Consider the following 230,686-nt stretch of genomic DNA (forward strand, 5'->3'; position numbering starts at 1 on the left):
AAGCCTGGTATGCTCGCACAAGCTCGCATGGAATTTCCACCAATTGAAGCGCCAATTATCCCTGTTCAAGCATTGGAATATTCAGGCACCAAGCGCTACGTGTATGTCGTCGACGACAACAATAAAGCCCATCGTACAGAAGTCTTCCTTGGTGCTCGTGTAGGTAACCAAGTTGTGATTGAGAAGGGAATTGAGATTGGTCAGCGCATCGTGGTGCAAGGCATTGTTAACATGCGCGATGGTGTATCAGTCTCTGAAGTCAATGCAAATGGAGAGCCAAGTGCTGCTCGCATGCAAGGCGACAAAAAGCCAACGGATAAGGAAGCCAGCTAATGTTGTTATCTGATGTTTCCGTTAAACGTCCGGTAGCGGCTATCGTTCTGAGCTTGCTGCTCTGTGTATTCGGTATCGTGTCGTTCAGTAAACTCGCGGTGCGCGAGATGCCGGATATCGAGAACCCTGTTGTCTCTATCTCTACTCGCTATGAAGGGGCATCGGCCACTATTATCGAGAGTCAGATAACGTCGGTTATCGAAGACCAGTTATCAGGCATAAGCGGTATCGACGAAATTGAATCGACAACGCGCAACAGCATGTCTCGCATTACGGTGACGTTTGAGCTTGGCTATGACTTAAATACCGGTGTCAGTGATGTTCGTGATGCGGTAGCAAGAGCTCAGCGCTCACTGCCAGATGAAGCTGATGATCCACTGGTGTTTAAGAACAACGGTAGTGGTGAGGCATCGCTTTACATCAACCTCAGCTCTTCTGAAATGGACCGCACCCAGTTAACCGATTACGTCAATCGTGTGCTGGTGGACCGCTTTAGTTTAATATCCGGAGTGAGTTCGGTTGATATCTCCGGCGGCCTGTATCAGGTGATGTACGTCAAACTCAAACCAGCCTTCATGGCGGGTCGTGGGGTGACAACGTCTGATATCACTGCTGCATTGAGAAGCGAGAATATCGAGAGCCCGGGTGGTGAAGTTCGTAACGATGCTACTGTTATGTCGGTACGTACAGCGCGTGCCTATAGCACTCCTGTTGACTTTGAGTATCTCGTGGTTAAGCGAGCAAGCGATAACACACCTATCTACCTTAAAGATGTAGCTGACGTCTATGTGGGTGCCGAAAACGAAAACTCAACGTTCAAAAGCGATGGTGTCGTTAACGTGAGTATGGGTATCGTGCCACAATCTGATGCCAACCCATTGGAAGTCGCAGATCTAGTTCACAGAGAAGTTGAACGCATGCAGCAGTTCCTTCCCGAAGGGACTCGCTTGGCGATCGACTACGATTCTACCGTTTTCATCGATCGCTCTATTTCTGAGGTATACAACACCCTATTTATTACAGGTGGGTTGGTTATCTTGGTGCTTTACATCTTTATTGGTCAAGCGCGAGCAACACTTATCCCCGCTGTTACAGTACCTGTGTCTCTGATTTCATCTTTTATTGCAGCGTATTTCTTTGGCTTCTCCATTAACCTCATCACGTTAATGGCACTTATCTTGTCAATTGGCTTGGTGGTTGATGACGCCATTGTGGTTGTGGAGAACATCTTCCACCACATCGAGCGTGGCGAGTCACCGCTATTAGCTGCTTATAAAGGGACTCGAGAAGTCGGTTTCGCCGTTATCGCAACCACGCTAGTACTCGTCATGGTGTTCCTGCCGATCTCCTTTATGGACGGTATGATTGGACTACTGTTCACCGAGTTCTCAGTCCTGCTTGCTATGTCGGTCATCTTCTCTTCCTTGATAGCGCTGACCCTAACGCCAGTACTTGGCAGTACTATCTTGAGAGCGAATGTAAAACCAAACCGCTTTACTCAAGCGATAGACCGCGGTTTTAGAAAGCTAGAGCGTGGCTATAAAGCGGCGCTTGCTAAAGCCCTCAAGCTGAGATGGGTTGCGCCGATTGTTATTATCGCTTGTGTCGGCGGCAGCTTTCAGTTGATGCAACATGTGCCAGCACAGCTCACTCCATCAGAAGACCGGGGTGTTATCTTTGCCTTCGTTCGTGGTGCGGACGCGACCAGTTACAACCGCATGGCAGCCAACATGGACATCGTCGAAGATCGTCTGATGCCCCTGCTTGGTCAAGGCTTCTTGAAGTCATTCAGTATTCAGTCTCCGGCATTTGGCGGTAACGCGGGTGACCAAACGGGCTTTGTCATCATGATTTTGGAAGACTGGAACGATCGTGACGTTACCGCGTCGGAAGCATTGGGAGAAGCGCGTAAAGCGCTGGCGGGTATTGCCGATGTTCGAGTGTACCCGTTTATGCCAGGTTTCAGAGGGGGCTCCAGTGAACCAGTTCAGTTTGTTATCGGTGGCTCAGACTACTCAGAACTTCAAACGTGGGCAGATAAGCTAGAGCAAGCCGCAGAGGAATCGCCGTTTATGGAAGGGGCGAGTACTAACTATTCAGAGAAAACGCCGGAACTCGTAGTCACTATCGATCGCGAACGAGCTGCCGAACTGGGTATTAGTGTCGCTGATATCTCAGATACTCTTGAAATTATGCTAGGCGGTAAGAGTGAGACAACCTACGTTGAGCGCGGTGAAGAGTACGATGTGTATATTCGTGGCGACGAGAATAGCTTTAACAATGCAGCTGACCTTAGTCAGATCTATATGAGAACTCAATCGGGTGAGCTGGTGACTTTGGATGCGGTGACCTCAATTGAGGAAGTGGCTTCGTCTATTCGTCTGTCTCACTACAACAAGCAAAAGGCTATCACTATTAAGGCGAACTTATCTGATGGTTATACCTTGGGTGAGGCGTTAGATTTCCTCGACCAACAAGCGATAGAAATGCTACCCGGTGATATTTCGGTAAGCTATGCCGGCGAGTCGAAAGACTTTAAAGAGAACCAATCAAGTATCTTAGTGGTGTTTGGTTTGGCTCTGCTGGTGGCTTATCTAGTACTGGCAGCTCAGTTCGAAAGCTTTGTAAACCCATTGGTGGTGATGTTTACGGTACCTATGGGGGTATTTGGTGGCTTCCTTGGCTTGGTGATCATGCAGCAAGGCCTGAACATCTATAGCCAAATAGGTATGATCATGTTGATCGGTATGGTAACCAAAAACGGTATATTGATCGTCGAGTTCGCCAACCAACTCCGTGATAAGGGCATTGAATTTGAGAAAGCCATCATTGATGCTTCAGCTCGACGTCTTCGTCCGATTATGATGACCGCATTTACCACACTTGCCGGTGCGATTCCGTTGATTCTGTCGACAGGGGCTGGCTATGAAAGCCGCGTCGCGGTGGGTACAGTCATCTTCTTCGGAATGGCGTTTGCTACTCTGGTTACGCTGTTTGTGATTCCAGCGATGTATCGTCTGATCTCTGCGAGAACGCAATCGCCGGGGCATGTCGAGGCAGAGCTCAACAGAGCACTCAGTCATGATGTGAAAGCACGCAGCAGTCATGGCGAGTTAAGCGATGTCTAGCTAAACAAAACATAGATAACATATGCCCAGTTTCGACTGGGCATTTTTTTGTTTGTTGGTTAGGATGGACGTAGAAAAACCAACAATAAAGGAAAGTAGAGTGGCTGATTTCAAATACAAAGATCTCCCGCAAGACCAACAAGATAAGCTCGACGCAGCTGTATTTCGCCGCCTTCTAGCGCACTTAGATAGTAATAAGGACGTTCAAAACATCGACCTTATGATTCTGGCTGGCTTTTGTCGTAACTGCTTTAGTAAATGGTACAAAGCAGAAGCGGAAACCCAAGGTCTAGATTTAGATATCGATGACGCTCGTGAACGTGTCTATGGTATGACCTACGATGAGTGGAAAACGAACCACCAACCAAAGGCAACACCTGAACAGCTTGCCGCGTTCGAAGCGAGGCAAGCGAAGAAGTAAGCGCTTGTTATCAGATACGAAAAAGGCTTGGTCAGTGACCAAGCCTTTTTACTTTCTACGTATTTTAGCACGAGACAACAAGTCTTCGAACGACTACAGCACCATCGCTGCAATCCAACCAAACACGATGAGTGGGATGTTGTAGTGGATAAAGGTAGGAACCACTGTCTCCCAAATGTGCTCGTGCTGACCGTCTGCGTTCAGACCTGAAGTTGGACCCAATGTTGAGTCAGAGGCTGGCGAACCCGCATCACCCAGCGCAGCAGCAGTACCGACAAGTGCAACGGTTGCCATTGGTGAGAAGCCGAAAGCGATAGCAAGCGGTACATAGATAGTTGCAATGATTGGAATCGTAGAGAAAGAAGAACCGATACCCATAGTGACCAATAGACCAACGACTAGCATCAGTAGTGCCGCTAGTGGTTTGTTGTCACCAATGCTGGTAGATAGAGCTTCTACAAGAGATTCAACGCCACCAGTTTGCTTCATTACCGCAGCAAAGCCCGCTGCAGAAATCATAATAAAGCCGATCATCGCCATCATGTGAACACCTTTAGTGAACACATCTTGTGTCTCTTTCCATGCAATCACGCCGCCAAAGGTAAAGACCATGAAGCCAGCAAGTGCACCGATAATCATTGAACCTGAAGTCAACTGAACGGCTAGCGCCGCTACGATACCAGCGATAGCAATGAAGATGTTCTTCTTGTTGATGTGAGAAGGCTCTTCATCGATTAGTGTCATCTCTGTTGCAGCGTACTCACGCGGTTTACGGTAGCTAAAGAAGATAGCGAGAAGTAGACCAGTGATCATGCCTAGCGCAGGAAGTAGCATCGCCATAGGGACTTGAGATGCAGTTACCGACTCTAAACCGTTGTCATGTAGGTTTTTAAGTAAGATGTTGTTTAGGAAGATGCCACCAAAACCGACCGGCAGAACCATGTATGGCGTAACAAGACCAAAGGTCAACACACAAGCAACCAAACGACGATCAAGCTTGAGTTTCGCAAATACGCCTAGCAAAGGTGGAATCAAAATTGGGATAAAGGCGATATGCACAGGGATTACGTTCTGAGACGACATAGTCACAAGAATCAGCGCGACAAGAACCGCATACTTAAGACCTGTTGAGCCCGCTGAGCTCTCTTTGCCATGAATTCGCTTAATCACGCTTTGAGCAAGTAGGTCAGTAATACCAGACTTGGAAATGGCAACCGCGAAGGTACCTAGCATCGCATAGCTCAATGCGATAGTAGCACCGCCACCAAGACCGCCTTCAAAGGCACTAACAGCATCGGTCAGTGACATACCAGAGACAACGCCACCAACGATGGCACTAAATGTTAACGCAACGACAACGTTAACGCGCATCAATGCCAGAACCAGCATGATGCAAACGGAAATAACGACAGGATTCATATTAATCTCTAAAAGTTGTGTTTGTTTATTCTTGGTTCTCGTCGACAACAGGCCAGCCACCAAGTGCTTTCCATTTGTTGACGATTCGGCAAAATAGCTCAGCCGTCTTTTGGGTGTCGTAAAGAGCCGAGTGGGCTTCCTTGTTATCGAACTCCATGCCTGCGACTTTACAAGCTTTTGCCAATACCGTTTGACCAAAGGCAAGACCACTTAATGTCGCGGTATCGAAGGTAGCAAACGGGTGGAAAGGTACGCGCTTAAGTTTGGCACGCTCATTCGCCGCACTAACAAAGCTATGATCAAAATTCGCATTATGTGCCACCATGATTGCGCGATTACAATCGTGTTGCTTTTGCTCCTTTCGAATCACTTTGTAGATCTCTTTCAGTGCCTCTTGTTCAGAAACCGCTCCACGCAGTGGGCTAAACGGGTCTCGAATACCGTTAAACTCTAACGCTTCCTTTTCTAGGTTAGCGCCTTCGAACGGTTCGATGTGATAGTGCATCACAGTGGCAGGTTGTAGGTTACCTTCTTCGTCCATCTTTAAAGTGATGGCACAGATTTCCAGTAACGCGTCAGTGCTAGCATTAAAACCTGCCGTTTCCACGTCGACAACAACGGGAAAATAACCACGGAATCGCTTTTTTAGCGTAAGAGCTTCGTTTTCTACAGACATGTTAGAGTTTTTTAATGTGACGAAGCGGGCATTATTGCAGATTCTTTCAGCATAAAAAAACCAAACAACGCATTTAATTTCGGGCTTAATACCTCAACCATAGATACAGGTAATCGTTTGTATCTCATTCTTCATGACAAGTTAGTCAAAATTAGACGTTGATGTTGGCGGGATATTTGCAATGTACAAGATGGAGTTCCATCTAAATGCATTAGCGGCAAGGATATGCCGCCGATGTTATTGCTGTCGAGTTATCTATCTATATGAAATTAAATACTTTACTTGCCACATTCTTGTTACCTGCGTTAATCGCTCCCGTTGCCAATGCGGCAATCGAGAAGCGCTACGTGGCAACACCAACCCAGTCTCAATGGGAGATGGTAAGTAATACACCATTGGAGTGCCGTCTTGTTCATCCGATCCCAAACTTTGGGGATGCGGAGTTTATTGCACGTGCGAGCAAAAAGATTAACCTCGACTTTGAACTGAAAATGCGCCGCGCCATGGGCGAAACACGCAATGTCAGCTTAGTTTCTATGCCACCACCTTGGCGTCCAGGCGATAGTGCAGATCGCATCAGTAACCTACAGTTTTTCAAACAGTTTAATGGTTATGTTGGCGGACAAGCGGCATGGAGTATCTTGAGTGAGCTAGAAAAGGGCCGTTATCCGACCTTTAGCTATCAAGACTGGCAGAGCCGTGATGAGCGTATCGAGGTGTCACTCTCGTCGGTATTGTTCCAAGGTAAATACAATGTATTTAGTGATTGTGTGGCTAACCTTCTGCCATACAGCTTTGAAGACATCTCGTTCACCATTCTTCACTATGACCGCAATAGCGAGCAGTTGAATAAAACGTCTCAGCATCGACTACAACAGATCGCTGAGTACGTAAGATACAATCAGGATATCGACCTGGTGTTGGTGTCCACTTACACAGATTCGGGTGAGACAAGAAGTGAGAGCCAGCAGCTTTCAGAAAAGCGCGCTGTGATTCTACAAGACTATTTCCACTCACTAGGATTACCAAAAGATCGAATTCAGGTGCAGGGCTACGGTAAACGCAGACCGATTGCGAGTAATGAATCACCAATTGGCAAAGCGAAGAACCAGAGGGTGGTGATCTCGTTTGGGCGGACTGAAGTTTAGGGTTCGTTTGGCGTTGGAGTTTTGGAAACCAGTAGTTGTGAGGCTGCTGGTTTTTTTCTTTTTTTTAGTGGTTTAAAGCGGTGATTGGCTCGGCGGATTCGTTAATGCAGGTTTCAAATTAGTCGTCATTCCGCACTTGATGCGGAATCTACTTAACGCGCGTGCTGAAAGTCAAAAGGTGCGTTGCTACTAACTCTAATGTTAATCAACTTAGACAAGGTTACCTTGCTTCAAACGTGAACTACAAGACGAAACTATGCCGATAATCCAAGTTTATTGGTTATCGGAAGCATATTTAACTCGTCGCTCTTCCATCTCTTGGGAGTAGGTATTAGCCTTCACACCATAAATAATTTGTACATGATGTTCATCAAGAATCACAACGCCATGTGCTCCGTGATTCTTGAGTGCTTTTTGGTCGATTATCGACGTGTTTTTTAGAGTTAACCGAAGTCTAGTAGCACATGCCCCTGTTTCTTTGAGATTGTGCAATCCACCAATGGCCTCAATGACTGTGTCTACATCTTGGTCAAGGTTGGGGTTAACTTGTGTTAGCGCTTTTATTAATCGTTTGATGGCTTTAAGCATGGTTCAAAGTTCAAATAGTACCTGTCATCCAATTATACTCCTCTTCCGAATATTGTCGTGGCGTTTTGGCAGTCACATCGATGTCAAAGCCACCAACCGGCCTAAACTCGCTTTTGGACAACTGTTTCTTGTTGATTTCAACCCCTCCGCTCACCAGATATTCGTCATCCTCACGAAAGTGAGGATCTCCTACCACGTGTAGGTGACTGAAAATATTCGACTAAGTCACGTAATTCAACTTTTCAACGCGCTGAATGAGATCCCCTTTTTCAAGGGGATGACGGTGATTTTTAGTATGGTTTGAAGCATCGAATTGGGTAAAAATAAGTTAGAGCGACGCAGCCTTTTGGGTCTGAAGGTGCAAATAAGCATAGACGATCAATACCCCCTCTAACTCCTGTCTTTCATACACAAATAGCGCAAGTTAATCCTTGCGCTATTTTATTAAACTTATTGATTTAACTGCGATCTAAACGATATCTAAAACAACACGGATATCGACATGTTCATCACAGATACTGCAAAATGGGCCAAAGCCACTTTTAATGATGCTCAGCTTGGTGACCCACGACGTACCCGTCGACTTGTTTCTCTTGCGAGCTCAATAGCCAGCCATATAGGTAAATCTGTGTTGCAATCTCTCTCCAATCCAGCCGATATTGAAGCCGCTTATCGGTTCATTCGAAACGAAGATATCAAAGCAGACGACATTGCAGAAGCGGGGTTCTCTACAACTGCTGAGTCTGCGAAAGGCTTAGGGACATTGCTTGCCCTTGAAGACACAACCTCGTTAAGCTTTACCCACAAAACTGTATCCAAAGAGCTAGGGCACACGACTCGTTACGAGAAATCGAAAGGTTTTCAAGCTCACTCAGTGTTGCTTTTTTCTCCTAAGCAACACCATGTTGTGGGTTTGATTGAACAGTACCGCTGGACCCGAAATATAGCTGAGAAAGGAAAAAGTGAAACGCAGCCCAAGCGTCCATATAAAGAGAAAGAAAGCTATAAATGGGAACAAGCCTCTCGCAAAGTAGCAGAACGACTGGGCGATACAATGGAGCACGTCATTTCTGTCTGTGATAGAGAAGCAGATCTGTATGAGTACCTGACGTATAAAACAGAAAATAATCAAAGATTTATTGTTCGTTCCATGCAAACTCGTTGTATAGAGGAGTCAGACGATAAACTCTACTCTTTCGGTTCTTCGCTTAAAAGTGCAGGAGAGCGAACGGTTCCAGTGATGCAGAGAGGTGGGCGAAAAGCACGAGAAGCGATATGTGATATTCGCTATGCATCTGTGACGCTCAAAGTTCCATCGGCCAAGAAGGGAGAGCCGGTTCAACTTAATTACGTGAGTTGTGTTGAGCAAGGTAATAGCAAAGGGTTGTGCTGGCATATTCTGACTTCTGAGCCAGTGAAAACCAAAAAACAAGCCATCACCATCCTAGAATATTACGAGCGACGCTGGTTAATTGAAGACTTCCATAAGTCGTGGAAGACAGGGGGAACTCAAGTTGAAAACCTACGTATGCAAAGCAGAGCCAATCTAGAGAAAATGATTGTTTTACTTAGCTTTATAGCATGCCGAATTCAGCAACTTCGATACTTGGGTTTAGATAAAGATAGAGCTAAGAAAGTGAGTTGCGAACAGATACTAAGCCCCAAGGCTTGGAAATTACTTTGGTTAAAAAGAGAGAAGAAACATCTCCCAAAGAAGCCACCACACTTACACTGGGCATACCTAAATCTAGGGAAACTGGCCAACTGGCATGACACCAAGCGAACTGGCCGAGTTGGATGGGAACGACTCTGGGAAGGTTGGTTTAGACTGCAAGATATTGTTGAGGGGTATGATCTAGCAAAGTCTCTTGATCCAGACTTGTGATCAAGAGACAGCTCTAACTCCCCCCATGTTGAGTTTATCAGCAAAGCAATGGGCTATGCTGTTCAGGGGGAGAACGTTTTTTGGTGCTGGAAGTATTTGCGGCGGTTTAAGGTCAGAGCGTTTGGATAGCAGGCATACAAAAGCCAGTGGTTAATGCCACTGGCTTTGTCGTTTTAGCTTAATAAAATCAGTACTTAACCTTCAAGACCAGCACTGGCTTCTTTGTTTTGAATTAGCTCAATCATGTAACCGTCTGGGTCTTTGACGAAGGCGATTTGAGTGGTGCCACCTTTGACTGGACCAGGCTCGCGAGTGACGTTGCCGCCAGCCGCTTTAATTGCATCACATGTGGTGTAGATGTCGTCTACGCCAATAGCGATATGACCATAAGCACTGCCCAAGTCATACTCAGTAACGCCCCAGTTGTAGGTTAGCTCAATGACTGCACCTTCAGACTCGTCACCAAAGCCTAGGAAAGCTAGGGTGTATTTGTATTCGGTATTTTCATTTTTACGCAGCAATTTCATACCAATGACGTCGGTATAAAACGAGATAGACTTATCTAAATCACCTACGCGTAGCATAGTGTGAAGGATACGACCGTTAGACATAACATTGCTCCCTTAATATTAATTGTCTGGATAGACTTTATCTTTGAACTCACATAAATCTTCAATAATGCAGCTGCCGCAGCGCGGTTTGCGAGCGACACAGGTATAGCGTCCGTGAAGGATCAACCAATGGTGCACATCAAGTTTAAATTCTTTTGGAACGACTTTGAGTAGCTTTTCTTCCACATCGTCGACGGTTTTACCCATCGCGAACTTAGTGCGGTTTGAGACGCGGTAGATGTGGGTGTCTACCGCGATTGTTGGCCAGCCAAAGGCGGTGTTGAGTACTACGTTTGCGGTTTTGCGTCCTACGCCGGGTAGGGCTTCTAATGCTTCGCGGTTTTCTGGAACTTCACTGCCGTGTTTTTCAATAAGGATCTTGCAGGTCTTGATGACGTTTTCGGCTTTTGAATTAAACAGGCCAATAGTCTTGATGTACTCTTTGACGCCATCTACGCCCAGCGCCAGCATGGCTTCTGGTGTATTCGCGACCGGATAGAGTTTATCTGTAGCTTTGTTCACACTGACGTCGGTTGCCTGCGCAGAGAGGAGAACGGCGATGAGCAGTTCAAATGGTGAGCTCCAGTTAAGCTCTGTCTCTGGATTGGGATTGTTCTCGCGAAGCCGCTCTAGAATCTCTTTTCTTTTGGTGTTGTTCATTTGCTGACTAATTCTTCCGCTGATTGCTTGTACTCAGTGTCTGAGTATCCAGTATGTTTTTATTATAAAAATGCCCGAAAACATCGGGCATGAAAAGCTTTAGTTGGTGACGCGTACGCGTTCAATCTCTGGTTTTTCTTGTTTTGGTTGGCGCTGCTCGATTTGCTTATCGATAACGTTCTTAAGGGCAATCAAGAAGCCGACGCCGATAAACGCGCCTGGTGGCAATAGTGCCAACAAGAACTGGCTATCAAATTGGAATACTTCAATGCGAAGCGCTGCTGCCCAATCACCAAGCAAGAGGTCGGCACCATCAAATAACGTCCCGTTACCAATCAGCTCACGCATTGCGCCAAGGACGACCAGAGCAGAGGTCATGCCCATACCCATCCAGAAACCATCCAGTGCCGCTGGACCAACCGCGTTCTTGGAAGCAAAGGCTTCTGCACGACCAATAATGATACAGTTGGTTACGATTAGGGGAATGAAGATACCCAGCGACAAGTAGAGGCCGTAAGCGTAAGCATTCATTAGTAGCTGAACGCAGGTTACCAGCGCTGCAATAATCATCACAAAGACTGGAATACGGACTTCTTTTGGCACATAGTCTCGCACCAACGAAACAGTAACGTTTGAACCAACCAGTACCAAAAGCGTCGCCAAGCCCAAACCAAGCGCGTTGGTCACGGTTGATGATACGGCTAGCAGTGGGCACAGACCCAGCAGCTGGACGAGGGCAGGGTTGTTATCCCACATTCCGTTTTTTAGCAGTTCTTTAGACGTTGCCATTATTCACCTCCACAATTAAGCGGTTGGCTTAGAATGGAATCGCGATTGGTGTTCACGTATTCCACGGTGTTTTTTACGGCTTTAACCACCGCACGCGGCGTGATGGTTGCACCGGTAAAGGAATCAAACTGTCCGCCATCTTTGCGAACTGCCCAATCCCCTTGATTGTCTTCAGTGACTTGCTTACCCGCAAAACCAAGAATCCAATCGGTAATTCTAAGGTCGATTTTATCACCCAGCCCCGGCGTTTCTTGATGCGCTAATACTCGTGTACCAAGAATAGTACCAGTAGTGTCTAGGCCGATAATCAGCTTTATTGCACCGTTGTAGCCGTCTGGTGCAATAGTCTCGATGGCCAGTGCCGTCGGTTCATTGTTGACAGTTGCAATGTAGACAGGTTGTGCCTGATTGGTACCCAGTGCTGGGTCACTTACTAAGGTACAAGCAGCATACAGTTCATTATCGTGCAGTTCATGAGGGATCACCTCATTGAGCGTGGCTTGAAGCTGAGCTCGCTCTTGGTGAACGATTTGGTCTTTGGTTAAGTATTGGGTAACCGCGACTAAACCTGTTGAAGCACAGGCAAAGATAGCAAGCGTTAAGCCATTTTTTCTAATTGCGTTCAACATGGTATCAATGTCCGTAGGTTCTTGGTTTAGTGTAGTAATCGATCAGTGGCACACACATGTTGGCAAGAAGAACGCCAAACGCCACACCATCAGGGAAGCCACCCCAAGTTCGGATCACAAAGACCATCAAACCGACAAAGGCACCAAAGATAAGTCGACCTTTCACTGTCGTTGACGCGGAAACAGGGTCAGTTGCAATGAAAAATGCTCCCAACATAGTCGCACCGGAAAGTAGGTGCAGTAGTGGCGAACCTGTCTCGCCTGGAAGAACCAAAGCAAAGAAACCGCTGACGACAGTCAAAGATGCAAGCATCGCGACAGGGATGTGCCATTGGATGATGCGCAGTTTTAGTAAAACCAATCCACCAAGAAGGTAGGCAAGGTTTACCCACTCCCAACCAACGCCGGCTAGGCTGCCGAAAATAGGTTGCTCGAAGACTTCGGCTGACGTGTTGCCGTTGCTAATACCAGTTTTAAACGCATCAAGCGGCGTTGCCATCGTGATGCCATCAATGCCGGTTCTGATCTGCTGAAGCGAGTAGCCATCCGCATCAAAGCCACCAAAGATCAATGAAAATGCATCTGCAAAACTCACTGGCTCACTAGAGATAGCGTTTGGTGCAATCCAGCTTGTCATTTCCACAGGGAAAGAGATAAGCAAGACTACATACGCCACCATAGCCGGATTGAACGGATTTTGTCCTAAGCCACCATAAAGGTGCTTAGCGATAACAATCGCGAAGACGAGACCAATGGCCACAATCCACCATGGTGACAGTGGAGGGATGGCAATCGCCAACAGCCACGCAGTGACTAGTGCACTGTAGTCACGAAGCGCTAGCGATGGCGAGCGCTTACGAAGAAGCATAATTGCCGCTTCTAAACCAAGTCCAACAACAATAGCGAATGCAAGTTGAATTAGCGTTCCCCAACCGAAGAAGTAGGTTTGAGCAACCAAACCAGGCAAAGCGCACAGCGCCACACCTTTCATTAAGTCTGGTGTACGCTTGCGGCTATGTGCATGTGGAGAGCTAGCTATAAAGAACGACACTAGTTGTTCTCCTTATTTTTTTCTTGTTCGAGTTTTCGTGCTTTAGCTCGCGCAATCGCAGCGGCGACCGCGACTTTCTTTGGATCTTCCGTCTCAGGAGCATTCGAATCAGAAGCTGTAGTTTGACTGTCTACCTCTGGCGCTTCAGCTTGTGCTGCTTGCTTGCGAGCCTTGGCTCGAGCAATCGCAGCTGCCACGGCCACTTTCTTCGGGTCATCCGATTCAGGCGCAGCTGTTTCACTGTCTACTTCTGGTGTTTCAGCTTGCGCTGCTTGTTTGCGAGCTTTCGCTCGGGCAACTGCAGCAGCCACAGCCGCTTTCTTCGGATCTTCTGATTCAGGTGCAGCTGTTTTACTTTCTGCTTCCGGTGTGTCAGCTTGCGCTGCTTGTTTGCGAGCTTTTGCACGGGCAATTGCAGCAGCAACGGCCGCTTTCTTCGGATCTTCTGATTCAGGTGCAGCTGTTTTACTTTCTGATTCCGGTGTGTCGGCTTGTGCTGCTTGTTTGCGGGCTTTAGCACGAGCAACTGCAGCAGCAACGGCGGCTTTTTTCGGGTCATCCGATGCAGGAGCAGAGGCTTCACCGTCTGCTTCCGGTGTGTCAGCTTGTGCTGCTTGTTTGCGAGCTTTTGCACGGGCAATTGCAGCAGCCACGGCCGCTTTCTTTGGATCGTCCGATTCAGGCGTAGCTGTTTCACTTTCTGCTTCAGGCTCTTCAGCTTGTGTCGCTTGCTTACGAGCTTTAGCACGCGCAATTGCCGCGGCAACGGCCGCTTTCTTTGCATCGCCCGTTTCGGCTGCAGGTGATTCACTCTCTGAGCTTGAGGTTTCAGCTTGAGACGCTTCTTTTCGTGCTTTCGCCCCCGCTATCGCAGCGGCGACTGCATCTTTTTTCGCACTTTGCTCATTTGACTCAACATCGCCTGCTGATTCCGCAGTTTGCTGCTGAGCCGCTTTTTTCGCTTTGGCTCTTGCCAGTGCAGCGGCTATTGCGGCTTTCTTAGGATCTTGTTCAGTAGTGCCAGCGTCATTCTCAACAGCGTTTGAGTCCGTGGCTTTTTGCGCTTTGCGCTCTCGTGCTTGACGTTTGCGCTCTTCGCGCAGTTTTGCCATTTCGGAGTTATCAGGCTCAGCCTGACCTTGTTTCGCCGCTTCTGCTTGTTTTGCTTTCGCACGAGCAATAGCTGCAGCAACAGCCGGTTTGACTTCGCTAGTTGTATCAGCGCCTGCTTTCTGTGCTTTAACTCGCTCTATTGCTGCGGCAATAGCGTCGTCACCACCGCTAGATTTCATTTGCTTACGGCGATCGTCTGCGGCTTTCTTGAAGCGGTTCTCGCGCTCGGCTTTATCACGCTCTAAACGTGCTTTTTTCTCTTCAAAACGAACCTTGGCACGCTCTGCTGCTTCTGACTCTGCTTTACGTGTGCGGATCTCTGCTTTTGCTTGACGATAGTACTGAACTAGTGGAATTTCGCTTGGGCAGACAAATGCGCACGCACCACACTCAATACAGTCTTTTAGGTTGAGCTCTTCACATTTATCGTATTCTTGCGATTTGGCATACCATTGCAGTTGCTGTGGCAACAAAGATGCAGGGCAGGCTTCTGCACACTGACTACAGCGGATACAGGCTATCTCATGAGAGCGAGGGTCTATTTCTCTAAACGTCGGCGCCAAAATGCAGTTAGCTGTTTTGGTGATAGGCACATTCGCATGCGGCAAGGTGAAGCCCATCATAGGGCCACCCATGATTAGGCGCTGAGATTTCTTATCTGCTTTGTAGCCAAATTCATCGAGCAGGGCTTGCACTGGTGTGCCAATCAAAGCCCAAACATTGCGTGGTTTCTTGAAGGTTTTGCCTGTAAGAGTCACCACACGTTCAACAAGTGGCTCGCCGTTGCAAACAGCACGTTTAATCGCGTAAGCCGAACCAATATTTTGCACCATCAAGCCAATATCAGCCGGAATGCCACCGACAGGTACTTCCAGGTTGGTTAAGATCTTAATGAGTTGCTTTTCACCACCAGAAGGATACTTCGTTGGAATGACCCGAATGACGATATCTTCGTCAGCTGCTGCCATTTCCAGCGCTTTGATCGCTTCTGGTTTATTGTCTTCGATACCGATGATAGTGAGCTTTGGTTTTAGGACATGCTTAAGGATATTGATCCCTTCAATCACCTCTTGTGCAAAGTCTTGCATTAAACGATCGTCAGCCGTGATATACGGTTCACACTCGGCGGCATTGAGGATCAGGATCTCGGTACGCTGCAAGCCAGACTGGATCTTTTTGGCCGTCGGGAAACCCGCTCCACCCATGCCAGAGATACCCGCCAAGCGAATCTTCTCGATAATCGCGTCGGGTTCGAGTTCGGTAAAATCGGCAACTGGATCGAGCTCAATCCATTGGTCTTGTTGGTCTGATTCAATAACTATGCATAGATCGCTAAGACCAGACGGGTGCGCAATAGTGCGAGGCTCAATTGCTGTGATAGTCCCCGAGGTTGGTGCATGAACAGGCAACATAAATGCCGCATTCACTTGGCTAAGCGGTTGTCCCTTAAGCACTCGGTCGCCAACATTGACCAAGATGTCGCCTGGTTTACCAATATGCTGTTTAAGGGGAATGACTAATTCGTTTGGAACTGACGCTTTAACAATCTCGCTCTGATTCGATTGCGTCTTGTTTTCTTGTGGGTGCACGCCACCTGGGAAGTCCCAAAGAGAGCCAGTTTTAATCTGTTCGATGAGTGATAACATAGTGCTCCCTATTTACCGTTTCGTTCTGTAGTTGGTTCGGTAATATTGACGACAGGGATAGCATCCATTTGCCATTTCCATGTATCAGCTGTGGTTTCAACGGGGATCATTTCAATACAATCAGTTGGACAAGGTGCAACACAAAGATCGCAACCCGTACACTCATCCTTGATAACGGTATGCAGGGCTTTCGTGCCCCCCACAATGGCATCTACAGGGCAGGCTTGAATGCATTTAGTGCACCCAATACACATATCCTCATGAATAAACGCCACTTTTTTAATCGATTTTTCAGCATCGTGGGCAGAGTCCTCGACTTCAACGCCCATTAAGTCTGCCAGCTTTTCGATAGTAGGCTGACCGCCCGGAGGACACTTGTTAATAGCATCACCGTTGGCGATAGCTTCAGCGTAAGGGCGACAACCTGGGTATCCACATTGACCACATTGGGTTTGCGGAAGAATACTGTCGATTTGGTCTACGATAGGGTCGGCTTCTACCTTAAATTTGATAGAGGCGAAACCCAGCACAGCACCAAAGAGGCCTGCGAGAATGACGACGGCAATGATAGCGATAAGGATGGTAGTCATTACAATTTCACCAACCCTGTAAAGCCCATGAACGCCAGTGACATGAGACCTGCGGTAATCATGGCAATCGATGCACCTTTAAACGGTGCAGGGACGTCGGCCGCTGCAATACGCTCGCGCATAGAAGCGAACAGAATGAGCACCAAAGAAAAACCAACAGCCGCGCCGAATCCATAGATGATAGATTCAATAAAGTTGTGGTTTTCATTGATGTTCAGGAGTGCAACACCGAGAACCGCACAGTTGGTCGTGATCAACGGCAGGAAAATACCGAGTAGACGATAGAGTGTAGGACTTGTCTTGTGCACGACCATTTCTGTGAACTGAACCACGACGGCAATCACCAGGATAAAACTCATGGTTCTGAGATATTGAATGCCGAGCGGAACCAGAACATAGGTTTCCACCAAATAGGCGCACACAGAGGCTAGCGTCAGTACGAATGTCGTCGCTAGGCCCATGCCAATTGCTGTCTCGAGTTTTTTCGACACGCCCATAAACGGGCACAACCCAAGGAATTTTACCAGTACGAAATTGTTGACGAGTACCGTACCCACCAACAACAAGAGATATTCGGTCATAATAATAAGTGTAAAGAGCTCCGATCCCAATATTATCCTGTTTTGAGCGGTGAATAACAACCTGCGAAATCTATGGTTTTGCTTGTTTGTACGAAAAGTATAAGCGTTCGGGCTAAAAACGAAAAAAGCCGCGTCTTACGACACGGCTTTTCCTGAATTTGGCTCCCCCTGCGGGACTCGTACGCGGGCGGCGAGCTCTGAGGCATAAAATCCTGTAAGGATTTCTGTCGCTTAGATGCGAAAAAGCCGCGTCTTGCGACACGGCTTATTCTGAATTTGGCTCCCCCTGCGGGACTCGAACCTGCGACATACGGATTAACAGTCCGCCGTTCTACCAACTGAACTAAGGGGGAATTGCTTAAAGCGGGGCGAATCTTAGCTATCCTAGATGTTTGAGTCAACGGTTTTTTTGAAAAATCACTAGAAAAAAAGATCCAAAAATTTCTTTACTTTTCTGCGAGCCTTGCGGGTGTTGAGCTTGTTTTACTTATCCACCAAATTTGTGGATAAATGTGTTAATTGTACGGGGTCAATTCAGAATTTGAGTAATTACTCACTTGTCAGCTTGTGAATAACTGATTTTTAAGTCAATTAAGTTGATAATAAACAGTTATTTACGAATGCTCTTGAGAAAAGTATCAAAAGTGAGAATAAGGATGTTCACAGAGTATAATTGATTGATTGGGGAAAAACCGTGGATGAATTTGCGATTAACGTTTGGAGCTAGAGCTTGGCGGGGCGATTACGATAGCAAATATGGTTGATAAAAGCGAGCATTTTAGTTGCAAAATTAGGTGACTAGCGTTGAAATACTAGGGTTGCAGATAAGGGATAGAAACACATGGCAAAACACTTTGATTTGGTTTCCGATTACCAACCATCTGGCGATCAGCCTACCGCTATCGCTCAACTCGTAGATGGGCTTGATTCAGGTTTGGCACACCAGACTTTGCTCGGAGTGACAGGGTCAGGTAAAACCTTCACGCTTGCTAATGTGATTGCACAGGCGCAGCGCCCTGCTATTTTGCTAGCGCCTAACAAGACACTCGCGGCACAGTTGTATGGTGAGATGAAGGCTTTCTTTCCGAATAATGCAGTTGAGTATTTCGTCTCATACTACGACTACTACCAACCAGAAGCGTACGTTCCGACCACCGATACTTTCATCGAAAAAGACGCATCGGTAAACGCTCATATTGAGCAAATGCGATTATCAGCAACCAAAGCGCTGCTTGAGCGTAAAGACGCCATCATCGTCGCATCTGTATCCGCGATCTATGGTCTGGGTGATCCAGACTCCTATTTGAAGATGATGCTTCACGTGACGCGTGGCGCGGTCATCGACCAGCGAGACATTTTACTTCGCTTAGCAGAGCTTCAATATTCACGAAACGATGTCGCGTTTGAACGCGGACAGTTCAGGGTTCGCGGTGAAGTCATTGACATATTCCCGGCTGAATCGGATCAAGAGGCGGTACGTCTGGAGATGTTTGACGATGAGATCGACTGCATCAGCCTGTTTGATCCTCTTACTGGTGTGATTACCCAAAGAGATATTGCGCGTTACACCATCTATCCGAAGACACACTACGTAACACCAAGAGAGCGCATTCTTGATGCTATTGAAGAGATCAAGAAAGAACTCGTTATCCGACAAGATTACTTAAAAGAGAACAATAAACTGCTCGAAGAGCAACGGATTTCGCAGCGTACCCAGTTCGATATAGAGATGATGAACGAGCTTGGTTTCTGCTCTGGCATCGAAAACTACTCTCGTTACTTAAGTGGTCGTAAAGAGGGTGAGCCGCCTCCGACGCTATTTGATTACTTACCAAAAGACGGTTTGCTGATCATCGACGAATCCCACGTGACGGTTCCGCAGATCGGGGCCATGTACAAGGGTGACCGATCTCGAAAAGAGACGCTGGTGGAGTTTGGTTTCCGTTTACCTTCAGCATTGGATAACCGTCCAATGAAGTTCGAAGAGTTTGAGATGATTGCGCCGCAAACCATCTTTGTTTCGGCAACCCCAAGTGCTTACGAGCTTGAAAAATCCAACGGCGATGTAGCGGACCAAGTAGTGCGACCTACAGGTCTGTTAGACCCCGAAATTGAAGTGCGCCCGGTGGCGACTCAGGTTGATGATTTGCTGTCAGAAGCAAAAGCGCGAGCTGCGATTGATGAGCGTGTTTTGGTCACAACGCTGACTAAACGCATGGCGGAAGATCTGACGGAATATCTCAATGAGCATGGCGTGAAAGTTCGCTATCTGCACTCAGATATCGATACCGTGGAGCGAACCGAAATCATTCGTGATTTGAGGTTGGGTGAGTTTGATGTCTTGGTAGGGATCAACTTACTTCGAGAGGGTCTCGATATGCCAGAGGTTTCTCTGGTGGCTATTCTCGATGCCGATAAAGAAGGCTTTCTGCGCTCAGAGCGCTCTTTGATCCAGACTATCGGTCGTGCGGCCCGTAACCTCAAAGGCAAGGCAATTCTTTATGGTGACACCATCACCAAATCAATGAAGAAAGCCATTGATGAAACCAATCGTCGCCGCGAAAAGCAGCATGCTTACAATGAAGAGCACGGTAAAGTGCCGACTGCGCTAAAACGTAATATCAAAGATATTATGGAGATAGGCGGCGCAGTGAAAAGTGGTAAGCCTAAAAAAGGCAAACAGGTACCACTGTCGAAGGTGGCCGAGCCGTCGCAGGCTTATGTGGCGCTATCTTCTCAAGATCTTGAGAAGCAAATACTCAAGCTCGAAGGCGAGATGTACCAACATGCTCAGAACCTTGAGTTTGAATTGGCAGCCGAAAAACGTGATGAAATAGAGAAACTTAGACAGCACTTTATTGCAAACAGTTAACAAGCCGAGAGCAGTCTGCTAGGCTGCTCAGGTTTTAAACTGCAAAATAAAAATGGTTTTTACCAACCAATAATTGCAAAATGCGAATATGCTTATAAAGCAAACATAACAAAACAACAGTTAGCTAGGATTTATGCAACCTTTAATCGACGAGCCGAAGTCTCGCTACCTATTGATGGTAGAAGATACTGCCTCCGTTGCTGCGTTGTATCGCTCGTACCTTTCTCCTCTGGGGATCGATATTAATATCGTTGGCAATGGCCGTGACGCGATTCAAAGCTTAGAGCATCGGACGCCTGATCTAATACTTCTCGACCTGCGTCTTCCCGACATGACAGGTATGGATGTGTTGGACGCAGTAAAAAAATTCAATCCCGATGTGCCGATCATCTTTATGACGGCGCACGGTTCTATCGACATTGCGGTAGATGCGATGCAACACGGGGCGCAAGACTTCTTGATCAAACCCTGTGAGGCAGACCGCCTGCGCGTCACGGTCACCAACGCCATCCGCAAAGCCTCTAAGCTGCGTGATGAAATCAATGATACCGGCAGCCCGAGTTATCAAGGTTTCATCGGCAGTAGTCAGCCAATGCAAGCTGTTTACCGTACCATTGACTCCGCTGCATCCAGTAAAGCCAGTATTTTTATCACAGGCGAAAGTGGTACCGGTAAAGAGGTGTGCGCAGAAGCCATTCACGCGGCGAGTAAGCGTGGTGATAAGCCGTTCATTGCCATTAACTGTGCTGCAATTCCTAAAGACTTGATTGAGAGTGAACTGTTTGGTCACGTGAAAGGTGCTTTTACCGGCGCGGCGGTGGACAGACAAGGTGCGGCAGAGCTCGCCGATGGAGGAACGCTATTCCTCGATGAGCTGTGTGAGATGGATCTTGACCTACAAACCAAGTTATTGCGATTTATCCAAACAGGTACGTTCCAGAAGGTTGGTTCTTCTCGAATGAAGAAAGTGGATGTGCGCTTCGTGTGTGCAACCAACCGAGACCCATGGAAAGAAGTACAAGAAGGGCGCTTTAGGGAAGATTTGTACTATCGCTTGTACGTTATCCCACTGCACTTACCACCACTTCGCGACCGTGAAGAGGATGTCATTGAGATTGCGTATTCACTGTTGGGCTTTATGTCCCATGAAGAAGGTAAAAGTTTTGTGCGTTTTTCGCAGGACGTGATAGAGCGATTTATTCAATATGAATGGCCGGGTAACGTACGTCAGTTGCAGAATGTGCTTCGAAATGTGGTCGTGCTGAACCATGGCAAGGAAATTACCTTGGACATGTTACCTCCACCATTGAATATACCTGTCGTCGTAAGTAAGCCCGCAGCTACTATTACGTCGTCGTTTGGTCCTCAGGATATACAGCCGTTGTGGCAAACTGAGCGCCGTACCATCGAGCAGGCGATTGAAGCGTGTGATGGAAATATACCTCAAGCTGCTAAGTACTTAGATGTTAGTCCATCGACTATCTATAGAAAAATCCAAGCATGGAATGCGAGTGAGAACAAAGTATGACACTTATGAATCGAGAGCGAGTCGATCAGCTTACTAAAGAAATTGGATCTGACAATATTCCAATTCTTTTGGGAATTTTTACTGGCGAGTTAGTGACATATCAAGAGCAGCTTTCTTCAGGTGCGCTTGAAGATAAGCTGACCCAGTTGGCGGAAATATGTCATGCGCTTAAAAGCAGCGCGGCAAGTTTTGGAGCGGAGCCGCTATGTCAGCTAGCTATCGAGATCGACACTTTGTCTAAGCAGAATACTCTGCCTCATGACCAAGCATTAATCGACAAAGTACTGGCCTTGCTCGACAAGACGCACTCTACTTATGTGTCGTTTTTAGCTGAGCTGGAATCATAACAAAGGGCTGTGTTTACACAGCCCTTCAGACTGCTGACAAAGGTCTAGCCATCAGGCTAGACCTTTGATCTAATAGAGGTATCGAAATATGGATATCTCAATATGCTTCAAGAGCCTTCACCTCAACAATATGAACTCGAAATGGTCACCATGGAGCAGCTCGTTCCTCAGAATCATTTAGTTCGTAAAATAGATAGGGCCATCGACTTCGAATTTATCCGTGATGAAGTCGCTCACCTCTACTGTAAAGATAATGGTCGCCCACCTGTTGACCCTGTACGCCTGTTTAAAATCATCCTGCTTGGCTATCTCTTCGGAATAAAAAGCGAGCGACAACTCGTGAAAGAAATTGAAGTCAATGTCGCGTATCGATGGTTCTTGCGTATGTCACTTACAGAGAAAGTTATCCATGCATCGACACTCAGCCAAAACCGTATTCGCCGCTTTAATGGTACCGATGTGTTTGAGTGTATCTTTATCAATATCGTAGAGCAGGCAATGGCGAAAGGCTTGGTTGCTGGCCAAGAGCTATTTACTGACAGTACGCACCTAAAAGCCAATGCTAATAAGAATAAGCACACGAACAAAGTGACTAAGGTTCGCGCCAGCGCCTATCTTGATATGCTCGATGAAGATGTCGCGCTAGACCGAGAAAAAGAGGGTAAGAAACCTCTAAAAGCACGTGCCTCTGAGCCTAAAACTAAGAATACAAAAACAAGCACGAGCGACCCGGAAAGTGGCTTCATGACTCGAGATAATAAGCCTCAAGGCTTCTTCTATCTCGACCACCGTACAGTGGATGGACAGCATGGCATTATCTTAGATACCCATGTCACTGCAGGTAATATCAATGACTCTCAACCTTATGTGAAGCGCCTGGACTATACCCTAGAGCAATTTCACCTTAATCCAATCGCCGTTGGACTCGACGCGGGCTACTTCACTGCGCCAGTCGCTGAGTCATTAGAGCGTCGAAATATCTTGGGCGTGTTCGGTTATCGCAGGCCGTCCAGCACAAAGAATGCGTTCAAGAAAAAGCACTTTATCTACAATAAAGAGCGAGACAGTTACCGCTGTCCTAACGGTCAAGAGCTCATCTATAAAACAACATCTAGAGATGCGTATCGTGAGTATCACTCCGACCCGAAAGAGTGTGCACTCTGCCCAATGCGAAATGACTGTACGCAAAGTAAAACCATGAAGAAAGTCATTACAAGACACATCTATACGGACGCAGTGGATAGAGCAAATCAAATGCGGCTCTCCCCTTATGGAAAAAAGACATATCGGCGAAGAAGTGAGACGGTAGAGCGGAGCTTCGCCGATGCTAAGCAGCACCATGGTCACCGTTATGCTCGCTTCCGTGGATTATCCAAAGTGCAGATGCAATGTTGGCTGGCTGCTACCGCTCAAAACATCAAGAAGATAGCGTTGGTGGTGAGCTATCTACGAAAAATAGGGCTAAATATGTCCCAAATACGTCAAATTATGGCGTCTAGATACCAAATTAAGCATTGTGCTCTTCTAAACTTGGCATGATCAAAAATATCGCGATCGCGGCCTACGGCCGCTCATAAAAGAGAACCCCACTTCGAAAAGTGGGGTTCGTCAGCAATCTGAAGGGCTGTGTTTACACAGCCCTTTTTCGAAGCTCATTTCGATCATTGCAACAGTGATTCTATGGCGGATTTGAGTTTTGAACGGTCGTGACGCCAATCTCGGTTTGGTGATGCAAGCGGCAGGGTGACGCAATTCCATTCTGAACAAATATCAGGATGCGCTTCTTCTCCCAAGATAACGTCAAGCTTTCTACCTTGTAGGGCACGCTCACACCATTTCAGCTTTTGTTCAAGCGTCATGCGACCTGCCGGTCCATACTCCGGAGATAAGTTCTCCACAAATACCACCTTTGCGTTGGTGTTTTTTGCTATGGCTTGGCTTAAGTCCGCTAAAAGTAGTGGAGGCATGATACTGGTCAGGAAGCTACCGGGGCCGAGAACAATGCAATCGGCTTGTGCAACTGCGTCTACTGCTTCCTTTGTTGCGGGGACGAAAGGCTCAAGGTCAAGGCGTTGTAAGTCTTGTTCCATCTCATCAACTGACGTTTCGCCCGTCACCCACTTACCATCCACCGACAGTGCTTTTAAGTCTGAAGGATGCTCCGACATGGGGATTATATTGACGTCCACTTTCAAAAGGTCACGGATAAGCTCAATGGCTTCTAGAGGTCGAACGGATAAATTATCTAGCGCCGTCAGCATAAGGTTGCCAAGATTGTGACCGTTTAGATCTCCAGTTCCTTTAAAGCGGTACTCAAACATCATTGAACCAATGGATGGGTCGGTAATGAGCTGGTTGATACAGTTGCGCGTGTCTCCCCATGCAATGCCACCTTGGCACTCACGAATGCGACCAGTCGAACCGCCATTGTCTGTAGTGGCCACAATGCCGGTAGCATTGGAGCCAAAATCTTTGAGTGCAGCCAACATTCTGCCAAGTCCGTGGCCCCCGCCAATCGCCACGACTTTATTTGATGAATATATGCTCATCTTATTCTTCTTTTATGTTATCGAGTTGTCGTAACATAGGGTAAATTGTTCATTTACGATACTCAACTATAATAAAAATGACGAATAAGTAAGGTTTTTTGATTAGAGAACTGGAAAACCCCGTCGTTATTAAGTATTTTAATCGCACGCTGTTAATGCTCCAAGAGCGTTAATTGCCATAACTCCGAGCTCACGACGCTAAGTCTTATGATGAAACCATTCAAGATAAGCGTGTTGAGCCAGTGACAGATTGGTCACAAGGGCTTGATTGGAAATGATCACGCCTCCCGTGTTTGGAAAGGTGTTCCGTGGCGCAACAATTCGAAGATAAATTCCATCGCAAGTTTTATTACTTGCGCTTGTCGGTTACAGATGTCTGTAATTTCCGATGTACATACTGCCTCCCTGATGGCTACAAACCACCCGGTCAAAAAAGACCGGCATTTTTGACGCTACCTGAAATTAAGCGTGTCGTAACTGCGTTTGCAGATTGTGGTACGTCGAAGGTGCGTATTACTGGTGGTGAGCCGAGCCTCAGGAAGGATTTTCCTCAGATCATTGAAACGGTCGCTAATACTCCGGGTATCACTAAAGTCGCGACGACGACGAATGGCTATCGCATGGCGAAGCAAGTGGATACTTGGCAGCAAGCGGGTTTGACACACATTAACGTCAGTGTCGACAGCTTAGATCCACGCATGTTCCATCAGATCACTGGTGAAAACAAGTTTACCGAGGTGATGAATGGTATCGACCGTGCGTTTGAGATTGGGTACGAGCAGGTCAAGGTGAACGTTGTATTGATGAAAGATCTCAATGCAAAAGAGCTGCCTTCGTTCCTCAACTGGATCAAAGACCGTCCTATTCAACTTCGGTTTATCGAGCTAATGCAGACGGGTGAAATGGACGAATTGTTCCAAAACCACCATGTTTCGGGTGTCGATATCCGCAACCAACTTATCGCTAACGGCTGGATACTCAAGGCGCGTCAGAAAAACGACGGTCCTGCACAGGTATTTGTTCATGCCGATTACAAAGGCGAGATTGGGTTGATCATGCCGTATGAGAAGAACTTCTGTGAAAGTTGTAATCGCTTACGTGTTTCCGCCATGGGCAAGCTGCATCTTTGCTTGTTTGGCGAACATGGTGTTGAGCTACGCGACTTGCTACAAGAAGACGCTCAAGAGCAAGCGCTGATCGAGCGCATCCAAGCACAATTACAGACCAAGTCGGTCAGTCATTTCCTACATGATGGCAATTCAGGAATGACGCCTCACTTGGCATCTATCGGCGGCTAGTTCTAGCCGTTGACGTTACGTTTACAGTTTTTATAGGGTGAAAAATCATGGGTCACGCAGAGAGCAAATTTGTGCCTGCGAATATCGCAGTGCTAACCGTTTCAGACACACGTACTGAAGAGAACGATACGTCGGGTCGCTACCTCGTTGAGAATTTACAGGAAGCGGGCCACACGCTTGCGGACAAGAAAATCGTTATTGATGACATCTACCAAATTCGCGCCGTGGTCTCACAGTGGATTGCGGATGAAAGCGTTCAAGCGGTGATGATTACTGGCGGTACTGGCTTTACCTCTCGCGATAGCACACCAGAAGCGCTGGTTCCTCTGTTCGATAAGCAAGTAGAAGGCTTTGGTGAGCTATTCCGTGCGGTATCGTATGAAGAGATCGGCACCTCTACGATTCAGTCGCGCGCGATTGCGGGCTTTGCGAATCACACGGTAATTTTCGCTATGCCAGGCTCAACAGGTGCGTGTCGTACTGGTTGGACGAAGATCATCAAGCAGCAGCTAGATGCGAGCCACCGTCCATGTAACTTTATGCCTCACCTAACTAAGTAATTGTTGAGGTAAACCATGTCGGAATTTACTCATATTAATGCATCGGGCGAGGCCAACATGGTCGACGTCTCGGCAAAAGCAGAGACGGTTCGCGAAGCGCGAGCGGAAGCTTTCGTCCATATGGCGCCAGAAACGCTGAAAATGATTACCTCGGGCAACCATCACAAGGGTGATGTGTTCGCGACAGCGCGTATTGCTGGTATTCAAGCGGCAAAGAAAACTTGGGATTTGATCCCACTGTGTCACCCGTTGTTGCTGTCTAAAGTCGAAGTGCAGCTTGAAGCGCTTGAAGATGAGAATAAAGTACGCATCGAGTCAGTCTGTAAACTAGCAGGTAAGACAGGTGTTGAGATGGAAGCACTAACCGCAGCATCTGTTGCCGCTTTGACGATTTATGACATGTGCAAGGCGGTACAAAAAGACATGGTCATCGACAGCGTTCGATTGTTGGAAAAAACTGGTGGTAAGTCAGGACACTTTAAGGTCGAATCATGATTAAAGTACTCTTTTTTGCACAAACTCGAGAGCTGGTGGGCGTAGACAGTGTCGACCTAGACATGGATTTTGCTACAGTTGAAGACATTCGTGCTCACTTAGCGACACAAGAAGGTAAGTGGGATCTGGCACTTGAACCAGGCAAGCTGCTTGCTGCCGTCAACCAAGATATCATGCCTCTCGATTCTGCTGTGAAAGACGGCGATGAAGTCGCTTTCTTCCCTCCCGTCACTGGGGGTTAATATGACTATTCGAGTATCTGTTCAACGTGAAGATTTCTCTGTCGGTGACGAGTATGAAGCATTGGCGCAGGGTTCAGCCTCAGGCGCCATTGTGACTTTCACGGGCAAAGTGCGCGACATGAACTTGGGTGATAACGTGGTCGGCATGTCACTTGAACACTATCCAGGAATGACAGAGCGTTCTTTGGAAAAGATCTGCGATGAAGCGGAATCACGTTGGATGCTAAATGGAATTCGCGTTATCCACCGCGTTGGTGACCTTGATGCTGGCGACCAGATTGTATTTGTTGGTGTCTCCAGTGCGCACCGTGGCAGCGCTTTTGAGGCGTGTGAGTTCATTATGGACTACCTGAAAACCAAAGCACCATTCTGGAAGAAAGAGCGTACGACAGAGTCAACTCGTTGGGTGGAGTCTCGGGACTCTGATGCACAGGCTGCTGAGCGCTGGCAGAAGTAGCAAAACGAGACTTATCGGTAAACGGAAAAGGGAGTAAGTGTAAACTTACTCCCTTTCTCTTATCGGCTTATATCTTCAATATAAACCGACTAAAATTCTATTTAGCAGTCAAAGCAACGCCATCAAAGCGAATACCAGCCCAGCCGTGTTTGATAAAGTTACGGATGTTTGCGTGGTCGTTGCCATTAGGGTTTTTAAGTACATCATCACGGTAGTACTGACCAAAACACGCTAGCGTGGATTGCTCATCCAGTTCCTTAATTTTCGCAAAAGCAAAAATCTTACAAGAGCCATTGTTTTGGCCCGCTTGGTTCTGGGTTTCGCCGTTAGTAAAGCTGACTGGGCTGAACTCAAAATGCTCGTCAATAACCTGCATCGTCTGTTCAAACATGACGTCATTCGCTTGTGTTGCCAGCAACTCTAGAAACTTTTCCATTTTTCTTTTCCTTCGATATTGTTCCGAGTCGGTACTATATCATCAGACAATTGAAAATTGGGCAGGAAGCGAGAAAAACTGAAAGGGAAGGGGAAAGGCTCGTTTTAGCTTTGATTAAAAAGGGGCTCGCGCTAATCTCGAACCCCTGTTAATTGTTCAGTTGGCGACTTAGATAACCTTACTGCTGGTTATCTAAAAAGTCGTATACCGCGCTAATTACGCCAAACTCAGTGTTACTTGGTGCTGAAAAGCGCGCAATTTCTTTGACACCAGGGTGTGCATTTTCCATTGCGTACGAGTAATAGCTCTCTTTAAGCATTTCTGCGTCATTAAAGTAATCACCAAAACTCATGGTTTGTTCATAAGTGAACCCCATCGTCTGCTGCAGGTGACGTATCGCCGCACCCTTTGAGGCGACTTTGTTCATAACATCAAGCCAAATTTTCGCACTCACCACAACCTGGAAGTCGTCACCGAATGTAGGTCGGATTATTGGCTCAATCTGTTCCGCTGAGCCGTTGAAATTAAGCACTGCGATCTTGATGAACTCGTCTTCAACGGTAAGCAGATCCTCAACATACTCGCAGCGGTGGTAATACTTGCTGATTTCTTCGAGTGCGGTTGGATCCTGTGTCTCAATATAAGCCCCTCTCTTGCCGCATAAAACGATGAATGCATCATTAATGCTTCGAGCTTTGTTGATGATCGATGGTACTGAATCTCTATCGAGTGTGCAGCTATAAAGTTCTTTGCCTTGGTGCATCACCAGCGTGCCGTTTTCCGCGATGAACAGCATCTCGTCTTGATAGCCTTCAAAGGTGTCGTAAAGGCTGTAGTACTGACGACCAGAGGCTGCGGCGAATAGAATGTTTTCATTCTTGAGTCGTTGGAAAAACTCTGGAAATGTAGGTGGCAAATTGCTGTTTTCGTCAAGCAATGTGCCATCCATGTCGGTGGCAATGAACTTAATAGTTTCAGTCATAGGTCGCTAGGTATTCTGAGTGAATGAACAGGAACAAGAGTATACTCAAAATAAAAGTAGCAGGCAGTAATTTACGGGAGACTTATTCTCACTTGTTGCATCTTGACCGAGTGTATTTGAAGTTTCTAAAGTGAGCAGAATGTTCGAGCCCAGTGGTTTCATCGTAAGTGCCTGCCCAGTTGGAAATTTGTGGATTGGTCGCCCAAACATTCATCATGATTCTAAGCCTGCTATCTGATTTCATCGGGATGGGTTGGTCGTCGGTATTCCTAACGCGATAAACGAGCTCACCATCAATAAACCACTTGATGGTGTTTTTATTCCATTCGATAGCGTAAGTATGAAAGTCTTCTGAAGCATCAAAGTCCAGATAATGGATGTACTCGTTGTGCTGTTCGTAGTTGTCATCGTTGGTCCAAAAGTTCAGTTGAACCAAGTTGGTGTTCATACCCAAAAACTCGATGTCTATCTCATTATGAATTCCGTTTCCACCTTCAGGTTGGTCGTAGGGGCCTGCAAACAGAAAGAAAGCGCTCACGACACCATCGGCTTTAACCGGTTTCATTTCGACTTCGAAACAGCCGTTGCCATAATAGCCATAACTTCTTATTTCTCCTGAAACGACATCCTTGTAGCCGTGGTTATCGATGGTGTTTTTCAGCGTTAGGGTCAAGCCTTCGTTGGTGAATAGCGCTTGCTCTTTAGTCCAGCGGTTCAAGAACGGAAAGCCATTCTCCCAGCCATCGGCGAGAAACCAAGTTTGATTGTCGAGTTCGGTGAGAGGGTCACTAAAACTGGCTCCCATTGCAATGGCTGGCGTCATCAAACCAGCTGCCAAATAAGTAAATGGCTTAACCATGTCTCAATTCCTTTTGACGAGTAACCTAGACAGTTTAGGTGTGTAAACGGAAAGCTCAATGTAACGGGTGTCTAGTATGTGAGAATTTGCACAATAGCATGCACCACTTTGGTGCTTTAGAAAGCGCGATAACAGTGAGGTAGAGAATGCGTCGCTCATTAAGTTATTGAAAAATATAACTTCTATTTGTTGGACTCAAATTTGCATTGACTTGTTTAACAAAAGCTCAGCGGATAACTCAATGGTTATCACCGTACTGAAGTGAACAAAAATCTAACTCGTCAATGGCAAAGGCGCCTCTTCTTGTAACAAGGAGAGGCGCCTTTTTGTTGATATAGCCTGGCTAAAGGAGACGTTATGAAGCCGAGAAGTGTCAATACAACATGTCCATATTGTGGTGTCGGTTGCGGCCTCGTCGCAAAATGTGTCAGTAATCCAAAAGATGCTTCGACTAAAGGGGATCTTAACCATCCAGCGAATATGGGAGCCTTGTGTGTAAAAGGCTCATCGCTCGATGACAGCCACACCGGACCCGCTAGGCTTCTTTATCCAAAGATCAATGGCAAACAAGCATCGTGGCAAGAAGCAATCGACACGATCGCGACACGATTTCACGATATTAGGCAGCAGCATGGAGCCGATGCCTTGTCCATGTACGTCTCAGGTCAGTTACTGACGGAGGATTACTATGTCGCGAACAAACTCATGAAGGGCTATGTTGGTACGGCGAACATTGATACCAATTCCAGGTTATGTATGTCTTCTGCCGTTGCTTCCCATGTGCGTGCCTTTGGTGAGGATGTCGTTCCCGTTAATTATGCTGATCTCGAACTTGCCGAGATGATTGTTTTGGTGGGTTCAAATGCGGCGTGGACACACCCGATTGTATTTCGTCGTATCCAGCAGGCGCGTGAGTCGAATCCAAACCTTAAGCTGGTGGTGATCGATCCGCGAAAAACCATGAGTGCTGAGCAGGCAGACCTTCATCTTCCTTTGGAGTCTGACAGTGATGTTGACCTATTTATGGGGCTTGCAAGGTATTGTTTGGATACTGGCACTTTGGATAACGACTATATCGCTGAGCATACCCAAGGTAGTGAAGCCTTGCTTGACGCTGCTAAACAAGCGACATGCTCGCTGGAATCAGTCGCGGAAACAACTCAAGTAGATAGAACACGCCTTAAGCAGTTTTATCATTGGTTCGCCACGAAAAAGAGAGTCATCACCCTCTATTGTCAGGGCGTTAACCAAGCCGAGAACGGGACAGATAAGGGCAACGTTATCATTAATGCCCATCTGCTGACTGGAAAAATTGGCAGAGAAGGTTGTGGCCCGTTTTCTATTACCGGGCAGCCGAACGCCATGGGAGGGCGTGAAGTTGGTGGCTTAGCGAACCAACTCGCGGTTCACCGAGGATTTGACCCAGCGTCCATCGATGCAGTAAAAGCCATTTGGCGTGCGCCTAATATGGCGACTAAACCTGGCCTCAAGGCGGTCGACTTGTTTGATGCCATCGAAAAAGGCGAGGTGAAAGCGGTTTGGATCATGGCAACCAATCCTGTGGTGTCACTCCCACAAAGCCACAAAATTAAGCGCGCTCTTAAGAAATGTGAGCTTGTGATTGTCTCCGATATCTGTGTGGATTCCGATATTGCTCAGTACGCAGATATCATCTTGCCCGCAGCAGGCTGGGGTGAGAAACAAGGCATGGTTACCAACTCTGAACGCATGATGTCGAGACAGCGAGCGTTCTTGCCACTGCGTGGTGAAAGCAAGCCCGATTGGTGGGCGGTGTCTAAAGTGGGTCAAGCGCTGTGTGAGCTAATGAAGGTGGAAGATGGATTTGACTACGAGAGTGAGTATGACATTTTCAAAGAGCATGTTGAGCTCTCCTCTATCAATAGTGACAGTCCACAACTGTTTGATCTAAGTGAACTAAGTGCATTGTCGGCAGTCGATTATGCCCAATGGCAGCCTAAGCAATGGCCGCTCGATGGTAAGCGTCCGTTCTCAGATGGGCAATTCGCAACACCAAATGGCCGCGCGAATCTTATTGTTCCAGCAGACTCATTGAGCCAAGCCCCGAGAGGGCAGCATCAGTTTGTGCTCAACACCGGTCGTGATAGAGATCAGTGGCATACCATGACACGCACCGGTTTCGTGCCGGCTTTGACACAAAAAGAAACAGAACCAACGGTATATCTAAACCCGCTTTCGATAGAACGTGCAGCGCTTAAAGCGGGGCAATTGGCTCGACTTGTCGCTCCAGAAAGCCGTGCAGAGATTGTGGCTCGTGTTAAAGAAGACGATGGCTTAGGATTGCATAGCGTTTACCTCTCTATGCACTGGGCAGGAGAGTTTGGTGCAGACAGCGGCGTTAATCATGTCACTGAGTCTGTGGTCGACCCATTCTCAGGTCAACCGGCGTTCAAATCCTCGTTCGTTGAGATCGAACCCTTTGCCATCGGTAGCTACTTCGTCGCGATTGGCGAGAACGCTGACAAGCTGGGTGATATCGCAGACTTTTCTTCGATGCAGATTACTGAAGGCGAGGGTCAAAGCCGTAAACTTTGGCGCTACGCTTCTAAATCAGTATTGAGCAAACAAACGTGGACCCAGGCGACGGACGCTGCGTTAAATGGCAAGCTGCTTGTGATGGATACGGAGCATGGCTGGGTAACGCTAAGCTGTGCCAATGACGCGGCTCTCACGGTGAAGAGCTTTGTTCAAGTCGAAAATAAGGCGTTTGACGCTGATGTAGCGCAAATTACACAACTTATTGGTCAGCCGTTTTCGCTTTCTAAAACTCTGAAAGGGATTCAGACCGAAGCGGCGAGTAAGCTCGTTTGCAGCTGTTTTAGAGTCACAGAAAAGCAGATTGTCGATGCGATGCAAACGCAAAACCACACCACTGTAGCCCAGTTACAAGGGCAGCTTAAATGCGGAAGTAACTGTGGTTCGTGCCTACCAGAAGTAGAGAAGTTGGTGAATCAGCATCACCAACAGTCAGAACAAATTGATGTCGTTGTGAAGTAAGGAGACGTAGGATGAACACTCAAAGGAATGAGCAAGCATACCGTCCTCATCAACAGCAAGATGTAGGGTTTATTGATGAACTGCCACGCAAGGGTGGCAAAGGGTTTGTATCGATTGTTGGTGCAGGGCCAGGTGACCCTGACTTATTGACCATGGCCGCGCATAAGCGAATTCAAAACGCGGATATCGTGGTTTATGACCGCTTAGTCAGTCAGTCGATATTGGATCTTATTCCAGCATCGACACTGCGTTTCTATGTGGGTAAACGTTGTGGGATGCCAAGCCTTAATCAAGAGTCAATCAATGAGATCCTCAAAGACTGCGGTCAAAAAGGCTATCGTGCCGTGAGACTGAAAGGGGGCGACCCGTTTGTGTTCGGTCGTGGTGGCGAAGAAGCACTAGCGCTGAAGTCGGCCAACATCCCGTTTGAAGTCATTCCTGGCATTACCGCAGCGCTTGGCTGCTCTTCTAGTGCTTTGATACCGCTCACCCACCGTAAGGTGGCACGAAGCGTCACCTTAGTCACGGGGAATGTCGTCTCTGGTGCGCTCCCTGCTTGGTCGTCGTTAATTACTCAAGGCCAGACCTTAGTGTGCTATATGGGGCTCGAAAAAAGCCGAGAGATACAAACAGGACTGCTAGACTCAGGGTTAAGCCCAAATACGCCAGTAGCGATTATTGGTAAAGGTTGTAGCCCAGAGCAGGAAGTATATACTTTCGAATTATCACAGTTAAATCAGATAGCTGACCAGCTTCGCGGCTTGAGCCCTGCTTTGATGATCATCGGTGAAGTGGTATCGATTCGTCAGGAGCTTCTCGATGTGGCGCAGGAGTATGCCGTTGCTTAGCCTTGTTATTATAAGCGGAGCATAGTCATTATAAGCAGAGCATAGTCGTTACAATTAGCGCATAGTCGCGGTCAGACACAAGAAGTAGGAGAGGATGTGTCGTTAATTCAAGAATGTATACGTACCGTGGGTCGCGGTTCTCGAGGACGAGGTCCACTCACACAAACTCAAGCCAGAGAAGTAATGCAAGCCTATCTGGCTGGTGAGGTTGGCGATGATCAAATGGCCATGCTGATGATGCTCATCCGCGTTCGCGATGAGACGCCAGAAGAGATCGCGGGTTTCGTGCAAGCTCTTAAGAGTACCCAACAGCAGTTTGCCGACCTTGATTGGCCGCTTTATGCGGGCAAACGCACAGGACAAACTTCAGGCTTACCGTGGCATCTAGTCGCAGCCAAAATTCTGGCAGACAATGGGGTGAAGATTTTGCTGCATGGTGACTTAGACAAGATGCACAATCGTCTGCATGCCCGTGATTTTCTTGGTCATCTCAATATCAACACCGCAGCTAGCCTAGATGAGGCGAAAACCCTGCTAGAGCAATTCAACATCGCGTATCTACCCTTAGATAACTTCCTGCCTCAGGTAAAAGTGATGCTCGATTGGAAGCATCGCTACGGTCTTAGAACGCCGATCAATACCGTTGCAAGGGCGCTCAACCCAGCAAATGCACCGTTTGCACTGCGAGGTAGCTTCCACCCAGGGTTTCAAGAGCTGCATGCCAAGGTTGAATCGTTAGTTCACTTACAGTCGGAGCAGACTCAGCGAACGGTATCGTTTAAAGGTCAATCTGGTGAGACGGAATACAACCCTAAGGTCAGCCAAACCATCTGGTGGGCGGAAGATGGTAAAGTGAACTCTCATTACGTAGAAGAGACAATGACCACCGAGCCCGTGATTCCTTGTCCACTGGGAACCGGTGAAGATGAGCAAGACATGATGGCGAACACCATCATCAGTACGCTGACGATCGCTCTGTTTACACTTTCTGGTGACTGGGACAGCGCCGAATCAAAAGCAAAAACACTTTGGCACACATATTGCGATGGTCTAACGAGTGAAGGAACACTATGTTAGGAAAATCGTATGCCAAAAACACCCGTCTTAGTTTGCTGCGACTCTATCGCAGAACAGGCGCATATTAGCGCAAGGCTTGCCAAAGACTTCGACAAAATCATGGGCTGTCAGCTATCTCAGTTGGAGTCCATGCTTGAAAAAGAACCCACTGCTACGCTCGTTATTTCGTGGCAGCAACCTTGTGCTGAACTCTCGCTTATCATGGATGCCGCTAAGCAGAAACAGCGCCCCCTTCTTGTTATTCTAAAACAACTAAATGAGAATGATATCAATCGCTTACCTGTTGGTAATGATTACGTATTGCTGCCTCATGATTCACAGTTTGAACTTAGCGCATGGGTGGTTCATGCCAGACAAGTGCGTGAGAAATCGATTCAAGACGACCAGAAACTTGAAGCGCTTAACCTAAAGCTAGAAGAGCGTAAGCTCATTGAAAAAGCCAAAGGTTTGCTGATGAAGCATCATCATCTCGATGAGCAGACCGCCTTCGCGGCTCTTCGAAAATCGTCGATGCAGTCGAGCTTATCGCTTGCTCAAGTCTCTAAGAATCTCATCCACACCCTAGAGTCTATCAGCTTTTAGCTACTACTTTGGGGTTAGTGATAATTCATTCAATTGGTGCACGGTGCACACTGGCGAAGCAAATTTTAACCAATAAAGTAACTAAATTTAACTAAAGTGCTGATAAATATAAATAAATACATTTTGGCACGCATATTGAAAGACTAATATCAAACACAATACCCCCGCCCCTTAGTGGGCAGCTCCTGAAATCATCAACGGCGGTGAAGTGAAGGTTGGCGACGGCGTTACTGCTTATACATAGGCTCTATTGCTTATTGATAGCAGTAGCGCCTTTTTTTGGAAAAATTTTTAAGCATCACACGGAGAGAGTGTTATGAAGAAATGGACTCAATTAGGAACTCAGATCGGTAAGACGTTTCATCGCGTCAGCACCGCAACAATCGCGACAGCAACGCTACTTGTTGGCACATCAGCATGGGCTGAATTGGGCGAGCCAGAAATCGAAGAGCTGAAGTTTGGCTTCATCAAGCTGACCGATATGGCGCCGCTTGCCGTCGCATACGAGAAAGGCTTCTTTGAGGACGAAGGTCTTTACGTGACGCTAGAAGCGCAAGCGAACTGGAAGGTACTGCTAGACCGTGTGATTGACGGTGAACTTGATGGCGCACACATGCTGGCTGGTCAGCCGTTAGGTGCAACCATAGGTATTGGTACCAAAGCAGAAGTCATCACGGCATTTAGCATGGACTTAAACGGTAATGCGATTACGGTTTCTAACAAAACTTGGTCGGCGATGAAGCCACACCTTGAGATGCAAGCGGATGGCAAACCGGTTCACCCAATCAAAGCCGATGCGCTAAAGCCTGTGGTTGAGGGTTACCTAGATGAAGGTAAACCGTTCAATATGGGTATGGTGTTCCCTGTATCCACACATAACTATGAACTGCGCTACTGGCTCGCAGCTGGTGGTATTCACCCTGGTTACTATGCACCAAAATCCGGTGATAACAGCGGTCAAGTGAATGCCGATGTTCTGCTTAGCGTGACGCCACCACCGCAAATGCCAGCGACCATGGAAGCGGGCACGATTGAAGGCTACTGCGTAGGCGAACCGTGGAACCAACAAGCGGTATTTAAGGGTATTGGTGTACCAGTCGTGACCGACTACGAGATCTGGAAAAACAACCCAGAGAAGGTATTTGGTGTATCGAAGTCATGGGCTGAAGAAAACCCAAATACTCATATCCGTGTTGTAAAAGCGCTTATCCGTGCTGCGCATTGGTTGGATGAGAATAACAACGCAAACCGTGAAGAGGCCGTGAAGATCCTTGCGAAGAGTGCTTATGTAGGTGCGGATGCTGAAGTTATCGCTAACAGCATGACAGGTACGTTCGAATACGAGAAAGGCGATAAGCGTGATGTACCTGACTTTAACGTGTTCTTCCGCCACAACGCGACATACCCATACTACAGTGACGCGATTTGGTACCTAACACAGATGCGTCGTTGGGGTCAGATTGCTGATTCACAGGATGATGAGTGGTACATGAACATCGCGAAGGAAGTATACCGTCCTGACATCTATCAACAAGCGGCTGAAGCCTTGGTAGAAGATGGCGTACTAACGTCGAAAGACTTCCCTGATTTTAAATCTGAAGATGGCTTCCGTGCCCCTCAGAAACACTTTATCGACAACATCGTCTACGACGGCACTAAACCTAACGCTTACCTTGAGAAATTCTCAATCGGTCTGAAAGGCAAAGACAAGGTTTAAGCATTAGGTCAACGGAATGATTGCAGTAATAGCTAAGGAGTAAAGGCGATGGCAACGAACGTAATATCACTGAAGCCAAGCCGTGAAATGGTGGTGAACCGCAGCCGAGTGCTGCTGTTCCCCCTCATCGGGATTCTTTGTTTCCTAATGATGTGGCATTTGGCAGCGAGACAGGTTGAAACGTCACTGGGTACCCTTCCAGGTCCCGTTCAAACGTTTGAACAATTTAAAAACCTAGCTGCGGAGCATGTAGAGGAGCGTGAGAAAGCGGAAGCTTTCGTTGAGCGTCAGGAAAAACGCAACGCAGCAAAACTGGCGAAAAACCCAGACGCGGAAGTGAAGATCCGCCCATACACGGGTAAACCGACTTTCTTTGACCAGATTGGAACGTCATTGATTACGGTGGCAGGTGGTTTCATCCTCGCTTCGGTCATCGCGATTCCACTCGGTATCGTCCTTGGCTTAAATCAAGGGGTTTATCAGGCATTTAACCCAATCATTCAACTACTTAAGCCAGTTTCACCGTTGGCATGGCTACCGATTGTGACCATGGTCGTGAGTGCGACTTATGTCAGTGACGATCCACTGTTTGCTAAGTCATTCGTCAACTCACTGATTACCGTTGCGCTATGTAGCTTGTGGCCAACTTTGATTAATACCGCGGTGGGTGTAACGAGCGTAGACAAGGATCTTCTTAACGTAAGCAAGGTGCTTAAGCTCTCGTGGTGGCAACACATTCGCACTATCGTTCTACCGTCTGCGATTCCAATGATCTTTACCGGTCTTCGCTTGTCACTCGGTATCGCATGGATGGTACTGATTGCGGCAGAAATGCTGGCGCAGAACCCAGGTCTTGGCAAGTTTGTTTGGGATGAATTCCAGAACGGCAGCTCAGCATCACTAGGCCGAATCATGGTCGCGGTATTTGCTATCGGCTTTATCGGACTGTTACTAGACCGTGGCATGTTGCTACTACAAAAACACTTTTCTTGGAATAAACAACAATCGCTCCGCTAACTAGGTAGCCACCACACTAACGAGTGATACCTAGACGAATGGAATAAGGAAGTTACTGATGTCGAAACCTTTACTTGACCTGACCCAGCTTGGAATGCGGTTCCCTACGCCACAAGGGGAGTTTGTGGCACTGAAAAACGTTAATTTACAGATACAAAAAGGCGAGTTTATCTCTCTGATTGGTCACTCTGGCTGTGGTAAGTCTACCGTGCTGAACTTGGTCGCTGGGCTTCACTTCCCAACCGATGGTGGTGTTATCGTTGATGGACGAGAAGTGGATGGCCCTGGGCCTGAGCGTGCTGTGGTGTTCCAAAACCACTCGCTTCTGCCATGGCTAACAGTATACGAGAACATTGAGCTTGCCGTTAAGCAGGTAGCGAAGGGCAAAGACAAAGCATGGGTGAAAGAGCAGGTACACCATTATCTTGAACTCGTGGAAATGGATCATGCAGCAGATAAGAAGCCGGATGAAATCTCCGGTGGTATGAAGCAGCGTGTGGGCATTGCTCGCGCCCTAGCACTTAAGCCAAAAGTACTGTTAATGGACGAACCGTTTGGTGCTTTGGATGCATTGACGCGTGCCAAGCTTCAAGATGCCCTAATGGCGATTCAAACTGAGCTCAACAACACCGTGATTATGATTACCCACGATGTGGATGAAGCGGTCTTGCTTTCTGACAAGATTGTCATGATGACCAATGGACCAGCAGCGACCATCGGCGAGGTGTTGGATATTAACCTAGAACGCCCACGTAACCGCGTGGCAATGGCAGACAACCCGCAGTATCAAAAATACCGCCAAGCCGTATTGACCTTCCTATATGAGAAACAGGCGAAAAACGAGCTGTCAGGATCGGTCGAAATCAGCAAACAGAAAGACGCGAAGAAAAGCGCATAGGGAGCAGCAGATATGGAGCATCTAGTCGTAGTTGGAAACGGCATGGTTGGGCATCACTTTATTGCTCACCTTATTAGCCAACAAGGACATTTAAATTATCGAATCACGGTGATTGGTGAAGAGCGCTACGCTGCCTATGACCGTGTACAACTTTCATCACTGTTCTCTGGCAATTCACATGATTCACTGATGTTAGGCGATGAAGAATGGTACAAAAAGTATGGCGTTGAGCTTGTACTTGGCAGTCGAGTGACAGACATCGACAAGCAAGCGAAACGCATCACACTCGACGGTGAAGACATTCTCGGTTATGACCATTTGGTATTAGCCACGGGCTCGTATCCATTTGTGCCACCCATTGAAGGTAAAGACCGAGACAATGTATTCGTTTATCGCACATTGGACGACCTCTCCGCGATTCGCAAAGCGTGTGAAGGTGCGAAAACAGGGGCGGTCATTGGTGGTGGTCTATTAGGTCTTGAGGCGGCTAACGCACTTAAGCTTCTAGGTCTCGAAACCCATGTTATCGAGTTTGCACCCCGCCTTATGCCGGTGCAGCTTGATGATGGCGCTGGTGGTCTTTTGAAAGATAAGATCGAAGATCTCGGACTCACAGTTCACACCTCTACCGGTACTGACAAAATCTGCGACGGCGAAACAGCCTATCACCGCATGGTGTTCAAAGATGCTGACCCGTTAGATGTTGATGTGGTCGTGTTCTCTGCAGGCATTCGTCCACAGGATGCGCTAGCAAGAGCTGCTGGTCTAGAGATTGGCGAGCGTGGTGGTATCGTGATTAATGATAACTGCCAAACCAGCGACGATGCTATTTACGCTATTGGTGAGTGTGCGCTTTGGCAAAATCGAATATTTGGACTGGTTGCTCCCGGTTACGCAATGGCGAGAGCCGTTGCAGACCAGCTTATGGGTAAGGTGGCGACGTTTGAAGGCGCAGACATGAGTACCAAGCTTAAGCTGCTCGGTGTTGATGTGGCTTCTATCGGTGATGCGCAGATGCAGACTCCGGGTGCCAAAGAGATGGTGCTGCAAGATATGGCGCAAGGTACTTACAAAAAACTGATTGTCGACGAAACCAGCAGCAAACTTATCGGTGCAATCCTTGTCGGTGATACCTCTGATTACGATTTGTTGTTGCAAGCTTATCTGAATGAAAAAGCCTTGCCAGAACATCCGGCTGAACTGCTGTTTGACACTAGCTCACTCTCTGGTGGTGCGAGCGCATCGACCATGATCTGTTCTTGTCACAACGTGACACGTGGTGATCTGGTTGAAGCGATTCATGCGGGGGCACACGATCTTGCGACTTTGAAAGATGAAACCAAGGCCGGAACTGGTTGTGGTGGCTGTGCCAATATGGTCAAGAGCGTCCTAGATGAAGAGCTCGTCGCCATGGGGCAAGAGGTCAACAACCACCTTTGTGAGCACTTTGAGTTTTCACGACAAGAGCTGTTCCATATCTGCCAAGTAGAGTCGATAAAAAGCTTTGACGAGCTCATTGAGAAGCATGGTAAAGGCAAGGGCTGCGACATCTGTAAGCCTACTGCCGCATCGGTGTTTGCTTCACTTTGGAATGAGCACGTACTAGAGGGTTCGCATCGTGGTCTGCAAGACTCCAATGACCTTTTCCTTGCTAACCTTCAAAAAGATGGCTCTTATTCTGTTGTACCTCGCGTACCAGGCGGTGAAATTACGCCAGAGAAGTTGATTGTACTCGGTGAAGTAGCGAAGAAATTCGATCTCTACACCAAGATCACCGGTGGTCAGCGTGTCGACTTATTCGGTGCTCAAGTGGAGCAGCTTCCAGAGATCTGGGATACATTGATTTCAGCGGGTTTTGAGACCGGACACGCTTACGGTAAGTCACTGCGCACCGTGAAATCGTGTGTCGGTTCGACTTGGTGTCGCTATGGTGTCGATGATTCTGTTGGTCTCGCCATCGATCTAGAGAACCGCTACAAAGGGTTGCGCGCTCCGCACAAAATTAAGTTTGCGGTTTCTGGGTGTACACGAGAGTGTGCCGAGGCACAAAGTAAAGATATTGGTGTGATCGCCACCGAAAATGGCTGGAACTTGTACGTATGTGGTAATGGCGGTATGCGCCCACGCCACGCCGATCTATTAGCTTCTGACCTAACGACAGACGAGCTAGTGGCCTTGATTGACCGAGTGCTGATGTTCTATGTGAAAACCGGTGAGCGATTGCAGCGAACCTCGGTTTGGATGGAAAACCTAGAAGGCGGTTTAGAATACCTTAAGCAAGTGGTCATTGAAGACTCACTTGGTATCAATGCGCAGCTTGAAAAACAGATGCAGCACATTGTCGACACCTACCAATGTGAATGGAAAACCGCGGTTGAATCGGAAGAAAAACGCGCCAAGTTTATGCCGTTTATTAACAGTGACCAACAAAGTACCGACCTTGGCTATCAGCGCGTTCGAGGTCAGAGAATTCCTGTCACCATCGTTGACCCGCAGTTGGAGGATTAATCATGTGGAGTAAGATTTGTGATGTTGCCGATTTGACGCCATATCAAGGACGCGGTGCATTGGTGGGAGAGGCTCAGCTTGCGCTGTTCTATCTACCAGAGACCGAACAAGCCGTGTACGCCATTGATAACTGGGACCCAATCGGTGAAGCATTCGTGTTAAGTCGTGGAATCGTTGGCGATATTGGTGGACGCGATTGTGTCGCCTCTCCGCTGTACAAACAACACTTCGACCTAACCTCAGGTGAGTGTATCGAAGACCCTGACGTCTCGGTGAAAACATGGCTTGTTGAAATACGCGGCGAAGAAGTTTGGGTGATGTCAGCCTAAAACCTTAATCCAATAGCGTCATCATTAGTGGCGCTATTTAACTCTCATGAGTTGGTGAGTCGCGCCGCCTAGTTCCACTACTACTATTTGGGACGGCTTCATCAACTCAACTTTCTCCAACATACTCTCATCGTAACCTTTGTTTTTCATCCACGAAAGTGGGCTCGAAAACTGGTCCTCATTGACGACGAAAGACTGATCTTTCAAGAACGATTCAGACACATGCACAACCCAAATTCGCGAGCGAAATTCGATAGCGTCTGACAAGGTGTTGAGAAGTTTTTTAAACATGGTGAAGAAAGTACTGGTGACATTTTGTGACTGAGTGAAGACCTGATTGTTACAAAAATCTTATCCATAAGATAGGCAAAACAGAAAAAACCGTCTTACTCTTAGAAATATCAAGCAGTAAAACACTGCGATAGGAATTCACTATCGACAGTATCGGTAATTCCCACTTAGACCTTTTGGCAGTTTCGCCAACAATGGACGTAGAAGGTTATTAGCAAGGGACGAAAAGGAGAGTGCTATGGAGTCGCTAAAAGTAAAAGATTATATGACGCAAAGAACAGTCACGTTTACCGAAGACATGTCGCTTAGCGCTGCACTAGACAAAGTTATGCAGTCGACTCACTTAGGCGGACCTGTGATTGACGATAAAGAGCAGGTCATCGGCTTTATTTCGGAGCAGGATTTGCTTGAGAAGCTGGTAAAGGTGAGTTATCACTGTCAAGACACTCACACCGTCGGTGACTGTATGTACCGAGAAGTTTTGTCTGTATCGCCGCACACATCGATTATTGAGCTTGCCGATATGATGAAAGTGGGCAAACCTAAGATGTACCCAGTTATCGATAATGGACGTTTAGTCGGTATCATTACTCGACGCGATGTACTTCGAGCGATTGGTAAAACGATTGAAGCGTGCTTCAAACATCCAGTATAACGGTTATGATGATCTAAATGGGCGCTGCGGCGCCCTTTGTTGTATGTAGAGATAAGTTGTTTGTAGAAAGAAAGGGAATTCAATGGCTGAACAGTCTGCCAAGTTTGTTGAAGGATCAACGATGCGCCACATTTTGGTGATGTCGGGTACGTCTACCGTGGGTATTATGGCGATCTTTATTGTCGATCTGCTCGATATGCTTTTTATCAGTATGTTGGGGCAAGCTGAGCTTGCTGCGGCGGTTGGCTTTGCCGGAACTTTGACGTTCTTTGCCACTTCAGTGAGTATCGGTACCTCTATTGCGATGGGGGCATTAATGTCTAAAGCGATAGGTGCCAAGGATATTAGCTATGCCCGCGAAATTGGTAGCAGCGTTTTAGTTATTTCATTCCTTATCAGCGCCATCGTGACTGCCGTGATGTGCGCGTATATACCCGAACTTCTCACCGCGATTGGCGCTGAAGGCAAAGCGCATGAGCGCGCCGAAGCCTATTTGTGGATCTTACTGCCGAGCACGCCACTCATTGCGCTTGGGATGGCGAGTGGTGCAGGCCTTCGAGCTGCGGGTGATGCCAAACGCTCAATGTGGGCGACGTTAGCTGGTGGTATCGTTAACGCCATACTCGACCCTTTGTTTATTTTTGGCTTTAACTGGAACGTCGAAGGGGCGGCAGCGGCATCTGTTGTGGCGAGATTTGCTGTATTCTATTTCTCATTCGTTCCTTTGGTTAAAGTGCATCAACTGCTTTCAAGGCCCAGTTTTGATAGCGTTCGTCGCGATACTAAAGTTATGTTAGCCATTGCGATTCCCGCCATTATTACCAATACCGCAACGCCGATTGGCAATGCCATTGTGACGACAGCGATAGCGCAATACGGCGAAGATTTTGTGGCTGGCTTTGCGGTCATTGGCCGAATTACCCCAGTTTGTTTTGCGTTTATTTTTGCGCTCTCTGGCGCGGTGGGACCAATAATTGGACAGAACTTTGGTGCGGCAAAAATAGATAGGGTGGAGGAGACACTTAAAAACTCGCTAATCGTAACAACGCTCTACACAGTGGTGGTGTGTCTTTTACTCTATTTGGTCCAAGATCAGCTTATTGCGGTATTTTCTTTAACTGGTGACGCCTCGCTTATTGTCGCCGCGTTTGCAACCTATGTGGCAATCACCTTTGTCTTCAATGGCGTCTTGTTCGTTGCCAATACCTCGTTTAATAATCTCGGCAAGCCTTTGTACTCAACAGCTCTGAACCTTGGTAAGGCAACAGCAGGGACACTTCCTTTCGTTTATTTTGGGTCACTTTGGTTTGGTGCACTAGGGGTGTTATATGGTCAAGCGGTCGGGAACATCGTGTTTGGCGTTCTAGGTTACATTGTGTTGCGTTTTCACATTGCTGATTTGCACAAAACAGGGGAATGTACTCAAGCAGAAGACCCAAGCATTGTTAGCGTAAACTCACAGCCGTTTTGTACTCATGACCCTGTAATGATTGAAGAGGTGTCGAAGATAGATAAACAGTTGGAGTCTCCGACACTTTCTGGCTAACTTTTTCTTGACCTTGGAGGTAACTCCAAGGTTTACACTTGGGGCGTAGGATATGAAAAGGAGAGTCCCATGTGTACTAAGCATACAGGTTGCAGCTCGCAAAAAATCAATGTCATCCGCCCTGTGGGGGAAGCATGCGATGTACCGAAAATTGCACAAATTACAACGGTTTCGTCACAAGCAGCCTCTGAGGGATGTTCTTCAGGCAGCGAATGCTGTAGTGCTGAACCTGAAGAACCCTCGGCTTCCAGTGGGCAAGAACAAGAGGCCTCGACTGCAAACTCTGATGGTTTATTGAAATCTTGGAAAGTCGTCGGTATGGATTGCCCATCCTGTGCACGTAAGGTGGAGACAGCGACCAATAGAATTAGCGGTGTGGTGAGCTCGAAAGTGATGTTCGCGACGGAGAAACTCGTCGTGCGAGTTGATGAGCCCGCGTTGTTTTCACAAGTCGAAGCGGCGGTTATCGATGCAGGCTTTACCGTCCATGCCCTCGATGGCAGCTCGAATAATACTAACGAACAAGCTCAGTCATCCGGCTGGCAAAAGACCTTTAAAGACAACTTTCATATCCTAGCGATATCCACTGGTATGGCTATCGCCGCTGCTTTTAAAGGCGCTTACCCTGCGATGAGTGAATGGCTATTCACCCTGACCTGTGTTCTCGGTCTTATCCCTATTGGTACCAAAGCTATTAAGTTAGCCAAATCGGGTACTCCATTTGCGATTGAAACACTGATGAGTGTTGCCGCTATTGGTGCACTGTATCTCGGTGAAACCGTCGAAGCCGCAATGGTGTTGTTGCTGTTCTTGATTGGTGAGCGTTTAGAAGCCTTTGCTGCCTCTCGAGCAAGAAGTGGGGTACAGGCATTAATGTCTTTGGTACCTGAAGAAGCCACGGTGATTGTTAACAATGAACGCCAATCCAAAAGTGCATCGGCACTGGTACCAGGTGACATCATCGAAGTCGCACCAGGTGATCGAATGCCTGCAGATGGTGAGTTAGTCAGCTCGAATGCCAGTTTTGATGAAAGTGCTTTAACAGGTGAGTCCGTCCCAGTTGAACGTCTGGTAGGCGATACGGTTATGGCAGGTGCGGTATTGGCGGATAAAGTGGTGCGCTTAAAAGTCACGTCGAAGCAAGGTGAGAACGCGATTGATCGAATTTTGCATCTGATCGAAGAAGCCGAATCTCGCAAAGCGCCAATTGAACGTTTTCTTGATAAGTTCAGCCGCTGGTACACGCCACTAATGATGGTGGTATCGCTGTTGGTGATTATCACACCGCCACTGCTGTTTGCGCAGCCATGGGAAACCTGGGTCTATCGCGGACTTGCGCTGTTGTTGATTGCCTGCCCTTGCGCTTTGGTTATTTCCACTCCTGCTGCGATTACATCGGGACTCGCGGCGGCAACCCGACGCGGTGCGCTGATTAAGGGTGGTGCTGCACTAGAGCAACTTGGCAATATAGAGTCAGTGGCCTTTGATAAAACAGGGACGCTCACATTAGGTAAGCCTCAGGTTACCGACGTGATTGTATCTGGTGCTTTAACGGAGCAAGAGCTGTTAGCTGCTACCGCCTCTATTGAACAAGGCTCTAACCATCCATTGGCGACCTCTCTAGTGCGTCATGTTGAACGCTTAGGGTTAACGATTCCAAGTGCTGACGAACAGAGGGCACTTGTGGGCGTTGGTGTTGAAGGGCTAATTGGTGGCGTAAAATGGGTACTGTCAGCACCGTCTAAGTTAGACATGCCAATCCCAGCTGAAGTAAATAAGCAGATTGAGTTACTCGAGGGCCAAGGCAAAACGGTCGTCGTTGCATTGCGCGCGTCGAATGATGGTCTAGAGCTGCAAGGCTTGATTGCATGGCAAGATGAAATGCGTCCCGACACTGCTGAAGCGGTTGCTAAGCTATCTAAACTCGGCGTTCGCACCATCATGCTAACGGGGGATAATGAGCGCAGCGCGGCTTCCATCGCAGCACCGTTGGGTATGGACTACAAAGCACGCTTACTGCCAGCCGACAAGGTAACCTTTATCAATGCATTGGCGAGTCAGCACCGAGTGGCAATGGTTGGAGATGGCATCAATGATGCGCCTGCTATGAAAGCGGCGAACATTGGTGTTGCGATGGGGGGAGGCACGGATGTGGCGTTGGAAACAGCGGATGCCGCGCTAACGCACAATCGCCTAACCGAGTTGCCAGCGATGATAGAGCTGTCACGCGCGACGCTTAATAATATTAAGCAAAACGTCGCCCTTGCGCTTGGATTGAAAGGGGTATTCTTGGTGACAAGTTTACTGGGTATCACGGGGCTATGGGTTGCAGTGCTCGCTGACAGTGGCGCAACCGCGATAGTAACCTTGAATGCACTTAGATTATTACGCCACAAATCCTCACTAGATTAAACAAGCATTGATGTGAACAAAGCCGCTCTTGTGCACAAACTGCGAGGGCGGCTTTTTTGTGAGCGTAAAAACTAAATCTGTGCAAAAACACCGCTAATTCGACAGTAAAGTGTGATGCAAACCTTTTTTATTTGTAAATTATGTTTTGTTGCATTAATAAAGTGTGATCTGAGTACGTTTATTGCTCGCGCTATCTTATAAGCTTAAACCCATACCCAAGAGACAAAAGGAGTCCCCCATGTCCCAAGCTGTTTTCCATCTCGGAGTAAATAAAGAAGATCTACAAGGCGCGACAATTGCCATTATTCCAGGTGACCCAGCTCGAGTTCAGAAGATCGCTGAGTTGATGGATGAGCCAGAGTTTTTGGCAAGCCAACGTGAGTACACTGTGTACCGTGCAAAACTAGACGGCAAGCCAGTGGTGGTTTGTTCGACTGGTATCGGTGGTCCATCAACGTCTATCGCGGTAGAAGAGCTGGCACAACTTGGTGTGCGCACCTTCTTGCGCGTTGGTACGACAGGTGCGATTCAATCACATGTGAATGTGGGCGATATGATTGTGACCACAGGCTCGGTTCGCCTTGATGGTGCAAGCCTACACTTTGCGCCGATGGAGTTCCCAGCGGTTGCAGACTTCGATGTAGCAACGGCAATGAAAGAAGCGGCGATTGATGCAGGTTCAACTGTACATACTGGCGTGACCGCATCGAGCGATACTTTCTACCCAGGCCAAGAGCGCTACGATACGTTCTCGGGTCGTGTGGTACGTCGTTTCCAAGGTTCTATGGAAGAGTGGCAACAAATGGGTGTGCTTAACTTTGAAATGGAATCTGCCACGCTACTAACCATGTGCGCGAGTTCAGGTCTACGTGCTGGCTGTGTTGCGGGCGTTATCATCAACCGTACTCAAAAAGAGACACCGGATCACGATACGCTGAAACAAGCAGAGACTCGTTCTATTCGCATTGTTGTGGAAGCGGCGCGCAAGCTACTTGATTAACAGTAGCCATTGTTAGAAAGCGAGATTATTGAAAAGCGGAGCAGGAAACTGTTCCGCTTTTTTGTTACTTATCTATCGGTGTGATTATCTAGGTGACAGATACGAAAAAACCTCTCAATAGAGAGGCTTTTGTCCGTCCAGAAGACTTAAGAATTACGCTTTACGCTGCTTCTCAAGTTCTGCTTTTGCTTTTTTGAAACGCTCTGGAAGGATTTGCGTAGCAAATACGTCTTCAACCGTTTCAGCGCGCTTGATTAGCTCAGCTTCACCGTCTTTAACTAGTACAGTTGCAGGGCGAGGTAGTGAGTTGAACTGGCTCGCTTGAGATTCTGCGTAGTGACCTACATCCATGATAGCTAGAACGTCTTTTGGCTCTAGAGCTGGCATGCGTGCGCCGCTTTCCCAGATTGATGGGATACAGATTGGACCCGCTACTTCAGTTGTCTTCTCTTGAAGAGGTTGAGTCATCTTGTTCGCTGGTAGAACTGGGTTCTTAGACTCTTGAGACTCAACTAGCGTTGCTAGGTAAGTAGACGCATCAACCATTGTGTAGGTGTAGTCCATCTCTTGGTCATCTTTCACTACGTATACAGACGTTAGTAGCGTACCGATGTTACCCGCGATGTAACGACCTGGTTCTAGCCATAGTTGTGGGATCTCGAAGCCTTCTTTGTTGAATTCTTCTAGCATGCCTTTACAAACGATAGACGCGTAGTCTTCGATTGTGTTCGGGTTCATCATGTTCTCAACGCTACGACACTCAGGCTCACGCTCACGTGGCCAACCGCCGCCTAGGTCGATTTGGAATGGTTGAACGCCACACTCACGAGAGATCTCGATAACGTTGCGTGCGTACTCACGGTATAGCGCATCCCAACCTTCTGGTTGCTTAGAGAAGCGACCTAGGTGAGTGTGGAAACCGTAGAATTCGAATGCATCGATTTCTTTAACGCGGTTAACGATTTTCTTCGCTTCTTCTTTTAGTAGACCGAACTTGATCCACTTCATCGCGCCGATGAAGTTAGGGAACGGGTATGCATCTGGTTCGAAGTCGTTGAAGAAATCTTCTGGGATAACTTTTAGACGTACCGCGATACGTACTTTTTCTTTTGGCTTAACTTCAGCTGCGATGCGCTCAACGATTTCGATTTCTTCGTATGAGTCTAGGTGGATTGCGTAACCGTACTCAATGGCTTTACGGATAGCTAGCTCAGGCTTCACTGTACCGTTAAGTGCGATAGTCTTTGGATCCGCACCTGCGATGTAAGTTGCTTCAACTTCACCAGGGCCGAAACAGTCACCACCCACGCCTTCTTCGTTACAGATAGCACGAACCGCGTAGTTAGTATTTGATTTGATTGCGAACATTACGTTCACTGGCTTTGGCCAGTTTGAGCCGAACGCGTTTTTAACACGGCGTAGGTTACCACGTAGTGTGTCTTCGCTTAGTACGAATAGCGGGCTACCGTACTGTTCAATGAGATCAGTCGCTTTGCAGCCACCGATGTATAGGTCATCACCTTTAGTGCTTAGTTCATCTGTTGGAGTAAGCAGGTTTTGTAGGCGCTCAGCGTAGTTTTGGTTCGCTTTGTGCTCAGCAAGAAGCTGCTTTTGCTCTTCTAATACAGTGTTTAGGTTTTTAACACTTTCTTCTAGGCGATTTTGGATTGTCATCGTCGACCCTTACTTATGGTAGTCAATGTAATATCTATTTTGTGATTCATAAACTTAAGCGTTCCGAATCACTGTTATTTGCTGAGGTCGAGTATAGGGGAAGGTCTTTGAGTGAGGCACTTCACTCAGCGTCAAAAAAACTTACTCTAGTGTCGTTGTTGTACTTTACAAATTGAAAAGCATCATTCATGGCCTGAATGATTGGTTTCGGTATCAGACTTTTTTCGTTCTTTTATTGGAAAAGGTAAATAGATAATCGCGGTGAATTTGCGTTATTACGATGCCATGTTACCTAACAAATACTAGGTAACATACCTGATATAACTGGTGTGTTACCTAGTTCTCTCAGGGCTTTGCTTTGTCATGTAGTGGTCAAATTCCCTCTCAAAACACCCCAATTATGTGATCACGATCTTCTCTTATTGCTCAGAGTGATGTGAGGGACGTTAATCCATTCATGGTCAAATAGTTGTTACCGTAAATCGGTCAAAAAAACTGACACTGAGTGACGTTAATTCCGACAATACCTACGATAAATTCAACTCAACCTTTCACGAGGGTCCAAAAAATAATCCGCTTCAATTGCTCCACAGTGACGGATTGTTTTTAGAGATAAGTGTTTATCGATAATAGAAAGAGGGCGAGTGGCTCTCTTCTTAAATATAAGGTATCGCCCCTATGTACAATAAAGACTTCTTTATTCAGCAAGCTAAAAAGTTCGGTAAGAAGCAACGCATGGTTGTTGCAGCAGCGCATGATGATGCAACGCTAGACGCAGCAAACAACGCATTCCAAGAAGGCATGGCAGACGTGATTCTTGTTGGTGAGCGCGCGCTAATCAATGAAGCAGCAGCAAAAGCAAACGTTGATCTAGCGAACTTCGACATTATCGAAGCTGATGGTCTAGAAGCAATCGCAACTGCAGCGGTATCTGCAATTGCTGAAGGTAAAGGCGACCTACTAATGAAGGGTCTAATCGACACTTCAGTTCTACTAAAAGAAGTGCTTAAGAAAGAGCACGGTCTACGTACTGGTAACGTTCTTAGCCACGCAGGCGTTCTATTTAAAGAAGGCGGCGACAGTTTCCACGTATTCACTGACGCAGCGATGAACATCATGCCAACGCTTGAGCAAAAAGCAGGCATCATCAAGAACGCAGTGAGCCTAGCGCACTCTGTAGGCATCGAAGAGCCTAAAGTGGCTAACCTATGTGCGAAAGAGAAGCCATACGACAAGATGCCAGCGACGATGGACGCGGCAGAACTTCAAAAAATGAACCAAAACGGTGAAATCGAAGGTTGTATCGTTTCTGGTCCTATCTCTCTAGATATCGCGGTATCTCAGTACGCTGCAAACCTAAAAGGCTACGAGTCTCCAGTAGCGGGCAACGCAGATATCCTAATGGTTCCAAACATCGAAGTAGGCAACGTATTTGCTAAAGCACTTCAGTACATGGCTGGTTTCAGCATGGCGGGTGTTCTACTTGGTGCACGTATTCCTGTTGTTCTAGTTTCTCGCGCTGACGGCGAAGCTGAGAAGACAGTATCTATCGCGCTTGCATGTTCTGTAGCGGCTATGAGCCAGCAGAAAGAAGCAGCAGACGCGTCTGCTTAATTATAACTAGCAATAACTTAAATTAGGTTTATAAGTGATGAAAATTCTAGCTATCAACCCAGGCTCTACGTCTACAAAAATCGGTCTTTTCGAAGGTACAACTGAACTGTTCGAGAAAACTCTACGTCACAGCGCTGAAGAGCTAGCGCCATTCGGTGCAGTTGTTGCAAACCAAAAAGCATTCCGTAAAGAAGCAATCCTAGCGGCTCTAGAAGAAGCGGGCGTTAAAGCTTCTGAGCTAAACGCTGTTGCTTGTCGCGGTGGTGTTCTTAAGCCAATCGCTGGTGGCACTTACAAGGTTGACGATGCAGTAATCGCAGACCTTCTAGAAGCGCAAATCCAGCACCCAGCAAGCCTTGCAGGCATCATCGGTAAAGAAATTGCTGATGAAAACGGCATCGAAGCATTCTTCACTGACGCTCCTGTAACTTACGAGCTATCTGAGCTAGCGGCTTTCTCTGGTCACAAAGCTATCAAGCGTAAGGGTCGTTTCCACGCTCTTAACCAAAAAGCTATCGCGCGCAAATTCGCTGAAGAGCAAGGTAAGAAGTACGAAGACGTGAACGTTATCGTTTGTCACATGGGTGGTGGTATCACTGTAGGCGCTCACATGGGCGGCCAAACTGTTGACGTAAACGACGCAGTTTCTGAAGGTCCATTCACTCCGGAGCGTTCTGGTGACCTACCAACTCGCGAGCTAATCGACATCTGCTTTAGCGGTGAGTACACGCACGCTGAGATGAAAGCATTCATCCAAGGTAAAGGCGGCGCATTCAGCTACACAGGTAGCATCGACATGCGTGAAATCGAAGAGAAAGCGGAAGCTGGCGACGCTGAGTTCAAACTAGTAACAGACGCGATGGCTTACCAAGTTTCTAAGCAGATCGCTGCTATGGGCGCGGTATTCGGCGGTGAAAAAGTTGACGGTATCCTGCTAACGGGTGGTATCGCTTACAGCAAGTACATCACAGCTGAAATCACTAAGCGCGTTGAGTTCATCGCTCCGGTAACTAAGTTCCCAGGTGAAGTTGAGCTAGAAGCACTAGTACTAGGCACGCTACGCGTAGTGAACGGCGAAGAAGCGGCTCAAGTTTACGCTTAATTCGTAGCCTCGCTTAATTGAATAAAGATTAGGAGCAGGCTGGGCGCTTGCTCTTTAAAAGTGGCTTGCCACTGAATACTTTACAGAAGGTAATTATAATGTCATTCGATATCAACAACGCACAAGGCGTTTTCGAAACTGTTGAAGCTGCAATCGAAGCAACTCACAAAGCACAAGTAGAATTCTACGCTAACTCTACTAAAGAAGGCCGTGAAGCAATCCTAACTGCTATCCGTGGCGCTGTACTAGCTAAAGCTGAAGACTTCGCGAAAATGGTTCGTGAAGAAACTAAGCTAGGTCGTATTGAAGACAAGATCGCTAAGCACCAGCTAACAGCTGCTAAAACTCCAGGTACTGAAGTTCTAGAAACTAAAGTATGGTCTGGCGACAACGGTATCTCTCTAGAAGAGCGTGCACCTTACGGTGTTATCGGTGCGGTTACTCCTGTAACTAACCCAACTGAAACTATCGTTAACAACGCTATCTCTATGCTAGCGTCTGGTAACGCGGTAACGTTCAACGTTCACCCGTCTTCTAAAGTTGTTTCTGCGGTAATGATCGACATGATCAACAAAACTATCGTTGAAGCAGGCGGCCCAGCTAACCTAGTTACTATGGTTAAAGAGCCAACGCTAGAAACGCTAAACGAAATCGCTAAGTCTCCACTAGTAAACATGCTAGTTGGTACTGGTGGTCCAGGTCTAGTTAAAGCAATCCTACAATCTGGTAAGAAAGGTGTAGGCGCTGGCGCTGGTAACCCACCTGTAATCGTTGACGCTTCTGCTAACCTAGACCTAGCTGCGGCTGGCGTTTACGGCGGTGCATCTTTCGATAACAACCTACTATGTATCGGTGAGAAAGAAGTATTCGTAGAAGATTCAGTAGCTGACGAGTTCCTAGCTAAGCTAGAAGCAACTGGCGCTTACGTTCTTTCTGCAGAAGAAGCTGAGAAGCTAACTGCACAAATCCTAACTATGGACGAAATCGACGGTGCTAAGCCATGTACTGCGCAAGAAATTGCACGCGTATGGCACCCAGTTAAGCAACACGTTGGTCAAGACGCAGGTGAAATCCTTAAGTCTATCGGTGTTGAGTCTGAGACTCGTCTAGCGGTTATGGTTGTTGAGAACGATCACCCACTAGTACACGTAGAGCAAATGATGCCAGTACTTCCAGTTGTTCGTTGTGCGAACATCGACGAAGCTGTCGAGCGCGCAGTTGCTGCTGAGCGTGGTAACAAGCACTCTGCATGTATCTACTCTGGTAACATCGAGAACGTAACTAAGTTCGGTCGTGCTATCAACACAACTATCTTTGCTCACAACGGTCCAACGCTATCTGGTGTAGGTTACAACGCTGAAGGTACTTCAACGTTCACAATCGCTGGTCCAACTGGTGAAGGTATTACAAACGCGTACTCGTTCACTCGTGCACGTCGTTTCGCTATCGCTCAAGGCGGTCTGCGTATCGTTTAATCGATTTTCCCCAATCGATTAACACAACAGAGCTGGGTTTTCCCAGCTCTGATTTTAACTGCACTAAGTAGTCATTTTTTTACTCAATGATTTGAATAGATATTATTTACCTTTCTATTCTCGAGGAGGTGTAAGAGCACTCGATAGGCTAACGAACTAAAAGCATCAACCCATTTTCGATTAACCAATTACCAAATTTTAGAGGTCAGGATTTCCTCTAACGCTGCGTGTGATTGGCAACAATACACGAAGCAATGTGTACGTACGGAAACAGTTGATCTTTTACTTACTAATCATAAGGTTTTAAATGATGAAGAAAGTTCTTTTAGCTACGATGCTTGTTGGTCTAACGAATACTGCAATTGCAGATGATTACTCTGGTTTCCGTTTAGGGGCAGGTGCAACTATGGGTCAATCAACTGAATATGGTGACCTAAAAGCTCAGCCAAGGATTGAGATGGGCTATGACATTAACCGTATCTTCTCGATTAATGGTTATGTTCAGGACATGCGTGGAAAAACAAATGGTAGCTATCTTGGGGCTCCAGCTACACACTACATGGGAGAGGTTATGCCAACACTACCCATGGCCCACGCAGAAGCGGATTTAAATGGATGGCGCGCTGGCATTGAAGCCGAAGCAGGATATGCGTTTGATTTAGGTGTCGTAGACATCAAACCATATGTGGCAGTGGGCCTAGCCACACAAGGCGGAGATATGAATGTTCGCCTACATGACACTATACAAAATGCAAGTGGTACACAATACAACAGCTCTACGTCACTCAACGATACAGCAGTGACAGGTGCGCTAGGTGTGAGATTAAACACACCAGTCGGCATCTACGTTGATACAAGAATAGAGCGAGCTCCGTTCAATAAACACGGAGCACTGAAAGACCAGACTCAAGGGTCGGTCTCAGTAGGATTTAAATTCTAAAATACAGCTCAATGGAGCGAGTCCGAATCTGTAAAAGCCGAGCAATAGCTCGGCTTTTCGCCGTTTAGGGAACGGATTTGTTGCTCTCCCCTTAGAACAAATCGTATATCCCTTCCTCAATCCCATCAATCAACGCCTGGCGCGTCTCAACGGTATGGTCATTTGGTCTCGACATCTCACCAAAGCTCTCGTAGTACATCCCATTAGGGTGTTTTACCACGACCAGGTGCTCTTTACGCAGCTCTTGCTTAACTAATGTCTCTGGAATAATACCCCAACCAAGGTTATCAACGACAGCTTCCAGCACCTCTTGGTAGTTGGAGAAACTCATCGTACTGCTCGAAATCGGTCGAAAATCTTGGTGAATTTCGTCGAAAAGGTGGGAAAGTACAATTTGACGGTGTGCTGTGATATCGGTGCTAGTGACGTTGGTGAGTTTGGCTAATGCGTGCTCAGGTGAACAAACGGCCATCATGCGGATTCTTTGCAGAGCACGAACCTTGATCATAGGATCGTCACCAGAGCTGAATACCAGCCCATAGCCAAGATCGACGTGGTTCTCTTTGACCAAAGTAGGGATATCGGCACTTGACGCTTTGATTGCCGTTAACGAAATGTGTGGGAACTCGTCGGCGAGTCCAACTAGCTGGCGACGCCAGAAGTTCGATGGGAGGGTGTCGTCATAAGCAATGCGGATTTTATCGCTGTCCCCTTGACGAAATTGCTCAGCCTTTGAGTAGAGGCTTTCGGCCATTTTAAGGATATTTCGACAATCGGGCAGCAGTGCAGTGCCAGCTTCATTGATTACTAAGCGGTTACGAGTGCGTTCAAACAGCTCCACCCCCAGCTCGTCTTCCAAACTTGATAGTGCCATGCTCAGAGACGTTCTGGTTTTACCCATGATGTTGGCAACTTTTGTTAGCGATCCGTGCTCAGCTGTCAGAGCGAACACACGCAGTTTTGTAAGGTTCATAGGGGGAAACTTCCAGCTATAGGATTAGCGTCAAAACCTGTCGCTAATGAGTTTATTGTTATGATGGGTAGAGTATAGCATTTCTGACGCCCAGTGAAGTGTTATGTTGACAGTGGGAAGTCCACACTATTACAGGGGAAAGGGGAGCTTGCTATGATTGCGGCCTTCAAAAGCTCTCCGAAATGCAGGGCGCATAGAGTAACAGATGAAAGCCGTTGAAGGGTACCAGTATGTTACTTATTACCGCCTGTTGAGGGAGTTATTATTAGTCTGGGTAAAGGAAGGATGCCTTAACGCTGTGCTAATCCCTAAATCAAATAACCCTATGGATATCTTCCTTAAGAGGTCTGCAACATGTTGAAAAAACTCGGCTTAGAAGGCTGGTTCTCGGCTCACTTTGCTTATGGCATCGTCCAAATTGTTTTCGTTCCTATGATGGTGCCTTCATTCATCCTTGCTCGTACTGGCAGTCCAACCGATGCTGGCCTAGCAATGGGCCTATTTGGTCTTGCGGGTCTTGCTGCTCCTGTAATCGGCATGCTTGCTGACAAATACAAAGCGCACCGTTTAGCTCAGCTATTTGGCATGATCGCTTATCTATTGGCTGGCACGAGTTTCCTTTTAGCTGGAGATAACTTTACGCTGATGGCTGTCGGCTCGATTTTCTTCGGCACAGGCTCGGCGATCCTTCTTATGCTTAACCCAGTATTCATCACTTTTGCTGGCTACGATGCAAAAACTGAAGCCTCCAAACTGGGTCGAATGGCGCAGGTTCTTATCATTGGCTCACTGCTTTCTGGTATTGCACTCGCTTATGTCACGGACTTAGGTTGGTCTTATGAGATGCGCTTTATGGCGATGATGGCAATTGTTGCGGTTTTAGCTGTGATTACTATGCTGACCAACAAAAAACCGGCACAACGTATACTCGATAATGCCGAGGCTATCGCTGCGGCTGCGGCGGAAGAAGATGCACCAAAAGTGGGTATCGCCAAGGTAGTATTCTCTAACTTTGGACTGTTCCTGCTCGCAGTAGGCTTGCTTTGTGCAGGTCAAGGTGCGTTCCAAGCTCAGTACCCTAACCTTCTAGAAAATGGATATGGCGTTGCTCAGTCTCTGTCAGCGGCAAACTTATCTGTTGCGTCAGTGCTGGGTCTTATTGTGTTGGTTGCGGCTGAAAAGTTTGTGGCTCGCTACGGTAACCTGAGTCTATTCAAACTATCTGCAGTGGCGTCTATCGTGGTGATTGGTATCGCGTATGTGATTGCTGAAGCGGGCATGTCTTTGCATTACATCATTCCACTCGCACTGTTCCTTGTTTACCTGCAAGGCATTACTGTGACGGATATGATTTCGCCAGCTATCGCAGCACGTCTCACTTTTGTGGGTGGTGGTCTGACGCAAGGTCTGATGATGTTCTTTATCTCGCTAGGTTTCGGTATGGGTAGCGTGATCAGTGGTATCGCGGTTGATGGTTTTGGCTGGGCAGCACTTCCATTCGCGATTCTAGGTCTGACGATCGCGGCTTATGTCTGTGTGTTGATTGTTGGTATGAAGCACAAAGCGGCAGTAAAGCGTGAGCAAATGAAGTCGGCATAACGAACTTTGATGCATTAAAAAGGCTTGGCAGTCATTGCCAAGCCTTTTTTGTGTCTGACGTCCGTGATTAACTCAGACGTGAGCGCTCGTCAATACCACCTGCGCCTTGGAACCAAATAGTCAGGTGACGCTTGAGGTCTTTCAGTTCATCAGGGCCAATAAGCGCGAGTCCGAGATCTTCTGCACGAGTAATGTCGTTATGACGCAGCGGTCTAAAACTCACCAACATAGCGCGCGCTTGCAGGCCACCTAACAGATCGCGAAGTGATTCAAGTTTGTAGAGTGTGTCGTCACCATCATCTCGCATGCCTTTCGTTTTGCACTCGATGATGTGGAGCTTATTGTTTACCACAGAGGCAACATCGAGTTCATTGCGAACCTCGCGCTCACCAAGCTGGCGGTATACTTGAACATTGAGCGAATGGTCTTGAATCGTCGGAACGTCCTCGCGGATCTGTTTAACCGTGCTATGAACCAGATTCTCAAGCCACTCGCCATTAGAGAAGCGTCTTGCATCTTCACTGATAAACGTCAGCACGCCATTGTCGTAACTGGCAATTTGGGATTCAACCAAGTCGCTAATCAGCATGTTCAGCTCACGATACCCTTGCTGCTTTTCAGACAGAGCTACATCCAGTTTTTGCTCTTTGCGGCACGTGGTCGCGAGATAGTTCAGCGTCGCCAGGCCAGGACCAAGTTCAAGCGCATTACTTGCCCATTTCTCTCCAAGGTCGTAAAGTTTTTTGTCCAGCTGAGGAGGCAGGTCGTAATCGGTAAACTCACCTCTTGCACCGAAGATTGTGAGGTAGTCACCGATAGTAATATGGTCTTGGACCTGCGCATCTTGCGCGCCCTCAGGATAAAGCCAGCACATCCTGTCACTGTTTGGTTCGACGACAAAGATTGGCCAATGGAAGGTGCGGAATACTTCGTAAACAGAAAGTAGACGGTGACGAAGGCCACAGCTAGCGTTAAGTTTCACCTCGAGGTTTTTCTCTTTTAGTGTGTTTGCTAGCTTCAAGATAGATTGCTTGATCGCAGATGTGTTGACGATATTTGGGATTTCGAAAAACTCTGACGTGATTTCACGCTCAGCGAGAACAGCGTTGAGACGCTCATACATACCAAATTGGGATTCGTCACCAATGAAAATGATGTGACGACTGACGGTGCGATCATCAAGTAATGGAGTGACCAAGCGGATCGGATCTTGGTCGATAATGCCTACATGAACGGCCATAGGGTTTCCTTCAACATTTGGCTTGCCGAAGAAAATGGAAGACGACGTCGCGCGAAAAGCGCTAGGTCCTTAAAAAGTAAAGCAAGCCATACTCAAGATATAATGGCACGGAAGGGAAAAAACAAGAGCGGGTTCAAAGGAATCCCGCTCTTGATGAATTATTAACAGTGAGTTGACCTGTTAATGTGTTTTTTAGCCTTACAGCTTGAAGCGATGAACTAGCTCACTTTGCTGGTTGGCAAGGCTTGTTAAGCTCTGGCTGGTAGAGGCAATTTCTGACATTGCTTGATAACTATCATCGGCGATATGGTTAATCTCCTCGATATTCTTAGCAATGTCTGCTGTGGTCTCGCTTTGCTCACCTGCCGCTTGCGAGATGTGAGTACTCATCTGGCTAATTTCGATGATCAGGGCTTGAATCTCTTCCATCGCACCATTTGCGCTCGATGCTTGCTCGACAGAAAGCTCCATGTCTTTCATACAGCTTTCGATAACTTGACCAGCGCTTTTCGAGCTCGACTGCAAGTTGCCGATCATGGTTTCAATTTCAGTGGTCGACTCGGTCGTTTTCTGAGCCAGTACGCGTACTTCATCAGCCACAACTGCAAACCCGCGACCTTGCTCACCAGCACGTGCGGCTTCAATGGCAGCATTGAGGGCAAGAAGGTTAGTTTGCTCTGCGATGTTGCGGATAACATCCAAGATGCTTCCAATCTGGCTACTCATTCTCTGAAGCTCACCAACCGCTTCTACCGACTCGTTTAGGCGAGTTTCAAGCTGATTGATGGTGCTGATATTGGTGCTCATGATTTGTCGACCAGACTCAGAAGCAGACTCTACTTGATGAACTTTGCTTAGTGAGCTTTGCGCGCTGTTAGCGACTTCTTGCACCGAATGTGACATTTCTGTCATTGCGGTTGCAACGTTAGCGGTCTGCTCTCTTTGCGCACTAAGTTGTTGCTGGGCACTTGCCGATGTCGCTTGGTTGCTACTTGCCGTTTCTGTTAGGTTGTCAGACGCATCATTCAGTTTAACCAAGACATTGTGCAGACTGTCCGCGAGGGTATTGATGTGATTGCCAAGACGACGGAACTCGTTGTTGTATTTCACTTCGATACGCTGCGTCATATCACCTTCGGTCAGGCTTTCAAGAGTTTTCAGCGTGCTGTTAAGTGGCTGACGGACACTTTGCGCAATATGATAGCCGATACCCACAGCAATTAGAGTCACCACAAGGCCGATACCGATAGCTTTGATAACGCCTTGGTCATAAATATCGCCAGCATTTGCGAGAGACTGGTTTAAATTGCCAGTCGCAAATTCGTTGAATCCATTCAACGTCTCCATAGCGCCGTCTACTTCAATCGCGAGGTTCTCGATGTTCTGATACAGGGCAGCGCGTGCGATCAGATAGTTATTGTGTTGATCAAGCACGCCGCCTTTTTGGCCCACATCTTTCGAGAACTGTTGAACCGAAGCTTCAAACGCTTTCTTTAGCGCTGGCATCTGTGTCGCAAGACCGTTAAACGCGTAATTAAGATGCGTGACGGCTTTACGGTTTTTGTTTACTGCATCTTGTACGAACGTTGTATCGCTGCTTGCTAGCGCATCAGAGGTAATGAGCTCTGCATCTTTTAGTTTGATGAAGTAGCTCTTCGCCATGACTTTGACTGAAATGCTTGATGCATCATCCACATATTCTTTCATGCCGACAGACAGGTCAGTATTAAGCTTTTGGAAGCGACGGGTTGATTGCTGAACTTGTTCTTGAGCTGCGAACATGGATTGATAGTTATCCATCGCAACCTGCGCTTCTTGATCGTATCGCGTTTGCACGTCTCTTAACTCGGTAATGGCTGCTTCGAGTTCTGGAAAGCCTTGGCTAACCTGAGCCAGCTCTTCGAGTGCGCTGCCAAAACTTTGCATAGAAGCAGAGAACTCTTCACGACGAAGTGCCATACGTTCTTCGTTCTGCGTAGTGAGAAAGTCTTTGAATGACTTATCCGCCGATAGCAGCTCCACGCTGGTTTGGTTAGACATCGACACTAGAGGCAAAGAGGTATTCGATACTGAGCCAAAATTGTCGTGAATTTGACTCATGCCGTTGAGCATTATGCCAATGGTGATGACGAAAAGAACGACAATAAGCGTAAAGCCGGCGTACATTCTTCTGATTACAGAACCCTGCATTTATCTCTCCCTATAAAGTGCAGCAATACAAAAACGATACAAAAATTAACTGGACCATCTAGACCAAACTAAGCACTATCAATGTTTGAGCTTAGTTTTTTGGGGTTGTGTCTCTTTATCGTTAGAAATAGCAAAAACTGAAATATAACGAATAAGCAGTGCTACGTTTTATGACGCACTCATCAAAAACACAATAAAACTGATAGTTTTATGAAGAATTGTTAGCTGAGGCTTTGAGCAAAAAAGTCGACACGCTGAAGATTTGAACAATAATAAAAACAAGTAGCTAGTTGGAGATTGCTTTCAATTGTGATCCCTAATTCCATGGTGCATACTTTGTTAATGCGGCGAGAATTCGCCTTGTTCTTTCTATTTGATTTGGAAATTGGAGTGCTTCATGGCTGAAGAAACCATTTTTAGCAAAATTATTCGCAAAGAAATTCCTGCTGATGTGTTGTACCAAGATGATTTGGTGACGGCATTTCGCGATATTAACCCTCGTGCTCCAAGTCATGTTTTGATCATTCCGAATAAGTTGATCCCAACAGTTAACGATATTGAAGCGGAAGACGAAGCCATGATGGGACGTATGTTCACTGTGGCGAAGAAGATTGCTAAAGAAGAAGGGATTGCTGAAGATGGTTATCGCTTAATCATGAACTGCAACTCTTACGGTGGACAAGAGGTTTACCATATTCACATGCACCTAGTTGGTGGTCGTCCACTTGGCCCGCTGCTAGTCGGCTAATCTTGTTAGCTATGGCAATAGTAAAATCAATGGCAAACAAAAAGTCATTTGCAACCATTATGGATCGTTGTTGTCATAGCTTCACTATAATCTGAGTCAATTCTATTTATCACTCATGCTAAAACGTTGCGTAAAACATACTATAACTATTGCACTTACTGCGACCTTGACGGCTTGTGCGGGGCTCTCTGCCGGTAACTTGTTTAGTCATTATACTCAGCAAAATACTATCGTTTATCAGTCTGTTAAATCTGGTCAGTATGAAAAAGCGCAAGCCGCATTACCACAAGATGTGGTAGCGGGAGATATTTTGGATAACTTTGAGCGAGGGCGGGTCGATTTTCTTAATGCAGACTACCCAGAGAGTAAGTCTGCGTTAGAGGTTAGTGATAAAGCCGTTCGTGTCCAGCAAGACAAGGCCCTGATATCGATAAGTGATACCGCAACGAGTGTTGGTGCGTTAGCGGTTAATGACAATATTACCGAGTATGTGCCGCCTGACTATGAGCTTGGTTTTTTGCACCTTTATCTTGGTCTCAACTATGTTCAGAAAAACGATCTAGATGGCGCGTTGGTCGAAGTTAGACGAGCAAATCGGGTTCAAGAGCGCGCGAGGCAAGCCAGAGAGAAAGACCTTCAGTCCGCCGAGAACGAGTTAAAGCAAAAGGGTTTGTCGCCTAATCTTGGATCTGTGTTATCGCGCTATCCAGATGCTGGAAATAAGCTAAAAGCGGTACAAAATGGCTATCTGCTGTATTTATCGGGCTTATTGTATGAAGCGTCTAATGATCTGAATGGTGCCTACATTGACTACACCAGAGCGCTTGCTGTCGCCCCTGACAATGAAGCGGTGATTGAGGCTGCCATTCGAGTTGCAAAACGCTCAGGTAGAAATCAAGACCTTGCGAAGCTGAAGAAACAGTACGGGGATAGACAGGGTGTTTCCGAAGGACAAGGTCGAGTGATTATCCTAGAGGAGCGAGGTGTGGTATCTGCAATGCAGTCTTGGAATCTGACTTTGCCTGTTTATGACAGTCAAGGCAATACGGCTCTTTATACTGTTGCGCTGCCATATTATGTTCCAAGCGTCTCGCCCAAGCTTTCACTTTTGACATTGGATAGTGCATCGGTGAAAACAGATGAACTGGTTGACGTTAATCTGATGGCACAGCAGCAACTAACGGAAAATATGCCAACCATCTTGCTAAGACAGGCGCTGCGGGTCTACGCCAAAGACCAAATTCGTAAGAGCACCGCAAAGGACGACGATGTAGGGAATCTTCTTTTCAATGTATGGAACACCTTAACAGAGCAGCCTGATACAAGAAGTTGGCAAACGCTTCCAGGCAGTGTGAATGCGGCGAGTAAAATCGTAAAAGCGGGTGAGCATACCGTTTCTGTTGATGGTCAGGACTATACTTTTGAAGTAAGAGACCGTCAGACCGCCCTCGTATGGGTATCTAGGCAAGGTGGAAGTGCCACAATCTGGCATAAGCAATTAGGAAGGATGTGATGAAAAAGTGGTTAGTAGCAATAGGTGTACTTCTCTCGTTAATTGGTTGTGCATCTAACAAAACAGCGGGTATTAAGATAGAAGGTCAAACTCAAACCGTACTTTACGGTGACGAGAGGATGGGAGACAAGTTCTCTGTTGATGACATTTCTACGGTTGATACTAATGGACACCCAAGAGCGGTCGTTAAACTTTCTAACACAACCTCTGTTGACCAAATTATTCAGTACCGTTTTTATTGGTACGATGAACAAGGGTTGGAAGTAAACACTAAGCAGGCACCTTGGAAGCGTGCGATTTTGAGGGGTGATGAAACTATTACCCTGTCAGAGGTGTCTGTAAATCCAAATGGTAAAGATTTCCGTGTGCAGTTGCGCGGAGCTGATGATTAATTTCCACATGTGGAAACGTAAGCAAGACTAAGGAAACAAAATGAAAAAGAGTATTATTGCTTTGTTAGGTTTGGCTGTCATTCTTGGCGGTTGTTCAAACAAAGTCAGCTATGGCGACGCACAAGCAACAGAAACAACAACCATCGACTTTGGATCAACGGATCTGCAAAAGATCGCTGGTGACATGGTTGACAGTATGTTGATGTCGGGTTCGGTTGCGGCAATTACCCGCGATAGCCGACCAATCGTGTTCGTAGAGCGCATCAAGAACAAAACCACAGAGCATATTGATACTGAATCTATCACCGACACCATCAGTACCAAGATGTTGAATTCAGGTAAGTTCCGCTTTGTCGACATGGACCGAGTAGAATCTGTTCGTGAGCAACTTAACTTCCAAAACAATGATGAGCTTGTGAACCAAAGCACTGCGATTCAGTTTGGTCAAATGGTGGGTGCTCAGTACATGCTATACGGCAACCTGAGCAGCATCGTGAAGGAAGCGGGTAGCGATAAAGACGTTTACTACAAAATGACAATGCGTCTAATGGATCTTGAGACAGGTCTGATCGAATGGGCAGATGAGACCGAAATTCGTAAGCAAGAGTCTCGCTCTGTACTAGGTCTGTAAGCTGACTAGTCGCTTTTCGCCAACAGGCTATAGTTGGGAGGAGGCGTTGCAGTTGTCACCAGACCTAGCTGCCATTCCTCCTCTTATCAATGAAGTGCCCCTCGGGGCACTTCCGCTTTCTGGTGGATTAACTAACCGAAGTTGGCGCATACTCACTCCAAGCTATGGGTGGGTAGTATGGCGTGCAAATGCCTTCCACAGTCAGATATTCGATATCTGTCGTCGAAATGAAGCAAAGGTCATCAATGCGGTTTCGCCTTCGATACCAACCTATCAAGTCCTCAAAGAAAATGAGCAAGGTTTCTTGGTGTCATGGATAGAGGGACGCCCATATCAACAGCCCGATCCAGAACCGGCTATTGCACTATTAGCCCGTATTCATAGCCTTGCACCTGATACGTCGATTCGTCAGTTCGATTTTCAAACAAAGGTAGACCACTATTGGTCTCACATTCACGATAGTGACTTAAAAGCGCGCTATAACTCTTTCTATCAAGCATTTCGAGCGCCACCAAAGCTTAGGTCCTCGATGAGTGCGATCTGCCACTTTGATTTTGGCTTTCATAACTTACTCAAATCTCAAGGTGATATCGCTGTGATTGACTGGGAGTACGCCGCCATCGCATCACCAACGTTGGACTTAGCGATGACGTTAGATATGTTAGGGCTGGACTTCAAAGATGGCTTAACGCTCTATCAGAAGTATCACGCAGTAGAGTGCCCTGAGGATTGGTATGCTGACATGATGGACTGGAAACCTCATATCGACCTTATGGCAATGCTTTGGTATGTGTTGGCCGCGCAAGTTTGGGAAAGTGGCGATTTTTACACCACGGCAGAACAAATTTATCAACGAAATTGTTGAATGGATCACTGTTTATTAGTTCTTTTATCCTAAATGGCCTTTAACCCCTTTGAAGTTATGGCTTTCATGTTAGATTTAAGGAAAGCGTACCATTACAGGACTGATCGAGAGGTACTATGATTATCTATCTTCACGGCTTTGACTCAACAAGCCCAGGCAACCATGAAAAGGTTCTTCAGTTGCAATTCATTGATGAAGATGTTCGCTTCGTCAACTACAGCACTCTTCATCCAAAGCACGACATGCAGTTTCTGCTCAAAGAGGTTAATAAGTTAGTTCAGGAGTCTTCCGATCCGAATCCGCTCATTTGTGGTGTGGGTCTAGGTGGCTATTGGTCTGAGCGTATCGGCTTCTTGTGTGGAATTAAACAGGTTATCTTCAACCCGAACCTTCACCCAGAAGAAAATATGCAAGGGCGCATCGACCGTCCTGAAGAGTACGAAGATATCGCGACCAAGTGTGTAGAGAAGTTCCGTACCAAGAACGCAAAACAGTGTATGGTTGTTTTATCTCGTGAAGACGAGATTCGTGACAACCAAGAGACCGCTGACGAACTAAGTGATTACTACGATGTGACGTGGGATGAAACACAGACTCACAAGTTCAAGAAGATATCTCAGCACTTACAAGCGATGAAGGCATTCAAGTTAGCTCAATAACCAAACAATAGCATGCGACATTTATGCGTGCTCTATGTTAAAGACAGCGGCTCTCTTAGTAGGGCCGTTTTTTATTGATAGAAAAATCGTTTGAGAAATAGTCATTTAATTCGGTGTGAAAAAATAATCCCATTGAATAGTTGCGGACATTGATTTGCTCTATATAATAAAACCGTTCCACAATAGTTGATAAATATCAAAAAAAATTGAGAGCAAGAAGAGAACTTGCCCAAAATGTGCAAAAAGTGACGATTTTGCACCGATATGTGAAGTGAAACTGTAAATGTAACGCGTAAGGGGCACCGTGTAGTGGCCAAGGTTTACGCATAATGACAAGAATTTTTGTGCTTGGATAACATCGAGGCACGTTTGATTTTCAATTTTCAAATTTCACTTTTTAGGAGAGCCATTGTGACTAATATTGTCGTTGTAGGTGGTGGGGCAGGCGGACTAGAGCTTGCAACCAAGTTAGGCCGAACACTAGGACGTAAAGGGCGCGCCAATATTACGCTTGTAGACCGTAAAGCTAGCCACTTATGGAAGCCATTGCTGCATGAAGTAGCAACAGGCTCATTGGATGAAGGTGTCGATGCATTAAGCTACCGTGCACACGCGAAAAACCATCATTTTGATTTCCAAATGGGTAGCCTTCAAGATATCGATCGCGAGAACAAGCACATTACACTTAGTGAGTTGAAAGACGAGCAGGGTGAGCTGCTGATGCCAAGTCGCACAATCGATTATGATGTGCTCGTACTTGCCATTGGTTCTACGTCTAATGACTTCAACACACCTGGTGTACGCGATAACTGTATTTTCTTGGATAGCCCTGAACAGGCGCATCGCTTCCGTACAGAAATGAACAACGAGTTCTTGAAGCTACATGCGAAAAATGGTCAAGGTACTGTTGATATCGCTATTGTGGGTGCGGGCGCAACGGGTGTTGAACTTTCTGCCGAGCTGCACAACGCAGTAAAAGAGCTACGTACTTACGGTTTTGGTGATTTAGACTCGAGCAAGCTGAACGTAAACTTGATTGAAGCGGGTGAGCGAATCCTACCGGCTCTTCCTCCACGCATTTCTGGTGCTGCGCATTCTGAGCTGACTAAGCTTGGTGTGACAGTACGTACTGCGACTATGGTAACGCAAGCAGACGAATCAGGTTTGACAACAAAAGACGGCGAGCACATCCCGGCACAGATCATGGTTTGGGCTGCAGGTATTAAAGCGCCTGATTTCATGAAGGACATTGCAGGGTTAGAGACTAACCGTATTAACCAGTTAGTGGTTAAAGATACGCTGCAAACTACACGCGACGATGACATTTTTGTCATTGGCGATTTAGCACAATGTACGCAGGCGGACGGCAAGTTTGTCCCACCTCGCGCTCAGGCTGCGCACCAGATGGCGACACGCGCGTTTGGTAATATCGTGGCTAAGCTAAACAACCGCGAGTTGAAGCCTTATGTTTATAACGATCATGGTTCACTTGTCTCTTTGAGTCGTTTCTCAACAGTAGGTAGTCTAATGGGCAACCTAACTAAAGGCTCGATGATGGTAGAAGGTCGTATTGCACGTGTGGTGTATATCTCTTTATACCGTATGCACCAAATGGCGCTTCATGGCATGCTAAAGACAGGTTTGATGATGCTGGTTGGTCGAATTAACCGAGTACTTCGTCCTAACCTAAAGCTTCACTAATCGTTAAGTTAAACTAATCAAAATAAAAAAAGCCCCAACCATTGATTTGCTTGGGGCTTTTTCGTTTCAGTTAAAACGTAGTAGTCTCGTGATTTCCGTGCTTAGCGAGATAGAGTTGGCGAGTAACTACCATTTTTTATTGCCTTGGCAACGGTATTGGCCTGGCTTTTTAACTGTTCGTATTCACTGTCGTTTAAGTTAAACATCAACCTCAGCTCGTTATCGGAAGCGATAGGAATATCGAACTGTTTCGCGACCATAGCCCAGAGAAACGATTGTTGTGGTTGGTTTAAGCTTTGCGTTACGCTCGCCAAGGCCTTGATGACGTCCTTGTTTACTGTTTTACCGCCACTTGAAAGTTCAAGAGAACGGTTCAATAGTTGGTAGGTTTTATTCTTATCTCTCGAGATATAGTAAGTGGCAAGCGCGTACTGAAGCTCCGCGGTATCCAACTGAGGAGAGCCTTCCATCTCTAGAAAGCGTCGGCGCGCGTTATGGTCGCCAGTTTCACTCCAAAGAAAATAGAGGGTTTCTGGTGACGTCGAGCCACTCAATGAATTCGTGACCCGTTCTTGTTCGTTAATGGAATACATCAAAGCATCAAAGCGTCTCGCTTTTAGATCAGCTTGCTCGATGGGTTGTATTTGCGAGGCGAGTTCAAGACATTTTCTGTACTCTTTCAACAGATAATACTCTTCAATGGTGTTTGCCTCGCTAGGGGCTTTCATCATCTCGTATCGATGCCAAATGAGATTGGTTCTAGGGATCCGACATTGTCCGTCAGACGTATTGAGAACTGCGCAATTAAGAGAGGGTTCTTGCTCGCAAAGCTGGTCTGTGTTTTTGCGAGCCTCAAAACAGCCTGCTAACATTGACGCGCTTAAAAAAACAAGCAAAGCATGGGGTAATTTCATTTTACTACTTGTGATCGAATACACTGATTTATCTAGCTCAACTTGACTCAGTGTATCATCAGGTTAAGGTTCGAGTAATGAATTAACCTCTCAGAACCACAAAATAGCGGTGCTGCTATCAAGGCAGTGCTATCCAGACAGTGAGACGGTTGAAAATAATTAGTGTGACGACAAGAAGGTTCATTATGGATGTAGAACAATTATTAGAAGCAATGACACCAGATGTGTATGAAAGACTGCTTTATGCGACAGAAACTGGGCGATGGCCAGAGGGCAGTCGATTATCACCAGAACAAAGAGACTCTTGCATGCAGGCTGTAATGCTTTATCAGTCGAAGCACAATGTTGAGCCACAGCATATGTCGGTTGCCGCGGGTGGAGACATTACATTCAAGAGTAAAGCTGAGCTGAAAAACCAGTTTGCAGATAACTCGAACGAGATAGCTAGAGTGAAGGTTTCACAAGATTAGTCAATCAAAGTAAACAAAAAGGGGTGTTGCCACCCCTTTTTAGTATTTGTCGATTAACCAGCTAATACGTCGGTTGCAACTTTGTAGCTTGGGTCTTCTTTAACATTAATTTCAACTAAGCTGCCCGCTTTGTCTAGAAGCTTACGGCAGTCTGGGCTGAGGTGGCGCAAGTGTAGGGTTTTACCTACCGTCGCATAACGCTCGGCCAAGGTTTCAATAGCCTCAATCGCAGAATGGTCGGTAACGCGAGAGTTCGCAAAATCAACAATCACATCTTGTGGATCATTTTGTGCGTCAAATAGCTCAAGGAAGTTGGCCGCAGAACCAAAGAAAATTGGACCGTTAACCATGTATTCTTTCGAACCTTCTTCATTGATGTGGCTGCTAGCATAGATATGCTTGGCGTGTTCCCATGCGAACATCAGAGCAGAAGCAACAACACCAACCGCTACGGCAACAGCAAGGTCTGTCATTACGGTTACAGCTGTTACCAACACGATGACAAAGAAATCTTTCTTAGGTACTCGGCGAGCCAGCTTGAAGGTTGCCCATTCAAACGTACCAATAACCACCATGAACATGACACCAACAAGCGCTGCTAGTGGAATCATCTCAATAAGTGCTGCTGCAAACAGAATGAACATTAACAGGGCAACCGCGGCAACGATACCAGACAGACGACCGCGACCACCTGAGTTGACGTTAATCATCGACTGACCAATCATCGCACAGCCACCCATTGCTCCGAATACGGAACAGGTTACGTTTGCTAGACCTTGACCCACACATTCGCGGTTCGATTGGCCGCGGGTGTTGGTCATTTCATCTAAGACTGTGAGTGTTAATAGAGACTCAATCAGACCAATTGCCGCCAAAATGATGGCATAAGGTAGGATGATCTGCAGCGTTTCCCACGTTAGTGGAACCGCAGGGATAGAGAAAGTTGGTAGAGAACCCGCTAACGTCGCAGCATCGTCGCCGGACATTGAGCGCAAGAAGTCGACAACCGTACGAGTATCAAGACCCAGACCTTGTACCAATAGTGTCACAGTGACAATTGCGACAAGAGAAGAGGGTACTGCTGTCGTGATCTTTGGTAAAAAGTGGATGATCGCCATGGTTAGTGCAACAAGACCCAGCATCAGCATCATTTGATCTTGAGGCAGCCATGTGAGGGCGCCGGATAAGTCTGGTGCTTTAAACTGGCCGAGCTGTGCTAGGAAAATAACGATAGCGAGGCCGTTCACAAAGCCGATCATTACCGGATGCGGCACGATACGGATAAATTTGCCGAGCTTAAAGATGCCCGCACTGATCTGAAACAGACCCGCCAACATAATTGCGGCAAACAAGTACTGAACGCCATGAGTAGCTACAAGGCTAACCATAACAACGGCCATTGCGCCTGTTGCACCAGAGATCATGCCTGGGCGTCCACCGAAGATAGAGGTAACCAAACCGACGATAAAGGCAGCGTACAAGCCAACCATAGGGTCAACGCCTGCTACGAACGCAAAAGCAACCGCCTCAGGAACAAGCGCAAGAGCAACAGTCAGACCTGACAATACGTCATTCTTTACTGAGTGCTTAGAAAACTGTGGGAATTCAAACATGAAATTAATCGTACTTATGTTGTTGGTTTAACATCCATTTCATCCAGCACACATTCGACATTCAAAATGTGTCAACCGTATTAACAGTGAGCAAAAAAGGACTAATTTACCGTCGCTATCTATATCTCGATGGTTATAGACAAGATGCATTGCTAATGAAACAGTCAAAGTCGGGCATGCTACAGAATTGTACCGAGAAGTTCAATATTGAAAGAAAATGTTACGGAAATTTCTGTAGATAAAAATAAGGGCTGCAATATAGCAGCCCTTATCGTTTAGTTAGTCTAACTGACTAGCAATTAGTAGTTAGGTTTTGTCATCGCCGCTGATGCAGCATTTGTAGCGACTTGGCTACCAGCACCTTTCTGCTGGTAACGTTCAGTTTTTACCGGTGCAGCGTTAATGATGATTTCACCCAGCTCTTGCTTGCCTTCTGCTTTCGCCATTGGCGCACTAGCATGGCCTTTGAAGCTTGCTTTTGCAGTGACTTCTGTTTCAACTGGCTTAGCTTCAACTGGAGCTTGCTCTTGTGCTTTCGGCGCTTCAGCAACAACCTCTACGACTTCTTCTGAAACGTTAGCGTCAGACGTCGCCGTAGATTCAGTTACTGGTGCGTCAGCGACAGGTGCTTCAACCACAGGAGCCTCAACCGTTGGCTCAACAACTGGAGTTTCAACAACTGGAGCCTCAACGGCTTTAGGTGCTTCGGTAACCACCGGCGTCTCAACGACTTCAGCAGCAACTTCTGGCGTCACGACTGGCTCTGGTTTGCGCATTACAATGACTTTACCCATTGCCATCTCTGGCATCGCCATACCAGTTACGTTAACTGTAACTTCCTTCACTTCCGCTTCAGGTTTTGTTTTCGCCTTAGGCTTGGTAATACCGTAACTTGGCATCACTTTACCCATTGCCATTTCTGGTGAAGCAACGCCACCTTTGCGAAGACGGAATGGGTTAGGACGGCGATCACGACCACGACGACGACGTTGACCACTTGCACGTAGGTGACGTGGAGAACGACGGTTGCGACGCTGCTTACCTTCCTCTTTTGCCCCAGCTTCGTTAGACGCTTCTGGCGCTTGTGGTTTTTCAACAGGCGCTTGAGTTACAGCTGCGACATTTTGTTGCTCTGCGAGCTCTTCCTGTTTGGCATTTTGGTCTTTAACGCGAACTTGCTTAGTCAGTTTGCGACGTTGACGACGCTCTTTGACTTTGGCAGTTTTCTCTTCTGAGCGCTTATCTTCTGAACGAGGGCTCTTCTTCTCTGCTTGTACGTCAGCAGCGATTTGCTTACCTTGCTCTTCTACCTTCGATTTGTTAGCAGCTTCATCTCGCTTCTTATTACGACGGTCTTGCTGCTTGTTACGACGGTTCTGAGATTTGCGTGGCTCTTGTTGAGCGTTGCTTTGCGTCTCTTTCTCTTCATCGCGGTCACGGTTAGGCTTGTTACGACGATTCTTGTTGCGATCGTTGTCACGAGACTCTTTGTTGTTGCGACGGCGCTGATCGTTGTTGCGGTTACGGCGCGAACGATTGTTGCGGTTTTTGTTTGTTTCTTCTTTCTTCTCTGGCTCTTTCTTCTCTGCTTCAGGTGAAGCGAATAGAGAACCGATTGCAGAAAGAATACGAGAGAATAGGCCCGGCTTCTCAGCTTTAGGCTCAGCAGCTGGTTTCTTCTCAGGCGCTTTTGGCGCTGGTGTTGGCGCAGTTTGCGTTGGAGTTGCAAAGCCTTGAAGGGCTGGTTGCTCAACCTTACGCGGCTTCACTTCTGATTCACCCGCTTCTTTAGCTTCAGCTTCACGCAGCGCTTCTAGCTTCTTAGGTAGCAGGTAAGACAGGAGATCTTGCTCTTCGCCTTCACGTACACGGATAACCTCAAAATGCGGCGTTTCCATGTCTGAATCTGGAACGATGGTGATCTTCACTTCTTGAACGCGCTCAATATGGTTGATAGAGCGACGTTTTTCGTTCAATAGGTAAGAAGCGATTGGCACTGGAACAATCGCTAAAGCCTGCGATGTGTTGTCTTTTAGTGCTTCCTCTTCGATTAAACGAAGTACAGAAAGTGCGAGAGATTCGTTATCACGTACAACACCAGTACCACTACAACGTGGACAGATGTGGTGGCTTGCTTCTGCTAGAGACGGGCTCAAGCGTTGGCGAGACATCTCAAGAAGACCGAAGCGAGAAATACGACCGATTTGTACGCGAGCACGGTCGATACGAACCGCTTCTCTCAGACGGTTTTCAACTTCACGTTGGTGACGAACTGGCGTCATATCAATAAAGTCGATAACAACCAAACCACCAAGGTCACGAAGACGCAATTGACGAGCAATCTCATCTGCCGCTTCTAAGTTAGTGTTGAGAGCTGTCTCTTCGATATCACTACCTTTTGTTGCACGTGCAGAGTTGATATCGATAGAGGTAAGCGCCTCTGTTGGGTCGATAACAATAGAGCCACCAGAAGGTAGGCGAACTTCACGTTGGAAGGCAGATTCGATCTGGCTTTCGATTTGGTAGTGACTAAATAGCGGTACTTCGTTGTCGTACTTCTTCACGCGGTTTACGAAGTCTGGGCGTACCAATTGAATATGTTGGCGCGCGCGCTCGTAAATCGTGTTGCTATCAATAAGGATTTCACCAATGTCGCGACGTAAGTAGTCACGCAGTGCGCGGACGATGACGTTACTTTCTTGGTGAATTAGGAACGGAGCAGGGTTTTGGTCCGCTGCGCCCTTAATATTTTCCCAGTTGTTTAGAAGGAAACGTAAATCCCACTCAAGCTCTTCGGCGCTCTTGCCTACACCCGCGGTACGGACGATTAGACCCATACCTTGAGGGAGTTCAAGTGTGCTCAGTGCCGCTTTAAGTTCAGTGCGCTCTTCACCTTCGATACGACGAGAGATACCGCCAGCACGAGGGTTGTTAGGCATAAGAACCAAGTAGCTACCTGCTAGAGAGATATACGTTGTCAGTGCAGCACCTTTGCTACCACGCTCCTCTTTTTCAACTTGCACGATGACTTCCTGGCCTTCGCTCAATACATCTTTGATGCTTGGACGACCTTGGTAGGTGTAACCTTGTGGGAAGTATTCTTTTGCAATTTCTTTAAGAGGGAGGAAACCGTGGCGTTCGGCACCGTAGTCAACGAATGCGGCCTCTAGGCTAGGCTCAACTCGAGTGATACGTCCTTTGTAGATATTTGCTTTCTTTGACTCATGGCCAGGGCTTTCGATATCAAGATCGAACAGTTTCTGACCGTCAACCAAAGCAACACGCAACTCTTCTTTTTGAGTTGCGTTGATTAACATTCTTTTCATTACAGAAATTCTCGTTGTATTTTCTTTGTTTTCATCATTGCTCTTGTCACAGGTTTCGTAACTCGCGGTGCCTGATCCCATGGCTTTATTTAATGCAGCCTCCCGGCTGGAAGGGATGCTCGTGGGCACTACAGTCATCACACAGGACTGAGGCTGTGTGATCCGCGTCTGTGGCGGTATTACTCAAACACGAGTACGTGAGTAGGTGACAAGGAAGGCCTAGCTATCAACGTCTTATGCCAGTTGCTGCGTTTCAATACTAAGCGGTCTACTCAACATTTAATTGCTCAAAGATAATAGCGACAAATAGAAAATCGAATCTAATTATCCATTGCAGCTGTGAACTATAGCAGCGCAACCAAATATCAGCAATCAGCTTTAGTCTAAACCACAGAAAAAAACCAAGCTTTCATCGCGTCTGTACGGATAATGTACTGATTTAAATGGGCAAAAATGTGGGTGGGGGAAACCTCGTCCTTGGGTGGTCAAAAACTATCCACAACTTGTCCAAAAGGTTACATTCCGACAACTTTGACAGGTTTTCTCTACCAAACCTTAGGCAATCAACATTTAGAAAGCGTTCTTTTCTTGAGAGTTTGAGTGTTATAATGACGAAATGAGTGAAATAAGAACAAAAGTCCAATTCGTCGACATCGACGACGATATGGCTGGCCAACGCATAGATAACTTTCTGCGTAACCAACTAAAAAACATCCCAAAGAGTGTTGTGTACCGAATTGTGCGCAAGGGAGAAGTGCGCGTAAATAAAAAGCGTGTGAAGGCAGAATATAAATTGCAAGCAGGCGACTTGGTTCGTATTCCTCCTGTAACTCTAGAAGAGAAAGAGCCTGAAGCGCCGCTCAATACTAATCTCAACAAGGTGGCGGAGCTTGAATCCCAAATTATCTATGAAGATGATCACATGTTGGTGTTGAACAAGCCATCAGGGTTAGCCGTGCATGGCGGGAGTGGCCTTAAGTTCGGTGCCATCGAAGCACTGCGTGCGCTAAGACCGCAAGCTCGATTTCTTGAGTTGGTGCATCGTATAGACAGAGATACCTCTGGTATTCTCCTAGTCGCGAAAAAGCGCTCTGCGCTTCGTCACCTGCAAGCTCAGTTCCGTGAGAAGACGGTTCAGAAATACTACTACGCGTTGGTGATGGGCAAATGGAAGCCGAGCTGTAAGGTGGTGAAAGCGCCACTTCTGAAAAATGAAGTGAACAGTATTGTTAGAGTGAACCCCAACGGAAAAGCATCGGAAACTCGTTTCAAGGTTCTTGCGTCTTACGAGCAGGCAACCTTGATTCAGGCAAGCCCTATCACCGGTCGAACGCATCAGATTCGCGTCCACACGCAATATACTGGACACCCGATAGCTTGGGATGATCGCTACGGGGACCGTCGATTTGATGCGTATACCGCAAAGGTAGGTCTCGATCGACTCTTCTTACACGCTGCAAATATCATCTTCACGCACCCAGGCAAAGAAGAAAAAATGGAAATCCACGCTGAGATGGAACCTAAGCTACAACGCGCTCTGAATAAGCTGAAAACGATGCAATGATTTTCGGTGATGCGATTTGTAGAAAAGCGAAGCTCTTTACAGCTTCGCTTTTTTGTTAATGGTCAGCCAACGCTTAGGCGAGTGGGGAGATTCCGTGCTTTTCTAGCATGGTGATCAAATCGATCAGTGGCAGTCCGACTAGGGTGTTTGGATCCTTACCATTTAACGCACTAAATAAAGTGATACCAAGCCCTTCACTTTTAAAGCTGCCAGCACAGTAGAAGGGTTGCTCAATATCGACGTAACGCTCAATCTGCTTTTGTGTTAGGTTTCTGAAGCTGACATCGAATGTGTCGACTGTGACGTCTGAGGTGCCGGTTTCGGTATTGTAGACGGCAAGACCCGTATAAAAACGAATGGTTTTACCGCTCTGTTGAGAGAGTTGATTTACGGCATTTTCTCTGTTGAGCGGTTTACCGATAATCTGGCCATCGATGACGCACACTTGATCGCTTCCAATAACGATAGCATCGGGCTCCGCTCCGAGAGCTTGCGCTTTTTCAAGTGCAAGACGCTGTACTAACTGCTCTGCAGACTCGCTTGAGTGGGCTTTTTCATCTACATTGGGTGCCTTCGCTTCAAACTCTAGTGCCAGTTTGCTCAAAAGCTCAGCACGGAAGGGAGAAGTGGACGCTAAAATGAGTCTTGTGGATTTCATTTTGGGCTCAGTTTTCTTATCATAATTGCAGTTTCTGGACATATTGTTAGATTCTTAATCTGTAGGCAAAAAAAGTACAACTTTTTCGCCTTTTTCTTTGACTAAATCCGTTTTGGAAGATAATATTCGCGCCCTATGCAAAAGGTAAAAATACCGCGAACTGTTGACCCGGGTAAGACGGCACAGAAGAGACTCGACTACGATGGCATCATCCAAGTCAGCCTTTTCAAGCGTCTGAGCGAGTCAGTTAGTAGCGTAAAACGCGATGCTGAAGTGACATTGTCCTTTGGGCATGATGAACAGCGACTCGTTGTTATCTCTGGTAAAGCTAACATCGAAGTTGATTTGGAATGTCAGCGTTGTAATGAGATTTTCACACACCTGTGTGAAGTTCAATTCACTTATACTCCTTACTATAGTGAGAAGAGTGAAGAGGACGCACCGGAAGATTACGATTTGGTAGATCTTAATGAGTACGGTGAGGTCGATCTCATACAATTAGTTGAAGACGAGTTCATCTTAAACCTGCCTCAAGTCGCAATGCACGATATAGCAGACTGTAGCGTTGACTCAAACAACATGGTGTTTGGAGATATTCCGGAAGAGGTTCCAGAAGATAAGCCAAATCCATTTGATGTTTTAAAGAGCTTAAAGCGTGAGTAACAGAGTTACTGACGTTTAAATTACTAACATAGGAGTAGGGTCCATGGCCGTACAAAAAAGCAAGAAGTCACGTTCTATGCGTGGCATGCGTCGTTCACATGATGCGCTAACTTCAGCTGCACTATCTGTAGACGCAACTTCAGGTGAAACTCACCTACGTCACAACGTGACTGCTGACGGTTACTACCGTGGCAAAAAGGTTATCAACAAGTAAGGTTGACCTTTGCATAATATAACCGTTGCACTTGATGCAATGGGCGGGGACTACGGTCCTTCCGTAACAGTGCCTGCCGCCGTGCAGGCACTGTCGCTTTTCCCAGAGCTAAAAGTGGTGCTTGTTGGCGACGAGCCGTCAATAAACACGCAACTCAAACACCTAGGTTACCAAAACAGTAACCGTCTTACGGTCATGCATAGTGACCGAGTCATTTCGAATTCCGAAAAGCCTTCCTTCGCCCTCAGAAACAGTCAAGATACGTCTATGCGTATAGCGATTGATCTAGTTGAATCCGAGCAAGCTGACGCGTGCGTAAGCGGCGGTAATACCGGTGCGCTAATGGCACTATCAAGATTCCGTCTTAAGCTCCTCCCTGGTATAGATAGACCTGCGTTAGTTTCCGCTCTACCTACTGCACAAGGCAGAAAAACCTGGATGCTAGATCTTGGCGCAAATGCGTCTGTCGATGCCGATTCTCTATTTCAGTTTGCTGTAATGGGAAGCGCACTTGCTGAGCAACATCTTGGACGAAGCCCTAGAGTCGCAATATTGAATATCGGTGCAGAAGAAATAAAAGGTAACGATCTCGTCAAACGTTGCTCAGAAATGCTGACACAATGCCGATCTATTAACTATATTGGATTCGTTGAAGGAAATGAGTTACTCAGCGACAGCGCAGATGTCATTGTCTGCGATGGCTTTGTTGGTAACACAACATTGAAAGCTTGCGAAGGAACTGCGCAATTTATTATCAACAAACTTAAAGCCAAATTATCCACCTCTACAATCAAGGGATGGCTGGCTAGATTGCTGTTTTCTGATGTATTAAACGAAGTTAAAGCACTGAACCCCGACCAGTATAACGGGGCAAGTTTGTTAGGATTGCGCGGCATTGTCATAAAAAGCCACGGAAGTGCTGATGTTTCAGCGCTTGTTAATGCAATAGGCGAAGCGGTTCACGAGGTTAAACGCCAAGTGCCAAACCAAATAAGCGATCGTCTAGAAGCAGTGTTACTCGAGAGGCAGTATTAGTCTTCATGTATAGCAAAATTTTAGGTACAGGCAGCTACCTGCCGTCTCAGATCCGCACCAATGCAGATCTAGAGAAAATGGTAGATACGACAGATGAATGGATCGTCACTCGCACAGGTATTAAAGAACGTAGAATTGCTGCAGAGGACGAAACCGTTGCAGACATGGGCTACGAAGCTTCCTTGAAAGCCATTGAGATGGCAGGCATCGATAAGAATGATATCGATCTAATTATTGTTGCAACAACAAGTAGTAGCCACGCTTTTCCTTCGTCGGCTTGTCAAGTTCAAGCAAAACTTGGCATTCAAGGTTGCCCTGCTTTTGATATGGCTGCAGCATGTACAGGTTTTGTATACGCGCTGTCAGTTGCTGATCAACATATCCGTTCAGGAATGTGTAAAAACGTATTGGTGATTGGCTCAGATTGTCTATCTAAAACGGTCGAAGAAATTGATCGCTCAACCATCATCCTATTCGGTGATGCAGCCGGTGCTGTGGTTTTGGGTGCTAGTGAAGAGCCAGGCATCATTTCGACGCATTTATATGCAGATGGTCGTTTTGGCGATCTTCTCAGTCTTGAAATGCCTGTACGTGGCGGTGAACTCGATAAGTGGCTGAACATGTCGGGTAACGAAGTATTCAAAGTTGCCGTTACTCAGCTATCGAAACTAGTTAAAGATACACTAAGCGCGAACGATATGAGCAAAGAGGACCTCGATTGGTTGGTTCCTCATCAAGCGAACTATCGCATCATTTCGGCAACCGCGAAAAAACTGGGTATGTCGATGGATCAAGTCGTCCTAACACTTGATCGCCACGGTAATACTTCGGCAGCAACCGTACCAACGGCCTTAGATGAGGCGGTTCGCGATGGTCGCATTAAGCGTGGACAGAACCTTCTATTAGAAGCGTTTGGTGGTGGTTTTACCTGGGGTTCAGCGTTAGTTCGCTTCTAACCTCACGAACACCGAGCGATATAAAAGTCATAGATTGCGTTGTTTAAGGAAATAACGATGAGTAATTTTGCAATCGTGTTCCCAGGTCAGGGTTCACAAACAGTTGGCATGCTAGCAGAGCTAGGCGAGCAACATGAGATCGTAAAAGCGACATTTGCGGAAGCATCTGAAGCACTTGGTTACGACCTATGGGCATTGGTTCAAAACGGCCCAGCCGAAGATTTAAATCAAACCCATCGCACGCAGCCTGCGCTATTAGCTTCTTCTGTAGCTATTTGGCGTGTATGGCAAGAGCAGGGTCTTGCTCAGCCTAAACTCGTAGCGGGTCACAGCCTAGGTGAGTACTCAGCGCTAGTGTGTGCTGGTGTCATTGACTTCAAAGAAGCGATCAAACTTGTTGAACTTCGCGGTCAGTTGATGCAAGAAGCCGTTCCTGCTGGCGTTGGCGCGATGTATGCCATCATCGGTCTAGATGATGAGTCGATTGCTAAAGCGTGTGAAGAAGCAGCACAGGGTGAAGTGGTTTCCCCAGTGAACTTTAACTCACCAGGTCAGGTAGTTATTGCGGGTAACAAAGCAGCAGTAGAGCGAGCCGGCGCACTATGTAAAGAAGCGGGTGCTAAACGCGCGCTACCATTGCCAGTGTCGGTACCTTCTCACTGTGCGCTGATGAAACCAGCAGCAGAAAAGCTCGCGGTTGCGCTTGAAGCGATTGAATTCAACGCACCTTCGGTTCCTGTCATCAACAACGTTGATGTTGAAACAGAAACCGACCCGGCAAAAATTAAAGACGCGCTAGTTCGCCAGCTTCACAGCCCAGTTCGTTGGACTGAAGGCGTTGAGAAAATGAGCGAGCAAGGCGTTGAAAAACTGTTGGAACTTGGTCCAGGTAAAGTGTTAACTGGCCTAACAAAACGCATTGTTAAGACATTGAGTGCGGCTGCGGTAAATGACGCTGCGTCACTCGAAGCTGCAAAATAATAAGGAATCCAATAATGATGAACCTTGAAGGCAAGATTGCCTTAGTAACAGGTGCAAGCCGTGGTATTGGTCGCTCAATTGCAGAGCTACTGGTAGAGCGCGGTGCGACAGTAATTGGTACGGCGACATCTGATAACGGTGCAGCTGCTATCAGCGAGTACTTAGGTGAAAATGGCAAAGGCCTAGCGCTAAACGTGACAGATACTGACTCGATCGAAGCTGTTCTTAAGCAAATCAACGATGAATTTGGCGCGATCGACATTCTTGTTAACAACGCTGGTATCACTCGCGATAACCTATTAATGCGTATGAAGGACGATGAGTGGACAGATATCATGGACACTAACCTAACGTCTATCTTCCGCCTATCTAAAGCTGTGTTGCGCGGTATGATGAAGAAGCGTCAGGGTCGCATCATCAACGTGGGTTCTGTCGTTGGTACTATGGGTAACGCTGGTCAAACGAACTATGCTGCTGCAAAAGCAGGCGTAATCGGTTTCACCAAGTCTATGGCTCGTGAAGTTGCTTCACGCGGTGTGACGGTGAACACAGTTGCACCAGGTTTTATCGAAACAGATATGACAAAAGCACTGAATGATGAGCAACGAGCTGCTACACTAGCCAACGTGCCTGCTGGTCGTTTAGGTGACCCACGTGAAATCGCTTCAGCTGTTGCATTTCTTGCATCGCCAGAAGCGGCATACATCACAGGTGAAACACTTCACGTAAATGGTGGCATGTACATGGTTTGATCTGTGCAACATTTGTGCATGATTTAAGTCAAAAATGTACTGAATTTCGGTTAAATTCGCTAAAATTGTGGTTTGACCAGCAAGGACCCCCTTGCAACTTTCAACAGTTCGAATAAACTACGGAAACATCGCATAGAGCGAAATCTGTAAAGGAAAATTAAAATGAGCAACATCGAAGAACGCGTAAAGAAAATCATTGTTGAACAGCTAGGTGTGGACGAAACAGAAGTTAAAAACGAAGCTTCTTTCGTTGACGATCTAGGTGCTGACTCTCTAGACACAGTTGAGCTAGTAATGGCTCTAGAAGAGGAATTCGACACTGAGATTCCTGATGAAGAAGCTGAGAAGATCACTACTGTTCAAGCTGCTATCGACTACGTAAACAGCGCTCAGTAATATCTCTTTCTAGGCGGCCTCCTTGGCCGCCTGTGTTTTTTTAAAACGTCTTCTATCCTTTCATATAGAATCATAAATATCCCGGAGAAAAAATCGTGTCCAAGCGTCGTGTTGTTGTCACTGGCATGGGTATGTTGTCGCCGGTAGGCAACAGCGTAGAATCTTCATGGAAAGCCCTTCTTGAAGGCAAGAGTGGTATCGTAAATATTGAACATTTCGATACAACCGATTTCTCTACTCGTTTCGCTGGCTTAGTTAAAGACTTTGACGGTAGTGAATACGTGTCTAAAAAAGATGCTAAGAAAATGGATTTGTTTATCCAGTACGGCATCGTAGCAGGTATGCACGCACTCAAAGACTCTGGTCTTGAAGTCACTCCAGAAAACCAACACCGTGTAGGTGTGGCTATCGGTTCTGGTATTGGTGGCCTTGACCTAATTGAAGCGGGACATCAAGCGTTGGTATCGAAAGGCCCTCGTCGTGTAAGTCCTTTCTTTGTCCCTTCGACTATTGTAAACATGGTTGCTGGCCAACTTTCTATTCTTGCTGGATTACGTGGTCCTAACATTGCTATCTCTACAGCATGTACAACAGGCCTACATAACATCGGCCACGCTGCTCGTATGATCGCTTATGGTGATGCAGAAGCAATGGTTGCTGGTGGTTCTGAAAAAGCATCTACACCACTTGGCATGGCGGGCTTTGGCGCAGCGAAGGCGCTATCAACTCGCAATGATGAGCCTCAAAAAGCATCTCGTCCATGGGATGTTGATCGTGACGGCTTCGTGCTAGGTGATGGTGCAGGTATGTTGGTACTAGAAGAGTACGAACACGCAAAAGCACGTGGCGCTAAAATCTATGCAGAGCTTGTTGGCTTTGGTATGAGCGGTGACGCTTACCACATGACGTCTCCAAGCGAAGATGGCTCTGGTGGTGCGCTTGCAATGGAAGCAGCACTGCGTGACGCTGGTATCACTGGCGAACAGATTGGTTATGTTAACGCACACGGTACATCAACTCCTGCAGGTGATGTGGCGGAAATCAAGGGCATTAAACGTGCACTTGGTGAGGAAGGCGCGAAGAAAGTACTGGTTTCTTCTACCAAGTCTATGACAGGTCACCTATTGGGTGCTGCGGGCTCGGCTGAAGCTATCATTACCATCATGTCTTTGGTTGACCAAATTGTTCCACCAACGATTAACCTAGATAACCCTGATCCTGAATGTGATGTTGACTTAGTGCCATTTACCGCACGTAAAGTGGATATGGAATATGCACTTTGTAACTCATTCGGTTTTGGTGGTACTAACGGTTCGCTTATCTTCAAGAAGATGTAAACCGCGGTAATCGCATAAGAGACTTGTATTCGAACGGCTTGATGCTTAGCATTGAGCCGTTTTGTTATTTAAAGGAATCAACATGTTTTGGCGAAATGGCCAGAAGATTGACCATGTTGCGGTCACGGATAGAAGTTTTCAATACGGTGACGGTTGCTTTACAACCATATTGACGCGATATGGCAAACTTCAGTTGTGGGAACGTCACGTCACTCGTATGGAAAAGGCGCTGATGTGTCTTAAGATCGCGCCGGTAGACTGGCATGCTCTGCGGTTGGAGATCGAGTCACATGCGTCTGATGCAAGTGAAGCTGGCATAAAACTGCATGTAAGTCGCGGCCAAGGTGGTCGCGGTTACAGTACTAAGGTAACTAAAGGTCCTTTTGTTACGGTAAGTAGCTTCGATTTTCCACCGAACTACCACGAAATTCGTGAAAATGGCTTGGAACTATCAATCTCGGATGTACGACTTGGGCATAATCCTTTGCTGGCTGGACTCAAGCACAATAATAGACTGGAACAGATCTTAGCTAAGGAAAATGTTGAATCTAGTGGTCATCTTGATGGCATTGTGCTCGACTTTAACGGCAAAGTGATTGAAACCACAATGGCTAACGTATTCTGGGTGAACAACAATCAAGTGTTTACACCAGACCTTAGTGTTGCCGGAGTTGCTGGTGTCATGCGTGAGGTCGTGATTGAGGAGCTGACGTTACTGGGTATTTCTGTCAACGTTGGGTACTTCGATCTTGAAGATCTCCTTGCGGCCGAAGAAGTTTTCGTTACCAATTGTATTCTGGGGGTTGCACCCATCACCAAAATTAGGGAAGTTGGTCTGTCTATCGGTCCAATAACAAAACAGATTCAGGAGAAATTAAGTCTGTGCTAAAGAAGTTTTTATTGCTCGTCATCATACTTGCTGCAGTAGCAGTAGGCGGCTTTGTTCATGTTAAAAATAGCGTGCAGGATTTTGTTAACCAGCCTCTGAACCTTGAAGAGCCAACACTGATTACCGTAGAGCGCGGCAACAGTCTCAATACGCTAATGGCGACATTTGAGGGTAATCAATGGATTGAGCCTACGCCATATGCCGAATTAGTTCGCCGCTTCCATCCAGAGCTCACGCAAATTAAGGTTGGAACATTCGAACTGAAGCCGAATATGACGTTTAAAGAGGCGATTGACGCGGTTATCGAGGGTAAAGAGTACCAACTTGCGATTACCTTTATTGAAGGCTCTACCTTTAAAGAATGGCGTGAACAGTTTGCTAATGCAGATTACCTAGAGCACAAAACGCTTGAAATGGACGAAAAAGCGATAGCGCAAGAGCTGGGCATCGAGCACGAACGGTTAGAAGGGCTCTTCCTTGCAGAAACCTATCATTACTCCGTGGGTGATAGTGACCTTGATATTTTAAAGCGCGCTAACAGAAAGTTAAACAAGGTACTTTCGGAAAGTTGGGAGCAGCGACAAGATAAGCTTCCACTAAAGAACGAGTACGAAGCCTTGATTTTGGCATCTATTATCGAGAAAGAGACCTCAGTACCATCAGAGCGCGAACGTGTGGCGTCTGTGTTCGTTAATCGCCTAAACATCGGTATGCGCCTGCAAACCGACCCAACGGTGATCTATGGCATGGGCGATAGATACGATGGCAACATTCGTAAGAAAGATCTTCGAGAAGCAACGCCATACAATACCTATGTCATTAATGGTTTACCACCAACGCCAATTGCAATGCCTGGCAAAGCATCTATCATGGCGTCAGTAAATCCGGAAGACAGCAATTATCTATATTTCGTGGCTAGCGGTACAGGTGGCCATGTCTTTTCAAAGAATTTAAGAGACCACAACCGCGCGGTCCAACAGTATCTAAAACAATTAAGAAGTCGAAAATGAACCAAGGCAAATTTATCGTAATAGAGGGCCTAGAAGGCGCTGGTAAGAGTTCAGCAATCAGTGTGTTACGCTCTGAGTTAGAAGCAGCTGGCATTGATTCTATTGAGAATACTCGTGAGCCTGGTGGCACAGCCTTGGCTGAAAAATTGCGTGCCTTGGTAAAAGAAGAGCAAGAAGGGGAGATTCTTCAAGATCGCTCTGAGCTACTGCTGATTTATGCAGCTCGTATTCAATTGCTAGAAACCGTGATCAAGCCTGCTCTTGAGTCTGGCTCTTGGGTTATTGGTGATCGACATGATCTCTCTTCACAAGCCTACCAAGGCGGTGGTCGTCAAATCGATAAGCATATTATGTCTTCGCTTAAAGAGATCGCACTTGGCGACTTTAAGCCAGACCTCACCCTGTATCTAGATCTTGACCCAAGACTCGGTCTTGAGCGAGCACGTGGTAGAGGTGAGCTAGACCGAATTGAGAAAATGGATATTTCATTTTTCGACCGCACCCGCGAACGCTACTTAGAATTGGCAAATTCGGATTCGAGCATTGTGATTATCGATGCAAGCCAAGATATGGAATCGGTTCAAGCGGACATTCGCCATGCTGTGCAAGCTTGGTTGGCCGCGCAGTAGGAGCAAGTATGCAGGACTATCCATGGCAGGCTGAACTGTGGCAAAAGCTCAAGGGGAACCTTGAGAAGCAGCATATTCCAGGAGCAATGCTGATCCAAGCTAAGATTGGCTTGGGACCCGAGGCTCTAGTTGAGCGATATGTCGCAGGTTTAATGTGTCAGAACGATGCCTCTGAGCCGTGCGGCTTTTGTCATGCTTGCAGCCTGGTCGCTTCTGATTCTCACCCAGACGTTCACTTCGTTGAACCTGAAAAAGATAAAAAGAACCTTTCGGTTGAGCAAATTAGACAAGCGAATAAATGGGCTCTTGAGTCTTCTCAGTTTGGTGGATATCGATTGATTATCCTGCCTCAAGCCGAGCGCATGAATGTTTCCGCTGCCAATGCACTACTTAAGACTCTAGAGGAACCACCTAGCAATTGTGTGTTCATCTTAACGACAGAGCATGCCCAGCGTTTGCTGCCAACGATTCGCAGCCGATGTGAGGTCTGGCATCTTTCTGCTCCGTCTCAAGCTCAATCTGTTGACTGGGTCAGCTCACAATTAGGAAAGCGTATTTCTCTTCGAATTGCTTACCTATGTCAGTCTGAGCCTTTAGCGATAAAATCGTTCGTAGAACAGGGTAGAGAAAAGGAGTTAGATACACTGCTCTCAGCATTTCTAAGCGCTGTAACGAATCGTAATGCGGACGTGACAGCCTTTATGAATGTATTCTTGAAAAGTGACGTCCCCTTTGATGAACAGCTTTCATGGTTGTGGTTGGTATTGGCTAGTGCTCAAAAGCAGTCGTTAGGTCTTGACCAAGGCGAGATGATTCCTGAAGCTGCTCAACTAGCATCGTTATATTCCTATCAGAGTTTGTTCAAGCAATCTGAATCCTTGGCAGAGCTTAAAAAGCAACTTAGCGAGTCTAGCGGGTTAAATGCTGAGTTACTCGTGACTAATTGGCTATACTCTTTCTTAACCGCTTAAATTAACGCTCACTATCCTCGGCATGGTTGTTCATTATTATGCCGAGAGCTTTCATTTGCTGAAGCCGAATCGGGCTGTCAGTATCTTTAAATTCTTACGCACGAAGAAGACTTTATGTTTGTAGATTCCCATTGCCATCTCGATAAGCTGAACTATGAAGAGCTGCATGATGGCATCGAAGATGTACTTAAAAAAGCAAAAGCCGCTAACGTTGACAAGCTATTATCTGTCGGCGTTACGCTTGACTCATTTCCAAATATGATGGAGCTAATCAAGCCATACCCAGAGATCATGGCATCTTGTGGTGTGCATCCACTTGATGTAGAGAGTGCTTTTTCTTTGGAGCAGTTTAAGAAGTACGTTGCCAATGACAGGGTCGTTGCTGTCGGTGAAACGGGTTTAGACTACCACTATCAACCAGAAACGGCTGAGCTGCAAAAAAAGCGTTTTGAGCAGCAAGTTGAGGTGGCGGTGGATGTCAATAAACCGCTAATTATCCATACTAGAAACGCGCGCGAAGACACGTTATCCATTCTTCGTAATGGCGGGGCGGACAAGTGTGGTGGTGTGATCCACTGTTTTACCGAGGATCTGGCTTTTGCTGAAGCAGCCATGGATCTCGGGTTCTATATCTCCATTTCAGGCATTGTCACTTTCAGACAAGCCAAAGAACTCAAAGAGGTCGTGAAACAATTACCGCTTGAAAGGCTGCTTATTGAAACAGACTCTCCTTATCTCGCACCAATTCCGCATCGTGGCAAAGAGAATCAACCGGCCTACGTAGTGGAGGTTGCTGCCTATATTGCTCAGCTAAAAGGGGTATCGCTGTCAGAAGTTGGAGAAAAAACCAGCAAAAACTATCAAGATCTTTTTTTGCGTTAGGAAATAACAACTCAGATACAACCGATTAGAAAAGGCGCAGTTTGCGCCTTTTTTGTCGAAAAAATTTGAAAATATCAAATTAATTTAACGTTAACGAAATCTGTTGAGAAAAAAGAAGTGATTCAGCACAAACTGTAATTATGTTACGTAAAATAACTTAAGAGTGTATTTTATTCACCCCGTAAAATTAATTGATGTAATTATTTATTGTATTAATTTCAATAATTTAGATTCACTGAAAACCATTACACAAGCCCGATTGAAACGTGATCCATGCGTAGTTTTGAAACTAAATTTCGTAAGTGTGTAGAAACCTTGAGGGTCATCAAGATATATTTAGAGGCAGAAAATATAATTCGAATCGTGGTTACATTTTCTATGGGTGCTAACATTTAGGCTACGGGGGTGTGCCGTTAGAGCCCATAATACTAATAACTTTATCAGGAGCATAAACATGTTTAAGAACCTTTTTGCTAACCTGCAAAAAGTTGGTAAGTCTCTGATGCTACCAGTATCGGTACTACCAGTTGCAGGTATTCTACTTGGGGTAGGTGCTGCTAACCTAGGCTTCATTCCAGATGTGGTTTCAAACCTAATGGAACAAGCTGGTGGTTCAGTATTCGGCCAAATGGCACTGCTATTTGCTGTAGGTGTTGCACTAGGCTTTACTAACAACGACGGTGTTGCAGGTCTTGCAGCTATCGTTGGTTACGGCATCATGACTGCTACGCTTAGCGTAATGGCTGGTGTTATGGGCGTTGAAAAAATCGATACAGGTGTACTAGGTGGTATCCTTGTCGGTGGTGTGGCTGCTTGGGCATTCAACCGTTTCTTCAAGATTCAACTTCCAGAATACCTTGGCTTCTTCGCTGGTAAGCGTGCTGTGCCAATCATTACTGGTTTCACTGCAATCGCACTTGGTATCGTACTGTCTATCGTATGGCCACCAATCGGTTCTGCAATCGGTGCATTCTCTCACTGGGCAGCTGAGCAAAACCCACAACTAGCATTCGGTATCTACGGTGTTGTTGAGCGTTCTCTAATCCCATTCGGTCTACACCACGTTTGGAACGTACCATTCTTCTTCGAAGCAGGTACTTGTGTGAACGCTGCAGGCGAAACTCAAAACGGCGTACTAACTTGTTACCTAGTTGCAGACGAAGCGTCTCGTGCTGCTGGTAATGGCTTCGGTCAGCTAGCGGGTGGTTACATGTTCAAGATGTTCGGTCTACCAGCTGCTGCAATCGCTATTGCACACTGTGCTAAACCAGAGAACCGCGCGAAAGTTATGGGTATCATGGCTTCTGCTGCTCTAACATCGTTCCTAACAGGTATCACTGAGCCAATCGAATTCTCATTCCTATTCGTTGCTCCAGTACTATACGCAATCCACGCTCTACTAGCTGGTTCTGCATACGTTGTTGCTAACACTGTAGGTTTCGTACACGGTACTTCGTTCTCACACGGTCTTATCGACTTCCTAGTACTGTCTGGTAACTCTCAGAAGATCGGTCTGATGGTTGGTATCGGTCTAATCTACGCAGCTATCTACTACTTCGTATTCCGCGCTGTAATCACTGCGATGGACCTTAAGACTCCTGGTCGTGAAGACGAGACTGAAGATGCGGCAGCAGCAGTATCTGGCAACGAAATGGCTGGCGAACTAGTAGCAGCATTCGGTGGCAAAGCTAACATCACAGGTCTAGATGCATGTATCACACGTCTACGTGTTGCTGTAGCTGACACTGAAATTGTTGACCAAGACAAGCTTAAGCAACTTGGTGCAGCAGGTGTAGTTGTAGTATCTGGTGGTGTTCAAGCTATCTTCGGTACTAAGTCAGACAACCTGAAAACAGATATGGATGAGTGGATTCGTAACCACGGCTAATTCCTCAATCCAAAGTTAGAAAAGGGAAGCTTAGGCTTCCCTTTTTTTCGTCTGAATGAATGTCTATAGACACTCGTCTCTTTAAGTTAGCGCTATGTACGATTCCACTCAGATGGCAATAGTGAAAACACCATTCCCTCACGCGGTTTACCGTTAAAGATATAACGATTTTTTGCAAGGCACTCGAACGTAGCGCCAAGCTTTTCGGCAAATCGATAGCTTGGTTCATTGGCTGGGTCGCAGACTATCTCTAAGCGCGTGAGTAACAGGTGGGCAAAAGAGAACTCCACTAGCGCCTCCATAGCCTCTACCGCGTATCCTTGCTGCTGAGCTTTGTCTTTCATCCAATAACCAAGACTGCCCATGTTGAAGGTGTGGTAGAACTCGTTGAGCGCGACCATTCCTAGAAATTCATTGTCGCTTCTTGTGAAAATGGCAAAGCCAAAGGCGTTAGCTTTAACCCAGTTAAGGCGTGTTGCTCCGATAAAGTCGAGTGCTTCGGACTCAGTAAATTCTGAATGACACCAATCTATCCATTGATGAAGTGATGGAGAGGTGCATATGGTGTCTGCAAGTATAGGTGCTTCATCTGGCGTCAGAAGGCGCAGGCAAAGCCGTTTGGTATAGATGGTGTAATTGGTGTTCATAGCTAAAGTATAAACCTAAGTCATGCGCATATAAAAAAGGCCCGCATTAGCGAGCCCTTTAACTGTGAGTTGGCGTTAGTTTTGTACGCGTCTCACCTGAATGATCATCCCCATCAGTGGATGATCTAGGTAGTGTGTTTCACTACTGCGCATGCGACGCTTTTGGTCGAGGCGGTAATCTTTTAAGAAAGTAAGTGTCTCGCGTTGCGGCTCGATAGAGGCTAAGTTACCAGCGATAACATTGCTGTCTTGAACATCGTCAGATGTTGTGTTCTCTGATAAATCGTTAGACTCTATTGCATCAGCTGGTGTTTCATCGATAGGCGAGGAGACGATAACCTGCTTGGTACTTGGAGATTTGAGATCAAGCTGAGCTTCGGCATACAGGTAATGCTGCACGTAGATTTGTAGCTTGCCATCTAGCTCGTATAATGGCTTATCAATAGCGACTTCCGTTACACCATCTACCGGTGAAGAGGTGTTACTGCTGCTTCCCTTTTCAGAGCCATCTGGATAAAACTGAGTGGAAAAATCTTTGCCTGCGCGGAATCGGAAAACCGGAGCAGAGCCTTTGCCATTATCACCCTGACGCCAAGCTTTGTGCATTAGAACGGTGTAACCCGCGTGATTACGTAGCTTAGCCACTTCATCATTTAGCTGGTAAGAAGCCGACGGAAGTGCTTGGACCCCCTTAGACGCACGGTAGCTTGAATCATTTAGGGAACCAGCGCGACTAAAGTCGATGTCTGGCATATCATTTGGCCATGACTCATTGACCTTTTCAGGATTGACGGCGCGCTTAAAAACGATCACTTCTATGTCAAATTGTCTCTGTGCCAAACTTGGCATCGAAACCAATAGCATTAGCAGTGGGATCAGCTTTTTCATTGTTTCTCCATAGATGGCCACTGTCGATGAGTGGGACCCAGTATATCAATTAATACAAAGTGTTGCCGAAACAATTTGTGGCATTCGCCTTCATTATGTTTCGGCAAGTCTCTACCTAGTCATAAAATTAAGCTGGTATTCGATTCGCTTCAAATTCATCCAGCATGCTGTTTAGGTAGTTCAAACGCTTACGGCGGTCGGTCAACGTTTCGATAAACTTGAATTTCGTTGGTCCTTCCATTGCAAACTTGGTTGGTTGCGCTTGAAGTAGTTTAACCAAGAAGGCTGGGTTAATGTCAGCGTCTGGATAAAACTCAATATAGCCGCCTTTCTCATGGGCTTCTACTTTCTTCACTTTAAGGTCACCACCACGAAGTTTCATTTTAGCGACTTCAAGCAAGTGTTTGGCGGCGTCCGGAAGAAGACCAAATCGATCGATAAGCTCAACCTTGAGTTCATTCAGTTCATCTTCATTACCCACGCTAGCAATACGCTTGTACATTGAAAGGCGCGTGTTGATGTCAGGAATATAATCATCAGGGAGCAAGGCTGGAATACGAAGTTCAACTTCGGTCTGCTCGCGCAAGAGATCATCTAATGATGGCTCTTTGCCTTCTTTTAACGCCTCTACCGCTTGCTCTAGCATCTCCATGTATAGTGAGAAGCCAACGGATTGAATTTGACCACTTTGCTCGTCACCCAACAGTTCACCTGCGCCGCGGATCTCTAAATCGTGAGTCGCGAGGGTGAATCCAGCGCCAAGATCTTCCAATGAAGCAATAGCATCGAGACGCTTCACTGCGTCTTTGGTCATGGCTTTTGGATGTGGCGTCAGAAGGTAGGCGTAGGCCTGATGATGGGAGCGACCCACTCGTCCACGAAGCTGATGAAGCTGGGCTAGACCTAGGTTGTCTGCGCGGTCCATGATAATCGTGTTCGCGGTTGGAACGTCGATACCCGTTTCAATGATCGTCGTACAGACTAGCAGGTTAAAGCGCTGATGGTAAAAGTCATTCATGACGCGCTCTAGTTCGCGTTCACGCATTTGGCCATGTGCAACGGTTACTCGTGCTTCTGGGACCAACTTTTCAAGATCGGCTGCGACTTTTTCTATGGTCTCTACTTGATTGTGAAGGAAGTAAACCTGACCACCACGCATGATTTCACGCAGTATCGCTTCTCGCACTACACTGTCTTCGTTTTGTCGAACAAAGGTCTTTATAGCAAGACGGCGAGCAGGCGGGGTGGCAATGATTGAAAGATCACGCATTCCACTCATGGCCATATTGAGTGTTCTCGGAATCGGTGTCGCGGTGAGAGTAAGGATGTCCACATCCGCACGCATGGCTTTCACTTTCTCTTTTTGACGAACGCCAAAGCGGTGCTCTTCATCGACGATAAGTAGCCCAAGATCTTTAAACTGGATGTCGCTTGATAGTAGCTTGTGTGTGCCGACCACAATGTCTACTTTGCCATCAGCGACATCTTGAAGAATGGCTTTTTGCTCTTTCGCCGACTTAAAGCGTGACAGTACCTCGACTCGAATAGGCAGGTTTGCAAATCGATCACGGAAGTTCTCAAAGTGTTGTTGTGCAAGCAGTGTCGTTGGGACCAATACCGCTACCTGCTTACCATTGTCGGTCGATACAAATGCAGCACGCATGGCGACTTCAGTTTTACCAAAGCCAACATCACCACAGACGAGTCGATCCATTGCCTTTGGCTGGCACATATCCGACATGACCGCATTGATCGCCTGTGCTTGGTCATCGGTTTCCTCAAACGGGAATCCAGCCTTGAATGTCGCGTACTGGTCGCGATCCAGTTTAAACTTGTAGCCGGGCTTAAGCTCTCGCTTAGCATAGACGTCAAGTAGCTCTGCTGCGACGTCTCGAACTTTCTCCGCGGCTTTTCGGCGCGCCTTCGCCCAAGCTTCACCACCGAGTTTGTGGAGCGGTGCGGACTCTTCAGCGCCACCTGAATAACGTCCAATGAGGTTCAGAGAGGCAACTGGTACGTAGAGTTTGGCGTCGTTTTGGTATTCTAACGTCACGTACTCGGTCGTCATACCACCAGCTTCTAGGGTTTGTAAGCCCACATAGCGACCGATGCCGTGGTCGATGTGTACCACCGGCTGTCCTGGTTTGAGCTCAGCGAGATTACGTATGACAGTGTCACTGTTTATAGAGCGCTTTTCTTTTTTGCGACGCTGAATAACGCGATCGCCAAGCATGTCACTCTCACAGATGAATGCAAATTTATCTTGGAAGCTGAATCCGTGCTCACACTGTCCGATAACCAGGGTAAAACGCTCATTGCTTTTTAGTGCATCGTGCAAGCTGGATTGCTCGACAGGACGAAGTTTGATTCGGTGCAACAGCTCTAAAAGCGCCTCACGTCGGCCTTCTGACTCAACAGAGAAGATGATCTTGCCCGTAAACTGCTCAGTGAACTGACGAATTTGCGCCATCGGTTCTTTTAACTGATGCTGAACCGTGATGTCAGGAAGAGCTTGAACTGGCGTATTGTCACGTCCTGCCTTTTGTTCAACTTCTTCGATATGGCATTGGAGTTGAGGGTATTGTTTTAGCTGAGCAAAGAACTCGTCTTTTTCGAGCCACAGCGCCCTAGGTTCGAGTAGCGGGCGCAGTGGGTCGACTTTTCTTTGTTCGAAACGCGTATCGACATCAGCCAAAAAGTGATCGACGGCACTTTCAATATCACCCACCATGACGATCTGAGATTCTTCGCTGATATAGTCGAACAAGGTCTCGGTATGGTCAAAAAACAGTGGTTGCCAATACTCAATACCAGCAGGCCATGTCCCCTTGCTGACCTGCATATACACAGACTCTGGCTCACGTCTCGCATCAAATTGCTGACGCCAGCGGGTACGAAACTCTTCAATGGCATCTTTGGTTGTTGGGAACTCATGTGCCGGAAGAAGACGGATCTCTTCAATATCCTCGATGGAGCGCTGATTTTCAGGATCAAAGGTTCGAATCGTGTCTATTTCATCATCGAAAAAGTCGATACGATACGGCGCTGAACTTCCCATCGGGAATAGGTCGAGAATCGAACCTCGGCTGGCATATTCACCTGGTCCAAAGACCTGGTCAACATGGCGATATCCAGAGTTTTCAAGCTGCACTCTTAGCTTATCGAGAGAGAATAGATCGCCCGTTTTTACCATGAGTGTGTGTTGCAACAAAAAGTCTCTTGGACTCTGTCTTTGTAGCAAAGTGCTGACAGGAACTATCGTTATGCCCGCGCTCTGCTGAGGGAGGGAATACAAGCGAGCGATACGATCAGAGATAATGTCTTGGTGTGGCGAGAAGTTGTCGTAAGGGAGCGTTTCCCAGTCGGGAAATAGCGCCACATCGCCACAGTAGAACTGTTCGAGCTCACCTTGAAGCTTTAATGCCATTTGTGGATCGGGGACAACCAAAAGGGTGTGCTGCTCATGTGCATTGGCGTGTTCACCGATCGATAGTGCAAGTGCGCCACCTATTAGGTTACCTAAGTGTTTTTTGTCACCTTTGCCTTGTGGGGCATTAAGTGGAAGTAGGGGAGAATAGCTCATAACGTATTAGTTTTTTTCTCTGTCTAGCGAGCGTTGACGCAGCAGTTTTTGTTGCTGGTGTAAGGCTGCTTTTATGAGTAGATCTTGGTGTTCTTCAAGAATACGAACGAATGAAAGTGTCACGAGATAACCTTCATCTTGATGTTCTATGTTGGTCACTTCACCGTAGCAGTAGACACCTGAAGGTGGGTGATCGAGAAACAGTTTGAGTCTAGTGTACTGTCCTAGTTGTAGTTCATCGTGACTAATGTAAGTCAACTGACTGGCACCGAAGCTTTTCGTAATGTGCCTTAGCGCAGGCTCATCTTGTTGAGCAATCATGTAATTGAGTAACAGATTCAGCTTATTGTTTTGCTGCTCGATCAACTCTGCGACGTGTTTTAAATTGTGTTGGTTGAGTTCGTGCTGCGCGGCATCTGTTTTTTGGTCTAGTTGACTAAACTCACTCGATGCGACAAAAGAAGCGGGAATCTCGGCAATATAGTCCGTTAATTCAGGGAGTGCAGAGCCTACTTTGAGTGGCTCAATGTTCGCCTTAAGCGGTCCATTTACGGTGAAGAAGTCGTCTTGCTGCATAATTTTTCCCTAATTAACATCCATTAATTATCTCTGGGTATACGTGAGTTATCAAGAAAAGGGCAGATTAATTCCGCAAAAGTCAGTAATTTAAAAGGAAAATGACATCCAGGGCTACAACCCTGACACTTTTCTGGTTACATTAACTGGTAGATTTCTTTCTATGGCGAACACTATGTTTCACCCCTTGCCAATATTTATTGGACTGCGTTACCTCAGAGGTCGTTCTGGCGACCGATTCAGTCGATTTGTTTCCTATATGTCCACCGCCGGTATCACCATTGGTGTTTTATCGCTTGTGACTGTGCTATCAGTGATGAACGGGTTTGAAGCCCAACTCAAAGGTCGCATTTTAGGTGTATTGCCTCAAGCGGTGATCAGTCATGAGTCGGGTCGTGTTGATCTTGATAACAAGCCGACGGAGCTACTGTCCGCTTATCCATCCAGCCAACCGGCAGTGCCTATTGTACGCAGTGAGGCTGTACTGCAGAGTCATCAAGGGCTCTCTGCTGCACTCATGATTGGTATTGAGCCTAACAGCGACGACCCTATTCGTTCGAGAATTGTCAGCGGCAGTGTCGAGCGCTTAGCGGCGGGTAAATACCAGGTGTTGTTAGGTCATAGCCTTGCGCGTGAACTGGATGTGCGAGTGGGTGACAAAGTCCGTTTGATGGTCACAAGCGCGAGCCAGTATACGCCACTTGGAAGAATACCGAGTCAGCGTATGTTTACGGTAGCAGGTTTATACAGTACCGGTTCGGATGTCGATAGTCAGTTGGTCGTGACGCATATTTCTGATGCCGCCAAGCTGATGCGCTATAAGTCGAATCAAGCGAGTGGCTGGAGATTGTTTTTCGATGACCCGTTTGTGGTTTCCCAGCTCAGTGAACAACCACTACCAGAAGGTTGGAGTTGGAGTGATTGGCGCGAGCAGCGCGGAGAGTTGTTCCAAGCGGTACGCATGGAGAAAAACATGATGGGACTGATGTTGGGGCTTATCATCGGAGTTGCCGCGTTTAATATTATCTCAGCGCTCATTATGGTCGTCATGGAGAAGCAGTCAGAGGTTGCCATTCTTAAGACCCAAGGAATGAGTGACAAACAAGTGCTGTGTATCTTTATGGTTCAAGGCGCTAGTAGTGGCGCAGTTGGTGCGATTGTTGGTGGCGTGTTAGGTGTGATTTTGGCAAGCAATCTAAATAGCTTACTTGATGCAATGGGCGTCGCACTGTTTAGTTTTGGCGGTCAGCTGCCAGTGGTCATCAACCCTTATCAAATTATTGTCGTCGTGGTGTGTGCCGTGTTGCTCAGCTTAGCCGCGACGTTATTCCCTTCTTACCGAGCATCGTCAGTGAAACCCGCAGAGGCCCTTAGATATGAGTAATCCGTTAATCGCGTGTCGTAATATTCGCAAAACCTACCACGACGGCGCTGTTGATACTGAGGTATTGAAAGGGGTCAGCTTTGACATCGCTAGTGGTGAACTGGTGTCCATTATTGGCTCGTCCGGTTCGGGTAAATCAACTCTGCTTCATGTATTGGGTGCGTTGGATGAGGCAACAGAAGGTAGTGTTGAATTTCAAGGGCAGTCTCTTTTAGACATGGGAAGCAATCAGCAAGCTAAGCTTCGCAATCAGCATCTAGGGTTTGTCTATCAGTTCCATCATCTTTTAAGTGACTTTACCGCTGTGGAGAATGTTGCAATGCCACTGCTTATCGGTGGTGCCAAAGTGAGCAGTGCGAAACAAGAAGCCAGAGAGCTTCTTGAAAGAGTAGGGTTACAACATCGACTCGACCATAGACCGTCAGAGTTGTCTGGTGGTGAGCGTCAACGTGTGGCAATTGCGAGAGCCTTGGTCAACAAGCCCGATCTCGTACTTGCAGATGAGCCGACTGGTAACTTGGATCATGCAACGGCGCTGTCTATTTACGATTTGATGAGAACTCTGAATCGCGAGTATGGCACTGCGTTTCTTGTTGTCACTCACGATAATGAGCTCGCTTCGAAAATGGACAAACAACTACATATGCAAGACGGTCTGCTGGTGGATGCAGCGACAGTCAGCGCGTAAGACGAGGATCAATCGTGTCACTATCGTTTTTCATTGGTAAGCGATTTAGCAAAGCCAAGCAGCGTAACAAAATGGTGTCGTTCATCTCTATGTCTTCAATCGTCGGCATCGCAGTTGGTGTGGCGGTTATTGTGATTGGCCTATCTGCCATGAACGGTTTTGAGCGTGAACTTAAAAACCGGGTACTGTCGGTTATCGCCCATGGTGAGTTTGAAGGTGTGAATGCACCGATTCAAAACTGGCAGAATGTCGTCGATGCCTCGCTCAACCACAAACATGTTGAAGGTGCTGCGCCCTATGTCAGGCTGACGGCTCTCGTTGAAAAGGGGAGTCAACTCAAAGCGGTTGAGCTAAGAGGCGTGACACCTGAGCTAGAAAGTCAGGTGTCGACGTTGCCTAGTTTCGTTGCAGAGCAGTCATGGAACGCGTTTAAAGCGGGCGAGCAGCAAGTTATATTAGGGCAGGGCGTCGCGCAGCAAGTCGGGGTCTCTGTTGGTGATTATGTGACCTTGATGATCCCAACGACTGGAGATACCAGCAAGGTTCAGTCGCCAAGACGAGTGCGAGTAAAAGTCACGGGTTTACTTGAGCTTAACGGACAGATCGATCACAGCCTAGCCATAGTCCCACTTGAGGATGCGCAAGGTTATGCGAGGCTTGGAGAAAGCGTCACAGGCGTCTCCATAAAGGTAGACAATGTGTTTGATGCACCGCTCATTGTCCGTGAAATCGGTAATACGCTGACGGAGTACGTTTACCTTCGTAGCTGGAAGCAGGAGTATGGATTTCTGTATCGCGATATCCAGTTAGTACGAACCATTATGTATTTAGTGATGGTTCTGGTTATCGGTGTCGCTTGCTTCAATATTGTGTCGACGCTCATGATGGCGGTAAAAGATCGCGCTTCCGAAATCGCTATTCTGCGTACTATGGGGGCGAGTGATGGCCTGATTAAGCGTATCTTTATCTGGCAAGGCGTATTCTCTGGCGTCGTTGGCAGTGTGATTGGAGGTATATTGGGCAGCCTCGTTGCACTTAATTTAACGCCAATTGTATCTGGATTAGAAAACTTGCTCGGGCATCAGTTCTTGTCTGGAGACATCTACTTTGTCGATTTTCTGCCCTCACAATTGATTTGGAATGACGTGCTCTTGGTTTCTGGGACCGCAACATTACTCAGCTTGATAGCAACCTGGTACCCTGCGATGAAAGCGAGTCAGCTTAATCCAGCCACAGTCCTCAGTGCCAAGTAGAGATTAGACGAAACGACGAGGTAGTGATTTCCCCTTGTCCAGATAGCAAAAAGGACCACTTGATGTGGTCCTTTTTTAATGCTTGCAAACTTATCAGTTTCAGCCGAGTTGGTGGTTCATCGCATAACGGCTCGAGTGTTTTGTTTTGCCACCAAGATACGTTTAACGTGGATACGCTTAACGTGTTGAGCGTTGTTGCCAGCTACGAACCACTGAATATCGCCAAAGTCCTCGTATTCCAAAGTAACCAGCTATGGCGGCCACTGTGCCACAGATCGCACAGCCCAGCAGGAAAGGGGGACCAATAGTGCTCATCTGGTCTGATAGATATTGCCACGATAGTTCAAAGTGAAACGGTTGTGGCGGAGTGTTCATACAGAACGCGCCCACCTTATAGGCAAAGTAAAATAATACCGGCATGGTAACAGGATTACTGATCCACACTAAGGCGACCGATAGCGGCAGGTTGACGCCGAAAAGAATAGCGAGTCCGGCGGCCATGATCATTTGGCTAGGAAGTGGTACGAAAGCCATAAAAAGACCGACAGCAAAAGCGCCTGCCGCAGAGCGACGGTTTAGACACCATAAGTTCGGGTTGTAAAGGAGGTTGCCGAACACTTTCAATGCCTTTTGTTTTTTGATCATCTCGTGATCAGGCATGAAACGTTTAATGAACTTTCTTGGCATAGGGAAATATGGCTCTGTTAACAGGTATCGCAGTCCCACTCAGCTACTCGTTAGTGATGATTAGCGCTGTATGGTGGCCTGAGATGCCGAGTATTTTCTGGTTAATTCCTACATGCTGTACATGCATCGCCTGTTTGCTAAAGCGTCGCTGGGTGCTGTCAGCAGTATTCGCTGCAATGTCCGTGGCTTTGATACAAGGGAGTCTTTTCAAGTACCAATCCGAGGTACTTTTCCGATTTGGCACAGATATTACCATAAAAGCACGAGTTGACAGCTATTTTAAAAAAATAAGTCATGGCTATGAAGTACATGCAACGATAACGGCCATTAACGGACGCCCAATTCCTTCATTTAAGGCGCCTAAAGTTCGCCTCAGAACGCCTTTTGCAATAGAAGCAGGGGCCACGTTCTTTGGGCCTGTTCAGCTTAAGCGCCTATCTGGCGTCCTCAATCAAGTAGGATTTGACCGCGAGAAACATGCTTTTTCTCAAGGTATAGTCGGTATTGCTACTTTAGCCAATAAAAAGCATAGTTTTTCTGTTTCTAAATATCACTGGCGAGCAAACGCTCATGACGCCGTGAAAGCAGCAACAGAAAACAGTCCTTTTCAAGGCTTGTATCTCGCGCTGGTGTTCGGCGATCGAAGCATGCTACCAATAGAGCAAAGAAAGTCCTTACAGCAAAGCGGCCTCTCGCACCTAATTGCGATATCTGGTTTGCATATTGGTGTCATTTTCGGAATGGGATATTGGGTTGCGAAGTCGCTTATATCGTTTCTCAAGTTGGTTCTGCCCTATAAGCTAGGCTCAAATCTGGTTCACAGTGGCCAATTCTGGTCATTGAGTATTGGTTTGCTATTCGCGTATTGGTACTGCGCACTCGGTTTTTTCGCAATCTCAACGGTTCGCGCCTTGATAATGCTTGGAATTTTATCGCTACTACTATTAACGCAAGTGCGAATTCATCGACTCATGGTGCTGTTGGTTAGCGCAGCTGGCGTCCTGACATTGGTTCCTTTTTCTGCTGCGAGCATGAGCTTTTGGCTCTCTTTTTTTGCAGTCGGCGCATTGCTGTTGACGCTAACTATTTTAGGTAAAACGCGAGGTGTGATGGCGATTGTAAGCCTGCACTTGGTTTTGTCGGGGCTTTTTATCCCATTAATCGGTTTCCTGTTTCATGGCATACCACTACTCAGTGCCGCATACAACTTTGTGTTTGTACCTTGGTTTAGTTTTTGTATTGTCCCGCTCACCCTATTAGCGGCTGCCATCAATATGATGGGTTTCAGTTCAGATTGTTTGTGGCTATTGCTTGATCAAGCGCTGCTACCCTTAGATCTATTACTTCCCTATGCGTCCTCGTTTTGGACCCCGATAGTTCACAATGATTTGATGTTCGTGATTGTCTTGTTGGTGCTCGCTCTGTGTTTCAAGTGGCTTTCAACTTCGATGACGTCGGCTGTATTTGTCGTGTTCGCAACACAATATTTTATGATGCATCGAGAACAGAAAGTTAGTGTTCACTTTCTCGATGTGGGCCATGGATTGTCAGTAGCGATTGTTCAGGGTGACGAAGCGGTCGTTTACGACACAGGAAGGGCGACCCCTACCTTTTCGATGGCTGAAGCAGTGCTGATTCCAAACCTCAGGGCGTTAGGAGTAAAGAGACTGGAAGGCTTGATCTTGAGCCACGCCGACAATGACCACGCTGGTGGTGAGGCCGACCTAAAACAGAACATGGCCCCAAGGTGGATACGTCGTCCAGAGGGCGGTGGTCAGGTCAACTCTTGTATCAGAGGTGATCGATGGAAATGGGGCGCCGTTGACTTTGAGGTGTTGTGGCCTCCTGCAAGAGTCACACGCGCTTACAATCCTCATTCCTGTGTAATCTTAGTCACGTATCAAGAGACAGATAGAACATACCGTTTGCTGCTGACGGGCGATATAGAAAAGGTGAGTGAAATACTTCTTTCTCGTGAACTTGAACCTCTATCTATTGATGTGATGAGCGTGCCTCACCATGGCAGCAAGACCTCTTCCTCAAGATATCTCCATCAAACGATAGATGCTGACTATGCAGTGGCATCGAACCAGTTTGATTCAAGATGGCAACTGCCCAGTCCAGTCGTTCGAGAACAATATCAAAACAATGGAAGTATTTGGTATGAAACTGGGCGATCCGGACAAGTCTCATTCCAGTTTGTTGGTCAAGAAATCATCGTTTCCACCGCGAGGTCAGATTACCTAGCGCCTTGGTATAGGCAGATGTTGCGAAGCAGAGTAGAATGAGAGGATAGATAAAGTAAATCGATAAAGAATTATGTCGCAAAATCAAGATGAAACAACGCTGCAGACGTTTAAGCGTTTATGGACTTACATTCGTGAGTATAAAACGGGTCTAGCCGTTGCGGTTGTCGCACTAATTATCAATGCGGTCGCGGATACGTACATGATATCGCTTTTAAAGCCGCTTTTGGATGAAGGCTTTGGCGATGTAGAGTCCAACTTCTTGAAGGTTTTGCCTCTGATTATTCTCGGCATGATGTTTATCCGCGGACTATCTGGCTTTGTCTCTACGTACTGCTTAAGTTGGGTTTCTGGCAAAGTGGTAATGCACCTTAGAAGGGGGATATTTAACCACTTTATGCATATGCCGGTCTCCTTTTTCGACAAGGAGTCAACGGGTGGTTTGCTGTCTCGCATAACGTATGATTCGGAACAGGTGGCAGGGGCGACGAGTAGCTCGCTGGTTAGTATCGTTCGTGAGGGTGCGAGTATCATCGGCCTGCTAGTCTTGATGTTTTGGAGCAGTTGGCAGTTATCACTCGTGTTGCTCGTCGTCGCGCCCGTTGTTGCGTGGGCGATTCAAGTGGTTTCCAAACGTTTTCGCAAGATCTCCGTCAACATGCAGACCTCAATGGGCCATATGACGACTTCGGCAGAGCAGATGCTTAAGGGACACAAGGTTGTTCTGAGTTACGGTGGTCAACAAATCGAGAAAACGCGTTTTGATGAAATGAGTAATCAAATGCGTCAGCAGACCATGAAAATGGTTGCCGCATCGGCGATTGCTAACCCTGTAATTCAAATGATCGCCTCATTAGCGTTAGTTGCCGTTCTTTTCCTAGCTAGCTTTGATGAAGTTCGTGAGCAGCTTACGGCAGGTACCTTTACTGTTATTTTCTCAGCAATGTTCTCATTGATGCGTCCTCTGAAAGCTCTAACCGGTGTGACGGCTGATTTCCAACGTGGTATGGCTGCGAGCCAAACTTTGTTCAATCTCATGGATTTGGACACTGAACGCGATAATGGGACCAAAGAAATCACACGAGCTAAGGGTGAACTGTCGGTTAAAGATGTGACCTTTACTTATGAAGGCAGCGAAAAGCCTGCCCTGCGCAATGTAAGCTTCGATTTACCTGCTGGTAAGACGCTTGCACTGGTCGGTCGTTCGGGCTCTGGTAAGAGTACTATCGCTAACCTATTTACTCGTTTCTACGATGTCGATAGTGGCACTATCGAGCTGGATGGTCACAATATCCAAGATATTAAGCTAACCAATCTCCGTCAGCACTTTGCGCTGGTTTCGCAAAACGTACACCTGTTCAACGATACGATTGCCAATAACATTGCGTACGCGACAGATGGTCAGTATTCTCGTGAGCAAATTGAGCATGCCGCAACCTTGGCTCATGCTATGGAATTCATTAATAACCTCGATGACGGTTTAGATACCGTGATAGGCGAGAACGGCGCAAGCCTTTCGGGCGGTCAGCGTCAACGTATCGCTATCGCGCGTGCCTTGCTTCGAGATGCGCCTGTCCTTATTTTGGATGAGGCAACATCGGCGCTCGATACTGAATCTGAGCGAGCCATTCAATCTGCTCTTGATGAGCTTCAGAAAGACAAAACAGTGCTGGTGATTGCGCACCGTCTATCCACTATTGAAGAAGCGGATGAAATTCTTGTCGTTGACGAAGGTGAAATTATCGAGCGAGGCGACCACAAGACCCTAATTGAGCATCAAGGTGCGTATGCGCAATTACATAAAATCCAGTTTGGTGATCACTAGTGATAGACAAACTGTGGTTCGGTAATCATCCACTTCGCTTTATATTGTGGCCGCTGCTGTGGCCACTAAGCCAACTGTACTTGTTGGTGAGTACTCGTCGACGTCGCGCTTACGAATCAGGGAGTAAACCTCGCTACAAAGCCAAGGTGCCCGTTATCGTTGTGGGCAATATTACTGCCGGTGGTAATGGAAAAACTCCCATGGTTGTTTGGTTGGTTGAGCACTTGGTACGCCAAGGCAAGCGCCCCGGTGTCGTTTCTCGAGGCTATGGTGGTAAAGCAGCGCATTATCCATTAATGGTGACCTCTGAGACGTTACCCTCAGAGTGTGGCGATGAACCAAAGCTAATCTTCGAGCGCACTCAAGTTCCCGTTTGTGTCGACCCGGTTAGAGCGAATGCTACGAAACAGCTTGAGTCATTGGGTGTCGATGTCATTATCACCGATGATGGGCTCCAGCATTACGCACTCGACCGCGCTTTTGAAATCATCGTAATCGATGGGGTAAGGCGCTTTGGCAACCAGCAACCCATCCCACTGGGACCGATGAGAGAGTCGCTTGCTAGGCTAGATGAGGTTGACCTTAAAGTCGTCAACGGCGGACCGGATTCACAGCAATTACAAATAAACTCAGAAAAGCGCTTTGTCCTCTGCCCAGACACAGCCGTAAATCTAGTGACGGGAAAAACCGCATCCATTTCTGAGTTGGGTTCGCTGGCCGCATTCGCTGGCATCGGACACCCTCCACGTTTTTTTGACACCTTAGAAAAGTTGGGCGCAAGCTTGACCAAAACACAAGGCTTTGCCGATCATCAAGCGTTTGATGCCCAGAAGCTCGCCGAACTCAGTGTGGGTGTCGATAATGTCATTATGACAGAGAAAGATGCGGTGAAATGCCGCTCGTTTTCAAAGGACAATTGGTGGTATTTGCCAGTGTCAGCTCAATTTACGGAGCAAGATAGCCAGCAAATACTTCAAGAAATCAATAAGGTAATAGAAAGTTATGGATCACAGACTGCTTGAGATCGTGGCATGCCCAGTATGCAAAGGGAAGCTAACATTCGACAAAGATAAACAGGAGCTTATCTGTAAGCTTGACCGATTGGCTTATCCGATTAAAGAAGGGATTCCAGTGTTGCTTGAACCTGAAGCAAGACAGATGAGTATGGAAGAGGGTCGATAGATGGCATTCACGGTTATCATCCCAGCTCGATATAGCTCCTCGCGTCTTCCAGGTAAGCCGTTGGCAGACATTTGCGGCAAACCAATGGTGCAGCATGTTTATGAGCGTGCTGTTGAGTCGGGTGCTGACCGAGTCATTGTTGCCACTGACGATGTGAGAATTGAATCAGCGGTTCAAGCATTTGGTGGAGAAGTCTGTATGACCTCCCCAGATCATCAATCGGGTACAGAGCGCCTAGCCGAAGTGGTTGAGTTAATGGGCATTGAGCCTGAGCACACAATCGTCAACGTTCAAGGTGATGAGCCGTTAATACCAGCGAGTATCATTAAGCAGGTCGCGGACAATCTGCAATCGAGCCAGGCGCCGATGGCGACGCTTGGAGTGACGATTGAGGATGAGGAAGAGGTATTCAACCCCAATGCTGTAAAGGTTGTCACCGACCGAAATGGCTTCGCCCTTTACTTCAGTCGTGCCACCATTCCCTGGGATCGTGATGCGTACGCCTCAGAGCCGAAGTCGACTGCGACAAGCCCTCTCATGCGCCATATTGGCATTTATGCGTATCGAGCAGGCTTTATCAACACCTACATCAATTGGGCGCCAAGTGCGCTTGAGAAGATTGAATCTCTAGAGCAGCTCCGTGTGCTTTGGTATGGTGAGCGTATTCACGTCGAGCTAGCAAAAGAGGCGCCCCCTGCAGGTGTCGATACGCCAGAAGATCTTGATAAAGTGAGAGCACTTTTGTCGAAGTAATTTTTGAAAACGCCGCTGGAATCAGCGGCGTTTTTTTAGTCTAGCTGCGTAACAGGGATCTCTTTCCATTCGCCAGGTTGCAACTCATCTAGGCTGAACCGCCCCATTTTCGCGCGAATTAATCTAAGCGTTGGGAAACCAATATGTGCGGTCATACGGCGCACCTGACGATTTCGCCCTTCAATGATAGTGACACTTAGCCAAGTCGTTGGGATATTAGCGCGAAAACGCACAGGAGGGTGTCGCTCCCAAACCATAGGGGCGTCCATGCGTTCGATTTTGGCAGGCAGTGTAGGCCCATCTTTCAGTGTCACGCCACTTCTTAGCTTGTCTAACTCTGCTTCGGATGGATCACCGTCGACTTGCACCCAATAGGTCTTCTCAGACTTTGATTGTGGTTGCGTCAATCTTGCCTGCAAGACGCCATCGTTAGTCAGCACCATTAACCCTTCGCTATCGCGATCAAGTCGGCCTGCGGCGTAAACATCTTTTATCGGGATGTAGTCTGCGAGCGTTTTTCTTCCCTCGCCATCAGTAAACTGACTTAAGGTGTCGTAGGGCTTATTGAACAGAATCACTTTTCTTTCACTTGGGGCAGGTCGCTTCTTTTCGGTCCGCTTTGAGTTGCCTGAACGACGTTTTTGATTCGCCCTTTGACCATGACTTTTTTGTTTGAATTGACTCGATGAAGAACGCGAAACACGCTGGGAACCCTTACGCGTTGTTTTAATCGTCATGTTAACTACCTTGCAAAAATGTAAACGAACTGTGTGGTTTAGTTTTGTCTACGGGTGTTTTGAGCTATCATGAGCGCGCTCAAAAACAGGAATAACGCACAAGATAATAGACTAATTGACCAATTTTGTTTAATTATAAGTGCTTAGGATTTCGTTTGACTGAACAAAACTACGCCAAAACGATGAGTTTTCATCTGCAGTTGTCTTAGGTTTGCTCTCGAGTTGGTGTCCAGTCAAAACGTTTACGCCGTCCAAATGGAGGCGTTAATTGATAAAGGGTGCTCAGCCCGATTAGAACGATAGGGAAATTTCATGCCTACAGAAAAGCCGACAATCATCTATACCATTACTGATGAAGCGCCAGCGCTGGCAACATATTCATTGCTACCGATCATTCAGTCATTCACCGCGTCTTCAGGTATTGATGTTGAAACAAGAGATATTTCACTAGCAGGGCGTATCATTGCCAACTTCCCTGACTATCTCAAAGAAGAACAACGCATTGGTGATGCATTAGCAGAGCTTGGCGAACTAGCCAAAACACCAGAAGCAAACATCATTAAACTACCAAACATCTCTGCATCGATTCCTCAGCTACAAGCTGCTATCAAAGAACTTCAAGCGAATGGCTATGATCTTCCAGATTACCCGGAAGAGCCTGCAAATGCAGAGCAAGAAGCCGTTAAAGCGGTTTATGACAAAATTAAAGGCAGTGCTGTAAACCCAGTACTGCGTGAAGGTAACTCAGACCGTCGCGCGCCACTGTCTGTGAAAAATTACGCAAAGAAAAATCCTCACTCAATGGGCGCGTGGGCATCAGATTCTAAGTCTCATGTTTCAAGCATGTCTGATAGCGATTTCTTCGGTAGTGAAAAGTCAGTAACGACGACAGGCGCAACCGATGTGAAGATTCAGTTCACTTCATCAGCAGGTGAGACAAAAGTACTTAAAGAAAAAGTTGCATTGCAAGCAGGCGAAATCATTGACGCTTCTGTAATGAATAAAAACGCCCTTGTTGCGTTCTTCGAAGAGCAAATAGAAGACGCTAAGAAACAAGACGTGCTACTTTCTCTGCATATGAAAGCGACCATGATGAAGGTATCTGACCCGGTCATCTTTGGTCACGCCGTTAAGGTTTACTACAAAGCGGTATTTGACAAGCATGGCGAGCTTTTCGATGAGCTAGGCGTTGATGTCAATAACGGTATCGGTGATGTGTATGCGAAGATTGCATCACTGCCAGCAGCGCAGAAATCGGAAATTGAAGCTGATCTAGCAGCGGTATACGAGACACAGCCTCCACTGGCTATGGTTGATTCAGATCGTGGTATTACTAACCTGCACGTACCTAGTGACATCATTGTTGATGCATCGATGCCGGCAATGCTGCGCTCTTCTGGCCAGATGTGGGGTCCAGATGGTAAGCAAAAAGACACGAAAGCGATGATCCCAGATCGCAGCTACGCAAGCATCTATCAAGCGGTTATCGACTTCTGTAAGCAGCACGGTGCGTTCGATCCAACGACGATGGGTAGCGTACCTAACGTGGGCTTGATGGCGCAAAAAGCAGAAGAGTACGGCTCTCACGATAAAACCTTTATTATGAGTGATGCGGGTACGGTTTCTGTCGTTGATGCAGAGGGTAATGTTCTTATTGAACAATCCGTTGAGGAAGGCGATATCTTCCGTATGTGTCAGGTGAAAGACGCGCCGATTCAAGACTGGGTCAAGTTGGCGGTAACACGTGCACGCGCTTCAAGCACACCGGCTGTGTTCTGGCTAGACGAAAATCGTGCACACGATGCAGAGCTGATTAAGAAAGTTAATCAGTACCTTCCTCAGCACGACACAGCAGGTCTAGAGATCCATATCAAGGCGCCGCTAGAAGCAACACTATTCTCGCTTGAACGTATTAAAGAAGGTCTAGACACTATCTCGGTAACAGGTAACGTACTTCGTGACTACCTAACCGATTTGTTCCCAATTCTAGAACTGGGTACGTCAGCAAAAATGCTTTCTATCGTTCCACTGATGAATGGTGGTGGTCTGTTTGAGACCGGTGCGGGTGGTTCTGCGCCTAAGCACGTTCAGCAAGTACAAAAAGAAAACCACCTACGTTGGGATTCTTTGGGTGAGTTCTTAGCCTTAGCTGCTTCTCTAGAGCACCTAGCGGTGGTTTCTGGCAAAGAGAAAGCAAATATACTCGCGAAAGCTCTAGACTCAGCGACAGGCAAGTTCCTAGACGAAAACAAGTCACCTTCACGTAAAGTGGGTGAGCTAGACAACCGTGGTTCTCACTACTATCTAGCACTTTACTGGGCTCAAGCTCTCGCGGTTCAAACTGAAGATGCAGCATTAGCAGAAGAATTTGCACCGATTGCCGAGCAACTGGCGTCTAACGAAAGCATCATCGTTTCTGAATTGAATAACGCTCAAGGCGTTGCAGGTGATCTTGGCGGCTACTATCAACCGAATGACGCGAAGGCTTCTTCACTAATGCGCCCAAGCGCAACGCTGAATAGCATTATCGGCTAACAGTGATTAGACATAAAAAAACCACCTTCGGGTGGTTTTTTTAATCCTGTGGTCAGTACTTCTAGTGTAACGTTGGATTGGATTTGTGGTGCTTTACTACTTCGCTAAATCACCTTCGACCGGAGTGACCGAGCTCGCGTGGTAGCCCTTTGGCCCTTCTTCTACTTCGTAGTTGACTTGCTGCCCTGCTTTAAGAGTGCGGTAGCCATCCATTTTGATTGTTGAGTAGTGCGCGAAAATATCGCCGTCTTCACCCTCTGGACAAATAAAGCCAAATCCCTTGGCATTGTTAAACCATTTTACTGTACCTGTCGCCATGCTATACATCCCTCATGCATTTTGTAACTGAAGTTGTGGTAGAAGATACTGACCTTCGGTAAATCTACTGACTTCATGAGACTATTAGCCTCGAACCATCGTATTTAGCACCAGTGGCTAGCCAAAATTAGCGAGTTCACTGTGAGAAATTTCCCATACGCTGGGGAATACTGATTCAAAACTTGTTAAATTTTAGTCACTAGTTAACCACTCTAGTCAAACATTGAGCGTAGTCAATAGGAAACTAGTATAAATAACTACATATTCTATACATATGCGCTTTGGTTTTAACAAATGTGCAATGAAACGCTTCTGTTTACATAGGCTTACTGTATGCTAGAGGGGAGGGAGGATAACTTTTTTCAACGTGGCTCATATGTGACACACACTAATAGCATTGTTTTGTTTGCAGCGATACAATTGGTGCATTAGTCTCTTAATAAGAGATGTTTTTCGAGTGGCAGATTGAAAGCAACTTGGCTGAGAAGCTTAGACTAGATACTGTCACATTGTGATGAATTTTTAAGAAAACTCTCGAACATCTGGCCATGAGTAAAAATTTTGAATGGGTGACTCCAGACTCAGATTTATTGGAGAAAGAAAAAACTAAGGTTGAGCCACCGGCGCTGTATAACGTTATCCTCAATAACGATGATTACACCCCGATGGACTTTGTTGTAGAAATCTTGGAACGCTTTTTTTCACTCAACGAGGATAAAGCAACGCAGGTGATGCTAGCTGTACACTATGAAGGTAAAGCCGTCTGTGGCACCTACACTGCTGAAGTTGCTGAAACGAAAGTTGCTCAAGTGACCATGTATTCAAGGGAACATGAACACCCACTTTTGTGTACCATGGAAAAAGCCTAATTTTCGCTTGAATGGCGCTTGCCATTCCTTAGGAGGTACTTATGCTGAATAAAGAACTAGAATCGAGTCTGAACGGTGCATTCGCTCGTGCCCGCGACAAAAGACATGAATTCATGACCGTAGAGCATCTCCTTTTAGCTTTGTTGGAAAATGACTCGGCTAAAGAGGCCCTAACAGCATGCAATGCTAACCTAGAAACGTTGCGTAATGAGTTGGATATTTTCATCGATCAAACCACTCCGCTCATTCCAGACTCTGACGATACAAGAGAAACCCAGCCTACGCTTAGTTTCCAACGAGTACTTCAGCGTGCCGTCTTCCATGTTCAATCATCTGGTCGCAGTGAAGTGACCGGTGCCAACGTTCTGGTCGCCATTTTCAGCGAGCAGGAATCTCATGCGGCTTATCTTCTAAAGAAGAATGACATTAGCCGCCTAGACATTGTTAACTTTATCTCACACGGGATCACGAAGAATGCCGGCCCTTCAGGTGATGAGCCTTCTAGTGGTTCGTTAGGCGGTAGCAGCGAAAGCATTGAAGATGCGAACAGCGAAGACCGCTTAGAGAGCTTTGCAACCAACCTGAACCAAGTTGCAAAAGCGGGGAATATTGACCCTCTCATTGGGCGTGATAAAGAGCTAGAGCGTACAATCCAAGTCCTTTGCCGACGTCGTAAAAACAACCCATTATTAGTGGGTGAAGCGGGTGTTGGTAAGACGGCGATTGCAGAAGGGCTTGCGTGGAGAATCGTCGAAGGTCAAGTACCTGAAGTCATCAAAGACAGCGTTATCTATTCTCTGGATATCGGTTCGCTTCTCGCGGGCACCAAATATCGCGGTGACTTCGAGAAACGCTTCAAGGCAATCCTGAAACAGCTTGAGAAAGAAGACGATGCCATCCTATTCATCGATGAAATTCACACCATCATAGGAGCAGGTGCTGCGTCTGGTGGTCAAGTTGACGCCGCTAACTTGATTAAGCCTCTATTGAGTAGTGGTAAATTGCGCTGTATCGGTTCGACGACCTACCAAGAATACAGCAACATCTTTGACAAAGAGCGCGCGCTGTCTCGTCGATTCCAGAAAATTGATGTGGTGGAACCATCTTTAGATGACACCACTAAGATTTTGATGGGTTTGAAACCTAAGTACGAAGAGCACCACGAAGTACGTTATACCAACAAAGCACTGCGTGCTGCGGTAGAGCTGTCGGCTAAATACATTAATGAGCGTCACCTTCCAGACAAAGCCATTGATGTAATCGATGAAGCTGGTGCTCGTAGCCGCTTGGTTCCTGCCAGCCGTCGCAAGAAAACTGTGGGTGTCGCGGATATTGAAGCTATGGTCGCTAAGATGGCTAGGATCCCAGAGAAATCAGTGTCTTCTTCTGACAAAGACATTCTTCAGAATCTTGACGAGAAGATGAAGATGTTGGTATTCGGACAGGACCAAGCGATCGATGTGCTTAGTGAAGCGATCAAGATGACTCGCGCAGGTCTTGGCAATGAGGATAAACCTGTAGGTTCGTTCTTGTTCGCAGGTCCTACTGGGGTAGGTAAAACTGAAGTGACCGTTCAGCTGTCGAAACTGCTGGGCATCGAATTGCTTCGCTTTGATATGTCTGAATACGGCGAAAGACATTCGGTCAGCCGTTTGATCGGTGCACCTCCGGGCTATGTAGGTTATGACCAAGGCGGTCTATTGACTGATGCTGTTATTAAACACCCGCACTCTGTCGTTCTTCTCGATGAGATTGAGAAGGCTCACCCAGATATCTTCAACCTGCTGTTGCAAGTGATGGATAATGGTACGCTGACGGACAACAATGGCCGCAAAGCCGATTTCCGAAATGTCATTTTGGTCATGACCAGTAATGCCGGTGTAACCGAGACAGAGAAGAAATCGATTGGCCTTATCCAGCAAGACCACAAACCTGACGCGATGGGTGCGATTAAGCGTGTGTTCACGCCTGAGTTCCGTAACCGCCTTGACGGTATCATCTGGTTCAACAGCTTAGATGATGTTGTCATTCACCAAGTGGTCGACAAGTTTATTGTTGAGCTGCAAGCGCAGCTAGATTCACGCGGAGTGTCTCTGGAGGTGTCTGATGAAGCTCGTGACTGGTTAGCTGTCAAAGGTTACGACAAGACCATGGGGGCACGTCCAATGGGTCGTGTCATCCAAGACAAGCTCAAAAAGCCTCTGGCCAACGAGCTGTTGTTTGGTAGCTTAGTTGATGGCGGAACGGTGCGAGTGTCTTTGGAAGAGGATGATCTCGCATTCGAATATATCGGTTCAAAGGAAGCGGCTGAAGCGCATCACTAATACTCACGTAGAGTAAATAAAAAAGGTTCATCGCGGATTAGCGGGGACTTAAAACAAAAACGGTAGTAAGTGATAAGGTTACATCGCCAAACACAACCTTGCACAAACTACCGTTTTCATGCCGAATAATACTTTCCTATCATCGTTCTGGGAAGGCTTTCATGTCGTAAAGTCTGTACAAACGTCTTCTCTTATCACGATTACTCTCAAACCCAGTACGACTGCTCGATGTGCATGTGGGCAACATGTTCAAGCCATACATGATTATCAGTGGCGCACCATTAAGGAAGCGATGATTCTTGGCGTACCTGTCGAGCTGCACCTACAAACAAGGCGTATCAAGTGCCCTGACTGCGGTATCAAAACCGAATCTATTTCTTGGCTTGAACCTTTTTGCCCGTCTTACTAACCGCTTGCGTAGTTATATTGAACAGTTGCTGCCTCTTCTCCCTATCAAACATATTTCCCAAATGACGGGTGTTCATTGGCATACCGTCAAGGAGATAGATAAGCGCCGGCTGCAAAATGTAGTGCCAGAGGTTAACTGGGCGGAGCTGCGACAGCTTGTTATGGATGAGTTTGCCCTCTTCAAGGGACATCGTTATGCCACTGTTATCGCGGATGCAAAGACGCATCAAGTACTTTGGATAGGCGTCGGACGCAGCCGAAAAGATATCCGTCCTTTTTTCGAGTTACTCGGTAAGCATGGCCAGAACATAGAAGCGGTTGCGATGGATATGAATACGGCTTTCGACCTCGAAGTGCAGCAGCATTGTCCTAACGCCCGCATTGTGTACGACTTATTCCATGTAGTCGCCAAATTTGGACGAGAAGTGATGGATAGAGTCAGAGTTGACCAAGCTAATCGACTTAAACAAGACAGGAAAGCACGTCAATGGATTAAACGTTCACGCTGGGTTCTCCTCAAAAACAGAGGCAATTTAGACAGTAAGCAGGAGAGTTATCTAAATGAGATACTGAGTATGAACAAGGACTTAATGGTGACGTATTTACTTGGCTCTCAGCTTAAAGAGTTATGGCGGTGCCAGTCAGAGAGCGAAGCGGAAGGCTTGTGGGACATATGGTGGGAGCAAGTTCAAGAAAGCGGGATCAAACCACTAATGGACTTCGCGAGAAAGCTCAAACCGTACCTTCATGGCATAGTTGCTTCTGCAAGGTACCCACTCAACACCTGTACGCTAGAAGGGATAAACAACAAGATAAAGTTAATCAAACGAATGGGCTACGGTTACCGAGATATCGATTACTTCTTTCTAAAGATAAAAGCGGCTTTCCCCGGAAAGCCGCGATGAACCATAAAAAAGCGTACCCATTCGGGTACGCTTTTTAGTATCTGATGTAGAGATCACAATAAAAAACGGAGCCGAGAGCTCCGTTTTTTATTGCATTCGACAATCGTAGATTAACGAGCGCGGAAGACGATGCGGCCTTTAGATAGGTCGTATGGAGTCATCTCTACAGTTACTTTGTCACCAGTAAGGATACGGATGTAGTTTTTACGCATCTTACCAGAGATGTGTGCAGTAACTACGTGACCGTTTTCTAGTTCAACACGGAACATTGTGTTTGGTAGAGTATCAAGAACAGTGCCTTGCATCTCAATTACGTCTTCTTTAGCCATTTAATCCTCTTTCGAAATGTGGCGTTTTTAACGGCGAGCATTGTGCCGCTAAAATCTCAATATGTAAAGTTGCGGTGTATTCTACCCTTGCCAACGCTGATTTACTAGCCTTTGATGACGTTGGAAGCGGGTTTTGTAGTTCATAGCGGAGCAATCATCGATTTGATAGCCCAAGTAGAGCCACTGCTTGTTGTACTGGCGACAGTATTCTAACTGGCACAACACCGCGTAAGTCCCTAATGACAGCTCATAGTCTGGGTCAAAAAAGGTGTAGAAAGCACTAGCGCTGTTTTCAAGTATATCCGTAATAGCGATGGCAACCAGATCTTCTCCGTCATAGATGTGAAGGTAGTGCATGGTTAACCAAGTGCAATCGGCGAATTCAAAAAACTCTTTTTCACGAGGGGGATACATGCTTCCAGAAGCGTGCCTTCCTTCGATATATTTGGCATAGAGTTCAAACCACTTTTCGTCGAGTTGATTGCGGATTTCCCAACGCAGATGTTTACCTTTTGACCATAGTCGTTTTTGACTTTTTGAAGGGCTGAAGTCTTGAACTGCCACCCTTAGAGCTTGGCAGGCTTGGCATTTGTCGCACTGTGGCTTGTAGAGTGTATTGCTACTGCGGCGAAAGCCATTGGCGAGCAGCATTTCGAAGTTTTCCCCGCTGTGCATCTCCTTTTCAAGGACGATCGCGACACGTTCTTCCTTTGATGGAATATAACTGCAAGGCTGCTGTCGACTCAGTCCAATACGAATTTGTTGCAAGGCCATGTTCATCTACTCTCACTCCTCTCTATAGGCAATGATAGCGTCTGGTGCTCAAAACAGGAACGTTCGACAGCGGATTGTTGATATTGATACAGTTTTTCCAAGAATGAGACTCGATCCAATTCTGTCGCGCCGAGGGATTGCAGGTGAGGGTTCATGACTTGGCAGTCGATTAGCTTTCCTCCGCTCAAAGTAAAGTGTTCACAGAAATACCAAAGGGCGATTTTGGACGCATTGGTTGCTAGAGAAAACATGGACTCGCCACAAAATACCTGCCCGATAGAAAGACCATAGAGACCGCCCACTAACTCCTGGTTTTGCCATACTTCGACAGAGTGACAATGACCTTGGTTTGCGAGTTCAATGTATGCAGCTTGCATATCGTCATTTAGCCAGGTTTCTTCCAGTGGTCGAGTACTGGAGCAAAACCCAATCACCGAAGCCGTATCTTTATTTATCGTGACCTGATAACCGTGCTTACGTTGGAATTTTCGTAAGCTTTTCGAGGGTTGGAAAGATTCTGGGAAGAAAACGGCTCGCGGAGAAGGACTCCACCACAAAAGAGGCTCATTGGGTCCAAACCAAGGAAAAACGCCGCTCTTATAGGCACTAATGAGTCGTTGCGGACTCAGGTCACCACCAAAAGCGAGTAAACCGTTAGGTTCATCTAAAGCCTCAAATGGCGAAGGGAAGCTTAGGTCATGACTGTCTAGTTCTGGAAGATATATGGTCATACGGAATAGGCTCTGATTTCCTTTATTTTTCGCTGTACTAGCTGGCTAGTACTCGTTTGCCTGATTTTTAACCGCCGTTAGCGGTTTTAGGGGTGGCGCTCATTCTTTATTTTCGATAGTCTGCCAGTACGAAGAATTATAGAGGATACTTCACGTTAGGACCGAAGTATCAGCAAAGGATTAAACACCCCAATGGAAAGCTTAACATTACAACCAATTCAGAAAGTCTCAGGAACGGTGAATCTTCCTGGTTCTAAAAGCGTTTCCAATCGTGCATTACTGCTGGCTGCGCTAGCCGAGGGTACAACTACCCTAACTAATTTGCTCGATAGTGATGACATTCGACACATGCTGAATGCCCTTACTAAACTGGGCGTCGAGTATCAGTTATCTGCGGATAAAACTCAATGTGTTGTCAAAGGTTTAGGTAAGGCTTTTTCTGTAGACTCTTCAACCGAGCTATTTCTGGGTAACGCGGGGACAGCAATGCGTCCACTCGCCGCGGCACTTTGTTTAGGCAAAGGTGAGTTCGTCTTGACTGGCGAGCCTCGCATGAAAGAGCGTCCAATCGGTCACTTGGTTGATGCGCTTGTAGAGGCAGGTGCAGACATCACATATCTAGAGAATGAAAACTACCCACCTCTTAATATCAAGGGTACGGGCCTGAAAGGCGGTCACGTTAAAATAGATGGCTCAATTTCGAGTCAGTTTTTAACTGCGTTTTTGATGTCAGCGCCACTTGCTGAATCAGACGTTACCATTGAGATTGTTGGCGAGTTGGTTTCTAAGCCATATATTGATATCACTCTACACATCATGAAGCAGTTTGGTGTGGAAGTTGAAAACCAAGATTATCAGAACTTCGTTGTCAAAAGTGGTCAACAGTACCAATCACCAGGTCAATTCCTCGTTGAAGGCGATGCATCATCTGCCTCATATTTCCTAGCGGCAGCAGCCATCAAGGGCGGTGAGATTAAAGTGACGGGTATTGGGAAAAACAGCATACAAGGCGATATCCATTTCGCAGATGCGCTTGAGAAGATGGGCGCGGACATTGAATGGGGTGATGACTATATCTTATGTCGCAAGGGTGAACTTGTCGGTATCGATATGGACTATAACCATATTCCGGATGCGGCGATGACAATTGCGACCACAGCACTTTTTGCCAAAGGTACGACAGCTATCCGTAATGTTTACAACTGGCGTGTAAAAGAGACGGATCGCTTGGCCGCCATGGCTACTGAACTGCGTAAAGTCGGTGCTACGGTAGAAGAAGGTGAAGACTATATCATCGTTGAGCCAACGACAGATCTGAAGCACGCTGCGATTGATACTTATGATGACCACCGCATGGCGATGTGTTTTTCACTGGTTGCGCTAAGTGACACTCCTGTGACTATCAATGACCCTAAGTGTACGTCAAAGACATTCCCAGATTACTTTGACAAGCTAGAAGGTCTAAGCCAGTCATAATAAAAAGCGCCCTCTCGTAAGATAGGGCGCTTTTTTTAATCTATTGAGTCGTTATTGGACAGTAAATTCTTTTGAAAGGTGGTGGGCTAAGTATTTGAACATGTTGAATACAGCCGTTGTTTTTTCAGTTGGAAGACCATTGTCATCCAAGAAATAATTGCCCTTAAATACTAATACACCGTCTTTTTCTTCAACGCTGTCAGCACGCATACCTTCGATGAAGTCTTCGTGCTCTTGAATGACCTGATTCGCAATCAACAAAAGGTCGAATTGAGAGATTGGCTTTCTTTGTGACATATTGATGTCCTCTATATATATGGCTTTTGCCGTAGTTTATGAGTGACAACACATTTTGCAAGGACAAATATCTCGGCTATAGTTAGCAGCAATTTGTGATTTGCCACAAATTTTGATTATTGTTGCTAGTCAACTTGGGTAAATGACGTTTAATATTGCGCCATTTTTTAAATGGCGAGCCCGTTTCAATCGGACATTTGTCGACCAATTAGCGTCTGATTGTAAAAAAACAGGTTGACCTTCTTTTGTTCTCGCTCAATAGTAAAAAAAGAAGCATACATTTCGAACATCGTGCGATTAAATGTCGCAATGTGATATAGGACGTTAGTGTCATTATGGGAAAGTCACTAGTTATAGTGGAGTCACCTGCTAAAGCTAAAACCATCAATAAGTACCTCGGTAAAGACTTTATTGTTAAGTCGAGTGTGGGTCACGTACGTGATTTGCCGACAGCCGGTCAGAGTACAGGTAAAAAAGCAGCAGCGGTGTCTACCAAAGGCTTAAGTGCTGAAGAAAAAGCACGCATTAAAAAAGAAAAAGACCGTAAGGCACTCATTAAAAAGATGGGTATCAACCCATACGACGATTGGGCGGCAAATTATCAAGTACTACCTGGCAAAGAAAAGGTAGTGGCTGAGCTACAAAAGCTTGCAAAAGACGCTGACCACGTTTATCTCGCAACCGATTTGGACCGCGAAGGAGAAGCTATCGCATGGCACCTTCGTGAGATCATCGGTGGCGATGAAGAGCGATACAAGCGTGTGGTCTTTAACGAAATTACTAAAAATGCTATCCAGCAAGCGTTCCAGGATCCTGGCGAGCTGAATATGGATGGTGTTAATGCTCAGCAAGCTCGTCGTTTCCTCGACCGAGTAGTGGGCTTTATGGTGTCTCCTCTGCTATGGAAAAAAGTAGCGAGAGGCTTGTCTGCAGGTCGAGTACAGTCTGTGGCAGTAAAACTATTGGTTGAACGTGAGCGTGAAATCAATGCTTTTATTCCTGAAGAGTTCTGGGATATTCATGCCGACACCAAAACAACAGATAAAACAGACTTTCGTTTACTTGTTGCTCAAAAGCAAGGTAAAGCGTTTAAGCCTGCCAACGAAACCGAGGCGCAAGCCGCTGTCGCGACGTTAGATAAAGCGGTTTATGAAGTTTGTAAACGCGAAGATCGTCCGACGCAAAGCAAGCCTTCGGCACCGTACATCACGTCGACACTCCAGCAAGCGGCAAGTACACGCTTAGGTTATGGTGTTAAAAAGACCATGATGCTTGCTCAACGACTCTATGAAGCGGGTTACATCACCTACATGCGTACTGACTCAACAAACTTGAGTGCGGAAGCGGTAGACGCGGTACGCGGCTTTATCGATAGTGAGTTTGGCGGCGAATACTTACCGGCGAAACCAAACTTTTACGGTAGTAAAGAAGGTGCACAAGAAGCGCACGAAGCGATTCGTCCATCTGACGTGAATGTAAAAGTTGACGACTTAAATGGCGTGGAAGCGGACGCTCATAAGCTGTATGCGTTGATTTGGAATCAGTTTGTTGCATGTCAAATGACACCAGCAAAATACGATTCAACGACAATCAGCGTTAAGGCGGATGATTACACGCTTAAAGCGAAAGGCCGTATTCTTAAGTTTGATGGTTGGACTCGTGTTCAACGTCCAATGGGCAAGAATGAAGACGCGATTCTTCCTGCAGTACAACTAGGCGATAAGCTTGACCTTGTTGCACTGGATCCAAAACAGCACTTTACTAAGCCGCCAGCGCGCTTCACGGAAGCTGCTTTGGTTAAAGAGCTAGAAAAGCGCGGTATTGGTCGTCCTTCTACTTATGCTTCTATCATCTCTACGATCCAAGACCGTGGCTATGTGAAAGTGGAGCAGCGCCGTTTCTACGCCGAGAAAATGGGTGAGATTGTTACCGACCGTTTGGATGACAGCTTTACCGATTTGATGAACTACGACTTCACCGCTCGTATGGAGCAGAGGCTCGACCAAATCGCTGAAGGTGAGACCAATTGGAAGCAGGTTCTAAATGAGTTCTTCGAAGAGTTCACAACCGACCTTGGCAAAGCTGAATTGGATGAAGACCACGGTGGTATGAAGCCAAACCATATTGTTGAGACTGATATTGAGTGTCCAACATGTGGTCGCCCTATGGGTATTCGCACGGCATCTACTGGTGTATTCCTTGGTTGTTCTGGTTACGCACTGCCGCCAAAAGAGCGCTGTAAAACAACGATCAACCTTGGCGATGAAGAAGGCATCATCAATGTTCTAGAAGAAGACGTTGAGACTGCGGCACTTCGCGCTAAGAAGCGCTGTCCTATCTGTGAAACTGCGATGGACGCGTACCTTATTGATGACAAGCGCAAACTTCACGTATGTGGTAACAACCCGAACTGTGAAGGCTATGTTGTTGAGCACGGCGAATTTAAGGTTAAGGGCTATGATGGTCCGACGGTTGAGTGTGATAAATGTGGTTCTGAAATGGTCCTTAAAAATGGCCGTTTTGGTAAGTACATGGATTGCACAAACGAAAACTGTAAGAACACTCGTAAGATCCTAAAAAATGGTGAGATCGCGCCTCCGAAAGAAGATCCTGTGCACTTCCCTGAGTTGCCATGTGAAAACTCAGATGCGTACTTTGTATTGCGTGATGGTGCTTCAGGTCTGTTCATGGCGGCGAGTAACTTCCCTAAATCTCGCGAGACTCGTGCTCCATTAGTGAGTGAGCTGGCACGCTTTAAAGAGCGTTTGTCACCGAAGTTTGTCTATCTAGCAGAAGCGCCTACAGAGGACCCTGATGGTCGTCCTACGGTCGTTCGTTTTAGCCGTAAGACGAAAGAGAACTACATCCGCTCAGAGATCGAAGGTAAGCCTTCAGGATGGACTGGCCTTTATGTTGACGGTAAGTGGGAAATTACCGACAAACGCAAAAAGCCTAAGAAAGAGTCTTAAGCACTAAACTCGTAAAGCCTGACTTGTCGCTCAAGTCAGGCTTTTTTTGTACCTGTGAGACACAAAAAAATCGGGGCTGCGATACAATCGCAGCCCCGACTCAATAGATGCTGTACTTACTTGTCTTCAGACAGACCCACTAAAGCGGACTGGGTTTCCATGATGTGCGTATCTACGTCACTGATGTCGCTGATACCAAGTTGCTCACGAGCCTCATCTTCACTGATTCCCAAGTGGCAGCACAGTAGATCGATGGCCATCTGAAAGTTGTTGTTTTCTACCATGGTATTTTCCTTTTCAACATGGGCTTTGGACTATGTGGACTTTATCTTGTCGTTGTCATACTCACAATAAGACTAAAGTCTAAGACTTCACTGTCTCACATTCGCTATCAAAATGCTCAATTGACGTACACTTTGAAGCACGTTGGTCGCGTCTTTGTAATAGCTTTGCGATATCAAGATGTTATTCTCTATAAAGTAGTCAAAAGATTAATGCTTTGTTGCAATTTAAAGCTTAAACTTGAATTTCAAAACTACGACACTATGTATATATTAGATTCGAAAAATGCCACTTGGATCTCAAACTCTTTGTAGAGTGATGAACCCGAAAACAATGACAAAGGCATTTGTACAATATAGAGCTTCTTGATCTGGAGAAATGTAAATGAAGCGTATAGCACTCTTTTTAGCGACTAACCTTGCCGTGGTATTGGTGTTGAGCGTTGTGCTCAATATCGTCTACGCGACAACAGGCTTGCAGCCAGGCAGCCTGTCAGGGTTACTCATAATGGCCGCCGTGTTTGGTTTCGGTGGTTCATTTATCTCTTTGATGATGTCAAAGAGCATGGCTTTGCGCTCTGTAGGCGGCATGGTTATCGAAAGCCCACGTAATGAAACTGAACATTGGTTGCTAGAAACGGTTGGGCGTCAGGCTCAGCAAGCTGGTATTGGCATGCCAACGGTCGCTATCTATGACTCACCTGACATCAATGCGTTTGCAACAGGTGCAAAACGCGATGATTCATTGGTTGCGGTTTCATCAGGGCTGTTGCACAGCATGACGAGAGACGAAGCAGAGGCGGTACTTGCTCACGAAGTCAGCCACATCGCGAATGGTGACATGGTCACTATGACGCTAATGCAAGGTGTAGTGAACACCTTCGTTATCTTCCTGTCGCGCTTTATTGCCAACATCGTTGCTTCAAACAATTCTAACGAAGAGGGAGAAGGTGGCACTAGCATGATGGTTTACTTCGGTGTATCTATGGTACTAGAGCTGGTATTTGGCTTCCTAGCGAGCTTTATCACTATGTGGTACAGCCGACACAGAGAATTCCATGCAGACGCGGGTGCAGCGCAACTTGTTGGTAAACATAAGATGATTGCAGCGCTTGAGCGTTTGAAGATGAGCCAAGAGTCGCAACTGGAAGGCTCAATGATGGCATTTGGTATTAATGGTAAGCGCTCCATGACTGAGCTTCTTATGAGCCACCCGCCACTAGAAAAGCGTATTGACGCGTTGCGTAGCCAACAGTACTGATACGACGTTAATTAAACCGAACCCATTAAAAAGCTTGGAAAATTTTCCAAGCTTTTTTTTGATCTTTTCAAAACAGCCCGCCGTAATAGTTATACAAAAATTGAAAATGCAAAAACTTGTATAACTTTTAAGGTGTACTAACTTGTACATCGAGAACAAATGTATAACTAACAAAGGGTTGTTATGAATATCGAAGCCGTCAGTGAGGTTTATGAAAAACTAAGCAAAGACAACCTGTATTTGCTCGAAGACCTCTATCACAAGGATGTGGTATTTGAAGATTCAGCGCATCGTTTCGAAGGCTGGGATCAACTGTCCGCATATTTTGATTCTCTCTACACTAACGTCATTCAATGTGACTTCTCCATTCAGCATCACCAACAGGTAGAAGACACTGGCTTTCTGACCTGGACGATGAAACTCAAGCACCCGAAGTTAAACGGGGGGCAACCTGTTGAGGTCAACGGTGTCAGCCATATCCGTTTTAAAGGTGATCGCGTTATTTATCACCGCGACTACTTTGACTTAGGAGAGATGCTGTACGAGAACATACCTCTTCTTGGCGCGGTGATAAAAAACATCAAGCAAAGGCTAGGGAAGTGATTCTATGACACACCAAGCAGTGTTTATCACGGGCGCATCATCCGGCATTGGGCGGCAGTTGGCTGAAGACTTTGCTGCCCAAGGGCACCACGTCTACGCATGCGGTCGTTCACAAACCAAGTTAGAGGAGGTCAAAGCAGGGCGAGAGAACGTATCGACGATTAGCTTTGATGTCACAGATTCAGTTCAGGTCAAACAAGCTGTGAGCTCACTTGCAGTGCCGCCAACACTGTGGATTATCAACGCAGGAGACTGCGAATATATTGATGATGGCGTTTTGGATGCACAGCTTGTCGCTCGTGTGATGAATGTAAACGTGATAGGCAGCGTGAACGTTTTGGAAGCGATTCAAGAGCGACTCGACGCGCAGCACCATGTCGTCGTTGTGAGTTCGATAGCGGGTGAACTCGCACTCCCTAGAGCAGAGGCCTATGGTGCTTCTAAAGCGGCAATCACTTATATCACCCGCACACTTCAGTTAGATTGGAAATCAAAGGGAGTCATGCTGAGTTGCGTATTCCCGGGCTTTGTGAAAACGCCGCTCACAGACAAAAACGATTTTGATATGCCGATGATAGTGACGCCCGAAGAGGCATCATCGGCAATACGAAAAGGCATCGAAAAGCGCCAAAAAACGATCTATTTCCCAAAACGGTTTACCTCAATACTTAGGGTAATTGCAGCATTACCTTACAGTTGGCAAACAAGGTTGGTAGGTAAACTTCTTTAAGACGGTCAAGGATAATAACAATGAAAATAGCAATAGTAGGAACTGGAATTTCAGGCTTAACGTGTGGCTACTATCTACATAAAGACCATGACATTACCCTGTACGAAGCCAATGATTACATTGGTGGACATACGGCCACTGTTGATGTGGAGGTCGATGGCAAAGGCTATGCGGTAGACACAGGTTTCATTGTGTACAACGACAGGACCTATCCCAATTTCATTAAGATGATGAATGAGATTGGAGTGAGAGGCGTGCCGACTCAAATGAGCTTCAGCGTTAAAAACGCATCGAATGGATTGGAGTACAACGGGCACACCATACCTACTTTGTTCGCTCAGAAGAGAAACTTACTCAGTCCAACCTTTTATCGGTTTATCTTCGAGATACTGCGTTTTAATAAGCTCGCCAAAGCCTCCGCAGACAATACAAACTTGAGTGAGCAAACTCTCGGTGAGTTTTTAACGACCAACGAGTTCTCAGATTATTTCACCCAAAACTATATCCTACCAATGGGCGCTGCAATTTGGTCATCGACGCTGGCCGACATGCGCTCGTTTCCGCTTCGTTTCTTCTTGAGATTTTTCTTAAACCACGGACTACTTGACGTCGTAGACCGCCCTCAGTGGTATGTCATAGAAGGTGGTTCAAGAGCTTATATCGACCCGCTCACCAAAGGATTCGCGGATCGAATCCGTTTGAACTCTCCGGTGAGTAAAGTGGAACGTGATTCGTTGGGAGTGAAAGTGACATCTAATGGCGTTACGGAACAGTTCGATAGAGTTATCTTTGCTTGTCATAGCGACCAAGCGCTCAATATGCTTGAAGAGCACTCAGACGACGAGAAAGAGATTTTAGGGGCGATGGAATATCAGCAAAACGAAGTCGTCTTGCATCGCGATATTAGCTTGTTACCAAAACGCAAAGCAGCGTGGGCATCTTGGAATTACGCCTTGGATGGCGGCGATGATGAGCAGCAGCGATTACCGACACTCACTTACAACATGAACATTCTGCAGCATATTGAGTCAGAGTCTACCTTCTGTGTATCGCTAAACTCAGCAGCCAAGATCGAGCCTTCAAAAATCCTCAGGACTTTTAACTACAGCCATCCGGTATTCACAACCGAGAGTATTTCCGCCCAGCAGCGTCGCGAGGAGCTGTGGGGATGTCGAAATACATGGTTCTGTGGTGCCTATTGGTACAACGGATTCCATGAAGATGGCGTAAGAAGCGCGCTGGACGTTATACGTGGTATTCAAGAAGAGGCTTCGCTTCAAAATGAACAAGGTGCGCTGTCAAGAGGAGCTGCCTGATGGAGCTTGCTAGTCGCCTAATGATTGGAGAGGTTGGACATCGGCGCTTTGTGCCGACCAAACACAGCCTCTCTTATCCGCTGTTTATGCCTGCTATCGATCTCGATGAATTGGATATGCTGAGCAAAAACGTGTGGGGTTTCGGTGTGCGCTGGTGGCATTGGGCCAGGTTCAAGCGTGAGGACTACCTCGGTGAAGGCGACTTAAAAACAGCGGTACAAAATAAAGTGCATGAACTCACTGGGGATAAAATTAACGGCAAGGTTATCGCTGTCTGCCACCTTCGTTACCTCGGGTTGTATTTTAGTCCGGTTAATTTCTACTATTTATATGACGAGCATGGGCAGTGGCGCTATTTATTGGCTGAGGTGAGTAATACACCGTGGAATGAGAGGCACTATTACGCAGTTAATGCTGAGCAAGGGCTGAATAGCGAGAACTGGCAGCATGAGAAAGCCTTTCATGTGTCTCCTTTTAACCCAATAGAGCAAACATACCAATGGAAGCTCAAGCCTCTGAAAGATAAGCTCTTTGTTCATTTGGCTTGTCACAAAGACAATAAGGTGTTCGATGCAACGTTGCAGATGAAGGCACACCCGTTTAATACGTCTTCGCTGATGAAGCAACTGGTCAAAACGCCGATTCTTACCGTAAAAATAGTGGTAGGCATTTATTGGCACGCGTTTAAGCTTTGGCGCAAAGGAGTACCAATATACGACCACCCAGGTAATAGAAATAAAGAATTTTCGCAGCAATCGAATTCTAAGAATTAGGGAGAATTCCAATGTTACAAACAACGTCACTAGACGTACCGAAAACGTTAACCGGCATCCAAAAAACAGCCAAGGGTGTCGCGTTTGGTTGTTTACAAAAACTAGAAATCGGTACGCTTACTATCATTGAAAGCTTCTCCACCAGTGGCGACAGCTGTCGAAAAGTTGAAGAACGCTTCGGAGCCCCTCGGTCGAATGAACCCGCTGCGGTTATCGAAGTCAAACACCCTGATTTCTACCGACGTTTGCTCCAAGGTGGGAGTATTGCGGCTGGCGAAGCGTATATGGATGACTGGTGGGACAGCCCTGATCTATCAGCCCTGATGGAACTGATGGCCCTTAACCTCGCAGCTCTTGATTCCATCGAAGACAAATCGAGCATGCTCACTAAAATCATGTACAAACTTGGTCACTGGGTGAATAGAAATACCGTTACCAAGTCTAAAGAGAACATCGAGGCACACTACGACTTAGGCAACAGCCTTTACGAAACATTCTTGGATAACAGAATGTTATATTCGTCAGGCATTTACCAAGCAGACACTGATACATTAGAGCAAGCGCAGCTCAATAAAATGGAGCGTCTGTGCCAGCAACTAAAACTCAAGCCGAGCGATCAAGTGATCGAAATCGGAACCGGCTGGGGCGGCATGGCGATTTATATGGCGAAGCATTACGGCTGTCACGTGACGACAACGACAATCTCGGAAGAGCAATACGCGTACGCTCAGCAGCAAGTTGAGAAAGAGGGGCTCGGAGATAAGATTACCTTGCTCAAGCAAGACTACCGCTTGCTTGAGGGGCAATACGACAAACTTGTTTCGATTGAAATGATCGAAGCCGTTGGTAAGCAATTCCTCGTGTCGTATCTTAAAAAATGCCAGTCGCTGCTAAAACCCAAGGGGTTGATGGCGATTCAAGCCATAACCATCGCAGATCAACGCTACGACTATTACTCTGATAATGTAGATTTCATCCAAAAGTACATCTTCCCTGGCGGCTTTTTACCATCGATAACGGCGCTCACTGCTAATAGCACAAAGCACACTGACCTTATTGTTCGAGATCTATTTGATATCGGGCAAGACTATGCCAAAACGCTTGTCGATTGGAGACATCGTTTTGAGAACGCTCTCACTCGAGTCCGTGAGCTCGGCTATGACGAGCGCTTTATTAGAATGTGGCGCTATTACTTCTGCTACTGCGAGGGCGGGTTTAGAGCCAAGAGCATTAGTACCGTTCACATCACGTTTCAGCGTGGCCAATAACTGCAGCCAAGTGGAGTAGAGTGGTCATGACTCGTGGATGGAAGTTGTTGATAGTGAGTACCTGGTTCGAGTTGATGTGGGCGCTGTCCGTTTTTGGCCAAGAGCGCTTTCAGTGGCTCGCACTTGCTCTCGCCGTGGTTACCGTTGCGACCACCTTCAACAAGCTCAATCTGTCTCTACCCATCTGGGGCGCCATTGTTGGGCTTGGTTTAGTTGTTGATAGTGCGAATGCACTCACGGGCGTTTTGGTATTTGATGCGGCGCTGTTACCTATTTGGCTCGTGGCACTATGGCTCATTTTCGCTTGGTATGCGTACTTTCTTGCTAGCTTTCTGACTTCTTATCCGATTTCTATCGTAGTAATGATAGGTGGTGTGGCAGGAGCGCTCAGCTACTTTGCAGGGTTTAAGCTCGGCGCTGTGGATACACACCTTTCTATTTTTACAATGATGGCGCTACTGTTTCTGCAATGGGTTGCCATCGTGTTTGTTGTTCTACGATTGAGCACATACTCAGAGCGGAAGGTGAGTCATGAAAGCTAAAGGGTTACTTGGATTATGTTTAGCGTTGGCTGTGGGCAGCGCCTCTGCAACCAGCGATAGACCCGTGAGTTATGAAGGTTGGGGGCAGTGGAAGGTCGTTGGCGAGGCTCAGCTCTCTTGGCTCTTTTTTGATATATATCGCTCGCAGCTGCTTGCGCCGCAAGGCACGTATGCATTGAGTAGCGACGTGTCACCTCATCCAGTCGCGTTGCGCATTGAATACCAGCGTGACATTAGCCGAGAGCAACTACTCGAAGCCACGCTCGATCAATGGGAGAAAATGGGCATTGACAAGGAAACTCGCAGTCGATGGATAGCCAAACTGTATGACATTTTTCCGAGCGTCGCAGACGGCCATCAGCTTATTTATGTGACTGACGGTTCATCGGGCAGTTTCTACTACCTAAACAGTGAGAAACCTATGCAGAAAGTTGGGCGTATTGAAGATGAGTCGCTTAATGATGGGTTTCTGTCAATTTGGTTGGGCAATAACACTCAATATCCCAAGCTGAGAGCACAGCTTATAGGTATGAACCGATAATAAGGAACAACAATGAAACGTGTGCAGTGGTTGGCTACATGCTTGATATCCCCTCTCGTCCTATTGCTGAGCGCTTGCAGTGCTGATTTAAAGGATTACCAAGGTTCTACACCCGAGTTTAATTTGTTTGAGTACTTTGAAGGGGAAACTAAGGCTTGGGGCATGGTACAAGACTACACCGACAAACAAACTCGGCGCTTTGAGGTGGTCATTGTCGGGACGGTGCAAGGCGACCAGATTACGCTAGTGGAAGACTTTGTGTTTGACGACGGAGAACTCGATCAGCGTATTTGGACGATAGACAGATTAGCAGATGGAACATACAAAGGCCGAGCTGACGATATCATTGGAGAGGCCAAAGGAGAGGTCGTCGGCAATGCGCTTCGCTGGCAGTATGACTTTGAATTGGAAGTTGACGGCTCAACTTACACCGTAGCGTTTGATGATTGGATGTACCGTCAAGACGACAAGCATCTTTTTAACCTAACCAGCATTCGCAAGTTTGGTATGGAAGTCGGAACGATTACTCTTTTCTTCCAAAAGCAGTAGCTAGTCCAAAGTGGGTCGTATGTAACAGATACAAAAGCGGCGGCGATATTACTATCGCCGCCGCTTTACTTTGTACTCAATCTAGCTTATCTCCAAGGAGAGCTATCGAGATTTACAGCTTGTCAGTTAGCTCAATCGCTTGACCGATATAGTTCGCCGGTGTCATCTCTTTTAGACGTGCTTTTTCAGCTTCAGGAAGCTCTAGACCGTCGATGAAGTTACGCATTGCTTCGCCGTCAACACGCTTACCACGAGTCAACTCTTTTAGCTTCTCGTATGGCTTCTCGATACCGTAACGACGCATGACTGTTTGTACAGGCTCTGCTAGAACTTCCCAGTTTTGATCAAGTTCAGCTAGAAGCGCTTCACGGTTCACTTCTAGTTTGCTGATACCCTTAAGCGTTGAAGTGTAAGCAATGATAGCGTAGCCACAGCCAACACCTAGGTTACGAAGAACCGTTGAATCTGTTAGGTCACGCTGCCAGCGAGAGATAGGTAGCTTCTGTGCTAGGTGAGCAAATACAGCATTTGCGAGGCCTAGGTTACCTTCTGAGTTTTCAAAGTCGATTGGGTTAACTTTGTGCGGCATCGTTGAAGAACCGATTTCACCAGCGATAGTTTTTTGCTTGAAGTGACCTAGAGCGATGTAGCCCCAAACGTCACGGTCGAAGTCGATTAGAATCGTGTTGAAACGTGCAATCGCATCGAATAGCTCGGCGATGTAGTCGTGCGGTTCGATCTGAGTTGTGTATGGGTTCCAAGTTACGCCAAGAGACTCAGTGATGAACTCTTCGCTGAACTTGTGCCAGTCTAGCTCTGGGTAAGCCGATAGGTGAGCGTTGTAGTTACCAACCGCACCATTAATTTTGCCTAGGATCTCTACAGCTTCGATTTGCTTGTATTGACGCTCCATACGGTAAGCAACGTTTGCCATCTCTTTACCCATAGTAGAAGGAGATGCAGGCTGACCGTGTGTACGAGAAAGCAGAGGAATATCACGGTACTCTTCAGCAAGCTTGCTGATAGCATCGATGATGTTGCGAATTTCAGGAAGAACGACAGTGTCACGAGCTTCTTTAAGCATTAGGGCGTGAGAAGTGTTGTTGATGTCTTCAGAAGTACATGCGAAGTGAATGAACTCGTTTACCGCGTGAAGCTCAGGTACACCCGCTACTTTCTCTTTTAGGAAGTATTCAACCGCTTTAACATCGTGGTTAGTCGTACGCTCAATCTCTTTGATGCGTGCTGCGTCTTCTTCACTGAAGTTAGCTGCTAGCTCATCAAGAAACTGGTTAGCTTCTGCACTGAATGCTGGAACTTCTTTGATTGCATCCGTTGCTGCTAGTTTTTGCAACCAACGAATTTCAACGATAGAGCGGTACTTTAGTAGGCCAAACTCACTAAAGATGCTGCGAAGTGCAGTTGTCTTACTACCGTAACGGCCGTCTACTGGTGAAACAGCAGTCAATGCTGACAGTTCCATGATGTTCTCCTGAATTGAGTTTCTAAATTTCGTGAGCTTTATACCAATAACTGCGCCGTTTGTCACGAAGATTGCGCAAACGTTTGCGTTAATTTTATTTTGGTACAAAAAGTAAACTCGCACACCGTGCGAGTTTGTATGTGTTTGTCTTTGATGCCTCTAATAGAGCATTCTTAAAGCACGCACCAAGCCTAGAGAAGATTCCTGCCTGCGTAGGCGCACGGTCAGTGGAATGACAATAGTCTAGTATTTTACCAGCCCCAAACAGTCGTCACCCCTGCGCAGGCAGGGGTCTACTTAAAGCGTGTACAAGTTCTAAATTGATACTAATTTCTTGATAGAAGCTCGGTAACAAAGTACTTCCGAGTTACATTCGAGCTAAAAGAATCTGAGCTTGCTCGACCATCTTCTTACGACCGAACACCAAGTGTCTGCGTTTGCCGCCAACTTGACGCCAAAGTACCGCACTGCGAATGCCGGATAGAAGCAACGCGCGCACTTTTTGCTGTGTGGCTGTTTGCTGCAACACAGCGGGTGTGCCTGTTACTTGGATTCGAGGACCAATAGGGCTGATAACATCTAGATAGACGCTTGCAAGGTTGCTAATCATTTGTTCATCGAGGAGCTCATAGTGCTCTAGCTGACGGTCAACCATTTGCAGGCGATCGCCAAGTTGCGCCATTGCGTCGTTTCGACTGTTTAGCTTACGCTCTAACGCCATTAGGCTAATGATGTAGCGCGTGATCTCGCTCCCTGTTGGGGTGCTATCGATCCCATTCACCAAACACTCAAGTCCGACTTTTAAGTCAGACTCGATACCGAACACGTCAAGCGTACTTGACGGGTTCATGTTGGTGATTGCTTTGATAGAGGTTTCAAACGCGTCTGAATCACAGTAACCGTCTTTAGCAACTCGTTGTACAAGGGCAACGGCTTGGCAAATCCCTGCAAACGCTATCGTACGGTCATAAAGTGTATTAGCCACGTAGTTCTCCTAAAAAAATAATCTGCGAATTGTTTTTAGATGCGCTCTTCAATAATACCGCCACCAAGACATACGTTGTCACTGTAGAATACAGCAGACTGGCCTGGGGTGACTGCCACTTGTGGCTCATCAAAGATCACTTTAATGTTGTCATCGTCGATAGGAATAATAGTACAAGGGATATCCTGTTGACGATAGCGAGTTTTTACTGTGCATTGCAGTGGCGCTGTGATCGGTTGACGATCTACCCAGTGCAATTGTGCTGCGCGAAGGCCGTTTGACTTAAGCAGTGGGTGGTCTGCACCTTGTACAGCAATCAGTACATTACGCTTAAGATCTTTTTCAGCCACGTACCATGGGTCTTCGTTACCGCCGCCGCCTTTTTGGCCACCAATGTGTAGACCTTTACGTTGACCTAACGTGTGATACATAAGACCTTGGTGTTCGCCAATTTCCTTACCTTCTGGTGTTTCAATTTTACCCGGTTGAGCCGGTAAATAGCGAGACAAGAAGTCTGTAAATTTGCGCTCACCGATGAAACAGATACCAGTCGAGTCTTTTTTCTTCGCTGTGATAAGTCCTTGCTCTTCAGCAATGCGACGGACCTCGGGTTTTTCAAGCTCACCAACAGGGAACAAGCTTCTTGCGATTTGCTCGTGACTCAAAGTGTATAGGAAATAACTTTGGTCTTTATTGCTATCTAAACCACGCAGCATTTGTGGCTTTTCACCATTATCTGGGAAGGTGCGGCTCACGTAGTGACCCATAGCAATATAATCCGCGTCTAGCACTTCGTCTGCAAATTCTAAGAAGGCTTTAAACTTGATTTCTTTGTTACAAAGAATGTCTGGGTTAGGGGTACGGCCCGCTTTATATTCTGCTAAGAAATATTCAAAGACGTTGTCCCAATATTCAGCGGCAAAATTGATCGTGTGCAGGTGGATACCAAGCTTGTCACACACCGCTTGTGCGTCAGCGAGATCCTCTGCTGCTGTGCAGTACTCTTCGTTATCATCTTCTTCCCAGTTCTTCATGAACAGGCCTTCAACTTGGTAGCCTTGCTGTTTCAGAAGATAGGCAGAAACAGAGGAGTCTACACCGCCGGACATACCGACAATCACTTTCTTTTGGCTGTTATCAGACATGTATAAATACCACCTAATTTAATTGGACGCAGATTCTAGCAGAAACGAAACCAGCAATACAGTTCCGCGAACTAAATCACACTTTCTAAGAGGAGGTAAGTGTGTCCCGAAATGGAGAAAATCAAGGGTAACAAGAAAAAAAACGCCACGTAAACGTTTGCTAAGTTTGCCTATGTTGCCGAGGTAAACTATACAGAGGTAGAATCGCCGACCTGATCCTCCTTTATTAATCTATTACGAAGACAACCGTATGAAATTCCCAGGCCAAAGAAAGTCAAAGCATTACTTCCCAGTTCATGAAAGAGATTTGCTTGTCAGTCAATCTCAAGACAGCAAAAAGATGTCGCGAACGCACATTATTGGTATTGACCAAACCTTGGTTGATATCGAAGCAAAAGTAGACAGTAGTGTGATTGAAAAATTTGGTCTGAGTAAAGGTCACTCTCTGGTCATTGATGATGTGGCAGCTGAAGCTCTATACAAAGAGCTTAAAGAGAAAGAACTTATTACCAATGAGTATGCAGGAGGGACTATTGGTAATACGCTTCATAATTACTCTGTACTCGCGGATGATAAATCCGTACTACTTGGTGTAATGAGTGAAGATATTAAAATAGGCAGCTACGGTTACCGATATCTATGTAACACGTCTAGCCGTATGGATTTGAACTATCTTCAAGGTGTCGATGGCGCGATCGGTCGATGCTTTACTTTAATTACAGAAGACGGTGAACGTACTTTCGCGATCAGCGAAGGTCAAATGAATCAATTAGAAGCAGATAGCATCCCTGAAAAGATTTTCAAAAAGGCATCGGCTTTAGTACTGACTGCTTATTTAGTTCGTTGTAAAGATGGCGACCCAATGCCAGAAGCGACAATGCGTGCCATCGAGTATGCCAAGAAGTATAACGTTCCTGTTGTACTTACCCTAGGTACACGCTTTGTTATTCAGGACGATCCGCAATATTGGCGTGATTTCCTAAAGCAACACGTATCCGTTGTAGCCATGAACGAAGACGAGGCGGAAGCCTTAACTGGGGAAACTGATCCACTGGCTGCAGCAGATAAAGCACTAGAATGGGTTGACTTAGTACTGTGCACAGCCGGTCCGGTTGGACTATATATGGCGGGATATACAGAAGAAGAGGCAAAAAGAGAGACATCGCTGCCATTATTGCCGGGTTGTATTGCAGAGTTTAACCGTTTTGAATTTAGTCGTCCGGCTGTTAAAGAGGCGTGTGAAAATCCTATTAAAGTTTATTCACATATTGCGCCATATATGGGCGGCCCAGAAAAGATTAAAAATACCAATGGTGCAGGGGATGCGGCATTGTCGGCACTATTGCATGACATGGCAGCAAATAAATACCATAAAGAAAATGTGCCTAACTCGAGCAAGCATCAACATACTTTCTTGAGTTATTCGTCGTTTTCTCAAGTATGTAAGTACTCAAATAGAGCGAGTTATGAAGTATTAGTACAACACTCCCCACGCCTGTCTCGAGGGTTACCAGAGAGAGAGGACAGCCTAGAAGAGGCATATTGGGAAAGATAAAAAAAAGCGCCAATTATTGGCGCTTTTTTTATAAATCCACATTAAGACTGAAATTAAATTTCAAAATCTTCTAGTGATTTACCTTCGTCTAGTGCTGCTTGGATTACAGAAGGAGTACGACCTTGACCTGTCCAAGTTTTTTCAGCGCCAGTCGCGTCTACGTATTTGTACTTAGCTGGGCGTGGTGCACGCTTAGCTTTAGTTTTGCCTTTTGATTCACCAGACAATGCTGCAATAAGATCTTCAACGTCGATACCGTCTTGTGCGATCATTTGAGCGTATTCGCTTAGTTTAGCTTCACGAGCTTCTTTGGCTGCGCGCTCTTCAGCTTCAGCTTCTTGTCTTTCACCGACAACAGTAGTTAACTTTTCTAGTGCTTCTTCTAGTTGCTCAAGAGTAAGTTCACGAGCAAATGCACGTAGGCTACGAATATTTAGTAGAGTTTTGGTTAATTCAGACATGACATTCCCATGAGATTATTTATTAGTTTCGGATTAATAATAAACACCAAACAACTAATTGACAATATTTTCGTGATATTAAAACTGTAAAAATAAGAAAACTTACAAAACTCTGATAATTCAACTCTTGAAAGTAACTTCAAAGTAGTAGTGCCCCGCCAATTCAAATCTGTTTTGAATCAATAATGAACTTTTCTCCATTATTGATGTATGAAAAGTGGATTTTGTTGCATATTGTACTAATGCTCGGCTAAATCGAGTTTACTTGTCACGAATTGTTTCGAATTTCTAAGCAACTAAATAGTTCTTTAAATTAATAGCAATTAATGATGGATGCTGACAACAAGATATGTCATTGGTGGCATATATGATATCAAATACGGTATAGAGAAAGAAATTACCCTAACAAAGTCGACATAATCTTTACTCACTTGCAACATCATTCGTGTTGCATTTGGTGTTCTGATAAGTACAATGGCTCGCACCTAATGCAAGAGAAAGAACATTCTTTTAACTTGGCTTGAAATGCCAGTGAATGATTTTGCTCTTGATGTAGAGGCGCGATAGCGAAAAGTAACCATCGTTGGGGTGATACCAATGAACGATGATGAAAGGCTCTATCGCCGAAGTGAGAATAGACCATCAATCTTTCTCGCTGGGGTTGTCTTCGAAAGGAACAACACTGCCATAGTCTATTATATTGTTAAACTATGGAGCGCTACTGTAGGGTTGGGTGAAGTGTTCGCTTCCCTTTCGCTTAGTTCAACGTTTGCGTTTGGACTTCTCGTCCTTTTGCGCATGTCTGCAGTAGATCTCTAACCATAATAAAAAACTGGTTTTTGAAGATCATGAATTTAATCGATTTTGCTACATCACCACTTTCACTGCTACCGCCGATCGTAGCTCTGAGCTTGGCGATCATTACTCGTCGCGTACTACTCTCTCTTGGGGTAGGTATTGTACTGGGCGCTTTCCTTCTTAATGACTATTCTGTCGCAGGCGCGGCCGGTTACGTCTTTAATACTGTCTCTGGTGTTGTTATTGAAGATGGTGGTCTCAATACTTGGAACATGAGTATTGTTGGCTTCCTATTGCTACTTGGCATGATGACCGCGCTGTTAACACTATCTGGTGGTACCAAAGCGTTTGCTGAGTGGGCTCAAGCTCGCGTTAAGAGCAAGCGTGGCTCTAAGCTCCTAGCCGCTTTCCTCGGTGTATTCATTTTTGTTGATGACTATTTTAATAGCCTAGCTGTAGGTGCGATCTCTCGTCCTGTTACTGACCGTTTTTATGTATCGCGCGCTAAGCTAGCTTATATTCTAGATTCTACAGCGGCTCCAATGTGTGTACTTATGCCTGCGTCAAGCTGGGGTGCGTACATCATGACTATCGTCAGCGGTATCCTAGTTGCCCACGGTATCACTGAGTACTCTGCGATTGGTGCATACGTTCGTCTTATTCCAATGAACTTCTATGCCGTGTTCGCGCTACTTATGGTGTTTGCCGTTGCATGGTTCCAATTGGATGTTGGCCCAATGCGCAAGCACGAGCTAAACGCGAAGCAAGGTCTAGGTTTTGATAAAGACAAAGAGAATGACGCGAAAGAAGCGCATGAACTCAACGAAGAGCTTGATATCAAAGAAAGCGACTTTGGTTCTGTCTCTGATCTAGTGCTTCCAATTCTAGTGCTTATCGGCGCAATGGTTGTGGCGATGATTTACACTGGCGGCCAAGCATTAGCTGCTGACGGTGTTGCATTCAACGTACTTGGCGCATTTGAAAACACAGATGTAGGCACGTCACTTATCTACGGTGGTTCAGCTGGTCTTCTAACAGCAGTGTTTACTGTGGTGAAACAGAAACTATCAATCTCTGATATTGCGACGACCATGTGGATTGGTGCTAAGTCGATGTTTGGCGCTATCCTTATTTTGTTCTTCGCATGGTCGATTGGTTCTGTAATTGGCGACATGAAAACCGGTGCTTACCTCTCTTCAACCGTACAAGGCAATATTAACGTTCACTGGCTACCAGTTATTTTGTTCCTATTGTCTGGTCTAATGGCGTTCTCTACAGGTACTTCTTGGGGTACGTTTGGCATCATGCTACCGATTGCTGGTGATATGGCAGGTGCAACAGATATCGCGATGATGCTACCAATGCTAGGCGCTGTATTAGCTGGTTCAGTATTTGGTGACCACTGTTCACCGATCTCTGATACAACGATCTTGTCATCGACGGGTGCACGTTGTAATCACATTGACCACGTTGCGACTCAGTTGCCGTACGCGCTATCTGTAGCATTGGTGTCTTGTGTTGGCTTCATTACCTTGGGTATGACTACGTCAGTGTTCATCTCATTCGCCGCTGCATCAATGACATTTGTGATTGTTTGTTTTGTTCTGTCAGCACTCTCTAAAGCGAGAATGTCGCAAGAAGCAAACGTATAATCGAGAAAAGAGTCCGTAAGGGCTCTTTTTTTTCACTAGTTTTTGGTTTTCGGGCAAGCGCCTCCCTGTTTTTTATGGTTTTCTCAGTCGAGAAGTAGGGCGTATCTTTCTGATAATTGACCGTTCAGTAAAAAAATTGTTTTCAATTGAAATTAGTGGTTGAAAATCGTCTTAACCTTAGTTAGTGTGAAGGTACAGACACAAAGGAACCTAAACATAAGTATGCTAAATTTTGATATGAACATTCATCATCATCACCATCACCCAGCTTAATCTTTCGGGAGATGAACGCATACCCGAGAGATAGGTAAAACTCTCGGAGGTTCGATTTAAGATTTCAAGAATTAAACCCTCGGGAGACCAAAGCTCCCGAGGGTTTTTTCGTTTTATATTTTAAAAATCAATATTTTGCACAGGGATACAGCAATGCAAACACAACGCCTAAGAATTGCGATTCAAAAAAAGGGTCGCTTAAGTAAAGAGAGCCAAGACCTACTTAAAAAGTGTGGTGTTAAGTTCAATGTAATGGGTGAGCGCCTTGTTGTTCATTCGCTAAATATGCCAATCGATCTTTTGCTCGTTCGCGATGATGACATCCCTGGTCTAATTATGGATGGCGTGGTTGACCTCGGCTTTATCGGTGAAAACGAACTAGAAGAAGTTCGTCTTGACCGTAAAGCACTTGGAGAGGCAAACGAGTTTAAGACGCTTCGCCGTCTAGACTTCGGTGGTTGTCGCCTATCTATCGCTATCAATAAAGATGAGACTTATACGGGTCCTCAAGACCTGGCTGGTAAGCGTATTGCGACTACCTACCCACAACTTCTCAAAGCCTACATGGACGAGCAAGGTGTAGATTTTAGCGCTTGTATGCTAACGGGCTCAGTAGAAGTAGCGCCGCGTGCAGGTCTTGCTGATGCGATTGCTGACTTGGTTTCTACCGGTGCTACGCTAGAGGCGAACGGCCTAAAAGAAGCAGAAGTCATTTTCCGTTCTAAAGCGACGTTGATTCAGCGCATGGGTGAGTTTGATGCTGACAAACTAGCACTAATCGACAAACTGCTAACGCGTATGCAAGGTGTTCAACAGGCGAAAGAGTCGAAATACATCATGCTACACGCTCCAGTTGAGAAGCTTGAGCAAATCAAATCACTGCTTCCTGGTGCGGAAGACCCAACAGTATTACCGCTGTCTATGGATACGGAGCGCGTTGCTGTTCACCTAGTAAGTACTGAGAATCTGTTCTGGGAAACCATGGAACAACTTAAAGAACTCGGCGCAAGCTCGATTCTTGTTCTACCTATTGAGAAGATGATGGGGTAAGCAATGAGAACCGTAGTTTGGCAACACTTAAGTCAATCTCAGCAAGAGTCTGTTCTTGAACGCCCTGCAATTACTGAAGGCGCAAATATTACAGCGGCAGTGACTGAGGTTATTAATCAAGTTCGTAGCGAAGGTGATAAAGCCCTTCTGGATCTTACCGAGAAGTTTGATCGCGTTCGTCCTGAATCGATTCGAGTTTCTGCCGACGAGATTGAAGCCGCATCAGCGCGTCTTTCTGACAACATGAAGCAAGCGCTCGAGCAAGCGTACTCAAACATCGCTAAGTTCCACAAAGCGCAGCGCCCAGAAGCATTGCGCGTAGAAACACAGCCTGGCGTGGTGTGTGAGCAGGTCACTCGACCAATTAATAAAGTTGGCCTGTATATTCCAGGTGGCAGCGCTCCGCTTCCGTCTACAGTGCTAATGCTTGGTGTACCATCTCAAATCGCAGGTTGCCGTAAAGTTGTTCTGTGCTCGCCTCCACCAATTGCGGACGAAATCTTGTATGTCGCCAAACTGTGTAAAATCGATGAGGTGTACAACGTAGGTGGTGGTCAAGCGGTAGCGGCTATGGCGTATGGCACAGAGACAGTATCGAAAGTGGATAAAATCTTTGGTCCTGGTAATGCGTATGTCACGGAAGCTAAGCGCCAAGTGAGCAATGACTTCCGCGGCGCTGCGATTGATATGCCGGCGGGTCCTTCAGAAGTCCTCGTGATTGCCGACGAGACGGCAGACCCTGACTTCGTTGCGTCCGATCTATTAAGCCAAGCTGAACACGGTCCTGATTCGCAAGTGGTACTCGTAACGCCTTCACCAGTGATTGCTGACCAAGTAACGGAAGCCGTTAAGAGACAACTAAAACAGCTTTCACGCGCTGATATCGCAGAAAAGGCACTAGGTTCTAGCTTAATCATCATCGCTGAATCACTCACGCAATGCGTGTCTATCTCTAACTACTATGGTCCAGAGCACCTAATTGTTCAGACAAAGAGTCCACGTGAACTATTGCCGTTACTCGACAATGCTGGCTCTATCTTCTTGGGGGATTGGTCTCCTGAATCAGCGGGCGACTATGCGTCGGGTACAAACCACGTATTGCCGACTTACGGTTACACGCGCACCTATTCAAGCCTTGGCTTAGCGGATTTCTCAAAGCGTATGACAGTTCAAGAGCTAAGTGCGGATGGTTTGTTGGGTCTAGCACCAACGGTAGTGACCATGGCTGAAGCTGAAGGTCTTGATGCGCACAAACGTGCGGTAACCATCCGTGTTGAGAAACTCAACGCTCAAAAGGCGTAGACGGGAGAACAACTGATGGAAAAATTAGCTCGTAAACAGGTTCAAGAATTGACGCCGTATCTGTCTGCGCGTCGCATTGGTGGCAGCGGTGATATCTGGCTTAATGCTAACGAGTCACCATTCAACAATGAATATAAAACTGACTTTGCTCGTCTAAACCGATACAGCGAATGTCAGCCAAAACAGCTTATCGAAGCCTATGCCAATTATGCCGGTGTAAAGCCTGAGCAAACACTGACTTCACGTGGAGCAGACGAAGGCATTGAGCTGTTGATACGCGCTTTCTGCGAGCCGGGTCAAGACAGTATCCTTTACTGTCCACCAACCTATGGTATGTACTCAATTAGCGCAGAAACGATTGGTGTTGAGCGCAAAACTGTGCCGCTGACAGCCGATTGGCAGCTTAACCTACCAGAGATTGAAGCGAACTTAGAGAGCGTGAAACTGGTTTTTGTGTGTAGTCCTAATAACCCTACAGGCAACTTGGTTAACCGTGATGACATCGTTTCTCTGTTAGAAATGACAAAAGACAAAGCCATTGTGGTTATGGATGAAGCGTATATTGACTTCTGTCCAGAAGCGTCAACGGTCGATCTCTTAGCTCAATACCCGAATTTAGCGATTCTACGTACGCTTTCTAAAGCGTTTGCACTGGCGGGTCTTCGCTGCGGTTTCACGTTGGCAAATGAAGAGTTAATCAACGTGCTGCTTAAGGTGATTGCCCCTTACCCAGTGCCTATCCCTGTTGCAGAAATTGCAACACAGGCATTGTCTGAGCAAGGTTTGGCAAGAGCGAAGTTCCAAGTACTCGATCTGAATGCGAATCGCGCGTACCTGCAAGCGGGTTTATCAACCCTGCCGGGCGTGACCGTGTTTGAAGGGTGGGGTAACTATCTTTTGGTGAAATTCCAAAACGGTGACGAGCTATTTAAAGCCGCTTGGGACACAGGCATTATTTTACGTAACTCGCCAATTGAAGATTGCGTCCGAATTAGTGTGGGTAATCGCGATGAGTGTGAGAAGACCTTGTCATTTATCCGAAACCAATTAGAACAAAGTGCAGCTTAAGTACACCATCAAAAAGGATTTATAGAGTGAGCAACCAACAGAAAATTTTATTCATAGACCGTGATGGTACGTTAATCGTTGAGCCACCAGTCGACTTTCAAGTTGACCGTCTTGATAAACTAAAACTTGAGCCTTATGTCATTCCAAGCTTACTTGCTCTGCAAGATGCAGGCTATCGCCTAGTTATGGTGACCAACCAAGATGGTTTAGGTACAGACAGCTACCCTCAAGCGGATTTTGATGCCCCACACAATATGATGATGGAGATTTTCGAATCTCAGGGTGTGAAGTTTGACGATGTACTTATTTGCCCTCACTTTGATGAAGACAACTGTTCATGCCGCAAGCCTAAGCTAGGTCTTGTTAAAGAGTACCTACAAAGCGGCAAGGTGGACTTCAAAACCTCAGCAGTGATCGGTGACCGCCAAACGGATCTCCAATTGGCTGAAAATATGGCTATCCGTGGTATTCAGTACAACCCAGAAACAATGGGTTGGAAGCAGATCTTAAAAGATCTAACAGTCAAAGCTCGCACTGCAGAAGTGGTGCGCACGACCAAAGAAACCGACATCAAAGTATTTGTAAACCTGGATGAAGCAGGCGGTAACGAGATCTCTACAGGTATGGGCTTCTTCGACCACATGCTGGACCAAATCGCGACTCACGGCGGTTTCCAGATGAAGTGTCTCGTCAAAGGCGATCTTCACATCGATGATCACCACACGGTCGAGGATACGGCATTGGCGTTAGGTCAGGCACTTAAAGAGGCGCTTGGAGATAAGCGCGGTATTGGTCGTTTTGGTTTCAGCCTTCCGATGGATGAATGTCTTGCACAGTGTGGTCTTGACCTCTCAGGCCGCCCTTACCTTAAGTTTGATGCGGAGTTCTCTCGTGAACAAGTTGGCGACCTATCGACCGAGATGGTTGTGCATTTCTTCCGCTCACTGACAGACACACTCGCTTGTACGTTGCACCTGTCTTCAACTGGCGATAATGACCACCATATCATTGAGAGCTTATTTAAAGCATTTGGACGCACGCTTCGCCAAGCAATTAAAGTTGAAGGCAATGAGCTTCCAAGCAGTAAAGGAGTACTGTAATGGCTACCTCTACTCAAAATGTTGTCATTATCGATACCGGCTGCGCCAATGTTTCATCGGTAAAGTTTGCGATTGAGCGCCTTGGCTATCAAGTGGTTATCTCTAAGGAGCCAGAAGTTGTACTGGCAGCGGATAAGCTATTTTTGCCGGGTGTTGGCACGGCAAGTGAGGCGATGAAAAACCTTGAAGAGCGAAACCTTATCGACCTCGTTAAGCAGGTAGAAAAGCCAGTTCTGGGTATCTGTCTTGGCATGCAACTGCTAGGCAAACTTTCTCAAGAGAAAGGTCAGAAGGCTGATGAGCTTGTTGAGTGTTTGGGTCTGTGTGAAGGCGAAGTAAGACGATTGGAAACTGGCGATCTGCCATTACCACATATGGGTTGGAATACCGTGAAAGCCGTTGCTGGAAATCCGCTTTTTGCGGGTATTGAAGAGGGTGAGTACTTCTACTTCGTGCACAGCTTCGGTATGCCTGTTGGTGACTACACCATCGCCGAGTGTGATTACGGAAACCCATTTAGCGCTGCCATTCAAAGTGGCAATTATTATGGTGTTCAGTTCCACCCAGAGCGCTCGTCTAAAGCGGGCTCTAAGCTGATTCAGAACTTTTTGGAGCTGGTGTAACTCACCGCTTTGCTAAAAATTGATTATCGCCTCACAAGGTAGTGGGGCAAAAGGATTGAAACGTGATTATTCCTGCATTAGACCTTATTGAAGGACAAGTTGTTCGTCTATACCAAGGTGACTATGGTCAAGTTACCGAATACAAAGTTGACCCGGTAGAGCAGTTTAACCTTTACCACCAAGCGGGCGCGAACTGGCTGCACCTTGTTGACCTTACTGGCGCAAAAGATACCACAGCGCGCCAGTTAGACCTTATTGCTACACTGCTTGCTGGTACGCCTGCCAATATTCAGATCGGCGGTGGCGTGCGTAGCGAGCAAGATGTGGTTGACCTACTTGAAGCGGGTGCTCAGCGCGTTGTTGTGGGCTCTACAGCGGTTAAACAGCCGGAGCTAGTGAAAGGCTGGATGGAGAAATACGGCGCTGAACGCATTGTGTTAGCGCTAGATATTAATATCGACGAAAACGGCACTCGCAAAGTGGCGATCTCTGGCTGGCAAGAAGATTCTGGCGTAACAATCGAGGCGCTGATTGATGATTACCTAACAGTGGGTCTCAAGCATGTGCTGTGTACTGACATCTCACGTGATGGCACATTGGCAGGCAGTAACGTTGAGCTGTATGTGGACCTTTGTAAGCAGTATCCTCAGGTGCAATTCCAGTCATCTGGTGGTATCGGCAGCTTAGCGGATATTGAAGCGCTCAAAGGTACTGGTGTGTCAGGTGTTATTGTTGGTCGAGCATTGCTAGACGGCAAGTTTACCGCAGAGGAGGCATTCCAATGTTGGCAAAGCGAATAATTCCATGTTTAGACGTCCGTGATGGGCAGGTGGTTAAAGGGGTTCAGTTCCGTAACCACGAAATCATCGGCGATATCGTTCCTCTTGCTGCACGTTATGCAGAAGAGGGTGCGGATGAGCTTGTGTTTTACGATATCACGGCATCGAGTGATGGGCGTGTTGTCGATAAAAGCTGGGTAGCCCGTGTTGCAGAGGTGATTGATATTCCTTTCTGCGTGGCTGGTGGTATCAAATCAGCAGAGGATGCGGCTCGAATTCTAGAGTTTGGCGCAGATAAAGTGTCAATCAACTCTCCTGCACTTGCTAACCCAGAGCTTATTACTGATCTTGCTGACAAGTTTGGTGTTCAGTGCATCGTAGTGGGCATCGACTCTTATTTTGATAAAGAGACAGGCAAATATCAGGTCTATCAGTTTACAGGTGATGAAGCACGTACCAAAGCGACGAAGTGGGAAACTCGTGACTGGGTCCAAGAGGTTCAAAAACGTGGTGCGGGCGAGATTGTTCTTAACATGATGAACCAAGATGGCGTGCGCAACGGCTATGATATTGAGCAGCTAAACATGGTTCGTGAAGTATGTAACGTCCCATTGATTGCGTCAGGTGGAGCGGGTGCCATGGAGCACTTTGCCGAAGCTTACAAGAAAACAAATGTTGATGGCGCGCTCGCGGCATCGGTATTCCACAAACAGATCATCAATATTGGTGAGCTGAAGCAGTATTTGAAACAAGAAGGTGTGGAGATCAGACTATGAGTCAAACAGCCGTTGATTTAAACCAACGAATCGATTGGGATAAAGTGGATGGTCTGGTACCAGCAATTGTTCAGGACTTCCAATCTAGCCAAGTACTAATGATGGGTTACATGAACCCTGCAGCGCTTGAAAAGACGCTTGAAACTGAGCAAGTCACGTTTTTCTCGCGCACTAAATCCCGTCTCTGGACCAAAGGCGAAACATCAGGAAATGTGCTGCAGCTTAAAAACATCGCATTGGACTGTGACAACGACACCTTGCTCGTGAAGGTAGACCCAATCGGTCCTACTTGTCACACAGGCACAACGACTTGTTTTGATGGTGACTCTCAAGAGGAGTCGCAAATGGTGTGGCTTCATCAGCTTGAGCAACTGCTTGCCGCTCGAAAAGATGCGGATCCGGAATCTTCTTATACCGCGAGCCTCTATGCCCGTGGCACCAAGCGTATATCGCAAAAAGTGGGCGAAGAAGGCGTTGAAGTCGCGCTTGCGGCAACGTCGGGTGACAAGGCGGAGCTAGTGTGTGAGTCAGCAGACCTGATTTATCACTTGATGGTACTGCTACAAGATCAAGGTCTATCAATGAATGATGTGGTCAATAAGTTGAAAGAGCGCCACAAGTAATTGTCGACTTAAATTATTAAAAGCGGCTTATAGGAAACTATAAGCCGCTTTCTTATTTACGGGTTAATACCCAAATGCGGGTGCTAACACATCATAGATTAAACCTGGGAAATCATCTAAAAGATGGAGCGTATTGGTGTGAACGTCACCGTTTTCTAGGACAAAGTCGATATTAAAGAAGAACTTCTCTGACTGCTGATAGGTTGAAATATCAAAATCACTCAAGCCGTAAAATGGCGTTCCATCTGAAATAACATGGTTGTTGTTAGAGTGGATATTTAGGGTGTGTACGATGCTATCGCACTGTCCTTGGTCACAACCATATCCAATGTTGTATCTTGCACCATCGGGCTCGATATGGACTTCATTATCCTCAAGACCTACAGCTTTGTGGTTTACACCAGGCCACAGCTTTCCATTCACTATCTGTTCGTCACTGACAATCCAGTTAAAGGCATGATCGTAAAAGTACTCAGGCTCACCAATACCTCGAGAAGCGAAATAGACGATGGTCAACTCGTCATTAGTCCAGTTACATGATACGTGGATATCCATTTGAGGATGCTCGCCCTTGTATCGACAAACCGAATCTAGCGCCTCGACTGTCATCCCGAATCGAGCAGAGACCTCTTCGTACCAAGCGATTGGAAGTCTATCTGGTATCAAATCGCCAGGCAGATGACCAGGCTCTCCAGCATCAGGGTGCGGACGTTCAGGAATCAAGTCGCTAGGAAGGTGAGTGGGTGGAAGCGATTGGGGCAGCTCGTTATCGGAGCTATCATCTGATGAGTTGCAACCGAATAGCAACACGAGGCTAGCTAGTGGAATTAGATATTTCATACGCACCCTTGGTTTGATTTTAGTTGGCGTATTTATATCAATCCGATTGTAAGTCGCCTATTTATCACTTCTTATAGCAATTATAAGGTTGGCTAATCAGCGCAAATTAGAGCCGATGGTGACCAATCATCTTTTTTAGAACCTCATCGTCAAACCAACCTGTGTTTGAAATTGATTCATCCACTTGGTCTTAAAGCCAATAAAACAGCTTTGATCGTCAGTGGGTAAGTTACAGATCGATATGGAGTCACTGCTTACGACTGTACCTTGCCATCTAATTTGGCCGTTGAGCGCGAAGTTTTTCGTTATGTGATACTCCATGCCACCAAAGATACTGGCAGCAAACCCAGTACGAGAGTTTGTCCACTCTCCGGAAGTATGTGACGCCCCAAGTCCTGCTCCAATATAGCCGGAGGTTTTGTCGGTCCAAGCATATTCAGCGCTACTTTGAAATTGTAAGTATTGAATACTTGAATCAAGATTTAAGGTATCGAGTGAAGAGTCTTGCTTGGAGTAGTAGACGCCCATCCGACCATTACGAAATGGGAATTCGACAGCAAGTGCTGCATTAGCGGATGGAGAAATATCATAGCTTTTTCCTTCTCCGTCCTTGGCTGCACCGCCAAGCGTATAACCGACAAACGGTGTAACAATGACGTTGCTTTGCGCCGAAAGACAGAACACTGCAGCAAAAGAACCTATCACGATTGGCGTTAGTTTCATCCTAATTTCCCCCAAGCCAAAGCTCGAAAATTACATTAGTTGTACTAGCATTAATTATAGTGTGACACTAACACCATAATTTTGAAGCGGTTATTTGTATAGTAGCAGTACATGTCACAATGGTAATGAAAAGTTACATCTGGAGGAGTTATGGAATACGACCTAAAAGTAGCATTGACGATTGTCACTATTGCGTTTAGCGCTATTATCGCTTTTGGCGTTATCGCGATCGGCGCTTAACGAGCAGCCCTAGCGCGGCATATTATGGCGAACTCAGGTATAGTCACTAACCGCCAGACTGTGCTCGATTACGAACAGTTTGGTAAATACCTTGACGGCAAAACAGCGCTCGTCGCGCAAGGTGGAGGACAAAGAGGTATCTTCACATCCGGTGTATTGGATGCCTTCTTAATGTCCAACTTTGATCCCTTTGATGAATTTTATGGGACATCTGCAGGTGCACTAAACATCTGTGCTTTTCTATCCCGCCAAGCCGAGCTGGGTAAATCTTTCATTCTCGACTTAACCACTGATCCCGAGTTTTTTCACCTCTTCAGCTTTATTCGCCGTAAGCAGTATCTCAATTTGAAGTGGGCTCTCGATAAAATCTGCGACTATCCCTATAAGTTGGACGTAGATATGGGCAGACGGGTGATCGGCCATAGGCGTGCATTTGCCGCGGCGACCGACATTGCAACTCTCAAAGATCACTACCTACCTATGCTGCAAGAGGACTGGTATCAAGTCTTGATGGCGACCAGTGCAATCCCTACCTTATTTGAAGGCTCTGTGCCGCACCTAGGGCGCGAGTTTATTGATGGGGGCGTCTCTGCGTCCATTCCTGTGCAAGAAGCATGGAGACAGGAGTGTCGCAGTATCATTGTGATACGTACCGAGCAATACGTATCAGAAGACCCTTTATCAGCAGAAGATGCACCAATCGTTACCGAATCACCCACTTGGTTTAGAGAGTCTTTAAATAGCCTTCAGCTCCAGTGGCAGGAAAAAGTCGAGCAGTGGTCCAGTGACTGGGGGACTTTTTTTGAAGGTCAGCGACTCAAAGCGAATGCCATCAAGCAAGCCGATCACCTCAAACTCATTAATGGTGGACGTTGGTTATTTGGTGCTGGGGACATTTACCGACTCAGTCACCTGTTTGGAGACCGTTTTGATTCAGGCTTGGCGGATATGCTTATGGTGCATTATCAGACCTACTCACTGACCAGCGAGTTTCTCAAGACCCCTCCTGACGACTGCTTTATATGGCAAATTGCACCAGATGAACCACTTAAAACCTCATCCTTATTGAGTGATGTCGATGATATTTTGCATGACTATCAAGTGGGTCTGGATGCCGGATATCGATTCGTTGAAAGCTATAATCTCGCCAAACAATATAAGAAGATAAACTGTGCTAATAACGATCTCTGGCGTCCTAATCAAGCAAGTTAACCTCACCATCCTCACTTATTAATAATAGCTAAATAAGTCGCCATTTCGGTAACAAGGCGTTAAACAAGTTTGGTTGAATTGTGAGCAAAACCTTACTGTGTCTGTGATGTAAGCCACAGGCGTAACTTGACGTGCCCCCCAAAGATCCATCTATATGCGTGATATTTGTCACGGCAATCCTATAAACTGCTTCACAATTACTTCGCAAAGTAAAAAAATTAATAGGTTGTTGTTTTTTGGAGTTCAAAATGTACATGGCTCAACCCGGGCACATTGATCATATTAAGCAGATCAATGCTGGTCGCGTGTATAAACTGATAGACCAATTTGGGCCTATTTCGCGTATCGACCTATCTAAACTCAGTAGTCTAGCACCGGCTAGTATCACCAAGATTACGCGAGAACTCATCGAAGCACATTTGATCCACGAAACAACGGTCCAAGAGGCGACCAGTCGTGGTCGACCTGCCGTTGGCTTGCAAACCAATAACCAAGGTTGGCAATTTCTCTCCATGCGTCTCGGAAGAGGCTATCTCGCTATTGCACTGCACGAACTGGGTGGTGATGTTCTTATCGACACCAAAATCGAAGTCCACGAAGTGGACCAAGATGACGTGATGGCTCGATTGCTTTATGAGATTGAAGAGTTTTTTGAAAGCTATAGCGAGCAGCTTGACCGTGTGACCAGCATCGCATTGACCCTGCCAGGGTTGGTGAATTCTGATCAAGGTGTTGTGTTGCAAATGCCGCATTACAATGTGAAGAATCTAAATGTTGCTGAAGAAATCTTTAAGGTGACAGGGCTACCGGTATTTGTGGCTAACGATACTCGCGCTTGGGCATTGGCAGAAAACCTTTTCGGTCACTCTCAAGACTGTGACAACTCCGTACTTATTTCTATTCACCACGGTCTGGGTGCCGGCATCATTCTAGATGGTCGTGTCTTACAAGGCCGACATGGCAACATCGGTGAGTTGGGTCATATTCAGATAAATCGCCAGGGTGAAGACTGCCACTGTGGCAATAAAGGTTGTCTTGAGACTGTCGCAAGCTCACAAGCTATTCGTGATGAGGTCACAAAGCGCTTGGCTCGCGGAGAAGCTTCCATTCTGTCAGAGTATGAGGACATCTCTGTTGAGGCAATTTGCGAAGCCGCTGTTAAAGGGGATGCGCTTGCTATTAATGTCATCGAAAAGCTGGGTGAAAACCTTGGTAGCGCGATAGCTATCGTCATCAATTTATTTAACCCAGAAAAGGTGTTGATTGGTGGTGTGATAAACCAAGCAAAAGACATTCTCTACCCGGCAATAGAGCGCTGTATCTCTGAACAGAGTCTTCCTGTCTACACGGAAGATCTTCAGTTGGTCGAGTCTCGTTTCTACAAACAGGCGACTATGCCCGGTGCTGCTTTGGTTAAACAAGCGCTTTATGATGGGCTTCTATTAATGAAAGTCATTGAAGGATAACGCTTTTCACACTCTTTGCTGACGGTCATACTTTTGTTGTGAAAGTCAGTAAACTTCTTGTGCTTCCTGCCGATAACATGAGATAAGAAATCAGTTATTGTTTATGCCAAGGAAGCCTAATGTCGAGCGTATTGAGTTCTGTCGACCAACGTACCCAACTAGTGGGTGAAAATAGACTTGAGCTGTTAATGTTTACCCTTAACAGCCGACAGACCTTTGCTATTAATGTCTTTAAGGTCAAAGAGGTACTTAAGCTGCCACCTTTGACACAACTTCCTGGCTCACATCCTAGCATTCGCGGTGTCGCCTCATTACGTGGCGAATCGCTACCAGTCATCGACCTTCGACGTGCAATTGGATTTCCAACATTAAACGAAGAAGGCGATCAAAATCTTATCGTTACGGAATACAACCGCTCGGTTCAAGGGTTCTTGGTTGGTGAAGTAAAGAACATTGTTAATACTGCTTGGACAGAAATTCAGCCTCCTCCTCGAACTGTTGGGCGAGCTAACTATCTCACGGCAATCACTAAGGTTGAAGAAAATGATGCCGTCAGCCTAGTTGAAATCATCGATGTTGAAAAAGTGCTAGCAGAGATCATCGATTACGATATCGCTATCTCAGAAGAAACTTTAGACCGTTCATTACTCCCTCACCTACAAGGTAAGAAGATCCTCATCGTAGACGACTCGTCTACCGCTCGTCATCAGGTGAAAGCAACGCTCGCTCAGCTAGGGGTTGAAATCATTGAATGTTTCGATGGTGCGATGGCTTATAACCTTCTAAAGCAATGGTGCGACGAAGGCATTGATGTTTGCAGCGAACTCTTGATGATGATTACTGACGCTGAAATGCCAGAGATGGACGGCTATAAGCTGACTCACGAGGTTCGCAGCGACCCTCGAATGAAAGATCTGTATATCACTCTCAACACCTCATTAAGTGGTAGCTTCAATGATGCTATGGTTGAGAAAGTGGGCTGTGACCGCTTTATTTCCAAGTTCCAGCCAGATTTGTTGGTCGATGTGGTTCAAGAGCGTATTCGACGAGATTTGTAATTAATTTGTGCTGTTAAATAAATTACACCATACGTTAAAAAATAGGCTATAATTTGGACGTATCTATAGGCATGACCCTATAGAAGATAAAAATATTTTACTACCGACTAAAGGTTGTTCCATCAGAATGATTTGGTTAACTTCTAAGGTATTGATGACCTTAAGTTTACTCATCTACAAGGAATGGAAGAAAAGACGTACGGAAGCGGCAGTAGAAGCGGATCTATGATTCATAGGATTAAAAAACGGGGACCTAGGTTCCCGTTTTTGTGTTTATGAGCATTATAAATTGCTGACTAACCGAGCTAATGAAACTCCCTTGATTGGACTTTGAGCTCGCCAAGGTGTTCGGTCATGTCAATTAGGCGTCCGGCAATGACATGAGTCACTTCTCCCTCACGCTCTAGTATGCCTTTGACCTTAAGGATCTTTGAGGTGAGATAGGCCTTCTTCTGAGCCCTTGCGGTTGCTTGCCACACCACCACATTAATGTTCCCCGTGTCGTCCTCTAGAGTAAAAAAGGTGACGCCAGCTGCAGTGCCAGGTGACTGCTTGCCTGTCACTGTACCCACCACAGTCACCAGCGATTTATGTTCTTTAGTCACAAGGTCTTTCATTCGAGTAAAGCGTCCCAGTTTTCCCGCTCGGTCGAGTAGGGTGATAGGGTGCTGTTCGAGGGAGACATTCATTGATGAAAAGTCCTCAAGCATGTCTTCAATCGCTGAAGGCTTGTAAGGAAGTGCATGGTTTTCAATTGACTGATAGTTTTCAATTGAATGAGACTCTGCGTCACTCTGGAACAGTGGCAGGTCTTGCAGATTATCCATCATCGCCCAGCGCGTCGCATAGCGATCGCCTGAAATGGCTTTTAGTGCATTTGCAGAAGCCAGTATTTCCAGCTCACGACGATTTAGTCCTAGCTGCTTAATCTGGGTCGGAGTACGAAAGCCTTGGGGTGGCCTATGTTGTAGCAGCTTCTGTATGCTTTGCTCACTGAGTCCGTTGACCTGCCTGAAACCAAGCTGCAAGGTTAGCCCTTGGTCGCTTGGTCTTAGATAATGATGATAGGTTGAGCGATTGACGCACACCGGAGCGATAGCAACTTGATGCCTTTTCGCATCTTGGATCAGCTGAGAGGCGCTATAAAAACCCATAGGAAGACTATTGAGCAGCGAAGCGTAGAACGCTTCAGGGTAATAATGTTTGAGCCAGGCGCTGCAATAGGCAAGCACAGCGAAAGACGCAGAGTGACTCTCTGGAAATCCATACTCCCCAAATCCACAGATTTGCTCAAATAGACGTTCTGCAAAGTCCGCTTGGTAGCCATTTTTCTGCATGCCATCGATAAGCTTAGAGCGAAACTTAACAAGATCGCCATTTTTCTTCCATGCTGCCATTGCTCGCCTGAGTTGGTCAGCTTCACCGCCAGTAAAGCCCGCTGCGACCATGGCAAGTTTGATCACTTGCTCCTGAAAAATAGGGACGCCAAGAGTACGAGACAGCACCGATTTCACCTCCTCAGACGGGTAGGAGATGGCTTCTTCGCCGTTGCGGCGTTTAAGAAACGGATGCACCATATCGCCCTGGATTGGTCCGGGGCGAACAATCGCTATTTGAATGACTAGGTCATAGTAGGTAGTTGGCTTTAGGCGTGGCAACATACTCATTTGTGCTCGAGACTCAATCTGGAATACACCCACCGTGTCAGCACGCTGAATCATGCCATAGACGTTTGGGTCATCTTGAAGTCGAGTAATATCAGCGATAGTGAGTTTTCGTCCATAATGCTTTTCAACCAATTGAAAGCACTTGCGAATCGCGGTAAGCATACCTAAAGCAAGCACATCGACTTTAAGTAGACCTAAGCTTTCTAAATCGTCTTTGTCCCATTGAATCACGGTGCGATCTGCCATCGCGGCATTCTCTACGGGAACAAGCTCATACAAAGGACCTGAGGCAATGACAAAGCCACCGACATGCTGTGATAAGTGCCTTGGGAAGCCAGTAATGTCGTTGACAAGCTCAATAAACTGTTGCCCTTTGAGTGAATCTGGCTTGAGTCCTAACTCAACCAATTGCGCCTGCCAGCCTTGCGAGCGATCGCGGCGGTTAATGTTCTTGATAAAGTAATCAAGCTGCGTTTCACTCACGCCAAGTGCTTTGCCGACATCGCGTACTGCACTTTTGAATCGATAAGAAATGACCGTAGCCGCAAGCGCGGCACGCTCACGACCGTATTTTTGATAGATATATTGGATCACCTCTTCACGTCGCTCGTGCTCAAAGTCGACGTCAATATCGGGCGGCTCATTACGCTCTTCACTAATAAAGCGTTCAAACAATACCGATATCTGCCGTGGGTCGACAGAAGTAATTTCTAGGCAATAACACACGACAGAGTTGGCGGCTGAGCCGCGTCCTTGGTAAAGAATACCTTGTCGCTTGGCAAACATGACGATGTCATGAATGGTTAAAAAGAAAAATGGGTAGTGTAGCTTTTCGATTAGAGTGAGCTCTTTTTCAATGGTTTGCTCAACATGCAAAGGCACCCCTTCAGGAAAGCGTAGCTGTTTGCCGTACTCGACTAACTCCCTTAAATAACTCATGGGTGTTTTTCCATTGGGAATCAACTCACTAGGGTACTCATACTGCAGTGTCGATAATTTAAAGTCGCACAAATCCGCAATGTAGACGCTTTCGGCCAGCCACTCCTCACGATAGAGTTTTTCAAGCTTAGTCTTTGGGCGTAAGCTGCGCTCAGTATTTGCCAGTAAGTGACCACACACTTTATCAATAGAGGTATTGAGCTTTATTGCTGTTAGCGTGTGCTGTAATGGCAGGCGAGTTGCGGTGTGCATCAATACCCCACCACAGGCGGTAATCGGCCGTTGAAGCTCGATAGAGAGTGATTCACAGTGGCTAATGTATCTGTGCTCCTGTGAGGTGAGGTGACGCTGTAAACCAATCCAGAGTCGGTGACCATGGTATTGCTCGAGCCAGCGCCCCCATCGTAAATCATGCTCGTTACCGCAAGGCAGCCAAATAACAAGGCAGTGACGCAGTGACATCACATCCCATTCTGAGAGTTGATATTCGCCTTTTTCGCAGCGGCGTCTGGTATTGGTAATGATGCGGCACAGTTCAGCGTAGGCCTCACGGCTAGGGCACAACAACAAGAACTGACACTCACTATTGAGCCAAAACATACTGCCGACAATCTGCTTAATGGATAAGCCATGTTGTTTGATTGCAGTATGAGCGCGAACCACACCTGCAACGGAACATTCATCGGTAATCGCTAAAGCGGAATACTGCAAAAAGTCGGCTTGCAGCATAAGCTCCTCAGCATGTGAGGCGCCAGTTAAGAAGGAAAAATTACTCTGACAAAAAAGCTCGGCGTACTTCATAGTGCTTAACTTAAAAATGGTTAACTAAATTGCCCGTGGATAAACCACTGCTTGTCTTCGGTACGATAAATCCATAGCCACTGCCCCTGTTCACTACGTGCGACATAATAGTCACGCTTTACAGGGTTACCATCCCACCAACCGCTGACGATGCGTTCAGGGCCGAGAGCGACGGTTACCTTTTGCTCTAGAGCAAGGGGAGTACTGTACAGTAAGCTTGGACGGAGTTTATGAGGTAAGTGGGTATTTACCTCTGGTTTTTCGTTAGCGGTAGGGACTCTCGGCTGCGTGGCGAACTCAGGTCTTGGGTCGTCGGTGAGCGTCAACGAGGTCACATTGTTTTGACCAAGCTTTGCCTGCAGTGTTGAGATGAGCTCAAGGGCTGTTTGGCTTCCTTTGATGCCACTAAACAGATCATGTTCATTGACTTGCACCTCATCGGCGCGCACGATTTCCAGCGTTAAACCATTCACAGGACCATCCAGCTTGATGCTTTCGAGCGTGAGCGCAGAGAGGGCTTGCCATTTCTCGGCAAGATAATCTCCTTGTGCAGAATGGAAGCTTACCGACTTATCGCCATGATCACGTTGGTGGAGGATGAGTGATAGCTCAAATGCTACTTTGTCGCGTAGCTTAAGAAACACCTCGAGCTGGTTGAGGAGCCGCCTTAAAGGCTTTTGTAACCAGTCGATATTCTCGATATCAAATAACAGCTCCAAATACTGGCAAAAGTGCTCAGGTGGGTGATAGAAATCAACAGGGTGTTTGAATTGCCCGGTGAGCCTGCCGACATAGTTCACTAAGTCGATATCAAAGCGTTTGGCGATATCAGGTAAGGGGAGTGCTAAAAGGTCGGCAATAGTTTGAATGCCAACCCGCTGTAGCTTTTCGACCTGTTTGTTTGGTAGCTCAGAGCACGTTAATGAATAGCGAGCAACAGCATCATTGAGCGCCTTTCGATCGGATTCAATCCAGTTGCGCCCTTGCTTTGCCATTAGCATCGCTGAATATGGAGACACACCCGTTGAATAGTAGGCTTGCACGTTCAGATGTTTGAGATGTGCTTGCAGCGTAGCCCAATAGTTACCAATATCCTCGTATAACGACAGCATATTGGTAACCTTAATCAAAAGACCATTGGGTGAGCACAGACAGATGTCGGAGGTGATCATGTACAGCCACTGAGCAATATCGTGTAATCGCCGAGTCTCGACGCCATTGTCGTAAGGGTGCACCTGAAGATCTTGGCAAAGCGCAGCCGCGCTACCCAATCCCATACCTAAGGTTACGCCTTGTTCGAGGGCGCAAGCGTTGGCTTGAACCACTTCATGTTTACGGCCATCAACAATCGCAACAGCGAGCGCTTCTTCTTCGTTAGTTGGCTCTGACGATGTGTCGTTCTCTTCTCGATGCCCAGCAAACAGCGTATCAAGCTGCAGGGTCGGGAAGTGCAAATATAACCACAGTAACATGCTTATCCTTGCTGACGCATTGGGAAGGCAACCACAGTAGAGGTGCTTGGTTTTTCGCTGGTGGTGAGCTCAGGCCAGCGGTCATGCATGTTGATCACAAATTGGTCGCGAACAAAACCACCTTTGCGTTTGGTTATTGCTACAGACAATCCCATCTCATGCGGGCTTAGGGTTAAGCTTAAAGAGACTGGGAGTGAAAATACCTGAGTATCGTTATTCGCAGGTGCTGGCTTAAAAAGGAACTGGAGACAGTGCCCCACCTCACTCGCCACTTGAAGACGCTTTGCTTGATGAATTTCAATTCCACTATGCCAAAGACAAACCCCACAGCATGCGCCACTTTTTAAGCACTGCTCGGCGGCCCATAATGCGTGTTGCGGCGAATCAGGATAGAGCAGTAGCACCTGAGAGGGGCTAATACCTTGAGCATATAGGTACTCGGCACACAGATAACCGGGAGGGTTGATCAAAACAAACAATCTTTCAGAGGCCTGTTTTTGTACAAAAGGCATCAATAATCTCAGCTCCCCAATACCTTGAGGAGACTGAATATCAATTACGCCAGATGTAGGAAACCCGCCACCAAGCCTGTGGTCGAGTTCGGAGAAACCAGTACAATGAAACTCGCGAGGAACTTCAACTCGGTTTCCTTTCCATATCAATTGCTTACTGTGTAAATTCTGAATGAGTTCATGCATAATAAAATACCTGTATATGCATACAGTATATAATAAAAAGGTCGGCTCGCAAGCCCTGAAAACAGCATCAATTCTTGAATGGTGAGAGAGTGTTCAAAGACAAAGGACTAGAAACAAAGAGTTAGTGTTTAGATTGGGGAAGAGTGGTAACAAAAAACCGCGAAAAAGAGTGTAAAGACTAGAGTAAATATTTTAATCTCATTGAACGATGTTAAGGATTCCATGATGGTTGAGGGGCTCAGCGTGTTTAACCAGAAAGATAAATACTCGCTAATTGTACAAGGTGGCGGTCAAAAGGGGGCGTTTGCCTCGGGTGTGTTGGACAAGTTTATTGATGCTGGCTTTGACCCCTTCTCGTTGTACATAGGTACCTCGGCAGGTGCACTGAATGTCTCTTCCTTTGTGACCAAACAGCGTGGTATTGGTCTCGACTTTATCCTTAACTACACTACGCGCGAGCGTTTTTTCGATATGAATAAGTTTCTGCAAAAGCAGCAACCTATGGATCTCGATTGGGCGTTTGACTTCGTCAACAGTGGCGAGTTTCCCCTCGATTTATCTCTCGGTAAGCAGAACCTAGGCGATGATAAAGTGGCACTCGCCTGTATTACGGATGTGGAAGAGTTAAAGGATTACTACTATCCGATCTTCGCTGATAATTGGTTTGATGTACTAAGAGCAACCTGTGCAATTCCAATGCTTTACTATCATGATATTGAGTTTGATGGGAAAAAATGGGTCGATGGCGGGGTATCGGCAACCATTCCTGTAGAAGAGTCGTATCGCCGCGGTATCAATAATATGGTCGTGATAAGTACCATCCCAAAACCGAAAGAAGCGCTAATGTTGCCAACTTCAGTCCGTGAGTCACTCGATAAATGGAAAAAAGAGTTAGAGGAAGGGCTAGAGATGCACATTCGTCATCTCAAAGTCTCTGGAACCAAGGAAAAGCTCGCTGAGTTCCAAAAGCAGTTTTCCGCGAAAGTGGCTGAGATGAAGGTCGACTATCAACGATTAACGGGCCCGCGCCTGGAGTCGTATCGCGAGCAATATAAGCTGATGACGGCAGATAAGCTTAACTTAAAGCAATGGATTCAAGATAAAGAAAAACTGGCTCGCTTGATTGATATTCAAAACAAACGTACGCCATTTAGTCGAAGCAGCACAAGTCATCTGGATATGCTGGTTTCACACTATGCAAATCATGCAGAAGTGGAGCAGTTCCTGCTATCGCCACCGGATGATGTCAACCTATGGCACATACAGCCAGAACGCGAACTGTCGTCTAAGGGACTGCTGAGCCAAAAAGATCAGATCTTGGAAGATTATGAGCACGGCATTGCAACAGCCGCTGAGTTTTTAGCAAAACACCATCGCTGAACGCATGGAATAGCCCTACTTAAACCACACTCATCTCATTTTGATTAAGGGCTGCTTGCCCTTAATCGCTGTTGCTCTCCCAAAAAACGCTTAATATTCAGGCAGGTGGCAGCATGCGGATAGTAACTAAAAATAGTGAAAACCGAACCTTCCTCCAAATAACAAACTATATGTATATGATTTTAGTTGGATATTATTCCGTTGAGGGATGAGTCACAGATATTTACAAAAGGTTCTCATACACTCGCGATTAGTTTCGAACGAGCATTAGTGTCGTTCGATGTTTGTACTATTTCGCTCAAAATGAGGTTCCTATGTTCGGAATATTTAAGCCTAAGGCACATATCGAACGTTTGGCGTTCGACAAGGTTGATCGCACCTACTCTCGCCTAAGATGGCAACTGTTTATCGGTATTTTTGTTGGATATGCGGGTTACTACTTAGTGCGCAAAAACTTCAGCCTCGCGATGCCTTACTTAATTGAGCAAGGCTATAGCCGCGGTGACCTTGGGGTTGCATTGGCAGCGGTGTCTATCGCTTACGGCTTGTCTAAGTTTCTTATGGGCAGTGTCTCGGATCGCTCAAACCCAAGGTACTTCTTAAGTGCCGGTCTATTAATGTCAGCAATCGTGATGTTCTGTTTCGGCTTTATGCCTTGGGCAACTGGAAGCATCACTGCCATGTTTATCTTGCTGTTCCTTAACGGCTGGTTCCAAGGTATGGGATGGCCTGCCTGTGGGCGTACCATGGTGCATTGGTGGTCTCGCAAAGAGCGCGGCGAAATCGTATCAGTATGGAATGTGGCCCATAACGTGGGTGGTGGCTTAATTGGTCCGCTGTTTATTCTTGGTCTCTGGGCTTTCAATGATGATTGGCGCACCGCTTTTTATGTTCCTGCCTTTTTTGCCACTCTCGTTGCTCTCTTTGTTTGGATAACTCTACGTGATACGCCGCAGTCTTGTGGCTTGCCTCCAATTGAAGAGTACAAGCAAGACTACCCAGATGATTACGACACCTCACACGAAAAAGAAATGACTGCGAAAGAGATTTTCTTTAAATACGTATTCTCTAACAAGCTGCTGTGGTCTATCGCTATTGCCAATGCCTTTGTGTATCTAATCCGTTACGGCGTATTGGATTGGGCGCCAGTTTACTTGAAAGAGGCGAAAGACTTCTCGGTAGACAAATCGTCGTGGGCATACTTCCTATATGAATGGGCAGGGATCCCAGGAACACTACTGTGTGGTTGGATTTCAGATAAGCTCTTTAAGGGACGTCGTGCACCAGCGGGCATTCTATTTATGGCATTGGTAACAGTAGCCGTCATGGTCTACTGGTTTAACCCAGCGGGTAACCCGGCAGTCGATATGATGGCGCTGGTGGCGATTGGCTTCTTGATTTATGGTCCGGTGATGCTGATTGGCTTGTACGCGCTTGAACTAGCACCGAAAAAAGCAGCGGGAACAGCTGCGGGGTTAACCGGATTATTTGGTTATCTAGGCGGCGCAGTAGCGGCAAACGCAGTGCTAGGCTATACCGTTGACCACTTTGGTTGGGATGGTGGCTTTATCCTGCTGGTGGGTTCGTGCATTGTTTCTATAATTTGTTTGACCTACGCATTGCTGGGTGAGCGTGCTCATCATGAGGCGAAGCAACTGGAAAAACAGTTACAAGACGAGCAATTAAAGAATAAAGAAGCGCTATCTTCGTAGCTCAATAAGGAAATCACGATGAAAACTTCAACGCTTATTCTTTCAGCTATCGCGTTAGCGGCATCGATGAACGCTATGGCTAAACCCTTGGTGATTGCTCATCGAGGAGCGTCAGGTTATTTGCCTGAACACACGCTGGAGGCAAAAGCTCTCGCGTATGCAATGAAGCCGGACTACATCGAGCAAGATGTGGTGATGACGAAAGACGATCGCCTAGTGGTGCTGCATGATCACTATCTTGATCGCGTCACCGATGTCGCGAGCCGTTTTCCGGACAGAGCGAGGGAGGATGGCCGCTTTTACGCGATTGATTTTACCTTAGCTGAAATTAAGACGTTGCGCGTGACAGAAGGCTTTAAGCTCGATGAGCAGGGTAACAAGGTGGCTGGGTATCCAGAACGCTTCCCAATGTGGAAATCAGATTTTACTGTGCCAACGTTGGAAGAAGAGATTGAGCTGATTCAAGGGTTAAATCAAACACTGGGTTATGACATTGGCATCTACCCAGAAATCAAGGCACCCTGGTTTCATCGCCATGAAGGGAAAGATATCTCCAAAGCCGTACTCACTGTGCTTAAGCAATACGGCTACGACACAAAAGAAGACAATATTTACCTGCAGTGCTTTGATGCCAATGAGTTACAGCGTATCAACGACCAATTACTGCCAGACATGGGGATGGACCTGAAATTAGTTCAGCTTATCGCGTATACGGATTGGAATGAAACCATGGTCTATCAAGGCGATAAGAAGCAGCCTTATCGTTATGAATGGATGTTTGAGCCCAAAGGTATGGAGCAAGTCGCTCGCTATGCCGACGGAATTGGACCTTGGAAGCCGATGCTTGTGGATTCATCCTCCACCAAGGGCAATATTAAGGTGACCCCACTGATGGCGTCCGCAAAAGCGGCGGGTTTAGCGGTACATCCTTACACGTTCAGAGCGGATAAGGGACGTATTCCTGCGTATGCTGAAGACTTTGATGACATGTTGAACATTTTCTATTATCAAGTGAAGGTCGATGGTGTATTCACGGATTTTCCGGATAAAGCCGTCGAGTTCTTGAACAATAAGTAACGATAGGCTCGGTAAACGAAAAAGCGGCGCAGGTACGATTATCTGCGCCGCTTTATTGGTTAGTGCGTCGACTATTCCGCTAAGTCAACGGATCAGCGTTTAGGTTGAGCATCAATACATTGACCATTCACTTCTGTCACGCTAGGGTCCATCAGATGCAGGTAGAGCGGGATGATGTCTTGTGGCGTCTTCAATGTATTGGCATCTTCACCCGGGTAGGCTTTCTCACGCATTCGAGTACGCGTTGCGCCAGGGTTAATCGCATTCACACGGATAGCCGTGTCGCTGAGTTCGTCGGCTAAAATTTGCATCATGCCTTCAACCGCAAACTTGGAAATCGCATAGGTGCCCCAGAATGCACGGCCTGAATGACCAACCGTCGATGATGTGAAGACAATGCGGCCAGCTTCTGCTTTCTTCAAGATAGGCAGCAGTGCTTGTGTCATCAAGAACTCCGCTTTTACGTTGATCTGCATAACATCATCAAACGTTTCTTCATCGATTTGATCGAATGGACTTAATGTACCGAGTACACCAGCATTGTGTAAAACACCATCGAGTTGACCAAACTGGTTTTCAATGGTTTCGGCCATATCAACGTAGTTTTGTTTGGTTGCACCTTTCAAATCGAGAGGGATGATGGCTGGCTGCGGGTAGCCTCGCTTCTCAATCTCGTCGTACACCAACTCTAGGTTGTTGACGTTGCGACCAAGCAAAATCACCGTCGCACCATGCTCGGCATAACTCAACGCAGCTTGGCGACCAATGCCGGCACCAGCGCCTGTAACTAAAATAACTTTACCTTGCAAAGCTTCAGGAGCGGTTGAATATTCCACGTAACACTTCCTTAGTTTTGAATAATTCTTATTGGTAATCGTGACAAGTTAGTTACAATACACCAATTCGTCGTATAGGGGATAAGACATTGGAATTTTTATTAGACTACGGATTATTTTTGGCCAAGATCGTGACAGTGGTCGTTGCGATTGTGGCGCTACTGATTGTTGCTAAATCAGTAGGTGCTCGTGCTGGTGGTGCGAAAGGTGAGTTGGAAATCACCAACTTGACTGAGCAGCGTAAACACACAGTAGAACAACTAGAGCATCATCTGCATGATGAAGCCTTTATCAAAGCGCGCGACAAAGCTGAAAAGAAAGCTGAAAAAGAGAAAGCAAAGCGGCGCGAAAAAGAAATCAAGAAGGCCGCAAAAGAGGGTGAGCTAGAGAGCAAACGTGAATCACACCTATTTGTACTGGACTTTATTGGTAGCATTGACGCAAAAGAAGTCGCGTCTCTGCGTGAAGAAGTCAGCGCGATTCTTGCTGTCGCGAAAGAGGGCGATGAGGTCCTAGTTCGACTAGAGTCGGGCGGTGGTATGGTTCACGCCTACGGACTGGCGTCATCGCAGCTTGATCGAATCAAAGCAGCTAACCTGCCTTTGACAATCGCAGTCGACAAAGTGGCGGCAAGCGGTGGCTATATGATGGCATGTATCGCAGATAAGATTGTATCAGCACCCTTTGCGGTTGTTGGCTCAATCGGCGTTATCGCTCAGCTTCCAAACTTCAATAAGCTTCTAAAGAAAAATGACATTGAATTTGAACAGCTAACCGCGGGTGAGTACAAGCGTACCCTAACCATGTTTGGTGAAAACACAGACAAGGCTCGTGACAAGTTCAAGCAAGAGCTAGAAGAGACGCACGGCCTGTTCAAAGAGTTTATCCGCGATCACCGTCCTGATCTAGACCTCGATAAAGTCGCAACGGGCGAACACTGGTTTGGTACTCAAGCGAAAGAACTGGGCTTGGTCGATGAAATCAAAGCGTCCGATGACATCGTCATTGAGGCGTGCAAAGACAAAACAGTATTGTCGATTCGTTACGTTCAGAAGAAAAAACTCACTGATAAACTTTCTGGTGTAGCAGGTGATGCGGCTGACAATGTGTTTATGAAGCTGATAAGCCGTGGTCAACGACCAATTGTTTGATTGTTTATATAGCCAATTGACAAAATAAGTGCCGCTGTGGTCTTAGGCTGAAAAACGATGAGGGATCTGATTTATGCAGATCCCTTTTTTACATCTTGCTTTTACTTGGTTTTGTAACTGATTTGCTTACTTAGGTTCTTTAGCTGCACGCCAACTTTACTAAACGCCACTTGAACAGCGGTTGAGACATGCTGCTGACCCTCTCCCATTAAAAAGTGAGCTCTATCCTGATTCGTTTCAAATACGCAGATAATTTTTAGGCTTTGTGGGAAGGAGGCGTGTTTAACGGTATGAGTCACCCAAAGAAAACCATCGTAGCTTTTTAGTGTCTCTTCACAAACGTCAGTTAACACGTCTCTAATTAAGTTCTCGATCTTCTTATCTGATTTACGCATTAAGAAAACTTCTTATTCATTGGCGAGTTTATTGGGGCTAGGAAAGTTTGTGTAATACGTCCGCTAAACGCTTCACCGCTACTCTCAACTCGTCTGGTGTCGCGTTGGTGAAGTTAAGACGCAGTGCAGCCTTTACCTCAGAGCCTTCAGGATAGAACACTGGGCTTGGTACAACGGCCACACCGTTGGCAAGTAGTGTTTTTGCAAGCTCAAACGTATCGCATTCTGGGATTTCCACCCATACAAACATCCCGCCATTAACTGGCTTTAATACACAACTTGTAGGAAGCAGTTTTTCCAGTTCTGTATACATAACATCGTAGCGAGATTTGTAAAGCTCACATATGGTGTTGATGTGGGTTTCAAAGTTGTCGTGTCTAAGCAGACCGTACAGGAGTGCCTGCATCGGTACACTTGAGTGCAGATCGGCGCCTTGTTTGATTTTGATTAATGGTTCTAGGTAGCTCGTTTTACCTGTAACCACCCCAATGCGAAGACCTGGTGACGCGATCTTAGAGAATGAGCGCAATAGGATAGAGTTCTGTGGACAGAAATCAGAAACCAAAGGCTGAGCCTCACCGGAGAAACGCAGTTCTCGGTAGGGTGCATCCTCGATGAAAGCCACGTCATATTGAATACAAAGCTCAGCAACTTTTTGACGTGTTTCGAGCGACCAGCACACCCCTGTTGGGTTATGGAAATCTGGCACCGCGTAGAACATTTTCGGCTTTTCCGTTTCGAAGCATTGCTCTAGCTCGTCAAGGTTTGGACCAAACTCGGTTTGAGAAACGGTAACGATGTTTGCTTGAACTAAGCCAAAAACCTGCATCGCGCCAAGGTAGCTTGGTGCTTCCATTACCACCTTATCACCTGGATTCACGTAAGCCCGCGCAATCAAATCCAGACCTTGCTGAGAACCGGTAGTGATCATTGCGGTGTGTGTTTCAGGGAGCTGGAAGTAATCATTGAGAAAATCTAACAGTGGTGTATAGCCTGACGTTGAGCCGTACTGGAACACTTCTGGCATGTTAGCCAAGTTCTCAAGCGTTGGCTTCATTAAGTCAATAGGGAAGGTCTTTTCGTCAGGTAAACCGCCAGCAAGTGAGATGACGTTTTTATCGCTGGCCGCAGCGAGGATCTCTCGAATGTATGATGACTTTACTTGTTGCAATGACTGTGCGATTTCCATCTGTTGTTTTTCTCTTATTTATTAACTCTGGTTTTCTTCGAAAGATATTACATGTGAATTGCCAAACCAAGTGTGTCCATTTATGCTGTTAGACATGTCCATTTATGCTATTTCGATAGAACGTTGAATTATGAGTCAACAACAGGTTTCTAGAATTAATGACGTGTTGTTCTACATACACCAAGATATTAGTCGAGAGTTATCCGCTAAAGAGCTGGCCAATGTAGCGGCATATTCTGAGCAGCATTTCCACCGTATCTTCAAGAATGTAGTGGGGGAGTCGATTCATCAATACATCCGTCGCACGCGAATGGAGTACGCAGCAAACCAGTTGATGTTCGATACTAAGTCGTCAGTTTTGGAGATTGGCAATAAGTGTGGTTTCAGTTCAGTGTCGTCGTTCAGCCGTGCCTTTAAAGCCACATTTGATATGTCGCCTGGTACTTGGCGTAAGCATGATTTGCAGGTTGCGGAAAAGCCCTACCTAAAAGATCCTGAGGTGGCAGAGGGTTACCATCGAGTCGCTGAGCTTACATTACCTAAGCCCAAAATCGTTGAAGTGCCACAACGCTATGCTGCTTACGTGCGTCATGAAGGTTATAACCGCTCTATCCGTAATGCATGGCTGGTGCTCAAGGCTTGGGCCAATTCTGAAAACCGTGACTTCTCAACCCAATACGGTTTGCATCACTCGAACCCCGCTTGGGTCGAATTGGATAAGTGCCGTTACGTAGCCTGCATCGCCATTGATAAGCCACTTAAATACCGTGGTGTTGTGAACCAAATGACCATACCTGGAGGTTTGCACGCGGTGTTTCGATTGACGGGTGTCTATGGTGAATTGCTGCCACAAATCAGTATTGTTTTAGAAAAATGGCTACCGGCTTCAGGCTTTAAACTGCGTTCGACGCCAGCGTATGTGCATTACCATCAGAACCACTTTTTAAACGATGAAGAAGCGTTTGAACTGGATTTTTATTTACCTATTAGTTTTTTCTGAAACGTGCGCACCAAGCCTCAAGTAGATTCCTGTCTGCGCAGGCGCACGGCCAGTGGAATGACGTTCGTTTGACTCGATGGTCGTGTCTCGTTGGTTTCAATTATCGAACATAATTCGCTTCAAGACTGACATACCAACGCCACAATTGACCATTCTCTCGTTCAACCCAAAGGTCGTTATGAAACTGGTAAATTCTGCCGTTCACTATGGCATGTAACGTCTGATCTCCAGTTACCGAAACCTTTGCAAACTGATCGGAAGTAACTAGAAACGGCTCTTGGTCCTCGATGCTTACCACGTCAGAAACAACAAAATACGCGAACTTACTCCCAGCATCGGGATCGGTAGAGACGATACGGTGAGCGGATATTGAGAACTCGTCGTTGAGTTCGATTTCGTTGGTTTGTGGTCCAATTCGTTCATGCGTCGGTATAAACACCCAAGCGAGAAGAGCGACAATAGCGAGTAGGGCGATGGCGAGAGCTAGCAGTATTTTTTTCATAGAAATGCTGATCAGTTAAGCGTTGGCGTCACTTATCCTTTATTCGATTCGCGCTGTCAATCAATGTCGTTAAATAATCGTGGCGAATAAAATTAAGCGGATTACTGCCTAAACAGCAATCCGCTTAAGATCAGGTGACGTCCTAAGGGGAATAAGGGGTTACCTGATTCGTTAAATACTGGAGTTATATGGCTCCCGTTTAGGGCATGTACCCAGTATTTCTCGTCGGCCAGAGTCTTTCACTTCCTCTAAGATGACATCAAAGCCCCAAAGTCGATACAGGTGCTTCAACACCTCTTCATGTCCACCGTCTAGAGGTATACGATTATGTGGAACATGCTGAAGGGTCAGTGAACGATCGCCTCTCACGTCTACGTTGTAGACCTGAATGTTTGGTTCTAAATTGCTTAGGTTATATTGAGCAGCTAATTTTTCTCGAATCTGGCGATAGCCCAACTCGTCGTGAATAGCCGAGACCTCTACAAAGTTCTTACGGTCATCATCGAGGATGGAGAAGAACTTAAACTCACGCATCAAGCGCGGAGAAAGGTATTGGCTGATAAAGCTCTCATCTTTAAAGTTATGCATTGCGAAGTGAACCGCCTCGAGCCAATCGCTGCCTGCGAGATCTGGGAACCACTCCTTATCTTCATCGGTCGGGTCTTCGCAAATTCGCTTAATGTCTTGGAACATTGCAAAGCCAAGTGCATATGGGTTTATCCCACTAAAGTAAGGGCTGTTGTAGGGTGGTTGAGCGACTACACTAGTGTGACTGTGCAAGAACTCGAGAATAAACTTATCACTCACCAAACCTTCATCATATAGATGATTCAAGATGGTGTAGTGCCAAAACGTAGCCCATCCCTCATTCATCACCTGAGTTTGTTTTTGTGGATAGAAGTATTGGCTTACCTTGCGCACGATGCGCACGATTTCACGCTGCCAAGGCTCCAGCAGAGGTGCATTTTTCTCAATGAAATAGAGAATGTTCTCTTGAGGCTCTGTCGGGAAACGTACCTTTTGCTGCTCCTCTTTTGCACGGTTCTTAGGTACGGTTTTCCAAAGCTCGTTGACTTGAGATTGTAGGTACGATTCACGCTCTTCTTGACGTGCTTTCTCTTCAGCGATTGAGATCTTCTCAGGTCGCTTATAGCGATCCACGCCATAGTTCATCAGTGCGTGGCATGAGTCTAGGATTTGCTCAACTTCTTCGACGCCATACTTCTGCTCGCAGTCAGCAATGTAGTTCTTCGCGAACAAGAGGTAGTCGATGATAGAGCTTGCATCCGTCCATGTTTGGAACAAGTAATTGCCCTTAAAGAAAGAGTTATGACCGTAACAAGCGTGCGCCATAACCAGCGCTTGCATGGTGACGGAGTTCTCTTCCATTAGGTAGGCGATACATGGGTCAGAGTTGATCACAATCTCGTACGCCAGACCCATTTGTCCATGTTTGTAGCCTTGTTCGGTTTGAATAAACTTCTTACCAAACGACCAGTGGTTATAGTTGATGGGCATACCGATACTGGAGTAGGCATCCATCATCTGTTCGGAGGTGATCACCTCGATTTGGTTTGGATAAGTGTCGAGTTTGTAATGCTGAGCAACACGCTTTATTTCGACGTGATAGCGCTCGAGCATGTCGAAGGTCCAGTCAGGACCATCAGGTAACACCTTAGATTCTGTCTTGGTCTCAGTGGTCATAGCACGTCTCCCTATGCTGTCTCTTTTTGAAACAACTCCCTAAACACAGGGAATATGTCTTCTACCGATCGGATGTTTTTCATCGCGAAATTGTCAAAATCATTCTCGAGCTTCTCGTACTCATGCCAGAGAGTCTGGTGAGTTCGGCGAGTGATCTCGATATATGAGTAGTACTGACATGCTGGTAGTAGTTTATTCACTAGCAAGTCACGGCATCGCGGTGAATCGTCGGCCCAGTTATCGCCATCAGAAGCCTGCGCAGCGTAGATATTCCACTCTCCGGTAGGGTAACGATCCTCCACTATCTCTTGCATGAGTTTTAATGCACTCGAGACAATGGTTCCGCCCGTTTCTTGAGAGTAGAAGAACTCGTGCTCATCCACTTCTTTAGCTTGAGTATGGTGTCTGATAAACACCACTTCGACGTTTTCATAGGTTCGTGTAAGGAACAAGTACAACAAGACGTAAAAGCGCTTAGCAATGTCTTTGGTTGCTTGGTCCATGGAGCCAGATACATCCATCAAACAGAACATAACGGCTTGGCTGGAAGGTACTGGACGTTTTTCGTAGTTTTTGAAGCGTAAATCAAAGGTGTCGATAAAAGGAACACTATCGATCTTCTTGCGAAGCTCTGCGATCTCCTCTTTGAGCCTGTTCTCTTCTAGAGGCTGTGCAGGCTCACTGATTTTGATTGCATCAAGCTGTTTGTTGAGCTCGTCAAGCATCTTGCGCTTGCCTGCCGTCATAGCGGTACGGCGCGCTAAAGATTGTTGAAGTGAGCGCACGATAGCAATGTTAGAGGGCATGCCCGCGGTCTGGTAACCAGCACGATGGGTTTTCCACTCTTTTATTTTGTTGATTTGGTTCTTTTTCAGATTTGGAAGCGCGAGATCTTCGAACAAAATATCCAAGTACTCGTCTTTGGATATCTGGAACACAAATTCGTCTTCACCCTCTCCATCAGGGCTAGCTTCACCTTGCCCAGCGCCGCCACCGCCGCCACCTTTTGGTGGGCGTTCGATTTTGTCGCCAGTGATGAACTGATCGTTACCAGGATGGACGCGCTCTTTTACGCCCCCTTGACCTTGATGGAAGATAGGCTCATTGAGGTCTTTGCTCGGGATCGAGACGTCTTCGCCGGTCTCGGTGTTCGTGATCGAGCGACGGTTAACGGCATCGGTCACCGACTCTTTGATTTTCTGCTTATGTCTGCGCAGAAAACGCTGCCTATTAACGGCACTTTTGTTCTTGCCGTTTAAGCGTCTATCAATAAATTGTGCCATGAGTTACTCCCTGTATTCCCCTCACCATACAGCACCCGAGCAAGCGCTCGGGGCTGCAACTAGACAGTCAGGTGTACTATGAGGATTTACGAACTCTCAAGTACCACTCAGACAGCAATCTGACTTGTTTCTCGGTGTAACCTTTCTCCATCATGCGATTGACGAAATCATCGTGTTTGCGTTGGTCTTCAGACGACGTTTTCGCATTGAACGAGATAACAGGAAGAAGCTCTTCAGTGTTCGAGAACATTTTCTTCTCGATAACGGTGCGAAGCTTCTCGTAGCTGGTCCAAACAGGGTTTGAGCCATTGTTGTTAGCACGTGCACGTAGCACGAAGTTCACAATCTCATTACGGAAGTCTTTCGGGTTGCTGATACCAGCGGTCTTCTCAATTTTTTCCAGTTCTTCATTGAGCGATGCACGGTCAAATAGCTGACCAGTCTCTGGATCACGGTACTCTTGGTCTTGGATCCAGAAATCAGCGTATGTGACATAACGGTCAAAGATGTTCTGACCGTACTCAGAGTAAGACTCTAAATACGCAGTCTGGATTTCTTTACCAATGAACTCGACGTAGCGAGGAACTAGGTAGCCTTTCAAGAACTCAAGATACTTCTCCCCAACTTCTTGAGGGAACTGCTCACGTTCAATCTGCTGTTCGATAACGTAGAACAGGTGGACCGGGTTCGCTGCCACTTCAGTTTGGTCAAAGTTGAACACACGAGATAGGATCTTGAACGCGAAACGGGTAGATAGACCAGACATGCCCTCATCGACACCCGCGTAGTCACGGTATTCTTGATAGCTCTTAGCCTTAGGATCGGTGTCTTTCAGTGTTTCACCATCATAAACGCGCATCTTCGAGAATAGCGATGAGTTTTCCGGCTCTTTCAAGCGTGAAAGAACGCTAAATTGACCGAGTAATTCCAGCGTACTTGGCGAACAAGGTGCTTTAGACAGTTCACTGTTTTCAAGAAGCTTCTGGTAGATCTTCACTTCTTCTGAAACACGCAAGCAATATGGCACCTTCACAATGTAAACACGGTCTAGGAAGGCTTCGTTGTTTTTGTTGTTTCGGAATGTCTGCCACTCTGATTCATTCGAGTGCGCGAGGATCATGCCATCAAACGGCAGTGCAGAAAGACCTTCAGTACCGTTGTAGTTACCTTCTTGAGTCGCAGTAAGTAGTGGGTGAAGGACCTTGATCGGCGCTTTAAACATCTCAACGAATTCCATCAAGCCTTGGTTAGCTCGACATAGTGCACCAGAGTAGCTGTAGGCATCTGGATCGTCTTGAGAGTAGTGTTCTAATTGACGAATATCGACTTTACCTACCAATGCAGAGATGTCTTGGTTGTTTTCATCGCCTGGTTCAGTCTTCGCGATAGCGACTTGGTCAAGAATCGATGGTCTTACTTTCACGACTTTAAATTTGGTAATGTCACCACCGAACTCATGAAGGCGTTTCGCTGCCCATGGTGACATGATTGAGCGTAGATAGCGCTTTTCGATGCCATATTCGCTCTTAAGAAGATCGCCATCTTCGTTTACGTCGAATAGACAGAACGGGTGATCGCTCACTGGACTGCGCTCACCGTTAGCGGAAAGCACATAAATAGGCATCTTCTGCATCAAAGCTTTGAGCTTTTCAGCGAGAGAAGATTTACCACCACCAACAGGACCAAGTAGATACAGGATCTGTTTGCGTTCTTCTAGTCCTTGAGCGGCGTGTTTTAGGTAAGAAACGATTTGTTCGATGGCATCTTCCATGCCGTAGAAGTCTTCGAACGTTTTGTAGCGAGAGATAATACGGTTTGAGAAAATACGACTCAAGCGCGGATCCTGTGCGGTGTCGATGACTTCCGGCTCGCCAATAGCGAGTAAAAGACGCTCGGCGGCGTTGGCATAGGCACTTTTATCGTCTTTACATAGAGCTAAGAATTCCTGGATTGATAACTCTTCATCTTTTGCGGCTTCATAACGCGTTTGATAATGATCGAAAATACTCATAGCTGATTCCCCTTAACCTGCAAAGCTGACTGTCAACACATATACAATGCGACTCCATGTCAATTTAAAGACTAGTAGGGTTTTCAGATTAATGCTTAACAATTATGCATTTATTTACAAAGTCCCTTTGTGATAGCAGGAAAAATCACCCTAGTCTCACTAATAGTACGTAAGTCCTAACTATGGGAGATGACCGTGCAATGAGAAAAAAAATCTCAAAAAAATACCCGCTCAAATTGGCGGGCATTATTCATAAAATACGACTATAGCCGTTTCAAAAACGTCTTAAGCGTTAAAAATCTGGCGGAATTCTGCACTTGATAGGTGATATTGACGTGGGCAGTTTCTCCACGTAACCAGCATGCGACGATATTTGTCTAGCATTGGAACATGGCTATTGAAGTGGTGGTCACCCTTGTCGAACTGAGGGTACAGACCTTCAGAGTCCACTAGGAAGCGAACATAGTTCACTAACTGTGCTTCAGTTGCGATATCAAAGCCCAAGAACTGTAGACGGCGTTGATCGACGTCTTTACGATCTTCTTCAGACAGCATTTTGTTTGATTCTTGCATCGCGTGATACATTTCCATGATGTCGATAACTTCACGACACTCATCTTCTACAAGGCAACCGAACTCTTTGTTCATCTCACGCATTTGTAGCTCGTAGCCACGTTCTACGATGGTCTGAAGACGCTGGTACTTCGCTGCGTTTTCTGGCGTTAGTTTCGCCATCAAGTAGTACTGGTTAGATAGGATTAGACGTTGAGCGTTTGTCATTTCCATGTTGAGAGCCTCACTAAATACTTTCTAATAAGTTTATGTATGAATACGAATTATCGACAGATTAACAGTATATGTATGACTTATAACATGATCTCAACACATATTTATGACAAAAAACGCGCCTTCTAGCGCGTTTTTTTCGTGTCAAAGCTTTACAGATTGCAAGCTCTAGTATTTCACCGTATCGGTGTATTGAAGCAAGATGCTTTGGATTTCATCCATCACTTCTTTCTTCGGTGGCTCAACGCCTTCAAGCGGATAATCAAAGCCTAGTGCTTCCCATTTGTGCGCACCAAGTTTGTGGTACGGAAGCAGTTCAACTTTCTCGATGTTATCCATATCTTTAATGAATTCACCTAACATGTGAGCCGCTTCTGGATCGTCAGTATAACCAGGGACAACAACGTAGCGAATCCAGGTTTTTTGACCGATTTTGTGCAGGTAACGTGCAAAGTCGAGAACGCGACGGTTAGAAACGCCGATGAAGTCTTGGTGGATTTCATCTTTCATGTGTTTAAGGTCAAGCATCACGAGATCGGTGGCTTCCAGCACTTCGTCAACAACGTCAGTATGCTTGCGAATGTAGCCGTTGGTATCAAGACAGGTGTGGATGCCTTCTGCTTGAGCTGCTCTAAAGAAGTCACGAACAAATTCTGGTTGAAGCATTGCTTCACCACCAGAGCAAGTCACACCACCGCCAGACGCATTCATAAAGTGGCGGTAAGATTTCGCCTCTTTGATTAGCTCATCGACATTGATTTCTTTGCCGTCATGCGTATCCCAAGTATCGCGGTTGTGGCAATACTGGCAGCGCATAAGACAGCCTTGCATAAAGACAATAAAACGAATACCCGGTCCATCGACGGTACCGCAAGATTCGAATGAGTGAATGCGACCTGTTGTTGACATATGCTCTTCTCTACTAACTTATTTTTACCCGTCATTTTATTACAAAACCACACCCTACGACAGGAAAAGTGGACTCCCATTCATAGTCTGTATCGATCAGTAAACGGCTTCTGTTGCTCATGAGGTGATAATGTTATGGCGTTGTTAATTATATTATTAGTAAGTGGTACATAGATTGCTAGTTTGCTTAGTCTAGACCAAATTTATTGGTTGTGACTGTCGCAGTTTGTTTGGTCGAGAGACCAACACGCTTGTCGCTATAAGGGGAAAACATGGAAGTTGCTTTATCACAAAAACAAAAAACCTTATTTTCGATGCTCACTCTGTGGTCAGGGTTCATCATTTTGGTGCTGTTTATCTTTAATTCACTTGCTAGCCTGAACGAGAAATTCACCAGTAGCAGCGGAATGAACAAGGCCAGTGCTCATCTAGCTTCTACTCAAGTTCTATTGATGGATACAGTCAATCGTCGCACCACACTTTCCGCTGATGGAATGGACGCGTTTGAAAACAGTATGGATGAGCTAGAAACCAGTGCTGAGCAAGATCTGGCGGTCCTGCAAAGTGCGGGTTTAATGATCGAGAGCGATTCAATCTCAACAGCACTTGAGTCATTTATCTTTAACTTGAGTCCTTGGTTAACCTTAAAATCAGAACTCGGTTTTTCTGTTAACGATGGCTTGCTAGAGCAGCTTCAAGAAAACAACGTTAAGATCGACGCCGCTATCAAAGAAACGGGCATGGTGACATTGACGTCGGACTTTCAGAAAGTCGTGACCAGCTTACAAGAGTATCTTATCGATCCGAACGAACAGAATGAGAAGGGTTTTAAGCGAGCTTTGGCAGGGTTTGTTAATGCGTCAAATTCCTATGCCATGCTTGAACTGTATGAGAAAGAAGTGAAAGCATTAGAGCTTGGTTTCGCTCGAGTCGTTGAGCTGTCTGGGACATTAGTTGGTCTTGAGAACAAGCTGGACCAGGCACAGGCCACGACGCTATCAGCATTCGACAATGCAGCGCTAGCGCTCAATCAACAAGCACAAGCCTTAAATCAAGAGGCTAGCCAAGTTTCAAGCATGACCCAAATTTCAGTGGGTATCGCTTGTGCGCTTTTGGCACTTTTTACTACCGCGATTTTCCTGACGATGAATGTCTCTTTGGCTCGTTCGCTGAAGCAGACATTGAATGCGCTAAAACAAGTTGAGAAGGGTGACTTATCGACTCGACTTCCTGTTAGCAACAACACCCGCGACGAATTTAATCAATTGAAGAAGGCGATTAACGTTAGCTGTGAAAATCTCGGTACCTTGGTAGATGGTGTTAAGGTGAACAGCCAGCAGTTGTCGAATAACTCAGGCGAACTAGATACGGGCATTAATCAATTGCGCCAGCATCAGAGCCAGGTTATTGAGCAAACACAACTGCTCGCCTCAGCCACCGAAGAGGTCAGTGTCACGACACAAGAAATCTCAGGGTCGCTGGAATATGTGGCAAGCATCAGTAAAACCTCGGCAGACTCAGCGCAAGCGGGCGGCGAGATTATCGTAGATACCATTGCCTCTTTTGAAAAAGTGGGCGCGATTCTAGAAGATGCTGCGACCCATATTGAGCAGCTAGAACAAGCATCACAGAAGATCGACTCCGTGATGGAAATCATCAACGGCATTGCCGAGCAGACCAATCTGCTGGCATTGAATGCGGCTATCGAAGCGGCAAGGGCTGGAGAGCAAGGGCGCGGCTTTGCCGTGGTTGCGGACGAAGTACGAAGCCTTGCGGTAAGAACGGTTCAGGCTGTGGAAGAGATATCTGGCACTATCGATACCATGAAGCAAGAGAGTACGCAGGTGATACAGTTTATTGCTCAGTCTGACTCGTCGATGCAATCCGGACGAGAGCAGGGAAATCAAGCGAAAGCGGCGCTCGAAGAGATCATGAACAAAGCTCAAGAGGCAAGTTCACAGACAGAGGTGATTTTTGCCTCAGTGAAAGAACTAGCCACGACCTCTCAATCAATGGCGAGCAACATGGCGCAAATCAATGAGTCTATGGGAGAGCTAGAGATAAGCAGCCAGAGCTTAAAACAAACCAGTGATGGCGTGGATAAGCGTTCGAGTGAGCTGTATCAGGAGTGTGAAAGGTTTAAAACGGCATAGCTAAGAAATATGACTAAGCGGATAGCAAAACAGGCACTCTAGAGTGCCTCAGACTGCTGACAAAGGTCTAGCTATTGAGCTAGACCTTTGATCTAATAGGAGTATCGAAATATGGATACTCTGACATGCTCCAAGAACCCTCTCCACAACAGTACGAACTCGAAATGGTGACGATGGAACAACTGGTTCCCAAAGACCATCTTGTACGCAAAATTGATTCTGCTATCGACTTTGAGTTCATTCGTGACGAAGTTGCCCACCTCTACTGCAAAGACAATGGCCGACCGCCTGTAGACCCTGTCCGCTTATTCAAAATTATCCTACTGGGCTACATCTTCGGCGTAAAAAGTGAGCGTCAACTTGTCAAAGAAATCGAAGTGAATGTCGCGTATCGTTGGTTCCTACGCATGTCTCTCACCGAAAAAGTCATCCATGCTTCGACACTCAGCCAAAACCGTATCCGCCGCTTTAATGGTACGGATGTCTTCGAACGTATCTTTATTAACATCGTCCAACAAGCCATGGCGAAAGGCTTAGTCGCTGGACAAGAGCTTTTTACTGACAGCACTCACCTCAAAGCAAACGCGAACAAAAACAAGTACACCAATAAACAAACGGCGGTTCGAGCTAGTGCCTATTTAGACATGTTAGATGAAGACGTGGTACTAGACCGAGAAAAAGAAGGAAAGAAACCGCTAAAAGAACGACCTTCTGAGCAGAAGACCAAGAATACGAAGAGCAGTACGACTGACCCAGAAAGTGGCTTCATGACCCGCGACAACAAGCCGCAAGGGTTCTTCTATCTCGACCACCGCACGGTCGATGGTCAGCATGGCATCATCGTTGATACCCACGCGACCGCGGGGAATATCAATGACTCCCAACCTTATATCCACCGCCTCGACTACACACTTGAACAGTTTAATCTCAATCCTATCGCCGTTGGCCTTGATGCCGGTTACTTCACTGCCCCTGTCGCAGAATCCCTTGAGCGCAGAGGGATACTTGGTGTGTTCGGCTATCGCCGACCATCACGAACAAAGAATGCCTTCAAGAAGAAGCACTTCATCTATAACAAAGAAAAAGACAGCTATCGTTGTCCTAACGGACAAGAACTTATTTACAAGACAACATCACGCGACGCTTATCGAGAGTATCACTCAGACCCTAAAGAATGCGTGTTCTGCCCAATGCGTGATGAATGTACTCAAAGTAAAAACATGAAGAAGGTCGTTACAAGGCATATCTATACAGAGGCCATGGATAGAGCGAACGTGATGCGAGTCTCCGCTTATGGAAAGAAGACCTACAGGCGTAGAAGTGAAACGGTAGAAAGAAGCTTCGCCGATGCAAAACAGCATCACGGTCATCGTTATACTCGCTTCCGTGGCCTAGCCAAGGTACAGATGCAGTGCTGGTTGGCGGCAACTGCTCAAAACATCAAAAAGATAGCGTTGGTGGTGAACTATCTGCGTAAACTCGGCCTAAATCGAAGTGAAATATCGCAAATCCTCGCTAATGTACGCCAACTTAAGAACACTAACGCCCCACAGGTTACTTGACAAAAAATATCGCGATCGCGACCTACGGTCGCTCATAAAAAAGAACCCCACTTTAAAAAGTGGGGTTCGTCATCAATCTGAGGCACTCTAGAGTGCCTGTTTTGCTTTTAAAAGAAGGCAAACAGTGAAATTCCACCGTTTCCGTACACGTTTCTCGGTGCTTCTTTATATTCGGCCGACTTGGTGCCAGCAAAGAGGTTGATCCCCACATAAGCGTTGTACCATGTCGCGCCTAAGACCGCTTCACCTTGAATCGGCTGAAGGGTGACATCATAAGCATCGCTTGGCTCTGGTATGCCGGGGCGATCGCCCTCAATAGTGATGTCATTAAATCGATAGCGTGCTTTAACGCCAAAGTAAGTAAACCAGCCTTGATTCGACGCGCCAATCATACCGGCTTTAAATGGGTTCTCTGTGCCGATGTTTGCTGAACCGAAGTTACCGCCTAATTCAGAGCCAAATCGAAACATCATCCCGGTAGAGATATCACTTCGAAAGTTGCCCAAGTTCGCTTCGGTGACATTAGAAACCTCCCAACCGGTGTTGCCAAACAAAGGCTTTCGTTGCAAATTGAGGTGTGTTAGGTAACCGACACTGCCAACTACTCTATCTTCTATTTGATACGCCCAGCCTTTGGGGTCGGCTGACCCGACTATGGAATGAACCAACTGCTGAGCTTTATCTGCAAAAGACCCTTCACCAGTACTTCCCAGCGTCACATTAAATCGCTGTGCCTGCTGTGGGTGCAGACTAATGTAATTTAGCTCACCGTGAAAATAGCCCGCGTAAGGACGGTCGTTGGCGATTGGGACTTCAGCTTCAATGTCGGAGGGTGTCCACATCTTGTGACCGAGTTGGAACTCAACCTTATCGAGCGAAGATGCTCCCCAGTAAGAGAGGCTCAGGGGTTTGAAAATCGTCCAAGGCGTGATGGCACCACTCGTGTAGGAGAGGAAGATTCCGTTCGTGTAGTCTTCGTCGGTACCCCAAATACCGTCATTATCCAGTGAAAAGGAGAGGGTGGAACGCTCTGAAGCGAAGGCACAACTGCTGGCGATAAGCAGAGGTATTACAAATGGGATCTTCATTTTATATCAACTCTCTTCAAATACGGCTAGTAGAGATGTTTTCAGTTAAGACGAGTGTGACACGTTTGAGAAGGGCAAGTCAGTGATCAATGAGTGATAAAGTATCTGGAATGTAGGGAAATTGTAAACATTCCTTAACCAATGAGAATCTTTTGCTCGCATTTTGTCCAGCTATAAAAAAACCTCGCCGAAGCGAGGTTTTTATCTAAATCAGTATAATTCTAGATTATAGAGATTCAGTGAACGTACGTGCGATTACGTCAGCTTGTTGCTCTGCAGTTAGAGAGTTAAAGCGAACAGCGTAACCAGATACACGGATTGTTAGCTGAGGGTATTTCTCAGGGTGCTTAACTGCGTCTTCTAGAGTTTCGCGGTTAAGAACGTTCACGTTTAGGTGTTGACCACCTTCGATGCCAGTTTCGTGGTGGAAGTAACCATCCATTAGACCAGCAAGGTTAGAACGTTGTGAATCTTCTTCTTTACCTAGTGCGTTTGGAACGATAGAGAAGGTGTAAGAGATACCATCTTTAGCGTCAGCAAACGGTAGTTTACCTACAGAAGTAAGAGAAGCTACAGCACCTTTCTCATCGCGACCGTGCATTGGGTTTGCACCTGGAGCGAATGGAGCACCTGCTTTACGACCGTCTGGTGTAGTACCAGTCTTCTTACCGTATACCACGTTTGAAGTGATAGTAAGGATAGACTGTGTTGGTACTGCATCACGGTAAGTCTTAAGCTTACGGATCTTGTTCATGAAGATAGTAACAAGTTCACAAGCCATGTCATCAACGCGAGCGTCGTTGTTACCAAATTTAGGGTAGTCGCCAGAGATGTCGAAGTCGATCGCGATGCCGTCTTCGTCACGGATTGGCTTAACTGTACCGTATTTGATTGCAGATAGAGAGTCAGCTGCAACAGATAGACCAGCGATACCACAAGCCATTGTACGACGTACGTCACGGTCATGTAGAGCCATAAGCGCTGCTTCGTAGCTGTACTTGTCGTGAGAGTAGTGGATTGCGTTTAGCGCAGTCACGTATTGCTTAGCTAGCCAATCCATGAAGCTGTCTAGACCAGCCCAAACTTTGTCGAAGTCTAGAACTTCGTCAGTCATTGCTTCAGTCTTAGGACCAACTTGGATCTTAAGCTTCTCATCTACACCGCCGTTGATAACGTAAAGTAGAGTCTTAGCTAGGTTTGCACGAGCGCCGAAGAACTGCATGTGCTTACCGATAACCATTGGAGATACACAACAAGCGATAGCGTAGTCATCGTTGTTGAAATCTGGACGCATTAGGTCATCGTTCTCGTACTGGATAGAAGAAGTATCGATAGATACCTTCGCACAGAACTTCTTGAAGCCGTCAGGTAGCTGCTCAGACCAAAGAACAGTGATGTTTGGCTCTGGAGAAGGACCCATAGTGTATAGCGTGTTTAGGAAACGGAAGTTTGTACGCGTAACAAGCGTACGACCGTCAACACCCATACCACCCATAGATTCTGTTGCCCAGATTGGGTCGCCAGAGAATAGCTCATCGTACTCAGGAGTACGTAGGAAGCGAACCATACGTAGCTTCATTACGAAGTGGTCGATCATTTCCTGAGCTTGTTCTTCAGTGATGATGCCAGCAGCGATATCACGCTCAACGTATACGTCTAGGAAAGTAGAAGTACGACCTAGAGACATAGCCGCGCCGTTTTGAGATTTAACAGCAGCTAGGTAACCGAAGTAAGTCCACTGGATTGCTTCTTGTGCAGTAGTCGCAGGACCAGAAATGTCGAAGCCGTAAGAAGCTGCCATTTCTTTCATTTGACCTAGTGCGCGGTGTTGCTCTTGAAGCTCTTCACGCAGCTGCATAGTCATTTGTAGATCGTCGCCAGCTTCTAGTTTCTCTTGAGTAGAGTGGAACTGAGCAACTTTGTCCTTCATTAGGAAGTCTACACCGTACAGTGCTACACGACGGTAGTCACCGATGATACGACCACGACCGTATGCATCTGGAAGACCAGTTAGAACACCAGACTTACGACATTTTAGGATGTCTGGAGAGTAAACATCGAAAACACCTTGGTTGTGTGTTTTACGGTACTCTGAGTAGATTTTAGAAACTTGTGGGTCAAGCGTACGGCCGTATGCTTTACAAGAACCTTCGATCATGCGCACGCCGCCGTTAGGCATGATTGCACGCTTAAGAGGCGCTTCAGTTTGTAGACCAACGATTGTTTCTAGGTCTTTGTTGATGTAGCCCGCATCATGTGAAGTGATGGTAGAGATAACAGAAGTATCGAAATCAACAGGAGCGTGAGTGCTGTTTTCCTGCTTGATACCTTCCATTACTTTAGCCCAAAGCGTGTTAGTCGCTTCAGTACCTTCAGAAACTAGGAAAGACTCGTCGCCTTCATAAGGAGTGTAGTTCTTCTGAATGAAGTCACGTACGTTTACTTCGTTTTGCCAGTCACCTGCAGCAAAACCTTCCCAAGCTTTAGCAAATTGCTCTGCCATGACATACCTACCTTTTTAGTAGAAAAAACACGTACTGTGCGTCTTATACGCATGCTCCTCGGAGGAAGAGCCAGTACCATTGAATAAAAATATCGTATAACCACTTATGGTTAGTATGGTTATAGATATTGTCATTCCTGACGTTAAAATCAAGCCTACACTAAAAATAAATTGTAAAACTTAAACTAAATCAATAAATCTTAAAAAACTGTGATAAAAATTTGGGCAGTGAATGTCACTGCCCAAATAATCAACTAAGTATTATAGGAAAGCTGGGATTCCATACTGTCCTTCAAGCATACCTACAGCGAGCATCGCTACTAGGCAGACTACGAATACGCCAACTGGGATGACAATCTTATCTACAAAAGATAGACGAGAAGCACGCTCTTTGTCACCAATTAGACCATTATTGTCTAAGAACATAGTTAGAGCCCAAGCAAGTACTGGGTTCGCTACTACTGATGCAAAGATACAGATACCTGCAGCCTGTGAATCTTTTGTCTCTTTAACCATCTGCATACCCGCTTCAAGTAGAGGAAGGAATACACCTACCAGAAGAGCAACGCGCATTACTGGTGGCCATACCGCAACATCCATTGGGAAGCCAAGAATAGCAACGATGATACATAGAGAGCCAAGTAGAATCGCACCCGCTGGGATAGGACGCTTAGCGATTGCAGCTGGGATCATATAAGTACCCCAAGAAGATGTGATGTTACCACCACCAACTGCAGTACCAACCATCTGACGTACAGAACACATAGTCATAGTGTCATCTACGTCCATCAGAACTTTTTCAGTCTTACGTGGGTAGTTCAGCTCTTGGAAGATACGGTGACCAAGGAAGTCTGGAGACCACATCGCAACCGCTAGGATGGCAAACGGTAGAGAAGCAATGAAGTGTTGAAGGTTAGGAAGACCAAGCATCCAACCTTGCTCTGTGCTGCCCCACCAGTAAACTGGGTTTAGGTTTGGAAGACCCATTTCAGTTTCGAACGTTAAGTCGAAACCAGCGCCTAGACCAAGAGCCAGAAGAAGACCCGTTACCGCACACACTGGGATAGCCAACCAACGCATGTTGATCTTCGCTAGGTAAGCATAAACCGCGATGTTGATACCAAGCACGATAAGGCCAACATAGCCCATACTGCCTGCTTCAACGTTTGCAGATTGTAGACCTACTGCCCATTCTTGAATCGAGCCGATTTGGCTCATGGTGCCAGTAAAGCCTAGGAATATTAAGAGACCGCCCGCGGTACCTTGAGAGGTGAGGTTTACCAGCTTAGAGCCACCTTTAAAGTAACTTAGCAATAAACCGAATACACCAAGAAGGATGGCAAGAGCAAGAGGGTGAGCACCTGCAAGCGCGATAGAACCGATAAGTGGGATCATCGGGCCGTGGTTACCGGCAAGGTTAGCTCTAGGGTTGATGAAACCAGATGCAAGAACACAGAATAGAAGCGCTGGGATAAGCATTTCTACACGCGCTACCTCGATAGCAAACTCTTTACCAAGGTTAACGTGATCCCAAGCAGCGGTTAGACCGTCTGCCCATGACATCATTACCGCTGAGTACATTGCGATAATGCCGATAGTACCAGCTAGAGCAGGTACCAAATCTTCTAGTTCAAAACGGAAGTCGCGACCCGGTAGGTTTAAACCATAGCGGCGCGGTTTCATGATTTGAAGTTCGTGGTCTAGGTATTCAGAGCGGCTGGCAAACTCGGATGCTGGACGGTGAAGCTCTTGATAGCTCTTAGTCTCGATATCCGAATCAGAATGCGCTTTGTTAACTGCGTCTGACATAGATTCCTCATATATATAAAAGTTAGTCGTTTGGCTTGATATACGAACTGAAGTCACCGATTGCCTCGGCTAGGAGGTGCACCTGGTTAACGTGCTAAGGATAGACAACATTCTAAAAATCGGGTGAATAATTCGTGCTATATCAATGCAGCCGAGTCTAACAAGCAACAGTAAGACCTTGATTGATCTTGATCACTTTAAGAAAAATTGTGAAAGAAAACTACAACAGTTGTTTGAAATAGCGCACTTTATTAACAATCGCCGTAACTGACTTTCAGTAATTAAAACTACATTCCAATTACATTCAGAAGATGAATCCACATTTTGAATGGGAGTCAAAAAACTTGGCTTAGAGTTTGCAACATCTTCATCAGTTGAGAGAGAGTGGCAACACTTTGCCGCCAGGACATGAATTAGGAATGTAACAATGAAAAAAGCAGTAATGTTGCCACTAGTAGCAGCAATTTCAGGTGCCATGATTGGTTGTGGTGGCGGCGGTGGTGGCGGTAGTTCTACTCCTCCTCCAACCGTTAAGTCATATACGTTCCAGTTCATTCAAATGGAAGTTGATAAAGATCCAAGTGCGATTGTGTGTCCGAATACAAGTGAACCTACAATCTTTAGACACTACGATAGCGGCAATGTTGATTACGCAAAAGTAGCGGCGGGAGCAATCGATGTTCATACATACAACGCTGACGGGAGCTTTAATAAGGATTTATCAAGTAGTTTGGATTCGAACGGTCAGTTGAAGATTACGGTCAATGACGTTGCAGATGGTGGGTATGTGACCATTATCGATAATTTAGGTTCAAGTTCGAGCCGAATCCTGCATACACTGTCAATCCAGAAAGAGCTTCTTACTAACTTATTGATCAATGTTGAATCGCTACAAGGCAACCAAGCTAGTTGCTATGTCTCGAACAAAATGGTCAACAATGAGTTGGAGAAGAAGGTGTCATTGGGCTCCCAAGACACAAGCATTTCAATAGATGAGTACTCGTATGAGACGTATGTTGAAGGGTACAACTCAAGCACGGCAACGATAAAGGCAGATATTCCAGCTACGAGCAACAGTGAACAGGTGTTGTTCACAGGTCTAAGCTCCGGAGAGGTTGTGGCGGCAACGTTGTTAAAAGCTTCGGATTTGACCGACAACGCAAGCTCAACCCCAGGTACTGTTGAATTAAACACTCTCGATAACACCTCTGATCTAGTTTGGGATATTTCAACCAGCCAGACAATCAACGATGCTTATGCATTAGCATATACAAGTTGCACTTCTTTCAAGTGGCAGGAGTTATCACAGAGTTTGTCGAGCATTAAGACTTTAGGAGAGATGAGCTTTAGTGTTTTACTAGATGGTAGTGAAGCTGGTTGGAATGTAGTCTCGAATACTCGATTAAATAGTAATCAAGTTAATACCGATATCAAACTAACCGAAGCAACGATCTCATCCGGAATTACGCCACAGGTAAATAGCTGTGCCTCTGGTTGTGTTGTTGATACGGCAAATGCGGTGTCTTCTAACTTAAATGGCTTCCAGCGTAGCTACTTTGAGGTCTCAGCAAACTCAAAGCATACGATTTACGCAAGTATTCCAGATAATAGTGAGACAGTGATTCCTGACTACAATATTCTTGATTCTTATAAGCCTACTGATGGTCTATTGCCTGAAGTTTCATTTTTCTATACTAAAGATAACGTGAATGATGACTTTGTTAAGTTCGCTATGACTAAATACAACAGCCCGGAGTCAACAGACGCCTTCGTTGATAAAGTCTCAGTAGTAGCTTTGCCTTCAGAATCACTATTAGATAAACAGAAGAACGCAAGCCTTCAGTATGAAGTTGTAGAGAAATAACCATACTTGTGTTTCTTAAAGCCCCTGATGCCATGCATGAGGGGCTTTTTTGATCTAACTATCAAAAAACTCAACTAGCTCATTCTATTCGCTAATGACCTATAAGTTGGTCTTATTCACTGATAAGTCATCTTCAACCAGAAGATCTAACTAAAATAGAGCCTGCGCTCGTAACAAAGATGCAATAAAGTGCACTAAAGAACAAAAAATCACCAATGACTAAATGTGCAGCATTCAGTAAAGTTTATTCACATTTTACAGCGATAAAAACTTCAAATTGCATAATTTGTCAGATACAATGCCTGCGTAGTCAACAAAAACAGGTTAATAGTTTGTTGCAAGTTATACTTTCTAGTGCTAGCTTGTATCGAACAAATAAAAGGTCGGAGTACCTTTTGCCTATCAAATAGGCTTAGCAGTCAATAATATACAGGGAGCACAAGCGCATGAATGATGTACCCGCGCTGGACATAAAAGAGCTGCACAAGACCTTTGGTCAAAATGAAGTTTTGAAGGGAATTTCCCTCGCTGCACACAAAGGTGATGTCATCTCAATTATTGGCTCATCTGGTTCTGGTAAAAGTACCTTTCTACGTTGTATCAATCTACTAGAAACGCCTACTGAGGGTGAAATTTGGGTCAATGGTGAATTGATCGAAATGAAGAAAAACCGTCAGGGTGAATCACTTCCTGCCAATGAAAAACAAGTTCAACGAATCCGTTCTCGTTTAGCCATGGTTTTTCAAGGATTTAATCTTTGGTCGCACATGACGGTTCTAGAGAACATCATCGAAGCACCGATCCATGTTCTTGGTGTGCCGAAGGCACAGGCTATCGAAAATGCAGAGCTTCTACTTAAGAAAGTGGGCTTGTATGAGCGTCGTGATTACTACCCAGGGCACTTGTCCGGCGGTCAGCAGCAGCGAGCTGCTATTGCGCGAGCGCTGGCGGTTGAGCCTGAAGTGATGCTGTTCGATGAACCAACGTCTGCACTCGACCCTGAGTTAGTGGGTGAAGTTCTCGGTGTTATGCAAGATCTGGCCGAAGAGGGCAGAACAATGCTAGTGGTAACCCATGAAATGGCGTTTGCTCGTGATGTTTCGAACCACGTCATGTTCTTGCACCAAGGCCGAGTAGAAGAGCAGGGCGATCCTGCAAAACTGTTCACTAACCCAGAATCAGAACGTTTACAGCAATTTATCTCATCTATCTACTAATATAGTGGGTGGCTAACTGGGGTTTCGACCTTAGAAATCTAAAAACACAACATTCAAAAAAACAAAAATTTCAATCACAGGAGTATGGAAATGAAAAAGTGGTTAATGGTAGCAGCACTTGCTGCAACAGCGGCGACTGGAGTAGCACAGGCTAAGGAATGGAAGACAGTGCGCTTTGGTATTGAAGGTGCATACCCTCCATTTAGCTGGACAGAGGCAGACGGTTCTCTAAAAGGCTTCGATGTCGATATGGCGAACGCCCTTTGTGAAGAGCTAAAAGCGAAATGTGTGATCGTTCCTCAAGACTGGGATGGCATCATTCCTTCTCTTCTAGCGCGTAAATACGATGCAATCATCGCAGCGATGTCTATCACTGAAGAGCGTAAGAAGAAAGTTGACTTCACTGGTAAGTACGCTCAAATCCCTAACAAATTCATCGCTAAAAAAGGCGCAGGTCTAGACTTCGATAACCTAAGCGGTGCGAAGATCGGTGTACAACGTGCGACTACTCACGACAAATACCTAACTGATAATTACGGCGATCAAGTAGAAATCGTACGTTACGGTTCTTTCGACGAAGCTTACCTTGACCTAGCAAACGGTCGTATCGCAGCAGTACTTGGTGATGCATCAGCTCTAGAAGAGGGTGTGATTAACAAAGACGGCGGCGATGCATACGAGTTCGTTGGTCCTTCTCTAACTGATGCGAAATGGTTCGGTGAAGGTATGGGTATTGCGGTACGTAAGCAAGACAAAGACCTAACGAAGCAACTTGACGCTGCAATCACTTCACTACGTGCAAGTGGCAAGTACGACGAAATTGCGTCTAAGTACTTCAACTACGACGTTTACGGTCAATAATTTGATCGCTGAATGAAAACACGAGGGCTTGAGCTAGTCTCAAGCCCTTTTTACTAAAAGGCGGGTCACAGGTCTTTTGGTAAGACTGACCAACAATTTTGCTGTGCTGTTGGAAGGAACTATGCTCGATTTACAAGGATATGAAGCCTCAATTCTCAAAGGGGCCGTACTCACTATAGAGGTGGCAGTGTTATCACTGATCCTCGCTATGGTGCTTGGTATGTTAGGTGCGCTTGCAAAATTAGCACCCTACAAATGGGCTCGCGCGATTGCGACCCTTTATACGACTATCATTCGAGGCATTCCAGACCTCGTGCTTATGATGCTGATCTTTTTCGGCGGACAGATTCTTCTCAACAACAGTTTGTACGCAACAAACGAGTGGTTGAATGAGTGGTTTGCTTCGAGCAACCCAAATCACGAATGGACATCTTACCTTCCAGACTACATTGATGTATCGCCATTTATTGCTGGTGTACTGACAATTGGTTTCATCTTCGGTGCATACATGGCAGAGACCTTCCGTGGTGCAATCATGGCCGTGGATAAGGGTGAAATGGAAGCGGCAAAAGCTTACGGCATGAGTTCAACGTTAGCGTTTCGTCGAATCTTGCTTCCGCAAATGATTCGTCATGCTCTACCAGGGTTTGGTAACAACTGGTTGGTACTGCTTAAAACAACCGCACTAGTGTCAATTATTGGCTTGGAAGATATGGTACGTGTGAGCTCTTTAGCCGCAGGTACGACTAAGATGCCATTTACCTTTTACATGGCGGTGTCCATTATCTTCTTGATCTTCACCAGTGTTTCAACCGGTTTACTTAAGCTTGTTGAACGCAAATTCAGTATTCATGTGAGGTAAGCTATGGATTTTTCACTGATTATAGATAGCTTACCCATCTACTTCGATGGCTTGTGGACGACGATGTGGTTAGTCGCAACCGCGCTTGTGATTGGTCTGTGTGTCGCGATACCACTAGCAGTTGCTCGTAACAGCACTAATTACCTGTTTAGTTTACCGTCGTGGGGCTTTATCTACTTTTTCCGTGGTACACCATTGCTGGTTCAGTTGTATCTTATTTACTACGGTATGGATCAGTTTTTCCCAGTTAAAGATACACTCTGGGAGAACGCTTGGTTCTGTGCGTTGGTGGCGTTTGTTCTCAATACTTCTGCGTATACCGCAGAGATCATACGCGGTGCGATCAACGGATTGCCAAAAGGCGAAGTTGAAGCCGCAAAAGCATTTGGCATGAGCACATGGAAAACCTATCGTCGCATCATACTTCCTTCTGCGCTCAGAAGGGCACTGCCAGCCTACAGTAATGAAGTAATTTTCATGCTTCATGGCTCTGCTGTAGCGGGTATTGTCACCATAATGGATTTGACTGGTGCTGCGCGACTCGTGAACTCGCGATACTACGCACCCTTTGAGTCGTTCCTAGCGGCAGGCCTGTTCTATATGGCACTGACATTCATAATACTGTGGTGCTTCAAGAAGGCCGAGAAGCGGTTCCTCGCTTATCTAAGGCCATTAAACGGATAAAACAAACCCCCTCCAAAGCGAGGGGGTTTTTCGTTGTAGCAATGAAAACGAACCAATCATGGCTCCATTGAGAGAGTTAAATCACATGTAAATAGAGCAGTAATTTGGAAGCTCTTGGCCACGGCGCTTAGCTAGCTGGCAGTTACGCCTATCGTTGTGCTCGCCTGCATTACTGTTTAGCGTCGGTGGTGTGATGATAGTACTGTCAAAGGTATCGCTGCTAGCGTTTGCAGTACCCATTGCGAAAACAAGGCTCATTGCGCCTATAAATAATTTCACTTTCATTCGACATCCTCTCAAATCAATTAAGCCTCGAAAAGGCTACTTAAAATCTAGCTCACGAAAACCGAGCCGTCTAGTTTGATCATTTCCATAACTTTTAGCCAGCCTTGTATACGAGTATCCCGCTCGAAACCGATCATTTAAAGCTGAACTAAATGAAGCTGGGAAATAAAAACGCAATGGAATTAAGTCAAAATGGCCATATAAAAGTGAATCAAAAAATATAAACAGCCCAAATTTTGTTCGAAAGATCACGTTGTTTATATTTTTTTAATCCAATAATTATTCGCTATTTTAACTAGTGATGAATTTCCAGAATATCACCATGCTGATTTATTGTTGATTATTTGACCTTATGTTAAAAAATTCTGTAGATGTGTCTGTTTATAACATAATGAACGGGTATGCTGCTATGATGTTATATGTCAATTGTAGGGTGTTTAGTGGGATTTATCGCCAAATAGATGTAAAAAATGTCGTTTTCGTGCCAAATTTTAACTTTTGGCTAGTGTTATTCATCTGTCGTTTTTATTGTCCGCTGTCTTGTATAATTATTCACTTTTGCTGTGTTTTGTATGACTATTGCCCTAGCCAGTTTCATATTGACCTAAAAAAACATAAAAATTAGTATTTCATTGCGGTCCAAGGTTGGACCACAATGGATTGATAATTAATAAAGTGAATTATATGAAAAAGACATTATTGGCAGTGGTATTGCCGACTCTATTTGTTACAGGTGCAAACGCAGCAGAAATATTCAAATCTGAAGAAGGTTCTGCAGAATTCTATGGTCAGATTCGTACTGAATTAACAAGTGTTAATGATTCAGAAACTGACACACGTACTACGAACCTAAATACATCTGGTTCTCGTGGTGGTATCAACGCTAAATACAACGTTAGCGATGATCTATACGTTCACGGTCTAGTTGAGTTTGGTCTTCCAGGCAACGGTGAAGTTGCAGGTCGTCTACACTACGCAGGTTTCGGCGGTGACTGGGGTAAAGTATCTCTAGGTCGTCAATACACCACTCAGGACGATTTCTACGGTGCAGATTTCTCTTACTGGTTTGGCGGCTCAGGTATTCGTTACCTAGCGAGTGCTTCGTTCAGACACGACAACTACATTAAGTACGCGTTTGACGGTGAAAACTTCTCTATCGGCGCAGGTTACGGCCTAGATGAGAATAACTCAGCGCCAAGCACAGCCCAGCTTTTTGGTAGCGCAAACTTTGGTGACTTTGACTTTATTCTAGGTGGTGCAACGGACAAAGACGAAGAGTCTGGCGTTGGTAAACTAGAATCAACAGCATACACTGGTTCTGTAGGTTATACGTTTGAGAAATCTTATGTTCAAGCAACTTACTACAACGCTGAGTACAAAAACCAAGTACTAAAAATCAAAGAAGACGCGCTCAGCGTAGCGGCTAACTACGATATCCAAGACAATGCTACTATTTATGCTGGTTTTGAATACGTTAAGCACGATGCACTTGATGAGCTTCTTGCAATCGGTGTAACGAACGCATCTGACAACAGTAAAAATCTATACGCTGGTATCGTATATCACCTAAACAGCTGGTCTCGTATCTGGATTGAAGGTCAATACGCAGACGGTACAACGCTAGGTGGTTACTCTAAGGGTGCTGACAAAGAATTTGAAGCACAAATCGTTGATGGTGACTTCAACGGTGCGGTTGGTTTCCGCGTATACTGGTAATAACCCAGCAAAACGTCTTTAAATCTCATATTTAATAAGAAGGCCGACACTGTCCGGCCTTCTTTCTATTTATTGGAAACCAATTAATTCGAAAAAACAAATTGGTTATTAATTGAACGTTGACCAAATCGGAGCGTGATCAGAAGGCTTTTCAATACCGCGCAATTCGTAATCAACATCCGATTCAATGCACTTTTCAGCAAGCTTAGGCGTTGCCAAAATAACGTCAATACGAAGTCCGCGATTATCATCAAAGCCACGAGAGCGATAATCAAACCACGAGAACTTATCATCGACATCTGGATGAAGTTGACGGAAGGTGTCAACGAAACCCCAATCGAGTAGCGTTTTTAACCACTCGCGCTCTTCAGGTTGGAATGAACATTTACCTGTTTTCAGCCAGCGTTTACGGTTTGGCTCACCGATACCGATGTCTAAGTCGATAGGACTGATGTTGATGTCACCCATGACAATGACTTGCTCATCATTGGTATGGTGCTCGTTAAGGTACGTCATTAAGTCTTGGTAGAACTCACGCTTGTAAGGGTACTTAGTCTCGTGGGCGATATTGTCACCTTGAGGGAAGTAGCCGTTAAGTACCGTCACCTTTTCGCCGTTGTCATCTTCAAACGTCGCCATGATCATTCGCTTCTGATGGTCTTCATTGTCGGTGGGAAAACCTTTTTGAACTGAGAGAGGTTCTTTCTTGCAAAGCATAGCTACACCGTAGTGCGCCTTTTGACCATGGAAGTAGACTTTGTAGCCCATCTCTTCGACGTCTTCGACCGGGAAGGCTTCATCGTGAACTTTGATTTCTTGTAGACCAATGACATCCGGTTGATGCTTGTCGATAAGAGCTTGTAGTTGATGCAGACGCGCACGCAGACCATTGATATTAAAGCTGATGACTTTCATTTCTCACTAATCCTGTGATTTTTAAAATCGAAAGCAAAATACTAGCACTGTGTCTCAATTACATCCATCTATAACCCCAAGTTAGGGCAGATCTGGGTTGAGCGAAAGATGTAAAAATGATGTAATAAAACGCTCAATAATTACGACTTCTGGTCGATATAAAAACAATATGTGCTCTCTGTTTGCTAAAAGGATGTACTATGCGAACTCTCTCCGTGCAGTGGAAAATCACGGTACTGGCAGGCTGCTGCTTGCTGTTTACCTCTATCGCTTTAATAGGCTTTTCTCTTTATAACGCCGTCAATAGCCAGCAATCTATACAAGCGATGAGCTCTCAATCGGTTTCCGAAAAATCACAGTCGCTTTTAGAAGCTCAGGCTGAGATTAACGCTCGTGAAGTCAAAGCCTACTTTGATGAAGCGGTGTACCGTGCCGAGATGCTAATCGCCAACGCTAAGTTTCAGAAATACAACGCTGAAGAGAACTTCCTGCCAAGTGAAGACTTGCGTTTAGCGCTGGATGAAATGATGCGCCAAGCGGTGATTCAGTTTCCTTCGATTCAAGGTGCCTATCTGGTATTCAAGCCAAACATGCTTGATGGCGAAGATGGTAACTACCAAGGCGCTGATTACGTAGGCTCCAATGAGCAAGGGCAGTTTGCGACCTACTGGCAAATGTCCGCAACTGGCGAGAACGCAGTGAGAACTGTGTTATCTAAATCAATGCAAGATGCGATGGAAAACGGCGAACGTTTCTATTGCCCACTTGCGACTGAATCAGCCTGTGTGAGTACACCACGCCTCAGTCAGGTCGGTGAAGTTCAGCATCTCACGTCTTCACTTTCTATTCCTATCGAAGTCGACAGCATCATTATTGGTTTCTTGGGGATTGACCTACAGCTTACTGGACTTGCCAAAACGGTAATGGACTCTGACTCAAGCCTATTCAGTGGTGACGGTCATGTGAACATCATCAGTTTGGATGAGAGCGTTATCGCCAGTGACGATACAAGCGTTCTTGCTGGCTCTCGTTACCAAAGCAAAGTTCTCTCTCAAGACCAAATTACCGATCTCATGTTTGGAGAAGAAGCAGCAACGCTTTGGAGTGCGGACAATCAATGGTTAACCGTGTTTAACCCCGTTAAGATCGCCAACCAGACCTGGGGTGTGTTCTTTGATATGCCGCGCGAAAGCGTGTTGAGTGATGCGATCACTTTAGATCGAATCATTTCACAACAGCTAAGCGACGGTATTGTATTCGAGATTATCGTTGGCTCCAGTTTTGTTGTGGTCGGTCTTATCATTATTAGTGTGATGTCATCACGCCTAGTGAAGCCAATTCGAGAAGTGGTAACCCGACTTGAAGATATTGCTAGCGGTGAAGGCGACCTTACTCAGCGTCTAGATGTGAAATCGAAGGATGAAATCGGACAGCTTGCTGAACAGTTTAACGCCTTCTTAAGTAAGCTTCAGACCACCATTCAGCAGGTTGCCAAGACGACAGAGCAAATCAGTGGCACTGCGGAGTCTGCTAGCCGCACGGCAATGGCGACTCGCGAAAGCAGCGAAGCACAGTTTAGAGAAGTGGACTTAGTCGCAACAGCCTCAGAAGAGATGACGCAAACAGCATCTCTCGTTGTGCAAAACGCGGAAGTTGCGGTAGAGGCTGCCTCTTCTGCGAACGAATCCGCGAGCCACGGTCAAGAAGTCGCGGAGCTGTCAGCTCACGAGATGGTTCGTTTGGTTGAGCAGATGAAGATGACGGTACCTGTCGTTGAAGAACTGGCGCAGAACAACGCAAACATCACAGAGATCTTGTCGGTAATTGAAGGGATCTCCGAGCAAACTAACTTACTCGCTCTTAATGCGGCGATTGAAGCGGCTCGAGCGGGTGAGCAAGGTCGAGGTTTTGCCGTGGTTGCTGATGAGGTTCGAAGTCTAGCAAGTCGCACGCAAGATTCTGTAGGTGAGATCCAGCAGGTGATTGAGCGAGTGCAAAAAGGCACAGCAGATGTTGTCGCCGCCATGCAAGAGAGCTCTAACCTAGCGGATTCGACCGCAGACCATGTTCAACAAGCCGTCGCTGCGCTGAGCCGAATTTTCGAGTCCATCTCAGCCATTAATGATATGAACTCTCAGATTGTTAAGGCAGCAGAAGAGCAGCAATCAGTTTCTTCGGAAGTGAATCAAAATGTCAGCAACATTCGAGATTTGAGTGCGAAGATCCTTGAAAACGCCGGTGACGCTGAGAAGGTAGGGCAGGAGATCAATGCGCTATCTGATACGCAGCAAACACTGATGAATCAATTCAAAGTCTAACTTCGGTTAAAGCCTAGGTTGAATATAAAAACGCGCTCCAATTTGGAGCGCGTTTTCTTTGGTAAAAATGTACTGAGGTTCTAGCAGTATCGCTTATTGCTGAGCAGATTGGGTAGAGCGTGAGACGGTTTGATAGCCCCAAAAAAAGAACTGAGCGCATCCGGTTGAAGGCACTCAGTTCGTTGTTTTTATAAGCTATGTATCGAGGTTATTCGCTATCCCCAGAGGCGTGACCAAACATCTTAGCGGCGTACTCTACGCGCTCTGCTGGACTTGGATATTCGAACGGGTTTGGTTCACCCAGTGATTCGATATGTTGAAGCCTTGGTAGCAGGCCACAGCCATTTGCGATTTGAATCGCTAGGCCAGGACGAGCATTCAACTCAAGTACCATCGGACCTTCTTCTCTATCGAGTACCATGTCGGTCCCCATGTAGCCAAGACCTGTCATTTCATAGGCGCTTGAGGCAAGAGTGAGTAGTCGTTTCCAGTGCGGTACTGCTAGTGTAGCGAGCTCTTTGCCTGTATCCGGGTGAAGCGTGACCGGACGGTCAAATTGGACCGCTCGAACCGCTTTGCCGGTGGCAATATCGATCCCGACACCGACCGCGCCTTGGTGAAGGTTTGCTTTACCATCGGATGCAGAGGTCGATAGACGCATCATCGCCATGACAGGGTAGCCTTGGAATACAATAATACGAACATCTGGTACACCTTCGAAACTAAAGCCGTCAAAACAGTCGTCAAACTTAATCAAGTTTTCTACGACGGCAACATCGTTCTTACCACCCAGAGAAAACAGACCTGCCAGCGTGTTACTGATGTGGCGCTCAACGTCTTCTTTATTGATGGTTGCCCCAGATGGCTTGGTGTAAACGCCATCTTTGTGGCTGACCACAACAAGAATGCCTTTACCGCCACTGCCTTGAGCAGGCTTAATCACAAACCCTGGCCAGTCTTTGACCATGTTGTGGATGCGCTTCGCTTCCGCCTGGTTACTGACGACGCCGATAAGAGCTGGCGTGGTTGCGCCAGCTTTCTCAGCAATGATCTTGGTCTTTAGTTTGTCATCCACAAGTGGATACTTCGAGCGGTCATTGTACTTACCAATGTAACCATGGTTACGTTGGTTCATACCCATAATACCGCGCTCACGAAGCTTAAAAGGACTGGTTAGCTTTCCAAGCATAGATTAGTCCTCCGTCAATGGCTTAAAGCGACGCAGTTCAGTGAGTCGGTAACCTGTGTACGTACCAAGTAGCAAAATACCACCAAGGATAACCAGCTGCAGACCGATAAAGTTAAACGTTAGATGTTGAACGTAAGAGTTGGTCATCGCTAAGTAAACCAGTACCGCCGTTAACAGCGAACCGCCACCCTGCATAATGACTTCTTTCGCACCTTCTTCTTCCCAAAGGATAGACATACGTTCGATAGTCCAAGATAGGATGATCATAGGGAAGAAGGTAATAGAAAGACCTTCAGTCAGACCAATCTTGAACGCCACTACGGTAAAGACAGAAATAATCAGAATAACCGTGATGATAACCGCGGAGATCCGCGCCACCAGCAGCAGGTTAAGCTTGGATAGATAACTACGTATTACCAGACCCGTACCGACAATCAGTAGGAAGCCTACAATACCCGTTACTAATTGGGTCTGTACAAACGCAACCGCAATCAGAACTGGCATGAAGGTACCAGAGGTTTTAAGACCGATGAGGATACGCAAGAATACAACTATCAAAGCGCCGATAGGGATCAGCATGATGGTCTTAAACATGGCTTGCTCTTCCAGCGGTAGGCTGTGGATAGAGAAGTTTAGTAGACCGTCTGCATCAACTTTGCTGTTAGTCGCTTCTTGAGGTGATACCTCTTGAGCGATCATTGTAAAGTGCACTTTACTGTCTTTACCGCCAACAACGTCTAGCAAAGAAACATTCGATTCATCCCAGACCATTAGGTTTTGTTTCTTTTGACCTTCAGTCGTTTCAGGAGAGAAGATCTTCCATTTGGCACCATCCCACACTTGAAGCATCTGTTGAATCGACTGACGACGGCGACCGTCTTCAAGTTCGATAACACCGACGACCTTACTAGGGACTTCAGCAAATGCGAGCAACTTCGCCGCCGCTTGTAGTTTAGTCATGTTGTTTAGGATAAGCGCTGAGTTTTGGCTATCACCATCGTTTAGCGCCTTGATTAGCTCACGTGTAAAAGTAACGTTGTCAGAAGAGCGAGACTCTGCACGTTCCACAAGTGCAATCGCGGCAGCTTCTTCAGGGCCATCAAAGGTTGGCTTAACGACATCTTCTGAAGGCGGTGTTGAATTAGCGAGCGCTTGGTCATCCACAAGAAATTGGGTTTTGTAGTAGATGGTCTGTGGACCTTGCGCTTGGCGGATAGACCATTCAGCGCGGCGACCGGCGTCAGAATCGACATAAGAGACACCGTAGCCAGGTGATGAGGCTGATTCGCCAATGAGAGTGAAGCCTTCTTGAGTATATGGTGCTGCTAATGACACCTTGGCTGGTTTGCCAATCGCATTAAACTCAACTCTAGCTTCAATGTCCCAAACCTGACGAGTTTCGCCTGGAGTCCATGGTACGCCATAGGTGTCGTGCCTTATGACACTTAAAGCGATCCCTGCCGCAATAAGTAATCCTACAGATAGGAAAAATGGAATACGTGAAGTCATAAACAACCTTATTATTGTAATTGCTTCCCTGAAGGAGGTGTTATTTTAAAGAAAATTACTTGTTAGATGAAAGTATATATTGCTGACTAACATCAACTAAAGCAATATCTTTGATAAATTCTCTTCCTAGTAGTATAGGGTGGGTCATTTGTGAGCGATCTGCCAGTGTAAATTGTGCTTTTTCATGGATTTTTCCAACACGGATCCATAATTCAACCACAGCTCTGCGTTCCATTTTGTCGCTGGTGGATTGACGAATTTTAACATATCGAATAACAGGTGCTTCAATCCAACGGTTACTTTCTTTCTCGGCCTTTTCGTCAACAAGTTTAAATTTTACCCATTGTTTGCCATCTCTTTCGAATGCTTGAATATCGCTCGCATTTAATGAAGAGGTGACTGCGCCGGTATCAACTCGAGCGTCAAACGTCTTATCGAGCGCATCTAAACGTACGCGTTCAACAGACCCAAGGACAACGGGAGCAGAGGAGAATGTAGTCGGTGCAATTACAGGGAGTGGCTTTGCTTGCTCTTCTTCTTGTTCTTCTTCACTGCCGTCTGCTTTGCGTAGCATCTCGACTTCTTTGGTAAGCGCGATAATTTCAGACTCTAAGCTATCGATATAGTCAGCGTTGTTGCTGATTTGAAGCGTTAGATTGGTCAGTCTATTGTCGAGGCGCTGCTCGGATTCCTGAATTGCGCTGATGGTGTTTTGATGAAGTTCTTGGTGATTGACGGTAGAACAACCTGAAAGTAGGCCGATGGCGACAAGAGGTGCCAAACGTTTGTACATCTTAAACCCTAAAAAACAATAAAGTGGAACTTGGAAGCGTTGATTTTATCGTAACCAATAGGGAGTGCGATACTCCCTATTGTCAGAGCTACGTCAGACTTATAAAAGTGATGTAAAAGCTGATGCATTAAACATCACTTTTTTTGACGTTAGGATTATTTGCTTGGATTTTCAGCCACTAAGATTGCGCGGCGTGGAGCAGGGTAACCTTCGACGGTTTTGCTAGGATCGTTCTGATCTAGGTACTCAGGAAGGGAGTTGTGTGTCATCCATCCTGTGGTGCGCTGCTCGTCTGTTGAGGTCACATTTTCATCGACAATACGTACGTTCACAAAGCCAACTTTCTCTAGCCACACTTTAAGTGCACGCGCTGAAGGGAAGAAGTAAACGTTACGCATTTGCGCGTAGCGATCAACTGGGACTAGCACTGCGTTCTCGTCACCTTCGATAACCAATGTCTCAAGAACCAACTCACCACCAGCAACGAGCTGGTTCTTAAGTTGAATCAGGTGATCCAAAGGAGAACGACGGTGATAGAGCACACCCATGCTGAAAACTGTGTCAAACGCTTGAAGCTCAGGTAGCTGCTCGATACCAAGTGGGAGAAGGTGAGCACGCTGGTCGCCGCCCATCAACTTACGAATCGCTTCAAACTGCACTAAGAACAGATGTGATGGGTCAATGCCGACACACAAACGAGCGCCTTCACCCAGCATGCGCCACATGTGATAGCCATTACCACAACCAACATCCAATACTGAGCGGTTTTTTAGCGAAGAGATGTGTGGAAGCACGCGATCCCATTTCCAGTCAGAGCGCCACTCGGTATCGATATGGATATCGTGAACACGATAAGGGCCTTTGCGCCAAGGGTGGAAGGTACGAAGCAAGTTCTCAAGCTTCTTCATCTCACCGGTTGCCAGTGCGTCATTGTTTGCTAGAGAAACTTCACTTTTTAACTCAACGTTGTCCGGTTGACCTGCCGGAATTTTTGCAAGCGCGCGCAACCAACGGTCAAAATCACCGTGCTCGGCATTCTGCCAGTCGGTCAGTTGCTGTGGCAGGATATTAAGCCAAGGCTGAAGCTTGGTATCTTGAGCGATAAGCTGATAGAAATTCGCAAAGTTAAACATGAAACTCTCTACTAATATTGGGTGTCGACGACTTGGGATACGGTGTCTAGCGCTGCTTAACTATCAGCAGCACTGAGATATTACTTAATGGCGAACATAGAGCCAAAGTTGAAGCATTGGAACCAGACTTCATAGCTAGTAAATCCAATCTCTTTAAATCGCTCTTTATGCACGTTAATCGAGTCTGGGCGCATAACATTTTCAATTGCGCTGCGTTTTTGGCTGATCTCGAGCTCGCTATAACCGTTGGCACGCTTGAAGTCGTGGTGAAGGTCGATTAGCAGTTCGTTTGAGCCTTCGTCTTCAAATACGTATTTCTCTGACAAAATTAAAATACCACCTGGGCGCAGACCCGCGTAGATTTTCTCCAGCAGCGTGCGGCGATCGTCTGGCGATAGGAATTGCAGAGTAAAGTTAAGCACAACCACAGAGGCGTCTTTGATCTCGATATCACGGATATCGGCTTCAACTACATTCACTGGGGTGTCTGAGCGATACGCGTTCACGTGTAGCTTGCAGCGCTCAACCATCGCCGAAGAGTTATCGACAGCGATAATCTGACAACGTTCTTGGGTGATGTTGCGGCGCATCGATAGGGTAGCCGCACCTAGTGAGCAGCCAAGGTCATAGATGGTTGAGTGGGGTTTGGCGAAACGCTCTGCGAGCATGCCGATTGCAGAAATAATGTTGCTGTATCCAGGCACACTGCGCTGAATCATATCTGGGAAGACTTCAGCTACTCGCTCATCGAAGGTGAAATCACCAATCTTGTCGATAGGAGCAGAGAATATAGTGTCTTTATTCTGCATGTTAAGGTTCCCCATTGCCGTTCATACGGACGCGATAAAAAAGGCGCGCATTTTACGTCATTCGAGGAGAAATGTCATTACCGTGTTGAACCATATAAGGTTGACCTTGGTTTCGAGCCTAAAACATAGAGATCTGATGATCATCTCTCAGACTCGGAAACGTCGGTATCTCAGCGAGTTCCAAGTTCCCCTGTTGCGACGTTTTTAGCTGATTATAGAGCTTTATTGCCAGTTCTGGCGCTTCGACATTATCGGGCGTGTGGATCATTAAATAAGGCTGTTTACCCTCTGCAATCCATTGCGCGAGCTTTGTTTCCCATGGCTTAAAAAAAGCCAGGTTCGCTTCCATGTCTGGGTGCCCAATAAATCGAATCATTGGATGTGCGGCTGTAGAAATCGCATGGACAGGCACCTTGGGCTTTTTTTCGTGGGCGTCTATGACCGCTGCAGTATCTGGCTTGGCAGCAAAAACCGGACGTGAATCCATAATGATCCGGTCGATATGCTCTTCTATTAACCACTGATTAAACGCGCGCTCTTCATCGGATTTGTTAAAGAAACCCAGGTGACGAACCTCAACGCCTAACTTCATGTCTGAAGGGAACTTGGCGCAAAACGCTTGAAGTGCAGGCAAATCGGCAGGAGAGAACTTGCTAGGTAACTGAATCGTCCACATACCTATCTTATGATGCAGTGGCGCCATGACTTGCAAAAACGCCATCAACTCGTCTTGGCACTGGTTCAGCATTCGCTCGTGGGTTATCGCTTTTGGCAGCTTAAAGGTGAATCGAAAATCATCCGACGTGGCTTGATTCCAACTGTTTACCGTCTTGGCACTAGGGGTGGCGTAAAACGTGGTGTTACCTTCAACTGTGTCGAATACAGAAGCGTATCGCTCGAGACGCTCAGCGGGCTTAGTTCCTTTGCCATAGAATGAGTGTTGCCAATCATTGTGTGACCACATGGTTAGCCCAAGTCGCAATTTCGGTTCACTCATTTCTAGTCCTTTAAAGCCAATAAACAGAAGTCAGTAACTAATAGGATTTGTTGATATTTTATCCGTTTCAAGTGTTCTAGCGTAGCAACGGGCAATTAAACACAACAATTCTGTCAAATTAGGTCGATTTTAGACGATTTTCCGAGTATAAATGAACCTTTGATTTTGTGGGTGGATTTAGACTTGGCGACTTTTTATGCCATCACCCACAATATAGATTTCATATAAACAATCGGAAATTGGGAAATTCATTATGCGTAGCCATTACTGTGGTCACCTGAACAAGTCCCTTGCAGGACAAACTGTAGAACTGTGCGGCTGGGTAAACCGTCGTCGTGATTTAGGCGGTCTTATCTTTATTGATATGCGAGATCGTGAAGGTATCGTTCAGGTTGTTGTTGATCCAGATATGGCTGATGCTTATGAAGTAGCGAACCAACTTCGTAACGAATTCTGCATCAAGCTAACTGGTGAAGTTCGTGTACGTCCAGAGAGCCAAGTAAACAAAGACATGGCGACAGGTGAAGTAGAGATCCTTGCAAAAGGTCTTGAAATCATCAACCGTAGCGACGTGCTACCTCTAGACTTCAACCAAACGAATACTGAAGAGCAACGTCTGAAGTACCGTTACATCGACCTACGTCGCCCAGAGATGAGCGATCGTATTAAACTGCGTGCAAAAGCATCGAGCTTTGTTCGTCGTTTCCTAGATGACAACGGCTTCCTAGACATCGAAACGCCAGTACTAACCAAAGCGACGCCAGAAGGTGCTCGTGACTACCTAGTACCAAGCCGTGTTCACAAAGGTTCGTTCTACGCGCTTCCTCAGTCTCCACAGCTATTCAAACAGCTGCTGATGATGTCTGGTTTCGACCGTTACTACCAGATCGTTAAGTGTTTCCGTGATGAAGACTTGCGTGCTGACCGTCAACCAGAATTCACTCAGATCGATATCGAAACGTCATTCATGTCGGCTGACCAAGTACGTGAAGTGACTGAAAAAATGGTTCGCGACATGTGGCAAGAGCTACTGAACGTAGACCTAGGTCAGTTCCCTGTAATGCCATTCTCTGAAGCGATTCGCCGTTTCGGTAGCGACAAGCCAGATCTACGTAACCCACTAGAGCTAGTAGACGTTGCTGATCTAGTGAAAGACGTTGAGTTCAAAGTATTCTCTGGTCCTGCAAACGACGAGAAAGGTCGCGTAGCGGTTATCCGCGTACCAGGCGGTGCTAAACTGACTCGTAAGCAAATCGACAGCTATGCTGAGTACGTAGGCATCTACGGTGCGAAAGGTCTAGCATGGATGAAGGTTAACGACCGTGCTGCTGGCATGGAAGGTATTCAATCTCCAGTGGCTAAGTTCCTTAACGAAGAAGTGATCAACGGTATTCTAGAGCGTACTAACGCAGAATCTGGTGACATCATCCTATTCGGCGCAGACAAAGCAAATACAGTTGCAGAAGCAATGGGCGCACTACGTCTTAAGCTTGGTAAAGATCTTGAGCTTACTGACGAGTCTAAGTGGGCGCCACTATGGGTTGTTGACTTCCCAATGTTTGAAGAAGATGACGAGGGTAACCTGCACGCTATGCACCACCCATTCACGTCTCCTCTTGGTATGACAGCGGAAGAGCTAAAAGCGAACCCAGCGGCAGCAAACTCTAACGCATACGACATGGTTCTAAACGGCTATGAAGTGGGTGGTGGTTCTGTTCGTATCCACAACGCAGAAATGCAAGCAGCGGTATTCGAGATCCTAGGTATCGATGCAGAAGAGCAACGCGAGAAGTTCGGCTTCTTACTAGACGCACTGAAGTTCGGTACGCCACCACACGCAGGTCTAGCATTCGGTCTTGACCGTCTAGTGATGCTTCTATGTGGTACAGAGAACATCCGTGACGTTATCGCATTCCCGAAAACAACCGCAGCAGCGTGTCTACTAACAGACGCTCCAAGCGCAGCAAACCCAGCTGCACTTGAAGAGCTAGCGATTGCTGTGACGGCGGCGAAAGAGAAGAAAGACGCTTAATCTCTCTTAGTGTGTTGCGCGATGCGCAGCGAGCCATTGGGCTCCTTCCCTTGCTAAGGGGAGGTTGGGAGGGGTGAAAGCTCTTTAAACGCAAAGCGTTTTACCCCCTCTAACTCCCCCTTATCAAGAGGGAGAACTAAGGCTAGTTACTACGTAACATCGCCAAGCAAAGCGCAGCGAGCGCTCTGCTCCTCCCCTTGCTAAGGGGAGGTTGGGAGGGGTGAAAGCTTTTCAAACGCAAAGCGTTTTAGCCCCCTCTAACTCCCTCTTACCAAGAGGGAGAACCAAGAACCCGCTGCTACGTAATATCGCAAATCACAACACATAACAAAAACTCCCGCACCCGCGGGAGTTTTTGTTTCTAAATTCTGTATAGTTATACCACTCTATAAATAGTCCAACTTCATAGAACTCAAAGGATTAACCATGGCAGGTCACAGTAAATGGGCGAACATTCGCCATCGTAAAGCGGCGCAAGATGCAAAGCGCGGCAAAATCTTCACCAAACTGATTCGCGAAATTGTCGTCGCGGCAAAAGAAGGCGGTGGTGAGGTTGATAACAACCCAAGACTTCGCGCGGCTATTGATAAAGCACTCTCAAACAACATGACTCGTGACACTGTCAATCGAGCAGTCTCGCGCGGTGCTGGTGGTGAAGGTGATGACAATATGGAGACCGTCATCTACGAGGGCTACGGACCGGGTGGTACAGCCGTGATGGTTGAATGTATGACAGACAATCGAAATCGCACGGTTTCTGGTGTGCGTCATGCTTTCTCAAAAGCGGGCGGTAACCTTGGCACTGACGGCAGCGTGAATTACCTATTCGATAAAAAAGGCGTCATTTCTTACGCGCCAGGTCTTGATGAAGACGAAGTCATGGAAGTGGCTCTAGAAGGCGGTGCAGACGATATCGAAACAGGCGATGACGGTGCCATTGACGTTTACACCACGCCAGCAGAGTTTGGTTCGGTAAAAGACGCACTCGATGAGGCGGGCTTTGAAGCATCAAATGCCGAAGTGACGCTTGTTCCTTCAACGAAAGCTGATCTTGATGAGTCCACCGCACCTAAGTTACTGCGTCTTATCGATGCATTGGAAGATCTCGATGACGTCCAAGAGGTCTACCACAATGGTGATATCTCTGACGAAGTTGCAGCGACGTTAGAGTAATTAGCGAGAAACCATGTCTATTATTTTAGGAATTGACCCAGGTTCACGAATCACAGGTTACGGCGTCATTCGCCAGCAGGGTCGACATTTGCAGTACCTAGGGAGTGGATGTATCCGCACCTCAGAATCGGAGTTACCGGGTCGATTAAAACAGATCTATGCGGGCGTGAGCGAAATCATCACCCAGTTTCAACCCGATGTGTTTGCGATTGAGCAGGTCTTTATGGCGAAAAACGCCGACTCCGCGCTTAAATTGGGTCAGGCTCGAGGGAGCGCAATCGTCGCGGCTGTGAACAACGACCTACCTGTCTATGAGTACGCTGCAAGGCTCATCAAGCAAGCGGTAGTGGGCACAGGTGGCGCGGACAAAGCTCAGGTCCAACACATGGTGATGGCCATGCTTAAGCTTCCCTCCAAACCACAGGCCGATGCTGCCGATGCTTTAGGTGTGGCAATTTGTCACGCCAACACCAATAAAACGCTCGTTGCTCTAGCGGGTAAGGCGACGGGTGCGAAGAAAGGGCGCTATCGTTAAGCGCGCGGATTTTAGTTTCAACTAGTTACCGTCTTGGATACCGATAGTTTTAACGATAACCAGTCCACAGTTTTAGAGCCTTTTCTCTATTCTGCCTTGTTAATTAATTGTTAACTTCCTAATATTGGTCCGATGAGTGCGTCAAAGGACCAATAATAAGGAATAACAAGGGCATGTGGCATAACTTAATAAATAACCCTCAAGATCTCTCCCGAAACACGCTACGCAAAGCGGAAATTACAGCTGTCTTCACTGTTGTTGCGTTAATCGTAGGCTTATACAGTGCCGTTAAGTGGCAATCAAATGGACACGCGCTGCTGTTTCTTACTTCAGTACTGTTGGTTGCCATCGAGATAGTGGGTTTAGTTGTACTGCGCTTCACTAAGCAGATTACACTCGCGTTGAATATTGGTTTTCTTGGCATGGTGCTCCACGCCGTCAACATCATCTATCAAAGCGGTGGTATCGTAGACTCGACTCAATCGTTTTGGGCGCCTTTGCTCATCGTCGCTTTTTATCTCTCTGCCTCCCGAGCGATGGCACTGACTTGGAGCCTAGGTATTTTAGTGGTGTCAGGCGTAATGACTTATCTCCACACGAGCGGCTATTCGTTTCCTACTATCTCGCTGTCTGAATCAAAACAACACGTCGAGATTTGGTCAGGGATGCTATTGCCGCTTTGTGTCATCTGCTTTGCCCAAAGCTTTACCGCGAAACAAAAAGAGAGCGCCATTAATCGTGCTGAAAAAGCGATGAAAGAAAGTGCTCTGCAAGCCGAAAAAGCGTCGCAAGGCGAGAAGCGCATGGACGGTATGCTGGTGGCAGTGAATGAGAGTGTTCAAGAGCTTGATGAAGTGATACACCAAGTGAACACCCAATCATCGCAGCTTAACTCCAATGTCCAATCACTGGGTATGAACAGCGCATCCCAAGCGAGCGCAGCCGAAGAGATGAGCCAACAATTAGAGCAGCTCTCTTCGTTCACTCAAGAGTCGGTCAACTTTATGGAGCAGGTTATCGGACAAACCGACGCTATCAAACAGCAAGCGGAGAGCAGCTCGGAGATGCTGAATGCTTCCACCGAAGCCATCGCTAATATCGACAACAGTAACCAAAAAGTGGTGTCGGTGATTGAATTGATCACATCGGTTGCTGAGCAGACTAATCTACTCGCTTTGAATGCGGCAATTGAGGCGGCTCGAGCAGGTGATCATGGTCGTGGTTTTGCAGTGGTGGCTGAGCAAGTTAGGGAACTCTCTTCGAAGACCAGTAATTCTGTGGAAGAGATCCGCACGCTGATCAGTAATAGCCAGCAAGAGATCGACTCTGGTCAACAGACGATTCAAACCACGGTGAAAGAGCTCAGCCAGATGATCGAGCAGGTGCAAACCATCTCAACGGAAATCACCGATCTTAGCCATCTGGTCACCCAGCAGAATCAAGCTATCGGCGAACTTGACCAAGCAAGTAGCGATGTCGCGCGCTCTGTTGCCGGCAGTAAAGCCATCGCCGAAGATATCCAAACCATCAGTGAACAGCTCAATCAACAGATATCCGAAGGCACTGAGCTATCGGAGCGACTCCGCGCGGCAATGAGCTAATTTTTGCAGAGAATAGCTGGATACCCATCCAGTTATTCTATATCCTAAGCCCTATTGCAACGAACAACGAGACATAGACTGTGATAGGACGACTACGTGGCACGCTAATCGAAAAGCAACCCCCTGAACTACTGATAGAAGTTGGTGGAGTCGGGTATGAAGTGCAAATGCCGATGAGCTGTTTTTACGAGCTGCCAGAAATTGGTCAAGAAGCCATTATCTATACACACTTTGTAGTGCGCGAAGATGCTCAACTACTTTATGGATTTAATACTGTTCGCGAGCGTGCATTGTTCCGCGAAGTGATTAAAGCTAATGGTGTTGGTCCTAAGCTTGGTCTAGGTATCCTTTCTGGCATGTCAGCAAGCCAATTTGTCTCTTGTGTTGAGCGCGAAGATATCTCTACTCTCGTCAAACTGCCAGGCGTTGGTAAGAAAACGGCTGAACGTCTTGTCGTTGAGATGAAAGACCGCCTTAAAGGCTGGGGTGCAGGCGATCTGTTCACTCCTGCAACGGATGCAGCACCAGTCGACAGCATTGGTGCGATGGCCGCAGACAATGCCGAAGAAGAGGCGGTGAGTGCACTATTGGCACTTGGCTATAAGCCAACTCAAGCATCGAAAGTGGTTTCTCAAGTTGCGAAACCAGATATGACCAGCGAAGCGCTGATCCGTGAAGCACTGCGTGCTATGGTTTAATGACCAAGCGCTATTTTTAGAAAGACAGTGAGTGTAGAGAGACAGTTAGATGATTGAAGCCGATCGCTTAATCGCCCCAGAAAACCCAGTTTTTCGTGATGAAGACGTCATCGATAGAGCTATTCGTCCTAAGAAGCTGGCTGACTATGAAGGTCAGGAGCACGTTAGTGACCAGATGGAAATTTTCATCAAAGCTGCACAGCTGCGTAATGAAGCGCTCGACCACCTATTGATATTCGGACCTCCCGGGTTGGGTAAAACCACGCTGGCGAACATCGTTGCCAACGAGATGGAAGTAAACATCCGTACAACTTCGGGCCCAGTACTCGAAAAAGCGGGTGACCTTGCGGCGCTGTTGACCAACCTCGAAGAAAACGATGTCTTGTTTATCGATGAGATCCACCGCTTAAGCCCAATGGTCGAAGAGGTACTGTATCCAGCGATGGAAGACTACCAGTTGGACATCATGATTGGTGAAGGTCCTGCAGCTCGCTCGATCAAAATCGATCTGCCTCCTTTTACCTTGATTGGTGCTACGACACGTGCGGGTTCGCTGACCTCACCACTTCGTGACCGATTTGGTATTGTCCAGCGTCTCGAGTACTACAAGATTGGCGACCTTCAAAATATCGTTCAGCGCAGTGCTCGCTGTTTGGGACTGTCTATGGATCCCGAAGGTGCACTAGAAATTGCGCGACGTGCGCGCGGTACACCTCGTATTGCAAACCGTCTGCTGCGCCGCGTTCGTGACTATGCCGAAGTGAAAGGCAACGGTCATATCTGTGCCGAGATCGCGGACAAAGCGCTAAACATGCTCGATGTCGATAACCAAGGCTTCGACTACATGGATAGAAAGCTTCTATTGGCGATTATGGAGAAGTTTTCTGGTGGCCCTGTAGGACTTGATAACCTCGCCGCCGCGATTGGTGAAGAGAAAGACACCATCGAGGATGTCATCGAGCCTTACCTCATTCAACAAGGCTACTTACAACGTACACCTCGCGGTCGTATTGCATCCGACCGCGCTTATCTTCATTTCGGTATCGATAAGCAGTAATTCCCCTTCTTTTTGCACGATTAATGAACTGCATATTTGTAAAGTAATATTTCATCTATGCAGTGTCATATTCCCGCCAGTTTTATTTCAATTTATTATCAAGTGGTGAATTCATTTTCACAACGCTGATGAAAAACGCTATAATCCATTGCCCCTAAAGGGGTATTGCCCTCCAAAGCACCCGAAACTCACTCCCCAAATTAGTTACAAAAAACCACCAAACTTGACCTGCATCAATGTGATTAAAGATTGTACAATCGTCATTTCGTGTTTGTTGATATAAATCAAGGCAAAACCCTCAAATAAACCTTTTGAAACCGAATCAATTTACCAGTAATATTAGCCACAGCTATATTAGCGCATGCTTAACAATTAACTAACCATTGAGGTACATTTTTGCAACAAGGATGACAATAAGCTCAACAATTTTAGCGGATGCTCAACAAGCTCAACCCCGCTTAAACATTGTTTCCTTTGCGCACTGATGTAGAGAGTGTCGTATTGTCGGCACAAAAGGAGTTACCATGATAGACGTTGTTGATCTGTCGAGATTGCAGTTCGCAATTACGGCAATGTATCACTTCTTGTTCGTTCCATTGACTCTCGGTATGGCATTCCTACTTGCCATCATGGAGTCCCTCTACGTAATGACCAACAAGCAAATCTACAAGGACATGACCAAGTTCTGGGGTAAGCTGTTTGGTATTAACTTCGCACTTGGTGTTGCCACCGGTCTTACGATGGAATTCCAGTTTGGTACAAACTGGTCGTACTATTCCCATTATGTTGGTGATATCTTCGGCGCGCCTCTGGCGATCGAAGCCCTTGTTGCCTTCTTCCTCGAATCCACCTTTGTCGGACTTTTCTTCTTCGGATGGGATAGGCTTTCAAAACGTCAACACTTAGCGGTAACGTGGTTGGTTGCACTAGGTTCTAACTTCTCTGCACTTTGGATCCTTGTGGCGAACGGCTGGATGCAGCACCCAGTGGGCGCTGAGTTCAACTTCGAAACCATGCGTATGGAAATGGTCAGCTTCGCAGAAGTGGTGCTAAACCCAGTAGCTCAGGTTAAGTTTGTTCACACAGTAGCATCAGGCTATACCACAGGTGCGATGTTCGTACTGGGTATCAGTGCTTACTACCTACTAAAAGGTCGTGACGTAGCATTTGCTCGTCGTTCTTTCGCGATTGCGGCGTCTTTCGGTATGGCTTCTATCCTTTCTGTTATCGTTCTTGGTGACGAATCTGGTTACGAGCTTGGTGATGTACAGAAAGTGAAACTTGCAGCGATCGAAGCGGAATGGCACACAGAGCCAGCTCCAGCAGCGTTCACTGTGTTTGGTCTTCCAAACCAAGACAAGATGGAAACCGACTTCGCGCTTAAGATCCCATACGTAATGGGTATCATCGCAACACGCTCTATCGATACTCCAGTTCAAGGTCTACGCGACCTACGTGAAGAGCACGTTGATCGTATCCGTAATGGTATGTATGCGTACGAGCTTCTAGAAAAACTGCGTGCAGGTGAGCGTACAGATGCAAACCTTGCAGCGTTTGATGACGTGAAAGAAGACCTTGGTTACGGTCTACTGCTTAAGCGTTACACAGACAAAGTAGTCGATGCGACTGAAGATCAAATCCAAGCGGCTGCGGATGACTCTATCCCGACAGTTTGGCCACTATTCTGGTCGTTCCGTATCATGGTTGCGTGTGGCTTCATCATGCTATTCGTATTTGGTGCGGCATTCATTCAGACATGTCGTCAGAAAATTGAACAGAAAAAATGGATTCTTAAAGCTGCGCTATTCAGCATTCCACTTCCATGGATTGCAGTAGAAGCAGGTTGGTTCGTCGCTGAATTTGGTCGTCAGCCATGGGCCGTAGGTGAAATCCTGCCTGTACACGTCGCGGCATCAGCACTGACTGCGGGTCAGATCTGGACGTCACTATTCGCAATCATCGCTCTATACACGGTGTTCCTAATTGCAGAAGTTTACCTAATGGTGAAATTCGCACGTAAAGGCCCAAGTAGCTTGAAGACAGGTCGCTACCACTTCGAACAAAACGTCGAAACGGTAGAGAACAAAGTTAGTCGTCAAGTAGAAGCGTAAGCAAGGAGAAAAAGAATGTTTGATTACGAAGTCTTACGATTCATCTGGTGGGTACTGATCGGCGTATTGTTTGCTGGTTTCGCTATCACCGATGGTTTTGACATGGGGGTAGGTGCACTAGTACCTATCCTAGGTAAAACGGATACTCAACGTCGTGTGATGATTAACTCTATCGCACCACACTGGGACGGTAACCAAGTTTGGCTAATCACGGCTGGTGGTGCGCTATTTGCTGCTTGGCCGCTGGTTTACGCAACGTCATTCTCTGGTTTCTACCTAGCAATGATCCTAACTCTAGCAGCGCTTTGGCTACGTCCAATCGGTCTAGATTACCGCTCTAAGCTAGAAGATAAAAAGTGGCGTGATGCTTGGGATATCGGTATCTCAATCAGTGGTTTCGTTCCACCGCTTATCTTCGGTGTGGCGTTTGGTAACCTGCTACAAGGTGTTCCATTCCAGCTAAGCGACTTTATGATGCCGACTTACCACGGTTCATTCTTCGCTCTGCTAAACCCGTTTGCACTACTGTGTGGTCTAGTGAGCTTGTTCATGATCCTGCTTCAAGGTTCTACATGGCTACAAATGAAGACCACAGGCGATATCCATACTCGTGCTCGTAATACAGCGCAGCTAATGGGTCTACTTACCGTTGTTGCTTTCGTTGGTGCAGGTTTCTGGATCCAAGGCATCGATGGCTACTTAGTAGTTAGTAGCATCGATGGCAACGCGGCGTCAAACCCTCTAGTTAAAGAAGTGGTTCGCGAAGCGGGTGCTTGGATGACGAACTTTGAGAAGTACCCACTGCTTTGGATTGCTCCAGCACTGGGCGTGGTAATGCCTCTTCTAGCGGTTCTTGCGTCTCGTCTTGAGAAATGCGCAGTGTCATTCATTGCGTCTTCTCTAGCGAACGGTGGCATCATCTTTACTGCTGGTTTTGCAATGTTCCCATTCGTAATGCCTAGCAGCATGAATCCAAACCACAGCTTGACCATGTGGGATGCGACTTCAAGTGAGTTGACTCTGAACCTAATGACAGCGGTAGCGTTTGTTATGGTTCCAGTAATTCTTAGCTACACAGCATGGACTTACTACAAAATGTTTGGTCGTCTTGATGACAAGTTCATCGAAGAAAACAAGAATTCACTATACTAAGGAGCATTTAACATGTGGTATTTCGCTTGGATTTTAGGTGTTCTTCTGGCATGTGCATTCGGCATCATCAATGCACTTTGGCTTGAACACAGTGAGATGATGGACAAAGACAGTGAGTAAGCTTAACCAACAGTTAGAGCAGATTCACAAGCCGATGGATAAGGTGCTGTTACGCGCCTTATCACTGGTGCTTGGCTTTGCCAACGCGGGTCTATTCATGTGGAGTCCTGAGGACTATGACGCGGCCATTGGCGGCTTCGCCCCATGGTTAGGCTTGGTGTTCGTGCTATCGCTCTGTTCGAGTATGGTTTATGGCATCGGCTTCAAACCAAGGTTTTGGTTGTGGCAGGTGGTGTTTAGTCCATATTTATCGCTAACTGTGCTGAGTTACTTAACGTTAATGTACGTTTTCTAGGAAAAGCCCGAGCCATTGCTCGGGCTTTTTACTTTTTGAAACAATGAAAACCCCGTAATCGCTAATATCTTCATCAGTTAAGTGTAAATTTTGGCACTTTAATCAAAAATTCTTGTCAGCACTTATAACAATCACAATCACTTGCGTTATATTAGTGCGTAGATTTAATTAGGAAGTTATCAGTTTGTCTCAGTTATCATCGTATTTCGAATTCCCTGTGACCGTTTATTACGAAGACACGGATGCAGGTGGTGTCGTCTACCATTCGAACTATCTCAATTTCTTTGAACGCGCCCGTACCGAGCTACTTAGAAGCAAAGGTGTGAATCAGCGCGTGTTGTTAGAAGAGCACACCGGCTTTGTGGTTCGCCATATGGATATTGATTTTATCCGTGGTGCCCGCCTTGATGATCATCTCACGATAAAAACCTATATTTCTGAATTTAAAAAAGCATCGCTTACTTTTGCTCAAGAAATTGTTGACCAAGAGGGTGTGACAATTGCGAAAGCACTGGTTAAAGTGGCATGTATCGATAATGTTAAAATGAAGCCGAAGGCCATTCCTTCGTCTATCGTAGTGGAGTTAAAAGACAGTGACGGCTGATATTTCGTTTGTAGACCTCATATTAGAGGCGAGTCTACTGGTTCAATTAGTAATGCTGATTCTAATGGGGATGTCAGTCGTATCCTGGGCGATGATCATTAAACGCAGCAAAGTTCTTAAAGAAGCGACAAAAGAATCAGAAACCTTTGAAGACAAATTCTGGTCTGGTGCTGACCTTGCGCAGATCTACCAAGATGTGAAAAAGCGCAAAGACGATTTGTCTGGCACAGAAGAGATTTTTTACAGCGGCTTTACTGAGTTCCTGCGCCTTCGCAAATCTAACGCTGACTCTCCAGCCTTTATCATGGAAGGGACTGGACGCTCAATGCGCGTTGCGGTTTCTCGCGAAGTAGAAGACTTAGAAACTAACCTGCCATTTTTGGCAACCGTTGGCTCAATCAGCCCATACATCGGTCTGTTTGGTACCGTGTGGGGTATCATGCATGCGTTTATCGCACTGGGCGAAGTGAAACAGGCAACGCTTGCCATGGTAGCACCAGGCATCGCAGAAGCACTGATCGCAACGGCAATGGGTCTATTTGCTGCAATTCCAGCGGTTATGGCATACAACCGCCTGAGTAACAAAGTCAGTAAGCTTGAGCACAACTACGCAACCTTCTCAGAAGAGTTCCACAGCATCCTGCACCGACAAGCAATGGCAGGTAGGGAGCAGTAATGGCGGGCTACCAACCCAAAAAACGCAAGCTCACCTGTGAGATCAACGTCGTACCTTACATCGACGTTATGCTTGTGCTGCTTATTATCTTCATGGTGACGTCGCCTTTTATTACTCAAGGTGTCGATGTTGAGCTGCCAAAAACGTCTACTGCCAAGCCAGCCTCTGAGCTAGCGGGCGACACAGACGCAAGCTTCATCATCGTAGAAGTTGACCGTGACGGAAATTTAGGACTAAGCGTGAATAACGAAGACGTTCAACGCGGTCTTAGTCTGCAAGATATTATCGTACGAGTCCGTGCAGAGCTTTCTATCAATCCTGACTCACCGGTCGCGGTGGGTGGTGATGCAGCGACCCCTTATGCTGAGGTGGTATTGCTGCTCGATGAATTAAGCCGTGCAGGTATTCCAAAGGTTGGCTTGTTAACGGACATAAGGGAATAGTCGTCGCAGCCGTATGAAAAGCAATAAGAACAACAGAAACAGCTACGGAAAGCCGATTGCGATCTCTTTGTTTGCTCACGCACTCTTGATCGTGGCTCTGCTGTGGGGCACTGATTTTAATATGACGAAATCAGAGCCTACTGGCATGGTGCAAGCCGTTGTGATTGATCCTGCGAAGGTGCGCCAGCAAGCGGCGGAAATCCGTAAGCAGCGTGAAACCGCTGCTAAGAAAGAGCAAGACCGCCTCGACAAGCTTCGTCGTGAAAGCGAGCAACTGGAGAAAAACCGCAAAGCAGAAGAAGAGCGCATTCGTAAGCTGAAAGAGCAGCAAGCGAAGGATGCTCAAGCCGCGCGTGAGGCAGAGCAGCGCCGCAAGGTTGAAAAAGAGCGTGCAGAGAAGGCAGAAGCAGAGCGTAAAGCAAAAGAAGAAGCCATCCGTATTGCTGAGCAAAAACGTGTTGCTCAAGAAGCGGCTATCGCGAAAGCAGAGCAAGAGCGCTTAGAGAAAGAGCGAGCAATCAAAGAAGCACAAGAAAAAGCGCAGCGCGAAAAAGAAGCCGCTGAGCGTGCAGAACAAGAGCGCATCGCCAAAGAGAAAGCGGCGGCAGAAGCGGCAGAGAAGGCACGTCAAGAGCAAGAGCGTCTTGAACGCATTGAGCGCGAACGTAAAGAACAAGAAGCGGCACTTAACGATATCTTTTCAGGGCTAGAAAGCGAAGCGCAGAACAACTCTGCAGCGCGTTCGAACCAGGTAGATATTGAGCTTGCGAAAATGGGTGAGATTTATAAGCAGCTGATTCAGCAGCACATCCTCACCGATTCGAGTTTTCGCGGTAAAGAGTGCCGAGTCAATTTACAGCTGATCCCTGCTGGCGATGGTGCCATTGCAGGGGCAGTGAAAGTAATCGAGGGCGATTCGAGACTGTGTAACGCCACTAAGAGTGCGATATCACAGGTTCGTTCATTTCCCCTTTCAGAATTTCCTGAAGTTAATGCTCAGCTAAAGAACATTAACTTGACGTATAAGCCACAGTTATAAGGAAACACCTGTGATTAAGCGAATATTCCTAGGAATGGCGTTGGTGATGAGCATGCTTGCTCAAACGGCTAACGCTGCATTAGAACTTGTGATCACCGATGGTATCGATTCGGCTCGTCCTATCGCTATCGTTCCTTTCAAATGGGAAGGTGAGGGCAAATTGCCACACGATGTATCGGCAGTGATCTCATCAGACTTACAGCGCAGCGGTAAGTTTAGCCCAGTGGCGACCAGCAAAATGCCACAAACACCTTACGACGCATCCGCGATCAATTTTGAAGCTTGGACGTCGATGGGTGTCGATTCACTGTTAACGGGCAGCATCGTAAAAAATGCTGAAGGCAACTACGAAATCAGCTACCAGCTGGTTGATGTGGTACGTGGTCAGTTGACGGGTGGCAAATCAAAAGCACTGAGCGACGATGGTCAACTTGTCCTATCGAACGACCATGTTCTGTTTAAGAAGAAAGCTACGGTACCTGGCCCGCGCATGCGTGAATACGCGCACCGTATCTCAGACTTAGTCTATGAAGAGCTAACGGGCGATCGCGGCGCATTCTTGACGCGTATCGCTTACGTCGTTGTAAAAGACAACGATGAATTCCCGTACCAGATGCGCATTGCTGACTATGATGGCTACAACGAAAAGCTAGTACTTCGTTCAAAACAGCCACTTATGTCACCAGCATGGTCACCAGATGGTAAAAAGCTCGCTTATGTAAGCTTCCAAAATGGCCAGGCTGAAATCTTCATCATGAATATCTACACAGGTAAACGTGAAAAGGTAACGTCATTCCCTCGTCACAATGGTGCGCCAAGATTCTCTCCGGATGGGAAGTCTCTCGCAATCACCTTGTCGAAGACTGGGCAACTGCATGTATATACGCTAAATCTGGAAACCAGAAAACTGCGTCAAATTACAAGTGGTCGATCAAATAATACGGAACCGTACTGGAAACCAGACGGCAATTCCCTTATTTTTACGTCGGATAGGGGTGGTAACCCTCAGATTTATGAAGTAAATTTGTCTGACGGTAAAACTAAACGAATCACGTGGCAAGGTAGCCAAAACCTCGGTGGGCAGATCACCCCTGATGGTCGTTACCTAGTGATGGTTAATCGTTCTAACTCTGGTTTTAATCTTGCTAAGCAAGATTTAGAAACTGGCTCGGTACAGATCCTCACGAAAACGCTGCTCGATGAATCACCAAGCATCGCACCGAATGGTGGCATGGTGATATACAGTTCCATTTATAACAAAACTAACGTCCTTTCTATGGTATCCATCGATGGACGATTTAAAGCTAGATTACCGGCTACAAACGGTCGCGTTAGAGCACCGGCTTGGTCACCGTTTTTATAGCAATTAAATTTTTTAGGTTAAGGAAATAACAATGCAATTAAACAAAGTTTTTAAGGGGTTGCTAATCGCACTGCCAGTTCTTGCAATGACGGCATGTAGCTCAAGCGACGACGCTGCGTCATCTACAGGTGCAGAGACTAACAACCAAGCGCAACAAGAAACTACAGTTGCTACACCAATTGATGAGAATGCACAGCTATCTGAGCAAGAGCTAAAAGAAAAAGCACTTCGTGAAAACCAAACGATTTACTTTGCATTTGATAACTCTACTATCGCTGGCGACTACGAAGATATGCTTGCAGCACACGCAGCTTACCTAAGCAAAGACGTGTCTCTAAAAGTAACTATCGAAGGTCACGCTGATGAGCGCGGTACGCCTGAGTACAACATCGCACTAGGCGAGCGTCGTGCTAACGCTGTTGCTAAGTACATCCAAGCTCTTGGTGTACAAGCAGACCAAATCTCTATCGTAAGCTACGGTGAAGAGAAGCCACTAGTACTAGGTCAATCTGAAGACGCGTACGCGAAAAACCGTCGCGCAGTACTAGTTTACTAATCCAATCTGCCCAAGATTGAAATGTTGCAGCGTTCGCGCTGCAACATTGTCGTTTTAGGGCTCGGCAGTTAAGGACCCTACCTTTATGAAAAGTAACATTAAGCGCGTTGTTACGCTTACGTTACTAGCCGGAACGGCAAGTGCTGCACTTGCTGCACAAGCTCCGGTTACCGACTTGAGTGCAACATCTTCTTCGGCAACCGCTGCCTCCATTACAGCGGCATCTGCTGCTAACGAAACCGACGTTCAGCGCCTAGAGCGCCTATTGCAAAACCGCAACCGAGTACAACTGCAAATGCAGCAACAACTCGACGAAATGACGCAAGAAATCGCGACATTACGTGGTCAGCTAGAACGCAATACTTATGACATGGAGCAGATGCTTCAGCGTCAACGCGAACTCTTTATTGAGATCGATAAACTTCGCTCTCAATCGGGTGCTGCCGCTGTTGCAGTTCCTGTCGCTAAAGAAGGCGGCAAAACAGACGGTAAGTTCACTACCAACGTCGATGAGCAAACTGCGTATCAAAACGCCGTTGACCTTATCCTTAAAAAGCGTGACTACCAAGGCGCTATTGCAGCCTTTAAACAGTTCCAAGTTGATTTCCCAGAGTCTACCTTCACACCAAACAGCCACTACTGGCTAGGTCAGCTTTACTTCGCCAAGCGTCAAGACGCGGAAGCAGAGAAGAGCTTTAAAGCGGTGCTAGAATTTAAAGATTCAAACAAGCGCGCTGATGCGCTAGTTAAGCTGGGTGACTTGGCAAAACGCGGCAACAAAGCGGACGTTGCTAAGCAGTATTACGAGCAAGTGATCAGCGAGTATCCTGGTAGCTCTTCTGCTAAGGTGGCGCAGTCTAATTTGTAAAGAAGTGGCGTTGGGGTAGGTGAGTCCTTGAGTTCCTAACGCGCTTCGAGAAGACCCCTGCCTGCGCAGGGGTGACGATCCTTTTTAAATAAATGATCGCTTTGACCATCTTATTAGCGCTACCAAACTCAAAATGTTCGTCATTCCACTAGCCGTGCGCCTGCGCAGGCATGAATCTACTCCCACGCACACCAACCCTAAAATAGTCGTCATTCCTGTGCAGACAGGAATCTACCTCCCACGCGTACCACCCCTTCACTCAGCAACAAGCACCAACCCCAAAATAGTCGTCATTCCACTAGCCGTGCGCCTACGCAGGCAGGAATCTACCCCCACGCGCACCAAACCCTAACTCCCTACGACAACAAATTCCGTTCCCGGGGCAAACTATCAACTCCTTCGCCCCTTTAGCCCACTTTCTATTCAACTTTGGTCGATTAAGTTGGCAGCGCCTTTGTTCTCAATGTCAGATGAGTGTACAATGCTCGGACTATTTGGAAGTAGCATAGAGCAACCGCTATGAGCCACATCTTAGACTCAATTGATACGGTATATCCGTTTCCCCCTAAGCCTGTTCCGTTAACGAATGACGAGAAGCAGCAATACATTGCAAGTATCAAATCGCTATTAGAAGAAAAAGACGCGGTTCTGATTGCGCACTATTACACCGATCCAGAGATCCAAGCCCTTGCTGAAGAGACGGGCGGATTTGTGGGTGACTCGCTAGAAATGGCGAAATTTGGTAATCGCCACGACGCATCAACACTTATTATTGCTGGCGTTCGCTTCATGGGCGAATCGGCAAAAATTCTAACGCCTGAAAAGCGCATTCTAATGCCTACGTTAGAAGCTGAGTGTTCACTTGACCTTGGTTGTCCAGCAGACAAGTTCTCTGAGTTTTGTGACGCGCACCCAGACCACACTGTCGTGGTTTACGCTAATACGTCTGCTGCGGTAAAAGCGCGTGCAGATTGGGTCGTAACGTCAAGCATCGCCCTTGAGATCGTTGAACACCTAGACGCGGAAGACAAGCCAATCATTTGGGGCCCAGACCGTCACCTAGGTTCGTACATCGCTAACCAAACCGGTGCAGACATGTTGCTGTGGCAAGGCGAGTGTATCGTACACGACGAGTTCTCCTCGAAAGCATTGCGCGATATGAAGTCTGTTTACCCAGATGCCGCGATTTTGGTGCACCCAGAATCACCAGCAAGCGTGGTAGAACTGGCAGACGCCGTAGGCTCAACCAGCCAGCTTATCAAAGCAGCAAAAGAGCTACCGAACAAACAGCTTATCGTAGCAACCGACAAAGGTATCTTCTTTAAGATGCAGCAGTTGGTTCCTGAGAAAGAGTTGATTGAAGCGCCAACAGCAGGCAACGGTGCGACGTGCCGCAGCTGCGCTCATTGTCCTTGGATGGCAATGAACGGTCTTAAAGCGATTGAGAAAGCGCTGAAAGATGGCGGCGAAGAGCATGAAATCTTCGTTGACGAAGCGCTACGCGTGAAGTCACTGATTCCGCTAAACCGCATGCTAGATTTTGCAGAGCAACTGCAAATCAAAGTAAAAGGTAATGCGTAAATCGCTGATTGATTAATAAATAATCCAGCGTAGAACACACAAAACCAGCCTTAGGGCTGGTTTTTTCGTATATGATTAATACAGAAAACAACAGGCACAAGGACAGTCGTGGTTATCTGGATTCAACTTCGCAAGTGGCTTCACAGTCATTTGTTTGAGCTCAAGTTTCGAACGCTGATTATAGCGTTGCTGCTCTATGCCGTGATCTCTTGGGCTCTGCTCTGGTTAAGTGGTGAAGCAGACCTCACTTTGCCTATCTCACAGTTCATCTACTTCATCGTGGTGACCGCATCGACGGTCGGCTACGGCGATCTTTCTCCCTCGACAGAAGCAGGGCGATGGGTCGCGATTCTCTTTGTAATACCTGGTGGTTTGATGTTGTTTGCTGCCCTTTTAGGGCGAGTAGCCGCATTAGGTTTGGATTCTTGGCGCGCCGGTCAACTCGGAAAAAGGAAAGTAAGAGTGGAAAACCATATTTTGATGTTGGGTTGGAATGGACAACGAACCATTCACCTTATCCGTATGCTTCAACACGAAGAGACTGGCAGACGTCCCATCGTTCTTTGCAGCCGCTCAGACATTGAGAACCCGCTGCCCGGAGAGATTTCGTTCGTGAAGGTAAATAGCTACACCGATGGTCGCGAGATGGAAAAGACCAACATCGAGTCGGCCAGCTGCATTCTTATCGATAACCCTGAAGACGATATTACCTTATCGGCAGCACTCTACTGCGCGAATCGTAATCCAGATGCCCATTTGCTGGTTTACTTTAAAGACGAGGCGCTTAGCGATTTGCTTCATCAACACTGTCCGAACTCTGAGTGTATTCCAGCGGTAGGCGCTGAGATGCTCGCAAAAGCCGCGGTCGATCCCGGCTCCAGTGCGCTGCATCAAGAGCTACTCAGTTCCACACGTGGAATGACTCAGTATTCCGTTATCTACCCAACCAGTTCTAACCCCACAACAGTGAATGCTCTGTTCCAGTGGATGAAGGCTGATTATCAAGCGACCTTGATTGCCGTCGATGTGGGTGAGGGCATTGTGCTCAACCCAGAACTCGATTTAGAGCTTAAACCAGGTGCTAAGCTTTTTTATATCGCAGACGAGCGCATTGATACGTTTCGTTGGGAAGAGGCATAAAGAAGAGAGCTCGAGCTTTTTGTACTAGAGCAACATTCGCCTCATCAATGAAAATTATCGTTACACTTAAAAATATTTATTGATACGGATGCCCATCCTGTATATTATGCGCGCGTTTTATAGCAATTGTGAATGAACGTTCATTCATTTTTTAAGGTAATCATGCCATGCGCGTTAGTCTGTTGTCGGTTTCCATTGTCACTGCGATCTTTTCAAGTTCAGTGGTGCTTGCTGCCAATACATCAGTGTCAACCTCACACTCTTCTCTTCCTATCACTAAGGAAGCGATGCAGTATGAGAGCGATCTACAGCAAGCCAATGCTCGCCTCGAAGAATACGAGGTCGCCATTGATACGCTCAAAGATCAAGAAACCCGCGATCAAAAAGCGATTGACGATCTTCGCTATGCGAAAAAGTACTACCAAGAGATCAATGGACTACCGATGTTCAGCTTCTTGGGCGGACCTGCATATACACCAGAGCAAGGCTTGCTGGTAGCGGTTGGTGGTTTGTATTCGTTTAAAACCGATCGCTCACAGTCCGAGTTGCAGCGCTCTAGTGTCTCTGCGTTTGTCATTGGTAACTATGTGGATTCCGAAGTTGGCTATGGCGTGCGTGCAAACCACGACTTGTATTGGAATGACAACGATATCCAATTCAAGGGCAACTGGACTGCTGGCTCACAAGGTAAACACTATTGGGGAATAGGCTACGACGCTGCTCAAGATTTTGAGTTTGGCGATGTCACCCAGTACGAAGCAACAGTAAACAATTACCAAGGCAACTTGATCTATCGAATTGCAGGTAACTGGTTTGCGGGGCCTGCGCTTAAGGTGAATTACTTTAGCCCAACGAGCGAGCCAGACTCCGCGTTACTAGACGAGAACTTCAATAAGTTCAAAGACAAACCATTTACGTGGGGTATCGGTGGTAGCATTCAATACGATAGCCGCGATGTTGCTGTCAACGCCTGGAGTGGTTCTATGTTTCGCACAGAAGTACTCGCGTTTAGCGAAGCGCTAGGCAGTCAGGCTGAATATCAGAAATTGGATGTTGAGTATCGTAAATTTCACAGCTTTGTGGAAGGTCGAGTACTTGCAGTGTTAGCACACTACCAACAAGCGTTTGGTGATATTCCTTACTACGATATGCCAGAGATAGGCGGCGCTAACTCTATGCGTGGCTACTATCAAGGTCAGTATCGTGACAAGGTTGCTGCTGAGGTCACCGCCGAGTACCGACATACTTTCCGTCGCGATTCAGGCGTTCTATCTAACCATGGTATGACAGCATGGGCAGGCGTTGGTTCGATTGGTGACTTGGTTGAAGATCTCTCGGGTCATGCGATTCTTTCTTATGGTGTCGGCTATCGTTATGAGCTGCAACCAAGAATGAACATTCGTCTTGACCTAGGTATGGGAAGGCACGGCGCAGCGTTCTACTTCAACTTCACTGAAGCGTTCTAATCCTTGTAAACGCTCCAATTATGTTAAGTGGTCTCACTAAGGGGACCACTTACACACATCCACCACACATCACAAACCATACGGCAAGCTTGCGTTGTTGGTGGGTTATCAGTATCAGAGTATCGAACAGAACATTACGGGGAGCTTGTCAGACCTCGGTGTGCTCGCAAATGAGTTACAGTTTGATGTAGATTTGAAAAGTAAGCACACCTCCAACATGTCGCTTGCTGAAGTGTATGACTTTGGTTACCAGAAAGAATGGAACCTCATGGCGGAATATAGCTTCCTAAACTGGAATCAGCTTATCGTGTCCATGGGTTATCGTTTTTAACTTTATCGTTTTTTTACTTTATTGCTTCTAGCGAATGATTTAGCGCTTTAAAAAGAATAACAACAACGTTGGCGAAAAAAGGGCCCCTGCCAATCATGGTAGGGGCCCTTACTATTTAGGTCGTTATCTAGCGATGAGCTTATTGCTGCTCTGCCAAGACCGCGCCTTTTTGAGTGATACCGCAAAGCATCATAGGAACAGCGGCGAAAATCTCATTAAACTGCTCTAGACCTTCGATACCTTGCGCTTGCAGTGTCGCAATAGATGTCTCTGGATCGAACAACATGCTCAGAGAAAGAAGCACACCGCCAAGCAGCGCGTTATCTTCGCTGTTCTCCGGCATTAGAGTTTCCCAGTCATCACGAGCAAGTTGCCAGCCTTGAAGCACACCCTCACAGAAATCTTTAGTCTCTTGAGTCACGATCTCTTCTTCATCCAAACCACAGCCTTCAGGCCATTGCCATTCGCCATCAAGAAGAGCAGGGCGGTATTCATTCCAAAGGGTAATGACCGCTTGAGCATAGCTCTCTAATTGCTCGCCCGAAGTAAACGGCGCAACTTCTTCTCCACCCCATAAAAACGGTAGCCATTCTTCAGGTGGCAAAGTGTGCGGGGCAGATGCCATAGAAGTCACAAAGCCTTGAGTCTGCGCGTTATTTAGCAGTTTTCCTTCTAGCTCAGGAAGGGAAAGTATGTCTTTTAGTTCCAAAATGCTTTACCGTTAGGGCTGAATTGAGAATTACTTGGGTATAGTAACAAGCTAGACCATAATTACCTAGCATGGTCTTGTTCCACACGAAGAAAAGGACACACTTCGCACGCTATGGTTATTAAAGAGTCGCTGAAAAAGAAAAGCATCATCGCTCTGGCAGTTTACTTAGCCTTGTTTATTGCCATCTTTGGTAGCATTACCTATTGGGTTGTGGAATCGCCTGTCCGCGCCAAGCTTGAGCAAAACCTCGATATCCGAAGTGAGTTCCTCGCCGCTGAAATCTCTTCTCCCTTGCATAGCTCTTTAGGCGTTCTAAAAAGCATTGTCGCCATGGGAGAGTCTATTGAAGACCGCAATGCCCTAGACCAAGCACTTCGCCAAGTATTTAAGCTCAACGATGGCATTGCCGTTAGTGGCGGCATTTGGCCAGAGCCATACTCCATTGACCCCAACGAGAAGCTCTCGAGCTTGTTCTATAACCGAACCGCAGATGGAGAGGTCGACAAGATTGATCTCTGGAACAATCCAGAAGCGGCAGGCTATCACGTTGAGCCTTGGTATACCTCGGTAAAAGATAAGCCAACCAATACCATTACATGGTCAGAAGTGTATGTGGATCCCTATACCCATGTTCAGATGATCACAGCCTCAGCGCCTTATTATCTCGATAGCAAATTTGCCGGTGTTGCCACTGTCGACTTGTCCCTAGAGAACCTGATCAGCTTCGTAAAAGGCAAAGCGCGCGAGCACGACCTTGGCGTGATTGTTCGTGATGCCAACAACCAAGTCATTACCGAGCACAACTTTCGCGTCGAACGCGATATCTATATCAGTCAGCTAAACTTCGGTGACTTCAACTGGAGTCTAGAGGTGGTCAACGCCAGAAGGCTGGTGGCAGATGAGGTGTTTGATATCGTAATGGGCGTTGAATATGCCATCGTCCCGGTGATGATTCTGTGTTTGATGTTTGGCTATTACCTCATCAATCAATACCTGATTAAGCCTATCGCCGTCATTGCCAAAGAAGTGGATGATTCGCGTCACAGCGGCAGCATCGATATTAACTACAAAAGCCCCGATGAGATTCGCTACCTCATAGACAGTTTCAACCAGAAAACCGTCTACCTCGACCAAGAACGGATGAAGGCGCAAGCTTCAACCAAAGCCAAAACCGCTTTCTTGGCAACGCTTTCTCACGAGATCCGAACGCCAATGAATGGAGTACTGGGCACCGCGCAGATCCTATTAAAAACCGATCTGTCTGTTGAACAGAGAAAGCATCTAAAAACCCTTTACGATTCAGGCGATCACATGATGTCGCTGCTCAATGAAATTCTGGACTACTCGAAGATTGAGCAAGGGCATATTGAGCTCGATAGCCACCCATTCCCACTAAACTCCATCATAGGCAGTATGCACAGTGTGTATCACACCCTATGTAACGAGAAAGGCCTTAAATTTAGCGTCTACTCAGAGGTGGACGATGAGCGTTGGTATATGGGCGATAAGGCGCGTCTGCGTCAGATTCTCTTTAACCTTCTTAATAACGCCGTGAAGTTTACCTCGCAAGGCACCATTGAGGTGTTCTTGTCTGAAGAAGTCAGGCATAGCGCTAATACACTGACCATCCGTGTGAGAGACACGGGTATCGGCATCTCACCAGAAGCACAAGCACGTATCTTCAAGCCTTTCGAGCAAGCCGAGTCGAGCACGACTCGTCGATTTGGGGGAACTGGATTAGGTCTTGCTATCGTTAAAGAGATCGCGTCTGTAATGGGCGGGGATATCAAACTCAACAGCCAAGAAGGCATTGGTTCTGAGTTTGAAGTCACCGTGAAGCTCGAAAGCTGTGAGCCAAAACAGCTCGATGTTCATATTGAACGTAAGCTTGACTATCGAGGCCTCAAAGCACTCATCGTTGAAGATAACCGCACCAACACCATCATCATCGACACCTTTATGAAGCGCAAAGGCTTTATCACATACTCGGTGGTCAATGGTGAAGAGGCGCTCAAAGCGGTGGCCACGCAAAGCTATGATCTCATCCTCATGGATAACCATATGCCAGTGATGGATGGGGTAGAAGCGATAGCCGGTATTCGTAACATGCCCGGCAGAGAAAAAGACACACTCATCTTTGGTTGTACCGCCGATGTCTTTAAAGAGACTCGCGAACGCATGATGGGCGCGGGTGCCGATTTCATCGTCGGTAAACCTATCGACGAACGCATCTTGGACGATGCTCTTTATCAGTTTGCCAATAAACTGTTCCAGTTTACCGATGGTAAACGCAGTAACGTGACTTCTATTGGCAGCTAACGCTTTAACCTGACATCAGCGCCTCTAAATCAAAGCCCTTACACCGAAGCATAGTGCTACAAAGCGAGCACTATGCGCCAATCAGCATCCTAACTTCTATTCTCACCCAGCTTCTCTTGTGACAACTTCAATTTACGTGTAGCAAACCTACAACTTTGAGCCGATAACCCGCTGACTTTAAGGGCTTTAGGGTTATGTTTGTAATAAAACTACAACAAATAGCGAGTTTCACTACTTTGAATGCCAAAACTGGTGATTAATTTACTTCTTGGTTTAAAATACGGAATGTAAAACTACTAATAAGGTGGTCTAATAGCGCCCTAATCTGGATGGAGAAAGATATCCAGTCATATGAGTCGATATTCGATTTAATGTTAGTTTATTGTCCTGTGAGATTGTAAGTGAAACCGAAAGCTCCTTTCTGTATTCGTAACGCGGCTGCTGATACTTTTGCAATGGTCGTGTTCTGTTTTGTGTCTGGTATGTTGATTGAAGTGCTTGTCTCAGGCATGACCTTCGAACAGTCATTGGCATCACGTTTGTTGTCTATCCCTGTGAACATCGCCATCGCATGGCCTTACGGAGTATTCCGCGACTGGGCGCTTCGCCAAGGTGCGAAAGTGTCAACGTCTGGCCCTATGAAAGCATTCGCTGACCTAGTGGCTTACGTAGCATTCCAGTCACCAGTCTACGCAGCGATCTTGTTTACGGTAGGTGCATCAACAGACCAAATCATTACCGCAGTTTCGAGTAACGCAGTTGTGTCTTGTGGTATGGGTGTACTATACGGCTACTTCCTAGACCTATGCCGCCGCTGGTTCCGCGTACCTGGTTACTACCAAAGCGCATGATTTGCCGATCATTTGATCGAATTAATCACAAAGTAAGCAAACAATTAAAAAAGCGCACCTTTTTTCCCTTTTAGGGTTGACCAAGCGGGGCGGAATCATTAAATTACCACCCCGTTAGCCAACAGCGCTAACCAAATCAAAATACGGTGAGTTGTCCGAGTGGCTGAAGGAGCACGCCTGGAAAGTGTGTATACGGCAACGTATCGAGAGTTCGAATCTCTCACTCACCGCCAAATTTTAAGCCCCAGCAGAAATGCTGGGGCTTTTTCGTTGTATGGTCTTTTACTTCAAAATGCAGCCCCTAAAGATGTAAGGTACATCATTAGGGGTAAAACTAACCCACCTTAAAACTCACTATCGACCTGAAATACCAAACGTTCCTTCGTATAAGGATGGTCAAGTTCCAACTGCTCAGCATGCAAATGCAATCGATCAGCCTTCTCCCCATAAAGTGTGTCTCCAACCATTGGCATATTCAAGCCAAGATGATGAGCACTGTGAACGCGTAGTTGATGAGTTCGGCCTGTTTTCGGGTACATGTACACCTTGCTTCGGCCATCACGCACTTCAATCAACTCCCAATGGGTCTCTGCTGGCTTGCCATGTTCGTAACATACCAGTTGTCTTGGACGATCATCAGGATCGCCGCGCATTGGTAGCGAAATATCACCTTCAGTCTGAGTCAGTTCACCTTCTAACATTGTGACATAGCGTTTTTGTACACCGCGAGTAATGAACTGCTTTTGCAGGCTCTTGTTGGCGCGCTTGGTCAAGGCGAAGACAAGTAATCCGGATGTCGCCATGTCGAGGCGGTGAATCACATATGGGCCTTCAACATCGGGGAATAGAGCTTGTAGACGAGTATAGGCTGAGTCTTTAATGGTTTTGCCTGGCACCGAAAGAAGGCCAGATGGTTTATTGATGACCACCATAGCCTCATCCTGGAACACGATTTCCAACTCTTTGTCTTCCGCCCAGTTCTGTTCAAGCGGATTAGGCTCGACGTTTAGGCCCTGCAGCATGTGCCCTAAGATAGGTTGGCATTTGTTATTACATGATGGGTAAAAACTGCCGTGCTTGCGGATCTCTGACTTTGGCGATGCGCCCCACCAAAACTCAGCCAGAGCTAAGGGTTTAAAACCGTGCTTGTAGGCATATTGAAGCAGCTTTGGCGCCGCGCATTCGCCTGCACCAGCCGGTGGAATCGGGGTTGTGGTCGCTGCGAAGATATCAACCAAATCGCACGTCTCTCCACGTTGATTTAAGAAGCGATACTGCTTGTGAAGTTTATGCTGTAGAGCGTTAGATAGCGCTTTGTGGTGATCTCTAAGCTTTACGAGATTAGTCTCAATCTCTTCTAGTCGCTGCTCTTTGACGGCGAGTTTCTCTTCCCACTTAAGCTTTAGGTATTTGAGTGTGTTTTTCTCGGCGACGCTTTGCTTGCCGAGTTCGTCTAGCAAGATTTGAAGCTCTTCGCCACTGAGGGTTTGCTGCGCCTCTTTTCGCTGTCGCTTGCGACTGGCACGACCTTCAATCATGATATCGCGATGTGCTTGCTCTTCTTGTTGGTAAGCGGCGCGCTCGGTAGTGATTTGCTCTTTGAGGATTGTGATTTCAGGCGCGTTGGCAAAGGTCTTATAGGTCGCTAGTGCTTTCGTGATGGCATTAGTCTCTTCGCGGAAAAAACCGTCTTCGGTGAGCATGTCGAAAACAGGTGGCACAAATCCTGGTAAGAGATTCTGATCTGCAATCTTGCCAGAAAAAGCACTCAAAAATCCGATCTCGCCTTGTAAGTTCTGTACCAATAGAACACCGAACATCTTTCCTCGACCTTGGTTTTCATCGTCTATTCCAAAATCATGAGTGAAGTCGGTTTGTGTTTGCAGATACTGCTGGAGCTGGTTTGCTGCTAGTACACACAGTGGATGCGGAGTGTAGTAGAACGGAAACGTAAATTGTTCTGGTAACTCGTAGCCTTCGATAGCAACATCAAATCGGTTAAAGCAGTGTTGGGGAGAGTGCATATTAAAGGCCGTAGGGTCATAGAAAATTGAGCACGGATTGTACCTTGTTTGGGGGGAATTTCCATTGGTAGTCGCGTCGGCTATAGATACTACTTGTTCAAGTAGAATGACCCTGCACTTGCCCGCAGGACTAGTCGAAGTTAGCGCTATACGTGTTCTCACTACTGAGGAAGTGATCATACAAACCCGATAAAGTTGAAATTCAGCGCTGTGATACCCTTCTTATTAGTATGACCCCCACCACTTGGCTAACGACATGGCGCACCTTTTCACCAACCGCAAACGAATTCATCACCTGACGGATAACGACGCTAGTGCTAAAACCCAGTTTAAATGGGAAACGCTCAATGCGGTCTTATACAAGTTTGGTGGATTATTCTTCCTAGTTGGTAGCGTATTACTGTTCCCAAGCTTTCAAAGTTACTCGACGCTCGGACAATGGATCTTCTTTGCCGGTTCGCTCTGTTACCTGATCGTTAATGTCCACGATCTTTATGACGTCCACCGTTATTGGCACAAAACATCCTCCAACTTGTCGAGAAAGCAACTGGAATACACAGCCTCCTACATCTACTTGCTTGGCACCTTGATGTTTGTCGCGGGTCGAGTGTTTTCGTTTATCGATGAGAGCTACTCTGCACACAGCGCGTTGATGTTCATTATTGGCAGTACGCTTTTTGTTATCGGAGCCAGCGTCAACATCGTTGCTGATACCAGTAGTGCTGGTGGCACTGAGGGGCAGCTCACCAACTTGACAGCGGTGACGTTTATCGTGGGCAGCGTGCTATTTGCTGTTGGTTCATTTCCAGGGCTTTGGGAAGGCGGAATGCCTGACGAGTCGATTCAGCTTGCTAATTATTTGACCTGGCAATTTTTAGTTGGGAGTTTTCTGTTTTTTCTAGGTGGGGTTTTTAATTATTGGCGGGCGTATCATTATATTAAAAGGAACTTGGCTACTAATCGCTGTGATATGAACCTGATGGAGACATAGACCTTATAGAGTATGATCGCTATGTCTCATTGCTTGAAGGCCCAATGTAATGGGCTTTCTCTCTTGTCTGACTTAAGCAAGCTTACTTGGGGTTAGTTTTGAGCTGATGGTTTTACACACTTTGACCAGTTCGTTTCTTGTTGTATCAATACTATCAACGGCATGATGAACTGCTTCGGAGTCCAAAGTAACATAAGGTACAGTCAACACGGCTAAAAACTGGTCATTGACACAAATAGGGGCACTGATATTGGTTATGCCAGATATTTGTGGACTTGGGCCGACAAAGAATCCTTTTTTGTACGTATCAGAGGTAAGTTTCATTGCCCTTGATTGTTCTTCTTCAGTCGCCTTACTTCTTTGTAAAATTTTCTGTCGTTCAAGCTCAGAGCTAAAGCTGAGCAACACAATACCTGAGCCAGATGAGCAAACATCGTGCTTCGCGCCAACTTTCAAACTAAAACCCATTTTGTATGGGCTTTCCTCTCGAGCGACAACAACCAGATTTAGGCTGTCGTAACATGAAATATGACATGATTGGTTTACCTTCTCACTCAGCTCTTTCATCAATGGCTTGGCAATATCCAGTAGTAGTGACTGAGGTGGGTATTGGTTAGCGACTGTAAACATCTGCATAGAGAAGGTGTACTCGCCGCTTTCCTCACAAAAGGTGACATAGCCACGGCGAGCCAGAACAGACAGCACTCGGAAAATTTCACCGACACTACGACCTAGCACTTGTGCGATCTGTTTTTTTAGACATAGGTTCCGCAGAACTCGCTAGTAGTTCTAAAATGTCTAAGCCTTTTTCTAGTGCAGGGGCGTTATATTCCTGTCTTGCTGTCTTTTCCAAGTACGTGTTCCTTACTTCACTAAGCCCATCATTTGAGGGATAGTCATTGATATAGCTGGGATATAGGTGACGGCCATCAGTACCAAGAAGATCACCGCAAAGAATGGTAACAGCGTTTTGATTACATGGTCAATTTTGATATCGCTGACCTTACATCCTGTAAATAGGATTGGTCCAACAGGAGGTGTAATGGTTCCCAAGGACAGGTTGAATACCAGAAGAATACCAAACTGAACTGGATCCATACCTAGGTTCATACAGATAGGTAGGAAGATAGGGGTAAAGATCAGTACGGCTGGTGTCGGATCCATAAAGGTACCCACAAACAGCAAGACAACATTAATAATGAGTAGAATAACTATTGGGTTGTCGGTTAATGACAGTAGGGTATCGGCGATGACCCCTGGGATCTGAGTAAATGCCATCACCCACGACATTACAGAAGAGGCAGCGATCATAAAGATAACGATAGCCGTCAGCTTTGCAGTGGCAAGAAGGATCTCAGGAAGTTGCTCAACCTTGAGAGCTTTATACGCAAACCCCAATGCGAGGGAGTATACAACCGCAATCGCAGAGGCTTCTGTTGGCGTGAAAATACCTGCGAGAATACCGCCAATCACAACGACAACAAGCGATAGACTAGGGACTGCATCGATCAGAAGCTTAATACGCTCAATGACGGTCATCGTGTGCTTGGTCATATAACCACGACGGTAGGCCATGATGCCTGCAATGAGCATAACGCCACCTCCCCAAAGAAGACCCGGTAGATATCCACCCATAAACAGAGCAGAGATTGACACAGAACCAGCTACAGTCGCATAAACAATTAAAGTATTGCTTGGCGGTATCAACATACCAGTTGGAGCAGACGCAATATTGACTGCGGTGCGAAAGGCCGAATCATAGCCCTCTTTCTTTTGGATCGGATTCATAATGCCGCCAATTGCAGCGGCAGAAGCAACGCCAGAACCACTGATCGAGCCAAACAACATGTTTGATACGACGTTCGTTTGGGCGAGCGCACCCGGAAAGTAACCGGTAACAATACGTGAGCAGTTGATCAGCCTTATCGCTATGCCGCCATTATTCATAATATTGCCGGCAAGAATAAAGAAGGGGATAGCTAGTAGTGCAAAGCTATCAAGGCCAGTAAACATTCGCTGAGCCGCGGTCGTCGTAGCGCCTGCCATTGGCAGAATACTCAACATAGCAGCGAAAGAGGGAAGACCAATACTAATACCGATCGGTGCTCCCAAAATGAGTAGGAAAATTGCGCCGCCGAACATGATCAGCGCAGCAAGTGTTGCAGCATCCATGAGAGCCTATCCTTTTACTTTAAGTTTTTGAAAGGTGTTGATAAGTTTTATCTGATTGATCGCGAAGTAAAATAGAATTAGTACTCCTGCAATAGGTATGGCTGAGTAGATGATACCCATAGGGATCTCTAGCGCAGAATCCTGTTGCCACATCTGTCTGACAGACGCTTTATAGCCGCCTTGCCACATAACAACAAAAGCAAAAATTGCAATCGCCCACTCTGTTAGTATGTCAACCAACACGCCAACTCGTGGCGGGAACTTGTCACGAACATAGCTAATCGACATATGCTCTCTGAGACCGAAAACATAGGCACCACCAATAAGTACTAGCCATACAAACATATAGCGAGAAAGCACTTCACTTATCGCGCTTGGGCTATCAAAAACGTATCGGGTCACAACTTGATAAGTGACGAGAATGGTGAGCAGCGCCATGATAGCAATACAGGCTCGTTCAACGATCCAATCGATCGCGAACTTAATTTTATCTGCCCAGAAAAGCAGTTTTTCCACTGGTCGTTTCCTCACTGAAACAGGAGCTAAACTGATGTCTAGCTCCACAACGTTTAATCAACTTGGGGTATTAGCTAAGCTCACCAATCGCTTTCGTTAGTGCTTTTTGCGCGTCAGTTTTGATTAGCTTGTTTTGTAGAGGTTTACAGCTGTCTTGAAACTGTTTTACGTCTACGTCAATAAAGGTTGCACCGTTCTCTTCTGCCAACGCGCGAGCATCGCTAATCATTGCGTTCCACTTAGCAAATTCATCAAGCGTAGATTCCTTAGCAAGTTTGCGAATGGTGGCTTGGTCATCAGCCGGAAGAGAGTTCATAAAATCATCGCTGATAACGACTAGGTCAGGAACCATTAGGTGAGAAGTCTTGCTAAAGTATGGTGCTACTTCGTAGTGCTTCATATCCGCATAAGTGATCTCGTTGTTCTCACCACCGTCAAGTACGCCTTGTTGAACGGCTGTGTATACTTCGCCTTGGCTCATAGGCACGCCAGTACCGCCCATACAGCTAAGCATCTCTACCATAGTGTTCGATTGCATTACGCGAATCTTACGGCCAGCCATGTCATCAACTGTTTTGACGTTATCCTTTTTGGTGTAGATATTACGTGAACCCGCTGTGTAGGCTGTTAATACCTCAAATCCAAATTTCTTAGTTGATGCAAAAAGGTCATCCAACACGCCCGATGTAAATACTTTTTCTTGGTGCTCAATGCCGGTATAAGCAAATGGCATCCCGATAGCAGTGAAGGTATTGTCATAGTTTTCAACCAGAGGGTTAGCAACAACTGCCATTTGTACCGCACCCGATTGAACTAACTCTAGCGAAGCTCGTTGGTCACCAAGCAATGCGTTTGGATAAATGGTCACTTTGTAGCGGCCGTCGGTTGCAGTCTCTAGTTGTTTACCAAACTCTGCCAATGCTGCGTATTGTGGATGGCTGTCTGACTGGTTGAATGCCGCTTTAATCTCAGTCGCTGCGAGCGTCATGGAAGAGAAGCCAATCGCTGCACCAACGATAGAAGTAAGTAGAGTATTTTTCAGAGTCTTGTTCATGTTAAATTTCCTATTATTATCAATTAAGCCAATGTATCCATTGGAATAAAGTCCATATCGTCGAATGTTTGGTTTTCGCCCAACATTCCCCATACAAAACTATAATTTTGTGTCCCACAGCCGGAGTGAATAGACCAGCTAGGAGATAGGACTAACTGCTTATCTCGAACTACGATGTGTCGAGTTTCTGTAGGCTCACCCATCATATGGAACACAGCTTGTTCAGGTTTCACGTTGAAATATAGGTAGGCCTCCATGCGGCGCTCATGAGTATGCGCGGGCATAGTATTCCAAACGCTGCCAGGAGCGAGGTGGGTAATACCGAGGCAAAGCTGGCATGTTTCAAGAACATCTGGATGCAGATATTGATTGATCACGCGTTGGTTTGAAGTCTCAAGTGAGCCTAGCTCTACAACCTTGGCATCTTGCTGTTTCACTAATTTACTTGGTAGAGCTTTATGAGCAGGAGCGCTTAGCCCGTAAACGCACGCCTCACCATCGGTTCGAGTGATCTCAATATGCTTGGAACCAAGACCGACATAAAGAACGTCCAAAGCGTTCAAGTCATAAGTTTGTCCATCCACTTGAATGCAAACAGAACCAGAGAGACAAGCGAGACCTAGCTCGCGTCGCTCTAGGAAGAACTCTGTGCCAAACGATTTGTTATTGATCCAATCTTGTAGCACCAATGGCTCTTCAGTCGGGGTAATCCCCATAGCGACAGTGCGATCAATATGGCTATACACAATCTTTATCGCAGAAGGTTCGAACAGCTCATCAACCAAAAACTCATCTTTAAGCTGCTGAGTAGTGTACGTCTTCACGTCGCTTGGGTTTGCAGAATACCTAGTTAACATATCTTTCCTTAGCCGTTGCTGATGGAAATAATACTAACACCCGTTCTTATATGATCAATTCCTTTCACATGTGAATGGCCACAAAGGTGATCGCGGCCATTGGTATTGGCAAAAAATGGGTTAATTTCTTGATGGCGATCTCATTTGAAATACTGTTTCAAAAATCAAAACTGGCGAGATTAGGTATTGAAACCACGAGAGCGAGGTCTCTGGAGTTGGATAAGATGGATATTACAGAGAGGGAGTATTGAGCAGGTTGAGCTAGCGAAAACCTATGAACGAGAGCACATTAAGTCTCGATTTATTGAAAAAGAAATCATAGTTGTCCTTTACCAAACAGAACAATCAAAACTCGCATTACCCTGCATTTCTCGTTACTCTAAATCTAGTTTCAATACCGGTATCGAAAATGACCTCAACCACTTCATTTTACAGCGAAAATGCGAATAGCCTGTCTGCACAATACAACGCTCTTGATTTTGAGAGTGTTCATAGTGCGTGGAAGGCTCATTGGCCTTTGTCTGGTGACATGGTATTGGATGTTGGTGCTGGCTCTGGTCGAGATGCTAAGTGGATGTGTGAAAAAGGGGCTGATGTGTATGCATTAGAACCATGTCCGGAGCTCCGTGAGCTTGGGCAATCTCATACAGGACCAGAAGTCACTTGGATAGACGATGCGCTACCTGGCTTGAATCAAGTCCAAGGTATGGGAGTGCGTTTCGATCTTATTCTTGTCAGCGCTGTTTGGATGCATTTGGCTCCGAGTTCGCGTGCGAGAGCTTTTCGGAAGTTGTCTAATCTGCTAAGCCCTAATGGTCGGCTTGTCATCACCTTACGTCATGGTGAATTTAATGATAGTAGGGTGGGTTACGAGGTGTCTGTGGGCGAACTTGAACAGTTCGCAAAAGATACCGCTCTGTTAGTGAAAGAGGTTCGAGATTCTGAAGATGGTATGAATCGAACTGGCGTTCGCTGGCAGACCGTAGTGTTTAGCCTCCCCGATGATGGGTCAGGGGACTTGAATAAAGTTCGACACATTATTGTCAATGACAACAAGAGTGCGACGTATAAGCTTGGATTATTGAGAGTACTGCTTCGAATTGCGGATGCGCATCCCGGAAGCGTTTGTGATAAAAGTGATGACCAAGTGGAGATACCGCTGGGGTTGGTCGCTCTATATTGGGTCAAGGCTTATAAAAGATTGGTCGATGTAGAAGGCTTACAGCAAAACAGTAATAGTAAGAAGGGGCTTGGATTTATCGACGAGAATGGGTGGGAGAAGCTGAAACATCTGTCCGCCGATGATCTCGCGGTAGGAGCTTGGTTTACAGGCGAAGAAGCGCTCGCTATTCAAAATACTCTTCAGTCGACAATCAAGACAATGAAAGATGGACCAATCAAGTACATCTACACTGGCACGTCTTTAGCGCCTGTCCACGAGTTTTCCACGCTGCCGCCAAAAACACGTCGTCGTAAAACAGAGAGCATTTTCCTAGATCTGGACTTCTTCTCCAGCTTCGGGTCATTCGTTTTAAATCAAAGTCTCTGGGAGTGCTTACGAATCTATAACTCTTGGATTGAACCTCTGGTCGTTAACCAGTGGGTTAGCGTGATGAAACGATTTGAACTCAATCAAACTAAGAACATCACTTTGCAAACGTATCACGATGGTTTGATATGGCTAGACAAAGACCACGATACGTCTGATGTGAGAAAGCGTGTAAATGAGCTGCAAAGCTCCGGCTCCAAATTGACGAGTGTTTGGAGTAATAGCAAACTCACCAAAGGCTATCATGTTGATCATTGTCTCCCTTTTGCTTACTGGCCAAACAATGATATGTGGAATCTATTGCCTACGACTCCAAAAGAGAACCTAGAGAAAAGTGATAAGCTTCCAAGCAAATCCCGTTTAGTAGAGTCGCAACGTAGGATCATCTCGTGGTGGGAATCAGCGTGGGGGAAAGAGACACACCTGAAGCAGCGGTTCTTCACGGAAGCGTCGCTTTCTCTACCGAATGTGCCCAAGCAATGTGAAGACTTTGAAGAAGTCTTTGAGGCTATGGGCTTGCAAATTCGCGGTGTTAAAAGTCGCTTACTTGTGCCGGAATGGTAGCCGAGAAATAAACATTGGAATGAAGTGAACATGTTAGATTAGCTGATCGCTTCATTCACAACGTAAAGCAATTCGCTCCCCCGACATTTAGAAGACAACATTTGCGAGTGACTAAAAAGTAAACCCAACCAAAAAACTCAACGTCGTCCTCTCAAACCCAGACTTCACCGTCTCACCTTCGACCTCAATCGTATCAATACCCGCTAAGTTCGCGTGCACGTTAAGCGAGATTCGCTCGCTGATGTGGTAGCCCAGACCGACGAAGGGTTGGTATTTGCTTTCGTTGATGTCATAGACCACGGCTGACTCATTAGATGAGTTGTATGCGTCTTCGCTGAGGTTAATGCTAGTTTTGCTGATGCCCAGCTTTACGGTTAACCCGTCGAGCATGTTTTCTTTAAATCGATAGCCAGTGTAGAGCGAGTAGGCTTGGGACGACTTCTTTTGGGTGAATGTCGCGTTGGGGACATCTGGGAGTGAGCCGCCTTGGGTTTGAGTTTCATCGGTTGAGCCGAGGTTGGCTTGTCCGCCGATGATGAAGTTGTCGTAGACCAAGGCTTCAATGCCGCCGGCAAAGCCTTTGTTGTTGTCGACACCAACAAGAAATTGAACATTGCTTGCGTGAGCGGTCGCGGTCATAAGGAGCGATAGTGCAAAAGTTGTACGAAGAAGGGACACTAGAATTCCTTTTGAGTGTATTGAACTGTTTATAGGCTAGAACGGC

General features: G+C 46.5%; 202 protein-coding genes, 2 tRNA genes, 1 pseudogene, 2 riboswitches and 1 other annotated feature (1 of these 208 running past the window's edge). Of the genes and pseudogenes, 132 read left to right on the forward strand and 73 right to left on the reverse strand.

Annotated features, from left to right (window positions below; genetic code table 11):
• The 3 genes from AC6I8U_RS04805 to AC6I8U_RS04815 form a co-directional block, all read left to right on the forward strand.
• A protein-coding gene (locus tag AC6I8U_RS04805; protein WP_498017866.1) for an efflux RND transporter periplasmic adaptor subunit crosses the window boundary here: on the forward strand, nt 1-333 show its final stretch. Its footprint begins 759 nt before the window's first position; the window shows 333 of its 1,092 coding nt (coding positions 760-1,092); the start codon falls outside the window, past its left edge; it ends in the stop codon at nt 331-333.
• Nucleotides 333-3,461 carry a vibriobactin export RND transporter permease subunit VexH gene (gene vexH / locus AC6I8U_RS04810; RefSeq protein WP_498017867.1) on the forward strand — a complete coding sequence of 1,043 codons (3,129 nt, stop codon included), beginning with the start codon at nt 333-335 and terminating at the stop codon, nt 3,459-3,461. Before AC6I8U_RS04805 ends, vexH begins: the two co-directional genes overlap by 1 nt.
• 100 nt (nt 3,462-3,561) lie before the next feature.
• Nucleotides 3,562-3,882 (forward strand): DUF1244 domain-containing protein, encoded by a 321-nt coding sequence (locus AC6I8U_RS04815; RefSeq protein WP_042476594.1) that lies wholly within the window; start codon nt 3,562-3,564, stop codon nt 3,880-3,882.
• A gap of 93 nt (nt 3,883-3,975) precedes the next feature.
• Here the strand turns inward: AC6I8U_RS04815 and AC6I8U_RS04820 are convergent, their stop codons facing one another.
• Nucleotides 3,976-5,301 carry a Na+/H+ antiporter family protein gene (locus tag AC6I8U_RS04820; protein WP_498017868.1) on the reverse strand — a complete coding sequence of 442 codons (1,326 nt, stop codon included), beginning with the start codon at nt 5,299-5,301 and terminating at the stop codon, nt 3,976-3,978.
• Nucleotides 5,302-5,326: 25 nt separating this feature from the next.
• The gene (gene rnt, locus AC6I8U_RS04825; RefSeq protein ID WP_128648628.1) at nt 5,327-5,977 is read right to left on the reverse strand and encodes a ribonuclease T; all 651 of its coding nucleotides are present in this window, start codon (nt 5,975-5,977) and stop codon (nt 5,327-5,329) included.
• 263 nt (nt 5,978-6,240) lie between these two features.
• Between rnt and motY the strand changes: the two genes are divergently transcribed.
• Complete coding sequence (gene motY / locus AC6I8U_RS04830; RefSeq protein WP_394151753.1) at nt 6,241-7,125, forward strand: flagellar protein MotY; 885 nt, start codon at nt 6,241-6,243, stop codon at nt 7,123-7,125.
• A 273-nt stretch (nt 7,126-7,398) separates the two neighbouring features.
• Here motY and AC6I8U_RS04835 read toward each other — a convergent pair whose 3' ends face one another.
• Nucleotides 7,399-7,713 (reverse strand): PTS sugar transporter subunit IIB, encoded by a 315-nt coding sequence (locus tag AC6I8U_RS04835; protein ID WP_498017869.1) that lies wholly within the window; start codon nt 7,711-7,713, stop codon nt 7,399-7,401.
• A 502-nt stretch (nt 7,714-8,215) separates the two neighbouring features.
• On the opposite strand from AC6I8U_RS04835, the gene AC6I8U_RS04840 reads away from it, so the two are divergent.
• Entirely contained in the window at nt 8,216-9,598 is a 1,383-nt protein-coding gene (locus AC6I8U_RS04840; protein WP_498017870.1) for an IS4 family transposase, read from the forward strand.
• Nucleotides 9,599-9,792: 194 nt separating this feature from the next.
• Here AC6I8U_RS04840 and gloA read toward each other — a convergent pair whose 3' ends face one another.
• The 9 genes from gloA to AC6I8U_RS04885 form a co-directional block, all read right to left on the reverse strand.
• Nucleotides 9,793-10,209: a lactoylglutathione lyase gene (gene gloA, locus AC6I8U_RS04845; protein WP_042476622.1), complete on the reverse strand. Its 417-nt coding sequence runs from the start codon at nt 10,207-10,209 to the stop codon at nt 9,793-9,795.
• An 18-nt stretch (nt 10,210-10,227) separates the two neighbouring features.
• Nucleotides 10,228-10,869, reverse strand: coding sequence for an endonuclease III (gene nth / locus AC6I8U_RS04850; protein ID WP_042476625.1), 642 nt, complete (start codon nt 10,867-10,869; stop codon nt 10,228-10,230).
• 99 nt (nt 10,870-10,968) lie between these two features.
• Nucleotides 10,969-11,658: an electron transport complex subunit E gene (locus AC6I8U_RS04855; protein ID WP_252011611.1), complete on the reverse strand. Its 690-nt coding sequence runs from the start codon at nt 11,656-11,658 to the stop codon at nt 10,969-10,971.
• Nucleotides 11,658-12,287, reverse strand: a complete 630-nt coding sequence (gene rsxG / locus AC6I8U_RS04860; RefSeq protein WP_498017871.1) for an electron transport complex subunit RsxG — start codon at nt 12,285-12,287, stop codon at nt 11,658-11,660. Before rsxG ends, AC6I8U_RS04855 begins: the two co-directional genes overlap by 1 nt.
• Before the next feature lie 4 nt (nt 12,288-12,291).
• Nucleotides 12,292-13,338 (reverse strand): electron transport complex subunit RsxD, encoded by a 1,047-nt coding sequence (gene rsxD, locus AC6I8U_RS04865; RefSeq protein ID WP_498017872.1) that lies wholly within the window; start codon nt 13,336-13,338, stop codon nt 12,292-12,294.
• Entirely contained in the window at nt 13,338-16,097 is a 2,760-nt protein-coding gene (rsxC, locus tag AC6I8U_RS04870) for an electron transport complex subunit RsxC (protein WP_498017873.1), read from the reverse strand. The genes rsxD and rsxC overlap by 1 nt, the downstream gene beginning before the upstream one ends.
• A gap of 8 nt (nt 16,098-16,105) precedes the next feature.
• Nucleotides 16,106-16,687, reverse strand: coding sequence for an electron transport complex subunit RsxB (rsxB, locus tag AC6I8U_RS04875; RefSeq protein ID WP_498017874.1), 582 nt, complete (start codon nt 16,685-16,687; stop codon nt 16,106-16,108).
• Nucleotides 16,687-17,268: an electron transport complex subunit RsxA gene (gene rsxA / locus AC6I8U_RS04880; protein WP_042476631.1), complete on the reverse strand. Its 582-nt coding sequence runs from the start codon at nt 17,266-17,268 to the stop codon at nt 16,687-16,689. Before rsxA ends, rsxB begins: the two co-directional genes overlap by 1 nt.
• Before the next feature lie 277 nt (nt 17,269-17,545).
• Nucleotides 17,546-17,621: transfer RNA gene (locus tag AC6I8U_RS04885), tRNA-Asn, on the reverse strand.
• Between the two features lie 488 nt (nt 17,622-18,109).
• Between AC6I8U_RS04885 and uvrB the strand changes: the two genes are divergently transcribed.
• The 4 genes from uvrB to AC6I8U_RS04905 all read left to right on the forward strand — a co-directional run bounded on the left by uvrB (nt 18,110) and on the right by AC6I8U_RS04905 (nt 23,554).
• The gene (uvrB, locus tag AC6I8U_RS04890) at nt 18,110-20,140 is read left to right on the forward strand and encodes an excinuclease ABC subunit UvrB (RefSeq protein WP_252011615.1); all 2,031 of its coding nucleotides are present in this window, start codon (nt 18,110-18,112) and stop codon (nt 20,138-20,140) included.
• A 133-nt stretch (nt 20,141-20,273) separates the two neighbouring features.
• The gene (gene luxO, locus AC6I8U_RS04895) at nt 20,274-21,668 is read left to right on the forward strand and encodes a quorum-sensing sigma-54 dependent transcriptional regulator LuxO (protein WP_234495474.1); all 1,395 of its coding nucleotides are present in this window, start codon (nt 20,274-20,276) and stop codon (nt 21,666-21,668) included.
• Complete coding sequence (locus AC6I8U_RS04900; RefSeq protein WP_498017875.1) at nt 21,665-22,015, forward strand: Hpt domain-containing protein; 351 nt, start codon at nt 21,665-21,667, stop codon at nt 22,013-22,015. Before luxO ends, AC6I8U_RS04900 begins: the two co-directional genes overlap by 4 nt.
• Nucleotides 22,016-22,117: 102 nt before the next feature.
• On the forward strand, nt 22,118-23,554 hold the full coding sequence (locus AC6I8U_RS04905) for an IS1182 family transposase (protein WP_498017876.1): 1,437 nt from the start codon (nt 22,118-22,120) through the stop codon (nt 23,552-23,554).
• A gap of 122 nt (nt 23,555-23,676) precedes the next feature.
• Here AC6I8U_RS04905 and AC6I8U_RS04910 read toward each other — a convergent pair whose 3' ends face one another.
• The gene (locus AC6I8U_RS04910; protein WP_498017877.1) at nt 23,677-24,564 is read right to left on the reverse strand and encodes a YvcK family protein; all 888 of its coding nucleotides are present in this window, start codon (nt 24,562-24,564) and stop codon (nt 23,677-23,679) included.
• Between the two features lie 170 nt (nt 24,565-24,734).
• A riboswitch (molybdenum cofactor riboswitch) is annotated at nt 24,735-24,884 on the forward strand.
• Between AC6I8U_RS04910 and moaA the strand changes: the two genes are divergently transcribed.
• The 5 genes from moaA to moaE all read left to right on the forward strand — a co-directional run bounded on the left by moaA (nt 24,873) and on the right by moaE (nt 27,616).
• Nucleotides 24,873-25,862, forward strand: coding sequence for a GTP 3',8-cyclase MoaA (gene moaA / locus AC6I8U_RS04915; protein WP_394151727.1), 990 nt, complete (start codon nt 24,873-24,875; stop codon nt 25,860-25,862). Its footprint overlaps the riboswitch before it by 12 nt.
• A gap of 47 nt (nt 25,863-25,909) precedes the next feature.
• Nucleotides 25,910-26,422, forward strand: a complete 513-nt coding sequence (moaB, locus tag AC6I8U_RS04920) for a molybdenum cofactor biosynthesis protein B (RefSeq protein ID WP_042476651.1) — start codon at nt 25,910-25,912, stop codon at nt 26,420-26,422.
• A gap of 15 nt (nt 26,423-26,437) precedes the next feature.
• A complete protein-coding gene (moaC, locus tag AC6I8U_RS04925) occupies nt 26,438-26,917 on the forward strand; it encodes a cyclic pyranopterin monophosphate synthase MoaC (RefSeq protein WP_128648620.1) in 480 nt (159 codons plus the stop codon).
• A complete protein-coding gene (moaD, locus tag AC6I8U_RS04930; RefSeq protein WP_234495478.1) occupies nt 26,914-27,159 on the forward strand; it encodes a molybdopterin synthase sulfur carrier subunit in 246 nt (81 codons plus the stop codon). The genes moaC and moaD overlap by 4 nt, the downstream gene beginning before the upstream one ends.
• A gap of 1 nt (nt 27,160) precedes the next feature.
• On the forward strand, nt 27,161-27,616 hold the full coding sequence (moaE, locus tag AC6I8U_RS04935; protein ID WP_498017878.1) for a molybdopterin synthase catalytic subunit MoaE: 456 nt from the start codon (nt 27,161-27,163) through the stop codon (nt 27,614-27,616).
• 97 nt (nt 27,617-27,713) lie between these two features.
• On the opposite strand, the gene AC6I8U_RS04940 is transcribed toward moaE, so the two are convergent.
• The 3 genes from AC6I8U_RS04940 to AC6I8U_RS04950 all read right to left on the reverse strand — a co-directional run bounded on the left by AC6I8U_RS04940 (nt 27,714) and on the right by AC6I8U_RS04950 (nt 29,893).
• Nucleotides 27,714-28,052 (reverse strand): HopJ type III effector protein, encoded by a 339-nt coding sequence (locus tag AC6I8U_RS04940; protein ID WP_498017879.1) that lies wholly within the window; start codon nt 28,050-28,052, stop codon nt 27,714-27,716.
• Between the two features lie 178 nt (nt 28,053-28,230).
• On the reverse strand, nt 28,231-29,034 hold the full coding sequence (locus AC6I8U_RS04945) for an HAD family hydrolase (protein ID WP_498017880.1): 804 nt from the start codon (nt 29,032-29,034) through the stop codon (nt 28,231-28,233).
• 88 nt (nt 29,035-29,122) lie between these two features.
• Nucleotides 29,123-29,893, reverse strand: a complete 771-nt coding sequence (locus AC6I8U_RS04950; RefSeq protein ID WP_498017881.1) for a family 16 glycosylhydrolase — start codon at nt 29,891-29,893, stop codon at nt 29,123-29,125.
• 357 nt (nt 29,894-30,250) lie between these two features.
• Between AC6I8U_RS04950 and AC6I8U_RS04955 the strand changes: the two genes are divergently transcribed.
• The 13 genes from AC6I8U_RS04955 (at nt 30,251) to udp (ending at nt 47,809) form a co-directional block, all read left to right on the forward strand.
• Nucleotides 30,251-32,929, forward strand: a complete 2,679-nt coding sequence (locus AC6I8U_RS04955) for a nitrate reductase (protein WP_498017882.1) — start codon at nt 30,251-30,253, stop codon at nt 32,927-32,929.
• An 11-nt stretch (nt 32,930-32,940) separates the two neighbouring features.
• The gene (gene cobA, locus AC6I8U_RS04960; RefSeq protein ID WP_498017883.1) at nt 32,941-33,777 is read left to right on the forward strand and encodes a uroporphyrinogen-III C-methyltransferase; all 837 of its coding nucleotides are present in this window, start codon (nt 32,941-32,943) and stop codon (nt 33,775-33,777) included.
• A 96-nt stretch (nt 33,778-33,873) separates the two neighbouring features.
• The gene (locus AC6I8U_RS04965; RefSeq protein ID WP_498017884.1) at nt 33,874-34,854 is read left to right on the forward strand and encodes a glycosyl transferase family protein; all 981 of its coding nucleotides are present in this window, start codon (nt 33,874-33,876) and stop codon (nt 34,852-34,854) included.
• 9 nt (nt 34,855-34,863) lie between these two features.
• Nucleotides 34,864-35,436 carry an ANTAR domain-containing response regulator gene (locus AC6I8U_RS04970; RefSeq protein WP_498017885.1) on the forward strand — a complete coding sequence of 191 codons (573 nt, stop codon included), beginning with the start codon at nt 34,864-34,866 and terminating at the stop codon, nt 35,434-35,436.
• A 316-nt stretch (nt 35,437-35,752) separates the two neighbouring features.
• Entirely contained in the window at nt 35,753-37,153 is a 1,401-nt protein-coding gene (locus AC6I8U_RS04975) for a CmpA/NrtA family ABC transporter substrate-binding protein (RefSeq protein WP_234495498.1), read from the forward strand.
• 48 nt (nt 37,154-37,201) lie between these two features.
• Complete coding sequence (locus tag AC6I8U_RS04980; protein ID WP_234495499.1) at nt 37,202-38,170, forward strand: ABC transporter permease; 969 nt, start codon at nt 37,202-37,204, stop codon at nt 38,168-38,170.
• A 58-nt stretch (nt 38,171-38,228) separates the two neighbouring features.
• A complete protein-coding gene (locus tag AC6I8U_RS04985; protein WP_498017886.1) occupies nt 38,229-39,068 on the forward strand; it encodes an ABC transporter ATP-binding protein in 840 nt (279 codons plus the stop codon).
• Between the two features lie 12 nt (nt 39,069-39,080).
• Nucleotides 39,081-41,576, forward strand: coding sequence for a nitrite reductase large subunit NirB (nirB, locus tag AC6I8U_RS04990; protein ID WP_498017887.1), 2,496 nt, complete (start codon nt 39,081-39,083; stop codon nt 41,574-41,576).
• Nucleotides 41,577-41,578: 2 nt separating this feature from the next.
• A complete protein-coding gene (gene nirD / locus AC6I8U_RS04995) occupies nt 41,579-41,905 on the forward strand; it encodes a nitrite reductase small subunit NirD (protein WP_498017888.1) in 327 nt (108 codons plus the stop codon).
• A 529-nt stretch (nt 41,906-42,434) separates the two neighbouring features.
• On the forward strand, nt 42,435-42,851 hold the full coding sequence (locus tag AC6I8U_RS05000; protein WP_234495502.1) for a CBS domain-containing protein: 417 nt from the start codon (nt 42,435-42,437) through the stop codon (nt 42,849-42,851).
• An 82-nt stretch (nt 42,852-42,933) separates the two neighbouring features.
• Entirely contained in the window at nt 42,934-44,397 is a 1,464-nt protein-coding gene (locus AC6I8U_RS05005; protein WP_498017889.1) for an MATE family efflux transporter, read from the forward strand.
• A 69-nt stretch (nt 44,398-44,466) separates the two neighbouring features.
• Nucleotides 44,467-46,809, forward strand: a complete 2,343-nt coding sequence (locus AC6I8U_RS05010) for a zinc/cadmium/mercury/lead-transporting ATPase (RefSeq protein WP_498017890.1) — start codon at nt 44,467-44,469, stop codon at nt 46,807-46,809.
• A gap of 238 nt (nt 46,810-47,047) precedes the next feature.
• Complete coding sequence (gene udp / locus AC6I8U_RS05015) at nt 47,048-47,809, forward strand: uridine phosphorylase (protein WP_498017891.1); 762 nt, start codon at nt 47,048-47,050, stop codon at nt 47,807-47,809.
• 153 nt (nt 47,810-47,962) lie between these two features.
• Here udp and AC6I8U_RS05020 read toward each other — a convergent pair whose 3' ends face one another.
• Nucleotides 47,963-49,483: a diaminopimelate decarboxylase family protein gene (locus tag AC6I8U_RS05020; protein ID WP_394151700.1), complete on the reverse strand. Its 1,521-nt coding sequence runs from the start codon at nt 49,481-49,483 to the stop codon at nt 47,963-47,965.
• Nucleotides 49,484-50,161: 678 nt separating this feature from the next.
• Between AC6I8U_RS05020 and AC6I8U_RS05025 the strand changes: the two genes are divergently transcribed.
• From AC6I8U_RS05025 to AC6I8U_RS05040, 4 genes are all read left to right on the forward strand, one after another.
• Nucleotides 50,162-51,097, forward strand: a complete 936-nt coding sequence (locus AC6I8U_RS05025) for a bifunctional enoyl-CoA hydratase/phosphate acetyltransferase (protein WP_042476694.1) — start codon at nt 50,162-50,164, stop codon at nt 51,095-51,097.
• Between the two features lie 37 nt (nt 51,098-51,134).
• Nucleotides 51,135-52,199, forward strand: coding sequence for a butyrate kinase (gene buk / locus AC6I8U_RS05030; protein ID WP_234495507.1), 1,065 nt, complete (start codon nt 51,135-51,137; stop codon nt 52,197-52,199).
• Between the two features lie 98 nt (nt 52,200-52,297).
• The gene (locus AC6I8U_RS05035) at nt 52,298-53,674 is read left to right on the forward strand and encodes an aldehyde dehydrogenase (protein WP_498017892.1); all 1,377 of its coding nucleotides are present in this window, start codon (nt 52,298-52,300) and stop codon (nt 53,672-53,674) included.
• A gap of 307 nt (nt 53,675-53,981) precedes the next feature.
• Complete coding sequence (locus tag AC6I8U_RS05040) at nt 53,982-54,614, forward strand: outer membrane beta-barrel protein (RefSeq protein ID WP_234495508.1); 633 nt, start codon at nt 53,982-53,984, stop codon at nt 54,612-54,614.
• A 91-nt stretch (nt 54,615-54,705) separates the two neighbouring features.
• Here AC6I8U_RS05040 and AC6I8U_RS05045 read toward each other — a convergent pair whose 3' ends face one another.
• Complete coding sequence (locus tag AC6I8U_RS05045; RefSeq protein ID WP_252011637.1) at nt 54,706-55,587, reverse strand: LysR family transcriptional regulator; 882 nt, start codon at nt 55,585-55,587, stop codon at nt 54,706-54,708.
• A 354-nt stretch (nt 55,588-55,941) separates the two neighbouring features.
• On the opposite strand from AC6I8U_RS05045, the gene AC6I8U_RS05050 reads away from it, so the two are divergent.
• Nucleotides 55,942-57,186: an MFS transporter gene (locus tag AC6I8U_RS05050; protein WP_498017893.1), complete on the forward strand. Its 1,245-nt coding sequence runs from the start codon at nt 55,942-55,944 to the stop codon at nt 57,184-57,186.
• Nucleotides 57,187-57,253: 67 nt separating this feature from the next.
• On the opposite strand, the gene AC6I8U_RS05055 is transcribed toward AC6I8U_RS05050, so the two are convergent.
• On the reverse strand, nt 57,254-58,426 hold the full coding sequence (locus AC6I8U_RS05055) for a DUF1887 family protein (protein ID WP_252011639.1): 1,173 nt from the start codon (nt 58,424-58,426) through the stop codon (nt 57,254-57,256).
• Between the two features lie 198 nt (nt 58,427-58,624).
• Entirely contained in the window at nt 58,625-60,616 is a 1,992-nt protein-coding gene (locus AC6I8U_RS05060) for a methyl-accepting chemotaxis protein (RefSeq protein ID WP_252011640.1), read from the reverse strand.
• A gap of 397 nt (nt 60,617-61,013) precedes the next feature.
• Between AC6I8U_RS05060 and hinT the strand changes: the two genes are divergently transcribed.
• From hinT to AC6I8U_RS05095, 7 genes are all read left to right on the forward strand, one after another.
• A complete protein-coding gene (gene hinT / locus AC6I8U_RS05065; protein WP_252011641.1) occupies nt 61,014-61,364 on the forward strand; it encodes a purine nucleoside phosphoramidase in 351 nt (116 codons plus the stop codon).
• Between the two features lie 115 nt (nt 61,365-61,479).
• A complete protein-coding gene (locus tag AC6I8U_RS05070; RefSeq protein WP_498017894.1) occupies nt 61,480-62,877 on the forward strand; it encodes a COG3014 family protein in 1,398 nt (465 codons plus the stop codon).
• On the forward strand, nt 62,877-63,269 hold the full coding sequence (locus AC6I8U_RS05075) for a YcfL family putative periplasmic lipoprotein (protein WP_042476720.1): 393 nt from the start codon (nt 62,877-62,879) through the stop codon (nt 63,267-63,269). Before AC6I8U_RS05070 ends, AC6I8U_RS05075 begins: the two co-directional genes overlap by 1 nt.
• A 40-nt stretch (nt 63,270-63,309) precedes the next feature.
• Nucleotides 63,310-63,900 carry a penicillin-binding protein activator LpoB gene (lpoB, locus tag AC6I8U_RS05080; protein ID WP_042476725.1) on the forward strand — a complete coding sequence of 197 codons (591 nt, stop codon included), beginning with the start codon at nt 63,310-63,312 and terminating at the stop codon, nt 63,898-63,900.
• Nucleotides 63,901-63,946: 46 nt separating this feature from the next.
• Entirely contained in the window at nt 63,947-64,765 is an 819-nt protein-coding gene (locus AC6I8U_RS05085) for a phosphotransferase (RefSeq protein ID WP_498017895.1), read from the forward strand.
• A gap of 116 nt (nt 64,766-64,881) precedes the next feature.
• Nucleotides 64,882-65,424 (forward strand): alpha/beta hydrolase YcfP, encoded by a 543-nt coding sequence (gene ycfP / locus AC6I8U_RS05090; protein WP_128648604.1) that lies wholly within the window; start codon nt 64,882-64,884, stop codon nt 65,422-65,424.
• A gap of 411 nt (nt 65,425-65,835) precedes the next feature.
• Entirely contained in the window at nt 65,836-67,125 is a 1,290-nt protein-coding gene (locus AC6I8U_RS05095) for an NAD(P)/FAD-dependent oxidoreductase (protein ID WP_498017896.1), read from the forward strand.
• 101 nt (nt 67,126-67,226) lie between these two features.
• On the opposite strand, the gene AC6I8U_RS05100 is transcribed toward AC6I8U_RS05095, so the two are convergent.
• Nucleotides 67,227-68,039: a DUF2989 domain-containing protein gene (locus AC6I8U_RS05100; RefSeq protein WP_498017897.1), complete on the reverse strand. Its 813-nt coding sequence runs from the start codon at nt 68,037-68,039 to the stop codon at nt 67,227-67,229.
• Nucleotides 68,040-68,224: 185 nt separating this feature from the next.
• On the opposite strand from AC6I8U_RS05100, the gene AC6I8U_RS05105 reads away from it, so the two are divergent.
• On the forward strand, nt 68,225-68,509 hold the full coding sequence (locus AC6I8U_RS05105) for a YeaC family protein (protein ID WP_128648601.1): 285 nt from the start codon (nt 68,225-68,227) through the stop codon (nt 68,507-68,509).
• 53 nt (nt 68,510-68,562) lie between these two features.
• Here AC6I8U_RS05105 and AC6I8U_RS05110 read toward each other — a convergent pair whose 3' ends face one another.
• Nucleotides 68,563-70,122 (reverse strand): SulP family inorganic anion transporter, encoded by a 1,560-nt coding sequence (locus AC6I8U_RS05110; protein ID WP_252011648.1) that lies wholly within the window; start codon nt 70,120-70,122, stop codon nt 68,563-68,565.
• Between the two features lie 299 nt (nt 70,123-70,421).
• Nucleotides 70,422-73,448, reverse strand: a complete 3,027-nt coding sequence (gene rne, locus AC6I8U_RS05115) for a ribonuclease E (RefSeq protein ID WP_498017898.1) — start codon at nt 73,446-73,448, stop codon at nt 70,422-70,424.
• Between the two features lie 616 nt (nt 73,449-74,064).
• Here rne and rluC point away from each other — a divergent pair.
• Nucleotides 74,065-75,012 carry a 23S rRNA pseudouridine(955/2504/2580) synthase RluC gene (gene rluC, locus AC6I8U_RS05120; protein WP_498017899.1) on the forward strand — a complete coding sequence of 316 codons (948 nt, stop codon included), beginning with the start codon at nt 74,065-74,067 and terminating at the stop codon, nt 75,010-75,012.
• Between the two features lie 73 nt (nt 75,013-75,085).
• Here the strand turns inward: rluC and AC6I8U_RS05125 are convergent, their stop codons facing one another.
• Complete coding sequence (locus AC6I8U_RS05125; protein ID WP_498017900.1) at nt 75,086-75,670, reverse strand: Maf family protein; 585 nt, start codon at nt 75,668-75,670, stop codon at nt 75,086-75,088.
• Nucleotides 75,671-75,805: 135 nt separating this feature from the next.
• On the opposite strand from AC6I8U_RS05125, the gene yceD reads away from it, so the two are divergent.
• From yceD to ptsG, 14 genes are all read left to right on the forward strand, one after another.
• Nucleotides 75,806-76,333 carry a 23S rRNA accumulation protein YceD gene (gene yceD / locus AC6I8U_RS05130; RefSeq protein ID WP_042476749.1) on the forward strand — a complete coding sequence of 176 codons (528 nt, stop codon included), beginning with the start codon at nt 75,806-75,808 and terminating at the stop codon, nt 76,331-76,333.
• Between the two features lie 43 nt (nt 76,334-76,376).
• Complete coding sequence (gene rpmF, locus AC6I8U_RS05135; RefSeq protein ID WP_031493499.1) at nt 76,377-76,547, forward strand: 50S ribosomal protein L32; 171 nt, start codon at nt 76,377-76,379, stop codon at nt 76,545-76,547.
• 9 nt (nt 76,548-76,556) lie between these two features.
• Nucleotides 76,557-77,582, forward strand: a complete 1,026-nt coding sequence (gene plsX / locus AC6I8U_RS05140; RefSeq protein WP_498017901.1) for a phosphate acyltransferase PlsX — start codon at nt 76,557-76,559, stop codon at nt 77,580-77,582.
• 5 nt (nt 77,583-77,587) lie between these two features.
• Nucleotides 77,588-78,538 (forward strand): beta-ketoacyl-ACP synthase III, encoded by a 951-nt coding sequence (locus AC6I8U_RS05145; protein WP_042476757.1) that lies wholly within the window; start codon nt 77,588-77,590, stop codon nt 78,536-78,538.
• A gap of 57 nt (nt 78,539-78,595) precedes the next feature.
• On the forward strand, nt 78,596-79,519 hold the full coding sequence (gene fabD / locus AC6I8U_RS05150) for an ACP S-malonyltransferase (RefSeq protein WP_128648594.1): 924 nt from the start codon (nt 78,596-78,598) through the stop codon (nt 79,517-79,519).
• Between the two features lie 17 nt (nt 79,520-79,536).
• Entirely contained in the window at nt 79,537-80,271 is a 735-nt protein-coding gene (fabG, locus tag AC6I8U_RS05155; RefSeq protein ID WP_234496057.1) for a 3-oxoacyl-ACP reductase FabG, read from the forward strand.
• Between the two features lie 162 nt (nt 80,272-80,433).
• Nucleotides 80,434-80,667: an acyl carrier protein gene (gene acpP / locus AC6I8U_RS05160; protein ID WP_498017902.1), complete on the forward strand. Its 234-nt coding sequence runs from the start codon at nt 80,434-80,436 to the stop codon at nt 80,665-80,667.
• 95 nt (nt 80,668-80,762) lie between these two features.
• Entirely contained in the window at nt 80,763-82,004 is a 1,242-nt protein-coding gene (fabF, locus tag AC6I8U_RS05165; RefSeq protein WP_042476763.1) for a beta-ketoacyl-ACP synthase II, read from the forward strand.
• 82 nt (nt 82,005-82,086) lie between these two features.
• Nucleotides 82,087-82,893, forward strand: a complete 807-nt coding sequence (gene pabC, locus AC6I8U_RS05170; RefSeq protein WP_498017903.1) for an aminodeoxychorismate lyase — start codon at nt 82,087-82,089, stop codon at nt 82,891-82,893.
• Nucleotides 82,887-83,903, forward strand: a complete 1,017-nt coding sequence (mltG, locus tag AC6I8U_RS05175; protein WP_128648592.1) for an endolytic transglycosylase MltG — start codon at nt 82,887-82,889, stop codon at nt 83,901-83,903. The genes pabC and mltG overlap by 7 nt, the downstream gene beginning before the upstream one ends.
• A complete protein-coding gene (gene tmk, locus AC6I8U_RS05180; RefSeq protein WP_042476770.1) occupies nt 83,900-84,532 on the forward strand; it encodes a dTMP kinase in 633 nt (210 codons plus the stop codon). The genes mltG and tmk overlap by 4 nt, the downstream gene beginning before the upstream one ends.
• A gap of 8 nt (nt 84,533-84,540) precedes the next feature.
• Nucleotides 84,541-85,503, forward strand: coding sequence for a DNA polymerase III subunit delta' (gene holB / locus AC6I8U_RS05185; protein ID WP_498017904.1), 963 nt, complete (start codon nt 84,541-84,543; stop codon nt 85,501-85,503).
• Between the two features lie 114 nt (nt 85,504-85,617).
• Nucleotides 85,618-86,385 carry a TatD family hydrolase gene (locus tag AC6I8U_RS05190; protein WP_234495524.1) on the forward strand — a complete coding sequence of 256 codons (768 nt, stop codon included), beginning with the start codon at nt 85,618-85,620 and terminating at the stop codon, nt 86,383-86,385.
• Nucleotides 86,386-86,839: 454 nt separating this feature from the next.
• Nucleotides 86,840-88,273, forward strand: coding sequence for a PTS glucose transporter subunit IIBC (ptsG, locus tag AC6I8U_RS05195; RefSeq protein WP_498017905.1), 1,434 nt, complete (start codon nt 86,840-86,842; stop codon nt 88,271-88,273).
• 92 nt (nt 88,274-88,365) lie between these two features.
• Here the strand turns inward: ptsG and AC6I8U_RS05200 are convergent, their stop codons facing one another.
• From AC6I8U_RS05200 to AC6I8U_RS05215, 4 genes are all read right to left on the reverse strand, one after another.
• A complete protein-coding gene (locus tag AC6I8U_RS05200) occupies nt 88,366-88,920 on the reverse strand; it encodes a GNAT family N-acetyltransferase (protein WP_498017906.1) in 555 nt (184 codons plus the stop codon).
• Between the two features lie 75 nt (nt 88,921-88,995).
• Nucleotides 88,996-89,808: a peptidoglycan binding protein CsiV gene (locus AC6I8U_RS05205; RefSeq protein ID WP_498017907.1), complete on the reverse strand. Its 813-nt coding sequence runs from the start codon at nt 89,806-89,808 to the stop codon at nt 88,996-88,998.
• Between the two features lie 127 nt (nt 89,809-89,935).
• A complete protein-coding gene (gene mfd, locus AC6I8U_RS05210; RefSeq protein WP_498017908.1) occupies nt 89,936-93,391 on the reverse strand; it encodes a transcription-repair coupling factor in 3,456 nt (1,151 codons plus the stop codon).
• A 6-nt stretch (nt 93,392-93,397) separates the two neighbouring features.
• The gene (locus AC6I8U_RS05215) at nt 93,398-93,967 is read right to left on the reverse strand and encodes a PilZ domain-containing protein (protein ID WP_498017909.1); all 570 of its coding nucleotides are present in this window, start codon (nt 93,965-93,967) and stop codon (nt 93,398-93,400) included.
• Between the two features lie 175 nt (nt 93,968-94,142).
• On the opposite strand from AC6I8U_RS05215, the gene lolC reads away from it, so the two are divergent.
• The 3 genes from lolC to lolE all read left to right on the forward strand — a co-directional run bounded on the left by lolC (nt 94,143) and on the right by lolE (nt 97,292).
• Nucleotides 94,143-95,351 carry a lipoprotein-releasing ABC transporter permease subunit LolC gene (gene lolC, locus AC6I8U_RS05220; RefSeq protein ID WP_498017910.1) on the forward strand — a complete coding sequence of 403 codons (1,209 nt, stop codon included), beginning with the start codon at nt 94,143-94,145 and terminating at the stop codon, nt 95,349-95,351.
• Nucleotides 95,344-96,039, forward strand: a complete 696-nt coding sequence (gene lolD / locus AC6I8U_RS05225) for a lipoprotein-releasing ABC transporter ATP-binding protein LolD (RefSeq protein WP_042476787.1) — start codon at nt 95,344-95,346, stop codon at nt 96,037-96,039. Before lolC ends, lolD begins: the two co-directional genes overlap by 8 nt.
• A gap of 71 nt (nt 96,040-96,110) precedes the next feature.
• Nucleotides 96,111-97,292 (forward strand): lipoprotein-releasing ABC transporter permease subunit LolE, encoded by a 1,182-nt coding sequence (gene lolE, locus AC6I8U_RS05230; protein WP_498018319.1) that lies wholly within the window; start codon nt 96,111-96,113, stop codon nt 97,290-97,292.
• A gap of 177 nt (nt 97,293-97,469) precedes the next feature.
• On the opposite strand, the gene AC6I8U_RS05235 is transcribed toward lolE, so the two are convergent.
• The gene (locus AC6I8U_RS05235; protein ID WP_042476794.1) at nt 97,470-97,979 is read right to left on the reverse strand and encodes a DUF2062 domain-containing protein; all 510 of its coding nucleotides are present in this window, start codon (nt 97,977-97,979) and stop codon (nt 97,470-97,472) included.
• Between the two features lie 8 nt (nt 97,980-97,987).
• On the opposite strand from AC6I8U_RS05235, the gene AC6I8U_RS05240 reads away from it, so the two are divergent.
• The 5 genes from AC6I8U_RS05240 to kdsB are packed head-to-tail and all read left to right on the forward strand — an operon-like array spanning nt 97,988 to nt 103,985.
• Nucleotides 97,988-100,267, forward strand: a complete 2,280-nt coding sequence (locus tag AC6I8U_RS05240; RefSeq protein ID WP_498017911.1) for a DNA internalization-related competence protein ComEC/Rec2 — start codon at nt 97,988-97,990, stop codon at nt 100,265-100,267.
• A 31-nt stretch (nt 100,268-100,298) separates the two neighbouring features.
• Nucleotides 100,299-102,050 (forward strand): lipid A ABC transporter ATP-binding protein/permease MsbA, encoded by a 1,752-nt coding sequence (gene msbA / locus AC6I8U_RS05245; RefSeq protein ID WP_394151648.1) that lies wholly within the window; start codon nt 100,299-100,301, stop codon nt 102,048-102,050.
• Nucleotides 102,050-103,072, forward strand: a complete 1,023-nt coding sequence (gene lpxK / locus AC6I8U_RS05250) for a tetraacyldisaccharide 4'-kinase (protein WP_498017912.1) — start codon at nt 102,050-102,052, stop codon at nt 103,070-103,072. The genes msbA and lpxK overlap by 1 nt, the downstream gene beginning before the upstream one ends.
• The gene (locus AC6I8U_RS05255; protein ID WP_006075338.1) at nt 103,053-103,232 is read left to right on the forward strand and encodes a Trm112 family protein; all 180 of its coding nucleotides are present in this window, start codon (nt 103,053-103,055) and stop codon (nt 103,230-103,232) included. The genes lpxK and AC6I8U_RS05255 overlap by 20 nt, the downstream gene beginning before the upstream one ends.
• Complete coding sequence (gene kdsB, locus AC6I8U_RS05260; RefSeq protein ID WP_498017913.1) at nt 103,233-103,985, forward strand: 3-deoxy-manno-octulosonate cytidylyltransferase; 753 nt, start codon at nt 103,233-103,235, stop codon at nt 103,983-103,985.
• 35 nt (nt 103,986-104,020) lie between these two features.
• Here the strand turns inward: kdsB and AC6I8U_RS05265 are convergent, their stop codons facing one another.
• On the reverse strand, nt 104,021-104,722 hold the full coding sequence (locus AC6I8U_RS05265) for a pseudouridine synthase (RefSeq protein WP_498017914.1): 702 nt from the start codon (nt 104,720-104,722) through the stop codon (nt 104,021-104,023).
• 312 nt (nt 104,723-105,034) lie between these two features.
• Here AC6I8U_RS05265 and AC6I8U_RS05270 point away from each other — a divergent pair, with 312 nt between their 5' ends.
• A complete protein-coding gene (locus AC6I8U_RS05270) occupies nt 105,035-107,257 on the forward strand; it encodes an NADP-dependent isocitrate dehydrogenase (RefSeq protein WP_498017915.1) in 2,223 nt (740 codons plus the stop codon).
• Nucleotides 107,258-107,353: 96 nt separating this feature from the next.
• Here AC6I8U_RS05270 and cspD read toward each other — a convergent pair whose 3' ends face one another.
• Entirely contained in the window at nt 107,354-107,575 is a 222-nt protein-coding gene (gene cspD / locus AC6I8U_RS05275) for a cold shock domain-containing protein CspD (RefSeq protein ID WP_042476908.1), read from the reverse strand.
• A gap of 548 nt (nt 107,576-108,123) precedes the next feature.
• On the opposite strand from cspD, the gene clpS reads away from it, so the two are divergent.
• The 3 genes and pseudogenes from clpS to AC6I8U_RS05290 all read left to right on the forward strand — a co-directional run bounded on the left by clpS (nt 108,124) and on the right by AC6I8U_RS05290 (nt 112,081).
• Complete coding sequence (gene clpS, locus AC6I8U_RS05280; RefSeq protein ID WP_042476814.1) at nt 108,124-108,444, forward strand: ATP-dependent Clp protease adapter ClpS; 321 nt, start codon at nt 108,124-108,126, stop codon at nt 108,442-108,444.
• Nucleotides 108,445-108,485: 41 nt separating this feature from the next.
• On the forward strand, nt 108,486-110,768 hold the full coding sequence (gene clpA / locus AC6I8U_RS05285) for an ATP-dependent Clp protease ATP-binding subunit ClpA (RefSeq protein WP_042476817.1): 2,283 nt from the start codon (nt 108,486-108,488) through the stop codon (nt 110,766-110,768).
• Nucleotides 110,769-110,886: 118 nt separating this feature from the next.
• Nucleotides 110,887-112,081 (forward strand): annotated as a pseudogene (locus AC6I8U_RS05290) (ISL3 family transposase).
• A gap of 110 nt (nt 112,082-112,191) precedes the next feature.
• On the opposite strand, the gene infA reads toward AC6I8U_RS05290, so the two are convergent.
• The 3 genes from infA to aat form a co-directional block, all read right to left on the reverse strand.
• Nucleotides 112,192-112,410 (reverse strand): translation initiation factor IF-1, encoded by a 219-nt coding sequence (infA, locus tag AC6I8U_RS05295; RefSeq protein ID WP_001040192.1) that lies wholly within the window; start codon nt 112,408-112,410, stop codon nt 112,192-112,194.
• A gap of 81 nt (nt 112,411-112,491) precedes the next feature.
• The gene (locus AC6I8U_RS05300; RefSeq protein ID WP_498017916.1) at nt 112,492-113,190 is read right to left on the reverse strand and encodes an arginyltransferase; all 699 of its coding nucleotides are present in this window, start codon (nt 113,188-113,190) and stop codon (nt 112,492-112,494) included.
• Nucleotides 113,187-113,915, reverse strand: coding sequence for a leucyl/phenylalanyl-tRNA--protein transferase (gene aat, locus AC6I8U_RS05305; protein WP_234495538.1), 729 nt, complete (start codon nt 113,913-113,915; stop codon nt 113,187-113,189). Before aat ends, AC6I8U_RS05300 begins: the two co-directional genes overlap by 4 nt.
• A 192-nt stretch (nt 113,916-114,107) precedes the next feature.
• On the opposite strand from aat, the gene aroA reads away from it, so the two are divergent.
• Nucleotides 114,108-115,391 (forward strand): 3-phosphoshikimate 1-carboxyvinyltransferase, encoded by a 1,284-nt coding sequence (gene aroA / locus AC6I8U_RS05310; RefSeq protein ID WP_394151636.1) that lies wholly within the window; start codon nt 114,108-114,110, stop codon nt 115,389-115,391.
• Between the two features lie 51 nt (nt 115,392-115,442).
• Here aroA and AC6I8U_RS05315 read toward each other — a convergent pair whose 3' ends face one another.
• Nucleotides 115,443-115,688 carry a YciN family protein gene (locus AC6I8U_RS05315; protein WP_498017917.1) on the reverse strand — a complete coding sequence of 82 codons (246 nt, stop codon included), beginning with the start codon at nt 115,686-115,688 and terminating at the stop codon, nt 115,443-115,445.
• A gap of 335 nt (nt 115,689-116,023) precedes the next feature.
• Between AC6I8U_RS05315 and topA the strand changes: the two genes are divergently transcribed.
• Nucleotides 116,024-118,657 (forward strand): type I DNA topoisomerase, encoded by a 2,634-nt coding sequence (gene topA, locus AC6I8U_RS05320; RefSeq protein ID WP_234495541.1) that lies wholly within the window; start codon nt 116,024-116,026, stop codon nt 118,655-118,657.
• A 116-nt stretch (nt 118,658-118,773) separates the two neighbouring features.
• Here topA and AC6I8U_RS05325 read toward each other — a convergent pair whose 3' ends face one another.
• The gene (locus AC6I8U_RS05325) at nt 118,774-118,941 is read right to left on the reverse strand and encodes a hypothetical protein (RefSeq protein ID WP_128648446.1); all 168 of its coding nucleotides are present in this window, start codon (nt 118,939-118,941) and stop codon (nt 118,774-118,776) included.
• A gap of 382 nt (nt 118,942-119,323) precedes the next feature.
• Between AC6I8U_RS05325 and htpX the strand changes: the two genes are divergently transcribed.
• From htpX to AC6I8U_RS05370, 9 genes are all read left to right on the forward strand, one after another.
• Nucleotides 119,324-120,199, forward strand: a complete 876-nt coding sequence (htpX, locus tag AC6I8U_RS05330; protein WP_128648447.1) for a protease HtpX — start codon at nt 119,324-119,326, stop codon at nt 120,197-120,199.
• A gap of 183 nt (nt 120,200-120,382) precedes the next feature.
• Nucleotides 120,383-120,802, forward strand: coding sequence for a nuclear transport factor 2 family protein (locus AC6I8U_RS05335; protein ID WP_042476828.1), 420 nt, complete (start codon nt 120,383-120,385; stop codon nt 120,800-120,802).
• Between the two features lie 4 nt (nt 120,803-120,806).
• The gene (locus AC6I8U_RS05340) at nt 120,807-121,532 is read left to right on the forward strand and encodes an SDR family NAD(P)-dependent oxidoreductase (RefSeq protein WP_498017918.1); all 726 of its coding nucleotides are present in this window, start codon (nt 120,807-120,809) and stop codon (nt 121,530-121,532) included.
• 20 nt (nt 121,533-121,552) lie between these two features.
• Complete coding sequence (locus tag AC6I8U_RS05345) at nt 121,553-122,848, forward strand: NAD(P)/FAD-dependent oxidoreductase (protein WP_498017919.1); 1,296 nt, start codon at nt 121,553-121,555, stop codon at nt 122,846-122,848.
• Nucleotides 122,848-123,621 (forward strand): DUF1365 domain-containing protein, encoded by a 774-nt coding sequence (locus AC6I8U_RS05350; protein ID WP_498017920.1) that lies wholly within the window; start codon nt 122,848-122,850, stop codon nt 123,619-123,621. The genes AC6I8U_RS05345 and AC6I8U_RS05350 overlap by 1 nt, the downstream gene beginning before the upstream one ends.
• A gap of 11 nt (nt 123,622-123,632) precedes the next feature.
• Nucleotides 123,633-124,889: a class I SAM-dependent methyltransferase gene (locus tag AC6I8U_RS05355; protein WP_498017921.1), complete on the forward strand. Its 1,257-nt coding sequence runs from the start codon at nt 123,633-123,635 to the stop codon at nt 124,887-124,889.
• Nucleotides 124,890-124,942: 53 nt separating this feature from the next.
• Nucleotides 124,943-125,431: a DUF2878 domain-containing protein gene (locus tag AC6I8U_RS05360; RefSeq protein ID WP_498017922.1), complete on the forward strand. Its 489-nt coding sequence runs from the start codon at nt 124,943-124,945 to the stop codon at nt 125,429-125,431.
• Nucleotides 125,421-125,972 (forward strand): chalcone isomerase family protein, encoded by a 552-nt coding sequence (locus tag AC6I8U_RS05365; protein ID WP_498017923.1) that lies wholly within the window; start codon nt 125,421-125,423, stop codon nt 125,970-125,972. Before AC6I8U_RS05360 ends, AC6I8U_RS05365 begins: the two co-directional genes overlap by 11 nt.
• A gap of 12 nt (nt 125,973-125,984) precedes the next feature.
• Nucleotides 125,985-126,521, forward strand: a complete 537-nt coding sequence (locus AC6I8U_RS05370; protein WP_498017924.1) for a DUF3833 domain-containing protein — start codon at nt 125,985-125,987, stop codon at nt 126,519-126,521.
• A gap of 112 nt (nt 126,522-126,633) precedes the next feature.
• On the opposite strand, the gene purB is transcribed toward AC6I8U_RS05370, so the two are convergent.
• From purB to mnmA, 3 genes are all read right to left on the reverse strand, one after another.
• Complete coding sequence (purB, locus tag AC6I8U_RS05375; protein ID WP_128648469.1) at nt 126,634-128,004, reverse strand: adenylosuccinate lyase; 1,371 nt, start codon at nt 128,002-128,004, stop codon at nt 126,634-126,636.
• A gap of 367 nt (nt 128,005-128,371) precedes the next feature.
• Nucleotides 128,372-128,989 (reverse strand): high frequency lysogenization protein HflD, encoded by a 618-nt coding sequence (gene hflD / locus AC6I8U_RS05380; RefSeq protein ID WP_498017925.1) that lies wholly within the window; start codon nt 128,987-128,989, stop codon nt 128,372-128,374.
• A gap of 35 nt (nt 128,990-129,024) precedes the next feature.
• Nucleotides 129,025-130,134, reverse strand: a complete 1,110-nt coding sequence (mnmA, locus tag AC6I8U_RS05385) for a tRNA 2-thiouridine(34) synthase MnmA (protein ID WP_498017926.1) — start codon at nt 130,132-130,134, stop codon at nt 129,025-129,027.
• 250 nt (nt 130,135-130,384) lie between these two features.
• Between mnmA and AC6I8U_RS05390 the strand changes: the two genes are divergently transcribed.
• On the forward strand, nt 130,385-131,689 hold the full coding sequence (locus AC6I8U_RS05390) for an inosine/guanosine kinase (RefSeq protein ID WP_498017927.1): 1,305 nt from the start codon (nt 130,385-130,387) through the stop codon (nt 131,687-131,689).
• Between the two features lie 53 nt (nt 131,690-131,742).
• On the opposite strand, the gene AC6I8U_RS05395 is transcribed toward AC6I8U_RS05390, so the two are convergent.
• A complete protein-coding gene (locus AC6I8U_RS05395; protein WP_042476854.1) occupies nt 131,743-132,150 on the reverse strand; it encodes an H-NS family histone-like protein in 408 nt (135 codons plus the stop codon).
• A gap of 545 nt (nt 132,151-132,695) precedes the next feature.
• Nucleotides 132,696-132,879, forward strand: a riboswitch (Lysine riboswitch).
• A gap of 119 nt (nt 132,880-132,998) precedes the next feature.
• Between AC6I8U_RS05395 and AC6I8U_RS05400 the strand changes: the two genes are divergently transcribed.
• The 9 genes from AC6I8U_RS05400 to hisIE all read left to right on the forward strand — a co-directional run bounded on the left by AC6I8U_RS05400 (nt 132,999) and on the right by hisIE (nt 142,194).
• Nucleotides 132,999-134,600 (forward strand): Na+/H+ antiporter NhaC family protein, encoded by a 1,602-nt coding sequence (locus AC6I8U_RS05400; RefSeq protein WP_498017928.1) that lies wholly within the window; start codon nt 132,999-133,001, stop codon nt 134,598-134,600.
• A gap of 248 nt (nt 134,601-134,848) precedes the next feature.
• Nucleotides 134,849-134,985, forward strand: a sequence feature (His leader region).
• Between the two features lie 41 nt (nt 134,986-135,026).
• Nucleotides 135,027-135,923 (forward strand): ATP phosphoribosyltransferase, encoded by an 897-nt coding sequence (gene hisG, locus AC6I8U_RS05405; protein WP_252011678.1) that lies wholly within the window; start codon nt 135,027-135,029, stop codon nt 135,921-135,923.
• A 3-nt stretch (nt 135,924-135,926) separates the two neighbouring features.
• On the forward strand, nt 135,927-137,225 hold the full coding sequence (gene hisD / locus AC6I8U_RS05410; protein WP_498017929.1) for a histidinol dehydrogenase: 1,299 nt from the start codon (nt 135,927-135,929) through the stop codon (nt 137,223-137,225).
• Nucleotides 137,226-137,240: 15 nt separating this feature from the next.
• Complete coding sequence (gene hisC / locus AC6I8U_RS05415; RefSeq protein WP_498017930.1) at nt 137,241-138,293, forward strand: histidinol-phosphate transaminase; 1,053 nt, start codon at nt 137,241-137,243, stop codon at nt 138,291-138,293.
• A gap of 26 nt (nt 138,294-138,319) precedes the next feature.
• Nucleotides 138,320-139,393 (forward strand): bifunctional histidinol-phosphatase/imidazoleglycerol-phosphate dehydratase HisB, encoded by a 1,074-nt coding sequence (hisB, locus tag AC6I8U_RS05420; RefSeq protein ID WP_234495556.1) that lies wholly within the window; start codon nt 138,320-138,322, stop codon nt 139,391-139,393.
• Nucleotides 139,393-140,016, forward strand: coding sequence for an imidazole glycerol phosphate synthase subunit HisH (hisH, locus tag AC6I8U_RS05425; RefSeq protein WP_128648454.1), 624 nt, complete (start codon nt 139,393-139,395; stop codon nt 140,014-140,016). Before hisB ends, hisH begins: the two co-directional genes overlap by 1 nt.
• Nucleotides 140,017-140,078: 62 nt before the next feature.
• A complete protein-coding gene (gene hisA / locus AC6I8U_RS05430) occupies nt 140,079-140,816 on the forward strand; it encodes a 1-(5-phosphoribosyl)-5-[(5-phosphoribosylamino)methylideneamino]imidazole-4-carboxamide isomerase (RefSeq protein WP_446567608.1) in 738 nt (245 codons plus the stop codon).
• On the forward strand, nt 140,798-141,571 hold the full coding sequence (hisF, locus tag AC6I8U_RS05435) for an imidazole glycerol phosphate synthase subunit HisF (protein ID WP_234495558.1): 774 nt from the start codon (nt 140,798-140,800) through the stop codon (nt 141,569-141,571). The genes hisA and hisF overlap by 19 nt, the downstream gene beginning before the upstream one ends.
• Nucleotides 141,568-142,194 (forward strand): bifunctional phosphoribosyl-AMP cyclohydrolase/phosphoribosyl-ATP diphosphatase HisIE, encoded by a 627-nt coding sequence (gene hisIE, locus AC6I8U_RS05440; RefSeq protein WP_252011683.1) that lies wholly within the window; start codon nt 141,568-141,570, stop codon nt 142,192-142,194. The genes hisF and hisIE overlap by 4 nt, the downstream gene beginning before the upstream one ends.
• A gap of 63 nt (nt 142,195-142,257) precedes the next feature.
• Here hisIE and AC6I8U_RS05445 read toward each other — a convergent pair whose 3' ends face one another.
• Nucleotides 142,258-143,034 carry a hypothetical protein gene (locus tag AC6I8U_RS05445; RefSeq protein ID WP_498017931.1) on the reverse strand — a complete coding sequence of 259 codons (777 nt, stop codon included), beginning with the start codon at nt 143,032-143,034 and terminating at the stop codon, nt 142,258-142,260.
• Between the two features lie 135 nt (nt 143,035-143,169).
• Nucleotides 143,170-143,757, reverse strand: coding sequence for an outer membrane protein (locus AC6I8U_RS05450; RefSeq protein WP_498017932.1), 588 nt, complete (start codon nt 143,755-143,757; stop codon nt 143,170-143,172).
• A 150-nt stretch (nt 143,758-143,907) separates the two neighbouring features.
• Here AC6I8U_RS05450 and cydH point away from each other — a divergent pair, with 150 nt between their 5' ends.
• From cydH to AC6I8U_RS05470, 4 genes are all read left to right on the forward strand, one after another.
• The gene (gene cydH / locus AC6I8U_RS05455) at nt 143,908-143,997 is read left to right on the forward strand and encodes a cytochrome bd-I oxidase subunit CydH (RefSeq protein WP_128648458.1); all 90 of its coding nucleotides are present in this window, start codon (nt 143,908-143,910) and stop codon (nt 143,995-143,997) included.
• 24 nt (nt 143,998-144,021) lie between these two features.
• Nucleotides 144,022-145,209 (forward strand): patatin-like phospholipase family protein, encoded by a 1,188-nt coding sequence (locus AC6I8U_RS05460; protein WP_498017933.1) that lies wholly within the window; start codon nt 144,022-144,024, stop codon nt 145,207-145,209.
• A gap of 248 nt (nt 145,210-145,457) precedes the next feature.
• Complete coding sequence (gene mlc / locus AC6I8U_RS05465) at nt 145,458-146,675, forward strand: sugar metabolism global transcriptional regulator Mlc (protein ID WP_498017934.1); 1,218 nt, start codon at nt 145,458-145,460, stop codon at nt 146,673-146,675.
• A 119-nt stretch (nt 146,676-146,794) separates the two neighbouring features.
• On the forward strand, nt 146,795-147,733 hold the full coding sequence (locus AC6I8U_RS05470; RefSeq protein WP_042476880.1) for a chemotaxis protein CheV: 939 nt from the start codon (nt 146,795-146,797) through the stop codon (nt 147,731-147,733).
• Nucleotides 147,734-148,038: 305 nt separating this feature from the next.
• On the opposite strand, the gene AC6I8U_RS05475 is transcribed toward AC6I8U_RS05470, so the two are convergent.
• From AC6I8U_RS05475 to imuA, 3 genes are read right to left on the reverse strand one after another with little or no spacing between them, the layout of a single operon-like run.
• Nucleotides 148,039-151,140 carry an error-prone DNA polymerase gene (locus AC6I8U_RS05475; protein WP_498017935.1) on the reverse strand — a complete coding sequence of 1,034 codons (3,102 nt, stop codon included), beginning with the start codon at nt 151,138-151,140 and terminating at the stop codon, nt 148,039-148,041.
• A gap of 20 nt (nt 151,141-151,160) precedes the next feature.
• The gene (locus AC6I8U_RS05480; protein ID WP_498017936.1) at nt 151,161-152,612 is read right to left on the reverse strand and encodes a Y-family DNA polymerase; all 1,452 of its coding nucleotides are present in this window, start codon (nt 152,610-152,612) and stop codon (nt 151,161-151,163) included.
• A 2-nt stretch (nt 152,613-152,614) separates the two neighbouring features.
• Nucleotides 152,615-153,310, reverse strand: coding sequence for a translesion DNA synthesis-associated protein ImuA (imuA, locus tag AC6I8U_RS05485; protein ID WP_252011688.1), 696 nt, complete (start codon nt 153,308-153,310; stop codon nt 152,615-152,617).
• A gap of 243 nt (nt 153,311-153,553) precedes the next feature.
• On the opposite strand from imuA, the gene AC6I8U_RS05490 reads away from it, so the two are divergent.
• The 3 genes from AC6I8U_RS05490 (at nt 153,554) to glpQ (ending at nt 157,479) form a co-directional block, all read left to right on the forward strand.
• The gene (locus AC6I8U_RS05490) at nt 153,554-154,690 is read left to right on the forward strand and encodes a patatin-like phospholipase family protein (RefSeq protein WP_498017937.1); all 1,137 of its coding nucleotides are present in this window, start codon (nt 153,554-153,556) and stop codon (nt 154,688-154,690) included.
• Between the two features lie 314 nt (nt 154,691-155,004).
• Nucleotides 155,005-156,402, forward strand: a complete 1,398-nt coding sequence (gene glpT / locus AC6I8U_RS05495; RefSeq protein WP_394151593.1) for a glycerol-3-phosphate transporter — start codon at nt 155,005-155,007, stop codon at nt 156,400-156,402.
• A gap of 18 nt (nt 156,403-156,420) precedes the next feature.
• Nucleotides 156,421-157,479 carry a glycerophosphodiester phosphodiesterase gene (gene glpQ, locus AC6I8U_RS05500; protein WP_498017938.1) on the forward strand — a complete coding sequence of 353 codons (1,059 nt, stop codon included), beginning with the start codon at nt 156,421-156,423 and terminating at the stop codon, nt 157,477-157,479.
• Between the two features lie 92 nt (nt 157,480-157,571).
• Here the strand turns inward: glpQ and AC6I8U_RS05505 are convergent, their stop codons facing one another.
• A complete protein-coding gene (locus tag AC6I8U_RS05505) occupies nt 157,572-158,315 on the reverse strand; it encodes a YciK family oxidoreductase (RefSeq protein WP_234495570.1) in 744 nt (247 codons plus the stop codon).
• A gap of 89 nt (nt 158,316-158,404) precedes the next feature.
• Here AC6I8U_RS05505 and sohB point away from each other — a divergent pair, with 89 nt between their 5' ends.
• On the forward strand, nt 158,405-159,466 hold the full coding sequence (gene sohB / locus AC6I8U_RS05510) for a protease SohB (RefSeq protein WP_498017939.1): 1,062 nt from the start codon (nt 158,405-158,407) through the stop codon (nt 159,464-159,466).
• Nucleotides 159,467-159,567: 101 nt separating this feature from the next.
• On the opposite strand, the gene AC6I8U_RS05515 is transcribed toward sohB, so the two are convergent.
• Together AC6I8U_RS05515 and AC6I8U_RS05520 are read right to left on the reverse strand one after the other, a co-directional pair.
• Nucleotides 159,568-159,861 carry a Fis family transcriptional regulator gene (locus tag AC6I8U_RS05515; protein WP_498017940.1) on the reverse strand — a complete coding sequence of 98 codons (294 nt, stop codon included), beginning with the start codon at nt 159,859-159,861 and terminating at the stop codon, nt 159,568-159,570.
• Nucleotides 159,862-159,898: 37 nt separating this feature from the next.
• Complete coding sequence (locus AC6I8U_RS05520) at nt 159,899-161,050, reverse strand: aminotransferase-like domain-containing protein (protein WP_498017941.1); 1,152 nt, start codon at nt 161,048-161,050, stop codon at nt 159,899-159,901.
• A 130-nt stretch (nt 161,051-161,180) separates the two neighbouring features.
• Between AC6I8U_RS05520 and AC6I8U_RS05525 the strand changes: the two genes are divergently transcribed.
• The gene (locus AC6I8U_RS05525) at nt 161,181-162,050 is read left to right on the forward strand and encodes an AraC family transcriptional regulator (RefSeq protein WP_498017942.1); all 870 of its coding nucleotides are present in this window, start codon (nt 161,181-161,183) and stop codon (nt 162,048-162,050) included.
• A 100-nt stretch (nt 162,051-162,150) separates the two neighbouring features.
• Here AC6I8U_RS05525 and AC6I8U_RS05530 read toward each other — a convergent pair whose 3' ends face one another.
• The 6 genes from AC6I8U_RS05530 to pflA form a co-directional block, all read right to left on the reverse strand.
• Nucleotides 162,151-162,552 (reverse strand): hypothetical protein, encoded by a 402-nt coding sequence (locus tag AC6I8U_RS05530; protein ID WP_498017943.1) that lies wholly within the window; start codon nt 162,550-162,552, stop codon nt 162,151-162,153.
• A gap of 171 nt (nt 162,553-162,723) precedes the next feature.
• Entirely contained in the window at nt 162,724-164,256 is a 1,533-nt protein-coding gene (locus AC6I8U_RS05535; RefSeq protein ID WP_234495574.1) for a SpoVR family protein, read from the reverse strand.
• A gap of 11 nt (nt 164,257-164,267) precedes the next feature.
• Nucleotides 164,268-165,539: a YeaH/YhbH family protein gene (locus AC6I8U_RS05540; protein ID WP_234495575.1), complete on the reverse strand. Its 1,272-nt coding sequence runs from the start codon at nt 165,537-165,539 to the stop codon at nt 164,268-164,270.
• A gap of 76 nt (nt 165,540-165,615) precedes the next feature.
• Nucleotides 165,616-167,550, reverse strand: a complete 1,935-nt coding sequence (locus AC6I8U_RS05545) for a PrkA family serine protein kinase (protein WP_042501888.1) — start codon at nt 167,548-167,550, stop codon at nt 165,616-165,618.
• Between the two features lie 285 nt (nt 167,551-167,835).
• Nucleotides 167,836-168,336: a YfbU family protein gene (locus AC6I8U_RS05550; RefSeq protein ID WP_042471957.1), complete on the reverse strand. Its 501-nt coding sequence runs from the start codon at nt 168,334-168,336 to the stop codon at nt 167,836-167,838.
• 168 nt (nt 168,337-168,504) lie between these two features.
• Complete coding sequence (gene pflA, locus AC6I8U_RS05555; protein WP_042471961.1) at nt 168,505-169,245, reverse strand: pyruvate formate lyase 1-activating protein; 741 nt, start codon at nt 169,243-169,245, stop codon at nt 168,505-168,507.
• A gap of 272 nt (nt 169,246-169,517) precedes the next feature.
• On the opposite strand from pflA, the gene AC6I8U_RS05560 reads away from it, so the two are divergent.
• Nucleotides 169,518-171,398 (forward strand): methyl-accepting chemotaxis protein, encoded by a 1,881-nt coding sequence (locus AC6I8U_RS05560; protein ID WP_498017944.1) that lies wholly within the window; start codon nt 169,518-169,520, stop codon nt 171,396-171,398.
• 125 nt (nt 171,399-171,523) lie between these two features.
• A protein-coding gene (locus AC6I8U_RS05565) for an IS1182 family transposase (RefSeq protein WP_498017945.1) occupies nt 171,524-172,998 on the forward strand; the annotation gives its coding sequence in 2 pieces (ribosomal slippage) (nt 171,524-172,946 and nt 172,946-172,998; 1,476 coding nt in all).
• Between the two features lie 69 nt (nt 172,999-173,067).
• Here the strand turns inward: AC6I8U_RS05565 and AC6I8U_RS05570 are convergent.
• From AC6I8U_RS05570 to AC6I8U_RS05580, 3 genes are all read right to left on the reverse strand, one after another.
• Nucleotides 173,068-174,048, reverse strand: a complete 981-nt coding sequence (locus AC6I8U_RS05570; RefSeq protein WP_498017946.1) for a lipid A deacylase LpxR family protein — start codon at nt 174,046-174,048, stop codon at nt 173,068-173,070.
• A 226-nt stretch (nt 174,049-174,274) separates the two neighbouring features.
• Nucleotides 174,275-176,551: a formate C-acetyltransferase gene (gene pflB, locus AC6I8U_RS05575; RefSeq protein ID WP_498017947.1), complete on the reverse strand. Its 2,277-nt coding sequence runs from the start codon at nt 176,549-176,551 to the stop codon at nt 174,275-174,277.
• Nucleotides 176,552-176,812: 261 nt separating this feature from the next.
• Nucleotides 176,813-178,360, reverse strand: coding sequence for a DUF3360 family protein (locus tag AC6I8U_RS05580; protein WP_042471969.1), 1,548 nt, complete (start codon nt 178,358-178,360; stop codon nt 176,813-176,815).
• A gap of 427 nt (nt 178,361-178,787) precedes the next feature.
• Here AC6I8U_RS05580 and AC6I8U_RS05585 point away from each other — a divergent pair, with 427 nt between their 5' ends.
• The 5 genes from AC6I8U_RS05585 (at nt 178,788) to AC6I8U_RS05605 (ending at nt 183,848) form a co-directional block, all read left to right on the forward strand.
• Nucleotides 178,788-180,224 carry a hypothetical protein gene (locus AC6I8U_RS05585; protein WP_498017948.1) on the forward strand — a complete coding sequence of 479 codons (1,437 nt, stop codon included), beginning with the start codon at nt 178,788-178,790 and terminating at the stop codon, nt 180,222-180,224.
• Between the two features lie 446 nt (nt 180,225-180,670).
• Complete coding sequence (locus tag AC6I8U_RS05590) at nt 180,671-181,441, forward strand: ABC transporter ATP-binding protein (RefSeq protein WP_234495581.1); 771 nt, start codon at nt 180,671-180,673, stop codon at nt 181,439-181,441.
• 90 nt (nt 181,442-181,531) lie between these two features.
• Nucleotides 181,532-182,302: an ABC transporter substrate-binding protein gene (locus tag AC6I8U_RS05595; protein WP_252011711.1), complete on the forward strand. Its 771-nt coding sequence runs from the start codon at nt 181,532-181,534 to the stop codon at nt 182,300-182,302.
• A 121-nt stretch (nt 182,303-182,423) separates the two neighbouring features.
• Nucleotides 182,424-183,164 (forward strand): ABC transporter permease, encoded by a 741-nt coding sequence (locus tag AC6I8U_RS05600; protein ID WP_042471976.1) that lies wholly within the window; start codon nt 182,424-182,426, stop codon nt 183,162-183,164.
• Between the two features lie 3 nt (nt 183,165-183,167).
• Nucleotides 183,168-183,848, forward strand: coding sequence for an ABC transporter permease (locus tag AC6I8U_RS05605; RefSeq protein WP_128648466.1), 681 nt, complete (start codon nt 183,168-183,170; stop codon nt 183,846-183,848).
• Nucleotides 183,849-183,929: 81 nt separating this feature from the next.
• Here AC6I8U_RS05605 and AC6I8U_RS05610 read toward each other — a convergent pair whose 3' ends face one another.
• Nucleotides 183,930-184,133: a hypothetical protein gene (locus tag AC6I8U_RS05610; protein ID WP_042471982.1), complete on the reverse strand. Its 204-nt coding sequence runs from the start codon at nt 184,131-184,133 to the stop codon at nt 183,930-183,932.
• A gap of 684 nt (nt 184,134-184,817) precedes the next feature.
• Between AC6I8U_RS05610 and AC6I8U_RS05615 the strand changes: the two genes are divergently transcribed.
• The gene (locus tag AC6I8U_RS05615; RefSeq protein WP_498017949.1) at nt 184,818-185,849 is read left to right on the forward strand and encodes a porin; all 1,032 of its coding nucleotides are present in this window, start codon (nt 184,818-184,820) and stop codon (nt 185,847-185,849) included.
• Nucleotides 185,850-185,957: 108 nt separating this feature from the next.
• On the opposite strand, the gene xthA is transcribed toward AC6I8U_RS05615, so the two are convergent.
• The gene (gene xthA / locus AC6I8U_RS05620; RefSeq protein WP_498017950.1) at nt 185,958-186,764 is read right to left on the reverse strand and encodes an exodeoxyribonuclease III; all 807 of its coding nucleotides are present in this window, start codon (nt 186,762-186,764) and stop codon (nt 185,958-185,960) included.
• 200 nt (nt 186,765-186,964) lie between these two features.
• On the opposite strand from xthA, the gene AC6I8U_RS05625 reads away from it, so the two are divergent.
• A complete protein-coding gene (locus AC6I8U_RS05625) occupies nt 186,965-189,082 on the forward strand; it encodes a methyl-accepting chemotaxis protein (protein ID WP_498017951.1) in 2,118 nt (705 codons plus the stop codon).
• 208 nt (nt 189,083-189,290) lie between these two features.
• Here AC6I8U_RS05625 and AC6I8U_RS05630 read toward each other — a convergent pair whose 3' ends face one another.
• The 6 genes from AC6I8U_RS05630 to AC6I8U_RS05655 all read right to left on the reverse strand — a co-directional run bounded on the left by AC6I8U_RS05630 (nt 189,291) and on the right by AC6I8U_RS05655 (nt 195,512).
• A complete protein-coding gene (locus tag AC6I8U_RS05630; protein WP_498017952.1) occupies nt 189,291-190,271 on the reverse strand; it encodes an alpha-L-glutamate ligase-like protein in 981 nt (326 codons plus the stop codon).
• A 3-nt stretch (nt 190,272-190,274) separates the two neighbouring features.
• Entirely contained in the window at nt 190,275-191,780 is a 1,506-nt protein-coding gene (locus AC6I8U_RS05635; protein ID WP_234495588.1) for an inactive transglutaminase family protein, read from the reverse strand.
• Nucleotides 191,781-191,835: 55 nt separating this feature from the next.
• Nucleotides 191,836-192,573 carry an ATP-dependent zinc protease family protein gene (locus AC6I8U_RS05640; protein ID WP_234495589.1) on the reverse strand — a complete coding sequence of 246 codons (738 nt, stop codon included), beginning with the start codon at nt 192,571-192,573 and terminating at the stop codon, nt 191,836-191,838.
• A 155-nt stretch (nt 192,574-192,728) separates the two neighbouring features.
• On the reverse strand, nt 192,729-193,706 hold the full coding sequence (gene cmoB, locus AC6I8U_RS05645; RefSeq protein ID WP_498017953.1) for a tRNA 5-methoxyuridine(34)/uridine 5-oxyacetic acid(34) synthase CmoB: 978 nt from the start codon (nt 193,704-193,706) through the stop codon (nt 192,729-192,731).
• Between the two features lie 80 nt (nt 193,707-193,786).
• Nucleotides 193,787-194,515, reverse strand: coding sequence for a carboxy-S-adenosyl-L-methionine synthase CmoA (gene cmoA, locus AC6I8U_RS05650; RefSeq protein ID WP_498017954.1), 729 nt, complete (start codon nt 194,513-194,515; stop codon nt 193,787-193,789).
• Between the two features lie 118 nt (nt 194,516-194,633).
• Nucleotides 194,634-195,512 carry a DUF72 domain-containing protein gene (locus AC6I8U_RS05655; RefSeq protein ID WP_498017955.1) on the reverse strand — a complete coding sequence of 293 codons (879 nt, stop codon included), beginning with the start codon at nt 195,510-195,512 and terminating at the stop codon, nt 194,634-194,636.
• Between the two features lie 253 nt (nt 195,513-195,765).
• On the opposite strand from AC6I8U_RS05655, the gene aspS reads away from it, so the two are divergent.
• From aspS to AC6I8U_RS05760, 21 genes are all read left to right on the forward strand, one after another.
• A complete protein-coding gene (gene aspS, locus AC6I8U_RS05660; protein ID WP_042471995.1) occupies nt 195,766-197,544 on the forward strand; it encodes an aspartate--tRNA ligase in 1,779 nt (592 codons plus the stop codon).
• A 426-nt stretch (nt 197,545-197,970) separates the two neighbouring features.
• Nucleotides 197,971-198,717, forward strand: a complete 747-nt coding sequence (locus AC6I8U_RS05665) for a YebC/PmpR family DNA-binding transcriptional regulator (RefSeq protein ID WP_042471998.1) — start codon at nt 197,971-197,973, stop codon at nt 198,715-198,717.
• Between the two features lie 13 nt (nt 198,718-198,730).
• Nucleotides 198,731-199,252, forward strand: a complete 522-nt coding sequence (ruvC, locus tag AC6I8U_RS05670; protein WP_042472000.1) for a crossover junction endodeoxyribonuclease RuvC — start codon at nt 198,731-198,733, stop codon at nt 199,250-199,252.
• Between the two features lie 173 nt (nt 199,253-199,425).
• Nucleotides 199,426-200,853, forward strand: a complete 1,428-nt coding sequence (locus tag AC6I8U_RS05675; protein WP_498017956.1) for a methyl-accepting chemotaxis protein — start codon at nt 199,426-199,428, stop codon at nt 200,851-200,853.
• Nucleotides 200,854-200,933: 80 nt separating this feature from the next.
• A complete protein-coding gene (gene ruvA, locus AC6I8U_RS05680) occupies nt 200,934-201,551 on the forward strand; it encodes a Holliday junction branch migration protein RuvA (RefSeq protein ID WP_498017957.1) in 618 nt (205 codons plus the stop codon).
• Between the two features lie 49 nt (nt 201,552-201,600).
• Nucleotides 201,601-202,608, forward strand: a complete 1,008-nt coding sequence (gene ruvB, locus AC6I8U_RS05685; RefSeq protein WP_252011737.1) for a Holliday junction branch migration DNA helicase RuvB — start codon at nt 201,601-201,603, stop codon at nt 202,606-202,608.
• A 524-nt stretch (nt 202,609-203,132) separates the two neighbouring features.
• Nucleotides 203,133-204,719, forward strand: coding sequence for a cytochrome ubiquinol oxidase subunit I (gene cydA / locus AC6I8U_RS05690; RefSeq protein WP_234495594.1), 1,587 nt, complete (start codon nt 203,133-203,135; stop codon nt 204,717-204,719).
• A 15-nt stretch (nt 204,720-204,734) separates the two neighbouring features.
• Nucleotides 204,735-205,871 carry a cytochrome d ubiquinol oxidase subunit II gene (gene cydB, locus AC6I8U_RS05695; RefSeq protein ID WP_128650741.1) on the forward strand — a complete coding sequence of 379 codons (1,137 nt, stop codon included), beginning with the start codon at nt 204,735-204,737 and terminating at the stop codon, nt 205,869-205,871.
• Nucleotides 205,872-205,883: 12 nt separating this feature from the next.
• Nucleotides 205,884-205,991 (forward strand): cytochrome bd-I oxidase subunit CydX, encoded by a 108-nt coding sequence (gene cydX / locus AC6I8U_RS05700; protein WP_000270284.1) that lies wholly within the window; start codon nt 205,884-205,886, stop codon nt 205,989-205,991.
• Nucleotides 205,984-206,286, forward strand: a complete 303-nt coding sequence (gene ybgE, locus AC6I8U_RS05705; protein WP_112481006.1) for a cyd operon protein YbgE — start codon at nt 205,984-205,986, stop codon at nt 206,284-206,286. The genes cydX and ybgE overlap by 8 nt, the downstream gene beginning before the upstream one ends.
• Nucleotides 206,287-206,470: 184 nt before the next feature.
• Entirely contained in the window at nt 206,471-206,890 is a 420-nt protein-coding gene (gene ybgC / locus AC6I8U_RS05710) for a tol-pal system-associated acyl-CoA thioesterase (protein WP_042472009.1), read from the forward strand.
• Nucleotides 206,880-207,566, forward strand: coding sequence for a protein TolQ (gene tolQ / locus AC6I8U_RS05715; RefSeq protein WP_234495595.1), 687 nt, complete (start codon nt 206,880-206,882; stop codon nt 207,564-207,566). The genes ybgC and tolQ overlap by 11 nt, the downstream gene beginning before the upstream one ends.
• A complete protein-coding gene (locus tag AC6I8U_RS05720) occupies nt 207,566-208,009 on the forward strand; it encodes an ExbD/TolR family protein (protein ID WP_042472013.1) in 444 nt (147 codons plus the stop codon). Before tolQ ends, AC6I8U_RS05720 begins: the two co-directional genes overlap by 1 nt.
• A gap of 13 nt (nt 208,010-208,022) precedes the next feature.
• Nucleotides 208,023-209,048, forward strand: coding sequence for a cell envelope integrity protein TolA (gene tolA, locus AC6I8U_RS05725; protein ID WP_498017958.1), 1,026 nt, complete (start codon nt 208,023-208,025; stop codon nt 209,046-209,048).
• A gap of 34 nt (nt 209,049-209,082) precedes the next feature.
• Nucleotides 209,083-210,411: a Tol-Pal system beta propeller repeat protein TolB gene (tolB, locus tag AC6I8U_RS05730; RefSeq protein ID WP_498018320.1), complete on the forward strand. Its 1,329-nt coding sequence runs from the start codon at nt 209,083-209,085 to the stop codon at nt 210,409-210,411.
• Nucleotides 210,412-210,442: 31 nt separating this feature from the next.
• Complete coding sequence (gene pal / locus AC6I8U_RS05735; RefSeq protein WP_042472015.1) at nt 210,443-210,967, forward strand: peptidoglycan-associated lipoprotein Pal; 525 nt, start codon at nt 210,443-210,445, stop codon at nt 210,965-210,967.
• Between the two features lie 85 nt (nt 210,968-211,052).
• Nucleotides 211,053-211,835 (forward strand): tol-pal system protein YbgF, encoded by a 783-nt coding sequence (ybgF, locus tag AC6I8U_RS05740; protein WP_234495598.1) that lies wholly within the window; start codon nt 211,053-211,055, stop codon nt 211,833-211,835.
• Between the two features lie 519 nt (nt 211,836-212,354).
• Nucleotides 212,355-213,416: a quinolinate synthase NadA gene (gene nadA, locus AC6I8U_RS05745; protein WP_252011750.1), complete on the forward strand. Its 1,062-nt coding sequence runs from the start codon at nt 212,355-212,357 to the stop codon at nt 213,414-213,416.
• Nucleotides 213,417-213,566: 150 nt separating this feature from the next.
• Nucleotides 213,567-214,556 (forward strand): potassium channel family protein, encoded by a 990-nt coding sequence (locus AC6I8U_RS05750; RefSeq protein ID WP_498018321.1) that lies wholly within the window; start codon nt 213,567-213,569, stop codon nt 214,554-214,556.
• Nucleotides 214,557-214,723: 167 nt separating this feature from the next.
• Nucleotides 214,724-216,022: a BamA/TamA family outer membrane protein gene (locus tag AC6I8U_RS05755; RefSeq protein ID WP_498017959.1), complete on the forward strand. Its 1,299-nt coding sequence runs from the start codon at nt 214,724-214,726 to the stop codon at nt 216,020-216,022.
• A gap of 100 nt (nt 216,023-216,122) precedes the next feature.
• Entirely contained in the window at nt 216,123-216,353 is a 231-nt protein-coding gene (locus tag AC6I8U_RS05760; RefSeq protein WP_498017960.1) for a hypothetical protein, read from the forward strand.
• Nucleotides 216,354-216,492: 139 nt separating this feature from the next.
• Here AC6I8U_RS05760 and AC6I8U_RS05765 read toward each other — a convergent pair whose 3' ends face one another.
• On the reverse strand, nt 216,493-217,062 hold the full coding sequence (locus AC6I8U_RS05765; protein ID WP_234495603.1) for a UPF0149 family protein: 570 nt from the start codon (nt 217,060-217,062) through the stop codon (nt 216,493-216,495).
• A gap of 114 nt (nt 217,063-217,176) precedes the next feature.
• Between AC6I8U_RS05765 and AC6I8U_RS05770 the strand changes: the two genes are divergently transcribed.
• From AC6I8U_RS05770 to AC6I8U_RS05780, 3 genes are all read left to right on the forward strand, one after another.
• Nucleotides 217,177-219,384, forward strand: a complete 2,208-nt coding sequence (locus AC6I8U_RS05770) for a hybrid sensor histidine kinase/response regulator (protein WP_498017961.1) — start codon at nt 217,177-217,179, stop codon at nt 219,382-219,384.
• Between the two features lie 401 nt (nt 219,385-219,785).
• On the forward strand, nt 219,786-220,235 hold the full coding sequence (locus AC6I8U_RS05775; protein WP_128650480.1) for an L-alanine exporter AlaE: 450 nt from the start codon (nt 219,786-219,788) through the stop codon (nt 220,233-220,235).
• Between the two features lie 145 nt (nt 220,236-220,380).
• A tRNA-Ser gene (locus AC6I8U_RS05780) sits at nt 220,381-220,468 on the forward strand.
• Nucleotides 220,469-220,579: 111 nt separating this feature from the next.
• Here the strand turns inward: AC6I8U_RS05780 and AC6I8U_RS05785 are convergent.
• Nucleotides 220,580-222,259 carry an RluA family pseudouridine synthase gene (locus AC6I8U_RS05785; protein ID WP_498017962.1) on the reverse strand — a complete coding sequence of 560 codons (1,680 nt, stop codon included), beginning with the start codon at nt 222,257-222,259 and terminating at the stop codon, nt 220,580-220,582.
• A gap of 256 nt (nt 222,260-222,515) precedes the next feature.
• On the opposite strand from AC6I8U_RS05785, the gene AC6I8U_RS05790 reads away from it, so the two are divergent.
• Nucleotides 222,516-223,250 (forward strand): YrhK family protein, encoded by a 735-nt coding sequence (locus AC6I8U_RS05790; protein WP_498017963.1) that lies wholly within the window; start codon nt 222,516-222,518, stop codon nt 223,248-223,250.
• A gap of 72 nt (nt 223,251-223,322) precedes the next feature.
• Here AC6I8U_RS05790 and AC6I8U_RS05795 read toward each other — a convergent pair whose 3' ends face one another.
• The 5 genes from AC6I8U_RS05795 to kduI all read right to left on the reverse strand — a co-directional run bounded on the left by AC6I8U_RS05795 (nt 223,323) and on the right by kduI (nt 227,849).
• Nucleotides 223,323-223,988 (reverse strand): IclR family transcriptional regulator, encoded by a 666-nt coding sequence (locus AC6I8U_RS05795; protein WP_498017964.1) that lies wholly within the window; start codon nt 223,986-223,988, stop codon nt 223,323-223,325.
• A 126-nt stretch (nt 223,989-224,114) separates the two neighbouring features.
• Nucleotides 224,115-225,422: a TRAP transporter large permease gene (locus tag AC6I8U_RS05800; RefSeq protein ID WP_498017965.1), complete on the reverse strand. Its 1,308-nt coding sequence runs from the start codon at nt 225,420-225,422 to the stop codon at nt 224,115-224,117.
• Between the two features lie 6 nt (nt 225,423-225,428).
• Nucleotides 225,429-225,938: a TRAP transporter small permease gene (locus AC6I8U_RS05805; protein ID WP_498017966.1), complete on the reverse strand. Its 510-nt coding sequence runs from the start codon at nt 225,936-225,938 to the stop codon at nt 225,429-225,431.
• Between the two features lie 70 nt (nt 225,939-226,008).
• Nucleotides 226,009-226,992, reverse strand: coding sequence for a TRAP transporter substrate-binding protein (locus AC6I8U_RS05810; RefSeq protein ID WP_498017967.1), 984 nt, complete (start codon nt 226,990-226,992; stop codon nt 226,009-226,011).
• Between the two features lie 23 nt (nt 226,993-227,015).
• On the reverse strand, nt 227,016-227,849 hold the full coding sequence (gene kduI / locus AC6I8U_RS05815) for a 5-dehydro-4-deoxy-D-glucuronate isomerase (protein WP_498017968.1): 834 nt from the start codon (nt 227,847-227,849) through the stop codon (nt 227,016-227,018).
• Nucleotides 227,850-228,258: 409 nt separating this feature from the next.
• Between kduI and AC6I8U_RS05820 the strand changes: the two genes are divergently transcribed.
• Complete coding sequence (locus tag AC6I8U_RS05820) at nt 228,259-229,962, forward strand: class I SAM-dependent methyltransferase (protein WP_498017969.1); 1,704 nt, start codon at nt 228,259-228,261, stop codon at nt 229,960-229,962.
• 111 nt (nt 229,963-230,073) lie between these two features.
• Here AC6I8U_RS05820 and AC6I8U_RS05825 read toward each other — a convergent pair whose 3' ends face one another.
• Nucleotides 230,074-230,640: an outer membrane beta-barrel protein gene (locus tag AC6I8U_RS05825; protein ID WP_042472157.1), complete on the reverse strand. Its 567-nt coding sequence runs from the start codon at nt 230,638-230,640 to the stop codon at nt 230,074-230,076.
• Nucleotides 230,641-230,686 lie beyond the last annotated feature (46 nt).

The sequence above is a fragment of the Vibrio sp. KUL80 genome (assembly GCF_059725495.1).

Bases quoted from the DNA above. Each gene is read 5' to 3' on its own strand.
- vexH (WP_498017867.1), top strand. From the start codon at position 333: ATGTTGTTATCTGATGTTTCCGTTAAACGTCCGGTAGCGGCTATCGTT.
- AC6I8U_RS04820 (WP_498017868.1), bottom strand. From the start codon at position 5,301: ATGAATCCTGTCGTTATTTCCGTTTGCATCATGCTGGTTCTGGCATTG.
- rnt (WP_128648628.1), bottom strand. From the start codon at position 5,977: ATGTCTGTAGAAAACGAAGCTCTTACGCTAAAAAAGCGATTCCGTGGT.
- motY (WP_394151753.1), top strand. From the start codon at position 6,241: ATGAAATTAAATACTTTACTTGCCACATTCTTGTTACCTGCGTTAATC.
- AC6I8U_RS04835 (WP_498017869.1), bottom strand. From the start codon at position 7,713: ATGCTTAAAGCCATCAAACGATTAATAAAAGCGCTAACACAAGTTAAC.
- AC6I8U_RS04840 (WP_498017870.1), top strand. From the start codon at position 8,216: ATGTTCATCACAGATACTGCAAAATGGGCCAAAGCCACTTTTAATGAT.
- gloA (WP_042476622.1), bottom strand. From the start codon at position 10,209: ATGTCTAACGGTCGTATCCTTCACACTATGCTACGCGTAGGTGATTTA.
- nth (WP_042476625.1), bottom strand. From the start codon at position 10,869: ATGAACAACACCAAAAGAAAAGAGATTCTAGAGCGGCTTCGCGAGAAC.
- AC6I8U_RS04855 (WP_252011611.1), bottom strand. From the start codon at position 11,658: ATGGCAACGTCTAAAGAACTGCTAAAAAACGGAATGTGGGATAACAAC.
- rsxG (WP_498017871.1), bottom strand. From the start codon at position 12,287: ATGTTGAACGCAATTAGAAAAAATGGCTTAACGCTTGCTATCTTTGCC.
- rsxC (WP_498017873.1), bottom strand. From the start codon at position 16,097: ATGTTATCACTCATCGAACAGATTAAAACTGGCTCTCTTTGGGACTTC.
- rsxB (WP_498017874.1), bottom strand. From the start codon at position 16,687: ATGACTACCATCCTTATCGCTATCATTGCCGTCGTCATTCTCGCAGGC.
- rsxA (WP_042476631.1), bottom strand. From the start codon at position 17,268: ATGACCGAATATCTCTTGTTGTTGGTGGGTACGGTACTCGTCAACAAT.
- uvrB (WP_252011615.1), top strand. From the start codon at position 18,110: ATGGCAAAACACTTTGATTTGGTTTCCGATTACCAACCATCTGGCGAT.
- luxO (WP_234495474.1), top strand. From the start codon at position 20,274: ATGCAACCTTTAATCGACGAGCCGAAGTCTCGCTACCTATTGATGGTA.
- AC6I8U_RS04900 (WP_498017875.1), top strand. From the start codon at position 21,665: ATGACACTTATGAATCGAGAGCGAGTCGATCAGCTTACTAAAGAAATT.
- AC6I8U_RS04905 (WP_498017876.1), top strand. From the start codon at position 22,118: ATGCTTCAAGAGCCTTCACCTCAACAATATGAACTCGAAATGGTCACC.
- AC6I8U_RS04910 (WP_498017877.1), bottom strand. From the start codon at position 24,564: ATGAGCATATATTCATCAAATAAAGTCGTGGCGATTGGCGGGGGCCAC.
- moaB (WP_042476651.1), top strand. From the start codon at position 25,910: ATGGGTCACGCAGAGAGCAAATTTGTGCCTGCGAATATCGCAGTGCTA.
- moaC (WP_128648620.1), top strand. From the start codon at position 26,438: ATGTCGGAATTTACTCATATTAATGCATCGGGCGAGGCCAACATGGTC.
- moaD (WP_234495478.1), top strand. From the start codon at position 26,914: ATGATTAAAGTACTCTTTTTTGCACAAACTCGAGAGCTGGTGGGCGTA.
- moaE (WP_498017878.1), top strand. From the start codon at position 27,161: ATGACTATTCGAGTATCTGTTCAACGTGAAGATTTCTCTGTCGGTGAC.
- AC6I8U_RS04940 (WP_498017879.1), bottom strand. From the start codon at position 28,052: ATGGAAAAGTTTCTAGAGTTGCTGGCAACACAAGCGAATGACGTCATG.
- AC6I8U_RS04945 (WP_498017880.1), bottom strand. From the start codon at position 29,034: ATGACTGAAACTATTAAGTTCATTGCCACCGACATGGATGGCACATTG.
- AC6I8U_RS04950 (WP_498017881.1), bottom strand. From the start codon at position 29,893: ATGGTTAAGCCATTTACTTATTTGGCAGCTGGTTTGATGACGCCAGCC.
- AC6I8U_RS04955 (WP_498017882.1), top strand. From the start codon at position 30,251: ATGAAGCCGAGAAGTGTCAATACAACATGTCCATATTGTGGTGTCGGT.
- cobA (WP_498017883.1), top strand. From the start codon at position 32,941: ATGAACACTCAAAGGAATGAGCAAGCATACCGTCCTCATCAACAGCAA.
- AC6I8U_RS04970 (WP_498017885.1), top strand. From the start codon at position 34,864: ATGCCAAAAACACCCGTCTTAGTTTGCTGCGACTCTATCGCAGAACAG.
- AC6I8U_RS04975 (WP_234495498.1), top strand. From the start codon at position 35,753: ATGAAGAAATGGACTCAATTAGGAACTCAGATCGGTAAGACGTTTCAT.
- AC6I8U_RS04980 (WP_234495499.1), top strand. From the start codon at position 37,202: ATGGCAACGAACGTAATATCACTGAAGCCAAGCCGTGAAATGGTGGTG.
- AC6I8U_RS04985 (WP_498017886.1), top strand. From the start codon at position 38,229: ATGTCGAAACCTTTACTTGACCTGACCCAGCTTGGAATGCGGTTCCCT.
- nirB (WP_498017887.1), top strand. From the start codon at position 39,081: ATGGAGCATCTAGTCGTAGTTGGAAACGGCATGGTTGGGCATCACTTT.
- nirD (WP_498017888.1), top strand. From the start codon at position 41,579: ATGTGGAGTAAGATTTGTGATGTTGCCGATTTGACGCCATATCAAGGA.
- AC6I8U_RS05000 (WP_234495502.1), top strand. From the start codon at position 42,435: ATGGAGTCGCTAAAAGTAAAAGATTATATGACGCAAAGAACAGTCACG.
- AC6I8U_RS05005 (WP_498017889.1), top strand. From the start codon at position 42,934: ATGGCTGAACAGTCTGCCAAGTTTGTTGAAGGATCAACGATGCGCCAC.
- AC6I8U_RS05010 (WP_498017890.1), top strand. From the start codon at position 44,467: ATGTGTACTAAGCATACAGGTTGCAGCTCGCAAAAAATCAATGTCATC.
- udp (WP_498017891.1), top strand. From the start codon at position 47,048: ATGTCCCAAGCTGTTTTCCATCTCGGAGTAAATAAAGAAGATCTACAA.
- AC6I8U_RS05020 (WP_394151700.1), bottom strand. From the start codon at position 49,483: ATGACAATCCAAAATCGCCTAGAAGAAAGTGTTAAAAACCTAAACACT.
- AC6I8U_RS05025 (WP_042476694.1), top strand. From the start codon at position 50,162: ATGTACAATAAAGACTTCTTTATTCAGCAAGCTAAAAAGTTCGGTAAG.
- buk (WP_234495507.1), top strand. From the start codon at position 51,135: ATGAAAATTCTAGCTATCAACCCAGGCTCTACGTCTACAAAAATCGGT.
- AC6I8U_RS05035 (WP_498017892.1), top strand. From the start codon at position 52,298: ATGTCATTCGATATCAACAACGCACAAGGCGTTTTCGAAACTGTTGAA.
- AC6I8U_RS05040 (WP_234495508.1), top strand. From the start codon at position 53,982: ATGATGAAGAAAGTTCTTTTAGCTACGATGCTTGTTGGTCTAACGAAT.
- AC6I8U_RS05045 (WP_252011637.1), bottom strand. From the start codon at position 55,587: ATGAACCTTACAAAACTGCGTGTGTTCGCTCTGACAGCTGAGCACGGA.
- AC6I8U_RS05050 (WP_498017893.1), top strand. From the start codon at position 55,942: ATGTTGAAAAAACTCGGCTTAGAAGGCTGGTTCTCGGCTCACTTTGCT.
- AC6I8U_RS05055 (WP_252011639.1), bottom strand. From the start codon at position 58,426: ATGGCCGTTCATGTAGGCATTATCGACCAAGATCCGATCCGCTTGGTC.
- AC6I8U_RS05060 (WP_252011640.1), bottom strand. From the start codon at position 60,616: ATGCAGGGTTCTGTAATCAGAAGAATGTACGCCGGCTTTACGCTTATT.
- hinT (WP_252011641.1), top strand. From the start codon at position 61,014: ATGGCTGAAGAAACCATTTTTAGCAAAATTATTCGCAAAGAAATTCCT.
- AC6I8U_RS05070 (WP_498017894.1), top strand. From the start codon at position 61,480: ATGCTAAAACGTTGCGTAAAACATACTATAACTATTGCACTTACTGCG.
- AC6I8U_RS05075 (WP_042476720.1), top strand. From the start codon at position 62,877: ATGAAAAAGTGGTTAGTAGCAATAGGTGTACTTCTCTCGTTAATTGGT.
- lpoB (WP_042476725.1), top strand. From the start codon at position 63,310: ATGAAAAAGAGTATTATTGCTTTGTTAGGTTTGGCTGTCATTCTTGGC.
- ycfP (WP_128648604.1), top strand. From the start codon at position 64,882: ATGATTATCTATCTTCACGGCTTTGACTCAACAAGCCCAGGCAACCAT.
- AC6I8U_RS05100 (WP_498017897.1), bottom strand. From the start codon at position 68,039: ATGAAATTACCCCATGCTTTGCTTGTTTTTTTAAGCGCGTCAATGTTA.
- AC6I8U_RS05105 (WP_128648601.1), top strand. From the start codon at position 68,225: ATGGATGTAGAACAATTATTAGAAGCAATGACACCAGATGTGTATGAA.
- AC6I8U_RS05110 (WP_252011648.1), bottom strand. From the start codon at position 70,122: ATGTTTGAATTCCCACAGTTTTCTAAGCACTCAGTAAAGAATGACGTA.
- rne (WP_498017898.1), bottom strand. From the start codon at position 73,448: ATGAAAAGAATGTTAATCAACGCAACTCAAAAAGAAGAGTTGCGTGTT.
- rluC (WP_498017899.1), top strand. From the start codon at position 74,065: ATGAGTGAAATAAGAACAAAAGTCCAATTCGTCGACATCGACGACGAT.
- AC6I8U_RS05125 (WP_498017900.1), bottom strand. From the start codon at position 75,670: ATGAAATCCACAAGACTCATTTTAGCGTCCACTTCTCCCTTCCGTGCT.
- yceD (WP_042476749.1), top strand. From the start codon at position 75,806: ATGCAAAAGGTAAAAATACCGCGAACTGTTGACCCGGGTAAGACGGCA.
- rpmF (WP_031493499.1), top strand. From the start codon at position 76,377: ATGGCCGTACAAAAAAGCAAGAAGTCACGTTCTATGCGTGGCATGCGT.
- AC6I8U_RS05145 (WP_042476757.1), top strand. From the start codon at position 77,588: ATGTATAGCAAAATTTTAGGTACAGGCAGCTACCTGCCGTCTCAGATC.
- fabD (WP_128648594.1), top strand. From the start codon at position 78,596: ATGAGTAATTTTGCAATCGTGTTCCCAGGTCAGGGTTCACAAACAGTT.
- fabG (WP_234496057.1), top strand. From the start codon at position 79,537: ATGAACCTTGAAGGCAAGATTGCCTTAGTAACAGGTGCAAGCCGTGGT.
- acpP (WP_498017902.1), top strand. From the start codon at position 80,434: ATGAGCAACATCGAAGAACGCGTAAAGAAAATCATTGTTGAACAGCTA.
- pabC (WP_498017903.1), top strand. From the start codon at position 82,087: ATGTTTTGGCGAAATGGCCAGAAGATTGACCATGTTGCGGTCACGGAT.
- tmk (WP_042476770.1), top strand. From the start codon at position 83,900: ATGAACCAAGGCAAATTTATCGTAATAGAGGGCCTAGAAGGCGCTGGT.
- holB (WP_498017904.1), top strand. From the start codon at position 84,541: ATGCAGGACTATCCATGGCAGGCTGAACTGTGGCAAAAGCTCAAGGGG.
- AC6I8U_RS05190 (WP_234495524.1), top strand. From the start codon at position 85,618: ATGTTTGTAGATTCCCATTGCCATCTCGATAAGCTGAACTATGAAGAG.
- ptsG (WP_498017905.1), top strand. From the start codon at position 86,840: ATGTTTAAGAACCTTTTTGCTAACCTGCAAAAAGTTGGTAAGTCTCTG.
- AC6I8U_RS05200 (WP_498017906.1), bottom strand. From the start codon at position 88,920: ATGAACACCAATTACACCATCTATACCAAACGGCTTTGCCTGCGCCTT.
- AC6I8U_RS05205 (WP_498017907.1), bottom strand. From the start codon at position 89,808: ATGAAAAAGCTGATCCCACTGCTAATGCTATTGGTTTCGATGCCAAGT.
- mfd (WP_498017908.1), bottom strand. From the start codon at position 93,391: ATGAGCTATTCTCCCCTACTTCCACTTAATGCCCCACAAGGCAAAGGT.
- AC6I8U_RS05215 (WP_498017909.1), bottom strand. From the start codon at position 93,967: ATGCAGCAAGACGACTTCTTCACCGTAAATGGACCGCTTAAGGCGAAC.
- lolC (WP_498017910.1), top strand. From the start codon at position 94,143: ATGTTTCACCCCTTGCCAATATTTATTGGACTGCGTTACCTCAGAGGT.
- lolD (WP_042476787.1), top strand. From the start codon at position 95,344: ATGAGTAATCCGTTAATCGCGTGTCGTAATATTCGCAAAACCTACCAC.
- lolE (WP_498018319.1), top strand. From the start codon at position 96,111: ATGGTGTCGTTCATCTCTATGTCTTCAATCGTCGGCATCGCAGTTGGT.
- AC6I8U_RS05235 (WP_042476794.1), bottom strand. From the start codon at position 97,979: ATGCCAAGAAAGTTCATTAAACGTTTCATGCCTGATCACGAGATGATC.
- AC6I8U_RS05240 (WP_498017911.1), top strand. From the start codon at position 97,988: ATGGCTCTGTTAACAGGTATCGCAGTCCCACTCAGCTACTCGTTAGTG.
- msbA (WP_394151648.1), top strand. From the start codon at position 100,299: ATGTCGCAAAATCAAGATGAAACAACGCTGCAGACGTTTAAGCGTTTA.
- AC6I8U_RS05255 (WP_006075338.1), top strand. From the start codon at position 103,053: ATGGATCACAGACTGCTTGAGATCGTGGCATGCCCAGTATGCAAAGGG.
- kdsB (WP_498017913.1), top strand. From the start codon at position 103,233: ATGGCATTCACGGTTATCATCCCAGCTCGATATAGCTCCTCGCGTCTT.
- AC6I8U_RS05265 (WP_498017914.1), bottom strand. From the start codon at position 104,722: ATGACGATTAAAACAACGCGTAAGGGTTCCCAGCGTGTTTCGCGTTCT.
- AC6I8U_RS05270 (WP_498017915.1), top strand. From the start codon at position 105,035: ATGCCTACAGAAAAGCCGACAATCATCTATACCATTACTGATGAAGCG.
- cspD (WP_042476908.1), bottom strand. From the start codon at position 107,575: ATGGCGACAGGTACAGTAAAATGGTTTAACAATGCCAAGGGATTTGGC.
- clpS (WP_042476814.1), top strand. From the start codon at position 108,124: ATGAGTAAAAATTTTGAATGGGTGACTCCAGACTCAGATTTATTGGAG.
- clpA (WP_042476817.1), top strand. From the start codon at position 108,486: ATGCTGAATAAAGAACTAGAATCGAGTCTGAACGGTGCATTCGCTCGT.
- infA (WP_001040192.1), bottom strand. From the start codon at position 112,410: ATGGCTAAAGAAGACGTAATTGAGATGCAAGGCACTGTTCTTGATACT.
- AC6I8U_RS05300 (WP_498017916.1), bottom strand. From the start codon at position 113,190: ATGAACATGGCCTTGCAACAAATTCGTATTGGACTGAGTCGACAGCAG.
- aat (WP_234495538.1), bottom strand. From the start codon at position 113,915: ATGACCATATATCTTCCAGAACTAGACAGTCATGACCTAAGCTTCCCT.
- aroA (WP_394151636.1), top strand. From the start codon at position 114,108: ATGGAAAGCTTAACATTACAACCAATTCAGAAAGTCTCAGGAACGGTG.
- AC6I8U_RS05315 (WP_498017917.1), bottom strand. From the start codon at position 115,688: ATGTCACAAAGAAAGCCAATCTCTCAATTCGACCTTTTGTTGATTGCG.
- topA (WP_234495541.1), top strand. From the start codon at position 116,024: ATGGGAAAGTCACTAGTTATAGTGGAGTCACCTGCTAAAGCTAAAACC.
- AC6I8U_RS05325 (WP_128648446.1), bottom strand. From the start codon at position 118,941: ATGGTAGAAAACAACAACTTTCAGATGGCCATCGATCTACTGTGCTGC.
- htpX (WP_128648447.1), top strand. From the start codon at position 119,324: ATGAAGCGTATAGCACTCTTTTTAGCGACTAACCTTGCCGTGGTATTG.
- AC6I8U_RS05335 (WP_042476828.1), top strand. From the start codon at position 120,383: ATGAATATCGAAGCCGTCAGTGAGGTTTATGAAAAACTAAGCAAAGAC.
- AC6I8U_RS05340 (WP_498017918.1), top strand. From the start codon at position 120,807: ATGACACACCAAGCAGTGTTTATCACGGGCGCATCATCCGGCATTGGG.
- AC6I8U_RS05345 (WP_498017919.1), top strand. From the start codon at position 121,553: ATGAAAATAGCAATAGTAGGAACTGGAATTTCAGGCTTAACGTGTGGC.
- AC6I8U_RS05350 (WP_498017920.1), top strand. From the start codon at position 122,848: ATGGAGCTTGCTAGTCGCCTAATGATTGGAGAGGTTGGACATCGGCGC.
- AC6I8U_RS05355 (WP_498017921.1), top strand. From the start codon at position 123,633: ATGTTACAAACAACGTCACTAGACGTACCGAAAACGTTAACCGGCATC.
- AC6I8U_RS05365 (WP_498017923.1), top strand. From the start codon at position 125,421: ATGAAAGCTAAAGGGTTACTTGGATTATGTTTAGCGTTGGCTGTGGGC.
- AC6I8U_RS05370 (WP_498017924.1), top strand. From the start codon at position 125,985: ATGAAACGTGTGCAGTGGTTGGCTACATGCTTGATATCCCCTCTCGTC.
- purB (WP_128648469.1), bottom strand. From the start codon at position 128,004: ATGGAACTGTCAGCATTGACTGCTGTTTCACCAGTAGACGGCCGTTAC.
- mnmA (WP_498017926.1), bottom strand. From the start codon at position 130,134: ATGTCTGATAACAGCCAAAAGAAAGTGATTGTCGGTATGTCCGGCGGT.
- AC6I8U_RS05390 (WP_498017927.1), top strand. From the start codon at position 130,385: ATGAAATTCCCAGGCCAAAGAAAGTCAAAGCATTACTTCCCAGTTCAT.
- AC6I8U_RS05395 (WP_042476854.1), bottom strand. From the start codon at position 132,150: ATGTCTGAATTAACCAAAACTCTACTAAATATTCGTAGCCTACGTGCA.
- AC6I8U_RS05400 (WP_498017928.1), top strand. From the start codon at position 132,999: ATGAATTTAATCGATTTTGCTACATCACCACTTTCACTGCTACCGCCG.
- hisG (WP_252011678.1), top strand. From the start codon at position 135,027: ATGCAAACACAACGCCTAAGAATTGCGATTCAAAAAAAGGGTCGCTTA.
- hisD (WP_498017929.1), top strand. From the start codon at position 135,927: ATGAGAACCGTAGTTTGGCAACACTTAAGTCAATCTCAGCAAGAGTCT.
- hisC (WP_498017930.1), top strand. From the start codon at position 137,241: ATGGAAAAATTAGCTCGTAAACAGGTTCAAGAATTGACGCCGTATCTG.
- hisH (WP_128648454.1), top strand. From the start codon at position 139,393: ATGGCTACCTCTACTCAAAATGTTGTCATTATCGATACCGGCTGCGCC.
- hisF (WP_234495558.1), top strand. From the start codon at position 140,798: ATGTTGGCAAAGCGAATAATTCCATGTTTAGACGTCCGTGATGGGCAG.
- hisIE (WP_252011683.1), top strand. From the start codon at position 141,568: ATGAGTCAAACAGCCGTTGATTTAAACCAACGAATCGATTGGGATAAA.
- AC6I8U_RS05445 (WP_498017931.1), bottom strand. From the start codon at position 143,034: ATGAAATATCTAATTCCACTAGCTAGCCTCGTGTTGCTATTCGGTTGC.
- AC6I8U_RS05450 (WP_498017932.1), bottom strand. From the start codon at position 143,757: ATGAAACTAACGCCAATCGTGATAGGTTCTTTTGCTGCAGTGTTCTGT.
- cydH (WP_128648458.1), top strand. From the start codon at position 143,908: ATGGAATACGACCTAAAAGTAGCATTGACGATTGTCACTATTGCGTTT.
- AC6I8U_RS05460 (WP_498017933.1), top strand. From the start codon at position 144,022: ATGGCGAACTCAGGTATAGTCACTAACCGCCAGACTGTGCTCGATTAC.
- mlc (WP_498017934.1), top strand. From the start codon at position 145,458: ATGTACATGGCTCAACCCGGGCACATTGATCATATTAAGCAGATCAAT.
- AC6I8U_RS05470 (WP_042476880.1), top strand. From the start codon at position 146,795: ATGTCGAGCGTATTGAGTTCTGTCGACCAACGTACCCAACTAGTGGGT.
- AC6I8U_RS05475 (WP_498017935.1), bottom strand. From the start codon at position 151,140: ATGAAGTACGCCGAGCTTTTTTGTCAGAGTAATTTTTCCTTCTTAACT.
- AC6I8U_RS05480 (WP_498017936.1), bottom strand. From the start codon at position 152,612: ATGTTACTGTGGTTATATTTGCACTTCCCGACCCTGCAGCTTGATACG.
- imuA (WP_252011688.1), bottom strand. From the start codon at position 153,310: ATGCATGAACTCATTCAGAATTTACACAGTAAGCAATTGATATGGAAA.
- glpT (WP_394151593.1), top strand. From the start codon at position 155,005: ATGTTCGGAATATTTAAGCCTAAGGCACATATCGAACGTTTGGCGTTC.
- glpQ (WP_498017938.1), top strand. From the start codon at position 156,421: ATGAAAACTTCAACGCTTATTCTTTCAGCTATCGCGTTAGCGGCATCG.
- AC6I8U_RS05515 (WP_498017940.1), bottom strand. From the start codon at position 159,861: ATGCGTAAATCAGATAAGAAGATCGAGAACTTAATTAGAGACGTGTTA.
- AC6I8U_RS05520 (WP_498017941.1), bottom strand. From the start codon at position 161,050: ATGGAAATCGCACAGTCATTGCAACAAGTAAAGTCATCATACATTCGA.
- AC6I8U_RS05525 (WP_498017942.1), top strand. From the start codon at position 161,181: ATGAGTCAACAACAGGTTTCTAGAATTAATGACGTGTTGTTCTACATA.
- AC6I8U_RS05530 (WP_498017943.1), bottom strand. From the start codon at position 162,552: ATGAAAAAAATACTGCTAGCTCTCGCCATCGCCCTACTCGCTATTGTC.
- AC6I8U_RS05535 (WP_234495574.1), bottom strand. From the start codon at position 164,256: ATGACCACTGAGACCAAGACAGAATCTAAGGTGTTACCTGATGGTCCT.
- AC6I8U_RS05540 (WP_234495575.1), bottom strand. From the start codon at position 165,539: ATGGCACAATTTATTGATAGACGCTTAAACGGCAAGAACAAAAGTGCC.
- AC6I8U_RS05545 (WP_042501888.1), bottom strand. From the start codon at position 167,550: ATGAGTATTTTCGATCATTATCAAACGCGTTATGAAGCCGCAAAAGAT.
- AC6I8U_RS05550 (WP_042471957.1), bottom strand. From the start codon at position 168,336: ATGGAAATGACAAACGCTCAACGTCTAATCCTATCTAACCAGTACTAC.
- pflA (WP_042471961.1), bottom strand. From the start codon at position 169,245: ATGTCAACAACAGGTCGCATTCACTCATTCGAATCTTGCGGTACCGTC.
- AC6I8U_RS05560 (WP_498017944.1), top strand. From the start codon at position 169,518: ATGGAAGTTGCTTTATCACAAAAACAAAAAACCTTATTTTCGATGCTC.
- AC6I8U_RS05570 (WP_498017946.1), bottom strand. From the start codon at position 174,048: ATGAAGATCCCATTTGTAATACCTCTGCTTATCGCCAGCAGTTGTGCC.
- pflB (WP_498017947.1), bottom strand. From the start codon at position 176,551: ATGGCAGAGCAATTTGCTAAAGCTTGGGAAGGTTTTGCTGCAGGTGAC.
- AC6I8U_RS05580 (WP_042471969.1), bottom strand. From the start codon at position 178,360: ATGTCAGACGCAGTTAACAAAGCGCATTCTGATTCGGATATCGAGACT.
- AC6I8U_RS05585 (WP_498017948.1), top strand. From the start codon at position 178,788: ATGAAAAAAGCAGTAATGTTGCCACTAGTAGCAGCAATTTCAGGTGCC.
- AC6I8U_RS05590 (WP_234495581.1), top strand. From the start codon at position 180,671: ATGAATGATGTACCCGCGCTGGACATAAAAGAGCTGCACAAGACCTTT.
- AC6I8U_RS05595 (WP_252011711.1), top strand. From the start codon at position 181,532: ATGAAAAAGTGGTTAATGGTAGCAGCACTTGCTGCAACAGCGGCGACT.
- AC6I8U_RS05600 (WP_042471976.1), top strand. From the start codon at position 182,424: ATGCTCGATTTACAAGGATATGAAGCCTCAATTCTCAAAGGGGCCGTA.
- AC6I8U_RS05605 (WP_128648466.1), top strand. From the start codon at position 183,168: ATGGATTTTTCACTGATTATAGATAGCTTACCCATCTACTTCGATGGC.
- AC6I8U_RS05610 (WP_042471982.1), bottom strand. From the start codon at position 184,133: ATGAAAGTGAAATTATTTATAGGCGCAATGAGCCTTGTTTTCGCAATG.
- AC6I8U_RS05615 (WP_498017949.1), top strand. From the start codon at position 184,818: ATGAAAAAGACATTATTGGCAGTGGTATTGCCGACTCTATTTGTTACA.
- xthA (WP_498017950.1), bottom strand. From the start codon at position 186,764: ATGAAAGTCATCAGCTTTAATATCAATGGTCTGCGTGCGCGTCTGCAT.
- AC6I8U_RS05625 (WP_498017951.1), top strand. From the start codon at position 186,965: ATGCGAACTCTCTCCGTGCAGTGGAAAATCACGGTACTGGCAGGCTGC.
- AC6I8U_RS05630 (WP_498017952.1), bottom strand. From the start codon at position 190,271: ATGCTTGGAAAGCTAACCAGTCCTTTTAAGCTTCGTGAGCGCGGTATT.
- AC6I8U_RS05635 (WP_234495588.1), bottom strand. From the start codon at position 191,780: ATGACTTCACGTATTCCATTTTTCCTATCTGTAGGATTACTTATTGCG.
- AC6I8U_RS05640 (WP_234495589.1), bottom strand. From the start codon at position 192,573: ATGTACAAACGTTTGGCACCTCTTGTCGCCATCGGCCTACTTTCAGGT.
- cmoB (WP_498017953.1), bottom strand. From the start codon at position 193,706: ATGTTTAACTTTGCGAATTTCTATCAGCTTATCGCTCAAGATACCAAG.
- cmoA (WP_498017954.1), bottom strand. From the start codon at position 194,515: ATGCAGAATAAAGACACTATATTCTCTGCTCCTATCGACAAGATTGGT.
- AC6I8U_RS05655 (WP_498017955.1), bottom strand. From the start codon at position 195,512: ATGAGTGAACCGAAATTGCGACTTGGGCTAACCATGTGGTCACACAAT.
- aspS (WP_042471995.1), top strand. From the start codon at position 195,766: ATGCGTAGCCATTACTGTGGTCACCTGAACAAGTCCCTTGCAGGACAA.
- AC6I8U_RS05665 (WP_042471998.1), top strand. From the start codon at position 197,971: ATGGCAGGTCACAGTAAATGGGCGAACATTCGCCATCGTAAAGCGGCG.
- ruvC (WP_042472000.1), top strand. From the start codon at position 198,731: ATGTCTATTATTTTAGGAATTGACCCAGGTTCACGAATCACAGGTTAC.
- AC6I8U_RS05675 (WP_498017956.1), top strand. From the start codon at position 199,426: ATGTGGCATAACTTAATAAATAACCCTCAAGATCTCTCCCGAAACACG.
- ruvB (WP_252011737.1), top strand. From the start codon at position 201,601: ATGATTGAAGCCGATCGCTTAATCGCCCCAGAAAACCCAGTTTTTCGT.
- cydA (WP_234495594.1), top strand. From the start codon at position 203,133: ATGATAGACGTTGTTGATCTGTCGAGATTGCAGTTCGCAATTACGGCA.
- cydB (WP_128650741.1), top strand. From the start codon at position 204,735: ATGTTTGATTACGAAGTCTTACGATTCATCTGGTGGGTACTGATCGGC.
- cydX (WP_000270284.1), top strand. From the start codon at position 205,884: ATGTGGTATTTCGCTTGGATTTTAGGTGTTCTTCTGGCATGTGCATTC.
- AC6I8U_RS05720 (WP_042472013.1), top strand. From the start codon at position 207,566: ATGGCGGGCTACCAACCCAAAAAACGCAAGCTCACCTGTGAGATCAAC.
- tolA (WP_498017958.1), top strand. From the start codon at position 208,023: ATGAAAAGCAATAAGAACAACAGAAACAGCTACGGAAAGCCGATTGCG.
- tolB (WP_498018320.1), top strand. From the start codon at position 209,083: ATGGCGTTGGTGATGAGCATGCTTGCTCAAACGGCTAACGCTGCATTA.
- pal (WP_042472015.1), top strand. From the start codon at position 210,443: ATGCAATTAAACAAAGTTTTTAAGGGGTTGCTAATCGCACTGCCAGTT.
- ybgF (WP_234495598.1), top strand. From the start codon at position 211,053: ATGAAAAGTAACATTAAGCGCGTTGTTACGCTTACGTTACTAGCCGGA.
- nadA (WP_252011750.1), top strand. From the start codon at position 212,355: ATGAGCCACATCTTAGACTCAATTGATACGGTATATCCGTTTCCCCCT.
- AC6I8U_RS05755 (WP_498017959.1), top strand. From the start codon at position 214,724: ATGCGCGTTAGTCTGTTGTCGGTTTCCATTGTCACTGCGATCTTTTCA.
- AC6I8U_RS05770 (WP_498017961.1), top strand. From the start codon at position 217,177: ATGGTTATTAAAGAGTCGCTGAAAAAGAAAAGCATCATCGCTCTGGCA.
- AC6I8U_RS05785 (WP_498017962.1), bottom strand. From the start codon at position 222,259: ATGCACTCTCCCCAACACTGCTTTAACCGATTTGATGTTGCTATCGAA.
- AC6I8U_RS05790 (WP_498017963.1), top strand. From the start codon at position 222,516: ATGGCGCACCTTTTCACCAACCGCAAACGAATTCATCACCTGACGGAT.
- AC6I8U_RS05800 (WP_498017965.1), bottom strand. From the start codon at position 225,422: ATGGATGCTGCAACACTTGCTGCGCTGATCATGTTCGGCGGCGCAATT.
- AC6I8U_RS05810 (WP_498017967.1), bottom strand. From the start codon at position 226,992: ATGAACAAGACTCTGAAAAATACTCTACTTACTTCTATCGTTGGTGCA.
- kduI (WP_498017968.1), bottom strand. From the start codon at position 227,849: ATGTTAACTAGGTATTCTGCAAACCCAAGCGACGTGAAGACGTACACT.
- AC6I8U_RS05820 (WP_498017969.1), top strand. From the start codon at position 228,259: ATGACCTCAACCACTTCATTTTACAGCGAAAATGCGAATAGCCTGTCT.